We start from the raw sequence: 230,686 nt of genomic DNA, 5'->3' as shown, positions 1-230,686 counted from the left end.
TTTGCCGGTTCCGGGTACATCCTCCAGCAGGATATGCCCGGAAGCGATCAGGCAGACAACGATCTGCTCGATCACTTCTTCCTTGCCGACAATAACGCGGCTGCAATTATTGAGGATCTTTTCCTTCAGATGTACAAAAGGCTGCGTTTGCATGGATAAATCTCCTTGCTGCTGAATGGGTGATCATTTAGTTTTCCAGCTGTATTTCGTCCTTATCATATCATTATTGAACAAGGCAGGCAACCATTTTCAAAAGTATTGATAAATAAGGCTTCAGTCATGTGATCCGGAGGATAGATATGATCAGCGGCAGTTCCTGTGGGACGATTCCTCCCGCATGACCCTGTTTCATTATCTGCTTCCGCCGATCAAAGGCCGATTGACCAGGATGAGCATACAGGAGAAAAAAACGGCCTGGAAAGAACATTTTGTACTTGATTTCTCCAAATGCATATGATATATTCTTACGCACTTCGCAATGATAATTCAGGATTCATAAAAGAATTCAGGATAATCCGCTTCGAGAATACCCAACTGCATAGGGGAATAAATCGGGAGGATTTTTTCATGAGCTATATTTTTGTCGACCATCTTTGCAAGTCTTTTGTTGTACGCAAAAAACGGGAGAAGGGTTCTTTGCTGCGCGAAAAAGAAACTGTGCACGCGCTGCAGGACGTTTCCTTTGAAATCGAAAAAGGGGAGCTGGTAGGATATATCGGGCCGAACGGCGCCGGCAAGTCCACAACAGTCAAGATCCTCTCCGGCATCCTTGTGCCGGAAAGCGGAACGGTGACGGTGGGCGGAAGAGTTCCCTGGGAGAACCGGAAGGAGCATGTGAGCCACATCGGCGTGGTGTTCGGCCAGCGGACGCAGCTGTGGTGGGATGTGCCGCTGCTGGACAGCTACTCCCTGCTGAAGGACATCTACCGGGTTCCGGAAGCCAGCTATCAAAAACGGCTGGATGAACTGACAGAAGCATTGCAGCTGGGAGACCTTCTGCGGACTCCACTGCGGCTGCTGAGCCTGGGCCAGCGGATGCGGGCAGAGCTTTGCGGCAGCCTGCTGCACAGTCCGGAACTGCTGTACCTGGATGAACCGACCATCGGACTGGACGCGGTGAGTAAGCTGGCGCTTCGGGACTTCCTGCGGTGGGAGAACGCGGAAAAGGGAACCACCATCCTGCTGACGACGCACGACATGGAAGATATCGTGGCTCTGTGTTCCCGGGTCATGGTGCTGGGACACGGCAGCAAACTGTATGACGGCGGACTGCAGGAGCTGTTGTCGCAGTATGACACGACCAAGACCGTGCAGGTGGAAGAACATCAGAATATTGATCAGGTTATTGCGGCGATGTACAAAAACTTAGGACTTTAATGAGGTAGGAGATAGGAGGTAGGAAGTAGGAGGTAAGAGATGAAGGCATATTTATCGATATTCAGGATGAGGAGAAGGATGGAGACGCAGTACCGGGGAGCGGTGCTGGGCGGGCTGATCTGCCAGATGTTCTTCGGATTGATCCTGGTGGCGATTTACCGGGCGATGTATGCCGGGAAACCGCAGGTGCTGCCGCTGAGCCATGTGACGACATATGTGTGGCTGCAGCAGGCTTTTTTCAGGATGCTGCTGGCAAGCGATCCGGAACTGATGGACAAGATCCGCACGGGAGCGATTGCCTATGACCTGTGCAGGCCGCTGCACCTGTACGGTTATTACTATGCACGGATTCTGGCGCAGAAGCTGACCGGGAGTGTATTGCGGGCACTGCCTATGCTGGTGTTTGCTGCACTGCTGCCGGAGGGATGGGGATTGTGCCTCCCTGCGTCTGTTCCGGCACTGCTGGCGGCATTGCTGGCGCTGATACTCGGATTGCTGTGCGTTTCCGCACTGGAAAACATCACGATGGGGTTTACCATGCGGACGCTGGATCCCCGGGGAATGCAGGGAATGCTGAACCTGCTGATGATTACCCTGTCCGGCAATCTCCTGCCGTTGACGCTTTTCCCGGACAGCTGGCAGCGGGTGATTACCCTGCTGCCCTATGCCCAGCTGCTGGACGCTCCGATCCGGCTGTATACCGGAGAATATGCGCTGAGCAAGGCACCGGAGGTGCTGCTGATCCAGTTGGTGTGGACGGGCATTCTGGCATTGGCGGGCTGCGCTTTCTGGAACAAAAACCAGCGGAAACTGATTATACAGGGAGGTTGAGGAGGATGAACACACTTCGTTTGTACAGACGCTCCATGGCTATGCTGATCAAAAGCCAGCTGCAGTATCCGGTCTCCTTCCTGATGCAGACCCTGGCCCAGCTGGTAATGGAAGGCGGGGAACTGCTGGCGGTGATCCTGCTGATTGACCGTTTTGATCACCTGAACCAGTGGGGTCCCGGAGACCTGTATTTCTTCTTCGGGCTGATGTCAGTCTCTTTTTACCTGACAGAGATTTTCGGACGGGGATTGACGGGAAACTTTCCGTCCATGGTGCGGAACGGTCAGCTGGATACGATCCTGCTGAGACCCAGGGGAATCCTGACACAGGTGCTTTGCAGCGCGGCGGATCCCCGGCGGATTGCCTGCATTGCGGTGGGAACTGTCAGCCTTATGATCGGAAGCCGGATGGCTGCGATTGGCTGGACGCTGACCAAGGTTCTGCTGCTGGCGGAATCCATCTTCTTCAGCTTCTGGCTGATCCTGGGTTTGTTCATGATTGAAGCGATCATGAGCATACACAGCGTCAAGTCTGTGGAGCTGGCAAACACGCTGACCTACGGCGGACGCAGCGCCTGCGAATACCCTTCCGACATTTATCCGAGGCCGCTGCGGATTCTGTTCACGGTGGTGGCTCCTTTTGCACTGGTGATGCATGTGCCGGCATCCTTTATCCTGGGGAAACCGCTGTTCGGCTGGCCGGAGTGGGCCGCATTCCTGACTCCGTTTGCGGGACTGGTACTGTTTTTCATCATGTACATGCTGTTCCGGAAAGCGATGAGGTTTTACCGTTCGACGGGAAGCTGAAGACCAATTCACAATTCATAATTCATAATTCATAATGAACGATCCGGAGTGAGGCGGGATGCCTTACTCCGGATTGTGCAGAAGACGAAAAATCAGTTGCCAGAGAAGGCAAAAAACAGTATAATATTCGCAGACATTTTCTGATACTGAAACGAGGAGGGAAACCCATGCTTCAGGACGTTATCAATACAGCGAAAGAAAAAATGAAGAAATCCTGCGAGGTATACGAGCGGGACATGATGAGTCTGCGCGCCGGCCGTGCGAATCCGCAGCTGCTGGACCGGATTATGGTGGACTACTACGGAACGCCGACCCCCATTAACCAGATCGGCAACATCTCCTCTCCGGAACCCCGGCTGCTGGTGATTGCCCCCTGGGAAGCCAAAATGATTCCCCAGGTGGAGAAAGCCATCCAGAAGAGTGACCTGGGACTGAATCCGTCCAACGACGGCAAACTGATCCGCCTGGTTTTCCCGGAACTGAACGAGGAACGCCGTAAGGATCTGACCAAGGTTGCGTCCAAAGGCGCGGAAGATACCAAGGTGGCTATCCGCTCCATCCGTCGTGACGCGATTGAGCAGATCAAGAAGCTGAAGAAGAACAGCGAGATCACCGAAGACGATCAGCGGGACGCCGAAGAAGATATGCAGAAGATTACGGACAAGGCCGTCAAGGAAGTCGACGATATCTTCGCCAAGAAAGAAAAGGAAATCATGGAAGTCTGACGCCGAAGCGGGATCATGCGCACACCGCGGACGCAAGCGGTTCATCAAAAAGCGCACGATATCGAGCAAAACCCGCCGAGAGGCGGGTTTTGGCAGTATATGGGAAAGGAAAAAAGCATGAAGCTGAAGACAGCACTGTCCCTGGCACTGAAGAAACCGCCGAGGACATCGGATGAATTTGAAAAGCTGCCGAAGCATGTGGCCATTATCATGGACGGTAACGGCCGCTGGGCAAAGAAACATAAGCTGAATGTATCCCGAGGCCATCGGCAGGGAACGGAAACCCTGCGGGAAATTATCCGCCATACGGATGACCTGGGGATCGGGGCGCTGAGCCTGTATGCCTTTTCCACGGAAAACTGGAACCGGTCTGAAGAGGAAGTGGCTGCACTGATGCAGCTGATCCTGGATTTCTTTGCTTCTGAGATTGATGAACTGGACGCGAAAAACGTCCGGATCCTGATTCTCGGTGACAAGGGAGGACTGCCGGAAAAACAGCGGGAAACGCTGATTGAAGCGGAAAACCGGACCCGGAAAAACACGGGGCTGCGGCTGAATATCGCGGTGAATTATGGCGGCCGGGCTGAACTGGTGATGGCGGCGAAGGAGATTGCCACACTGGTACGGAACGGTGACATCCGGGCAGAAGAGATTACGGAGCAGACGATTTCCGATCATCTGTACACCCGGGGACAGCCGGACGTGGATCTGCTGATCCGGACCAGCGGAGAACAGCGGCTGAGCAACTTCCTGCTGTACCAGAACGCATACGCGGAGTTTGTTTTCCCGACAGTGCTGTGGCCGGACTTCACCGTGCATGACTATGACCAGGCGCTGGACGCGTTTGCGCACCGGAATAGAAGGTTTGGAGGAAGAGTATAATTAAGAATTCATAATTCATAATTCAGAATTATATCAAGGGATTCCTCCACGCGGCCTGCGGCCTTGGTCGGAATGACAACCAAAGGCTGATTAACAGACTAGTAACTGAAACGTGAAAATGTATTATTTCACAGAGGATGGAATAAGGGATGAAACAAAGATTTATTACGGGTTTGCTGCTGAGTGCTTTCCTGGCGATTAATCTGTGGCTGCCGAACTGGTGCATGGCGCTGGCGACGCTTGTCTGTATCTGCTTTGCGATCTGGGAAGAATATCACGCGCTGGCAACCGCGGGACATCATGTGGTCTCCTGGCCGACCTGGATCATCGTGGGCGTATCGCTGCCGCTGACCTGGCTGTTCGGCGTAAAGGTGATTGTGCCGCTGCTGGCTGCGGGCCTGTTTATGATGATTACCGTGATCCTGTTCCGGAAGGGACAGGAGCCTGAACTGACAGACCTGAGCATGAGCGCGCTGCCGCTGCTGACGGTAGCGCTGCCCGGACTGAGCCTGGTGGCCCTGAGCCTGATCCCGGACCAGAAAGCAGTGGAAGTTGTGCTGCTATGCCTGACTTTTGCGGTGCCTCTGCTCGGAGATGTGTTTGCCCTGTTTGTGGGCAGCGCGATTGGCGGACCGAAGTTTTGCCCGGCTGTCAGCCCAAAGAAGACGATCGCCGGAAGCGTCGGCGGCATGGCGGGCAGCGTGATTGCCGCGATGGCGGTGTACGGACTGAGCGTAGCGTTCTGCGACGCTCCGACCCTGGCCAAGCTGCCTGTCTGGTGGCATTACCTGATTTTGGGCTTCCTGGGCGGCATTGCCGGTCAGATCGGCGACCTGTTTGCCAGCCTGGTGAAGCGTCACAGCGGAATCAAGGATTTCTCCAACCTGTTCCCGGGACACGGTGGTATGCTGGACCGGCTGGACAGCGTGCTGTTTATGGCAGTACTTATGTACTGTTATCTGATGTTTAAATAAACATCAGATAACAGTACAAATTCATAATTCACAATTCATAATTCATAATTATGAATACTTTCCTGACTTGATGAATAAAAGAACTTGTACAGGAAAACGAGGAAAGATTGAATGATTAAGAAGATTGCGATACTGGGATCGACGGGGTCGATTGGAACGCAGGCGCTGGATCTGTGCAGACGGCATCCGGACCGGTACCGTGTGGTGGCGCTGACTGCCCGGGGAAGCAAGGAAAAGCTGTTTGAACAGGTGCGGGAATTCCGGCCGGAAATCGCGGGCTTGACAGATGGCTTTGATCCGGCGGAAATTCCGGAAGACCTGAAGTTCTGCCATTTCCTTTCCGGGAAAGAAGCACTGCATGCCGCAGCTGCGGAAACAGACGCGGAAATGGTGCTGGTCAGCATTGTAGGTATTGCCGGACTGCAGGGCGTCATGGATGCGCTGAAGGCCGGGAAACAGGTGCTGCTGGCTAACAAGGAAGCCCTGGTAACCGGCGGCCATCTGGTAACGGAACTGGCCCGGAAAGCCGGGAAACCCCTGCTGCCGGTGGACAGTGAACACAGCGCGATTTTCCAGTGCCTGCAGGCAGACGGAACCAACAAAGCAGAGAAAATCCTGCTGACAGCTTCCGGCGGCCCCTTCCGGACCTGGGACAAGGAAAGAATTGAGAAGGCTACAAAGGCGGAAGCGCTGAAGCATCCCAACTGGAACATGGGCGCGAAGATTACCGTGGACAGCGCCAGCATGTTCAACAAAGGACTGGAAATCATGGAAGCCCGGTGGCTGTTTGATATGCCGGAGGACCGGATTGAAGTGGTGGTCCATCCCCAGAGTATTGTGCACAGCGCGGTGGTCTTTAAAGACGGCGCGGTACTGGCACAGCTGGGTGAACCGGATATGCGGGTGCCGATCGGTTACGCGATGGCCTATCCGGAACGTATTGAAACCGGCGTGCCTGCGCCCGACCTGTTCAAGCTGGGAAGCCTGACCTTTGAAAAACCGGATGAAGAGAAGTTCCCGGCACTGCGGCTGGCACGGGAGTGCCTGCGGGCCGGCGGAGCGGCATGCACCGTATTCAACGGAGCAAATGAAGAGGCCGTGGCCGCTTTCCTGCGGGAAGAGATTCCTTTCGGACAGATCGCGGTGCGCGTGGAAAAAGCATTGGAGAAGCTGGCAGGCCTGCCGGCAAACTGCATAGAGGACATCTATCATGCAGATCAGCTCGCAAGAGCTGTATCCAATTCAGAATTCAGAATTCAGAATTCAGAATTATAACGTCTGCGGCATTTTGCATACCATCAGAGTGCGGTGGACTGTACAGGCGTACGGTTAAACAAACATTATGAATTAACGAATTATTTGAGAGGACATAAGTTACGTGTATATTTTATTGGCGTTGCTGCTTTTGGCGATATTGATTACAGTACATGAATTCGGGCATTTCCTGGCGGCCCGGGCGATGAAGATCGACGTACGGGAATTTGCCGTTGGAATGGGTCCGAAGATTGTGGGCTGGAAGAGCCGGAAATATGAAACGGAATTCAGTATCCGGGCGATTCCGCTGGGTGGATTCTGCGCTTTTTATGGTGAGGATGACACAACGGGAGAATCCAAGGATGATCCCCGTGCCTTCCCGAAGCAGAACGTGTGGAAGCGGCTGTGCGTGATTTTTGCGGGTCCGCTGATGAACTTTGTGCTGGCATTTGTGGTGGGAACGGTTTTTTTCTGGGTAAACGGTGTCACTACAGGTGTGAGATATGATCACTATATTTCTGATGTGATGGCAGCCGGTCCGGCTTATTCGGCTGGACTGCAGGCAGGAGACGTAATCACGGAAATCAATGGTGCGAATATGCTGGACGGTACCTATGAAACGGTACTGAATACCATCGGAGACTGGAAAGAAGGGGACGCTCCGCTGAAGATGGTCATCCGCAGAGGAGAAGAAACCTTTGAAACAGAGTTGACACCGGTTCTGGATGAGAAGGAAAACAAAATGCGTATTGGCGTGGTAATCGCCAATGTTGCGCATGCTATAACGGAGCCGGAAACATTCCTCGGAGGCCTCAAACATTCCGGGGAATTATGCGTCAATGTATCCGGGGCAATAATAGAAGCACTGAAGAATATGGTGACCAAAGGCGAGGGCTTTGAGGACACCAGGGGACCGGTGGGAATTGTCAGCGAGGTTTCACAGCGGGTGAAGACCTATGGCATGGAAGAATTTATCTGGCTGCTGGCAATGCTTTCTGTTAACTTGGGTCTGATGAATCTGCTGCCAATCCCAGGACTGGACGGAAGCCGGCTGGTTTTCGGATTGGTGGAAGTAGTTCGCCGCAGGCCGGTGCCGGCAGAGAAGGAAGCCATGGTACACCTTATTGGTATGGTGTTTCTGTTTGGCGTGATGATTTTCTTCACATTCAGAGACGTGATGAGGATATTTGGGTAAAACAAATTCAGAGTGAAGAGTGAAGAGTGTAGAGTTGCCACCGAGGCAGTGGCTAGGAGGTGGGAAGTAAAATGACGAAAACGGTTAAGGTTGGAGATCTCCTGCTCGGCGGCGGAAATCCTGTATTGGTTCAGAGCATGACGAACACGGATACCCGGGACGCGGAAGCGACGCTGAAGCAGATCTGCGCGCTGCATGACGCAGGCTGCGACATTGTACGGGTTAGCGTGTACGACGAAGCCTGCGCGGAGGCGGTGAAAACACTGGCTGCGAAGAGCCCCGTACCGCTGGTGGCCGATATCCATTTTGACTACAAGCTGGCGATCCGCTCTGCAGAGAACGGCATTGCGAAACTACGCATCAACCCCGGAAACATCGGCGGGGAAGCCCGGGTACGGGAACTGGCGGATTGTGCTAAGGCATACGGCATTCCTATCCGGATCGGCGTAAACAGCGGATCAGTGGAAAAAGACCTGCTGGCAAAATACGGCGGACCGACGGCGGAATGCCTGGTGGAAAGCGCGCTGGGACATGCGCGGATGCTGGAAAAAGCGGGGTTTTACGACATTGTGCTGAGTATGAAGAGCAGCGACGTGAAGCTGACGATTGACGCTTACCGGCTGGCGCATGAACGCTGCGATTACCCCCTGCACCTGGGCGTAACGGAAGCGGGACTGCCGGGACAGGGCACGATCAAGGGTGCCATCGGTATTGGCGCGCTGCTGGCGGACGGGATCGGCGACACGATCCGGGTGAGCCTGAGCGGCGATCCGCTGCCGGAAGCCAAGGCTGCCTGGGATATCCTGCGGGCCCTGAACCTGCGGACACGGGGCGTTCAGCTGATCGCCTGCCCCACCTGCGGACGGACCTGTATCCCGGTGGAACAGATTGCGCGCCGGGTGGAAGCAGAGCTTTCCGACGTGACGGTTCCGCTGAAGGTGGCTGTGATGGGTTGTATCGTAAACGGCCTGGGCGAAGGTAAGGAAGCAGACGTGGGCATTGCCGGCGGCAAGGACGGCGGAGCGCTGTTTGTGAAGGGACAGGAACCGAGAAAAGTGAAAGGCGATCTGGCCGAAATCCTGATTGCCGAAGTAAAAAGGATTATTGCAGAGAAACAATGAGCTACGAAGATCTGATGGCGCGCGTTGCGCGGGATATTCCGGAACTGGCAGGAAAACTGTCATCTCCCAGAATTGTCTATGTCAAATCTTTGAAAAAAACCTATATTACCTTTGAAAGCTCCGTACTGGCAGGGGAAAAGGAATTCCTGAAGCTGGGGACAATCCTGCGGGAAATGTTCCCCGGACGTCCACTGGCGGTACGGATTATTTCGCCTGGGCTGAAGGCGGATTTCCTGGAGGATCCGACGCCTTACCGCCAGGTGCTGGATGACTTCCTGCGCAGGAACTATCCCATGGCCCGGGGCTGGATCGGCAAGATCGGCTGGCGGATGGAAAAGAACCAGCTGACCGAGACAGCGGATCTTCCCGGCGGAGAGAACGGGGAAGGCCTGCTGACGCTGGTTTTTCCGGATGATATCAGCCTGCAGGTGATGCGGAAAAGCGACGTGGGGCCCAGCCTGGCCAAGGCAATCAAGGAGATCTTTGCGGCCAATCTCCGGGTGGAGATGACTGTGGAGGGAACCCGGGAAGAACGTCTGCGCCGGATGAAGGAAGAACGCGAGAATACGACGCTGACCGTGACCGCGGAAGAAATGGCGGAACGGTACGGAACCGGCATCGCAACGGAAAAGGAAGCGGCGCCGAAGAAGCCTGCCGGTGAGAAAAAGCCGGTGAAGAAGGATGCTCCGGCAGAAAAGACAGAGGTAAAAGTTTCTCCGGTGAGCCCGGACGCAAAGTCCATCGGCAAGCCGATAATCGGCCGCAGCGTGGCGGACAAGCCGGTGGAGATCAAGGAGCTGAAAAGCGACAGCGGCCTGGTGGTGGTCCAGGGCGAGGTTTTCAAACTGGAGCAGAAGGAACTGAAGGGCGGCGAAATGCTGCTGGTAACCTTCGCGGTGACCGACTATACCAGTTCCATCCTGTGCAAGGTGTTCTTCCGCTACCGCAGCCGGTACATGAAGAAGGAAGAGGCCGAAGCTACGCCGATTACCGACGAAGAGCGGGCAGCCGTCCGGGAAAAAGTGGACCGGATCAAGGAAGGCATGTGCGTCAAGGTGCGCGGCGAGTGCCTGTATGACAATTTTGCCAGGGACCTGAGCATCTCCGTGCGGGACCTGGTGGAAACAGAAAAAGAGGAGCGGATGGACACCGCGGAAGAAAAGCGGGTCGAGCTCCATATGCATACCAATATGTCCACCATGGACGCGCTGACGCCGGTTGATAAGCTGATCAAACGGGCGGCAGACTGGGGCCATCCGGCGGTAGCCGTGACGGACCACGGCGTGCTGCAGTCCTACCCGGCGGCTTTCCGGGCAGCCAAGGGAAAGATCAAGCTGATCCCCGGCTGCGAAGGTTACCTGATCGACGAGAAGCCTGTTTTTGAGGATCCGGATGACCGGCCGTATGACGGACCGGTGGTGGTGCTGGACTTTGAAAGCACAGGCCTGAATACCGGCAAGGCGAGAATTATCGAGATCGGCGCCGTGAAACTGGAAGACGGTACGGTGATTGACAGCTTTGAGCAGCTGGTGGATCCCGGCGAGCCGCTGGGACCTGAAATCACAAACATTACCGGCATCAATGACGTGATGCTGCAGGGACAACCGAAGGCGGCGGAGGCACTGCCGAAGCTGATGGAGTTTATCGGTGACCTGCCCATTGCGGCGCATAACGCACACTTTGACGCAAGCCTGCTGAAGGCGGAACTGAAGCGCCTGGACCGGACACTGGACGTGCCGGTGATGGATACGCTGAGCTATGCACGGAAACTGTATCCGGACCTGAAGTCTTTCCGCCTGGCGGCACTGTGCAAACACCTGGGCGTCAGCCTGAAGAACGCCCACCGGGCGGTGCATGACGCGACGGCTACAGCCCATTGCCTGCAGCGGATGTTTGAGGAGACCCGGGAGAAACACCCGGACGTCGTTAGCGAAAAGGACCTGAATGCCGCACTGACCGGCGGCGCCATCGGAGAGAGCTGGCACATTATCCTGCTGGCGAAAAACCGGACCGGTCTGGTGAACCTGAACCGGCTGGTATCCATCAGCCACCTGGATTATTTCAAGCGTGTGCCGCATATGCCGCGGCATATAATCCAGAAGTACCGGGAAGGCCTGATCCTGGGCAGCGCCTGCGAAGCGGGCGAACTGTTCAGGGCGGTGGTGAACAGGGAAGATCATGAACGGATTAAGCAGATTGCGTCCTTCTACGATTACCTGGAGGTTCAGCCCATCGGCAACAATGCTTTTATGCTGCGGGACGGACAGGCTTCCTCCGAGGAAGAACTGCGGGATCTGAACCGGGAAATTGTCAAGCTTGGTGAGGAACTGAATATTCCGGTTGTGGCCACAGGCGACGTGCATTTCATGGATCCGAAGGACGCCGTTGGCCGGGCAATTATCCAGGCGGGCATGAAATTTGCCGACGCGGACCTGCAGCCGCCGCTGTACTTCAAGACGACAAATGAGATGCTGGAGGAGTTCTCCTATCTCGGCGCAGAAAAAGCAAAAGAGATCGTCATTGACAATCCCCGGAAGATCGCGGAACAGGTGGAGGAAATCAAGCTGTTCCCGAAACATCCGAAGGGTGAGGATACATTCCAGCCGTTCTGGGACGACGCGGAGGACAGAATCCAGCAGATGACCTGGGATACGGCAGAGGAACTGTACGGTTCCCCGCTGCCGGAAATCGTGGAAGCACGGCTGAAAAAGGAACTGAAATCCATCGTGGGATACGGCTACTGCACGCTGTATTCCATTGCCCAGAAGCTGGTTTCCCGTTCCCTGCAGGACGGCTACCTGGTCGGCAGCCGCGGCAGCGTCGGCTCCAGCCTGGTCGCCCGGATGTGCGGAATCACAGAGGTGAACGCGCTTCCGCCGCATTACCGCTGCACCCACTGCCGCAAAGGATTCTTTGACGTGGACAAGAGCCAGTATCACGTGGGTGTGGACCTGCCGGACAAGAACTGTCCGGAGTGCGGCCAGCCCCTGACCAAGGACGGATTTGATATCCCCTTCGAAGTATTCCTTGGCTTCGAGGGAGACAAGGTGCCTGATATCGACCTGAACTTCTCGGGTGAATACCAGAACCGGGCTCACCACTACGTGGAAGAGCTGTTCGGACACGATCACGTGTTCCGTGCGGGTACTATCTCCGGTCTGGCGGACAAGACTGCATACGGCTATGTGCTGAAATACCTGGAAGAACGCGGGATCCAGGCGGGCAACGCCGAAAAGGAACGTCTGGCCCTGACCTGTACCGGCGTTAAACGGACTACCGGCCAGCATCCGGGCGGCATGGTTGTTGTGCCGCTGGAATACGAGATCTACGACTTTACCGCGGTACAGCATCCGGCGGATGACCTGGAAAGCGACTTTACCACCACACACTTCGACTTCAACAGTATGCATGACATCCTGGTGAAGCTGGACTGCCTGGGTCATGATGACCCGACAATGCTGCATGAGCTGGAACTGCTGACAGGGATCAACTTCAAGGACGTGCCGCTGGATGATCCCGGCGTGCGCAGCCTGTTTGCCTCTCCCGAGGCGCTGGGCGTGACAACGGAAGATATCCTGTGCAATACCGGAACCTACGGCGTGCCGGAATTCGGTACAGGCTTCGTGCGGGGCATGCTGGAAGAGACAAAGCCCCATACCATGGAGGAACTGCTGCGGATTTCCGGTCTGAGCCATGGTACGGACGTGTGGCTGGGCAACGCCCAGGAGATTATCGCGTCCGGCGTCGCGACACTGAGCGAATGCGTCTGCTGCCGTGACGATATTATGAACTACCTGATCGACAAGGGCGTGAAGCCGAAGCTGGCATTCACCACCATGGAAAGCGTCCGTAAAGGCAAGGGCCTGAAGCCTGAGATGGAACAGGCCATGATAGACCAGAATGTGCCTGACTGGTTTATGGACAGCTGTAAGAAGATCAAGTACATGTTCCCGAAGGGACACGCGGTGGCTTACGTGACGATGAGCCTGCGTGTGGCCTGGTTCAAACTGCATGAACCGCTGGCATACTACTGCGCCTATTTCACGGTGCGCGGCGACGGCTTTGACGCATCGACCATGCTCCTGCCGCCGGCGGATTCCAGAAAGAAGATCAAGGAAATCCGGAACATGGATTCACCGTCCGCAAGGGACAAGGATATCGCGACCTGCCTGGAACTGATCCTGGAAATGAACATGCGCGGGATCCGTTTCCTGCCTGTTGATCTTTATAAGAGCGACATCCGGCGCTTCCTGATTGAGGACGGCAATATCCGCTGTCCCTTCATCAGCCTGCCGGGCCTTGGAGAAAGCGCGGCAATTCCGATCGTTGAAGCACGGAAGGACGGCCCGTTCATCAGTATTGAAGACCTGCAGAACCGGGGCAAAGTCGGATCATCCGTGATCGAAACACTTCGTAACCACGGATCATTGCAAGGACTGAGCGAAACCAACCAGATCAGCATGTTTTGATCAGGTAGGAGGTAGGAAGTAGGAGGTATGAGCGTTACCGAAGAGAAGAGTAAGAGTTTTGCGATAAGGATCGTCCGACTGTATCAGTACCTGAAGGATGAGAAAAATGAATATGTTTTATCCAAGCAGCTTCTGCGTTCGGGTACATCGGTTGGAGCGAATCTTTCAGAAGCCAAGTATGCTATAAGCAGGAACGATTTTATCGCGAAACAGTATATTGCCCTCAAGGAAGTATCAGAAACCTTGTACTGGCTTGAATTGCTTTTCAAAACTGACTACCTTACGCAGGAACAATATGACAGTATTTATCAGGATGCAGAAGAATTAAGAAAACTGCTTTCTTCTTCCACCAAAACACTTCAGGCCAGAGAGGCTGAGGCCTGATTAGAGAAGGAAAAAACGGAAGAAAAAGCGAAATGTATAAGATAACGGTAAAGGAGGGAAGACAGGAATGTATCGCTCGATGAACCTGAAGGGTTTTCTGGCCATCCTGGGAGTTATGGTGCTGCTTTTCCTGGTCCTTCATGCCGTACTGCGCGGCGCCGTGAACAACAAGGCTGAAGAGGAGAAGTTGCTGAGAATTCAGAAAACCCGCCTTGAGGAAGAGAATAAAGACCTGAGCAACCGGCTGGATGTGGTCGGAACAGAAGCATATATTATGTCCAGCGCGGTCAAAGACTACGCTTACGTCCGGCAGGACGCAATCCGTTTTGAGTTTACCAATCCGGAGGCGCTTTACGCCTACACGGATGAAGAACTGCAGATTCTGATGGATGAAATGAACAACTAAGGAGGATAACCATGAGAGCTGCCGTGATCGGGATCGGATCCAATTCGGTAAGGAGTCTTCTGGTGGATGTTGCCGGGACGGGATTTAAACGCCTCCGGCGGGATCGCGAGGGGACGCGCTTGTTTGCCGGTCTGGACGAGGCAGGCAACCTGAACCGTGAAAGCATGGAGAAAACCGTGGCTGCGGTCCGGCGAATGGCATCCGATGCGGCACAGCTGGGAGCAGAAAAGCTGGCAATCTTTGCGACCAGCGCCGCCCGGGACGCGGCAAACGGCGCCGAGTTCATGGCGACAGTGGAGCGGGAAACCGGCATTCCGCTCAGGATTATCAGCGGGGAGGAAGAAGCGGAACTGAGTTTTCTGGGCGCCTCGGCAGCGGTAAAAGCAGAACGCTGCGGGATGATTGACATCGGCGGAGGAAGCACGGAGATTGCGATTGGCACACCGGCGGGAATTGAGAGTGCGTTTTCCTGCCGGATGGGTGCGGTGAGGCTTTTCCGGCGGCTTCGCCTGGACCGGAAAGAGGATATGAAACCGGTAGAGGTGGCCGCGGCGGAGATCCTGGATGAGAAGCTCCGGGAGTATCCCGGACTGGCACTGCCGGAAACCTGGGTCGGTACCGGCGGGACGTTTACCACACTGGCAGCAATGGCGCTCGGTCAGCCCTGGACAAACCGGACAAACGTACAGGGGACAGTGATCACCTGCGAAAAGATCCGGGAAATCGGCGAAAAACTCGCCGGGATGAATGTGGAAGAACGGAAACAGCTGCCGGGACTTCAGCCCAGCCGTGCGGACATTGTGGTTCACGGAATCTGCATTCTGCTGGGGGTCATGGGCCGGCTTGGTATGGACCGGATCACGGTCAGCGAATGGGGAAACCTGGACGGGTATATCACAAAGAATTACTGCTGTAATTGTTTGGGAAATGCATAATGCATAATGATTTAGTGTGACAAAGCTCTGTGATGGAGAAGGCAATTCTCAAAATGTGTTACGGACAATGCATTTTGATTGATATAGATTATTATACTGATTTGGGAGAGAAATATGCTCGAACTGAAGAACATCTCCTTCCAGGTAGATGCGGAAGGAAAGGATAAAGAGATTATCCGGAATATCAGCCTGACAATTCCGGATCGGAAACTGGTTGTGGTAACAGGACCGAACGGGGGCGGAAAATCCACGCTGGCAAAACTGATTGCCGGTATTGAAAAGCCCACCGGCGGCCGTATTTTTTTCAACGGTGAAGACATTACAGAACTGGGTGTGACGGAACGGGCACAGAAGGGCATTGCTTACGCGTTCCAGCAGCCGGTGCGGTTCAAGGGGATCCGGGTGCTGGACCTGATCCGTATCGCGGCCGGAAAAACGCTCTCGATCTCTGACGCCTGCGAATACCTGTCCGCTGTGGGTATGTGCGCCCGGGATTATGTGGACCGGGAAGTGAACGCCAGCCTCTCCGGCGGCGAACTGAAGCGGATCGAGATTGCCACCGTGCTTGCACGGAAGGCAGTGCTGTCCGTGTTTGACGAGCCGGAAGCCGGTATCGACCTGTGGAGCTTCCGGAACCTGACCGAAGTGTTCCAGCAGATGCGGGAAGATATCCATGACAGCTCCATCCTGATTATTTCCCACCAGGAACGGATTCTGGAGATCGCGGATGAAATCATCGTGCTGAAGGACGGACGGGTGGAGAAGCAGGGAACCCGGAGCGAGGTTTATCCGAACCTGATGATTAACGAAAAGGCGGCCGTGTGCGAGGGCCCGTTTAAAATGCCTGCAAAGGAGGGAACGGAATGCTGAAGCTGGATGAGATTCAGAAGCGGCTGCTGCGCGAAGTGGCAGACCTGCACGGAGTACCGGAAGGCGCCTACAACATCCGTTCCAACAGCGCCTCTGCGGGAAGGCAGTCCACGGCCAATATTGAAATTGTACCCAAGGAAGAAGTCAGCGGCCTGGAGATCCGGATCAAGCCCGGAACAAAAAACGAAAGCGTCCATATTCCCGTCGTGATGACCCAGAGCGGACTGAAGGAAGTTGTGTATAACGATTTCTTCATCGGCGAAGGTGCGGACGTTGTGATCATTGCCGGCTGCGGCATTGACAACTGCGGCAACCAGGATTCCCAGCATGATGGTATTCACCGCTTCTACGTAGGGAAGAACGCCAGGATCAGGTATGTTGAAAAGCACTATGGATCCGGTACGGGAAGCGGCAAACGCATCCTGAACCCCGGCACGGAAGTATATATGGAAGAAGGCAGCTATGCCGAAATGGAAATGGTGCAGATCAAGGGCGTGGATGACACGGAACGCACCACCACGGCAGAACTGGCAGCCGGCGCGAAGCTGGTGGTTCGGGAACGCCTGATGACCCATGGGAACCAGCGGGCGATCAGCAACTATGTGGTGAACCTGAACGGCGAAGGCTCCAGTGCGGACGTGGTTTCCCGCTCGGTGGCCCGGGATCACTCCTTCCAGAAGTTTGACGCGAAGATTGCCGGAAACGCCGCCTGCCATGGACATACGGAATGCGACTCCATCATCATGGATGAAGGACGGATCCTGGCAGTGCCTGCACTGGAAGCAAACAATGTGGACGCGGAGCTGGTGCATGAGGCAGCCATCGGCAAGATTGCCGGTGAACAGCTGATCAAGCTGATGAGCCTGGGACTGACAGCGGCGGAGGCAGAAGAACAAATCATCAATGGATTCTTACAGTAAGGAGAATCCTGGAGAGGTAAATGAAATGTTTTCCTTCGGAAAACGTGTAATATTGAGCCTGAAGGCTCAATGTGAAATATCCCGCTGCGCGGGATGTGAAATATTCGGCTTCGCCGAATGTGACAGATAGTTTTCCGTTTGAATTGTGAGTATGAAAAAGCCAGCGGAGCGAATGCTCCGCTGGCTTTGGTTTGTTAAATTGATCAGGCCTGTGTTTTGGTGCCGATGAAGCACAGGGCGATGGTGCCGGGGCCGGCATGGGCGCCGATAACCGGGCCGACATTCTCGATCATCACATTGGCGCCGGGGAGCTTCTGCTCTACCAGGGCTTTGGTGCGCTGGGCGTCTTCGATGCAATCGGCGTTCAGGACGATGATGGGGCTTTCTTCCGGATCGGGAGCATACTCCAGCATCTTGTCCACGATGAAGGCGATGGCTTTCTTGTGGCCGCGGATCTTATCGCTGGCGGCGAGGGTGCCATCCACCGCTTCGGAAATGATGGGCTTGAGATCCAGCATGGTGCCGACGGTGGCAGCAGTGGCGGAGATACGTCCGCCGCGCTTGAGGTACTTCAGGTCATCAACGATGAAGTAAGCCTGGGCGCGGAGCTTGTTCTCCTCCAGCCAGCCGGCGACTTCCTCAATGGATTTGCCGGCGCGGTACAGCTCATGGGCTTTCAGGACCAGCAGGGTCATGGGACCGGAAATCCGCAGGGTATCCACCACAATGAACTTCCGCTCCGGATACTCTTCCAGCAGCTTTTCACGGGCACTGTAAACGGCCTGCAGGGTGCAGCTGAGCTTGCTGGAGAAGGCGACAAAGAGCAGATCCTTGCCTTCTTTGAGGATCGGCTCGAAATAATCCATGTAGGACGCTTCATTCAGCGCGGAGGTGACAGGAACAGCACCGTTGCGCATAGCGGTGAAATAGCTCTTGTGATCGAGCATCTGACCGAGGTCATCGAAGAATTCCCTTCCATCCAGGGCGTAGGGCATGTAAACGACGGGAATATCATACTGCTGTTTCAGGTGAAACGGCAGGTCACTGTCGCTGTCGGTCATAAAAACGTAGTTCTGTTCCATAGCGGTTCCTCCTTCGGGACATATAGTATAAAAGAATAAATTATCAACATTGCCATTTTATAGCAGAGAGGAGGAAAAAGCAAGACCGGCGCGGCCGTACAACATAAGGAAAACAGCCGGGCAAATGCCCGGCTGTAAAAGGTTTCAGGGGAAAGAATTATTCCGCGTGAACGGATACGATACGACCCTGGCCGTAGGGCTGGTCATAACCTTCGCCAACCACACCGCCCAGAGTCTGGGTGATATAGTCGATCAGGACCTGGTTGTCCAGCTTGACGGACTCCTGCAGGACCTTGCAGCCATTGAACATGGTGTAGCCGTCGCCGTTGTTCAGCAGCTGATAGTCATGGGAGGCCAGGGTGTAGGTCTTTTCGGGATCCAGCGGTTCTCCACCGACCAGGACGTTGCGGACGCGGCGTTCCTTGGTGTCGTCGATGCCGGCGAACATCTTGCTTTCATCCTGAATGACAGGAGATTCGATTTCGGAATCATACTCGAAGGTGATACCGGAAACCTGATCAAAGCCGCCGAACTCGCCGGGCAGGGAATGCACGGACCATTCCAGGGCGTCCAGCACCTGCTGGCCGGTCACTTCGATAACGGTCAGGCTGTTGCCGAAGGGATGCACGCTCAGGATGTTGTTCAGGGTCAGATCACCGGCATTCAGCTGTACGCGGATGCCGCCGCCGTTAACGAAAGCGATATCCGTGTTGCCGCCCTGGTCGCGGTAAGCATCGGCACACAGGTCACCCAGGTTGGTTTCGGCCCGGCGGATGATACGGACGGGCTTGCCTTCATCGGTGGTAGCTTCGGGATCGTTGATGTACAGATCCACAGCGGTCTTGGCGACCACTTCCTGCAGCTTCGCGTTCAGCACATCGGAAGCAGCGGCAACAGCTTCGCTGCCGGCGTTATTCAGGGCCAGCAGTTTCGGAGCGGCAATGGAGGAATCCCAACCGAAGAGCTGGGAGGAGATGGTGCCGTCCTTGGCAATGGTCAGCGCACCGATGTTGGCCAGCTTGGTGCCGCAGGCGGAGCGGACCACGTCAGCGCCGTCCTTGTTCTTTTCAACGGTCTGCTCTGTGTCATGGCTGTGGCCGTCGAGCCAGGCATCAATACCCGTGGTGTTGGCAATGACGTCGCTGTACATCCAGGGAGAGCACTCAGCTTCATTGCCCAGGTGAGCCAGAACGACAACATAGTTTGCACCTTCAGCGCGGGCATCATCGACAGACTTCTGCACGGCGGCGTAAAGGGCTTCGCCGGTGTCGTCCTGCAGGAAACCGTAAATGAATTCACCCTGGTCATTCATAAAGTAACGGGGCGTGGAGGAACGCAGGGTCATGGGAGTACATACGCCCACGAATGCGATTTTCACACCGTCGAATTCCTTGATGACGTAGGGCTGGAAGACCAGTTCGCCTTCCTTGTTGAAGTTGCAGCTGAGGTAGGGGAAATTAGCCTTTTTTGTCAGCTCCAGGAAGCGGTCCATGCCGTAATCGAACTCATGGTTGCCGGGAACGGCGAGATCGTAGCCGACAGCATTCATGATATCGATGATGCCCTCACCGGTGGTCATGGTACCGATGGGTTCACCCTGGATGGCGTCGCCGTCATCCACCAGCATGACATAGTTGTCAGCGGACAGGCTTTCCTTCACCGCGTAAAGGCCGGCATAACCCCAGCCCTGATCAATGCCGCAGTGCACGTCACTGGTGAACAGGATAACCAGGTTCTTTTCCAGCGCCGGGGCAGCAGCTTCTTCCGCAAAAGCGGCGCAGCAGCCCAGGAGCAGGCAAAAAGTCAACAGAAGAGCAAGCAGTTTTTTCATAGCATTTCCTCCTTCGGGTAATGGATATATATGTAAATTTTCCCTGAGGCAAGTATAGCAGAGCGGGGAGGGAAATTCAATCCGAAAGGGGACAAATCTGTCAAATTTGTACGGGACCGTCTATATATATAGGAAAGAAAAGTTTCGAAAAAAGCTTCCTTTTTGGGGCGAAAAGTGGTATAATAAATTGATTTGGAATGCTTGATTTTTCAATACGTTGAGGGACTTTGCGCACAGCCGGAAAAGCCCCCGAAAATGACTGATATTCCAAAGCACGCGAAAGAGAGAAAAATGAGGTGCACCATGGCAGAAGAAAAAGATCTTGAAATGGAACAGGTAACCGCTGTGACCGCCGATTACGGAGAGGAACAGATCCAGGTCCTGGAAGGCCTGGAAGCTGTCCGTAAGCGGCCTGGTATGTATATCGGTTCAACGGACGCCCGGGGTCTGCATCACCTGGTTTATGAAATTGTGGACAACTCCGTGGACGAAGCGCTGGCCGGCTACTGCAAACAGATTAACGTAACACTGAATGCTGACGGCTCCGTGACCGTTATGGACGACGGCCGCGGCTTCCCCGTGGGCCTGCATCCGAAGATGGGACGTCCCGCAGTTGAAGTCTGCCTGACCGTGCTGCATGCCGGCGGCAAGTTCGGCGGCGGAGGATACAAGGTATCCGGCGGCCTGCACGGCGTGGGCGCCAGCGTGGTTAACGCGCTGAGCAAACACTTTACCGTTACGGTCTACCAGAACGGCCAGATTTACCAGCAGGAATATGCCCGGGGCAAATACCTGTATGACCTGAAAGTGATCGGCACAACAGACCGCACCGGCACCACCATCCAGTTCTGGCCGGACGTCCGCACCGAAGAGAACCCGGAAGGTATCTTCGAGACCGGGGATTTCGAATACGATACCCTGCGGAACCGTCTGCGGGAAATGGCGTTCCTGAACAAGGGCGTCCGCATCATCTTCCGGGATGAACGGCCCGAGCAGCCCAAGGAGAATGACTTCTGCTTCGAGGGCGGTCTGCGGGAATTTGTCAAGTTCCTGAACCAGCACAAGCAGGTGCTCTTCCCTGAACCCATCTACACCGAGGGCATCAAGGACGGCATCCTGGTGGAAATGGCCATGCAGTATAATGACTCCTACGCGGAGAACGTTTATACCTTTGCCAACAACATTGCCACCCCGGACGGCGGTACCCACCTGCAGGGCTTCAACACCGCAGTGACCCGCGCCATTAACGACTACGGCCGGCGGTACAAGATCCTGAAGGACAATGAGCCGAACCTGAAGGGCGAGGACGTACGTGAGAGCCTGACGGCAATCGTCTCCATCAAGATGGAGGATCCCCAGTTCGAAAGCCAGACCAAGTCCAAGCTTGGTTCCGGCCAGGTCCGCGGCGTGGTGGACAGCCTGGTGAGCGAGGAACTGACCACCTACCTGGAAGAGAATCCCACGGTGGCAAAAGCCATCGTTACCCGCTGCGTGGACGCCCAGCGTGCCCGTGAAGCGGCCCGGAAAGCCAGAGAGGCCACCCGGCGCAAGACCGTGCTGGAAAGTGCCTCCCTGCCCGGCAAACTGGCAGACTGCTCTGAACGGGATCCCGCCAAGTGCGAGATCTTCATGGTGGAGGGTGACTCCGCAGGCGGCAGCGCCAAGGGCGGCCGCGACAGCAAGACGCAGGCAATCCTGCCCCTGCGCGGCAAGATCCTGAACGTGGAAAAGGTCCGGCTGGACCGGGCCCTGGAGAACGCGGAAATCCGCGCGATGATCACGGCCTTCGGCTGCGGCTTCGGTGATCAGTTTGACGAGAGCAAACTGCGGTATCACCGGATCGTATGTATGACGGATGCTGACGTGGACGGAGCCCATATCCGGATCCTGCTGCTGACGTTCTTCTACCGCTTTATGCGGCCGCTGGTTGAAAAGGGATATGTTTATGCCGCCATGCCGCCGCTGTACAAGGTGACCAAGGGCAAGACCTCCCGCTATGTGTATGACGACGATGAACTGAACCGCGTGCTGGATGAAATCGGCCGGGATCCGAAGCCGGATATCCAGCGGTACAAAGGTCTGGGTGAAATGAGCGCCCAGCAGCTGTGGGATACCACGATGAATCCGGAAACCCGCATGATGATGCAGATTACACCGGAAGACGCCATGGAAGCCGACCGGCTGTTCACACTGCTGATGGGTGATGATGTGGAGCCCAGAAAGCTTTTCATACAGGAAAACAGCGACCTGGTTAAGGATCTGGACGTTTAATCCAAATTCAGAATTAAGAATTCAGAATTCAAAATTAATACTTCAACAGCGAAAAAAACCATCATGGAATGCACTTGATTTATGAATATATGAGGATTGTGAAATGATTCAAGACAAGCTGATTCCCGTCAATCTGGAACAGGAAATGAAAAAGAGCTTCATCGCCTACGCCATGGCGGTGATTGTGGACCGGGCGCTCCCGGATGTCCGGGACGGTCTGAAGCCGGTCCATCGCCGGATCCTGTACGACATGTCCGAAGAACTGGGCATGACGCCGGACAAGCCGACCCGTAAGAGCGCCCGCGTGGTTGGCGACGTTCTGGGTAAATTCCACCCCCACGGAGACTCCTCCGTGTACGACGCCATGGTCCGCCTGGCCCAGCCCTTCAACATCCGCTATCCGCTGATTGAAGGCCAGGGTAACTTCGGTTCCGTCGACGGTGACGGCGCCGCGGCTATGCGTTATACGGAAGCCCGCCTGCAGAAGCTGACCATGCACCTGCTGGACGGTATCGATAAGGACACCGTGGACTTCTATCCCAACTTTGACGAAACCCTGCAGCAGCCCTCTGTTCTGCCGGCCCGGTTCCCGAACCTGCTGGTGAACGGTTCCAGCGGTATTGCCGTCGGTATGGCGACAAACATCCCGCCGCACAACCTCACCGAGGTGATCAACGGCGTTATCTGCATGATCGACAATCCGGAATGCACGATTGACGACCTGATGCAGCACATCAAGGGACCTGATTTCCCAACGGGCGGCCTGATCATGGGTCGCAGCGGCATCCGGGCAGCCTATCATACCGGCCACGGCCGGATTACCGTCCGGGCCAAGACCAACGTGGAGGAAATGGGAGGCAACCGCAGCCGCATCATCGTGACTGAGATTCCCTACCAGGTGAACAAGTCCGTCCTGGTCAAGAAGATTGCGGACCTGGTGCACGAGAAGAAGATCGAAGGCATCAGCGACATCCGGGATGAGTCCAACGACCGCCAGGGTATGCGCATCGTGATTGAACTGAAGCGGGACGTTCAGCCCCAGGTGGTGCTGAACATGCTGTACAAGCATACCCCCATGCAGGAAAACTTCGGTGCGAACATGCTGGCGCTGGTGGATGGCAAGCCCCAGGTGCTGAACCTGCGGGAGATGATCTACTACTACCTGGAGCACCAGAAGGACGTAGTAACCCGCCGGACCAGATTTGAACTGAACAAGGCGCAGAACCGCGCGCACATCTTGGAAGGCCTGCTGAAGGCTCTGGATCATATCGACGAGATCGTCGCAATTATCCGGGCCAGCAAGGATACCAACACCGCCAGGGACGCCCTGATGATGCGCTTCGAGTTCAGCGAAAAGCAGGCCCAGGCCATTCTGGACATGCGCCTGGCCCGCCTGACCGGCCTGGAACGGGAACGCCTGCAGGAGGAATACGAGGAACTGGAAAGAACCATCGAACGGCTGACCGCGATCCTGGGTGACGAACACCTGCTGATGGACGTGATCAAGACCGAAATCAGCGAAATCCGGGACAAGTTCGGTGATGAACGCCGCAGCGAGCTGACCATCGCTGAGGACGACATTGATATTGAAGACCTGATCCAGGAAGAAAACATGGTGGTTACCCTGACCCATGAAGGGTATGTGAAGCGTGTTTCCTCCTCTGTGTACCGTGCGCAGCACCGCGGCGGACGCGGCGTCTCCGGCATGAACGTGAAGGAAACCGACTACACGACCCAGATGTTCGTGGTCAGCACACACCAGGAGATCATGTTCTTCACGAACATGGGCCGGGTGTACAGCCTGAAGTGCTACCAGATTCCGGAAGCCGGACGCCAGGCACGCGGCACGGCAATTATCAACCTGCTGCACATTGTGAGCGGGGAGAAGGTTTCCACCATGCTGCCCATGCCGAAGGAGACCGAGGAAGAGCACAACCTGGTGATGGCAACCCGGAACGGTATGATCAAGAAGACCGCCCTGGAAGAGTTCCGCAACCTGCGCAAGAACGGCCTGATCGCTATTGCGCTGCGGGAGGGTGATGAGCTGATCGGCGTCCGGCTGAGCAACGGTGACGATGAGATGCTGGTTTCCACCCGCAAGGGTAAGTGCATCCGCTTCAACGAGCGGCACGTGCGCAATGTGGGCCGCAACTCCATCGGCGTGCGCTCCATGAGGATCGCGGAAGGCGATGAAGTGATCGACATCGCAGCGGTTGAACCGGAAACGACCGTGCTGGCAATTACCACAAAGGGTTACGGCAAGCGGACCGATCCGGAAGAATACCGTGAGCAGGGCCGCGGCGGTATGGGCGTAAAGGCCATGCAGCTGACCGACAAGACCGGCGACCTGGCTGCCCTGATGTTTGTCCACGAGGACGAGGATATCCTGCTGATTACCGACGACGGCACCATTATCCGTGCAAGGGCTGCTGACGTCCGCCTGTGCGGCCGTTCCACCCAGGGTGTCCGGATCATGAGGCTGGCTGAAGGCAGCACCGTGGTCGGCGTCTGCCGCGCGGAGAAGGAAGAGGAAGCCACGGAAGAAGAAGCACTCGTTGAAGGCGCTGAAGTGACGGAAACGGCTGAAGCCGCGGAAGCCGCTGAAAAGCCTGAAACGGAAGGAACCGTGGAAAGCGCTCCGGAAGAGAATCCGCAGGAATAATAAGAGATAAAGAAATCTCCGGCTTTCGACAGTGAAAGCCGGAGGTTTCTTCTTATAACAATCGGATTTGTTATGGTGAGAGGCAGGGAACCGTTCCCTGCCTTTTTTCAGAAATAGAAGATATCTTCAAATTTCTTATCCAGGGCGACGCACAGGATCAACGCCAGCTTTGCTGTCGGGCAGAACTGGCCGGTTTCGATGGAACTGATGGTGTTGCGGGAAACGCCGACCAGTTCAGCCAGACCGGCCTGGGAGAGGCCTTTTTCCGTGCGGATTTCCTTGAGCTTGTTTTTCAGGATCAGCTGCTCGTTCATAAACGGCCTCCTTATTTTGTCAGCTGGATGATCCAGCCGGCCAGGCAAGCCAGGGCACCCAGCCCGTAGAGGATTGTGAAAATCAGCTCGTGCTTTTTATGCAGCTTCATGTACTTATAACCGAAGACAGCAGCAGACCCAGCAAGAATAGAAAAGCAGATATCGTAGCTCATGATTCCCTTTGTGATGGCGGTGATTACCATCGCGGCGGACAGCAGCAGGATGATGACGACCCAGCCAACCTGCATGCTGTTTTTTGATATTTCCAGGTTGACCATATCCATACCACGGTTTTCAAGTTTGCTCTTTGCAAGAATCTCTTCTTTATTCATCAGTGAAGACCTCCTTTGATTTGCCAAGTATACTTGGCACGATGTAAGCATATCACTGCCAAGTATACTTGTCAAGCTTTTGGAAAAAGTTTTTCATAATGATCTTATACCTGTCCAAACGACGGTTTCTCCGGCGGAGGGTTATTGTGAAATCTGATCAATTCTTAAGGTTCATTTTAAGTTTGTCCGATATAGTGCTTTACGGAACCAAGGCACGTTTATGGAAAGGATGACCGAGAAATGACAGAAATACTCGAAAAAAGTACGGCAGCGGAAAATGAAGAAGTGAAGGCTGCCGCTGAGAAGCCGGAAGGAAAAAAGAAAAAGAAAAGCCGGAAAAAGAAGATAATAAAGCGGCTGATCTGGCTGGTGATTATCCTTCTGGTGCTGGGTGTGGCACTCTGGTCTGTGATCAGCAAGCTGCAGTCAGAATACAGAATCACTTACGATCCGTATACTGCCACCACCGGCAGTATCTCCAATTCGCTGTCCTTTACCGGCAGCATGCAGCTGATCAACAGCGCGAACTATACGTCTTCCGAAGACACCAAGGTCCGTGAGATCTATGTGGCTGAGGGAGACAAAGTCAGCGAGGGAGACAAGCTGATGCGCCTGTACGGCGGGGAAACGATTGAGGCGGAATTTGACGGAACCGTCAGCTCCATCGACGTGGCGAAGGGCGATGAAGTGAAATCCGGCGACAGCCTGCTGACGGTGGCGGATTTTGACCACATGAAGGTTTCCGTCCGCATTGGTGAAAGCAACATCGGCCAGGTGGCCAAGGGACAGAGCTGCCGTGTGGCGGTTTCCTCTGCCGGCGCGACTTTCGACGCCGCGATTGATAAGATCGATTATGTGTCCTATACCGGCAACAACGTGGCCTATTACACAGGCACGGTGAACGTGGACACATCGACAGCCGACAATATCTGGCCGGGTATGCAGGCAACCGTTACCGTACCGCTGGAAGAGGCGGAAAACGTAACCGTGCTGAAGATGGACGCGCTGAGCACCGCACGGAATAACACTGCCTATGTTTATAAGGAAAACGAGAATGGCGAGATGGAAGAAGTGACGGTAACCGTCGGCGTGAGCAACGGCAACTATGTGGAAATCAAAGACGGCGTAACAGCCGGCGAAACCGTGTATAAGATCGCTGAGAAGGAAGAAGAAGCCACCGGCCTGGCGGCCCTGTTCTCCGGCATATTCACCAACCGGCAGGTGAATCGTCCCAACCGGAACCGGAACAGCCAGGACGGTACCAATGAATTTGACTTCAGCAACATGCCGGATATGAGCAACTTCCCAGGCGGCGGAAGTGGATTACCCGGCGGAGGCAGTGACGGAAGCGGCGGCGGGAGCGGATTCCCGGGCGGCGGATCACGGGGGAACTGACGATGGCAGAAGAAGTATTCTTCCGGATGCGGGAGATTGACAAGATCTATCCGCTGGAAGGAGAGAACGTCCACGCACTGAAGAAGGTGTCCCTGACAGTGGAAGAGGGAGACTATCTGTCCGTGCTGGGCCCCTCCGGCAGCGGAAAGACCACATTGATGAATATTATCGGCTGCCTGGATACCCCCACTTCCGGCGAGTATATCCTGCGGGGCAGGGAAGTGGAGGATATGGACGAACAGGAACTGGCTGAACTGAGGAACCGGGAGATCGGTTTTATCTTCCAGAATTCCCAGCTGCTGCCGAGACTGACAGCCCGTAAGAATGTGGAACTGCCCCTGATTTATGCCGGTATCCGGCCGAAAGAACGTCGGGAACGGGCAGAAGCTATGCTGGAACGCGTTGGGCTGAAAGACCGGATGGATCACCTGCCCAGCCAGCTTTCCGGCGGCCAGCAGCAGCGCGTGGCTATCGCCCGGGCAATGGTAGGCAATCCCTCCATTCTGCTGGCGGACGAACCCACCGGCGCCCTGGACCAGAAGACCGGCGCCCAGATAATGCAGCTGTTCCGGGAACTGAACGAGGAGAATCGTACGGTCATTATGATTACCCACGACCTTAAGATTGCCTCCAACGCCCGACGGGTAGTGCACATTATAGATGGTGAAATTACGGAAGGAGGTCTGCAGGATGCTTAAATCCTTCCGAAAACGAATGGTAATGATCCGGGAAAGCATTGTAATGGCGCTGGATAATATCCGGAGCAACAAGGTGCGTTCCTTCCTGACCCTGCTGGGTATCATGATCGGCGTTATGGCGGTTATTACGCTGATTTCCACGGTATCCGGCGTATCCGGTACCATTTCCTCTTCCTTCTCGAGCATGGGCGTCGGTACCCTGACGGTGAGCGTATCGGGCAGCGACCTGAAGAGCGGCATGACGCCGGAAGACCTGCAGGTGATTACGGACCTGGAGAATGTGGACGGTGTGGTGCCGAGCATCAGCCTGAACGGCCGGGTCTCCTACGGGAATGACGTGCAGACCGGTATTTCCGTTTCCGGCCGGAACGCATATTACTTCATCCTGAATGAGGAGATGATCATCCAGGGACGAAGCCTGAACTTTATTGACGACGACAACAGCAGCTATGTCTGCGAGATCAGCCAGGAGATTGTGGATGAATTCTTCCTGGGCGTGAATCCCATCGGTGAAACCCTGTATGTCTCAGGACTGCCATTCACGATTGTGGGACGGTATGAAGAAGACAGCGGCGGAGGCGTCGCTTCCATCTTCAGCGGTTCGCCGGCGGTCATGATTCCTTACACCACGGCCATGAAGGTGAATAACTCCACCGATATCAACTCCTTCACCGTATACCTGAAGGAAGGAGCAGATTCAACCGAGGCAAAGCAGGAAATTGAAGACGCCATGGACGTGCTGTTCGACTTTGAAGAAGATTGCTTCACGGTTTCCTCCATGGAAAGCATTGAAGAAACCATGAACACGATGACCACGATGCTGAGTTCGTTGCTGGCAGGTATTGCCTCCATCGCACTGCTGGTGGGCGGTATCGGCATCATGAACATGATGCTGACCACCGTGACGGAACGGACGGGCGAGATCGGCCTGAAGAAGGCGCTGGGCGCCGTACCGGGCCAGATCCAGATGCAGTTCTTGCTGGAAAGCTTCCTGCTTTCGATGATCGGAGGCCTGCTGGGAGTTGTATTCGGCCTGGCACTATCCTTCGGGTTGTGCCGGATGCTGGGTACGAGTTTCGTGCTGAACGTCGGCGCCATTATCCTGGGCGTGGGCTTCTCCGCAGCGGTCGGTATCATCTTCGGCTGGGCGCCGGCCAGAAAAGCCAGCCGGCTGAATCCCATTGACGCGCTGCGCGCGGTATAAAAACAATTCAGAATTAAGAATTCAGAATTCAGAATTATTTGTGAATACATAACAGACATGGAGGAAGTCAAACAATGAAGATTATGAGACGATTTGCGGCTGTTCTTTTTGCACTGATGCTTGTGGCAGGCGCTGCCTGTGCAGATACCCTGACCCTGAACGGAACGGTGGAAGCCGGCCTGACCATACCGGTTTATGCCCCTATCGGCGGCACGGTGGATGAAGTTTGCGTGGAAAAGGGAATGCATGTTTCAGCAGGCGATATCCTGTTCAGTTACCGGACAGAAAAGACCTATGCCTCCGGGGACGGCGTTGTGACGGGCGTATTCGCCAAGGCCGGAGACGATGCTGAGATCGTGACGGAGCAGTATGGCGCGGATCTGTATATTGAAGGCACCACTATTTACTCTGTCAGCGCCAGCACTTCCAAAGCCTACAGCTCCGCGGAGACGACCATTGTGCACACGGGTGAAACAGTGTATCTGCTCTGCCGGACGGACGCGAAGCGCTATGGCACGGGCATCATTACCACGGTGGATGGCACCAGCTATACCGTGCATGTGACGGAAGGCAACTTCATCATCGGCGACTCGATTACCGTGTTCCGTGACAGCGCCTATACGGAAAAACAAAGGCTGGGCCGCGGCTCGGTTTCCCGGGCAAATCCGACGGCTGTGACCGGGACCGGCGCGGTGGTCAGCGTGGCTGTGCAGGACGGAGACGAGGTGAAACGCGGCGATCTGCTGATGGAAACCCTGAGCGGCACCTTTGAAGGCTATGAAATGACCGGCACGTCTGTGACGGCGGAGGAAGAAGGCGTCATTGTCTCCACTTCCGCGGATGCCGGAACCACTGTTACCAAGGGAGACATTGTGGTGCAGATTGCCCCGGTCAGCGGCATGCGGGTGGAAGCGGCCATTACGGCGGACGACCGGCAGGCGCTGAAGGCCGGCGACAAAGTGATTATCGAACTGGAATCGGACGAGAGCATCTCCTATGAAGGTACTGTCCGGTATATTACCGAAATGCCTGAAGAAGATACGGAAGAGACCACCTACAAGGCTGTGATCGACTTCAAGCCGGATGAGAACGTGTACTTCGGCATGCCTGTGGTGGTAACCACACCCGAAGCAGTGCAGGAATAAGCAAGACTGTATTTCTTCTGCATCTGAAAAAGCTTTTCTTGCCAGACACGGGGACTGGTGATAGAATACCCGTGAATTCAATCACTGCGCAATACGCGCGGAAAGGGCAGACCATGCGGCAGGCTTACGGGTACTATTACTATTACTTTACCTTTACGAAGACAGTCTGAGGTAAGGTAATTTTGCCGCGCAGGTTTTCCCATGAGGGTAAACATCAGGGCTCGCAGAATTACTGCGGGCCCTGTTTCATTGAGGAAGGAGCAGAAGAAAAATGATTATCGCACTGAAGAAGGATATCCGGCAGGAAGAAAAAGAGCACCTGATTTCCTGGCTGGAAAGCTATGGCGTACGGACCCATGTTTCCGAGGGTGAATACCAGACAGTGATCGGCCTGGTGGGCGATACCACCCGGATCGATACGGACCTGATCAGCGGACTGGACATTGTCCAGAGCGTAACCCGGATTTCCGAACCCTTCAAGAAGGCTAACCGGAAGTTCCATCCGGACGACACAGTGGTCCGGGTGACGGATCAGGTGGCTTTTGGCGGCGGCAACTTCCAGATTATTGCCGGCCCCTGCTCCGTGGAAACTGAAGACCAGGTGGAAACCATCGCCAAGGCGGTGAAGGAGAGCGGAGCGGGTATGCTCCGGGGCGGCGCTTTCAAGCCCCGTACTTCTCCCTATGATTTCCAGGGCCTTCACGGGGAAGGTATCCGGATCCTGCTGGAGGTTAAAAAGCGGACCGGTATGCCGATCATCACCGAGATCATGGACATCGGTCATCTGCCCCTGTTTGAGCAGGTGGACGTGATCCAGGTCGGCGCCCGGAACATGCAGAACTTTGAACTGCTGAAGGAGCTGGGCCGGATCAGGAAGCCTGTGCTCCTCAAGCGCGGCCTGGCGAACAACATCAAGGAGCTGCTGATGAGCGCCGAGTACATCATGGCTGGCGGCAACGAGCAGATCATCCTCTGTGAGCGCGGCGTCCGGACCTTCGAAACCTATACCCGGAACACGCTGGACCTGTCTGCGGTGGCGGTGCTGCATGAACTGAGCCACCTGCCGGTGGTGGTGGACCCGAGCCACGCGACCGGTGCGGCACGGTACGTGAAACCTATGGCCATGGCCGCAGCGGCCTGCGGCGCGGACGGCCTGATGATCGAAGTGCATAATGACCCGAAGCATGCCCTGTGCGACGGTCCCCAGAGCCTGACGCCGGAACAGTTTGACGACGTAGCAAAAGCGGTCATGAAGATCCGCAAAGCACTGGTATAAGCTGGCACCGGAGGAAGAAAGAGATGGAGAGCAAAACAATCGGCGTGGTCGGCCTGGGCCTGATGGGTGCTTCCCTGTGCAAAGCACTGTGCGCACAGGGACACAGGATCCTGGGCAGGGACACGGACGAGCATGTGCAGAAATACGCCCTTCTGACAGAAACCATCCAGGGCGAACTGACAGAAGACAATATCCCGGAATGCGATTACCTGTTCCTGGCAACGTATCCGGGCGCGGCGGTGGAAACGCTGGAGCAGCTGGCGCCGAAGATCCGCAAGGATACGGTGGTAAGCGATCTGTGCGGTGTGAAGAAGGCAGTATGCGAGCCTTGCTTTGCCCTGGCGGAGGAATACGGCTTCACCTTTATCGGCGGTCACCCGATGGCCGGTAAACAGTTCTCCGGCATCAAATACGCGGACGGAAACCTGTTCCAGAACGCGACCATGATCCTGGTGCCCCGGAAGCAGGAGGATCTGTTCCTGGTCAGCCGGCTGAGCGAGCTGCTGCGGGAAACGGGCTTCAAGTCCGTAACCGTGACCACAGCGGAGAAGCATGACGAAATGATCGCCTTTACCTCCCAGCTGGCCCATGTGGTTTCAAACGCCTATATCAAATCTCCCACAGCGGCAGAGCACCTGTCCTTCTCAGCGGGCAGCTACCGGGATCTGACCCGGGTGGCCAAACTGAACGAAACCATGTGGACTGAGCTCTTCCTGGACAATGCGGAGCATCTGGGCTTTGAACTGGACTGCCTGATCAAATCCCTGCAGGAGTACCGCGACGCCATCGCTGCCGGAGACGCGGAGACACTGAAAAAGCTCCTGAAGGACGGCCGCGAGCGCAAGGAAGCGATTGACACGGAGTGGAAGGATAAGAAATAACCGATCCCGGAAAGGATGATTGAAATGACCATCGAAGAACTGAGAGCGGAAATTGACCGGATCGACAGCGATATTATCCGGCTGTACGGAGAACGGCTGGAAACAGCGAGCCAGATCGGCCGCTACAAGCAGGAACATCACCTGCCGGTGTCAGATCCTGCCCGGGAACGGGATGTGCTGAACAAGGTGGGCGCGGAAGCCGGGGAAAAGAATGAGAACGGCGTCCGGGCCCTGTTCGGTTTCCTGATGGCCCAGAGCCGGACCAACCAGCTGCTGGAAGGCCGGGAAATGAGCGAACTGGGCCAGCTGATCCGCAAAAGCCTGAAGGAGACACCGGAACTGTTTCCCGAAAAGGCAACGGTGGCCTGCCAGGGCGTTGAAGGCGCCTATTCCCAGCAGGCCTGCGAGAAGATCTTCCGGTCTCCTTCCATCATGTACTGCAAGACCTTCGAGAACGTTTTTTCCGCCATTGAAAAGGGCTTGTGCGACTACGGCATCCTGCCGATTGAAAACAGCCTGGCCGGATCCGTGAACAGCGTGTATGACCAGCTGATCAGCCGGAAGTGCTATATTGTGCGCTCTGCCCGGGTAAAGATTGATCATACGCTGCTGGTGAAGCCCGGCACGAAACTGGAGGATATCCGGGAAGTCTGGTCCCATGAGCAGGCGATCCAGCAGTGCTCCAGGCTCCTGACAGAAAACAAGCAGTGGCGGGTGAACATCAGCACCAATACCGCTGCGGCAGCCCAGATGGTGGCGGAGAGCGACCGGAAGGATGTGGCTGCTATTTCCTCCGCACACTGCGCGCCGCTGTACGGCCTGGAGATCCTGAAAACCGATATCCAGAACAACAGCAACAACCATACCCGGTTCATCTGCATCTCCCGGAAACCGGAGATCTATCCCGGCGCGGATCATACCAGCCTGATGCTGGCACTGCCCAACAAGCCCGGTGCGCTGTATCAGCTGCTCGGACGGTTCTATGCTGAGGGGATCAACCTGTCCAAACTGGAGAGCCGTCCTGTGCCGGGAAGGGATTTCGAATTCATGTTCTGCTTCGACATTGACGCATCCGTTTATTCCCCGTCCTTTGCCCGGCTGATTGAAGAACTGGACGTGACGCTGGAGCAATGCGCGTATCTGGGAAGCTACTCTGAACTGGCGTAAGCTCAACGCGTTTTACGCGTTGAGAATGAATACTGAAACTGAAAACTTAAAAATGGCGGAGGAAACAGCTTTCAGATCTGAAAGCTGTTTCTTTGATTTTCAAATGAAATAAAAAGACCCTTTCGCGAAAAGTGTTGTTTGTGTATACTGATACAAAAGGAGCGTGTTCGAATGAAGATGAAAGATTTCGGGTTTTACCGGGGCGTAAACCTGGGCGGCTGGTTCTCCCAGTGCGACTATTCCAAAGAACGCCTGGATCATTTTATCACCGAAAAGGATATGGACGTGATTGCCGGATGGGGACTGGACCACGTCCGGATTCCCATGGACTATAACGTGCTGGAAACGGCGGAGGGCGGCCTGAGCGAGGAAGGCTTCGGCCGGATTGCGAAGGCGGTTGAATGGTGCCTGAAGCGGAACCTCAAGGTTGTGCTGGATCTGCACAAGACGGCCGGCTATTCCTTTGACGCGGCCCATCAGGAAAGCGGCTTCTTCGGCAGCCTGCCGTACCAGGAACGGTTCTACAAGCTGTGGGAAGGACTGGCGGCCCGCTTCAATGATCCGGAAAACATCGCCTTTGAACTGCTGAATGAGGTGACAGACGCTTCCGTGATCGGCGAGTGGAACCGGATTGCGGCGGAATGCATCCGCCGGATCCGGAAAATTGCCCCCACCAGCCTGATCCTGGTCGGCAGCTACTGGAACAACAGCCCGGACGCGGTGAAGGATCTGGACCTGCCGGCGGATAACCGGGTAATCTATAACTTCCACTGCTATGATCCGCTGGATTTCACTCATCAGGGAGCGACCTGGATTCCGGATCCGGCCTTCGATATCAACAGGCGGGTGGCTTTTGAGGAAGCGGATATCACCCCGGAATACTTTGAAAAGCAGTTCGCTTCCGCCATTGAGACGGCAGAAGCCCGCGGGACGGCCCTGTACTGCGGCGAGTATGGCGTGATTGACCGGACTACACCGGAAGATACTGTCAAGTGGTTTAAAACCATCAACGCCGTGTTTGAAAAGTACGGAATCGCCCGCAGCGCCTGGTCCTACCGTGAGATGGACTTCGGCCTGAGCGACGCGCGGATGGACGGCGTCCGGAATGAATTGATCAAATACTTGTAAGAAGCATAAAGAAGCCCTTCGGGAACTGTTTCCCGAAGGGCGTTTTTTCATATATCAGAACCGGATGATGTTGATGCCGATCTCCTCGTCCCGTTCCCGGCTGACCTCTCCATCCAGCACCCGGACGAACATCTCACAGGTGGCACCGACGATGAGCCCGATGACGTGTCCGGCGTGTACTTTGTTATCCTGCCCGGCCAGGGTTACGTGCAGGTGCGGATAAACTTCTCCGTTCATCCTTGTGACGCTGCCCTGGAGGCCGGCAATTTCCATCAGGCCTTCCAGATCTTCCCGGTGATAGGCTTGTTCTTCCAGATTATATACACCGATAACCGCCTGACGAACGGCGCCGATGGCATCCACCTGTGCCAGGCGGATATTCTCATTCCTGCAAAGGGATTTCAGCTCCTCAACGATTTCCTCTCCAACGTCCATCCGGACAAGATAAGTGTTTCCGAATCTCCTGTAGTCCATTCGTTTCCTCCTGATGTACAGTTTTTGTGAAAGCACACCGCTTATTCTACGTATAAGATTCGGCTTTTCTTCCCCGTTTTCCTATGCGGAGGCAAGAAAAAACCGCGGCGGTGGCCGCGGTGATCAGATTGCTTTATATCTTTACTTGACCTGCCAGGAATACAGCTTCATGACCCCGTCTGTGATCAGGTACAGGTCATGGACTCCTTCCGCCTGGATCGGCGCGCGGAAGGCGGCGGGTTTTACGTCGCCCGGAAGCTCGATACGCACCTGGGAAATCACAGGACCTTCCGGATCATCCAGCACGGCATAGAGGGTGCAGTCGGTAGGTGCCATGGCGGTGACCACAAGGGAAGAAGCGCCGGTTCCAAAGTCCACTCCGGAAACCTGAAGCCAGCTGCCCGTTTCGCCGTTGATCCAGGACTGGCCGTTGGCACCCTCTGCATTGATGCCTGCCTGGTGGGACATGGTGGAGGCGGAGACAATGCGGAAGGGGTTGAGCGGCTTCAGCTGGTCCGGCCCCTTCATGGTGCCCTTTACCTGCTGCGGCAGGCCGTCCTCACCGAAGAAGATCCGGTCCGCCTGCGGGCTGCGGTAATTGCCGGTGACGCCCATGGCTTTTTCCACGGGGCGGTTGTGGTAGAACAGGTACCATTCACCGTTCAGGCTGGCGATTGAATGATGGTTGTTGCCATACATACCGAAAAAGTGACCTTCATTGGGGAACAGCTCACCCATATAGGTGTAGGGTCCCATGGGATTATCTGAGATCATATACTGGATGGCACCGTCGGTCAGCTTCAGGCTGTTGCCTTTGGTCTGGAAATTGGAGCAGTAGGTATAGAAATACTTATCCCCGATTTTGTTGATGCCGGAGTCTTCGAAGAGCCACGGCACATCCAGGCGGACGGGATCGCCGGCCAGGCTGATCATGTCTTCACCCAGACGGACGATACGCGCAGTACCGGGGGCGGCCCATTTTCCTTCCGGCACACCGCCGCCAAAGGCAAGATAGCCGGTGCCGTCATCGTCCACCATAACGGCGGGATCGAAGAGCCAGGTGACATCGGCACAGTTTTTAACGCCGCGGGTGATCAGCAGGCTGCCCCGCTCGTCCCGCCAGGGACCGACGGGACTGTCGGCGGACAGTACGCCGATGCCGTTGCCGCCATTGCAGAAATACAGGAAGAACTTTTCATGGCCGTCAATGGTTTTGTGTGCGGCACAGGGAGCCCAGGAGTTGTTGGCCCACTTGGCGACGCCGCCGGGACCGGCTACCCGGATCCGGCCATGATCGGTCCAGTTGACCATGTCATCTGAGGAGATGCAGTTAATGCTCCGAATCTGGCTGTATGAATTTTCCTTTACGTTTCCCTTTTTATCATATTCCAGGATATCGTCGGTCATGTATACATACAGCCGGCCGTCATATTCCATTACACCGGGATCGGCACCGAAACGCTGGGTGTACAGCGGGTTGTTTTCTCCGGCTTTTTTATAGGATTTCTGCAGGGTGACAGGTACGGTGTTCATCTTCAGGTTTTCTCCTTTGGCACAGGTAAAGAGCATCAGGACAGACAAGAGAACAGCCGCCCGGCGAACCGGAGATTTCCGGCCGCGGGCGGCATTAATCACGGAGAACATTACTTTTCGTAAGGACGGATTGTATCGATGGTGCCGTCCTCGTGAATGGTCAGCTCAGTGAACTTGACGCAGCGGCGGTGGTTGATGCCGTTGGACAGCTCACAGTCATGATAGAACAGGTACCATTTTCCCTGATACTCCACGATGGAGTGATGCGTGGTCCAGCCAAGCACAGGCTCCATGATTCTTCCCTTATAGGTGAAGGGTCCGTCCGGGCGATCACCTTCAGCGTATACCAGGTAGTGGGTGGTACCGGTGGAGTAGGAGAGATAGTACTTTCCGTTAAACTTATGCATCCAGGGACCTTCGAAATAGCGGCGGTCCTCATCACCGGCGGTGAGGGGTTTGCCGTTCTCGTCCAGGATCTGCAGCTGCTTCGGCTGGCCTTTATAGTGCTTCATGTCAGCATCCAGTTCACCGAAGATCGGTCCGAGGGCGGGTTCATCGCCTTCCGGACGGTGTGCATCGGGATCAAAGCTGCCGCTCTGCCACATTTCCAGCTGGCCGCCCCACAGGCCGCCGTTGTACATATAGGCGCGTCCGTCATCATCTACGAGAACGGCCGGGTCGATGCTGTAGCTGCCGGGCATATAGTCATCTTCAGGAGTGAAGGGACCGGCGGGGTCATCGGAAACCGCAACGCCGATGCGGAAGATACCGTCCTTGTCGCGTGCCGGGAAGTAGAGGTAATACTTTCCGTCCTTGTACGCGGCATCGGGAGCCCACATCTGCTTGCTGACCCAGGGGACATCCTTCATGTGCAGGGCACAACCGTTGTCCACACAGGGCGCATCCACACTGTCCATGGACAGGATGTGGTAGTCTTCCATGCGGTACTCATCGCCATCGTCATTGTCCTCGCCGTCGTGGGGAATGTCATGGGAGGGGTATACGTAGATTTTGCCATTGAAGACGTGGGCGGAAGGATCCGCGGTAAAGATATGGGAGACCAGAGGCTTGCGCTGTTCACTCATGAAGAAGCACTCCTTTTTGGATTGTTGCGGTTATTATATAACAAAGCCCCTGGAAAAGAAAGTAGTACGGACAATTTAGTGCGTAAAATGGACAGGCTGTATTCAGTTGAAACAAAAGGAGAAACATGAGATAATGAGTCGATTTTTCAGACAGAACGGAGTGCCTTTATGCTGAATCAGTTTTCCCGGACACAATTGCTGCTTGGACCGGAGGCCATGGAGCACCTCGCGCAATGCCGCGTGGCGGTGTTTGGCGTCGGCGGCGTCGGCGGCTATACGGTGGAGGCGCTGGCCCGTTCCGGTATCGGCGCCCTGGATCTGATTGATGATGACAAAGTTTGCCTGACTAACCTGAACCGCCAGATTTATGCCACCCGCAGCACAGTGGGGAAGTATAAAGTGGACGTGGCGGAGGAACGGATTAAAGATATTAACCCGGACTGCAAGGTTACAACATACAAAACCTTCTACCTGCCGGAGACGCAGGACCAGTTTGATTTCACCCAATATGACTATGTAGTGGATGCCATTGATACAGTGAAGGGCAAGCTGGCGCTGGTGGAACAGGCAAATGCGGCAGGCACACCTATTATCTGTGCCATGGGTGCCGGCAACAAACTGGATCCCACCGCATTCAAAGTGGCGGATATCTATAAGACTTCCGTATGTCCCCTGGCACGGGTGATGCGTACGGAATGCCGGAAGAGACGCATCAAGCACCTGAAGGTTGTCTATTCCACAGAAAAACCGGTCAGGCCGCTGGAGGATCCGTCGATCAGCTGCCGGAAACACTGTATCTGTCCTCCGGGTACCCGGAAGTGCACAGTGCGCAGGGATATTCCGGGATCGACGGCATTTGTTCCGGCAACCGCAGGACTGATTATTGCCGGCGAAGTGATCAAAGATCTTTGCAAAGAATATACGACCTCAAACGAGGAAAACTGACCAGCTGACAATCAAAAGTTACATTAAACAGGCCGTTCGAAAATAATCGAACGGCCTGTTCATTATTGTATAAATGAATTGTATTTATTTTGTATGCATAAGTTACATGAATAATAGTTACATATGCAAAGTAACAAATAGGAACGGACAATTTGCAGCAAAAAACCGTAGAACGCTTTATTTTACTAAAGAAACAAAGAATTGCAACAAAACAAAATGGCAAATTTCGCGCAAGAAAAATGCAAAATTTTGCATTATATAACCAAAATGTAACTATTCATATGTTAATATACGGCTGAAAGATGAAGTTGGTGTCAAAATGCCTCAATTGGAAAAACCTCTCCATCTGACAGAAACAGTTAGCAAGATCCTTTGAAAAATAAGGATTTCACCAAACGACAGACCGATATAGATCCACACAGTGGACGATGAAAACACGGTTGCAAACGAATTCAGGAGGAGAAACGTAATGAAGAAAATTATTTCCATTCTGTTGGCTGTTATCCTGCTGGCTGGAACAATGCCGATGGTGATGGCTGAAGAAATCGAAAATGCTGAAGCTCCGGTGGAGGTTGCAGAAACTCCTGCTGAAGCTCCCGCTGAAGTTCCGGCGGAAGCTCCTGCTGAAGTGCCTGCTGAACCCGCTGCGGAACCTGTTGAAGTTCCCGCTGAGCCCGCTGAAACTCCGGCTGAGGCTCCTGTTGAAGCGCCTGCAGAACCTGCTGCTGAGCCCGCTGAAGTTCCTGCTGAACCCGCTGAAGCTCCGGCCGATGCTCCTGTTGAAGCGCCTGCAGAACCCGCCGCAGCTCCCGCTGAAGTTCCTGCTGAGCCCGCTGAAGCACCGGCAGAGGAGCCTGCTGCCCAGGTTTCCTTCACCGGCAGCCTGTCTGTCAACATTCCGATGCCCGTAGCGACCGGTGCAGAAGCTTCCCTGAGAGCTGTTGTTTCCAATGCCAATATGGGTTATTCCATCTGGTGGGAAATCCAGGACGTGGAAAAGAAATGGCAGAGGATTGAAGGAGCGACCGGAGAGATTTACAAGTTCACTGTAAATAAAACTTCCGGAAGTTATCCGATTCGCTGCGCCCTGCGGGCGGAAGACGGCACAGTGCTGTACAGCTCCGCTCCGGTTAAGGTAAAGGAACAGGAAGCTGCTCCCGCTACCGAACCTGAAACTACCAATGAAGAACCTCTGGCGGGCGTTGCTCCCGCTGAAGAGCCCGAAGCTCCCACCGAAGAACCCGAAGCTCCCGCCGAAGAACCCGAAGCTCCTGCCGAAGAGCCTGAAGCTCCCGCTGAAGAGCCCGAAGCTCCCGCCGAAGAACCCGAAGCTCCTGCCGAAGAGCCTGAAGCTCCCGCTGAAGAGCCTGAAGCTCCCGCTGAAGAGCCCGAAGCTCCCGCCGAAGAACCCGAAGCTCCTGCCGAAGAGCCTGAAGCTCCCGCTGAAGAGCCCGAAGCTCCCGCCGAAGAACCCGAAGCTCCTGCTGAAGAGTCCGAAGTTCCTGCTGAGGAGCCCGAAGCTCCCGCCGAGGAGCCCGAAGCTCCTGCCGAAGAGCCCGAAGCTCCTGCTGAAGAGCCTGAAGCTCCCGCCGAGGAGTCCGAAGCTCCCGCCGAGGAGCCCGAAGCTCCCGCTGAGGAAACTGAAGAACCCGCTGAAGAAGCGGATGTGATTGATACGGTTCCTGCTGAAGAAGAGGAAGAAACCATCAATCTGGAAGAAATTGAAGATTATGAAACGCCCAAGGGACTCGATGAAGAGAAGCCCGCTGCGGTTTATGCGTACGAAAAGGATGAAGACGGCAACCTGATCCTGGATGAAAACGGAAATCCGATCGTCACAGTGGTTGAAGGCGATGAAATCCCCGTTACCTACTTGCGGAATGAGGATGGAGAGCTTATACTTGATGAAAAGGGAGATCCGATTCCCACCCAGACCGTTCCTACGGATGCAGTCGTCAGCAACACACTGATTGATGCACTGAATCCCGACCGTACAATTGATATTTATTATTCCTGGAATAATGAAACACCCGCGATCGGCGGAGAAGTAACCTTCATTGCCGTGCTGATCGGTTATGACAATCTTGAATATACCATCCAGTGGCAGCAGAGCAAAAACAATGCGGACTGGCTGGATGTGCCCGGTTCCAACGAAACACGTCATTCTGAGATCGTTACAAGAGACAACTACAAAGACTTCTGGCGCGTACAGGTGACCATCACCGACGTAATCGAGTAATCCAGCAAAGTTAAGCAAAACCCAAGCCGCTCCGGACGAAGTCCGATGCGGCTTAACCTGTTATCGAAGTTTCCAATACTGTTTGCAAAACTACTCCGACCATCATAATAAGGGGATTGGAACATGAATTATTCAGTAAGAAAATTCACTGCACTGCTGCTGGCACTGATCATGGTGCTCAGCGTTGCGCCATTGGATGCGGTTGCTTCGGTCTTTTCCACCTATGAAGCAAACGTTGTGGTTGATACGTCCAATTCGGCGCACCTCACAGAAAACTTCTTCACCCAAAGCGCCAAAACACCGGATGGAAATACAGCAGGTTCGGTGTTGGTCGGTACTCTTCGTGAAGATTCCCTGCTGAATGGCAGCACAGTGGAATTCAGCGAAGTGGCAGAGAAGCCTTCATTAAGGAAGGCTGTGGCGACAACATCGGGTAAGAGAGTTATTGCCAAATACAATATTACAGTCAAGAATCCTGACGGATCCGTATGGCAGCCCGATCAGAAATCCGGTGAAACGGTTGATGTACGGGTTACGTTAAATAATCCTGTCCAACTGAATCCGGGTGACAGATTATCACTTGTCCATGAGTCGGATGGACAGGAAGTGCCTGCAACTTTCTATAAAAATGCAAATGATGAGATGACTGGCTTCGACTTCGAAGCGAGAGGCTTCTCTGTTTATGCTGTTGTGGCGGAAGGCGTGGATGCACGGCTGGAAGTCAAATTCAACAGTAACGGTTCGGATATTGCTACAATATGGGTAAAAAAGAGCGATCTGGCGAATCAGACAGAATTTGAAAAGATCGTTTATGATCCGGGAACAGGAACGCTGCCTGCTGGAGTGATTTTCCTTGGATGGACTGACGAGCCGGATTACGAATTGCCGGACGAGGATTTTACTCCGATGACGATTGCAGATATCAGGACGGCTGTTACAGAGAAACTTAACAGTGGTGTTCATGATATTGAAGAAGCGACAAACGGAGATTCTGTAACTTATTATGCGGTTCTCGCCAAACAATATAGAATTAGTTATCTTGGTGACGGAGGCGTTTCTGTTGGCGAGGATGTGATTAATTTCCGTTATAATGCAGAAACGCCAAATCCTGAAGTTGAATATACGGTCAACATGACGTATACTCCCAAGGATAACGAACACGCCTTTATGGGATGGTTAGTGAGTGAAGGCGGAAACAATATAACGGGTCATACTGAAGAAAAAGTTTATGAGAACGAAACAATAATTACCATATCAGGCGATGTGACATTCGCTGTTGATGCACCGCAAGGTCATTGGCTTGTTTTCGATGAAAACGGCAAAGGTGCGACCTATTGCGCTCCGCAGTTTGTAAAATCCGGTGAAACAACACATCTACCTAGACCAGACGCTGAAATGGTTCGTAAGGGCTATAGATTTGGTGGTTGGTACGATACTAAGGAACATGCTGATGCACATGGCACAGATCCAACAATCACAACAGGACAATATGCGTTTGGCGGAGAACTGGATGACGGTGTTACGATTTATGCAAGCTGGATCAGCGAGACGACGGCTGTTTATACAGTTATTTTCTGGACACAGAATCAGGCTAGGACGGGATATGATGTGGCAGGTTCTGTGGTTGTGAGTGGCACGGTTGGTGCCAATATTCCGTATACATCTGTTGATAATATAGATGAAGATTATGCTACAGGTGCCGGCTTTGGAGAGAATGGCCACTATACAGGATTCTGTCTGACGGAAGGAAGTAAGGGTCAGACAGTGATGATCAGACCAGAAAATGATTCTGTTCTGAACCTGTATTATGATCGAATTCATTATAATTTTAGATTTTATGTATACAGAGATTCCAGAAGTGGACAAAATCGATATACATTTGCAGACAATTCTGGTAGCGGAAGAAGTCTTGATGATCTTGTTACCTGGAATCCGGCGGATAGAAATCATCCTACTGTTAATGGCTATACTATGGACAGCGAACGCGTGGGTAATTATGATTATTATTTCTTCACATTGTCAGCTTATTACGGAGAAGATATCAGCTCAAAATGGCCTAAATATGACCAAATTCAAGGAGTAGGAAGTCTTCAGCCCGTTAGTTTCGTTATGATGGTGGGAACGAAACTTAAACCAAATCCAACTAATGGAGGATCTGGTACGGTTAAGGGTATAATATCGGTTTTAAATGAGAATATTCTTGGTGCGACCAATCAAGCAAATGGCAACTATGTAATCATTCGTTTCCCTGCGCAAGGTTATAATAACTGGAGATATCATATCTGGTTTGAAACAGTAGAAGGAGTAGATTATACAGGAAAAACAACAAAAGAATACAATGGCAGAACGTATTATGAAGATAACATTATGGAGGTCCGCTCCAGTAACTTACAAGTTAACTCTCAGAACGAGCCCAAATATGATGGCTTTGATTTTGTTGGTAAAAGAGGTCAGAACTGGACCATAACAAACATTAATGATAATAGTGCGTGGACTACTACAGAAAATGGGACGACCTTGCATCATCTGAATTATCTTTATAACCGCCAGGTGTTCAAAATTAGTTATTTTGATGGTAATTATGTTGATGGTAATGGTAACACAATTCAGAACAGAGCAACTCATCTGCTGCACGAAAGTAGAGCGATTGGTCAGGGCGCAGATGTTACAGCTGATGAGTATGCAAAATATATACCGGAGCTTCCTGAAGGTGAACTGGGATTCATTTTCGAGGGATGGTATACTGATGAGGGTTGTACATCACCCTATACTTTTGCAAAAATGCCGATAGACGGTATCAAAGTCTATGCCAAATGGAGGCAGATCCAGTATCGTGTTTTCCTGCATTCCATGGTGCCAGCAAGTGATACAACACTTAACTGGGGTTCTGCAAACCAGAAGATGAACTTCCGTATTTCATATGGAGGAAAAATCAGTGCACCTTATGGCACCAGAACTGGTTATGAGTTTTCTGGTTGGTATACAAATCCCCAGTATAATGGTGTATTCAATGCGGAAAATTATGTATTGAATGAGCAAACTGTTTCTACTCCATACGATAAATCAGCTCATTTGACGGATCCTCATACAATCTATGATGGTTATGGAACAGAGACAAATGAAGATGATGACAGAGACTGGATTACAAAAGAATTTAACCTGTATGCCAAATGGAGTAAGATTCTGATTGGCGCAACCGGTATTGGTGTGAAATACGATGAGGGAGAAGGATCAAATCCTCCCAGCGATACTAATCTATATGTAGATCAGGCTAAGGCGGTTGCCCAGTCGGCATCGACGGCGCCTGATGGAAAAGTATTTGCATATTGGGTTGTTCAGAAGTGGAATGGAACTGAATATACGGATACAGATGTACATGTATACCCTGGCGCCCAATTCATAGTCAATGCTGATGACGCAAAGGTGACGCCGCATACAGATGATCCTACTAAGAACGATTATGTTGTTCAGCTGCGTGCGGAGTATGTTGATCCTATTGGTCCGCCGACAACTCATATCTGGTGGTTCAGGAATGATGGAACCGAGGCGTTCCGGAAAGATGATCCTATCCAGGTAAATAAGTCTGTAGCAATTGAAGGAGCACTAACACGTTCCGGCTACAGGTTTATCGGCTGGGCGAAGGTTCAGCAGAATGGAGATACTCCTGCAACAACAACTGACGCGGGTCCGTACCTGTACTATGGAGATGACGGTGCATTCCATCTTGGTAGCAAGACGGGAACTAAAGTCAGCAAGGTGGCTGCAGATGAACGCACACCTTATGACAACATGTATGCGGTCTGGATTCCGGAACTGAAGATCAGAATTACAGGCAACACCGATACAAAGGAATACAATGGACAGGAACAGAGTGTAACCGGGTACACAGTTGAATACAGCGTTGGTGGAGGAGCGTATAGTACGACGGCTCCCAGCGGTGTTTCAGTAGCACTTGCAGAAGGTAAGACCGCTGAAGCCGCAGGTACTAATGTTAATACAAATCCTGGATACCTGATGGGCCTGAATTCTGAAAGCTTTACCATTTCGGTAAATGCAGAAAAATATGACTTTAATGCTACAGATGATCTGACAATAACAGACGGCTGGCTGAAGATCACACCCAAGAAGGTCACCATTACCGCGAAGGACGCGAGCAAGGAATACGACGGAACTGCGCTGACACAGCCTGAGTTCACTGTGAGCGGCCTGGCGGAAGGTGATACGCATACATTCACGGTCGTCATGACAGAAGACAGCACAATTACGGATGTCGGTACTCAGCCGAACGTGATTGCGACAGTGGATGGCGTAGCAGTAACAACCGGAACTGAAACTGCGGTAGGCAACTACCTGGTGACAACAGCTAACGGCACGCTGAAGATCACGCCGAAGAAGGTCACCATCACCGCGAAGGACGCGAGCAAGGAATACGACGGAACTGCGCTGACACAGCCTGAGTTTACTGTGAGCGGCCTGGCGGAAGGTGATACGCATACATTCACAGTCGTCATGACAGAAGACAGCACAATTACGGATGTCGGTACTCAGCCGAACGTGATTGCGACAGTGGATGGCGTAGCAGTAACAACCGGAACTGAAACTGCGGTAGGCAACTACCTGGTGACAACAGCTAACGGCACGCTGAAGATCACGCCGAAGAAGGTCACCATCACCGCGAAGGACGCGAGCAAGGAATACGACGGAACTGCGCTGACACAGCCTGAGTTTACTGTGAGCGGCCTGGCGGAAGGTGATACGCATACATTCACGGTCGTCATGACAGACGACAGCACAATTACGGATGTCGGTACTCAGCCGAACGTGATTGCGACAGTGGATGGCGTAGCAGTAACAACCGGAACTGAAACTGCGGTAGGCAACTACCTGGTGACAACAGCTAACGGCACGCTGAAGATCACGCCGAAGAAGGTCACCATCACCGCGAAGGACGCGAGCAAGGAATACGACGGAACTGCGCTGACACAGCCTGAGTTCACTGTGAGCGGCCTGGCGGAAGGTGATACGCATACATTCACAGTCGTCATGACAGAAGACAGCACAATTACGGATGTCGGTACTCAGCCGAACGTGATTGCGACAGTGGATGGCGTAGCAGTAACAACCGGAACTGAAACTGCGGTAGGCAACTACCTGGTGACAACAGCTAACGGCACGTTGAAGATCACGCCGAAGAAGGTCACCATTACCGCGAAGGACGCGAGCAAGGAATACGACGGAACTGCGCTGACACAGCCTGAGTTTACTGTGAGCGGCCTGGCGGAAGGTGATACGCATACATTCACAGTCGTCATGACAGACGACAGCACAATTACGGATGTCGGTACTCAGCCGAACGTGATTGCGACAGTGGATGGCGTAGCAGTAACAACCGGAACTGAAACTGCGGTAGGCAACTACCTGGTGACAACAGCTAACGGCACGCTGAAGATCACGCCGAAGAAGGTCACCATCACCGCGAAGGACGCGAGCAAGGAATACGACGGAACTGCGCTGACACAGCCTGAGTTCACTGTGAGCGGCCTGGCGGAAGGTGATACGCATACATTCACAGTCGTCATGACAGAAGACAGCACAATTACGGATGTCGGTACTCAGCCGAACGTGATTGCGACAGTGGATGGCGTAGCAGTAACAACCGGAACTGAAACTGCGGTAGGCAACTACCTGGTGACAACAGCTAACGGCACGCTGAAGATCACGCCGAAGAAGGTCACCATCACCGCGAAGGACGCGAGCAAGGAATACGACGGAACTGCGCTGACACAGCCTGAGTTCACTGTGAGCGGCCTGGCGGAAGGTGATACGCATACATTCACGGTCGTCATGACAGACGACAGCACAATTACGGATGTCGGTACTCAGCCGAACGTGATTGCGACAGTGGATGGCGTAGCAGTAACAACCGGAACTGAAACTGCGGTAGGCAACTACCTGGTGACAACAGCTAACGGCACGCTGAAGATCACACCGAAGAAGGTCACCATCACCGCGAAGGACGCGAGCAAGGAATACGACGGAACTGCGCTGACACAGCCTGAGTTTACTGTGAGCGGCTTGGCGGAAGGTGATACGCATACATTCACAGTCGTCATGACAGAAGACAGCACAATTACGGATGTCGGTACTCAGCCGAACGTGATTGCGACAGTGGATGGCGTAGCAGTAACAACCGGAACTGAAACTGCGGTAGGCAACTACCTGGTGACAACAGCTAACGGCACGTTGAAGATCACGCCGAAGAAGGTCACCATTACCGCGAAGGACGCGAGCAAGGAATACGACGGAACTGCGCTGACACAGCCTGAGTTTACTGTGAGCGGCCTGGCGGAAGGTGATACGCATACATTCACAGTCGTCATGACAGACGACAGCACAATTACGGATGTCGGTACTCAGCCGAACGTGATTGCGACAGTGGATGGCGTAGCAGTAACAACCGGAACTGAAACTGCGGTAGGCAACTACCTGGTGACAACAGCTAACGGCACGCTGAAGATCACGCCGAAGAAGGTCACCATCACCGCGAAGGACGCGAGCAAGGAATACGACGGAACTGCGCTGACACAGCCTGAGTTTACTGTGAGCGGCCTGGCGGAAGGTGATACGCATACATTCACGGTCGTCATGACAGACGACAGCACAATTACGGATGTCGGTACTCAGCCGAACGTGATTGCGACAGTGGATGGCGTAGCAGTAACAACCGGAACTGAAACTGCGGTAGGCAACTACCTGGTGACAACAGCTAACGGCACGCTGAAGATCACGCCGAAGAAGGTCACCATCACCGCGAAGGACGCGAGCAAGGAATACGACGGAACTGCGCTGACACAGCCTGAGTTCACTGTGAGCGGCCTGGCGGAAGGTGATACGCATACATTCACAGTCGTCATGACAGAAGACAGCACAATTACGGATGTCGGTACTCAGCCGAACGTGATTGCGACAGTGGATGGCGTAGCAGTAACAACCGGAACTGAAACTGCGGTAGGCAACTACCTGGTGACAACAGCTAACGGCACGTTGAAGATCACGCCGAAGAAGGTCACCATTACCGCGAAGGACGCGAGCAAGGAATACGACGGAACTGCGCTGACACAGCCTGAGTTTACTGTGAGCGGCCTGGCGGAAGGTGATACGCATACATTCACAGTCGTCATGACAGACGACAGCACAATTACGGATGTCGGTACTCAGCCGAACGTGATTGCGACAGTGGATGGCGTAGCAGTAACAACCGGAACTGAAACTGCGGTAGGCAACTACCTGGTGACAACAGCTAACGGCACGCTGAAGATCACGCCGAAGAAGGTCACCATCACCGCGAAGGACGCGAGCAAGGAATACGACGGAACTGCGCTGACACAGCCTGAGTTCACTGTGAGCGGCTTGGCGGAAGGTGATACGCATACATTCACAGTCGTCATGACAGAAGACAGCACAATTACGGATGTCGGTACTCAGCCGAACGTGATTGCGACAGTGGATGGCGTAGCAGTAACAACCGGAACTGAAACTGCGGTAGGCAACTACCTGGTGACAACAGCTAACGGCACGTTGAAGATCACGCCGAAGAAGGTCACCATTACCGCGAAGGACGCGAGCAAGGAATACGACGGAACTGCGCTGACACAGCCTGAGTTCACTGTGAGCGGCCTGGCGGAAGGTGATACGCATACATTCACGGTCGTCATGACAGACGACAGCACAATTACGGATGTCGGTACTCAGCCGAACGTGATTGCGACAGTGGATGGCGTAGCAGTAACAACCGGAACTGAAACTGCGGTAGGCAACTACCTGGTGACAACAGCTAACGGCACGCTGAAGATCACACCGAAGAAGGTCACCATCACCGCGAAGGACGCGAGCAAGGAATACGACGGAACTGCGCTGACACAGCCTGAGTTTACTGTGAGCGGCCTGGCGGAAGGTGATACGCATACATTCACAGTCGTCATGACAGACGACAGCACAATTACGGATGTCGGTACTCAGCCGAACGTGATTGCGACAGTGGATGGCGTAGCAGTAACAACCGGAACTGAAACTGCGGTAGGCAACTACCTGGTGACAACAGCTAACGGCACGCTGAAGATCACCCCGATTACCGACAAAGTCACGGTCACGATCACCGAGAACAGCGACGAAGTGACATACGACAGACAGCCGCATACGATCAAGGGGTACAAGAGTATTGTGGCTGATAACACGCTGTATGACGTGGCGACTTCTGTGACAGAAACCGAGACAACTGCCTGGACCGTGACGAAGACTGACGCGGGTACCTATGACATGGGTATCGTGGCGGGAGACTTCGAGAACACGAACACGAACTTCACGAATGTTGAGTTCAAGATCGTGGACGGCCAGCTGAAGATCAAGCCGATTACCGACAAAGTCATGGTCACGATCACCGAGAACAGCGACGAAGTGACATATGACGGACAGCCGCATACGATCAAGGGGTACAAGAGTATTGTGGCTGATAACACGCTGTATGACGTGGCGACTTCCGTGGCGGAAACCGAGACAACTGCCTGGACCGTGACGAAGACCGACGTTGGCACCTATGACATGGGTATCGTGGCGGGAGACTTCGAGAACACGAACACGAACTTCACGAATGTTGAGTTCAAGATCGTGGACGGCCAGCTGAAGATTAATCCTCCGGACAAGGTAACGGTCACGATCACCGAGAACAGCGACGAAGTGACATACGACGGACAGCCGCATACGATCAAGGGGTACAAGAGTATTGTGGCTGATAACACGCTGTACGACGTGGCGACATCCGTGGCGGAAACCGAGACAGCTGCCTGGACCGTGACGAAGACTGACGCGGGTACCTATGATATGGGTATCGTGGCGGGAGACTTCGAGAACACGAACACGAACTTCCCGAATGTTGAGTTCAAGATCGTGGACGGTCAGCTGAAGATCAAGCCGATTACCGACAAGGTCACGGTCACGATCACTGAGAACAGCGACGAAGTGACATATGACGGACAGCCGCATACGATCAAGGGGTACAAGAGTATTGTGGCTGATAACACGCTGTACGACGTGGCGACTTCTGTGGCGGAAACCGAGACAGCTGCCTGGACCGTGACGAAGACTGACGCGGGTACCTATGATATGGGTATCGTGGCGGGAGACTTCGAGAACACGAACACGAACTTCACGAATGTTGAGTTCAAGATCGTGGACGGCCAGCTGAAGATCAAGCCGATTACCGACAAAGTCACGGTCACGATCACCGAGAACAGCGACGAAGTGACATACGACGGACAGCCGCATACGATCAAGGGGTACAAGAGTATTGTGGCTGATAACACGCTGTACGACGTGGCGACATCCGTGGCGGAAACCGAGACAGCTGCCTGGACCGTGACGAAGACTGACGCGGGTACCTATGATATGGGTATCGTGGCGGGAGACTTCGAGAACACGAACACGAACTTCACGAATGTTGAGTTCAAGATCGTGGACGGCCAGCTGAAGATCAAGCCGATTACCGACAAAGTCACGGTCACGATCACCGAGAACAGCGACGAAGTGACATACGACGGACAGCCGCATACGATCAAGGGGTACAAGAGTATTGTGGCCGATAACACGCTGTACGACGTGGCGACTTCCGTGGCGGAAACCGAGACAGCTGCCTGGACCGTGACGAAGACTGACGCGGGTACCTATGATATGGGTATCGTGGCGGGAGACTTCGAGAACACGAACACGAACTTCACGAATGTTGAGTTCAAGATCGTGGACGGCCAGCTGAAGATCAAGCCGATTACCGACAAAGTCACGGTCACGATCACTGAGAACAGCGACGAAGTGACATACGACGGACAGCCGCATACGATCAAGGGGTACAAGAGTATTGTGGCTGATAACACGCTGTACGACGTGGCGACTTCCGTGGCGGAAACCGAGACAGCTGCCTGGACCGTGACGAAGACTGACGCGGGTACCTATGATATGGGTATCGTGGCGGGAGACTTCGAGAACACGAACACGAACTTCACGAATGTTGAGTTCAAGATCGTGGACGGCCAGCTGAAGATCAAGCCGATTACCGACAAAGTCACGGTCACGATCACCGAGAACAGCGACGAAGTGACATACGACGGACAGCCGCATACGATCAAGGGGTACAAGAGTATTGTGGCTGATAACACGCTGTACGACGTGGCGACTTCCGTGGCGGAAACCGAGACAGCTGCCTGGACCGTGACGAAGACTGACGCGGGTACCTATGATATGGGTATCGTGGCGGGAGACTTCGAGAACACGAACACGAACTTCACGAATGTTGAGTTCAAGATCGTGGACGGCCAGCTGAAGATCAAGCCGATTACCGACAAAGTCACGGTCACGATCACCGAGAACAGCGACGAAGTGACATACGACGGACAGCCGCATACGATCAAGGGGTACAAGAGTATTGTGGCTGATAACACGCTGTACGACGTGGCGACATCCGTGGCGGAAACCGAGACAGCTGCCTGGACCGTGACGAAGACTGACGCGGGTACCTATGATATGGGTATCGTGGCGGGAGACTTCGAGAACACGAACACGAACTTCACGAATGTTGAGTTCAAGATCGTGGACGGCCAGCTGAAGATCAAGCCGATTACCGACAAGTCACGGTCACGATCACCGAGAACAGCGACGAAGTGACATACGACGGACAGCCGCATACGATCAAGGGGTACAAGAGTATTGTGGCCGATAACACGCTGTACGACGTGGCGACTTCCGTGGCGGAAACCGAGACAGCTGCCTGGACCGTGACGAAGACTGACGCGGGTACCTATGATATGGGTATCGTGGCGGGAGACTTCGAGAACACGAACACGAACTTCACGAATGTTGAGTTCAAGATCGTGGACGGCCAGCTGAAGATCAAGCCGATTACCGACAAAGTCACGGTCACGATCACTGAGAACAGCGACGAAGTGACATACGACGGACAGCCGCATACGATCAAGGGGTACAAGAGTATTGTGGCTGATAACACGCTGTACGACGTGGCGACATCCGTGGCGGAAACCGAGACAGCTGCCTGGACCGTGACGAAGACCGACGCGGGTACCTATGACATGGGTATCGTGGCGGGAGACTTCGAGAACACGAACACGAACTTCACGAATGTTGAGTTCAAAATCGTGGATGGCCAGCTGAAGATAGCAAAACGTGCAGTTACCCTGACCAGCGGTAATGCTAAGAGATCTTATAACGGTGAAGCTCTGACGAACGCGGATGTTGATGGTAAGAATGCCAACGGCCTGACGGTTGAGACTGGCTGGGTGGATGGTGAAGGCGCGACCTACAGCTTCACCGGCAGCCAGACCCTGGTTGGAGAAAGCACGAATGCATTCACCGTTACGCTCAAGGAGAATACCAAGGCAGATAACTACGACATTACCAAGACGGAAGGTAAACTCATCGTGGATGATGAGAATGTGCCGGATGACCTGGTGGTGAAGAAGACTGCCGACGACACCGTGTACAAACTGGGTGAAGAAGTGACCTTCGATATCTGGGTTAAGAACATCTATGATGACATTGTGACGATCAAGCTGATCGAAATCGAAGGTGTGACCCTGGCTAAGGATACCTTCGAAGGTGTTGAACCCGGAGCAGAGATCACCACCACCGCAACCTACACCATTACGGAAGCCGATATCCTGGCAGGCAGCTTCACCAACACGGTGACGGCGAGGGTTGTGGAAAAAGAGTGGAGTGCCAACGCATCGGTTAAGGTTGAAGATCCGAATGGTCACCTGACAGTGATCAAGGAGACTACCAGCGAGACGCCGGAAGGTGGTTACAAGCTGGGTGAGACAGTCACCTACAAGATCACGGTAGTGAATGACGGCAACCTGACGATCACCGACATCACTGCGACAGATGAACGGACCGGAGACGAGTGGAAGATCGACAGCCTGGCACCTGGTGAAAGCAAGGAATACACCGCTTCCACCACAGTGACCGAAGGCGATATCCTCAGCGGCCACATCATCAACGATGCAACCGCAAAGGGTAAGAGCCCGGATCCGGATGAACCTGACGTACCGGTTGATCCCGGACATACAGATGATGATCCTGAAGATCCGAAGGGACATCTGACAGTGATCAAGGAGACCACCAGCGAGACGTCGGAAGACGGATACAAGCTGGGCGAAACACTTGACTACAAGATCACCGTTGTGAACGACGGCAACCTGACGATCACTGAAATCACCGTAACGGATGAACGGACCGGAGACGAGTGGAAGATCGACAGCCTGGCACCTGGTGAAAGCAAGGAATACACCGCTTCCACCACAGTGACCGAAGGCGATATCCTCAGCGGCCACATCATCAACGATGCAACCGCAAAGGGTAAGAGCCCGGATCCGGATGAACCTGACGTACCGGTTGATCCCGGACATACAGATGATGATCCTGAAGATCCGAAGGGACATCTGACAGTGATCAAGGAGACCACCAGCGAGACGCCGGAAGACGGATACAAGCTGGGCGAAACACTTGACTACAAGATCACCGTTGTGAACGACGGCAACCTGACGATCACTGAAATCACCGTAACGGATGAACGGACCGGTGACGAGTGGAAGATCGACAGCCTGGCACCTGGTGAAAGCAAGGAATACACCGCTTCCACCACAGTGACCGAAGGCGACATCCTCAGCGGCCACATCATCAACGAAGCGACTGCTAAGGGCAAGAGCCCGGATCCGGATGAGCCTGACGTGCCTGTAACACCGGGTAAGACGGATGATGATCCCGAAGATCCGAATGGACACCTGACGGTCAACAAAGAGACTACTTCCACGCCCAAGGATGAAAAGGGCTACGCAGAAGGCGAAGTGATCACCTACAAGATCACGGCCGTGAACGACGGTAACCTGACGATCACCAATATCAACGTGATTGATGATCTGACCGGAGACAAGTGGCCGGTTGAAAGCCTGGCGCCCGGTGCAACGAAGGAATTCGAAACCAGCTACACCGTAACCGCTGAAGACGCGGCAGCCGGTGAAGTGCTGAACGTGGCAACGGCTGAAGGCAAGAGCCCGGATCCGAAGAATCCCGACGTGCCTGTGACACCCGGTGAGGATCCCGAACCCACGATCGAAACCAAGGTAACCCTGATTATCCGCTACTGGATCGGCAGCAAGAACGGCGAGCTCATCAATACGATCAACCGGGTCGAAAAGGCCGGTACTGCATATGATGTTGCAACTCCGCCGATTGAGGGTTATACTGCTGATACAGAGAGAGTTAAGGGTGTCCTGGATAAGGACATGGAATACGACGTGGTTTACACTGCGGAAGAATACACGCTGACAATCCTGTATAAGTACCAGGACGGCACAGAAGCCGCCGCGACCTATACGGAAGTGCTCCACTTCGGAGACGAGTACAGCGTCGTATCTCCCACAATCAACACGTACTACACCAACACCAAGAAGGTGGAAGGCACAATGCCCGCAAGGGATGTGACCGTCACAGTTATCTACGTAAAGAACCCGGTGATCATCACGATTGACGACTTTGAGACGCCTTTGGGCATCGGTCTGGGCAGTATCAATGTCGGCGAAACCATCGAGTAAAAAAATCACCCGAAATAACTTCTTTCCCCGACACGCCGAAACGGCGTGTCGGGCCTATAGGTGAACAAGGGGGACGATTGAATGAAAAAACTGCTGGCATATCTGCTCATATGCGTGATGGCACTGACAGCTGTTACAGCCGGACTGGCGGAAACAGCGGAAGAACCTGTTGCTGAAGAAAAGCCGCAGATCACATATGATTATGAAGAACTGACGGTAGCCGTCACAACGCCGCTGACCGGGAACTTCTTCACCAATCTGTGGGGAAACGGCAGCAGTGATATGGACGTACGCGCCATGATCCACGGATATAACCTGATTGAATGGAACACGGAAGACGGCGTGTTTGTTCCAGATGAGTCCGTAATCAGCGGTGTGAATGTGCAGCAGGCGGATAACGGCGATATCACCTTTATCATCGCCCTGTACGAAGATCTGTTCTACAGCGACGGCACACCGGTGACCGCCTGGGATTATGCCTTCTCCATCCTGCTGACCATGGCCCCGGAACTGAAAGAACTGGGCGCGGGTGTGCACCAGCCGGAATATATTGCCGGCTACAGCAACTACATCAGCGGAAAAACCGATCACCTGACCGGTGTAAGAGTAGTGAACGATCACCTGATGCACATCACAATAGATCACGCGTACCTGCCCTTCTTCTACGAGCTGGGCCTGCTGGACTGCATACCTTATCCGGCTGCTGTGATTGCTCCCGGCGTGAAAGTGGCGGATGACGGCAAAGGCGTATACCTGACCAACAAAGAAGGTGGAAATGAAGCCGTATTTACGGCAGATCTGCTGAAGGGTACGATCCTGGATGAAGCAAGCGGCTACAAAACACACCCGTCTGTAACAAGCGGGCCGTATGTGCTGACATCCTATGAGGACGGCGTGGCCAAGTTTGAAATCAACCCGCAGTACAAGGGCAATTCCAAAGGCCAGAAGCCTATGATCAAGAAGGTCACGATGATTTCGATGCCTTCGGACGAGATGATCGATGCTTATCATGAAGGTAAGGTCACGCTGCTGAACAAGGTCAGCGACGCTGGGACGATCACGCAGCTGCTGGGCGAAGCAGCCGAGGATGAAATGTACACTTCCGCCAACTATGCCAGAACCGGCCTGAGTTTCATCAGCTTCAATACAGACCGCGCACCGCTGGATGACCTGGCTGTAAGACAGGCAATCGCATATGCCGCGGACCGGGATGAAGTGGTGAAGGAAGCCCTGGATGGCTACGGCATGAAGGGCATGGGCTACTTCGGCATGGGACAGTGGATGTACCTGCTGCTGAACGGTACGGTACAGTATCCTGTGGACGAACCGGATGAAAATGCCACTGAAAAGGAAAAAGCGGAATACGAGAAGACCATTGAACAATGGGAAGAGTTGACACTGGATGGTATAGAACCCTATGACCGTGACCTGGAAAAGGCCGCGGAGCTGCTGGACAATGCCGGATGGAACCGGAATGCAGACGGTGACGGCTTTGTCCAGGGATCTGACAAGCTGCGCTATAAGCAGACAGAAGAAGGCCTGGTGCCGCTGCGGCTGACGATGGCATACGGGGCCGGAAGTGCGGCCGGGGAAGCGCTGGAAGGCGCACTGGTACAGTCCCTGACGGAGATCGGCATTGAGCTGATCGTTGAAGCCATGGACGCAGACGCTATGCTGTACCAGTTTTACAGAATGAGCGAGACGAAGTATGACATGTACTTCCTCGCGACAAACTTCGACCTGCTGTATGATCCTTCTCTTAGTTTTACGGTGGATGAAGAAGGACATCACGTCTGGAAAACTTCCGGACTGGCGGATGACGAACTCTGGAAACTGGCAGTGGATATGCGCCGGACTGAGCCCGAAGACCTGATGGGCTATTGCACGAAATGGCTGGCCTTCCAGAAGCGTTTCGCAGAGCAGCTGCCGCTGCTGCCGATGTATTCCAACGTGTACTTTGACTTCTATCCGCAGGTGCTGCACGAGTATAAGATTGCGTCGAATATTTCCTGGCCAGAAGCTTCCATAGGTGCTTACCTGTCGGACTATGTGCCGGAAGTACCGGAAGAGGAATAAATATAATTCAGAATTAAGAATTAAGAATTCAGAATTATTACTGATGAGGCACATGGATTTGTTCAGAACGAGCGGATAAATATGCAAAAATGAATCCATAAAAGAAGAGGAAAAGACCTTGCATCGCAGGGCCTTTTCCTTTATGCTTTTGGCTAAACGGAAAACACCCGGAGGAGAAAAAATGAAACAATACAGCGAATACCGGTTTGGGGATATGACTGTAACCTGGTGGCTGGATGAACAAAACCATATGGGAATGACCCTGGTCCCGGCCGGGATGAAGGATCAGGTGCGGGAACATCAGTATGCGCTGGAGAACCTGGTTCAGATTCACGCAAGGGGTGACCAGCTGCCGAATGGTTACGGAAACGGCCATACGATGGCCACAACAACAGCCACCGACCGTATGCGTTTTGTGAATCAGGTAAAGGAAGGCAATACGGTGGTGACCGAGCTTGCAGACGAGAACGGCCGCACAGTTTTCCATACGCTGAAATGGGAAGAAGGACTGGAAGCCCTGCGGGTTTCTGTCCGGTTTGAAAACCGGACAGGGAAACCGGTGACGCTGGACCTGCTTTCCAGCCTGAACTTTGGCGGGATTACACCCTTTGCGGACGGAGATGCCCACGGTACCCTGCTGCTGCACCGGGCGGGAAGCGCCTGGAGCGCAGAGGGCAGGCTGATCACGGATACCATTGAGGAAGCGATGCTGGAGCGGTCCTGGACGGGCCATGCGCTACGGGTGCTGAAGTTTGGCCAGGTTGGCTCCATGCCGGTGCGGGGCTGGTTTCCCTTTGCGGCAGTTGAGGACACGGCAAACGACGTGACCTGGGCGATGCAGATAGCCTGTCCTTCCTCCTGGCAGATGGAAATCCGCCGGAAGGATGACCGACTGAATATGATGGCGTCCCTGCCGGATGAGGATTTCGGCCAGTGGGCGAAGACTGTCGCACCGGGAGAAAGCTTTGAAACACCTGAAGCTTATGTGACGGTGGGACGCGGCGGCATTGACCGGGTGAGCCAGCGGCTGCTGACAGTCCACCGGGCTAATATGCCCCGGCCGGATGCGGAACTGCCGGTGCTGTTCAACGAATACTGCACGACCTGGGGCGATCCGAGCCATGAGAACCTGACAAAGATCGCGGACCGTATCCAGGGACACGGGATCGATTTCCTGGTGATTGACGCGGGCTGGTACCGCAGGGAAGGTGTGGCCTGGCATGAGTGCGGCGGGGATTGGATTCCGGAAGAAAAAAATATGTTCCCCCAGGGCCTGAAGGCAACGGCGGACATGATCCGGGCGCACGGCATGATTCCCGGGATCTGGTTTGAGCCGGAAACCTGTGCAAAGGGAGCGGAAATATTCCGGAAAGTAGAAATGCTGCTGACCCGCCGGGGTACGGTGATCGATACAGATAATCGCAGGTTTATGGATCTCCGCAAGCCGGAGGTTCAGGCATACCTTGATGAACGGGTAATCGGCCTGCTGAAGAAATGCGGCTTTGGCTATACGAAGATTGACTATAACGACTGTATCGGCGTGGGATGTGACGATCCGGACAGCCTGGGCGAAGGCCTGCGGCAGAATATGCAGGCCATGCTTGGGTTCTTCCGCCGGATGCGGAAAAAAATCCCGAACCTTTGGATTGAAAACTGTTCCTCCGGCGGACACCGGCTGGAGCCCTCGCTGATGGGCGTGACGGATATGGCATCTTTTTCTGACGCACATGAGTGCGACGAGATTCCGATTATCGCGGCCCAGTTGCACCGGCTGATCCTGCCGGGACAGTCCCAGATCTGGGCGGCGCTGCGGGCGAAGGACAGCATCCGCAGGATCAACTATTCCCTGATCAACACCTTCCTGGGGGTGATGTGCATCTCCGGAGATGTGTGGGAATTGTCCGAAGAGCAGTGGGCTAAGGTGGATGAAGGAATCAGCTTCTTCAAGGAAGTGAGGGACATCATCCGGGACGGAATTTCCACCTTCCACGGAGAGGTTTCCGAGAGCTGGCGGCATCCGGAAGGATGGCAGGCAGTCTGCCGGACGGCAGGCGGGGAAACATTGACGGTGATCCATACCTTTGGCGGGGAACTGCCTGAAAAGGTTACGCTGCCGGTATCCGGGAAACGGATCCTGAGGGTGATGAACAGCGAAGACAATAAGATTGCATTGGAGAACGGCAGGCTGACGGTGGAACTGAAAGCTCCGTTTGAAGCAATTGCGATTCACACAGGAGATTGATATTCAAAATAAAAAATATTTTACAAAATTGTTAAAAAAGTGTTGACAATCGAAATAAAGTGTGTAATAATGTAGTCACAAAGAAGAGGGACAGTAAAATAACAGGAGGTGAGAGGAAGAAAGGGAGACCCGCATAAAGGATACAGGAAGTCCAATGAGGCTGCGGGGTGACTGGCGGAGGCGTTCATGGCAAGAGGTAAATCCGGGAACGGCAAAGGCAGCGCGGACGCAGCGGAAGTGAATAGATAGAAACGAGCAAACCCCTGTGCGTGCACAGGGGTTTGCTCGTTATTTATGCATAACGGGAATGATGTTGTTACGGAATGGCTGATCCTGAAAGAACCATAGAAACTCTACGAAATGTAGAATATATATTTGACAAATTATACGAATTGGGTGTTCAATGGAAACGGTGGATCAGGTATGATGATTGCGAACCAAGGAAAACGGCGAAAGCTGATAAGGAGGAAGCAATCATGACAAACACGATTTCCGTCAATCACAATATGATCATTTCCGGAGGAAAGACATGGAAAATAAACTGGCAGAAAATATCCGCATTTATCGGAAAAACATGGGCCTCAGCCAGGAACAGCTTGCAGAGAGGCTCGGAATCACGCTGGGTACCATCTCGAAATGGGAGCGAGGAGCTTCTGAACCAGATCTCCTGTATGTCATGCAGATTGCCGAACTATTTCATGTATCGGTCGATGCTCTGATCGGGTTCACGATGCACGGAAACAACGCGGAAACAGAAGTAGAGAGACTTAAAGCCTTTTACAAGGAACATACGATTGAGGAAACCGCAAAGGAATATGACAGTTTGCTGATCAAATTTCCCAATCATTTCGACATAGTCCTCGGAGCGGCAAAATGCCATATGCAGATCGGCGTCGTTTATCGCCAACATGACGAACTGAAACGGGCCATTGAGCTGCTCCGGCACGCGATTGACCTGTTTTCCCAGAACAAAGATCCGGAGATCAATGAAGTTGAACTGCGTAACTATATAGCCGAATGCTATTCCTCGCTGGAAGACTATAAGAAAGCCGTTGAAGAATATAAGAAAAATAACCTGTGCGGCAACAATGACGCCGAGATCGGACTAATCCTGATTGAGAAAGAAAAGCAGCTGAAGGAAGGTATCAAATACACGGAAACCGCTTTCCTGAACAGTATCAGCCAGATGATCAGTGTTATCAGCGGTTATATTATCTACTACAGGGAAACAAAAGAGGTAGAAAAGGGCATCCGGGCTGCCCAGTGGACAATCGATTACCTGAAGAACCTGAAGGATGACCCGGAAAAAGTGTGTTACCTGGACAAGATTATCAGCCTTTATTATCTGGTACGGGCCTTTGGAGAGGATAGAAGCGGCAAAGGCAGGGAGGCAGAAGACAGCATGCGGGAAGCTGTGAGGATGGCCAGGGAGTTTGATGCGAATCCGCTGAGGACGCTGGAGAATATCGTTTTTGCGGACCATGTATGTGTATCAAATGTATATGACAACGGAGGGCCAACCGCGCTGGAAAGCCTGAGAAGGGCGATGGATGAAAACAAAGAGATCACAAGCGACATGTTCAAACAGAAATTCAACGAATTGATGAAGGATTAACAGCAGAGGCCGCGCAAGAAATCGGCTTGCCGATGAGAATGATATTGAAAAGAATATATGAAGATAAAAAAGATCCGCCAGCTTAAGCTGACGGATCTACTTGTGCTGTATACAGCTGATAGTAGAGGCCTTTTTTCGCCATCAGTTCATCATGGGATCCCATTTCAGCGATGCCTTTGTTGCTGATATACAGGATCCGGTCACAGTTTTTGATGGTGCTGAGCCGGTGGGCAACGATGATGCTGGTCCGGCCCCGGAGCATCTCCCGGATGCCTTCCTGAAGAAGTTTTTCCGTCTGGGTATCAATGGAGGAAGTTGCTTCATCCAGGATGAGGATGGCCGGGTCAGACAGGAGCGTCCGGGCGAAGGCAATGAGCTGTTTTTCGCCCTGGCTGAGATTGCCGCCGCGTTCCTTGATCTCTGTCTGGTAGCCCTGGGGCATCTTCCGGATGAGTTCATCTGCCCGGACACGACGGGCGGCCTGGATGACTTCACAGTCCGTGGCATCCAGACGGCCGTAGCGGATGTTGTCCATGATGGTGCCGGAGAAGATGAAGCTGTCCTGCAGCATGATACCCAGCTGGCTGCGCAGGGAATGGAGCGTCACCTGGCTGATATCGTGCGCTTTGCCATCCTGATCGTGCAGGAGGATTTTTCCGCCGTTCAGGTTATAGAAGCGGCAAAGCAGATTGATAACGGTGCTCTTTCCCGCTCCGGTAGGACCAACGAGGGCGATGCTTTCACCGGCACGGACGTGGAGATTCATGTGCTCCAGGACGTTGATGTTTTCCTCATAGGCGAAGGTGACATCCTGATAATCCACTTCACCGGTGATAGGCGGAAGCTCTTCCGCATCCGGTACGTCATCCACGATGACCGGCTCGTCCATGGTTTCAAAGATCCGTTCGAGGTAGGCAATGTTGTTGACGAAGGAATTATAGATATTTGCCAGGTTGGTGATGGGCTGCCAGAAACGGCTGACATACTGTCCCATGGCGAGGATCACGCCGAAGGAGACCATCTTGCCGCCACCCATCCAGTAGACGCCGGCGATATAGAGGAAGGTCAGAACCAGCTGTGTCATGGTTTCGCTGGAGAGCCAGACGGTGTTGCTGATTTTTATGGCACGCAGCCAGGCATCACGGCAGGCGTTGGCCAACCGTTCCATGATGGAAATGTTAACCTCCTGACGGTCAAAGAGCTGACTGACGCGGACGCCGTCGATGGATTCCGCCAGATAGGCATTATAATTGCTGTTCTTGTTACTCTGGTTCTGCCAGGCACGGCGCTGGCGGGGTTTGATGAGGATGATGATTCCGATGAAGAACGGCAGGCCGGCGATGATGACCAGTGCCAGGGTGGTATTGGTGGAGAACATGAAGACCACGATGAAGACCAGGTTAATGATCTCCAGGATCATGTTGATGATGCCGTTGGAGAGAATATCTGAGACAGAGTTGACGTAGTTGATGACCCGGACAAGGATTTTGCCGGCGGGCCGGGAGTCGTAATAGCTGAAGGGCAGTTTCTGCAGGTGGGCGAACAGATCGCTGCGGATATCATGAATGATTCGCTGACTGACGTGGGCCATCATCCGGGAACGGATGGTGGTAAACACGATGCCCAGGGCGATGATGCCCACAAAGAGGAGGGCCATCCGGCCGATCATGGCGGTATCCTTGTTGGGAACGGCTTCATCCAGCACCCACTGGGTGATCTTGGGGATAAAGAGGGAGGCAACGCTGGCCATGGCGCTGAGCAGCAACGCGGCCAGCATTTTGTATTTATGACGGGCAATGTATTTGCCTGCCCGCTTCAGGTGCTGCCAGCGGAACGGGGATTCCAGACGCTCGTCAACGTCGAATTTATTCCTTGCCATCTCTTACACCCCCATTCCGGCAGCCGGGGCGCCGACAGCACTGTTGCTGCCGGAGGCTGTAGATTGTTCTTCATCCATGGGGATGCCATATTGCAGGCAGTAGGTCTGCCAGTAATAACCCCTCATAGCCAGCAGTTCACTGTGGGTTCCGCGCTCGGTGATTTTACCATCCTGCAGGACAAGGATCAGATCAGCGTCCCGCATGGAAGAAATCCGCTGGGCAATGATGAACTTGGTGCACTCATAGGGGAGGTGGCGCAGCTGATCCTGGATATACTGCTCTGTCTCGCTGTCCACGGCGGAGGTGGTGTCATCCATGATGAGGATGCCGGGTCGGACCGCCATGGCGCGGGCCAGGGCAATCCGCTGGCGCTGGCCGCCGGAGAGACCGACGCCGCGCTCGCCGATGATGGTGTCATAGCCTTCCGGAAGCTTTTCGGCAAATTCAGCGGCATCTGCCCGACGGGCGAAATCCATAACATCTTCCTGGGTCAGGGACTGATCGCCGAAGGCGATATTGCCTTCCACGGTATCCGAGAAGAGGAAGACGTCCTGGGTGGCGGTGCCGATGCCGCCCCGGAGCTCACTGAGCTTCCATTGTTTTACATCACAGTCATCCACCCGGATGGCGCCTTCGGAGACATCATAAAACCGGGCCAGCAGGTGAATGAGCGTGGTTTTGCCGCTTCCTGTGGGACCCATGACGGCCACGGTCTGACCGGGCTGAACCGAGAAGGATACGTCTGTGAGGACCGGCTTGGTATCGAAACGGAAGGAAACGTGATCAAACTCGATCTTTCCCTGCATACGTTCATGGGCAACCGCATCCGGGGCATCCACAATGGAGGGTGTGCCGTAATACAGCTCCATGACCTTCGCGGCGGAGGTGGAGAAACGCTGCAGGTCGTTGATCAGGTTGCCAAGCTCCCGCATGGGGTTGGAGACAGCCCAGCTGAGTCCTGTAAAGATGGCCAGTTCGCCGGGAGTCAGTTCACCCCTGATGATGAACAGGCCGCCCACGAAGACCGTGACCAGCTGAATGGCGTTGACCAGCAGCTCGATAATGGGGAAGAAAGTGAGCCAGAGCTTATTGATGCGCAGATGACTGTCCATGAAAGCCTGGTTCTTCTGCTCAAACCGCTCCTTCTCATACTCCTCCCGGGCAAAGGCTTTCACGACCCGGTTGCCGGCGATGTTTTCCTGTGCCGCGGTGTTCATCTCCGACAGCTTTTCACGCATAAAAACAAAGCGGGGACGGACGTGACGGGAAAAGAATTTGGTGATCAGCAGCAGGATAGGCGTAATGATAATCAGAAGCAGGGTCAGCTTCCAATTGACCAGCAGGAGATAAATTGTAGCAAAGAGGAAAGTGCATACCGCGTCGATGATGCGGTAATCAATATAGCTCAGGAAATGACGGCACCAGTCCAGGTCGGCGCTCATACGGGTCATGAGGTCGCCGGTGCGGTGGGTATCAAAGAAGGCCATATCGTTATATTGCATTTTGCTGAACAGACGGCGGCGAAGATTGAAGACCACATTCTGGGAATCTTTTTCCAGAAAGATGACCATCATATACCGCAGGCCTTCCCGGCCGAGCTTGACCACCAGCATGACAGCCAGGATGGAAAGCAGGGGTTCCGGATTGCCTGCAACAATGACGTCATCAATGAGACGCTGGGAAAGCGCAGGGTTCACCAGCAGCAAAAGACAGGTGAAGGCGCATACGCACAGGGCGATGACATGGCGGCGGCGGAAGGGCGCGTCCATATTCTTCCACAGCCAGGCGAATTGCTTGCGCATAAAAACCTCGGGAGAATTCTCCAGTGAAGAGTATACAGACCGGAGGGAGACCTCCGGTCTGCGGTGATGAGTGAAGAGTGAAAAGTGAAGAGTGAAGAGTGAACATTTACAGATTGATGCTTACAGCATCAATCTGTAAATGTTAGCACAATCATCCTCATTCAAGGTGACGAAACCGGAGATGGTTCCGGGACGGCCGTCGCCGCGGCAGAGGTTCTCGACCAGCACGGGAATATCTTCCTCACGGGCGCCGAGTTCCGCAAAGTTGCGGGGCATACCGATGGAGATGAAGAACTGACGCAGCTTCTCAATGCCCTCTTTGGCAGTAACTTCCGGATGGGCAAAGTCCATCTGGCAGCCCCAGACCCGGATGGCAACCTGGGCAAAGCGCATAACGTCATGATTCATGACATAGGTGAAGACGGCGGGCAGGGTCACTGCCAGGCCGGCACCGTGAGCGCAGTCATACAGGGCGGAGAGCTCATGCTCAATGTTATGGCTGTTCCAGTCCTGGCTGCGGCCGACACCGCAGGAGTTGTTATGTGCCATCATACCGGCCCACATGATGTTTGCACGGGCTTCATAGTTATTCGGATCAGCGATGACCCGCGGACCTTCGTGAATCATGGTCAGCAGTAGCGCTTCGATCATCCGGTCGGTGACTTCCACCTCTTTGGTGTTGGTGAGGTAGCGCTCATACAGGTGGGCCATGATGTCCGTGATGCCGGCGGCTGTCTGGAAAGCCGGCAGCGTCTGGGTCAGGGCGGGATTCAGGATAGAGAACTTCGGACGGATGGCATCACCGCTGGCACCCCGTTTATACATGCCGTTTTCCAGCGTGATGACGCTGTCCGGGCTGCCTTCGCTGCCCGCGGCGGAGATGGTCAGCACAGTACCGACGGGAAGTGCTTCAGTAATCGGCTTGCCGCTGTAGAAATCCCAGAAGTCTCCGTCATAGACAGTACCGGCAGCAATTGCCTTGGCAGAGTCAATGGAAGAACCACCGCCGACGGCGAGAATGAAATCGATCTTTTCCCTGCGGCAGAGTTCTATGCCTTCATAAACCAGACCGCTGCGGGGATTGGGTTTTACGCCGCCGAGGCGGAAACTGGTGATGCCCGCAGCTTCCAGGGAGGCTTCCACCCGGTCGATCAAACCGGAACGCAGGGCGCTGCCGCCGCCGAAGTGGATGAGGACACGGCTTCCGCCGAAACGCCTGACCAGCGCACCGGCCTGGCTTTCAGAATCCTTACCGAAGACGAAACAGGTGGGAGAATAGAAGGTAAAATTATTCATGCTGGCAGAAATTTCCTTTCAGATATTCATTACATCATTAAGGGTTCAACTCGCTCCAGGCGGTGCTCAGGCTGTCGATAATGTTCAGGTGCTGGGGGCATGCGGCTTCACAGGCACCGCAGGCGAGACACTTATCTGCACCGGCATCATTCTTCATGATCATCCTGAACCCCCAATCTTCCTTTGGGTCAATACCGTAGAGGGACACATTGTTCCAGACGGAGAACAGACCGGGAATGTTGACGCCGTTGGGACAGGGCATGCAGTAGCGGCAGCCGGTGCAGCCGATCTTGGTGCGGCTGATGTAGGCAGCACGAACATCGTCCATGAGCTTCAGTTCTTCCTCACTCATGATGCCGGTATCCACAGTATCGAAGATCCGCAGGTTTTCATCAATCTGTTCCGCTTCGTTGCAGCCGGACAGGACTACGGATACTTCCGGATGGTTGCAGAGCCAGCGGAAAGCCCATTCCACGGGAGAACGTTTTACCGGGAAGGCATCGTAGAGCGCCTGCACGTTGTCCGGTGCATTGGCCAGACGGCCGCCGAGGAGGCCTTCCATGATGACTACCGGGATGCCCTTGCTTCCGGCAAGCTCCAGGCCTTTGGTGCCGGCCTGATTGTTGATGTCCATGAAGTTATACTGAATCTGGCACATATCCCAGTCCCAGTCATTGAGGATATACTCGAATTCCTCGTAGGGGCCGTGGAAGGAGAAGCACTTGTAGCGGATCTTTCCTTCCTTTTTCATATCATCAAAGAACTGAGGCGCGCCGATGGCTTTCATATGCTCCCACTTCTGCTTGTTCATGGCATGCATGAGGTAGAAGTCGATATGGTCTGTCTGCAGCTTTTTCAGCTCTTCCGCCAGGATGGCTTCCATATCCGCACGGCTGTTGACCGCATCCGGCGGGACTTTGGTAGCGATGGTGACCTTGTCTCGGTAACCGTCCTGCAGGGCTTTACCCAGGACAATTTCGGATGTTTTGTCCAGATAGACATAGGCGGTGTCGATGTAGGTGACGCCGCCGTCGATGGCCCGGCGAATCAGGGAGACGGCTTTCTGTTCGTCAATGACGCTGTCTCCGGAGGCGGCGCCATTGAAACGCATGCAGCCCAGGCCGAAGGCAGAGGATTTGATGCCGAGTTTACCCATGGTGCGGTATTTCATATAAAGATCCTCCTTCCTAATGTGTCAGGGGAGAAAAATTTCTGGTGTAAGGATATGATAGACCTTAGAGCTAGCTCTAAGTCAATAGTAAACAAGTGGCAGTTTCCAATTCAAAATTCATAATTCAGAATTATCCGCTGCGGCGGAGAGTTGCTGAAAAACCGAACCACATCCTCCGATTGCGCTGCGCCTTTGTCCGCAAAGACACTGACGCACATAAATCGGGCGAAGCGGGGGAATGGTATTCACATTGTGAATGATGGATATGACTTTATCATTTGCGGCTGTTGACTTAGAGTAAACTTTAAGGTTTATGATTGAGACAAAGGAAAACGTTTTATACTTACGGGAGGATTATTATGAGAAAAGTTAAGTGGGGCGTACTGGGAACAGCGGATATTGCCCGGGGACAGACAATACCGGGCATGCAGCTGGCGGAGCACTGCGAGCTGTATGCCATTGCGGGCAGAAAACTGGAAAAAGCAAAACTATATCAGGAAGAGTTTGGCTTTCAGAAGGCTTACGGCAGCTATGATGAACTGCTGGCAGATCCGGAGGTGGAAGCGGTTTATATTCCGCTGCCCAATGATATTCACTGTGAGTGGACGGTTAAAGCCCTGAAGGCAAAGAAACATGTGCTGTGTGAAAAGCCGCTGGCGGTTTCAGAAGCGCAGGCTAAAGAGATGTTCCAGGCGGCGGAGGAAAACGGCGTTATGTTGATGGAAGCCTTTGCCTATCTGCACAGCCCGTTTGTGAAAGCTGTGAAGGCAGAGCTGGACGCCGGCGTGATCGGAGAAATCCGGTACCTGGAGTCTGCATTCATCACCGGCAGGAGACCGGATACGGATATCCGCCTGCGGAAGGAAACATACGGCGGAGCCCTGTATGACCTCGGCTGCTATGCAATCAGCATGGCAATGTGGATGCTGGGGAAGGAGCCGGATACTGTACGGGCGACAGCACAGTTCTCTGACAAAAAGATTGACCTGTTCACTTCAGCCCTGCTGCTGTATGAAAATGAAGCGGTGGCAAACCTGGACTGCGGCATGTTGCTGCCGACCGGACGGCTGGACCGGTTCCATATCCACGGGACCCTGGGCGAGATCGTATCCCCGGTGGAGTTCAACCAGTGTGGTGAGATTCCTTATACCATCATCAAGAATGGGGTGAAGGAAACAAAGACGGTGACAGCACCGAACAACTATGCCCTGGAATCGGAACAGCTGAGCCACTGTATCCTGACCGGAGAAAAGCCGCATGTGTCTAAGGACTTCTCACTGCTGGTTGCACGGGTTACGGACAGGATACTGAAGGAAATCGGATATTGATGATCAGTTGACAGGCCGGAAAGGTTTGACTTGAAAATGAAATATCCGTCTGCGACGGATGTGAAATAAACCAGCTACGCTGATTTGTGAAATATTGGCCGTTCCGGCCAATATGAAATATCGCTTCGCGACATGATATAAACTCCTGATCTTTACAGACAGGAGTTTATCGGGTAGAATTGACATGAAGTTGAAGTTTACTCTAAGGTGATAACCGGGAGGTTCGATATGTATTCGATTCAGGATGTAAGCAATAAAACGGGACTTTCAACCCATACCCTGCGGTATTATGAGAAGGAAGGCCTGATCTCCGGCGTGGAACGCAGCCAGGGAGGGTTCCGGCAGTATTCAGAGGAAGACCTGGAACGGCTGGGACTGATTCGGTGCCTGAAGAATACCGGTATGTCCATCCAGGAGATTGCACGCTTTGTTAAGCTGACCCATGAAGGAGATCACACGCTTGAAGAGCGGGTGGAGCTTCTGCGGGAACATCGGGAACGGGTGCTGGAACGGATGGCTGAGATGCAGGAGCACCTGGACAAGGTGACCTGGAAGCTGAACTTCTTCACAGAGAAGCTGAAGGCGTATCAGGCTGAACAGAAAAAAGATAAGCAGGCATAAGAAGACGGCCGTCCGGAAAGTCCGGACGGCTGCTGTGTTTCATGGATGACAAATTGTTCGAACCAGACAAAAGAACCGTCCCCTTGTCTGGTTTGGGTCAGTTTTTGACGGCATCGATGAGCTGCGCGACACAGGGTTTTGGTTCACCGTTGATGTCAAAGAGCAGAGGATGCTGCTTGATGATTGGTGAACCAGGCTTCATTCCGAAGAAATCCAGCCAGGTATAATCGTCCGCTATACCCCAGGTGGTGACGCAGTCGATCACATCGGCATAGCTGCGATAGATCTCGAAGAGTTTGACGTAGATTTCGTTGATCTTTGCGAGCTTTTCGGGAGTTGTTTTCAGTGCTTCCTTAATATATTCCTCAAATCCCGGGTCTCCCGGCTTAAGGCGGTAATTACCCTGATTGAAGGTGGCCATCATGGAGATATCCAGCTCGGTCACATGGATACGCAGACCCATATTTGCGTAGATTTCGATGGAGCGTTTGATTTCGTCATAATCGGGAACTGCCATATGGTGCTGCTGCATACCGATACCGTCGACGCGGCAGCCTTTTTCCTGCAGGTTACGGATCAGGGAAACGATACGATCCCGTTTATCCGGGACAGTTTCGCTATAGTCGTTATAAAAGAGCTGGGCATCAGGGGCGGCATATTTGGACATGGAGCGGAAGGCTGCTTCGATGAAGCCGGTGCCGCAGAGTTTATAGTACTCACTGTTGCGATAAACGGGGCTTTCTCCCGGATTCTTTTCCGGATCGGGTACGTCATCCCGGGTGGCTTCATTCACCACATCCCAGGCATATACATCCTGGTTAAAGTGTTCGCACAGGGCTTTCGTGTGGGCGTCAATGCGCTCATAAATCAACTCCGGCGCGGCGGGACGGTCACCGTCAAGATACATCCAGGCGGGCGTCTGGTTATGCCAGACAGGCGCATGGGCACGGATTTTCACGCTCATCTCCCGTGCCATAGCCACAATGGGATCTGCCAGATCAAAACAGAATTTCCCTTCCTCCGGTTCGGTCGGTTCATACTTCATTTCGTTTTCTGCCGTCAGACTGTTGAACTGCTGCAGAAGCAGGTCGTGATGCTTTTTGACCTGCATAGGGGAAACCGCTGCTCCGATTTTGAAATACTTTTCGTAAGCCTTGGCCAGAGAAAGAATTTCGCTCATCCAAGATCCCCTTCCTTAATCATTTTTGTTGATTAATTATACACCGTTGTACGTACATTATGTCAATAAGTTGTACCAACAAATGATTAAACAATACTTATTTCTGGTTGTTTTTATCTTGCCATACAATATCCGGGAGGATAGAATAAAACAGTGAAAAGAAAAAGCCGGATCTGATCCGGACCTGAAGATCATTCTATCAGTTAAACGAGGCTATATGAACGAGAATGAAGCAACGCTCCGGCATCTGCTGGACCTGTGCCGGAGAAGCGAACGAACCGGAAACTGGCAGTATTCCGGCTTTTTGTCCCCGGCGGAACAGGACGAACTGCTGCGCAGTCCGGAAGCAGCCCGATATGCCTTTATCCTGACAGGCGGATACGAGGCGGCAGAACGGAAAATCCTGGTAGCGGGGGATGAAAGGGACGCGGGACCGGCGGAACCGCCGATCAGTGTGGTGGCGGTGACGCCAAAGTCCATGAAATACGCGGAGGAACTGTCACACAGGGATTATCTGGGTGCAATCATGAACCTGGGCATAGACCGCAGCCTGACCGGGGATATCCTGGTGAAGGGGAAACGGGCATGGTTCTTCTGCCTGTCCTCGGCGGCGGAAATGCTGGCCGCTTCCCTGACGCAGGTTCGCAAAACGGCTGTGACTGCGGAGGTGTGCGGAACAGGCATTCCGGAGGTTCAGCCGGAGTATGCACCATTGCGGCTGAATGTGATTTCGGAACGGCTGGACGCCATAACGGCAGCCTTCACGGGGTTGTCCCGTGGACAGGCGGAAAAGCTGTTTGGCGCAGAAAAAGTTTTTGTGAACGGACGGGTCATAACGGATAAAAGCACAAGGCTGAAGGAAGGAGATATCCTTTCGGTTCGGGGCTTCGGCAAGGCCATATATGACGGGATTGAATATGAAACAAAAAAGAGCAGGCTGTGGGTCAGCCTGCGCAAATACATTTGAAAGATGACCTGGTTCGTAAGAATCGGGTTATTTTTTCAGGTTGAAATACTGATTCGGGATATGGCAGTAACCGCCGGGATTCTTGTCCAGGTATTTCTGGTGATACTCCTCGGCAGAAAAGAAATTCCGGAGGGGCTCCAGCTCCACAGCCAGCTTTGCGCCGGCTTTCTTTTCTTCCGCCTGATAAAAGGCCTGAATCTCCGGAAGGAGGGATTCATCCGTATAGTAGATACCGGTACGGTACTGAATGCCTTCATCATGTCCCTGGCGGTTGACGGACAGGGGATCAATAACCATGAAATAGTACTTCAGCAGTTCCGCCAGTGTGATACTGGTTTCGTCATAATCGATGCGGAGGGTTTCGGCATGACCGCTGTCAGCGCAGACATCCTCATAGGAGGGAGCTTTGTCCGGACCGTTGGCATAACCGACTTCCGTGTGGAGAACGCCGTCAAACTGATCAAAGAACTTCTGCATTCCCCAGAAGCAGCCGCCGGCAAGATAAATGGTTTTCATGATTCCTGTTCCTTTCCTGTTACTGTGTTCATAGAGTTTTCGATTGCCTCGCAGAAATCCGGCATCTCCCGCTTTAACCGGACAAAGCGGCCTTCCCGGGTCAGGAAGACATGCTCGGATCGGGCTTCACAGACGATATCGTCCGGGTTCTTTCGCATGACATAGCGGATGGTCATCACGACGCCATTGAAAGATTCGACCGATATGTCCACGCTGACCGTATCCCCGAAGGTGCAGGGAGTCTTATATTCACAGGAGATGGCTTTGACCGGGGAGACGATTCCTTTTTCCTCCATAGCCGTGTACGGGAACCCCAGCTGATCCATCCATTGGATCCGGGCTTCCTCCATCCAGTGGATATAGTTGGCATGATGAACAACACCCATCATATCGGTTTCATAGTACTGAACCCGATGGGAATACGGCGCCATGAGCAACCCTCCCTGCAAAACAGTATATGGAGATTATACATCAGGATGGCGGGAATACAAGTGCGCGGTTATTGGTTTGCAATCCGGTCGGGTTTCTGTATAATGACAAAGACCGGTACTGACGCCGGCGGAGGAGAGTGACCGGAAATGACAGCGTATATCTGGGATCTGGACGGTACATTGCTGGATTCCTATGGCGTGATTGTTGAGGCAGCCGCCAGAACGGCAGCTGATGAAGGAATAAATGATCCGAAAGATTATATCCTGAAAGTTGTGAAGCAGAAATCCTGCACTGCCTACATGGAGGAGATCGGCAGTCAGTGCGGAAAGACGGTGCGAGAAGTGTTCGCCCAGTACCAGAAGCATACACACGCACTGGATGACCTGATCACCCTGATTAACGGAGCGAAGGAAACGCTGGAAAGGCTGCAGGAAGCCGGGGCTGTTCATTTTGTCTATACACACCGGGGAAGTTCCTCCGAACCGATCCTGGAGCGGCTGGGAGTCCTGAAGTGCTTCAGGGAAGTGGTAACCTCCATGTATGGATTTGCGCCCAAACCCTCGGGTGAAGGGGTGAGGTTCCTGGTAGAGAAATACGGCCTGGATCCGGAACAGACCTGGTATGTGGGAGACCGGACGCTGGACGTTTACTGCGCGAAGGACGCAGGCGTGAAGGCTTTGCTTTTCCTGGCGCCGGACACCTGCGTTGAGGCAACGGGGCAGGAAGACAGGATCGTAAAGGATCTGAGGGAAATTGACTCCTGCGGGAAATGAAATATCTGCCTGACGGCAGATGTGAAATAAAGGACGGCCGATGGCCGTCCTTTGTGATATATTCACCGCATGGCGGTGAATGTGACAGTTTCCTTTATGATTACATAATCTCCATATATCTTCGGAAGGTTTTGAAGCCTGCAGCTTCGTAGAAAGCCAGGGCACCGCGGTTGAACTCCCACATGTTCAGCTCAAGCCGCTTGAACCCTTTTTCCTTTACAAAATCAAGAATGAAACGGATCATGGCGCTGGCAACACCCTGCCGCCTGAAGTTTTCATCCACGCAGAATTCATCGATATCCAGGAAATCCCGCTCAAACATGAAGGGGTTTTCCGGCCTGTTGATATGGTGCAGAATGGCAAAGCCGCAGACTTTTCCTTCTGCTTCCGCCACGACAATTTCCTGATCGGGATCCTTCCAGATTGTGAAAAGGTAATCCCGCAGCTCGTCGCAGAAACCGGGTTTAAAGACATCGGGTTTACCTTTCACATGTAAATCATTAACCACTTTGCGCAGTTTATTTACTGCTTCCAGATCCTCTTCCCGGGCAAAACGGACAATGACCGGAGCGGGAGACGTATGGCGTTCCACCGGGGTGCGGTCGCTCTGCAGCAAGGCGTAGCAGCAGACATCACAGATGCCCTGATTGTTTCTTCCGGCTCCGCGTTGAATGCCTTCTTTCAGCATACCGGCTTTTGCCATGACACGTCCGGATTTGGGGTTGTTTACATCATGATGGGCAGTGATGCGATGGAGGCTGACGGTGTCGAAAAGGTAATCCATAACAGCCCGCAGGGCTTCCGGCATGATCCCCCGGCCCCAGAAAGCTTTGCCCATGCAGTAGCCGATTTCTGCTTCCTCAAGCTGCTCAATTAAGTGCACAACAGCAATATTGCCGATAACGCTGCCGGTCTCCTTCAGGACTATTGCCCACTGAAAGAAATCGCCGTCCTCATAGTGAGAAATCCAGTCATTCAATACCATGCGGGTAATATCCACGCTGGAATGTGTGGGCCAGGTCAGGAAACGGGTGACTTCCGGGTCGGAAGCCCAGTTATTGAACATATCTTCAGCGTCTTCGATTTTAAACGGCCGAAGGATCAGCCGATGGGTTTCCAGGGTCTGTGTTCCGGTTTTATTCATAGGGAATATCCTTCCTTTCTCTTTTTTAGCAGCGTGAAACGGGAGATCAATTCAGTATTTTGACTTCAGGCTCCTGTTTACAGGCAGAACTTCATATATCCGCAGGTGAACGGAAAGAAATCATATTTCTCCGTGCCCGTATGAACCGCTCCGTTGCGTTCATACCATTGCCGGAGGACAGTGTTCTCTTCCACAATGCCCAGGTTGATAACTTTGCAATGCTGTTCCCTGGCCGTATCCATCGCATGTTTCAGCAGTTTCTCCCCGATTCCCTGATGCCTGTATTTCGGAAGAACCGCCAGGTTGCTCAGTTCACACTCACCGGAATCAAGAAGCTTCAGGGAATAATATCCGCGGATAATGCCGTCTTCCACATCTGCAAACATCAGCCGGTGCTCACCCTCCATCTGCCAGAGCAGCCATTCCTCTGTCATGGCAAAAGCGGTGAACCGGGGAGCATTTTCTTTTGTAAAACCAAATTCATCCGCAACTGTCCGGAAACTCTCCCGGATTACCCGGACACATTCGGTAATATCTGCTCGTTCAACTTTCCGGATCATTTGAATCACTGTTCCTTTCTCTTTAAAATCCAGATCAGGTTGCTCTGGTACCGGGAAGCAGAGGCAGGATCTTTCAGATCCTCCTTGTCTCCTTTATAACCGCGATAAATATCCAGCACTTCAAAACCGCAGAGCTGCGCCAGGAGGAACATTTCCCACCGCGTTGTCTGACGCATCATCAGGGGACGGATCCTTTCGCCGATAATTTCGTCCTTATCGTTGTATTCAACGAATTTCCAGTTGCCGCTCATCTGCTGCGTATAAGGATTGTAACTGATCGCATTATAAATCTTTTCCCGGTTTCCGTCATGGTTGACGTATTCCAGACGGAAGGAATAATCATCGGGAGACGTCTGCATCTGGGCTGCCTGTATCGGCGGCCAGGGGTCGAAGGTATTGAGCGTCAGGATGCCTCCGGGAAGCAGCTGCTCCCGCAGGTTTTTCAGGGCGGCAATCTGCAGGGCCTGGTCCGGCAGGTGCATGAAACCGCTGCGGGCGATGATGGCCAGGGAATACTTTTTACCGGAACTGAATTTTGTCATATCCGCGGGGATAATGTTCAGGGAAAGACCGAGAGCTTCTGCTTTGGCAGAAGCAACCTTACACATCTCCTCAGAAAGATCCGTACCGTCGACGCTGATACCGCGCTCCGCCAGGTAAAGCAGCACGGCACCTGTGCCGCAGGCAACGTCCACCACGCCGCCGGAACCGTATTTCCGGGCCAGATCCAGGTAAAACTCCTGAAACCCCTCGTGATGATCCGTTCCCTGAGTGTACATGACCTCCAGATATCGGTCGTAGTTCTCGGCAACATCCCTGAAATCGTGCAGATCCATGGTACTCCTCCTCACTTTTTTTCTGATAAGATTCCGGATAAAAAAAGATCACTTATCCCGAGCGAGATAAGTGATCATGATTAATGCGGCCGCATTTTCCGGAATCTACTTTTCTCTGCTCTTCAAACGGGTGTACGCGTAATAACCGTAGCCAGTATAAGCTGCGGTCTTCTTAGTCATGGTAGTGACTGCGTACTTCGCCATGAGAAGAGCTCCTTTCCGAAAAAGATTGGAGCGAGTATACTCCCGGAGTTGCTGCCATGTCAAGCAGTTTTTTCAGATTGCCGGCATGACGGCTTCCGGAGAGGGTGTTTCCACTTCCCGGAGGGCCAGGCCTTCCATACCCGGATCCAGCCAGAGGGCGGGACGTACGGAATGGTTAACCAGCTGCACATTACTGCTTGCCAGGCTGCCGTCATAATCCACGATGAGGGCTTTGCCCTGGGCTTTTCCGGGGGAACGAAGCCACCAGGTGCCGCCCGGACGGTTATCTGTCATGTATTCTTTCCAACGGTAAGCGCCATGGGAAGCTGCGATACTGGTCGGTGCGCACATCCTTGTTCCGTCGCCAAGCAGATATTTTGCGAAGGCTTCCCTGTAGCTCAGCAGGAAAACCCGGTCCAGGGTATCAGCACCGCCGGGAAGATCTGTTTTACGTCCCTGATCCGGGCCGTTATTTACCTCAGTAAACAGGATGGCAGACTGTTCCTCAGGTGTGAAGGCAGCTTCGAGAAAGTCGCCGTTCATCCAGCTGCGCAGGGTACTTTCCTCCCAGGTGGTTTCCGCACCTTCATCGTTATACGGAACAGCGTCCAGGCCATAGCGGCTGAGGAGCAGGAGATTGCCATCGTGTTCCTCCAGTACAATCCATTCTATTTCCTCCGGACCGTTATCCGGATTGTTATCCTGTTCATATTTCCCAAAGGTGAGGATTGTCCGGGCATTTTCCGCGGCATCCAGGATTTCAGCTTCGCCGCTGCCACCGAACATATAAAGAAGGATAACGATCAGAAACAGGACATAACCAATACGTTTCATAACAGTCACATCATGAGTTTCCATTACTGCATACCTCCTTCCACGATACCAGCATAGCAAACAAGTCTTACTTTCAGGTGACTTTTACCTTACAGTTTCGTAAGGGGGGGCTACGTCATCGTTTAATGCGATGACAATGAAGAATGAAAAATGAAAAAAAACAGAAAAACTCCTGCGTTGAAGGCAGGAGTTTTGAATAAAGACCGAATAAGCGGATATAAAGTTATTTTACGGGAGGCGCGGCGGTGCCCTCGTCAAACAGGCGGACAGGAAGGACAATCACCTGCGGCGGCAGATCGGGATGCTCAATACGGTTCAGCAGCAGGCGTACACCGTTGGACGCGACGCTCTGTCCTTCAGAGAAGATGCTGGTGAGCTTTGGCAGATACGGGATATCTCCGCGGAGATGATCAAAGCTGACAATGGAAATATCCCTGGGAATTTCCAGCCCCATGTCGGCCAGCTCTAGCATGACGGGATAGGAAACCTCATCACGGAAGGAAACAAGAGCGGTATAGTCCAGGGGGAACAGCAGCTCCCGAAGGGTGGAATCCGCCAGGGCAGCTTCCACCTTTTCACCCGGAACGACCCGGATATTACTCTCGGGGATTCCGTATTCACGCATGGCCTGCATGAAGCCTTCGAGACGGTCAATCTGGGAACTGGAACGGTTTTCACCGGACATGAAGAGGTATTTTTTATGACCGAGCCCTGCAAGATGAACACCGGCGAGGAAACCGCCCTGACGGTCATCGCAGCGGACATTGTCTGTCACGATATCCTGGATCCGGCGATCCAGCAGCACAAAGGGCATGTTGTTCTTTTGCATGATCTCGATGTGGCTGCGATTGTTCATGTAAGGGAAATACAGGATGCCGTCCACGGACTGGGAGATGGCGGAGCGGATCAGGTGCTCGCCCAATTCTTCATTGAGGCCCATGCACAGCACCATGATGTTGTATCCTGCCTGGCGCAGTTCGCTGTCCATGACGGTAAGCATATTACAGAAGTGAAGATTGTGAACGTCATTGACGATAACCGCGATATTACCGCTTCTTCCTGAGCGAAGGGTGGAGGCGAGGGAATTGCGGATATATCCCATCCGGACAGCAGCTTCCCGGATTTTCACCCGGGTGGATTCCGGAAGCCGCGGATCCCCGCGGAGCGCCCGGGAAACCGTGTTGACGGTATAGCCGCATGCACCGGCGACATCCCTGAGGGTTATGCGGTTGACAGCCATACAAATCCCTCCATGAACAAGATTAACGTTATTACAAATATTATATCATAAAACGGTATACAAAGACAATTTCTGCCAATCTTACTTCTTTATAAACAATCAATTAAAAAAGATTTATATTAAATTTGTCAAAAAACGCTTGACAATTGACCAAATAACCTATATCATTAAATCAATGGACAGGATTAACGATAATCCTGCAAAAAAGGGAATAAAACAGAGGAGGAAACGAACCATGAAGAAACTGTTGGCTGTTCTGCTGACGCTGGCCCTGATGCTGGGCATGTGCAGCGCCCTGGCGGAAGAAGAACCCATCAAACTGACCCTGTGGACATTCCAGGAACTGCATACCCAGCTCTATAAAGAGATGGAAGCATCCTGGAACGCGAACCCGGACAATCCCAAGATTGAGATCGACATGCAGGTTTATCCCTACGACGATATGCACAGCAAGCTGACCCTTGCCCTGCAGAGCGGCGAAGGTGCTCCTGATATCGTGGACATCGAAATCAACCAGTTCGCGAACTACCTGAAGGGCGACATCCAGCTGGCGGACATCAACGACATCGTTGAGCCCATTAAGGACAAGCTGGTCATGAGCCGCTTCAACAACTATGCCAAGGATGGCAAGTACTACGGCATCGACCATCACATCGGCGCCACCATCATGTTCTACAACACCGAGATCCTTGAGGCGGCCGGTATCAACTACCAGGACATCAAGACCTGGGATGACTATCATGAAGCCGGCAAGGTTGTGCTGGAAAAGACCGGCAAGCCGATGTGCACCTGGGAATCCGCTGACTGCTGGAGCATCTATCCCCTGGTTAACCAGCACGGCGGCGACTGGCTGACCCCCGAAGGCGAAGTCCGGATGGACGAGCCTGTGGTGATCAATACCCTGGCCTTCATGAAGAGCATGCTGGATGACGGAACGGCTGTTGCCTGCCCCGGCGGCAACCACCATTCCGAAGAATACTACGGCGCGATGGGCAGCGGTGCCTTCGCTTCCGTGAGCATGCCGTTCTGGTACCTGAACCGCTTCACCGACTATATGCCTGACCTGTCCGGCAAGATGAAGGTTGCCCCGATGCCCCTGTGGCCTGACGGCGGACATAAATCCGCGCAGATGGGCGGTACCGGCACCGCAGTTGTGAAGACCAGCGCCAATGTGGACATCGCCAAGCAGTGGCTGGCCTATGCCACCCTGAGCTTCGAAGGCTGCGTCAAGACCTGGACCATCCTGGGCTTCGATCCCATCATGACCGAAGTTTACGGCGCACCCGAAATGAAGGAGCCGAACAAGTTCTTCGACTACTACGGTGATGACATCTTTGATATGCTGAAGACCGTGCTGGATGATATTCCGGACACCTGCATCTCCGAATACTTCCCGACCGCCAGCGATATCGTCAAGAGCCAGATGGCCTATGACCTGGTCATCGGCGGCGGCGATCCCGAAACCATTGCCAAGAATTGCGCGCAGGAACTGAGAGACGCGATTGAGTAATCACTTCCCGATACGGGCCGGCCGGAGGGAATCCTCCGGTCGGCTTCTTCCGGTTATTTCAGTTTTCTCTGACGGAGGCTGATGATATGCAGCAGGTATCCCAAAGAAGACCGAACAGGGCGGCGGCTTTCCTGACCAGCAGGAAAGTGGTGCCCTATGTGTTTGTCGCACCCTTTGTGATCTATTTTCTCCTGATTTACCTTTATCCGACGGTTTCCACTGTTATGATGAGCTTCCAGCGGATTGACGGTCCTACAACAAGTGAATGGATCGGATTGAAAAACTACCAGAAGCTGTTTTCCCGGAATTTTATCCAGGCGCTGGAAACCAGTACCCGCTATGCGATCTGGGACGTGATCGTGCTGACGATTGTGCCGCTGCTTTTTGCGGTGCTCCTGCATTCCGGACTTGTCAAAGGATCCGCCTTCTTTAAATCCCTGTTTTTTATTCCTGCCCTGACATCCATTATCGTGGCAGGTATTGTGTTCCGCCTGGCCTTCGGCACCCAGGATACCGCACCGGTGAATGCACTGATGACAGCACTGGGCGGGCAGCCGCGGCAGTGGCTGATGTTTGCGGACAGCGGTAACTTTGTCCTGATTGTGATGACCCTCTGGCGCTGGATGGGCGTTAATATTATCTACTACCTGTCCGGAATCCAGGCGATTCCGAACGACCTGTATGAAGCCGCTGAAATCGACGGCGCCAATCCCATACAGAAATTCTTCAAAGTGACACTTCCCGGCATCCGGCCGGTCCTGATATACGTGATTACCATTACCGTGCTTGGCGGTTTCGCCATGTTCACGGAATCTGTGGCCCTCTGGCAGCAGAGCAATCCCGGCGGAATCGGCCGTACGATTGTCGGCTATCTGTACCAGGTGGGTATTACCAAGGCCAACATGGGTATGGCATCCGCCGTCGGTCTGACGCTCCTGGCACTGGTGCTGGTTGTGAACCTGATCCAGCTGGTGCTGATGGGATTCTTCAGGAAGGAGGACGCTTGAAAATGAAAATGAGAAAGCACATTAACAAGCGGAAAGCCACCCTCTCCTTCCTGGCAACAGCCCTGATGATTATCTGGGCATGCGTGGCCATGCTGCCCTTTGTCTTCATGTTCTGCAGCTCGCTGAAACCCGGCGAGGAAATGCTGCGCAAGGGCCTGAGCCTGTCCATTGAGCCGGGCGTCTCCTCCTTCAGCAACTACAACGCGCTGAATACCTACCGGGACGGTATTTACTGGCAGTGGTACAAATCCAGCGTCATTATCATGGTGCTCCAGACCGTGATCGGCCTGTTCTTCGGTTCCATGGTAGGATATGGCCTGGCAATGTATAACTTCAAGGGACGGAACCTGATTTTTACCCTGGTCCTGGTGGTGATGATGATTCCGTTTGAGATCCTGCTGCTGCCGCTGTACCGGATGCTGATCCGCGCAAAGCTGGTGGACAACTATTTCGGCGTTATCCTGCCGTACCTGGTTCCGCCTTTTATGATCTTCTTCTTCCGGCAATATGTGCTCGGCCTGCCCAAAGAACTGCTGGAAGCCGGAAGAATTGACGGCTGCACCGATTACGGTGTATTCTTCCGGATTATGGTACCGATTATGATTCCTGCCTTCGGCGCCATGACCATCCTGAGCGGCATGAACAGCTGGAACAACCTGCTCTGGCCGATGATTGTGCTGAGTACCAATGAAAAGTTTACGATCCCCATCGGTATGGGAACGACCATCACTCCCTACGGAAATGCGTATGACGTGCTGATGCCCGGAGCGGTGATGGCGGTTGTACCGATTATCATTATTTACCTGTGTGCCCAGAAAACCTTCATTGCCGGACTGACTGCCGGCAGCGTGAAGGGCTGAGCCGGGGAAGGAGAAAAAGCTATGAAAAAAGCATCCATGATTCTGGACAGAGACTACCGGATCGGCAAGGTGGATCCGCGTATCTTCGGTTCGTTTATCGAGCATCTGGGACGTGCTGTTTACGGCGGTATCTATGAACCAGGCCATCCGACGGCTGACGAAGCGGGATTCCGGAAAGACGTGATCGAAAAGGTCCGGGAAATCGGTGTTCCGATCGTCCGATATCCCGGCGGAAACTTTGTTTCCGGTTTCAACTGGGAAGATTCTGTCGGCCCGCGGGAACTGCGGCCGAAACGGCTGGACCTGGCGTGGTTCACGACGGAGAGCAATGAAGTGGGCCTGCATGAGTTTGCCGACTGGTCTGAAAAGGTCGGCAGCGAAATCATGTATGCTATCAACCTGGGTACCCGGGGACCGGAAAATGCCCGGGACATTGTTGAATACGCGAACCATAAGGGCGGCAGCAAGTTCAGCGACATGCGGATCAAAAACGGAAGAAAAGATCCACTGGGCATCAAGATGTGGTGCCTGGGCAACGAGATGGACGGCCCGTGGCAGATGGGACACAAGACTGCCACGGAATACGGACGCATCGCCAATGAAGCCGCCAAGATGATGAAGTGGGTGGACCCCTCCATCGAGCTGGTGGCGTGCGGTTCCTCTTCTTCCCAGATGCCCACCTTCGGCGACTGGGAGCTGACGGTGCTGAACGAGTGCTATGAGAACATCGACTACGTCTCCCTGCACCGCTACTACGGCAATCCCACCAATGATACCCCCGGCTTCCTGGCCCGGAGCATGGACCTGGATGACTTTATCCATACAGTGATTTCCATCTGCGACGCGGTAAAGGGCAAGAAGCACCAGAAGAAGCAGGTGAATCTGTCCTTTGACGAGTGGAACGTATGGTATCACTCCAACCAGCAGGACCAGGAGATCTGGAAGCAGGAGAAGTGGGGCCCCGCCCTGCCGCTGCTTGAAGACGTCTACAACTTTGAGGATGCCTTGCTGGCAGGCAGCATGCTGATTACCTTCCTGCGCAACGCGGACCGGGTGAAAGTGGCGTGCCTGGCACAGCTGGTAAACGTGATTGCGCCGATTATGACCCGGAAGGGCGGCGGATGCTGGGCGCAGACGATCTTCTATCCCTATCTGCATGTGAGCCGGTACGGCCGCGGCACAGCCCTGAAGGCGATCGTGGATACGCCGGTTTATGACTGCTCGGACTATGAAGGCGTTCCGATGATTGACGCCACAGCCACACAGGGTGATGACGGAAGCGTGACGGTTTTCTGCGTGAACCGGGATATGAAGGAAGACTTCTGCCTGGATCTGGACCTGCGCTCCTTCGGCGATCTGCGCCTGGAAGAGCATATCCTGCTGCATCATGATGACGTGAAGGCCGTGAATACCGAGGAGAATCCCGGTAACGTCATGCCCGTGGCGGGCCCCGGCGGTACCGTCGACGGCGGCAGAGCGGAAATCAAACTGCCGGCACTGAGCTGGAATGTGATCCGGTTTGTGAAACCCTGAACAAGATGAGCAATAAAGACAGGAGCCTTTCACCCATTACGGTGAAAGGCTCCTGCTTTTCAGGAAGATATTACTTCAATACGACGGCTTCCGTATTTACCCAAAGCGCCGGGCGGAAGGCGGTATTGTTGAAGTGGATGTTGGAGAACATCTCACTGCCATCATAATCAACCAGCATTGCGTTGATCAGATCGTCAGAGGGAGACCGGAGCCACCAGGCACCGCCGGCCTGGGTGTAAAAGACACCATTGGCGATGGCAGTCTGGGAGGGCTCACACAGTCTGTCCTCCAGTTCGGGGAAATAGGTTACGAAGACTTCGCGGTAGCTGAGCAGAAAGATTTTGTCTTCAGTGTCGGGGCCTCCGTCGACACTGAATTTTGCCCCCTGATTGGAACCGTTGACCACTTTTGTAGTCTGGATAGCGGCCTGTTCTTCATCAGTAAAGGACTTTTGCAGGAATTCATTATTCATCCAGCGGCGCAGGGAGCACTGTTCCCACGTGGATGTACCGTCTTCATTATGGTAAGGAACGGCGTCCAGGCCGCACTTGCTGAGCAGCAGGCATTTTCCGTCTTTCTCTTCCAGGACGATCCATTCGATGGGCTCCTGACCGTTGTCAGGATTGTTGTCCTGGTCATAAGCGCCAAAGGTTACAGTTTTACGGGCTGTATTGTCAACGTTCGCAGCTTCCGCACTGCCGCCTCCGATATTAAAGATATGTACGGCGAGTACGACCAGGAACAGAATATAACCGATTCTTTTCAAGATGATGTTATCGTAAGTTTCCATTGATTCATCCCTCCTCGCCAACAAGAATAGCAAACGAATCTTACTTTCAGGTGACTTTCAGCTTACAGTTTTGTAAGGTGGATCAGAATATGGACTTTTGTTAACGAATCGTATAGAATATGCAGCTAAGAAAACGTGATGGACCCTGTCCACAGAGGTGAAAGCATGGCTTCGGTAACCGGCGACTTTTCCAAGGGGAAGGTTTCCATGGTCATCCTGAAACTCGGCCTGCCCATGATGCTGGCTGAGCTTGTTCACGTGCTTTACAACATTGTGGACAGAATGTATATCGGCCATATGCCGGAAGGCGGAACACTGGCGCTGACCGGCCTGGGTATCTGTTTTCCGCTGATTACGCTGATCGGAGCCTTTGCCAATCTCTTTTCCACCGGCGGAGCCACCCTGGCAACCATTGCGCGGGGCGCAAAGGAAGACCGGAAAGCGGAAAGAATCATGGGCACCTCCTTTACGATGCTTCTGCTGATCGGACTGCTCCTGACCGGATTGCTGTACCTGACGGCGCCTGTGACGCTGCGGTGGCTGGGCGGGGATGACGAGACCATTCCCGCCGCGATGGGATATTTCCGGATCTATGTGCTGGGTACGGTACCTGTTTTGATCAGCCTGGGAATGAATCCCTTCATCAGTGCCCAGGGTTTTCCGAAGATTGGTATGGGAACGATTCTCATCGGTGCTGTCCTGAATATTGCGCTGGATCCGCTGATGATCTATACGATGAACATGGGCATCCGCGGGGCGGCGCTGGCAACGGTTGTTTCCCAGACAGCCAGTGCAATATGGGTGCTGGGCTTCCTCAGGAGCAGGCGGGCAGTGCTTCGCCTGACAGGACTGCATCTGGACTGGAATGAACTGAAAAGAATTGTGAGCCTGGGTGTGACCGGATTTACCTTCCGGGTAACGAACAGCATTACGCAGGCGATTGTGAATATCATGCTCAAAACCTGGGGCGGACCGCTCAGTACGATCTATGTGGGTGCCATGAGCCTGATCAACTCCCTGCGGGAGATCATGAGTCTGCCCAACAGCGGGATTGTTATGGGTGGTCAGAGCGTCATGAGCTACAATTACGGCGCGAAACTGTATCCGCGTGTATCAAAGAGCATTCGCTTTATCTTCCTGAGCGGACTGTTCGTGAATATTGTCATGTGGCTGCTCGTGATGATTATTCCCGAGCCATTGATCCGCATTTTTACATCCGATGAGCAGCTGATCCGGACAGCCGTAGTCTGTGCCAGGATCTACTTCGGGGCTTTCCCGTTCATGGCTATGCAGCAGGCGGGACAGTCAACTTTTGTTTCGCTGAACTATCCCCGGTATGCGCTTTTCTTCTCCCTGCTGAGAAAGATTGTACTGGTGGCGCCGCTGACGCTGCTGCTGCCGAACATCGGCCTGGGGGTACACGGCGTCTTCTGGGCGGAGTTCGCCAGCCAGGTGATCGGCGCGACCGCCTGCTTTACGACAATGTATATGGTTATCTGGAGACATATGAGGAAAGAATAAAGACGACCTGTACTGCCAACGTGTTGAAAGATAATGAATTCTCAGCAACTGTTTAAGAATTGCTGAAAAGCCCGCGGCTGTATGGCCGCGGGCTAATTTAACGGATAAAGGGGTTCAGCGGGGATTACCAGGGGCGCTCCATTCCGTTATAGTTCCAATACATGTAGCTGTCAGGCCTGGTGCGCAGGGATTCGGCCAGATCAGCGATTCCCCGTGCGGAAACAGCCGGATCGACTGGGGCCTCCGGACCGCCCATGGGGGTATGCATCCAGCCAGGGTTAAACAGCAATACCCTGATTCCTTCCGGTTTCAGGTAACGCTGCAGAATAACAGACTGGATATTTAAAGCAGCTTTGGACATACAGTAATCATAACGATTGATGTAATCGGCGTGGGAGGTCATGCTGCCAGCCTCGGAAGAGATATTGACCAGGAGTTTATCCTGCCCCTTCCGCAAAAGGCCGATACATGCTTTTGTTACGCGCAACGGGCCGAGAACGTTGACATTGAACAGTTTCATTGAACCGTCAATATCAAAGTCCTCAAGCAGGTATTCACTTTCGGGCCGGATGATTCCGGCACAGTTCACAAGAATATCCAGTGCTTCAGTTTTTGCACCGACGTACTCAGCCATGTGCTGAACTGAAGCTGAGTCAGATACATCCGCGCGGAAAAAATCGAACTGCCCGTTTGCTTCCTCAAGCAGGCTGTCTGTTTCGGGATGCTGTACTACATCCACACCGAAAACCATGCAGCCCCTGGAAAGGTATTCACGAGCCAGACAGATGCCGAGACCGCCGGCAGCGCCGGTAATTAGGACGGTTTTCATCTTTTTTCCTCCTCTGTAATTCAGACACAGGATCTATGCTCATAATATACCGAATGAAGAAACAGTGATCAAGAATTAAATATATGATCAGGTGTTGTAAAGCACCGGCAGTTGTGGTTTTGAAATGCAGGACTTATAATGCTGGTGTCTGCGGAATACGTTGGAGGTTACGAAAAATGAGATTGCTTTTTGAAATGGACAAACATGACTATGATGAATGCACTCATTCTTTTTCCCGGCCGTCCGCACGGAGCATCATCATCCGGGACGGAAAAGTGGCCATGATCCACAGCATGAAATATGACTACTACAAATTCCCGGGCGGGGGAATTGAGCCCGGAGAAGATCCAGCGGAAGCGATGATCCGGGAAACCCGGGAGGAAACGGGACTGGTTGTGATTCCGGAAACGATCAAAGAATACGGATTGGTTCACAGGATCCAGAAGAGTGACAGCGATCCGACGGAAGTGTTTATCCAGGATAACTACTATTATCTCTGTGACGCGGAGGAGACAGTTGTGTCCCAGCATCTGGACGGGTATGAATCCAAAGAAGATTATCAGCTGGAATTTGTGGATCCCTACGCGGCCATTGAAAAGAACAGCAGGGATATCCACGGTCCCTATAACCCGATGATGTTCCAGCGAGAAGCCAAGGTGCTGAACATGCTTATTGCTGAGGGTCACCTTGGTTCGCGTCAGGACGATCAATGACAATGACGTCCATTTCCCGGGCCAGGGCTGGAAGGACTTTTTCCTCCAACCCTCCTGCTGAACCGGAATCCTTGGTTACCATCACATGGATATTAAAATGATCATACAGGGCGCCGTTCAGTTCCGGCGAGAAAGGTCCCTGCATGGCAATGATATGGGATGGATGAATGCCGGCAAGCTCACAGAACTCCAGCGCTGCCCGGGTAGGAAGCACCCGCACCCAGAGCCTTTCGACCGGAACGGCGGAGGCATAAGTACTCAACGTCTGGCTTCCGGTGGTCAGCAGGATGTTCCCGCCGGTTTCCGTCAGAAGATGCGCGGCATGCTCCGCGCTTTTCGCATGGCGGACAAGCGTGCTCCAGGAACCGGAAACGGAAGGGCGGGAAATCCGTTCATACGGGATATCAAGTTCCGTGCAGCAGGCTCGGATATTATCGGTGGCTTTGACTGCATAGGGGTGGGTTGCGTCAATGACGCGGCCGGGACGGAGCGTGCGTATAAACTCCAGCATCTCATTCCGGTCCAGCCGTCCTATATGACAGTTTGTACCGGGCGGCAGCAGGGATGCACCATATTCAGTCGCGACGCATACAAGGGCGTCTTTTTCTTTTTCCGCGGCCAGACGGCCTTCAGAGGTGCCTCCGAAGATCAGGGTAACTGCCATGAATATCACCTCCGGGATGATTGGTCAGACGTTTTCGGAACCGGAAAAGAAGCGACGGATTAATTCCGGCCTGTCTCCGAAATGCACATGGGCGAATGCGGCCAGTGTTTTTTCACGTTCATAACCGCAAATCCATTCGTTTTCAGGATTGGAAGCCTTCCGGATACGGTAGGCGAAAGACGCGTTTTCCAGGGGTTCGGCAAGGGCATGGTGGAATTCATGGGCGGGGAATACGAGACCGCTCTTTTCTTCCACGGTGACGTATCCAAAGCGCTGAAGGCGCTTTGTCATGCGGCAGCGCAAAGGCAGGAAACCGACCATGGGTACACCGTCGATTTCTTCGCCAAGGTACATCAGGCCGCCGCATTCCGCATAGCAGGGCAGTCCACCGGAAAGTGCATAGCGGATGCTCCGGAGCATCCCATGGTTTGCGGAAAGCCCGGAAGCAAAAACTTCCGGATAGCCGCCGCCGATATAGAGACCGTCCAGTCCGGAAGGCAGCTGCTGATCCCGGAGAGGGGAGAAAAACACCAGTTCCATACCGGCACGGGAAAGGGCGTCCAGGTTATCCTGATAATAAAAATGAAAGGCTTCGTCAAGCGCGACACCAAGACGGTAACCGGGGAAGGAAACCGCAGAGCCTGTTTCCGCTAATGCCGGAAGCGCGGGCGCCTGTCCGGCGAGGGAAAGCAGGAGGCTGGTATCCAGCGTTTGTTCCGCCAGGACAGCGGCTTCATCAATCCGCCTGAGCAGATCCGGGGTTTCCTCCGCAGGGATGAGGCCAAGGTGCCGGGAAGGCAGCTCCAGCTTCTGATCCCGGGTCAGGTATCCTGTGCAGGGGAGACCCGTGTAGTGTTCCACGGCGGTACGGATCAGATCATAATGGTGCTGACCGGAAACCCGGTTAACCAGAACACCTGCAATGCCGTTTTCTTCCTGTAAAGACTGGAAACCTTTGACGGTGGCGGCGACGCTGGCGGCCCCGCCTGAGGCGTCCACGGTCAGAATGGCCGGCGTTTTTGTTTTTTGGGCCAGTTCCCAGGTGGAACAGCGGAGAGTAACGGGATCCAGACCGTCATAGTACCCCATGACCCCTTCGATGATACTGATATCCGCGTCGTTGCGGAGAACCCGTTTCAGGGTTTTATCCGCCATGAGCCAGGAATCCAGATTATGGGAAGGCCGCCCGCAGACAACACGATGAAATCCGGGATCGATATAATCCGGACCGGTTTTGTAAGGCGCGACGGTTAAGCCCTGTCTGCGAAGAACGGACATAAGCAGCAGGGACGCGGTGGTTTTGCCGCAGCTGCTGCCTGTGCCGGCAATGAGTAATCTCATGAGCGCACCCCCGGAATGCCGTACAGCAATGCATTGACGATTGCCGCGGCAACATTGCTGCCGCCCCGGCGGCCCATTGCAACGATACAGGGTATACCGCTTGCCCAAAGCTTTTCCTTGACCTCAACCACGTTGACAAAGCCCACGGGAACGCCAATGACAGCGATATCCGCAGGCGGTGTGTCCAGATTCAGGAGCGGGAGCAGGAACGTGGGAGCATTGCCGCAGACAAATAGTTTGGGTCCCGGAAGCCGGAGGGCTTTTTCCATGCTGACCACGGCCCGGGTCAGGCCGCGGGATTTTGCCTCCCGCATGACTTCCTGATCCGACATATAGCACAGGGCCGAGACACCGAGTTTTGCCAGGGAGGGCTTGCTGATGCCTGTCAGGGCCATGTTTGTATCGGTGATGATGGTGGCGCCGGCGATAAGCATGTTCCGGATCAGCTCCACCACGCCCGGGGTAAAACGCATGTTTTCAGCAAAGCTGAAGTCCGCAGTGGTATGGATGACCCGTTTGACGATGGGTTTGATCTCTTCGGGCAGGGGAACAGTCAGCTCTGACTCAATGATCTCCATGCTGCGTTTTTCAATTCCGGCGGGATCCATGAACGTCACACCGTAATCTGTTTCATTCATCTGTATAGCCTCCGATCCTGTGTCCCTGTCCGTCCAGCATCATGGTATCCACCCGGAGAGCATTGCCGGTGCGGGCAGAGGCGTAACGGGACGCGCTGCGGCACAGGTTATTCCATACACTTTCATATCCGGCTTCACGGATGACGGGAATCAGCCCGTCCAGGGTGACGCTGTTCATTACGGTACGAAGCAGATCTATCGGCGCATCAAGGAGCGCGAGATGCGCGCAGAGTGTTTCCCGCCGTCCGTCTCCGTAACGGCTGTGAGTCTGCATGCTTCCGCCTGAAACCTTTACCAGTTTTCCGGGCTGCCCGGCCAGCAGGACACGGCGGAAACCCAGCTCTGCAGCACAATCCAGCGCGTCGCCGACAAAGTTGCTGATCTGGACACAGGTGCTTTCCGGCTGCAGCGCCTGCATGGCTTTCTCACCCTGGCTGCCGAATACAAGCGTGATCTCATCAAGGCCGGAGGTCCTGCGGAACTGCAGCTCTAGCCGGATGGTTTCCACCAGGGATTCCTCGCTCATGGGACGGACGATACCGGTGGTACCCAGGATGGACAGGCCGCCTTCAATACCCAGGCGGGGATTGAAGGTCTTCCGGGCCATTTCCTCTCCGCCGGTAATGCCTACGGTCACTTCTGCCGCCAGATCCGGCCAGACAGAGCGTACGGCATTCCGGATCATTTCCCGGGGAACCGGGTTGATGGCAGCTTCACCGATGGGCAGCTTCAAGCCCGGAAGAGTGATGACGCCGACCCCTTCGCCGGCACGGAAGTTGATTTCTCCCGGCGTATTCCCGACAGCAACCTCAGCCCAGACCTCGCATCCGCCGGTGATATCAGGATCGTCTCCCGCATCCTTGATCACAGCACAGCGGTACGGAGAGAGGGGACGGATTTCCGCCCTGTACTTCCGTCCTTCCGGTACGATGATCGAAACACAGGCGGGGCACTCGCCTTCCTTCTGCCAGAGGCAGGAGGCCAGTGCGCAGGCGGCGGCACAGCTTCCGGTGGTAAACCCTTCTCGTAACTGCTTCATCAGATTTCCCTCGTTCCGGCCAGGGCCAGGGTGATTCCTTCCGCGGCTGTTTTGCCGACCAGCAGGCTGCCGCCGGCCAGCACAGCGGCGCGTTCACACACATTATCCACTCCGGTGGTTTTTTCCACAAAGTCCGAATGAGCAAAGATACCCGGAACCGCGCGAAGCTCATCCGCGGAATAAACCTGAAGGGGAAGACTGTACCTGCTGCAGAAACGCACCAATGCCGGTTCATGCTGCTTGAGATCAATGGTGGCGACAGCCCGGAGGGCGAGCAGGGATACGCTGTTTTCCTTCAGGAAGCTCAGAACTTTCTCCTCAAAGGCATCCGGATCGATATCCCTCCGGCAGCCGGCACCGAGCACGAGCGTCCGGGGACGGAGCCAGAGCGTGACAGGGAAGGGCGGATCGATCTGCCTTTCGGTAATCGCCACGCCGACAGCGTGGCCAGCCAGCATAGCGGAGGAAACGGATTTGATCGCTTCCGGATTCTCAATGGCACAGTCATGCTCCACAGCCCAGGTATCCGCCGCAGTTATGCCCCGCAGGTCTGTGGCTGTGGTGATGACAGGCACGGCTCCCGTTTTCAGGGCGATTTCCCCGGCGAGCATATTGGCACCGCCGATATGTCCCGAAAGGAGGGAAATCACATGTTTTCCGGCTTCATCCATGACAAGGACAGCCGGATCGGTGGTCTTGTCCCGGAGCAGCGGCGCGACCGCGCGTACGGCGATTCCACACGCGCCGATAAACAGCAGCGCATCAGAATCGTCAAAATACTTCCGGGCCCACTCCATGACCGGGATTCCCCGATCCACGGGGAATCCGAGCTGCTGCTGCCAGGACTGGCCCCGGTCTGTAAAGGCAATTGCGTGAATGATCATGGTCTGGATGCATCCTCCGTATTTGGAGATTCACTTTTGCGGTACTCATGTGAAAAGGAAGGATCATACAGCTTCGAGCGTTCCACGGTGCCTTCCAGGAACCGGCCGACCAGTACGAGTGCTGTTTTCCGTATATGGGCAGCTTTGTCCGGCAAGTCAGACAGGGTGCCGTGGACTATCTCCTGATCCGGCCAGGAGGCCTTGTAAACAACGGCAGCAGGGGTGTCAGGCGCATATCCGCCGGTAATCAGTTCCGCACAGAGCTCCCTCAGCATACCAACGCTGAGGAAAAAGGCCATGGTTGCCTGATGGGCTGCAAGCGCAGGAACATTTTCCTGCTCCGGAACCGCGGTCCTGCCCGCCCGCCGGCTGACGATGACTGTCTGGCTGACGCCCGGAAGGGTCAGTTCACTTTTCAGCGCGGCTGCGGCCGCGTTCAGGGAGCTGACACCGGGGACGACTTCATAGGACAGACCTTCCTGGTCCAGCAGATCCATCTGTTCGCGGACAGCACCATAAAAGGAAGGATCACCGGTGTGAAGCCGGACGACGGTATCATCATCCCGATGGGCTTTGATCGCGGAAATCACCTGCTCCAGCGTCATGGTAGCGCTGTTCAGCTTCTCACAGTTCCCGGGGCAGTAATCAAGGAGCTCCGGATTTACGAGGGAACCGGCATAAATGACCAGACTTGCCTTCTGCAAAAGCCGCATACCCCGCAGGGTGATCAGGTCCGCCGCACCGGGACCCGCGCCGATAAAATAAATCATATTTCTCCTTTTATTCCCCGCAAAGATCTGCGGAGAAAACAAAAACAGGATTTTGTGCGCGAAGCATATGGTAATCGCCCAACAACTCCGCGCGGGAAACAGCAATCTGAACCGCAGAGAAGTTCTTCTTTTCCCGGAGAAGATCAAAGAACTCCCGGACGCTCTCCAGCGTCACGGCTGTTCCGCACAGCCGTACCGGAGTATCCAGCTTCTCAAGCAGGGAAAGAATTTCAGCTGCATGTCCGCCGGTGCCGCCCAGGAAAACATGGGTGGGCGCCGGCAGGTTCTTCAGCGCTTCCGGAGCACTGCCCGCGACAATCTCCGCATTTTGGAGATGGAAATGCCGGATGTTTTCTTCTGTCAGTTTCAAGGCATCCGGATCACGTTCCACAGCGAAAACCCGACCGAAAGGACACTGAAGCGCACACTCCACGGTGACGCTTCCTGTTCCGGAACCGATATCCCAGACAACCGCATCCGGAGTAAGATCCAGTTCCGCGGCAATCTGGGCGCGGATTTCTTTTTTAGTCATGGGCGTTTTTCCGCGTATAAACGCGTCATCCGGCAGCGCAAAAGCGCGGGGAGCCCATCCTGCATCGTTGTTTTCGATCAGGGCAACGGAAAGAGAATCGTATTCCCGGTCTTCCCAGGGACCGATGCATTCATCCGGATAGGAGATCCTTTCCCCAACTGTTATATCGGCATTTTCCAGGCCGCCGTCACACAGTGACTGCCTGATCCAGCAAGGGTTATGCTCCGCATCCAGAAGCAGCAGCGTCATCCGGCTGGTACGGACAGTATGACACAGTGCGGATGGGGTCAGCTGCTTTCCGTGAGCGGAGAGGATCCGGGCCTGCTGCCAGGGAATACCGAGTTTTGCACAGAAGGCCTGGAGGCTGCTGACGCCCGGGAGGACACGCAGCGCTTCCCGGCCAAAGCGCTCCGTCAGGATGGGAAGCATGCTGTACAGACCGGCGTCTCCCGACAGCAGAACAGCTATGCGAAGTCCTTCCTCACGAAGGGCTTCCATGTCTTCCAGCGCTTTGGAAAAAGGAGTCAGGGGACGGCATACCGCCGGGTTACGAACCAGGTTTTGGGTCCGTTCCGCACAAAAGACGGCGTCAGCCTCATCCAGCGTCCTGCGGGCCTGTACAGTCAGGAAATCCTCACTTCCCGGGCCTGCGCTTACCACATCAATCCAGTTCATCAGCATCCCTCACGATCTTCAATCCCTGTGATTTGGCAAAAGAGATCAGTTCCGTATTCATCCGGTTCAGCGAACCTTCCGGCGTACCTGCATCCAACAGGACGCCGCAGTTCACCAAAAGCTGTCGGGCGGTTTCGAAATGTTCTGAAGTCATTTCTCCGAAACCGGGAACGATGACAGTATCCCGGGCCAGCGCGCAAGCAACATCTGTCTCCCGGTCATGCCCGAAGAGGATACCTGCGGCAAAGGGAATACCTTTCTTCTGGAGTTTCCGGTAATGCGGAATACCAAAGCCCCCGCCGCCCATGACAAAGACGCGGGGATTGCCTTCCGGCTTCTTCAGTTCCAGACTGCCGCGGCCGGTCAGATAGCTGCCCCGGTCCAGGTTATACAGATCAGCTATGACTTCATCCCGGAATAATTCTTCTGGTTTGCCGTATTTCCAGACGGTGTCGCCCTTGACACCCATCACATAATCGGAGATTTTTTCCGCCAGATCGATTTCATGCATGGACAGGAGCACCGTGACATTCTTCTCACGGGAAACTTCCAGCAGAATATCCAGCAGGTCAATTTTATGGCGGATATCCAGGAAAGAGGTAGGCTCGTCCAGCACCAGGATTTCCGGTTCCTGACAGAGGGCCCGAGCCATCAGCACCCGCTGGCGCTGACCATCACTGATCCGGGAGAAATCCCGATCGGCAATGGCGTCCACCTGCAGCTTTGCCAGCATCTGATGCACGATTTCCCGGTCTGCTTCGGACAGGCGGCCGAATTGTCCGGTGTAGGGGTAGCGACCCATGGCGGCTACTTCAAAGCAGGTCATCATTTCCGGACGAACGCGGTCTGTCAGAAGAACCGAGAGCTTTTCAGCCAGGCGGTTGTGGGAATAGCGGGACATCGGCTGTCCGTCGATTATGACGGTACCCGCGATTGCGGCAAGCTGTGCGGCAACAGTTTTCAGAATGGTTGATTTTCCGGCACCGTTGGGTCCGATCAGCGTGAGAACAGAACCTGCCGGAAGATCAAAAGAGATATCCCGGATCAGCGGCTGTCCCTGGTAACCAACCGTCAGCGCCCTGGCACTGAATGCATAATGATCAGCCATTTTCTTTCCCCCTTTGCCGGTTCAGCATCAGCGCGATAACAACCGGTGCTCCGAACACAGCTGTGACTGTGCTGATCTGCAGTTCAGAAGGTGAAAACGCTGTACGGGCAATCAGATCGCATCCCATGCAGAATACGCTTCCGAAGAGGAAGGATCCGGGAATGATGACCGCAGGTTTGGAGGTGCCGAAGAGCAGGCGCGTGATATGGGGAACAGCCACGCCGACAAAGGAGATGGGGCCTGCCAGGGCGGTGACCACTGCGGAAAGCAGACTGGAAAGAGCAATCAGGGCAATCCTGAAGGCACGGATATTGACTCCCATGCTGCGCGCGTAGTTTTCTCCCAGCTGGTAGGCTGTCATCGGTTTGGAAAGGAAAACAGCACCTGCAACGCACAGGAAAATGACAACAGACGAAAACCCCAGGTTCCGCCAGGAAACGGCGGAGAAGCTGCCCTGGCTCCAGGAATGGAGATTGGCGATGCCGGCTTCATCCGCGAAGGTGACCAGGAAATTGGTTACCGCGGTGCAGATGCTGCCGATCATGATACCGGTGATCAGCAGGGCTGCCATGGAACGGACGCGGCCGGCAAAAAGGAGCACGAAGCCGGTGACGATCAGGGATCCCAGGAAAGAAGCCGCCATGATGGTCCAGTAAGGAGCGTCCGTCGAAGCCCGGATGACGAATACCATGACTGCTCCGACCAGCATTTTTGCGCCGTTTGAGATACCCAGCACATAGGGACCTGCAATGGGATTGCGGAAGAAGCTCTGGAGCAGGAAACCGGATACGCTGAGGGCACCGCCCAGCAGCGCAGCTGCCAGCAGGCGGGGCAGACGAATCTTCCAGATTACGTCAGCTGCCTTGCTGCCTTCGCCGCTGCCCGCAAAAAGAATTCGGAGGACTTCTTTCGGGGCGATTGCGATACTGCCGGTGCAGGCATTCAGCGCACCCATGATGACAAAGGTCACCACGAGCAGCGCAAAAATGATCCCGAAACGCAGCGTCTGTTTTTTCCGCATCATTTATTCCTTTCCGTATATCCCCTGGGAGTTACCATCCTGCCGTCGATGACACGGGTCTGGCTGTTGCCGATAAAAACTGTGGTAAACATATCCGCCTGATAATCCTGAAGCTCTTTCAGGGTCATGAGGCAAAAGGATTCTTCCGGACGGGCAATATTCCGGGCCGCACCACAGACTGTTTCCGGCGAAGCGTGGCGGAGAATGATTTTACAGGCCCTGCTCAGGTGATCCTTGCGTTTCATGCTTGCCGGATTATACAGGGCAATGCACAGATCTCCCGCAGCGGCATGATCCAGCCGCTTTTCAATTGTTTCCCAAGGCGTCAGCAGGTCGGAAAGGCTGATGACCGCGAAATCATGCCCCAGGGGTGCGCCGAGGAGCGCGGCGCCGCTCAGCGCGGCGGTGACACCCGGAACGACGTTGATTTCAAGTCCGGATCCTTCCGCCAGTTCGCACAGAAGTCCGGCCATGCCATATACACCCGCATCGCCGCTGCAGACCATGGCGGCACGCTTTCCGCCCAGTGCTTCAGCAATCAGCAGGCGGCACCGCTCTGTTTCACCACGCATGGGTGTGGAGATGAACTCTTTGTCAGGAAAAAGCGGGCGGATCAGGTCAATATATCCCTGATAACCCGCAATTACTTCCGCATGGCGGAGTGTTTCTGCCGCACGCAGCGTCATTTCATCCGCCGCACCCGGCCCGATTCCAACCACATACAATTCGCCCATTGACTACTCCTTATTGAACCGGCGTCAGGAAGACCATCTCTCCGCTTTCTCCGGTAAGCATCCTGTGCACATCGGTGATAAATGCTCCTACATGGTCTGTTGCCTGATACAGTTCTTTGCCGGCACACCAGACGTTTCCCTCTTTGACGGCTTTGAAACCAGCCAGGAGATCATTGAGAGCAATCAACTCATCGACAGAGCGGACGGGTTCGCTGATATCCGCGTTATAGATCAGGAAATCCGCGTCTCCGGCCATTGCGTAGAAATCCTCCATGCTGACGGAGACAGACGCATGACCCTGTTCAACCGCCTTCATATCTGCCATGGCATAGTTTCCACCTGCAAGAGCGATCATGCGGGGAATATAGTCCGCAGGGGAGCGGACGACGGCTTCACCATGGACGTTGATATAAAAGAAAGCGACGCTCAGGCCGGTATCCTGATACTCCTGAAGCGCTTCCACCTGTTCGGCAAAATATGCTTCCGCCTCTTTTTCCCTGCCCGTCAGTACACCGTACAGCTTAATCCATTCCGTTCTTCCCAGCGGATGGGATTCGTAGCTGGAACGATCCACAAAAACCGGAATGCCAAGCATTTCCAGCAGCTCCATGACCTTCGGCGCATGGCTGATCATGGTGGATTCAATGGCCAGGCCGCAGTCTTCCTTGACCAGCATTTCATAATCCGGCGTGTCATATTTTCCGGCAAAGAGGATCTTTCCGGCCGCCATGGCTTCAGCCGCATGCGGAACAAACCAGCTTTCCTGCCGGAGACTGGAGAACCGGATGAGATCCAGCGCATCCAGCGCGTCAAACAGGGACATGGCCGAGGTGGCGGCAAGGTAGATGTTTTCCGGCTTTTGATCCAGCACGGTAACGGACGGATCCAGCCCTTCCGGAACAGTCATTTCCCGGGGAACCACAAGGTATTTCCCGCCATCCCGGACATCGATCAGGGAATAACCGCCACGGAACCGGCTGACAGTAAAGCCTTCCGCATACTGCAGAGGCAGGTCAGATTCCCATTCGAGCCCGGGAACAACCTGATCCGCCAGGGCATTGACACGGATGTAAAGGGTATAGCTGATCTCGTGCGGCGTGCTCATGGCCGTTGTGCACGCCAGGATGTCAAAGGACCGGTTGACAGGTGCGGGAATCACGGCGGTGGAAGTGCTGTCATCACAGACAGTGGGATAGGTTTCATCGCCCACTTTGACATACTCATAGTGGGGACTGCTGAATACCACTGTCGCAAGAATTTCTTCCCCAGATACCCGGATGTCCGGACAGGTGATAGTAACCCTGCCGGTTCCGCCGGTGAAGGTGAAATCATCCGGGGTATACAGTTCCCCCGCAGAGGCTGCCGAAACGCAGATAAGCAGGATCAGCAACGGGATCAGTATTTTTTTCAGCATATCTTTTCTGTCTTATTCCTTGTCGTCTTCTTCGATGGGGAGAGGATCACTGACGATAACCTTGTGATCATACCATTTTCCCTTGGTGCCGATCAGGGCGAGGTCAAATTCTTCCTCCAGCACGGGAACCGGTACATCAAAGCCGAAGACTTCCTCCGTGATGCCGTCCGGATAGGTGACCTGATCCAGTGTGGGCTCCAGCAGGACAGCGCCTTCTTCACGCGCATCCTTGGCCAGGCCCGGGAACAGATTCAGGATTTTTTTGGAGATCAGGGTAATGTGAAGCGTCATTGTGCCGTTCTCGACGGTCAGCGTACCCCGGCCGTTACAGGTTTCATTGACCCGGAACATGCTGGAATCGGTGGAGAAAAGAACAGAATAGACGCCGTCAGGCAATGCGGCTTCGGCCTGTTGTGCTTCGGCAAAACAGCTGGACACAGAAAAAATGATCAGCAGGACAGAGAGTACCAGGGACAGGGCAGGATGCTTCATCGCTTTCCGCCTCCTTTACAGGTGCAGGATGATTGAAAAAAGGTTCAGTCTCCCGGGCGGTTGCCGGGAGACTGAACCGGCATGGATTTTACTTGTTGATTACAGCGGCGGTATGGGCAACATACAGATCCTGGATGGCAGGAATCCGGCCCAGGCCTGCGATCTGGCAGTCGATGGCTTCAAAGGCATCGGCGGCAGTGAACAGGCTCAGCCAGCTGTCCTCGTCCTCACCGGCCATGTCGTTGTTGGCGTGATCGCCGGCAACAACCATGAGGGGCCGCAGGATAACCTTGGTATAACCGGCTTCCTTCAGCGCTTCAATCACGGCTTCGCAGGCGGTTTCTTCCGGCTCGCCTTCAACAGTACCGATAAAGACGTTGGCATAGCCCAGCTGATCCATCTGGGTCTGCATCTGGCTGTAGCTGATCTTTGCGGTGTGGGAAGTGCCGTGGCCCATGAAGACGAAAGCAACGCCTTCAGCAGCGGCGGCATCCGCACTGTCAAAGCCGGCATCTGCCACGGCAGCGGCGGTGACAGCCTTGGCAACCGCTTCCTTGTCAGCGTTGATCACGGAAGCGTCGGCGCCAACTTCGCCCAGCAGCGGTTCGGCTACAGCGATGGATTCGAATTTATCCTGATACTGTTCCACAGTTTCCATCAGTTCGTCGTATTCAGCGCCGTGCATCAGGTGGGTGGGCTGGATGACCAGGGTTTTAACACCGTTGGCAACAGCACGATCCAGAGCCTGCAGGACGTTATCGATTTTCTCGCCATCCCTGGCCTGGACGTGGTTGATAATAATCTGGGCAGTGAAAGCGCGGCGCACGGACCAGTCGGGATTCGCTTCCTGAAGCGCTTTTTCGATGGCGCCGATATCCTTGGCGCGGCTGTCGTTGAAGGAGGTTCCGAAGCTGACAACGAGCAGCTCCTTCTCACCGATTTCATCAGTGTTCAGCGGGTTGTCCAGGGAGGCGTCGCCTGTATCACGGCCGAAATAATCGGGATCGGCTTCTTCACCTTCCACCAGTTCTTTCTGAGCATCGGTCAGTGCGTCCCAGGCTTCCCTGGCGGCCTGGATCTGGGCATCGGTTTCCTCGGTCCATTCCTGTACGTAAATGGCATCGATCAGGGCAGCAGCGTTGTCAGCAGCGGCCTTGTCGGCATCTTCCGCGAAGGCGGCGGCTGCCGTGCAGAGCATCATCAGTGCGGTCAGGATTGCGAGCATCTTCTTCATAGTATGACCCTCCAGTATTATTGTTTTCTGAAAATGATATGCATCATCTGAAAACGCGCCTCCTTCCGATCAGAAGAGAGACGCGCATATACAAACAAAACCAGTCCGGAGAGAACTCCTCCCGGTTCAATGCGACCATCATTCTCCCTTGCCCAAGAATTCTGCGTCATTGACAGATACGGCAGGTCTCCTGGCTGTGGATGCGGCCTGATCGACCAGACGGATACGCCTTCTCGGGAGCCGGCCCAATGGCATTTGTACCCATCGCTCATCCAATACAGTAATGGCTGTTGCTCCGGCTTTTCACCGGATTCCCTTTTCACCAGAACCCTTCATGGAAATGAAGCTTCTGACACCGTGTCTGCATATTCATTTTTCAGTTTATTATAACACAATACAGATAAGGAAACATATACATTATTGCACGTTTTGCAACAAGTTTTGTACCGGATGAAAGTTTATGCCATTGCCGGAAAGACACGGATGCTTATTTTTCCGGGCAGGAGTATTCTACTGTTTATTTCATGAGAGAAAATGCTGAATTCAACATCGTCCTGTGGTACTATATCAGCGGACGAATTAACGGCCGTTCACAGATGAGAATGCGTAACAGAACAGGAATGGAAATGAAGATCTATTTTGCACCCATGGAGGGAATGACAGACGGGATCCTGCGCTCCGTTCATCAGAAGATGTTCGGGGGCGTGGATGTATACTGCCTGCCCTTTCACAAACTGACACAAACCATGTCGCTGCTGACACGGGAGAAAAGGGACATTGATCCGGAGGAAAACAAAGGATTGAATGTGCTGCCCCAGGCACTGACGAGGGATCCGGAACAGCTGCTGGCCTGGCTGGAATACGTCAAAGGACTTGGATATTCCTGCGCGGACCTGAACCTGGGATGCCCGTCCGCAACGGTGACAAAACGGGGAAGGGGAAGCGGGATGCTGCGGGATCCGGCTTCCCTGGAATCATTCCTGGACAGTGTGTTTTCTAAAACGCTTCCGACAGGATTGTCCGTCAAGACCCGGATCGGATATGAACAGCCGGAGGAATGGGGGCGGATCCTGGATATCCTGGCGAAGTATCCGTTTGACCATGTGACGATCCATGTGCGGACGATGAAGGAACTGTATACGGAGGCACTTCATCCTGAAGCATTCGAGGAAGCAGTGCGGAAAGGAGTTTCCCATCCTGTCTATAACGGAAGCCTGCGGACGACGGAGGACGTGTCAGCTTTGCAGGCACGCTGTCCGGAAACGGAGGCTGTGATGATCGGCCGCGGTTTGCTGGCTAATCCGGCCCTGGCCCGGCAGCTGCGGGGCGGGGCGGAAGCAAGCAAAGATGAACTGGCCGCCTGGTATGCCGCTCTTTATGAAGGCTGGGAACAAAGATTCGATCCGGTGACAGCATTGGGGAGAATCAAAAAGTTGATGGAGTGGCCGAGCGAGGGCGATATCCGGCGCAAACGCCTGTTAAAACGGGCCAGGGACATCGACGGATGCATCCGGGCGATGCTGGATGAAGAGTGATTTACAGGAGAGAAGAAAACGATGATTGTACTGGTGGTTGACGTTCAGAAGGGCATAACCGATGAGAGGCTGTATGCCTTTAACACCTTTATTGACAGGACAACACGGCTGATTAAAGCCGCCAGGGAAAACGGGACTGAGGTGGTTTATTTCCAGCATGACGACGGCCCCGGAACCGGTTTCTCCATCGGAGACGAAGCCTTTGAAATCGCCGGGCAGGTCACCCCGGAAAAGGGAGAGAAGGTCTTTATCAAGACAATCAACAGCTGCTTCGGGAACAAGGAATTCGCAGAATATATGGAGCAGCAGAAAGACAATCGCCTGATGATCATCGGCCTGCAGACGAACTTCTGCATTGACGCTACGGTGAAATCCGCTTTTGAAAGAGGATACCGGGTGATCATTCCCGAAGGAACCAACTCCACCTTTGGAAATGACTACATGAGCGGAGAAAACACCTGCCGGTACTACAACGAGTTTATGTGGCCGGGACGGTTTGCGGAATGTGTATCCTTTGATGAAGCGATCGGAATGATCAAAAAGTGAACAAAACCTCGGATCCTGATGGATCCGGGGTTTTCATTGTAAAACAGGTTATCCTTTGACAGCACCGGCCATCATGCCTTTGACCAGCTTGTCCTGGAAGATGATGAACATCACAACGGTAGGCAGGGCCGACAGTGTCAGCACTGTCAGGATCAGCGGCGTATCCTGGGAATGTTCTCCCTTGAAAGCACCAAGCGCCAGGGGAAGGGTTTTCACACGGATATCATTCAGGAAGGTGTTCGCAAAAGCAAATTCATTCCACATGCCGACCGCATTATAGATTGCCAGGGTGGACAATCCGGCTTTTGAAAGGGGCAGGATTATCCGGAAGAACATATTGTATTTGTTGCATCCGTCAATTCTGGCTGCTTCCTCCATTTCGAACGGGACTTGACAGCTAATTCAAATTAGCCTATAATCTGGCTAATTCGAATTAGCCTAAACTGAAGGAGGATTTATGGATACCAAAAGCAGGATCCTGGATGAGGCGCTGACACTTTTTTCTGAGAAGGGTTATGCCAATGTGTTTGTCAGCGAAATTGCAGAGCGGGTCGGAATCAAAGCCCCGTCGCTGTACAAACATTATGAGAGCAAACAGGCCATATTTGACGCGCTCATCAGGGAAATGAACAGCAAGTTCCTGAAACAAGCCGGTGCCCTTCATATCCAGGGCGATGACGCTGCACAGGACGCGGCGATCTATAAAGGCCTTTCCGAAGAGCAACTGATTCAGCTCGGAAAGGATCTGTTTCATTATTTTCTTTACGACGACTATGCCAGGAAATTCCGGAAGATGCTTACGATGGCAGCATATCACGATAAAGAGCTTTCGGAAGCCTATATGAAGCATTATGTGGATGATCCCCTGTCATACCAGGGCATGCTCCTGGGGCTGATGGTCCAGGAGGGCGTCCTTCACACGGAAGATGTGGAAATCATGACGCTGCATTTTTACGCACCTATTTATATGCTGCTTACAGCCTGTGACCGTGATCCTGACCGGGCAGAAAGCGCAGTCGGAATCCTTGAAAAGCATATCCGCCAGTTCAACAGGCTGTATGGAAGAAAAACAGATTAACCGAAAAACAGGGGAGAAAAGCATTATGAAAATTGTCCTGATCCACGGCCAGAACCATAAAGGCAGCACTTACCATATTGGCAGGATGATCGCGGAAAAAATCAGCGGCGGGGAGAATCCGGCGGAGTTTTTTCTTCCCCGGGATCTGAATCATTTCTGTACCGGTTGTTACGCATGCGTGGAAGAAGTGGAAAAATGCCCGTTTTACGAGGAAAAGAACAGGATTATGGCGGAGGTTGAAACCGCTGATGTACTGATATTTACAACGCCTACCTACGCCCTGAGGGAATCCGCCCCCATGAAGAGTTTCATTGACCTGACATTCAATTACTGGATGTCGCACAGACCGAGAAAATGTATGTTCAGCAAAAAGGCCGTCGTTGTTTCGACGGCTGCGGGAACCGGCGCGAAGAAAGCTGTGAAGTATGTAGCAAACGTTTTGTTCTACTGGGGTGTTCCACATGTATGGACATACGGAATCAGCGTCCAGGCGATGAACTGGAACGGGGTCAAAGAAAAGAAAAAGAGAAAAATCGAAAAACAGACAGCCAGAATTGCGGACAACGTGGTGAAGAAGACGGCTAAAGCAGGCTTAAAAACAAAAGCCGTATTCATGCTGATGCGAATGCTGCAGAAGGCGGATCTTGCCTCGGGCGAGCCAGACAAAGCGTATTGGGAGAAGAACGGCTGGCTGAGCAAAGATCGGCCCTGGAGATAAAAACTGTATATCGGAGACTTTACCGAATAAACCAGATTATATGAATTATGGATATCCGGCAGCTGTGCCGGATTGACGGGAGGCAAGTATGAACAGAACAGTATCCATGGCCGGTGCGGCAATTACAACAGTCACTGTTTTTCTTTTTGCGGTATGCATTCTCTGCGATTTTATCTTCGGCTCCTATATTGTCTGCATGTTCCTGCCCATTGGCTATATGATGATGGCGGCAGGGCTGCATCATGAATGCGGGGAGAAGACAAAGGTTTCTGCCAATATCGGTATGATCCTTGCAGGGGTCTATGCCGTGCTGATCCTGCTGGTCTACTTTGCACAGACCACTACGGTCCGGACAGAGATCCTGACTGACCAGGCATCCCGGATTTTGAATTACCAGCGGGGCGGCCTGCTGTTTAACTATGACCTGCTGGGTTACGGCATGATGGCGCTTTCCACTTTCTTTATCGGCCTGGCTATGAAGGCGGAAAATAAACCGGACCGGTGGCTGAAACGGCTGCTTATGACCCACGGAATCTTTTTCCCAGGCTGCTTTTTCATGCCCATGACCGGGATGTTTACTTCCATGGCGGAAGGCAGGAGCGGAAACGGCGGTTATATCGCGCTGCTGTTCTGGTGTCTTTACTTCATTCCGATCGGAGTTCTTGCTTGGAGGCATTTCAGCAGCCGTGAGACATGACGGAAAAGCGATGCACTGAAGCATGAAACGATCCCGGGAACAAAGCGTTCCCGGGATTTTGAATGATTTTCGGACGTTATTTCTATGCGATGTTTTTCGTGAGGGAGCGACAGATTTGGAGAAGGGGGCGGCCAGGGGATTATGGCTGTCAGCGGTTCAGCAGGGAACGGTAATCGGAGGGGGTAATGCCCTCATATTTCCGGAAGGCCCGGTTGATGGTCAGGGGAGAGGCATAACCGACGAGATCGCAGATTTCTTTCAGGGTCGCATCCGGCCGCTCCGACATGATCTCTTTGGCAAGACGGAGCCGCTCCCGGTGAATATAATCCAGCAGGTTTTCACCAGAGGCTTTCTTAAACCGCTTGGAGAAGTAGGAAGGACTCATGTCAAAATGATCGGCAATGACGGAGATGGAAAGGGAAGGATCGGTGATGTTGGCGTTGACATAATCCACAAACTGCAGGTCCTTTGTGCCGGAGGACAGGTCCTTTTCCCCTGAAGCGCCGGAGGCGAGGGAGGAAAGGGCAGACCGGATCCGGGCCAGCATGCTGTCCAGGTTGGGCACCGTCCTGAGCGAATGGATATCAAAAGCATGACGCACACTGTCCTCCACGCCGGAGGGCAGGTCGCCCAGGGAGGAGGCCATCAGGTTTACAACGCCCAACAGGCGGATCCTGCCTTCCTCGGGGGAGCATTTACGGAGCGAAAGGGCATCCACGACCTCCGGCCAGGTGGATGCGGCGGAGAGATAATCACCGGTGGACAGGTTGCGGCAAAGCTTTTTCTCTTTTTCCAGCAGTTCCGGGAAGGACAGGGTGTCACTGGCTGCGGCGGGAATCTGGTCATAACGGCAGACGGAGACGTCCGTACCGATCAGTTCCATATAATCCGCTGCCTCCCGGCATTCGCGGAAGCAGGTGGTGATGGAAACGACGCCGCTGTGCAGGCTGCTGACGGCTGCGGTCAGGATAACGCCGAAGGTGTCGCGGAAAAAGTCCCGGACCTGCATAACGTTGGTGAGCGTGTCCTTCCAGATCTGCTCCTCGGGCAGGGAATCCGGCAGGGAAACGATGCAGGCAACATTTTCCTCAACCTCCACCGCGTAGCGGGTGCTGCCGTTATCCGCCAGACGGTCAATGGCAGTGCGGATGATCTCATCCAGGCGGCTGAGGGCTTCCGCGTTCTGCATCAGCAGGGGAGACTGATCCTCCCGCCGGACATCCTCCACGGCGTAGAGCACGACCAGGAAGCGTTTGCCCACAAAACGGATGCCGTTGTTCTCTGTATGGCGGAGGATGATCTCCTCCTTCCGAACGTTGCCGAAAAGAATGCCCTGCAGCAGCTGGGTGCGGACCCGTTCCTGCAGGCGCTCGTTCTCCAGGTTGGAGGTGGCGTGGTTCTGCAGGATGACTGAAATGGCCTCGGACATCATCTCATATTCATTCCGGTTCGCCGCGTGCACGGCTTCGGCACCGGAACGGCTGAGGCTGGAAAGCAGTGAGGCGTTGAGCTTTTCAATCGGGGAATACTGCCTCCGGGTGAAATAGCGGATCAGGAACCAGCCGAAAATCGCGAAAAGCAGCGCACAGACCAGGTATCCGAAGAAGAGGGACAGGGTCTGGCGCAGGAAGCGGTCTTTCGGTGTTTCGGTTTTCAGCTGGAAATTAATTTTGGTGCTGTTGCCGATGGGCAGGAGCATCTCCTGCATGGTGCCGCTTTCGGGGGGAACGGAGGAGGCGGAAAGCATGGCGCCGTTTTCACCGACCAGGGTATGATACAGGCCGCCGTTTTCGGAAAATTCATCCATCAGGCGGACAGCGGTTTCACTCCGGAACTCGGTGACTACAATGACGTCCGAGATGCCGCCATGGGAGGACAGGCGATTGGCAATCAGGATATGGGGCTTGTTGTCCAGGTCCCCCGTAATGAGCGTTACGATTTCCTTGGGAACGGAGGCCAGGAAGGATTTCCAGGCCGGGAGGGACATACCCAGCCGATCCTTGAGCATATAAGCCGCATTATAGTTATAATAGACACTGCGGGGATCCATCATGGTGCCGCTGCGGAGGAAACAGAGATAGATGGACTGGATATATTCGGAAGTGACGGTGGCTTTGGGAAGCTGCTTCTGCAGATCCCGCAGGAGCAGGATATCAGAGGTGGAGAAGGAATCCGGATTGACCAGGGAAAGCTGCCTGGTGTTTTCGGAAATCAGCAGGCGGGTATTGGTGGACTGGATTTCCTCCACATAAGCAGAAAACACCCGGGAAAGTTCAGTGGAAGTGGATTCCACATGACGGGCGTTTTCCTTCTGCAGCTGCAGCACTGCGGTGGTTGTCATCAGGACGGTCAGGATGAGGGGCAGGAGCAATACGATCAGATAAGAGTATAATATTGTTTTGGCAACGGGACCTTTTTTCCAAAAGAAAAGCTTCCCACGGTTCTCCTGATCTTTCATATTGACTTCTCCTGCCTTCAAAGTAGGATCAGTTTAGCGGTTTCAGGGACCTTTGTCAATTGACCCAGGACTGATTCTGATAGACAGGAAAAAGATGATAGATGGACGGAAAGGGCAAAAAACGACCTTTTTGTGCAGATTTTGACAGGCGGGAAAAATCTGATGGTTGCGGGGCGGAAAGGATCGTATATAAAATGCAGCCAGACAAAGCGAACGGGCCGGCCGAGTGCGGACGTCCGCAAAAACCACATAATTCAGAAAGGTGAGGTGCACAAACAATGGCCAAAAAACTCATTGCCCTGGTTCTCGGAATCATGATGCTGATGACCGTCGCGGTCAGCGGCGTCGCGGAGGAAAAAAGTGACCTGCATATCGCGGACGACGTGACGCTGCGGTTCTTCTTTGACCTGGACCTGGCGGCAAACGTTCCCGGAATGCAGAACTATAACGACAGCGACGCGTATAAGTGGCTGGAGGAACAGACGGGCATCCATATTGAATGGATCCATCCCGCCAGCGGCACAAGCCGTGAAGCTTTCAACCTGCTCTTCGCGTCCGATGACATGCCGGACCTGATCTACAACTCCATCCCCAACGGTTTCGTTTATCCCTCCGGCCATGACATGGCCATTGCGGACGGCGTGTACGCAAACCTGAAGGATTATGAAGATCTGATGCCCAACTACATGGCCATCGTCAATTCCAACGAAATCCTGAAGCGGGAATCCGTGACAGACGAAGGAAACCGCTGGTGCTTCTTCTATATTTATAAGGACGGTCGCGGCCCGAACTTCGGACCGACCATCCGTAAGGACTTCCTGGACAAGGTCGGTATGGACCTGCCCGAAACCTATGATGACTGGCATGAAGTGCTGACCGCCTTCAAAGAGCAGCTGGGCATTGAAATACCGCTGTATGTGAATAAGGACACCTTCATGTGGTACAGCGAATTTGCCGCGGGTTACGGCGTCACCAAGGACTGGTCCCTGAACACCGAGGGCAAGGTCATTTACGGACCCTGCGAGGACGGCTACGGCGAATACCTGGACATGATGCAGCAGTGGTACAAGGAAGGCCTGATCGACCAGAGCTTCTCCGTGCATGACGGCCGCTGGCCTGAAAACGACCTGCTGCTGAACGACAAGGTCGGCGCCTTCCCGGTTTACACCTCCTGGACCGGCCATGACTACTACGCCAAGCAGGGCGCCACGAATCCTGACTTCAACCTGGTCGGTACCAAGATCCCGGTGAAGGAGGGCGGAGAAGCCCATTACCGGATGCCCGACATGCTGACGAACACCTACTGCATCGCGGTCAACGCGCAGAGCAAGCACCTGGAAGAAGCCATCAAATGGATGGATGCCCAGTACAGCGAGGAAGTTGCTTTCGTGATGAACTACGGTGTGACGGAAGGCAAGGAAGACGGTTCCTACTACTTCGATGACAACGGTCCCCACTGGGGCGGACTGATCACCAACAACCCCGACGGACTGACCCAGGGCCAGGCCCGCCAGCGCTACACCACCAACAACGCGCCTTATGAGGATTACAACCGCGTGATGGGCACGTGGACAGACATCCAGCGTGAGACCCAGGCCCGCCTGATGGAAAGCGACTACTCCGCCTATATCTCCGACTCCATTACCATGACGGAAGCCGAACAGGAAGAGTTCAGCGATATCATGGGCGATATCACCACCTACGCGACGGAGTTCACGGTCAACTACGTCATGGGCAACGCCAGCCAGACCTTTGACGAATTCCGTGCCCAGCTGAAGTCGATGAACATCGACCGGGCGATTGAGCTCAAGCAGGCTGCTGTGGATCGTTTCAACGCGAGATAATTTTCGCAGCGTGTTTCTCCGGGGCCGCGGTCTGCGCACCGCAGCCCCGGTTTTTCCAAAGACCCGGGGATGATTTTTGCAAGGAACGGGGAGAATGCCTGTGGAAATAACCGCCAGGAAAAAGCCTTTCAGACAGCGGCTCCGGCGGGATATGCGGGAGAACTGGGTGGTTTACCTGCTGCTGCTGCCGGTGATCATCTGGTACATTATCTTCTGCTATCTGCCGATGTTCGGTATTGTGATGGCTTTCGAAAACTTCAAATTCGCGAAGGGCCTTTTCGGCAGCGCATGGGTTGGATTCAAGAATTTCCAGAAATTCTTTTCCAGCTATTATTTCTGGCGCCTGCTGCGGAACACCCTGACGCTGAGTATCAAGGACCTGATTATTGCTTTTCCGGCGCCGATTATCTTTGCATTGATGCTCAATGAGCTGCGCAGCCGGAAATTCAAGAAGTCGATCCAGACGATTTCCTACCTGCCGTATTTCATCTCGATGGTGGTGGTCTGCGGTATGGTGAAGACCTTTACGGAATCAACGGGGGTATTCAGCCAGATCAGCCAGGCACTGGGCGGGCCCAAGGAACTGATTTCCAACCCGGGATCCTTCCACGGGATCATGATTACCAGCGGCATCTGGCAGGGCCTGGGATACGGCAGCGTGGTTTATATTTCCGCCCTGACGGCGGTTGACCATGAGCTGTATGACTCGGCGAAGCTGGACGGCGCAAACCGCTGGCAGCAGACGCTGCACGTTACCATCCCGGGTATTATGCCCACCATTATTATCATGCTGATCATGCGGGTCGGACACCTGATGAGCGTCAACTACCAGAAGATTATCCTGCTCTACAGCCCGGCCACCTATGAGACAGCTGACACCATTTCCACCTTTGTCTACCGCAAAGGCCTGCTGGACGGGGACTACGCCTATGCCGCGGCGGTTGACCTGTTCAACTCGGTGATCAACACGATCCTGCTGGTGACGGTCAACTGGATCAGCCGCCGCAAATCGGAAACCAGCCTGTTCTGAGGAGGTGGGAAGAAAATGATCAAACGGACAAGGGGCGAAAAAATCTTCGCCGTATTCAATGTGATCCTTCTCAGCCTGATTGGGCTGGCCTGCCTGATTCCGGTCTGGCACTGCCTCTGCGCGTCCATCAGTGACCCGATTACGGTTTCAAAAACCCGGGGCCTGATCCTGTGGCCAAAGGGCGGGGTGACCACGATCGGCTATGTGAAATCCCTGCAGAACGAGAGCCTGCTGCGGGGCTATGTCAACACGATCCTGTACGTGATCCTGGGCACGGGCTTCGGGGTCCTGATGTCCATCTTTGCCGGATACGGCCTGAGCCGGAACCTGCTGTTCGGCGGGGCGATCGCGCTGTTCCTGACCTTCACGATGATGTTCAACGGCGGAATCATCCCGACCTATATGGTGGTCCGGTCCCTGGGCATGCTGGACACCCGCGCGGCCATTGTCCTTCCGACAGCGCTGTCGGTGTTCAATATTATGATTACGCGAACCTCGTTCAAGAGTATACCGGAAGGTCTGATGGACGCGGCGAGAATTGACGGGGCCGGCCATATCCGGATCCTGGTTTCCGTGGTGATTCCGGTTTCCAAGGCGATTATCGCGGTGATTACGCTCTTCAGCGCGGTCCAGATCTGGAACAGCTGGTTCCATACAGCCATCTACGTCCGGAAACGCGAGCTGTATCCGCTGCAGATTGTGCTGCGTGAGATTGTGCTGCAGAATACGTCCCAGGCATCGGATGCCGGGGAAGCCACCAGCGAGTTGAACCAGCTCCACGCAATTATCCGCTACTGTGTGATTATGCTGTCCATTATCCCGATGCTGTTCCTGTATCCGTTCATCCAAAAGTACTTTGTGACCGGGGTTATGATCGGATCCATCAAGGGATGAGCTGAACAGGAGAAAAGAATGAGTGAAAGAATAACAACAGTCAACCTGCATACCCATACCCGCAGATGCAAACATGCCAGGGGAATTCCGGCCGACTACGCAAAGGCCGCGGAGGAGAAGGGAATCCGGGTCCTTGGCATGACGGACCATACGCCGTTTCCGGATGACCGGGTGATCATGATCCGGATGGGCATCGCGGAGCTGAATGATTATATCCGCGAAGTCCGGGAAGCCCAGGCGGCGTATCCGAAACTGAAGATCCTGCTGGGACTGGAATGCGAATATTTTCCGGAGTTTGACGATTTTTACCGGATGCTCCGGGAAGAAAAGAAAATGGACTACCTGATCGGCAGCGTGCATTTTTACATGTACAAGGGGAAACCCAAGGGCTTCTGGAACGGCTTCGTCATGGACCGGGAGGCGCTGCAGAGCTACGCGGACGCCTATACCCAGATGCTGGAGAGCGGCCATTTCTTCTTCGGCGCACATCCGGATCTTTTCGGGGCGGCCATCGATACCTGGAACGAGGACTGCGAGGAAACGGCGGAAAGGATCTGCGAGACGGCGGCACGGCTGAAAATGCCGCTGGAGATTAACGTCAGCGGATGGCTGAAGCAGGAGCAGGACGCGAACAAGCACGGTTATATTTCCGCGGAGAAAGCCATTGCGGATGGAATTTCCTGCCCGCGGCCGTATCCGCTGGATGAATTCTGGCGGGTGGCAGCCAGGCATGGAGTCCAGGCAGTGATTAACTCCGATGCCCATGATCCGGAGGTCCTGACAAAGTATATGGAGCTCGGGTACGACATGGCCGAGCGGAACGGGGTTGAGATCATCTACCCCTTCGGAAAATGAGAGCCAGGGTTTACAACCTCCTTTTTTTACAGGGAGCCTGCCGGAAGGCAGGCTCTTTTGTATTATGTAATACAGATACTCAGATATAAGAAAAAAAGCCCGGAAGACGGGCTTTATTGCTGTATAACTGAATTATGATTGCGAGGATTTCGCTGTGGTGATGGAGGAAACAAGCATACGGCGGAGTTCCATGCACTGGTTATATAAATCCTTGAATGAGAACTCATCAATACTGTCTGTTTCCTTCAGGAGATTCAACCAGTAATCGCACTCGTTATACTCTTTCAGGGCAATCTCCAACTTCGCAATGAAGTCACGTTTACCTTGAGCAAACTGAGCTTCATGAATGTTGGCTCCAACGGATGTACCGCAACGGAGCAGCTGGTTTGTAAGTGCGGATTCAATGTGATTTTCGTGCATGGCGCGAGTGGCCAGGATGACGGATTTTGCGAAGGAGGCTGATTTGTCACGGAGCGGGCTGGGCTTCATGGGTGGTACCTCCAGTTGGATCAGTGAGGAGTGAAGAGTGCAGAGTGAAGAGTGAACAGTGAAGAGTTGAGCATTGAATGGGAATTTATTCCCACTCAATGCTCGCCGGAGGCTTCGTCGTCACATCCATTACTACTCTGCTTGCATGCGGAACCTCATTGACAATGCGGGCGGAAACCCGGGCAATGAGGTCATAGGGGAGACGAGCCCAGTCGGCGGTCATGAAGTCGTCGGTGGTGACGGCACGGAGGGCGATGGTGTAATCATAGGTGCGCTCGTCACCCATAACGCCGACACTCTGGATGCCGGTCAGCACGGTGAAATACTGATTGACATGGCGGTCCAGGCCGGCGGCGGCGATCTCCTCACGGAAGATGGCGTCGCTTTCCCGAACAATTTCCGCCTTTTCCGGAGTGACTTCCCCGATAATACGGATGGCCAGGCCGGGGCCGGGGAAGGGCTGGCGCCAGACCAGTTCCTTCGGCAGGCCGAGGGTTTCGCCCAGGGCGCGGACCTCATCCTTGAAGAGCATGCGCAGAGGCTCAATGAGTTCTGTGAATCCGAGCTCTTTCGGAAGACCACCCACATTGTGGTGGCTCTTGATGACGGCGGCATTGGTACCCTGGCCGCTTTCAATAACATCGGGATAGATGGTACCCTGGGCAAAATAGTCCAGCTTGCCGAGGGCAGTGGCTTCTTTCTTGAAGACTTCAATGAAGTCCCGGCCGATGATGTGACGCTTTTCTTCCGGCTCCGTGACACCCTTCAGGTCCCCGAAGAAGCGGTCGGCGGCATCGGAACGGATGAACCGAACGGGGAACAGATGGCTGAAAACATGGCATACCTGGTCACTTTCACCCTTGCGGAGGAGGCCGTGGTCCACAAAAACGCAGGTGAGGCGTTTGCCGATGGCTTTATAGATCAGGGCGGCAACAACAGAAGAGTCCACACCGCCGGACAGGGCCAGCAGTACGGTTCCGTCTTCGCCGACGGTTTCACGGATCTGCTTAATGGCGGTCTCGGCGTAGGCACTCATGGTCCAGTCGCCGGAGCAGCCGCAGAAGCGGAAGAGGAAGTTACGGATCAGCATGGTTCCTTCCTCGGTATGGGTCACTTCCGGATGGAACTGCACGCAGCAGATCTTCTTATCCTCGTTGACCATGGCGGCAACGGGGCAGTTGTCCGTTTCTGCGATCACCCGGAAACCGGGCGGGCAGGCGCTGACCTGCCAGGTATGGCTCATCCAGCAGTTGGACGCGGACTGCATACCTCCGAAGAGACCAGTCTGTTCCTTCATGCGGACGGTGACACGGCCGTATTCCCGCTCTTTGGCTTTTTCAACCGCTCCGCCCAGAAGCAGGGCAGTCAGCTGCATACCGTAGCAGATACCCAGTACCGGGATGCCCGCCTCATAAAGGGCGGGATCAATCCGGGGAGCATCAGCATCATGGACGCTGGAAGGACCGCCAGAAAGAATAATACCGATGGGCTTGCGGGCCAGGATATCCGCCAGGGGCATGTTCCACGGAACGACTTCGGAATAGACGTGGCATTCGCGGACACGGCGGGCGATCAGCTGGGTATACTGGCCGCCAAAGTCCAGGATAATGATGGTTTCTTTTTGCTGCATAGGTTCCCTCCGAAGAGATTGGATCGAATCGTGATTCACAATGATGAATCCGAGTTATTATGAACGCAAATCCCGATTTGCGCAATAATAATTATACCATAAACCAACGAAACCGGAATAACAAAGAGGCGTTTCCGCCTCTTTGTGAAGTGTGAAGTGCGATCGCCGTTACCAAAGTACCGATGGTACTTTGACGGCTGCTCAACTGAAGAGTGAAGAGTGAAAAGTGAAAAGTGAAGAGTTGCACAGGCATTGGCCAATTATTGGCCGCTTTGGCCATAATTGGCCAATACCCGTGCAGAAGGATCATTGACATTGCAGCCGGGCCAGGTTTTGTTGGGCATCCAGAAGTCAGGAATCATATGAGCCTGGCCGGGATAATACTGCTCGAACAGTTCCCGGTAAAGGAGGCTTTCCTTTGTGAAGGGACGGCAGTAGTCGTATTTCGCTGCTTTTTCCTCAAATTCCTGATCCGTATAGGTCTTCTCGGCATAGGCTTTCAGATCGTCCACCATGCTGTGGCCTACTGCGTCGGAGAAGGCAGCCTTCTGGCGCCAGAGGATTTCATCCGGCAGGATATGATCATCCGCGAAGGCTTTGCGGATCAGGTATTTGCCCATGTTGTGATTGTTCATCTTCAGTTCCGGATCAATGCTCATGGCATAGCGCACGAACTTCAGGTCGCCGAAGGGAACCCGGGCTTCCAGGGAGTTGTAGGAAATACAGCGGTCGGCGCGGAGCACATCGTAAACATGCAGTTCCCGGATACGCTTTTCCGCTTCCTCCTGGAAGGCGGCGGCGGAAGGAGCGAAGTCCGTGTACTTATAACCGAACAGTTCATCGGAAATTTCACCGGTCAGCAGCACCCGGACGTCTGTGTTCTCATGGATCCATTTACAGACCAGGTACATGCCGATGGAAGCGCGGATGGTGGTGATATCCCAGGTGCCGAGCAGCTCCACAACCGTGGGCAGCGCTTCCAGCACATCCTTCTCATTAATGATCACTTCCGTATGGTCGCTGCCGATATAATCCGCAACCATGCGGGCATACTTCAGGTCGATGGCATCAATGTCCATACCGATGGCGAAAGTGCGGATAGGTTTGTCCAGCATCTTTTGTGCGATGGCGCAGACGAGAGAAGAGTCGAGGCCGCCGGAGAGCAGGAAACCGACCGGGGCATCCGCGTCCAGACGCTTTTCCACGCCGTCCATCAGCAGGCGGCGCAGCTTGGGACAGACTTCCGCTTCTGTTTTCATGGTGAAATATCCGACGTAGGCGGGGTCCGCATACTGGACGAACTCACCGTCGATGTAGTAGTGGCCGGGCGGGAAGGGAAGAATCTTATCGCACATGCCGATCAGGTTTTTCGGCTCGCTGGCGAAGGCCATACCGCCGCCGCGAACCTCTCCGTAATAGAGAGGACGGATACCGATGGGATCCCTTGCAGCAATCAGTTTCTGCTGTTTGCCGTCCCAGAGGATCAGGGCGAACTCCGCATCCAGGGTTTTGAACATTTCCACGCCATATTCCCGGTAGAGGGGAAGCAGGATTTCACAGTCACATTCGCTTTTCAGGTCATAGGTTTCCATGAGACGGGCCCGCAGGGGACGGAAGCCGTACAGCTCGCCGTTGCAGACCACATAGTCGTCGTCCAGCCGGAAGGGCTGCATACCTTCCTCGTGCAGGCCCATGATGGCCAGACGGTGAAAACCAAGGATGCCGCCGGGGATATCCACCAGGCGGCTCATATCCGGACCACGGGAGATGGTCCGGTCAAAACAGGTTTTGATCAGGTCCCGGGGAAAACGGGCACCGGTCATGCCGAAAATAGAACACATAGCGTATTCCTCCAAAATGAAGAATGAAAAATGAAAAATGAAGAATTAATGGTCAGTCAGCAGCTTCAACAGACGATCGGCGGCTTCAACTGTATCAGCGGGATCGCCGAAGGTGGAGAAGCGGAAGAAGCCTTCACCGCAGGCACCGAAGCCTTCGCCGGGGGTGCCGACAACCTGGATCTCATTGAGCAGCTTGTCGAAGAATTCCCAGCTGCCCATGCCGTTCGGGCACTGCATCCAGATGTAGGGCGCATTTTTGCCGCCCCAGTAACGGATCCCGGCTTTGTCCAGTGCGGCCATAAGCACCTTGGCGTTCTGCTTATAGATCCGGATGTTGTCATGGATCTGCTTTTGTCCTTCATCCGTGAAGACGGCGGCACCGCCGTGCTGCAGGATATAGGAAACGCCGTTGGTCTTGGTGGTGCGGTTCCGAACCCACATGGCATTGAGATTCATGCCGCAGCGTTCCAGCGCCTTCGGAATGACCGTGTAGCCGAGGCGGGTGCCGGTGAAACCGGCGGTCTTGGACAGGGAGCATATCTCGATGGCGCAGGTTTCCGCACCGGGAATCTCAAAAATGCTGTGGGGAAGATCTTCTTCTATAAAGGCTTCATAGGCGGCATCGAAGAGGATCACCGCACCGCGTTCATTGGCCCAGTTGACCCACTGGGTCAGCTGTTCCCGGTTGTAAGCGGCACCGGTGGGATTGTTCGGGGAGCACAGATAGATCAGATCCGCATCCAGCCCCGGCTTCGGCAGGGGCAGGAAATGATTATCCGGGCCGGAGGGAAGATGAATAATCTCCCGGCCGGCCATGGTGTTGGCGTCCACATAGGCGGGATAGGCCGGCTCCATGATCAAAGCCTTGTTTGACCGGTCAAAGAGGTCCAGCAGGTCGCCCAGTTCATCACTGGCGCCGCTGGAAACGAAAACTTCCACAGGAGAAAGGAAAACATCCCGCTTTTCATAGTGCTTTGCGATGGTCTCCCGGAGGGAGGGCGCGCCGCACTCCGGCATATAGCCATGGAAGCGATCCTTTACACTCTGATCATCCACACCCTCATGCAGTGCCTTAATGACCGCGGGAACCAGCGGCAGGGAAACATCCCCGATGCCCATCCGGTAAAGATGGGTTCCCGGATGCTCTGCCAGATAGGCCTTGGTCTTCTGGGCAATATGATAGAAAAGATAGGATTCTTTCAGATTCGCGTAGCTGAGGTTTGGTGTCAGCATGGGATCAACTCCTTTTGATTAAGGTAGGAGGTATGAGGTAGGAAGTAGGAGGTATAAACGAAAAACAAGGCAAGGAAATCCTTCGCAGGACGCCTTTGCCTTGTTGGGAGGTATGGTATCATTCCGTGAAAGCCTTGTCAAGGAAGAAACAGGGAAAGGAAACAGCGAATACAAAGGGAATACAATCCGGGGGATTGACAGCTTTCCGGACCGGTGATAGGATACGCGCATCAGGGCAAGGGTGTCGTGCTGACGATGCACCTTGCTCTCTTTCTTTTATTATGACGCTGAGGGGGTCAGTATTATGAGTAAGTACACGAAGGAAGACATTATCCGCCTGGTACGGGAAGGCGACGTGGAGTTCATCCGCATGCAGTTCACCGATATTTTCGGTCAGCTGAAGAACGTGGCTATTACAGCCAGCCAGATCGAAAAAGCCGTTAACAATGAAATTATGATCGACGGCAGCAGCATTGAGGGCTTTGTCCGCATCAATGAGAGCGACCAGTATCTGCGCCCCGACCTGGACACCTTCACTATTCTGCCCTGGCGTCCCCAGCACGGTAAAGTCGCCAGACTGATCTGTGATGTTTACAATCCCGACGGAACACCCTTTGCCGGTGATCCCCGCGGCGTGCTGAAGAAAGTGCTGAAGCGGGCGGCCGATATGGGTTACTCCTTCAATGTAGGACCGGAGTGCGAGTTCTTCCTCTTCCAGACTGATGAAGAAGGAAAGCCCACCACCACCACTTCTGACGAAGCCGGCTACTTCGACCTGGGACCGCTGGATCACGGTGAGAGCACCCGCCGCGAGATCTGCCTGGCACTGGAGCAGATGGGCTTCGAAATCGAAGCCAGCCATCATGAAGTGGCTGCCGGCCAGCACGAGATCGACTTCCGTTACGCTGACGCGCTGACGGCTGCAGACAATATCATGACCTTCAAACTGGCTGTGAAAACGCTGGCCCAGAAGAACGGCCTGCATGCAACCTTCATGCCCAAGCCTGTGTTCGGTATCAACGGCAGCGGCATGCACACCAATATGAGCCTTTTCAAGGATGGCAAGAACGTATTTGCCGATCCTTCCGATAAGCGCGGCCTGAGCAAGGAAGCTTATTCCTTCATCGCCGGTATCCTGGCCCACATCCGCGGCATGGCGGCGATCACCAACCCGCTGGTTAACAGCTACAAGCGCCTGGTACCCGGCTACGAAGCTCCCTGCTACCTGGCCTGGAGCGCCAGCAACCGCAGCGCCCTGATCCGTATTCCCGCTGCCCGCGGCAACGGAACCCGCGTTGAACTGCGCTGCCCCGATCCGAGCGCGAACCCCTACCTGAACATGGCTGTCTGCCTGGCTGCCGGCCTGGACGGTATTGAAAAGGGTATGACCCCGCCGGATGAAATCACTGAAAACATCTTCGCTATGGATGCTGCCACCCGCGAAGCAAAGGGCATCAAGTCCCTGCCCGGCACACTGAAGGAAGCCGTGGACTGCCTGAAGGAAGACGCGGTGATCTGCACTGCCCTGGGCGAGCACGTGCTTGATCAGTATGTGGAAGGCAAGGAAAAAGAGTGGGATGCCTACCGTACACATGTGAGCAAGTGGGAAATCGACCGCTATCTGGTGATGTTTTAATTAATTCAGAATTATGAATTCAGAATTCAGAATTATATAGGATTTCCATACTGTTGCGGATTCTGTGTGATATGCAAACGTATAAGCAGAAACGCACCGGCGTGGTTCCCTATAAGAAATAATTGTGAATGATGAATGATGAATTGTGAATTAGATTAATGGAGGTGGAACCGTGGCCAGGATCGTTGTTGTCAGCCAGTCGGAAGACAGCCGTTCAAAGCTCGTCAAGCTCCTTGCCTCCTCCGGATTGCAGGTGTTCCGAAGTTGCTCATCAGGAAGTGAGCTGCGCCGGGCACTGAGCGAAAGCGAAGATTGTGTTGTGGTTATGATCGGTTTCACTCCGGACTGTAAACCGGATGAACTGATGTGGGACTATAAGGACAGTATCCAGATCCTGCTGATTGCCAAACAGGCTGTACTGGAGAACATCGAATCACCGGAGATTTTCCGGCTGGCGATGCCGGCTTCCGGACAGGCTGTGATCGGTGCGGTGGAGATGCTGTCCCAGCTGCACCGGATGCGGCTGCCCCGACGGACCGGGGAAAGCAAGGATTTGGTGGACCGGGCCAAGGCCATCCTGATGAAACAGAAAGGATTGACTGAACCGGAAGCGCACCGCGCCATGCAGCAGTACGCCATGAACCACGGCATGAAGATGGCCGAATTTGCTCAGCAAATTCTCGACAAGTCTGAGTGAAGAGTGAAGAGTGCAGAGTTGAGAGTGTAGAGTTCTCAACTCCCATCCTTCCGGAGGGAGTTAAGATGACTGACCGACAGTATCCTCTTTATCATAAAGAATTGGAACATGACAGCTGCGGCGTCGGCGCCGTGGTGGACCTGAACGCGAAGGCAACCCACCGGACGGTGGATCAGGCACTGTGTATTGTGGAACGCCTGGCGCACCGTGCGGGCAGCGATGCGGAAGGAACTACCGGAGACGGCGTGGGCATTATGACCCAGCTGCCCCATGCCCTGTTTGCCGCCTGGGCCAGGGAAGAAGGAATCGCCCTGGGCAACCCCGGAGATTACGGCGTGGGTATGTTCTTCTTGCCGGAGGATGAAGTCGGAGCTCAGAATACAGCAAGAATCTTTGAACAGCTGGCGGAATCCGAAGGGATTCAGGTGCTCGGGTGGCGGGAGGTACCCTGCCACCCGGCCCAGCTGGGCGCGGGAGCACGGCGGACGATGCCGTGCATCCGACAGTGCTTTTTAAAAAGGCCGAAGGAGACCGGTGCCGGTCAGGACTTTGACCGGCGGCTTTTTATATTACGGCGTGTTTTTGAACACCAGGACACGGACGCATATGTATGCTCCCTGTCCAGCCGTACGATCGTCTACAAGGGCATGATGCTGGTGAACCAGCTGCGTTCTTTCTATGACGATCTGCAGGACGTGCGCTATGCCAGCAGTATGGCGATGGTGCACTCCCGTTTTTCTACCAATACTTTCCCGTCCTGGAGCAAGGCACATCCCCAGCGGATGCTGCTGCATAACGGGGAAATCAATACCATCCGCGGCAACCATGACCGGATGAAGGCGCGTGAAGAAACCATGCGTTCCGACGTGATGGGCGCGGAAATGAAGCGCGTACTGCCGGTGGTTGATCCGGACGGAAGCGACAGCCAGATGCTGGATAATACCCTGGAGTTCCTGGCGATGAACGGATTCCCGCTGCCGCTGGCCGGAATGATTCTGCTGCCGGAACCCTGGCAGGGGCTGAAGAAAGAAACAGCCTGGCGGGATCTGTACCGCTACTATGCCACAATGATGGAGCCCTGGGACGGCCCCGCGGCAATCCTGTATTCCGACGGCGACACAGTGTGCGCGTCCCTGGACCGGAACGGCCTGCGTCCGCTGCGCTGCGCACTGACGGATGACCGGCGGTTGATCCTGACCTCCGAGGCAGGCGTGCTGTTTGAAGAAAATGCCCATATTCTGCGGCGCTGGAAGCTGAAAGCCGGAGACGTGCTGGAAGCAGATCTGAAGACAGGCCGGCTGACGGAAAGCGAGGCCCTGAAGACCCGCTTTGCCCAGGAGCATCCCTATACGGAGTGGATGCAGAAACTGGTCCGGCTGGAGGACCTGCCGACAACTGAAGTTAAAGAGGATATTCTGCTGGAAGCGGAGCGGGAAAAGCTCTGCAAGGCATTCCATTATACATGGGAAGACGTGCAGGACATCGTGCTGCCGATGGCGGCGAAGGGCACGGAACCCATCGTTTCCATGGGCGCGGACGTGCCGGTGGCGGCACTGTCGAAAACCCATCCTTCCCTGTATGACTACTTCCGCCAGCGTTTCGCACAGGTGACCAACCCGCCGATTGACGCGCTGCGGGAAGAAGTGAAGACCGACTGCTCCATCTACGTCGGCGACGACGGCAACCTGCTCTCCCGGGAGGCGGGAAACAGCGCTGTGCTGGAGCTGCCCTCCCCGGTACTGACCGAGGAGGAACTGCAGCGGATTCGGGAGATGGATCATCCGGATTTCTCTGTACGCACAGTCTCCTTGCTCTATGACAAGAAAGGCAGCCTGCGGGACGCCCTGGAGCATTTCTTTGCCGTCTGCGACCAGGCATGCCGTGACCATATCAATATCCTGATCCTGTCTGACCGGGGCGTCGGACCGGACGCCATCGCGATTCCTTCGCTGCTGGCGGTATCCGCCCTGGAACAGCACCTGATCAAAAAGAAAAAGCGCACAGCAGTTTCCGTGATCCTCGAGAGCGGAGAACCCCGGGACGTGCACCAGATGGCCATGCTGATCGGCTTCGGTGCCCGGGCGGTGAACCCGTACCTGGCTCATGCCTGTGTACGCGCCCTCTGCGCGGATGGACAGATTGACAAGACCCCGGAAGAAGCAATCCGGGATTACAACAAGGCGCTGACTGCCGGTGTGCTGAAGATCGCTTCCAAGATGGGTGTATCCGTACTTCAGGCATACCAGAGCGCCCAGCTGTTTGAGGCTGTGGGTCTGGATCAGGGCCTGGTTAAGACCTATTTCACCAATACACCCTGCTCCCTGGGCGGAACAGACCTGAACCGGATTGAAGCAGACAGCCGGTATCATCATGAAGCCGCGTTTGCCGCAGCTGGCTCAGAAGGACTGGTCAGCGAAGGCAAGCACAAGTACAGAAGAGGCGAGGCAGCAGAAGAACATCTGTATGCCCCGGAAACCATCCATCTGCTGCAACAGGCGGTATGGACAGACGACCGGGCTGCCTTTGACAAATATGCGGCACGGATTGAAAACGAGGGACCGCGGACAATCCGCTCCATGCTTTCCTTCAATTACGATTCCTGCCGTCCTGTTTCGCTGGAGGAAGTGGAAGCCGCATCCGAAATTGTGAAACGCTTCCGGACCGGCGCTATGAGCTACGGTTCCATTTCCCAGGAAGCCCATGAGTGCATGGCCAAGGCAATGAACCACCTGGGCGGCCGCTCAAACAGCGGAGAAGGCGGCGAACTGCCGGAGCGCTTCGGCACAGAACTGAACTCCGCTATCAAACAGGTAGCATCCGGCCGCTTTGGCGTGACGCGGGAATACCTGCTGTCAGCAAAAGAAATACAGATCAAGATGGCGCAGGGCGCCAAGCCCGGCGAGGGCGGACACCTGCCCGGCGCGAAAGTGACCGACAGCGTGGCGAAGACCCGCTGCTCCACCCCGGGAATCTCCCTGATTTCCCCGCCGCCGCATCATGATATTTATTCCATCGAGGATCTGGCTGAACTGATTTATGACCTGCAGTGTGCCAACGAGGATGCGAAGATCACCGTGAAGCTGGTGTCTTCCGCCGGTGTGGGTACCATTGCCAGCGGCGTGGCCAAGGCCGGCGCCGGCGGTATCCTGATCTCCGGCGGTGAAGGCGGTACCGGTGCCGCACCTATGAGCAGCGTGCATCATGCGGGCCTGCCCTGGGAGATCGGCCTGGCGGAAGCTCATCAGGTGCTTTGCCGCAACAGGCTGCGCCAGACGGTTACGCTGGAAACAGACGGTAAGCTGATGACCGGACATGACGTGATGGTGGCATTGCTGCTGGGTGCAGAACAGTTCGGCTTCGCGACGGCGCCCCTGGTTACCATGGGCTGCCGGATGATGCGGGTCTGCCAGCTGGGTACCTGCCCCTTCGGTATCGCGACCCAGAATCCTGAACTGCGCAAGCGCTTCAAGGGCAAGCCGGAATACGTGGAACGCTTCATGCTCTTTATTGCGGAGCAGATGCGGGAGATCATGGCAAAGCTCGGTGCGCGCACTGTGGATGAACTGGTGGGCCGCAGCGACCTGCTGGTGATGAAAGACGACGCAGCCATGGATCTGAGTGACCTGACCGGATTCGCCCGGAACACGCACTTCCAGCCGGCGGCGAAGTTTGATTTCCACCTGGCTGAACGTGCGGACGTGCGGCTGTACCAGGATCATGTGCATCTGATGACAACAGACCGGGCTTTCGGCACAATGCTGAAAGGCAACCGGCATATCCAGGCCCAGGGCTGCGGCGGTCAGTCCTTCGGAGCCTTCCTGCCCCATGGACAGGAGATCACCCTTTACGGTGTGGCAAACGACTACCTGGGCAAAGGCCTTTCCGGCGGAACGCTGGCGGTATGCCCGCCCGCGGACAGCATCTGGAAGAAGGAAGACACCCTGATCGGCAACGTGGCTCTGTACGGTGCGACCAGCGGCTATGCCTTTGTGGCCGGTATGGCGGGTGAGCGTTTTGCAGTGCGCAATTCCGGCGCATGGGCCGTGGTTGAAGGCGTGGGAGACCATGGATGCGAATATATGACCGGCGGCCGGGTGGCAGTGCTGGGTCCTGTGGGCGACAACTTCGCGGCAGGCATGAGCGGCGGCGTGGCCTGGGTGCTGGACGAGGACGGCCAGCTTCAGAACCGGTTGAACACCGGACATGTGAAGCTTTATGAAGTCTCCGCACAGCAGGCGGATGAACTGAACCGGCTGCTGGAAATGCATGTGAAGGCGACAGGCTCTGAGAAAGCCAGAGAGATTCTGGAACACTTCAGCGATTATCTGCCGAAGTTCAAGGCAGTAATCTCCGACGAATACCTCGCCTGGATGAATAATTAAGAATTAAGAATTATTAGTTGTTACTGAGAAATTGGGGTGGAAGCATGGGGAGCACAACAGGCTTTCTGGATGTTATCAGAATAGAGAACCCTTTTCGGGCTGAAGAAGCGAGACTGGGCGACTTTGAAGACCTGCATATGCCGAATCCGCCGAAGGTCCGGCATGAACAGGCGTCCCGGTGCATGAACTGCGGCGTGCCCTTCTGCCAGTCAGACTTCGGCTGCCCGCTGCATAACCTGATTCCTGAGTGGAACGACCTGCTTTACCGGGGTCAGGAGCAGGAGGCGCTGCGCCGCCTGCTGCGGACGGCACCCTTCCCGGAATTTACAGGACATGTGTGTCCGGCACTGTGCGAAAAGGCATGCAACCTGGAGAATGATGCGACAACCAATAAAGACAATGAGCTGTATCTGATCGAGACCGGGTTTGCCAAGGGATGGATTCAGCCGAGGATCCCGGCGGCGCGCACAGGAAAACGTGTGGCCGTGGTCGGCAGCGGCCCTTCCGGGCTGGCGGCGGCAGATCTGCTGAACCAGCTGGGTCATGAAGTGACTGTGATTGAAAAAGCAGACCGCCCCGGCGGACTGCTGATGTACGGCATTCCGAACATGAAGCTGCCAAAGGGCATTGTGGAACGCCGGATCCGCCTGATGGAGGCGGAGGGTATCCGGTTTGAACTGAATACCGAAGCGAAGGCTGAAGAACTCCAGGATTATGACGCGGTGCTGCTGTGCGGTGGCGCGCGGAAGCCCCGCTCCCTGAACGTGGAGCATATGGATGCCCAGGGCGTGATGTTTGCAGTGGACTTCCTGACAGCGGCAACGAAGGCGGTGCTGAAAGGCGCTGTATCCGAAGCAAGCGCAGAAGGAAAGCACGTGATTGTGGTCGGCGGCGGCGATACGGGCAATGACTGTGTGGGTACTGCCCTGCGGCAGGGATGCGTCAGCGTGACGCAGCTGGAAATGATGCCTGCTCCGCCTGTGGACCGGACCGCAAACAATCCATGGCCGGAATGGCCGAGGACCCTGCGGACGGACTATGGCCAGATGGAAGCTATTTACCGCCAGGGAAGCGATCCCCGGATCTATGAGACCACAGTGAAACAGATCCTGACGGATGAGACAGGCCGGATTAACGGACTCGAAACCGTGAAGCTGCAGCGGACACCTGAAGGAAGGTTTGAGCAGGTTCCCGGCAGCGAACAGACGCTGCCCTGTGAACTGCTGCTGATTGCGGCCGGTTTCGTAGGCTGCGAGGAAAAGACGCTGTCCAGCTTTGACCTGAAGGCGGATGGCCGGGGACGGCTGCTGCCGGAAGACGGAAGCCATCACCTGGGTGGAAAGATCTACAGCGCCGGGGATATGCGCAACGGACAGTCCCTGGTGGTGCGGGCACTGGCTGACGGGAGAGCGGCGGCAAAAGAAATTGATCAGGAGATCAATTTCAAATGAAAAATGAAGAATTGAGAATCTTTGTTTTTCTCCTGTATATCGTCTGTGATGTTCTTGACACATGAGGGTGACAGGGTTACAATTCCTGTAATTTCATAAGAAACCGTTGAAGCGGAGATCAAAGCGGCAATGCCCTTACAGAGAGTCCGGGATGGTGAAAGCCGGGCAGGAAACAAACCGCCAAATGGACCGCGGAGGGCGCAGTCAAAAGCCGGGAGGCTGAGTATTCTGCGACGTGAGGCATACGTCAGTTGCCGGGAATATGATCGTATTCCGCAGAGTGCACGGGAAACCGTGAAACAGGGTGGCACCGCGAAGTATATTCGTCCCTGACAGAGCATATCTGTCAGGGGCTTTTTCGTTCAATGAATTATGTATTAACTGGAGGAGAACGGCATGAAGATCGTACCCGGTCCGGAGGAAGTGGCCCGCTACAGGGAGACGGGAGAGTATAAAGTGGTTCCGGTCAGCTGTGAGCTGTTTGCGGATATCTGTACACCGATCCAGGCGGTGCGGAAACTGAAGAATGTTTCCTCCCACTGCTTCCTGCTGGAGTCCGCTGAACCGCAGGAAACCTGGGGACGCTACACCTTCCTGGGTTATGACCCGAAGATGAGCATCACCTGTGCGGACGGAGAAATGCGGGTGAACGAGCTGAAAATGCAGACGAAGGATCCTTCCGCAGTATTACGGCAGATCCTGGCGGAGTATAAAAGCCCCCGGATTCCCGGACTGCCGCCTTTTACCGGCGGCCTGACCGGCTACTTCTCCTATGATTACCTGAACTATTCAGAACCGACGGTTCGCCGGGAGACAGAGGACACAGAGCATTTCCAGGACGTGGACCTGATGCTCTTCGACAAGGTGATTGCCTTTGACAACCTGCGGCAGAAGATCATCCTGATCGCGAACGTCCGGCTGGACGAGGGAGAAGCCGGATATCACCGGGCGGAGATGGAACTGGCGGAGCTGAAAAAGCTGATCACCGAAGGCGCTGAGGCTAAGGATGAGCCCGGACGACTGACAGGAGAGGTAACGCCGCTGTTCAACAAGGCAGAATACTGTGCCATGGTGGAAAAAGCCCGGCACTACATCAAGGAAGGGGACATTTTCCAGATTGTGCTTTCCAACCGGTTGAGTGCTCCCTATGAAGGCAGCCTGCTGAACATGTACCGGACGCTGCGGACGGTGAACCCTTCTCCCTATATGTTTTACTTCTCCGGCACGGATGTGGAGGTTGCGGGGGCGAGCCCGGAGACGCTGGTGAAGCTGGAAAACGGCGTCCTGCACACTTTCCCGCTGGCGGGTACCAGGCCGAGAGGAACAACCCGGGAAGAGGACCGGAAACTGGAAGAAGAGCTGCTGCAGGACGAGAAGGAACTGGCAGAACACAACATGCTGGTGGATCTGGGACGGAATGACCTGGGAAAGATCTCAAAATTCGGCAGCGTGCAGGTGAAAAAGTTCCACGAGGTCCTGCGGTTCTCCCACGTGATGCATATCGGCTCCACAGTGCGCGGGGAAATCCGGGAAGACAAGGACGCGCTGGATGCTATTGAGGCAGTCCTGCCGGCGGGCACCCTGTCCGGAGCACCGAAGATCCGGGCCTGCCAGCTGATCGGAGAGCTGGAGAACAACAAGCGGGGCATCTACGGCGGAGCGATCGGCTATATCGACTTTGCCGGAAACATGGATACCTGCATTGCAATCCGGATCGCATACAAGAAAAACGGCAAGGTGTTTGTCCGCTCCGGAGCCGGAATTGTATATGATTCCGTACCGGAAAAGGAACATGAAGAATGCCTGAACAAAGCCCGGGCAGTGCTGAACTCCCTGGAAAAGGCCGGAAAGGAGATAGACGGATGACGCTGCTGATCGACAACTATGACAGCTTTTCCTATAACCTGTATCAGCTGATCGGAGAGCTGAATCCGGATATCAAAGTAATCCGGAACGACGAGATGACCATTGAGGAGATCCGGGAACTGAAGCCGGACAGGATCATCCTTTCCCCCGGTCCGGGACGGCCGGAGGATGCGGGAATCATCATCGAAGCAGCCAAAGAGCTGGGGAAAGATATCCCGCTGCTGGGTGTGTGCCTGGGACACCAGGCGATCTGCGCAGCCTTTGGCGCGACGGTCACCTACGCCAAGGCCCTGATGCACGGAAAGCAGTCTGTGGTACGGCAGGAGGGAAGCAGCCCGCTGTTCGAAGGATTGCCGGAGACTTTTCCCGTGGCCCGGTATCACTCGCTGGCCGCGGCACCGGAGACCATGCCGGAGTGCCTGGAAGTGACTGCCCGGACAGAGGACGGCGAGGTCATGGCAGTGCAGCATAAGGAATATCCGGTGTACGGGGTGCAGTTCCATCCGGAAAGCATACTGACGCCAGATGGAAAGAAAATTCTGAGGAATTTTCTTTCCAAATGAATAATGAAAACTTTTGCGATCGCTGTTACCAAAGTTCCGATCGGTGAAACCTCCGGAACTTTGACAGCTGTAGCATGGCAGTCGTTACCCAAATCAAAGATTTGGACAACTGCTCAATACTTAAAACTTAAAAATTATATAGTGTTTATTCGCAGAGGAGGAGAAAAAATGATTAAGGAAGCTATTGTGAAGATCGTAAGCAAGGAAGACCTGACCTATGAAGAAGCTTATACCGTGATGAATGAAATCATGAGCGGGGAGACCACGCCGACCCAGAACGCGGCTTTTCTGGCATCCCTGTCCACCAAGAGCGCCCGGGCGGAGACCACGGCTGAAATCGCGGGCTGCGCGGCGGCTATGCGGGAAAAGGCAACGCCTGTGAATGCGGGTCCCGATCTGTTTGAGATCGTCGGCACCGGCGGAGACAATGCCCACAGCTTCAACATTTCCACCACTTCAGCGCTGGTGGCTGCGGCGGGCGGCATGCGGGTGGCAAAACACGGCAACCGGGCAGCCTCCAGCAAGAGCGGTACGGCAGACTGCCTGGAAGCGCTGGGCGTGAACATTGACCAGGATCCGGATAAGTGCCGTCAGCTGCTGGACGAAGTGGGCATGTGCTTCTTCTTTGCCCAGAAGTATCATACTTCCATGAAGTATGTGGGTGCCATCCGGAGGGAACTGGGCTTCCGCACGGTGTTCAACATCCTGGGACCGCTGACCAACCCCGGTCATCCCTCCATGCAGCTGCTGGGCGTGTATGACGAGTATCTGGTACAGCCCCTGGCACAGGTGCTGATGAACCTGGGGGTGAAGCGGGGCATGGTGGTTTACGGACAGGACAAGCTGGACGAGATCTCCCTGAGTGCGCCGACCACGGTATGCGAATTCAAGGACGGCTGGATGAAGAACTATGTGATCACTCCCGAACAGTTCGGCCTGCAGCGCTGCACGAAGCAGGACCTGGTGGGCGGGACTCCTGCGGAGAACGCGGAGATCACCAAAGCGATTCTTTCCGGCGAAAAGGGACCGAAGCGGGATGCGGTGCTGATGAACGCAGGCGCAGCCCTGTACATCGGCGGGAAGGCTGAAAGCCTGGCAGAGGGTGTCAAACTGGCGGAGGAGATTATTGACAGCGGAAAGGCTATGACGACACTGGAAAAGCTGATCAGCGTTTCCAACGAATAAATCAGGATCAGTGCCCTTCGGGCATAGTAAGGGATTCCTCCACTCCGCTGCGCTCCGGTCGGAATGACACTGTCGCTGCGACGGGGAGATTCTTCCCTTCGTTCAGGATAACATTTGGAGGTTACGGATGACTATACTGGATAAGCTTGCCGATCTTTCACGGGAGCGGGCAAAGAGAGAACAGGAGAAAATAACGGAAGCGGAACTGCGGGAGCAGGCAAAAGCGCTGGGCAAAGGAAACGGGGAGGCGTTTCTTTCCGCCCTGAAAAAGCCGGGAATCTCCTTTATCTGTGAGATCAAGAAGGCGTCTCCCTCCAAGGGACTGATTTCTCCGGATTTTCCTTACCTGAAGATCGCGGAAGCCTATGAGCGGGGCGGAGCAGACTGTATCTCCTGCCTGACCGAGCCGGAGTACTTCCTGGGATCGGACGGGATCTTTCGGGAAGTGCGGGCAAAGGTGAGCCTGCCGATGCTGCGCAAGGACTTCACAGTCAGTGCCTACCAGCTGGATCAGGCTCGGGTGATGGGTGCGAACGCGGCCCTGCTCATCGTTTCCCTGCTGGACGAAAAGACGCTGGAAGCTTATCTGGAACGATGCGGGGAACTGGGAATCGCAGCGCTGGTGGAGACCCACGACGAAGAAGAGATCCGCAGGGCAGTATCCGCCGGGGCGAAGATCATCGGCGTGAACAACCGGAACCTGAAAGACTTTTCCGTGGACTTTGAGAATGCGGCAAGGCTGCGGGACCGGATCCCGGCTGATTGTGTTTATGTAGCGGAAAGCGGCGTCAAAACACCGGAAGACGTACAGCGGCTGAAGCAGATCGGCGCGGATGCCGCACTGATTGGTGAAACGCTGATGAGGGCGGAGGATACCGCAGCAAAGCTGCAGGAATTAATTCACAATTCATAATTCATAATTCAGAATTAATGCTTGAGTACACCTCCAGAATGCAGCGGTAAGAAAGGATACAGCATGGTTCAAACGAAGACAAAAATTAAAATGTGCGGGCTGCGAAGGCCGGAGGACATTGAGGCGGTTAATGAGCTCAAGCCGGAATACATCGGGTTTGTGTTCTTTCCCGGAAGCAAGCGGTACGTGACGCCGGAGACGGCGAAGGCGCTGCGGGCCGGACTGAACCCGGGGATCAAGGCGGTGGGCGTCTTTGTGGACGGGGATCCGGAAACGGTCGCCCGGCTGCTGGAGGAGGGTGTGATCGACATTGCCCAGCTACACGGGCACGAGGATGAAACCTACCTGGCAGAACTGCGGAAGAAAACGGACAAGCCGCTGATCCGGGCCTTCCGGATCCGGAGCGCGGAAGACGCACAGCAAGCGCAGGCATCCACCGCGGAGCAGATCCTGCTGGATGCGGGAGCCGGGGACGGAAAGACCTTCGACTGGAGCTGGCTGAAAGAAGTGACAAGACCCTATTTTCTCGCCGGCGGGCTGAACCCGGAAAATGCCGGCGAGGCGGTGAAGAAGCTGAAGCCTTACGCGGTGGACGTTTCATCCGGAATAGAGACTGAGGGATACAAGGATATCAACAAGATGCGCGCATTTGTGCGGGCAGTCAGGGAGGAGCAGGTATGAGCAATCAGAACGGACGCTTCGGTATCCACGGCGGACAGTATATTCCTGAAACGCTGATGAATGCCGTGATCGAGCTGGAGGAGGCCTACAATCACTATAAGGCGGACCCGGAGTTTAACCGGGAACTGACCGCCCTGCTGAACGATTACGCCGGACGGCCTTCCCGGCTGTATTATGCCGAAAAAATGACGAAGGACCTGGGCGGCGCGAAGATCTACCTGAAACGGGAAGACCTGAACCATACCGGCGCCCACAAGATCAACAACGTGCTGGGACAGGCACTGCTGGCAAAGAAAATGGGCAAAACCCGCCTGATTGCCGAGACCGGTGCCGGACAGCACGGCGTGGCCACCGCCACAGCCGCGGCCCTTATGGGTATGGAATGTGTGGTGTTCATGGGCGAGGAAGATACGATCCGCCAGGCGCTGAACGTATACCGGATGCGGCTGCTGGGCGCGGAGGTAATCCCGGTGAAGACCGGCACTGCCACCCTGAAGGACGCTGTAAGCGAGGCCATGCGGGAATGGACCCGCCGGATTGACGACACCCATTACTGCCTGGGCTCTGTGATGGGGCCGCATCCCTTCCCGACGATTGTACGGGACTTCCAGGCGGTGATCTCCAAGGAAATCAAGGAACAGATCCTGGAGAAGGAAGGCCGGCTGCCGGATGCGGTGATTGCCTGCGTCGGCGGAGGCAGCAATGCCATCGGAAGCTTCTATCACTTTATTGAGGACAAGGACGTCCGGCTGATCGGCTGCGAAGCAGCAGGCCGGGGAATTGATACCTTTGAGACGGCGGCAACCATGAATACCGGCCGCCTGGGCATCTTCCACGGAATGAAAAGCTATTTCTGTCAGGATGAGTACGGCCAGATTGCGCCTGTGTACTCCATCTCCGCCGGGCTGGACTATCCGGGTGTGGGTCCGGAACACGCCTGGCTGCATGATACCGGACGGGCTGAATATGTGCCGGTGACCGATGAAGAGGCTGTGTGCGCCTTTGAGTACCTGGCAAAGACGGAGGGCATTATTCCGGCGATTGAGTCCGCGCATGCGGTGGCGTATGCCCAGAAGATCGCGCCGGATATGAAACCGGACCAGATCATCGTGATTACCGTTTCCGGCCGGGGCGACAAGGACTGCGCCGCCATCGCCCGCTACAGAGGGGAGGATCTCCATGAGTAAGATCGCAAAGGCTTTTGACCATGGCAAGGCGTTTATCGCCTTTATCACCTGCGGTGATCCGGATCTGGAAACCACGGGTAAAGCGGTACGGGCTGCCGTGGAGAACGGCGCAGACCTGATTGAATTGGGCATTCCCTTTTCCGACCCCATGGCAGAAGGACCGGTGATTCAGGAAGCCAACCTGCGAGCCCTGCAGGCGGGAACCACCACAGATAAGATTTTTGATTTTGTGAAAGACCTGCGCAAAGACGTGACCGTTCCCATGGTCTTTATGACCTATGCCAACGTAATCTTTTCCTACGGGGCGGAGAAGTTTATCTCTACCTGTGAGCAGATCGGCATTGACGGACTGATCCTGCCGGACCTGCCTTTTGAGGAGAAGGAAGAGTTTTTGCCTTTGTGCCGGCAGTATCATGTGGACCTGGTTTCCCTGATTGCGCCGACATCCGAAAACCGGGTGGCGATGATTGCCCGGGAGGCGGAAGGATTCATCTACCTGGTGTCCAGCCTGGGCGTGACAGGCACCCGCAGTGAAATTACCACAGATCTGCAGCCCATTATCCGGACGATCCGGGAAAACGCGAAGGTGCCGGTGGCCATCGGCTTCGGTATTTCCAAGCCAGAGCAGGCGAAGGCTATGGCGGCCATTTCCGATGGCGCTATTGTGGGATCCGCGATTGAGAAAATCCTGGCGCAGTATGGGAAAGAGGCACCGGAACACATTGGAGAATATGTGAAGAGTATGAAGGAAGCAATAAACTGAAAACTTAAAAAATGAATAATGATAGTTTGTTATAACCAGATAGGTGCATTATTCATCAGGAGGAAATGCAATGATTCGGCAGTTGTCTATTTTCGCGGAAAACAAAAAGGGTGCCATGAACCGGATTACTCAGATCCTGGCGGACGCCGGGGTCAATATGAATACCCTGATCACCAATGACAGCGCGGAATTCGGGATTATCCGCATGCTGGTATCCGATACGGAACAGGCCGCGCAGGAACTGCAGGCCGCCGGGTACATGTGCCATGCGGACTACGTGGCCGCGGTGGAGATCGGAGACGAGTGCGGCAGCCTGAACGACCTGCTCACGGTGATCAATGACGGCAACATCAACCTGGATTACCTCTATGTGACATACAATACCCTGAGCCGCCTGCCGGTTGCGATCCTGCGGGCGACCGACCTGATGGAAGTGGAAGGTTTCCTGCAGGCCAGGGGTTACAAGACGCTGGAACGGATTGACTGAACAAAGCAAACGAAGCCCTGACGGGGACAACCGTCAGGGCTTTGCTTTGCAGTACAAACAAGTTGAAAAATGCCCGTGTTTTTGGCATGATATAAAAGATATCAAATCAATAAAACCGGAATACGCGGAGGCAGAAGATGGAATACAGGATTGACGACAAGCAGCTTGATGCAGGAAAATTTATCGAATTTGTCAACAAAGTCTGGCCCGGAAAGTATGATGAAGGCAGGACGGCGGAGGCGTTATCCAGGACACTGAACATCACTGCCTATGACGGCGAAACACTGGTGGGCTGCCTGCGCATTCTGACAGATGGTTATTTTTTCGGTACGATTACTGAAATGCTGGTGCTGCCGGAATATCAAAAACAGGGAATCGGAAGCAGGTTGCTTCAGCTGGCTAAGGAAAATACCTCGACGATGCTGTATTTCGGAGCGCAGCCGACAGCGGAGAAATTCTATGAGAAGAATGGATGCCCGAAGGGCTTTCAATCCTACATGATCGAAAAGAAACGGCAGTAATTCAGTGCGCAGAGTTTTTCAGACAAGAGGAATGAATATGGATAAACTTTTATTAACACATTACTATTATCCGGGGACGGATCCCTGGAAAAACATCATGAACCAGCCGGAACAGGAAGCTTTCAGGGTGGCTGCCGAACTTGCGGCTGCCCATCCCGAAACGACCAGTTTTTACCGGTTTGCGGATTTTAAGAATTACTATCCCCTGCGAAAAAGAGCAGATGAATATGTGCGGGAAGCGTTTATCCGGCTCGGAGGGAAACCAAAGCTGCAACACCCTTATTCATTCGTGCTTGCGGAAAGTGATTATCTGAAATCCTGGTTTGACAGCAAAGACAAAATAGTGCTTGACCTTTCAGATATTCCTGACGATCAGGTAAGCTTCACGCCCGGTGACAGCTGCGCACTTCTCCAGCAGGGGATTGAGCCGGCTGTGCTGACAAAAGGGATGCTCCTGAACGGAATCAGGGACTGCGGCGGATCGGCGGAGGCTTTCCTTGAAAAGATACTGGAAGGAAGGCCTTATGTTGAGGTCCAGCTTTGGGACCGGTTTTAATCCGTTCTGAAAGATCGTTATACAGGACAAAACGGAGCAAGCCGGAACAGGAAAACAAATGATACAGTCTCTATAATCAAACGTGAAAGGAGGGATAACGATGGATTGGGTGAGAGCGATCAATCATGCCATAGAATACATGGAAGAACACCTGACAGATGACATCACGCTGGCGGATATTGCGAAGAGTGTGAATCTTTCCGCGTTCCATTTTCAGCGGGCGTTTTCATTGCTGACGGAAATGTCGCCCGCGGAATACCTGCGGAAAAGGCGCCTTTCGCAGGCCGGGGCGGAACTGACAGAAGGAAAGAACAAGGTCATCGACGTTGCGCTGAAATACGGCTATGATTCTCCGGAAAGCTTCAGCAAAGCCTTTACGAGATTTCACGGTGTTTCACCGATGCAGGTGAAGAACGGGAGCTCCATCCGTTTCATGAATCGTTATACCGTCCGGATTATGATTGACGGAGGCTGTATCATGGAATACAAAATTGAAAAATGGGACGCGATGGATCTGATCGTGCATGCAGGCAGTTTTCACGCGGAAACCAGCGAGAAGGAAATCCCGGCATTCTGGGATGCGTATTATGCCGATGAGAAATTAAGAAAGACCCCGGGTTATCTCGGCGTATGCGCACAGCAGAAAACAGACAGCGACGAATTCACCTATGGAATCGGATGCAAGGCCTCAGATGTGGCTGTCGTTCCGGATGAATTTGAAATCCTGCATATTCCGGAGCATACCTGGGCGGTTTTCAAGTGCGTGGGTCCCATGCCGAACGCGATCCAGGACATGTGGGGCAAAATCTACCGGGAATGGCTGCCTGTGGCGGATTATGAGCTCATTCCTGACTATGATATTGAGAATTATCTGCCCGGAGACCCGTCATCAAAGAATTATGTGAGTGAAATCTGTTTCCCCGTCAAAAGAAAAGCATGAACGGTGTAAATCGGGAGGCGGAAAAGATGGATCATTCTATTCGGGAGTGGCTGCTGGAAGACGAAACGCCGGAGGTTAAACTCCGGATGCTGAAGGAGTATGAGAAACTGCCGGAAAATGACGAAAGAGTCATTGAGTGTAAAAGACGGCTGCTGCAAAGCAAGGTATACGAACGCGGACTGAAGAAGCTCCGGACAGACAAGCCATGGGCGAAGTATGATGCGATTTTGGCCTTTGCGGAGTGGGGACTGACACGGGAAGATATCGGCAGCGATATTGACGATGAGGTCTTTGCCCTGATTGAGAGCACAGGTTTTAAGATGCTGTGCGGGGAACCGCTTTTGCTCAGGAATCTAGTAAAGCTGGGATACTATCAGGAAGAGTTCGTGAAAAACGAAGTTGACAGTATGCTCAGACTGATCAAGGAAGACGGGGGCTTTGGATGCATCAGCACAAACAAAAAGACCAATGATCCAAGGAAACCTCATAAGAGCTGTGCGAGGCTGACAGTGGAATATCTTCTGCTGGTTGCGGAGCTGCACCTGACGGGCTGCCGGATGGAATGTGAGAGTGCACTGGTGCATTATTTCACAAAACGAAACATCTTTTACAGGACCGATGATATGAAAACGCCCATGGTGGACGTGATGCTGGGAACATTTTATCCGCCGGATCCGATCAAGATCGGTGCGCATCAGATTGTCTATGCTTTGAGAGCCCTGGGGTGCGAACCGGAATCTGAAGCGATGCAGGCCGGATATAAAGTACTGAACCAGCACCGGCTGGAAAACGGAAGGTATGTGCTGACAGCGTCCAAAAGTGTACCGGCATTCAAGGCCGGCAATGTGGGCGAAGAAAACAAGTGGGTAACCCTTTACGCATACATGGCGCGGTGAGACTGAATGGAGAATTTGAAATGAAACGGGAACTGGGGATTGCACGCTGCGGGATGGCCTGCTGCCTGTGCTGTGAAAATATCACGTGTAAAGGATGCAGAAAAGAGGGTTTCCTGGAACTTTCCTGGTGCAAAGACGCACAATGGTGCGAAAACCGTAATTGCGGGATTGCGAAGGGTATTAACGGCTGTTATGAATGCACCCCTGCTGACTGCCGCAAAGGACTCTATGCCGAGAAACTATCCGTTCGCGGGTTTGCGGAATTCGCCCGGAGATATGGCATTGAAGAACTTCTGGACTGCCTGGAACGGAACGAACAAGCCGGGATTGTTTATCACCGGGAAGACTTCACGGGAGACTATGACGGCTTTGACGACCTGGACAAGCTGATTGATTTTATCAGAACAGGGAAAAGATGACTGTTTAGTGACTTGCTTATCTCAAAGAAAAAAAGAGAAAAAAATATCAAAAAACCTATTGACCTGCCACTTGGTGGCAGGTTTATTATCTTCTCACGGAGGTGACAGCAGGATGAAAATGAGTGAGTTTTCCAGAATAACCGGAATTAAGAGGACGGCATTACAGCTATATGAAAAGAAGGGACTGCTGAACCCTGCTTCCAGGACAGAGTCCGGTTACTGGGAATATGACGATGAAAGCCTGGGCCGTGCAAGCTTAATAACCATCCTGAAAGAATCCGGGTATACACTGGAAGAAATAAAGAAGATTCTTGACAGCGGCGATCAGTTTAGTATAACGGAAACCTATAAGGATTGCGAAGAAAGGCTATGCCAGAAAGTCAAAAAACTCAACGGATATATCAGATACATCAAAAAGGCACAGCAGAGTGCTGAAGCAGGACGTCTGTCGGAGCTGGTATTCAAGAAACTGGGAATCGCGGCGGTCCTGGAGAAAGCCGGCGGGATGAAAAATGAGATGGATCAGTACAATACGAAAATGGAAAAGGCGGAGGAAGTGCTGGGACCGATTGATGAACTGGATCCTGCAGTAGAAATAGAGCTTGGAGCGCTTTTCTATATTTCGCTTTTACAGGGAAAGGAACCGCCTGAAGAACCTACTGCCCAGGAAACGCTCCAAAGGATTTTTGCGCATGCGAATGCCCACGCGGATAAAAGCTTCCTGAAGGCGGAAACGGCCTCTGGATTTGCCCAAAACGCAAAGGAAGCGCTGGAAACCATGAATGAACAACACGTTGCTCTTATTGAAAAAACATATGGGAAAGGCTGCGTAGAGTATGTCCTGAAGGCACTGGATGCATTCGGGAAGACAGAAAACAGCAGATGAAACGTGTCGGAGATAATAAATCGCTCTTTTATTTTGTGTTCAGGAGGGAAGCAAGATGGCGAACAATGCGGAAGAAATGATCCGGAAACTACAGATTTGCGCGCCTTACACGGATGAACCCTTTCCGTTCAAATCGAGAGTTCTGGTCGGGCCGACCCGTTCCGGGGAAATCCGCCGGTATTTCAGACGTAAGGCCAGGCTGAACCTGGACAAAATAGCAGACTCCAGGTTATCCACCTGGGAAAAGACGCTGACGATCAGCCAGTTTATCTCTGATCATATTCCGCATGACAATCAAAAGAAGCCAATTAAATGGCTCAATGCGATCCAACTCTGGGAATACGCACAGCGCGTTCCTACGGGTTTCAACTGCCGCTGGCATGCCATTCTGCTGAGTGAACTGCTGCTTTCCATTGACATCAAAAACCGTTTTGTTACCTGCATGCCTGAAGACAAGGATGACCAGGACTGCCATGTAGTTAACCTGGTATGGCTGCCGGAAATGAATAAATGGGCTATGATCGACTGTGACCAGCGGGAATATGTGACGGGTCCGGAAGGTGTTCCGCTGTCCCTGGAAGAAATGCGCACGGAACTTATTGCCGGGGGAGAACTGAACATCTGCCAGTATTCCGGACCGGACTGCCGGGAGTTCCTACAGGGATACTGGGCAAAGAACCTTTACTGGTTCAGCGTTCATATGACCTATGGTTATGACCTGGAAGGGCTTCGCATCATCCCTGATACATATGTTCACCTTGTTCCTCCGGGGTATGAAATACCGGGGAAATACAGACGTTTGGGAGACAGAGTTACAACCAACGCCGCCGCGTTCTGGCAGGGATAAAAGGTCTTGCCAGCAGGGAAGAAAAGGTATAAATTAAAAACGAACCAAACAGGATATCAGGTTCCTCAGGGGACTGTTCGATACAACGGAGGGAAAAACCATGAAACACACCAGGTGGGGGATTTCATTAGCCGCAGATGTTTCTGCTCCGCGCAAGGCCTGAGACAGGACGAGCCTGCACGGAGCGGTCGGAACCATTCGTCCGATCAGGCTTTGCGCCGCATGGATTATAAATACATGTAAGGAGCAAAGCCATGAATAGACATTCTATCAAACAACTTCACAGTTTTCTTTTGCTATGGGGATCACAGACCGTATCCCAGCTCGGGACGGCCATGACGGATTATGCGATTATAATCTGGGTGTACAGCCAGAAAGGAACCGCGTCCAGTGTGACCCTGCTGACAGTATGCAGTTTTCTGCCTACAATCTTTCTGCGCTTCCTGGCGGGAAGCATGGTGGATCGATGGAACAAAAAGCGCATAATGCTGATCGCGGATCTGCTGGCAGCCTGCGGTACACTGGCTGTGTTTGTGCTGCATTCCGCGGAGGCCCTGGAGATCTGGCATCTGTATGTGATCAACTTCCTGCTGAGCCTTATGAATGCTTTCCAGGAGCCGGCTTCCTTTGTTGCAGTCAGCATGCTGGTGCCGAAAGAACACTATGCACGGGCCAGCGGCTTGCAGGGATTCGGCGGAGCTGCGATATCCATCCTGGCGCCTGCACTGGGCGCACTGCTGCTGGCATACGGCGGGCTGGAACTGGTGCTGATCGTCGACCTGGCAACCTTTGCCATTGCTTTCCTGGTATTACTTTTCCTGATCCGGATTCCGGAGGTTGAAAAGACGGAAACGGAAGAAGAACCGTTTTTCCAGACCTGCATGGCCGGGATTCGGTATCTGCGGGAGCACACTGCGATTTTCCGGATTACCCTGTTCCTGGCGGTGATCAACTTTTTGGCGAAGCTGGGTAACGACGGGATGCTCTCGCCCTTTATCCTGGGCCGGACGGGCAATAACCAGCCGGTACTGGGAGCGGTGGAGAGCTTTACAGCTTTGGGTGTGCTGGCCGGAAGCCTGCTTGTGATCCTGATGAAACCGGCGAAGAAGCGGATCCCCTTGATTTTCATTACGACCGGATTGATCTTTTTCGGAAACATTATCCAGAGTATGACTTCCAGGCCCTGGCTCTGGTGCGCAGCTGCCTTTGGAAGCTACCTGTTTGCAGCGGTGATGAATGTGAACATGGATACCATGATGCGGGAAAAGGTTCCGCTGGAAATGCAGGGACGGGTTTTTTCCGCGAAGAGTACGCTTCAGAATTTCACGATTCCGATAGCACTCCTGCTGGGCGGCCTGCTGGCAGATAAGGTGTTTGAACCGTTTATGCTGACGGATTCCCCGACGCAACAGATCCTGTCCGGATTATTCGGCACGGGAAAAGGAGCAGGCATCGGCCTGATGTTCTTTATTGTCGGAATAGCAGGGATACTGATCAGCTTTACGCGGCTGCGCAAGCCGGTTTACAGGGAACTGGACCGGCAGGGAAAAGAAACGATACAAACGAATGATTGATATGGAGGATATAAAAGATGAACCGTAATAAAGCAATCGCTTTTTTCAGCGGATTTCCGGAACGCCGGTTTACAGATGAAATTGCCAGGCGGCTGGAAAAGGAACTGCCTGTGCGCAGATGCATAGTGTTTATCACAGCCTGTCCGGTGGAATATCAGCAGAATGATGAAGACTCAGCCGGAATGCACGGGATGTTTAAGGAATACGGAATCGGCTTTGAACGGTTCTGTGTGGTGGATGCCAGAATGGATCCTGCCGATGCGCAGAAATGGGCCCGGGAGGCAGACTGCTTCTTCCTGATGGGCGGAGGAGTCTGCACCGAGCAGATGCAGCTGATGCGGGATAAAGGGATCTTTGATATTGTCCGGGATGGCCCGGGGATGGTTTTGGGCGTCAGCGCCGGATCCATGAACATGGGAAAAACGACGGTAGACTGGACGGGAGACTGGGAACCCCTTGAACCGTATGAAGGACTGGGCTTTGCCGATATTACCGTGATCAGTCATTTTGATTATGATGATACGGGACGGCTGCGGTTCATGAAGGCGGTTTCCATGGAGCAGCCTGTCTGTGCTATGGAGGATGAAAGCGCCATCTTTATCAGAAACGGCAAGGTGGACATCATTGGTACAATTCATCGGGTTGAGAAAGGCGAAATCAGCGAATTTACAGAAGAAGACGTCAGACTCTGAAAAGAATGCTGATGAACACCATTGTTTAATCCATGCATATCATGATGATCTGCATGAAAAAACAGACTGTATCTTTGTCTGTGTTTTCCCCTGACGGGTAAAACCGTCAGGGGTTTTCTGATGATGGAAAAGTTTCATGAACGATTCGGTGAATTATATGGTATAATACAGACAAATCACCAATAATGGTTTATTTAACATCGCGATACAAGGCATTTTGCCGGAAGAAACCGGCAGGGCACACCCGGAACGGGTTAAACATACGAGTGTTCAGGCGCCTGCGCTTACGCAGGGGTTTGGGATTATATCATGCCAGAAAGGGTTTGACGAATGACAGACATGAAAACGGATGAGCTGATTCTTCAGTTTTTCAAGGAGGATATCGGCGGCATCCTTATAACCGGTGAGAATGGAGAAATCCTCTACGAGGATGAAAAGACGACGTTTATCCGGACGGAGAAGACCAACTGGGAGGGAGCCTGCCCCGCACCGCGGGACGGACAGAAGGGCGAACGATGGGACCTGGTGCGCTCTGAAAACGGAAAAACCTATATGGTGACTACCTCAACCTTTACGGACGGAGACGGGCTGAAGCAAATCCACCATCTGGCGGACACCAGTGAATATACAGAACTGTACCGGAATATGAGCGACTATTCCCGGATGCTCCGGAACGAAAAGGAATATGACGGGCTGACCAGGCTGTATAACCGGGGCAAGTTTATGGAGATGAAGCGGACTTTGTTCCGGAACCAGGACGCAATTGCCATATTCAATATGGACGTGAACAACCTGAAACAGGTGAATGACACACTCGGCCATGAGGCGGGAGACCGGCTGATACGGAAAGCAGCGGAGAGCCTGAAACGGATTGAAGCCCGGAATGTGATTCCCTTCCGTACAGGCGGGGATGAGTTTGTTTTAGCCGCGATTCATGTGGACAAGGCAGGTGCGGAAAAGATCCGGCAGGCCTGGGAGAAGGCACTGGCGGAGCTGAATGAGGCGGAGGATGGTGTTCCCTGCACGGTAGCGTGCGGATTTGCTTTCGGGGAAAAAGGATACGATCTGGAAGAGATCCTTGCCCGGGCGGATCAGGCTATGTATGAGGATAAGAAGAGAAAGAAAGGAATAAGCTGAGGAACTGAAGCCAGAGGAGGGAATACAGAATGATCCGGACGGCTCCCGGTATTGCCAGGGCGGATATGATCAGATGCGTATTGTGTAAAAACGCGCCCTGCGATGACGCATGCGGAAAACTGAAACCGGCGGAACTGCTGCGGAATATCTGGTTCGGAAATGAACAGACCGCGGCGCAGCACCTGCCGGAAGAAAACCCGTGCCTGACCTGCAAAGCTCCCTGTGAGCAGTCGTGCGTGCGGCCGGGAGAGGTGCCGATCCGGGATCTGATGAACCGGCTGCATTATCAGGTGAAGCCGGAATGTGAGACGCCTCTTCCTGAAAACGAGAGCCGGCTGAAGTGTGACCTGTGCGGGATTCCGTTGGAGAATCCTTTCCTGCTGTCTTCCTCCGTGGTGGCCAGCACATACGACATGTGTGCCCGGGCATTTGAGGCAGGATGGGCCGGAATCTGCTTCAAGACGATCTGCTCCCTGGATATCCATGAGGCGTCCCCGCGGTTTTCCGCAATCACAGGGAATGACGGAAGCATTATCGGTTTCAAAAATATCGAGCAGCTTTCTGACCACAGCGTGGCGGAAAACATGGAGATATTCCGCCGGCTGAAGGCGAAGTATCCAACCAAGTTCATCCTGGCATCCATTATGGGAAAAGATGAAGCGGAATGGGGCGAGCTTGCCCGGCTGTGCGAAGAGAACGGCGCGGATGCGGTGGAACTGAATTTCTCCTGCCCCAACATGGCGGAGGGCGGCCTGGGCAGCGATATCGGCCAGGTACCGGAACTGGTGGAGCGGTTCACACGGGCTGCGAAACAAGCCTGCCATATTCCCGTGCTCGCAAAGCTGACCCCGAATGTGGCGAACATGAGCCCGGCGGCGGAGGCTGCAAAGCGGGGCGGAGCGGACGGAATAGCGGCTATTAACACAATCAAATCGATAACCGGGGTGAACATGCACACTTATGTAGCCGCACCCTCCGTCCACGGACAGAGCGCAGTGGGCGGATACAGCGGCAATGCCGTGAAACCCATTGCCCTGCGGTTTATTGCGGAGCTGGGGCAGCATCCGGATCTGAAGGGAATACACCTGTCCGCCATGGGCGGCGTGGAAACCTGGCAGGACGCACTGGAGTTTATCCTGCTGGGCGGCGGTTCCATCCAGGTGACTACTGCCGTGATGCAGTATGGATACCGGATTGTGGAAGACCTGAAGTCAGGACTGAATCTGTATCTGGCAGAGAAGGGCTTCAGCAGCGTGAAGGAAGTCATCGGACTGGCGCTGGATACGCTAAGCCATACAACTGATACCCTGGAGAGGGATACGGTGCTGTTTCCCCGGTTTGTCCGCGAAAACTGCATCGGCTGCGGCCGGTGTCAGATTTCCTGTGATGACGGCGGACATCAGGCAATCCGGATGGATGAAGAGCGCCGCCCTGTGCTGAACGGGAAGAACTGTGTTGGCTGCCATCTGTGCGTACTGGTCTGCCCGCAGAAGGCCATTCTGCCGGGTGGTAAACGGATTACCCGAAACAAGTAAAAACAGAATATAAACAAAATACTGCCATGAGTTGTTCTGTTGCGTATATACATGCGGCCGGCAGAAAACAGCTGGGGGGTTGAAGAACCGGTCCGCAAAGAGGAGGCTGAAGGAATGAAGAAAATACTGATTCCATTGCTGGTGCTGCTGCTCATCTGTACCGGATTGTCCGCAGGGGCAGAGGGAAACGAAGAGCTTCGGCTGGAAGTGAACACTGCGAAACTTCCGGTCTATGAAAGCAGCGATCCGTTCCTCAACGGACTGGTCGGCGAAAACACGGAGGAGCTGCCCGTGCTGGTGATCCCGGTAAAGAAAACCTTCCGGATTCCGGTGTCCGTTATGCCGAAGAGTGTGAAAAACAAAAAGGTCACGCTGACAGCGGAGAATCCGGAGATCCTGAAAGTGAACAGCAACGGCGTTACCGGCCAGAAGAAGGGAGAAACCCTGCTGACCATCGCCAGTGCAGAGGATCCGGCTGTGATGATCCGGTACCGGGTGGCAGTGATCCAGCCGGTGACCCGCATCTCCGTAATTGCTTCCGAAAAGAGCGTGGCAGCGGGCGGAACGGTGACACTGACGGCCGCGTTTGCGCCGGAAGACGCTTCCATCCAGCGGGTGAGGTGGATATCCTCCAATGAAAAGGCGGCCACGGTGGACGAAAACGGAACCGTGACCGGTGTGGCCAGAGGAAGCGCCCGCATCTCCGCGATTGCGGAGGATGGGAGCAACATCCGTGCCAACATCAGCATCCAGGTGATCCAGAACCCGGAAACAGTCCAGCTGGACAAGGCAGAAGTAACCGTGGATGTCGGGAAAACCGGAACCCTGAAGGCAACTGTGCTGCCAAAGAACGCCAATGACAAGAACGTGGTATGGACCTCCTCTGACGAGAGTATTGCCACGGTGAACGCCAGCGGGCGGATAACCGGCCTGAAGCTGGGAGAGTGTGAAATCATCTGCACCAGCCGGGCAAACGGGGAAGCAGTGGCGAAGGCCACCGTGCATGTGCAGCAACCGGTGAAGAAAGTAACGTTCGGCGAGGCACCGACGGTCTATGTGAATGAGACCGGCAAACTGACCTGGAACACTGAACCGGCGGACGCCACCAATCCCGCGCTGACCTTCCGCTCCGTCAATGAGAAAGTGCTGACTGTCAGCGAAGACGGAACGGTGACAGGCGTGAAAGCCGGCGAGGCCACGGTGATTGCCATGACTACGGACGGCTCCAACCGGCAGGCAAGGATCAAGGTGAGGGTATACCAGCATGTGACCGGTGTGCACATGAAACGAAAGACCGCTTACATTGACCTGGGAGCCACTTCCTCTGCAGGCGCTATCCTGGAACCCGCGAATGCCACGAACCACAACATGACCTGGGAGACCGCGGACGCCTCCATCGCGAAAGCGGAACCGGTGGCGAAACAGAAGAACCGGGTAAACATTACCGGCGTCAGCGCGGGAGAGACCACGGTGACAGGCACGACAGAGGACGGCGGCTTCAAGGCCTCCATCCTGGTGAAAGTGGGCGACTGGGAAAAGGCGCTGAAGATTACCGAGGCAAAGGTGCAGGGCGCGGATGCGCTTGTGACGCTGAAGAATACCAGCGAGCTGACGATCACTTCTGTGACAGTGGAGGTTTCTGTGCTCGACAATGAAGGAAAGCCGGTGCCCTGCAACAAGAAGGATAACAGCAATACCTTCCAGATGGTGTACAAAAAGACGCTGGAGCCCGGTGCATCCACGAAGGAAAAGGAATGGAAGATTGTGAACTACAAGCTGCCCGAATCCACGACGGTACATGAGTACGTGGTGAAAGTGACAGAGTTTGAGATAGATCACGACTGGATCAAACTGATCCGGAAGAGAAACCAGCCGACAAAGAAGTGCCCGGTGCACCTGTGAGCATAGAAGGAGGTCAGAATCATGAATAAACGGATTATGACGCTGATGGCAGCCCTGGTTATGGTGCTGCTGATGGTTTTCACCACGGCCCTGGCAGTAGATGATACTCCCTCTGATTCCGCGGGATACTACTACGTCTACACTGAGAATGGAAAGGGCCTGAACGTCCGGGCCACACCCGGCGGTGAAGTGGTCGGGAGCCTGAAATACGGTACAAAGATCTACTGCTATTACCGGGACGGCGGAAACGGCTGGGCAATGATAGACTACACCTACAATATGCCCGGCGTTGGCAAAGGCACTTATGCCTGCTTTATCTCCAGCCGCTACCTGCGCAGCAGCAAGCCGCCGGCCAAACCCGACGGAGCAACACCGACTCCCGCAGCCCAGACGGATCCGGAAGCAGAGCTCAACGCTGAATTCCGGAGCGCCAGGAAGGTGGATCCTTTCGTGGTGACGGTACGCCCCTCCCGGGCCAGCGGCTGGGTGAATCTCCGCTGGGCACCGAGCAAACAGACAGAGGTTATGGCCACCTACAAGGCGAACGAGAAGCTGCTGGTGATTCAGGAACTGAAGAACTGGTACCAGGTGGAGGACCAGGATACAGGAAATGTAGGCTTCATCAGCAAGCAGTTTGTGGTGAAGTGAGCCGGACAGGCGGAGAAGGAGGAAACAAGTGATGAAAAAGATATTGGCAGTGATACTCAGCCTGGTCATGCTGGTGGGAATGGCTTCAGTCCTGGCAGAAGCCGGAGGAAAACCAACCATCGGTACGGTCAGCATCAACGGCGCTTTTACCCTACAGTGCGGACTGCCGGAAGGATATCATCCGATTCCGCTTTCTGTGACGCAGGACCAGGTGACAGCTGTGATTCGTTCAGATGATCCGACTGCGCCGGTAATGCAGCTGTCTGTGGCGTATGACGAAAAATACTACGACGTGGACCGGATGAACGACCTGACGCCGGAGGAACTGAGCCAGCTGGAGGATACCTACATTGAGGAAGATCCGGAGGTGGAAATCACCTATGGCGAGACAGGTTACGGCACCCAGCTGCTGATTGCACGGCACGAGACGGAGGAGATGGATTATATCGCGTTCTTCTCCATCTACAAGGGCTACTGCGTGGAGTTTGTGCTGGTGCCCGCGGAGGAAGCGGAGGATAAGAACCTGACAGAGGATCAGCTGCAGCTGTGTGTTGATTTCCTGACGGACCTGGATTTCATTCCTGCCAATATGCCGGCAGATTCCAAAATGCTGGTGGCGGAAGGAAAGTATGTGACCAACTTCAGCGACTATGATCCGGAAACCAATACGGTGCGGATGGAAGTCAAGCACACGGTGGTGCTGGACAAGGAAGTTGCCGAAGGCCTGCGGGCGGGAGACACACTGATCATCGGCCAGTACAGTGAAAAGATTGAAACACTGGAACACGATGAAGACGGAACAATCCGGATCAACGAAGATATCACGCTGGAAAACTACGGCGGAGAATATCATGTATACATGCTTGATTATGAATACCTGGAAACCTACGTGATCCTGGAGGAGGAGATTCCGGAGGACCTGACCTTTGAGGACGGGATTGTACCGGAGACCGGTGATCCGCTGGACGAGCCGACGAAGCATACGGCACAGGAGTTCATCGACATGCTGACAGCCGGGACTTTCCCGGACTTTGCGTCAGACAACGTGTACGCATTCTTTGACGCGGACGGGAACCTGATTGCCGTGGAGCGCTATTACGCGCCCTGGCAGTAAGAAAAACAATCATTGCGGGCGCGGATACGTTGCGGATGAGGCGTACAATATAGTATAATCACAGTATACTCAGAGATCTGCATATACCGACCGATAAAGGAGGCAATGATATGACCATTACCAAGAACCTGAACGGAACAGCCCTGGAGATCGCCCTGGCGGGCCGGCTGGACACGATGACCGCCCCGGAACTGGAGGCGGAACTGAATAAAGATCTGGGCGGTGCCGACAGCCTGACGCTGGATTTCGGCAAGCTGGACTACATTTCTTCTGCCGGACTGCGGGTGCTTCTGACCGCGCATAAGGCCATGGCCGCAAAGGGCGGCATGAAGATCTGCAACGTCAACGAGGTTGTTCAGGAAGTTTTTGAAGTGACGGGCTTTGCCGACATCCTGACGATTGAGTGACAGAAGGCGGATCTTCCGGGCTGATCCGGAAAACCGCCGGGACAGAATGCTGTTTGCGGGAGAGAACAAAGGATGAAAACAGATAAAATTACGGTTTCCAGCCAGGGAGCCCGGATGGGCGCTGCACTGGAACAGGCGGAAAAGGTAGCGGCTTACAAGGGCCTGAAAATGAAAGATGCCCTGCACCTGCGGCTGCTGACCGAAGAGATGATGGGCCTGATGCGCTCCATTACGGGAGAGCGGGAAGGTATCTTCTGGATTGAGGACGAAGATGGTGAATACCGGCTGCACCTGCAGGTGAGGACGCTGCTGAACAGCGAGGAACGTGAACAGCTGCTGGCAGTTTCCAGCTCGGGGAAAAACGAGTCCGCCAAAGGTATCATGGGCAGGATCCGGGATTTCTTTGACTGGGGTTCCGACGAGGATCTGGCCACCTATACCAGCCCGCTGCTGCTGCCGGATGCTTTTGAATATACCAGTTCTCCTGCACTGGATTGGGAATGGTCCATGGCACGGTATGAAAACGCGCTGTCCTCCCGGCTGGAACTGGACGCCAAGGACGTCCGGGAGGCCTGGGATGAACTGGAAAAATCCGTGGTATCCCACGTGGCGGATGATATCAAGGTATCGATCCGCAGCGGAACCGTGGAAATGATTATCATCAAGAAGTTGGCCTGAAACCGGAGAAAAAACAAGGCAGACCGGTGACAGAACCGGTGGCAGGAACAGAACTGCCGCCGGTTTTCTATTGACCGGAAAGAGGTTTTGAGGTATTTTGACATGTACACATTCCGGGACTGATTGTCCGGGGGAGGATGAGAACAGGTATGTCTTTCGGGAAGGAACTGAATGTTCTGCTCTATGTCCTGTTTGGTTCGTTTGATACGCTGTCAACAATTTTGTCGGTCCTTTATATGATTGGACTGTGGAGGTTGTTTGTGAAATGCGGCCTGAAGGGCTGGTGGGCGCTGGTGCCGATTGTAAAATATTACAAACTGGCACTGTGCGCAGACCGCGAGCAGGAAGGCCGGACAGTAACCTTACTTCATACTGTCGTTACGCTTGTATATATTGTAAATACATACATGGAGCCGGGAAGCGTTCCGTACTTTTTCTGCGCGCTTCTGGATGTTGCGTGCATGCCGGCTGTCCTGATCTATTCCGCCCGGATGTATTCAGGCTTGTGCCGGGTTTTTGAACGGAGAAGATGGTGGGTGCTGCTGTGGCTTGTGGCGGAGTATTTTCCGGTTGCTCCGCTGCTGTGGGGCTTCAGAAAGAAATACCAGCCGGTCTGGCTGGCGGAGGAAATCCGGGATGACGCCGACTACTATTTTTCAGGCAGGAAGGCTGCGATACTGGATCAAGGCCTGACTGTGAACCTTGAGGAACGGACAGCCAGGGAATTCTTTAAGAAAAAATACCTGCTCAGGAACATCCACCTGAGTATTCAGCCCGGACATATGGTGCTGCTGCTGGGCGGTTCCGGTGCGGGGAAGACCACCTTCCTGAATGCGGTGAACGGATATGAGCCCGCGAAGGCAGAGGTGACCATCAACGGCCGGAACATGTATAAAAACTATAAGGAAATGCAGTATGACATCGGCTTTGTACCGCAGGCAGACCTGATCCGCGGTTGTGATACGGTTTACCGTACCCTGATGGATACCGCCATGCTGCGGCTGCCTAACAGTTTCTCCAGGCCGGAACGGCAGGGCCGGGTGGAGGAAGTAATGGATATTTTCGGCCTGACCCCGGTAAAGGGCAACCTGGTGTCCAAGCTTTCCGGCGGACAGCGGAAGCGGCTGTCCATTGCCATGGAGTTTATCTCCAACCCGACGCTGTTCATCCTGGACGAGCCGGACAGTGGCCTGGACGGCGTGATGGCCCGGGAACTGTTTACCCAGCTGCGGAAGATTGCCGACCAGGGCAAGATCATTATTGTTATTACCCATACACCGGACAGGGTTATCGACCTGTTTGACGACGTGATTGTCCTGGCCAAGGACGCAAAGCGTACCGGACGGCTGGCCTGGTTCGGCCCCATCGATGAGGCACGGGCTTTCTTTGGTAAGGAAAAGATGGAGGAGATCGTAAAGTCTGTCAACCGTGAGGAAGAGGGCGGCGAAGGCCGGGCGGATGAGTTCATCCTCAAGTACACGGAGGTGCAGCATGTCTGAGACAATCGTTAAAAAGGAAAGAACGTTCCGGCACCGCGACCGGCTGAGCCAGGTACCGATCTACCTGGGCAAACAATTCAGGTTCTTTATCAATGAAAGCGACTGGAAAGTAATCCCCATGGCCATGGTGATTGCCATGCTGGTGGCGGTGGTGATCCGGAACCGGATCTTTGCCAACATGGAGGGCTGCATCATCGGCTCCTTCGCGCTGACCTGCGTAGCACTGTGGAACGGATGCTTCAATTCTATCCAGGCAATCTGCCGGGAAAGGGCGATTGTCAAGCGGGAACATCGCTCCGGTATGCATATCACCTCTTATATGACGGCGCATATGATCTATCAGTTCTTCCTGTGCCTGATCCAGACGATTGTCAGCTTGTATGTGATGAAGTCTGCAGGGGTTCCGTTTCCGGAGGAGGGCATTTTCACCGCACATATGGGGATTGTGGAATTTGGCATTACGCTGTTGCTGATTTCCTATGCGGCGGATATGATGAGCCTGTTTATCTCCAGCATCGCCCATACGACCACTGCCGCCATGACGGTAATGCCCTTTGTGCTGATCTTCCAGCTGGTTTTTTCCGGCGGAGTGATCCCGCTGCCAGAACGTGTTCAGCCGTTGTCGACTTTCACGGTATCCAATTACGGAATTAAAGCGATCGCATCTCAGTGCGGCTACAATGAGCTGCCGATGGCAGCCGGATGGACTGCTGTGAACAGCATGAAGAACAGCGAGATCGAAAAAACGATTACCGTAGGAGAAATACTGGACATTCTGAACAGTGATGCGATGGCAAAGCACCGGGAGGATGTCGTGCTTCCATCCATGACCGCCGGAGATCTTGCGGAACTGCTGGAGATTGGCGAAATCCGTAACAAGGATGAACTGATCATTAAGGATCCGATGACATTCGGTGAGTTGCTGGATTTTGCCAATACAAGCGACACAGTACAAAAACGAAAAGATAAGAGCTTCACAATTAAGACCACCGTAGGAGAGCTGATGAGCATCTTCGGCGAAGAGAACGTGAAGAGCTTCCTGCAGGAGCGGACAGCCGAAGCCGCCCAGAAGAAACAGTATGACAAGTCAAGGGTGAATGTCCTGATCAATTGGTTCTTCCTGTGCGTGTTTATCCTGGGCTTTGCCTTGATGTCAACCGTTTCGCTGGAACTGATTGACAAGGACAAGAGGTAATGGAAAAGGATGGAGATCCTGGTAAAACAGGATCTCCATCCTTTTTAATGAATACTGAAAACAATAACAGGTAGGAGGGAGAAAGTAGGAGGTAGGATGGAACGAAAGTGATGAGTGTATAGTGAAAAGTGATGAGTGATGAGCGTAGAGTTGTTGTTGTGCGACAGTGAAGAGTGTAGAGTGTCTGCTGTGCGGATGCACAGCCGAAAAGAACCCCCGCCGGATGGCGGGGGCCTTTTCGGATAAGATTGGGGAAGAATTTATTCATCCGACTGGAGGGCATCATAGCCTTCCTCGCCGGTACGAACCCGGATAACATTCTCAACATCCTGGACGAAGATCTTACCATCGCCGATGTGACCGGTGTACAGGACGCCGCGGGCTGTTTCAACAACTTCGCTGACGGGGATCTTGCTGACGACGATATCAACCTGTACCTTGGGCAGCAGGGTAACTTCCACAGGAGTACCACGATAGTACTCGGGCTTGCCCTTCTGTGCGCCGTAACCCATAACATTGGTAACAGTCATACCGGTGATGCCGATGCCGTTCATGGCCTTCTTCAGGCTTTCCAGGCTGGCAGGGCGGCAGATGATCTGCACGCGGGTGTAAACCGGTTCGCCCACAGGCTTTTCGGCCTTCTTCACAGCGACAGGCACGGCTTCCGCAACAGGAGCGGCTGCGGCAACAGGAGCCGGAGCGGCTGCGGGAGCGTCATAGCCTTCTTCAGGCAGGATGGCAAATCCGGAATAAGCGGTGAGCAGGCCGTGCTCGCTGCGGTCGAGGCCCATGACCTCATCCGCGGCATCTGCCCGCAGGCCGATAGTCTTTTTGATGATCATAAAGACGACGGTGATGACGGTTGCGGTCCAGGCGATGGTGCACAGAACGCCAAGCAGCTGGACACCGAAGAACTTGAAGCCGCCGCCGTAGAAGACACCCTTCATGGTAGTGCCGCCGGTGGCAAACAGGCCGGTCAGGATGGTACCGAGAGCGCCGCATACACCGTGGACAGAGATGGCGCCTACCGGGTCATCGATCTTTACGACCTTGTCGAAGAATTCAACAGCGAGTACGATAACGAAGCCGCAGGCCAGACCGATGAGAGCCGCGCCGAAGGGGTCGACCGCGTCGCATCCTGCAGTGATGCCGACCAGGCCGGCCAGAGCTGCGTTGAAGGTCATGGAGACATCAGGCTTGCCGTAGCGGAGCCAGGTGAAGAGCATGGTGGTCAGAGTAGCCACAGCAGCGGCCAGGTTGGTGTTGAAGAAAACCAGGGAGGCGCTGCCGATCAGTTCGTCGCTGTCCATGCCCACGGTGGAAGCACCGTTGAAACCGAACCAGCAGAACCAGAGGATGAACACGCCCAGGGCTGCGATGGAAAGGTTGTGACCGAGGATGGCGCGGGGCTTTCCATCCTTGCCGTACTTGCCAACGCGGGGTCCAAGGATCTTAGCACCGATCAGGGCGCAAATGCCGCCGACCATGTGAACCGCGGTAGAACCGGCGAAATCATGGAAGCCCATTTCAGCGAGGAAACCGCCGCCCCAGATCCAGTGACCGGAGACCGGGTAGATGAACAGCGAGATCGCTGCGGAGTAGATGCAGTAAGCAGAGAATTTAGTCCGCTCAGCCATGGCACCGGAAACGATGGTGGCGGAGGTGGCACAGAAGACGGTCTGGAAGATGGCGTATGCCCAGAGTGGAACGCCCGCCGGAAGAATATGGCTGTAATCCTTCATGATAAAGGGATCGATCCAGCCGAAGAGTGCGGTGCCGGCGCCGAACATAATGCCGTAGCCGAACAGCCAGTATAACGGGGTACCGATACAGAAGTCCATCAGGTTCTTCATCAAAATGTTACCGGTATTTTTGGCGCGGGTGAAACCCGCTTCACACATGGCGAATCCCGCCTGCATGAAGAAGACCAGAGCTGCTCCTAGGAGCACCCATATTGTGTTGGCTGCCGAGAATGTCATACAGATCACTTCCGTTTCGTGTTTTTCCCAAAATACAAAGTGAGGCGCGAAGGTGTTCAGCACACCTTCGCGCCTCATTGGGATGCACGGATTTTATGCCGAATAAAATCTTTTGTCAAGAGTGTATACAACAAAAAACAGGAGCAATACAGAAATCTTTTTTTGGAAGATTGACTTAGAGTGAACTTGAAGAAGTAAAATACCCATGCGCAGGAGAACGAAAAGAACCGATCTTTTCGTTCTCAATTAATGAATACATAAAACTTGAAAATATATATGTTGAGATTGACGGAGAGGATGAAACGTCCAGTATGAATGAGATATACAATGCTTTTCGGATAAACCAGACGGGATATGCAGAGGGCCTGCCGGTATACGCGGCGGTACTGGCAAAAGATTCCGTGACGCTGAAGGATAACAATGGGAAGACTGTGCCCATGGAAGAGGCCGCTGCACTGAAACCGGATGAGGCATCCGGAGACGAAGTGGCACTGGTGAACCTGGGAAAGCTGAAGGCCGGAACCTACACGCTGGAAAGCGTTGAGGGAAAACGAACCCTGACGGTGAGCGAAAAACCCTGGAAAGCCGTGACAAATGCCCTGATCAAAGGCCTGTATTATCAGCGCTGCGGATGCGAACTGAAGCCGGAGAACGCTGGAATCTACACCCATCCGGCCTGCCATACGGCACCGGCAGCGGATTGGGAAGACCGCAGCGTCCTGCGCAGGGTGACCGGCGGCTGGCATGACGCGGGAGACTATGGGAAGTATGTGGGTCCCGGCGCGGTGACGGTGGGGCACATGCTGTATACCTGGAAACTGTTCCCGGAAGGCTGCAGCGATGAACTGAATATTCCGGAAACCGGAAACGGGATGCCGGATATCCTGAACGAAGCCCGGTATGAACTGGAGTGGATGCTGCAGATGCAGCGGAGCGACGGAGCTTTTCATCACAAGCTGACAAAGGCCCGGTTTGCGCCGTTTATCATGCCGCAGGATGACAAGGAACCGGAATACCTGATGCCCGTGAGCCACTGTGCGACAGCGGCTGCCTGTGCCTGCCTGGCACTGTCATACAGGGTCTACAAGGCGTTTGACGAAGCCTTTGCCAACCGGATGCTGCATTCTGCCCGGCGGGCCTGGGAATGGCTGATGAAGCATACCGATGATTATGTGCCTTTCCGGAATCCGGAGGGGGTCTTCACCGGCTGGTATGGAGAACGGACGGATAAGGACGACCGGTTCTGGGCTGCCTGTGAGATGTATGCCGCAACCGGGGAAAGGGAATTCCGGGCAGAGGCGGAGAGCCTGTATGCCGAGGGTCAGCAGCTGACAGCCTTTGGCTGGGCTGACGTGGGCGGAATGGGCGCACTGTGCTGCTTGTTTGACCTGGGAGAAAAGGCAGGAGAAGTGCTGTATAATCAGCTGAAGGATGATTTCCTCCGGCAGAGCGAGGAGGCACTGAAGCTGTCGCAGGAATCCGGCTACGGTACGGCGCTGGCGGCGGATCAATATGTGTGGGGAAGCATTCTGCCGATCCTGAGCAACGCAATGACCATGATCATGAATGCGCTGATTACGGGGCGGCAGGAAATGCGGAATGCGGCGCTGAAGCAATGGAATTACGCGCTGGGAATGAACGCACTGGATACCTGCTTTGTGACCGGTTTTGGAGAGAGAAAGGTGATGCATCCCCATCACCGGCCTTCCGACGCGGACGGGATTGAGGAACCGGTGCCCGGACTGATTTCCGGCGGACCAAACAACCGGATGACTTTCCCGATGACAAAGGAGAAAATGGGAAACACACCGCCGGCGAAGTACTTTGTGGAGGAGACATTCTCCGCTGACACCAACGAGATTGCAATCTATTGGAACTCACCGGCAATATTTGTGGGAGCGTATTTTTGCCGCTAAAGCGGCAAAACAATGAATACTGAAAACTGAAGACTTAAGACTTAAAAATGATCCGCGCGGCGGGAAAGAAAAAAGGCGCTCGTATTTGAGCGCCTTTTTCTTCAGGACAAATATCAGCCTTCCCAGAAGAGATCGTCCAGGGTTTTGTCCAGGGCTTTGCAGATGGCGATGCAGAGGTTGATGGTGGGATTATAATCGCCCTTCTCAATGGCATTGATGGTCTGGCGGGACACGTTGCACAGCTGTGCAAGCTGGTCCTGGGACAGATCTTTACCCGCACGGGCGGCTTTCAGCTTCAGGTTTTTCATTCCTCATCAGACTCCTTTTTATCGATCCGGCTTTTGATGAGCAGGGTGGCACAAACGACCAGCCCCAGTACACCGACGGCGACGGGCAGGACAATGTCATAGACGCTTTCAGCGGAGCTGCCAAAGGAATGACGGATTCCGTTGAAAACATTCGCAAGGGCTACCACGAGAAACAGGACGCTGAAGGGAACCTGCTTCTTCAGGCGGGTAAAGTAGGCATCATGCAGGATGGCATAAACCGCGAAGATGGTCAGGGAGATGACCATGGACAGGATCACGGCGATTGAAAGGTCAAACCAGGCAAGGTTCATGGTGTTGAGCAGGAGCACAACGAAGAGGCAAAGCAGCAGGGAAGCAAAGGCAATCGTGACGGCCCGGCCGCGGTAAAAAAGCTGACGTTCATCAAAGTTTTTGACGGACTTGCGGTCAGCGAAACACACGAGGGCAACACCGCCAAGGATGATAAGGCACAGAATCAGTTTGGTGAAATCCATCTTTATTTCCTCCTTTTATCCGCGTTATTCTTCTACTTCTTTTTTGTCCTTCCTGATCTTCAGGATCAGGGTGATCAGCATGACCAGGAAACAGAGTCCTACCACTACGGCTGAACCAAAGGTGAAATCCACTTTGCCGTCCACCATAACTTCACCGATGATGATATGACGGATCACATTGACGAGTTCCACAAGTACGATGATGGAATAGAGGACAATCTGGCTTTTTCCGTCTCCGCGGATCGACAGGAAGGCGTCATGGTTGATACAGTAGACCGCGAAGGCGGTGACACTGAGCACCAGGACAGTGAGCGCCGCGAGACCGGGAGTGATCAACGTGAGCCATTCTGTTTCGAACAGCAGGGCGAGAACGAAAAGCAGGATCAGCGCGGTAAAGAAACCGATCTGGTATCCCCGGGCGCGGATTCTCAGCTGCCGCTCATCATACTGTTCTGCGCAGGGCTTTTTCCGGAATAAGACCCAGGCAGCGATCAGGAGCAGTATCATCATTCCAAGAATGATCCATGCATTGTCAGTCATAATTCATTCCTCCGAATAATCTTTTATTGATCGTCTCCGGGGCCCGGTGGCCGATCCGGCTCCCTGAGTACAGCTGAATTGTATAACATACTTTTTAAGATGTCAAGTATAATTTACAAAAAGAATGAAAAAATTTTCAAAATGCCATAAAACATGCAATAATGAAGGACTGCTGTAAGGCCGGGCACAGGATATGTTATAGTATTCATGAGGCTGTACGGATGGTATAATTTGGGAAATGAAACAATAAGCAACAAAACACCGGAGGCAGAAGAAGTGGATTCCGAGGGAATAAGGGCTTTTCAGGAAATCATCGACCGGTCACGCCGGATTGTGTTTTTCGGCGGGGCTGGGGTATCCACGGCCAGTGGAATTCCGGACTTCCGATCCGTGAATGGACTGTACACGGAGGAAGAGGATGGCCTTTCCCCGGAGATGATCCTGAGCAAATCCTTCTTTTACCTGCAGCCGGAAAAGTTCTTTGACTATTACCGAAAGCATATGCTGTATCCGGAAGCAAAGCCCAATGCCGCACACCGGAAACTGTATGAGCTGGAACTGATGGATAAGCTGCGGGGTATTGTGACGCAGAATGTGGACGGCCTGCACAGGGCGGCCGGGAATATCCGGGTATATGAGATTCACGGCAGCGTACATGAAAATGAATGTATGGACTGCGGGGCATACTATCCCATGGAGACAATCCTGAAAGCGGAGGGCATTCCCCGCTGCAAGGACTGCGGGGGTGTGATCAAGCCCAGTGTGGTGCTGTACGGAGAATCCTTGCCGAAGTATGTATGCATCGGCGCAATCCGGGAGATTACCAACGCGGATACGCTGATTGTGGCGGGAACTTCCCTGGCAGTGGAACCTGCAGCATCCTTCCTCAGCCATTTCCGGGGAAAGAACCTGGTGGTGATCAACCGGGAGCCGATTCCGGCGGAGGAGCAGGCAACGCTTGTGCTGCATGGGGATGTGGCGGAGATCATGGGACAGCTGCGGAGCCCCTGAGGGGAACATCAGCATGGACAGCTTCGTTTTATTCAGTGAAATGATTCGTTAACCTGAATAAAGAATGGAGGAAGAAAATGAATAAGTTGATCCGAACCGGTCTCCTGATCCTGCTGGCGGTTTCCATGCTGTTGACAACAGCCACGGCGGGAGAAGTGATTATTTCTGAAAGGGAAAAAGCCTCACGTCTTGCGGACAAGGCAATGGAAGAGAAATACGGTATCACGCTGCTGACCCAGGAGTATTTCAACCGCAACACGGCAGATGAAGGAAACGGCCGCTTTGTGGTGCAATACTGGGGCATTGAGGACTGGGGTTTTGTGCTGGGGAACTACAAGGTGGTCGTGGACAACGGAAAGGTGACAGAAATTTCCTGGAGCCATGACGGTGAGGATACCAGCGGCGGGATGAATGCGGATGCCTGGGGCAATGAACAGATCCTGGAAATGCTGCTGATGAATCAGGAATCCGGAGAGACATCCCAGTTTGATGAAAAAATACAGGAAATCAATCAGAAACACGGCATCACAGACTTTTCTGAGCTGTTTGAAGTGCCGGAGGATGAACGTATCTGGGATGAGATCGGATATAAAAATGTGCGGGAGCAAGCTGCGCTTTCTGCGGAGGAGATGACCCGGATCGCGATGGAGGGTATCCGGGTATCCTTTGAACTGACGGATGAGCAGGCAGCAAATCTGGTGGATGCCAATACGCCGATTGAAGAAGCAAGGGAAGACGGCGAAGAAGACGAGGATACCGAATATTATATGTTCCATGGTGCTCCCTGCTATATGGCGAATATCATGCTGGCTGAGAACGATCAGGCAAAGATTCCGGGCCAGCTCAGGTATAAGGAAAAGGACGGATACTACTGGGTCTATATCAATGTAGTGACAGGTGTGGTTGAGGAAATCTTCTATATTGCCGGGATCGGCGGAAACGGCTGACAAAAAGAGGGAAAGCATGAAATACGATCTGATCTGCATCGGAATGGCGCTGGTGGATTCCATTATCCGGGGCTTTAATCCGGAACCTGTATCCGCATCCGGCTATGTGGCGGAATCGGGAAGCCTGAATGCCGGCGGCGAGGCGGTGAATGAAGCGATTGCCGCAGCAAAACTGGGACTGAAGACGGGGATTCTTTGCGCCCTGGGCAACGATCCGGCAGGAGAGATCGTACTTGATGAGCTGCGGAAGAACGGCGTGGACACTGAACTGATTGTGCGAACGGATGCCACTCCGGTGACTACAATGTTTGTACGGGCTGACGGCAGCCGAAAATCCATCACCAACCAGGCACATCGGTTCAATTTCCATCCGGAAAAGGAACCGGAGTTGTTTACAGACGCCAGGGCGCTGATCCTGGGCTCACTGTTCCGGGCGCCTTTTGACGATCCGGCAATTATCCACACGGTGGTGAGCAGGGCAAAGGAAGCGGGACAGCTTGTGCTGGCAGATACAAAGCTGCCGAACTTCCGGGTTCTCGGACTGGAGGATATCCGGGACTCCCTGGAGCTGATCGATATCATCACTCCCAATGAAGATGAAGCACGGTACTTTACAGGGAAGAATGAACCGGAAGAAATGGCGGACGTCCTGCTGGGGTATGGCGTAAAGCATGTGATCATCAAACTGGGAAGCAAAGGCTGCCTGCTGAAGAACAGCAAAGGGACGCTGCGACTGCCGGCATGCAATGTGCAGGCAATGGATGCCACCGGCGCGGGAGACAACTTTGCGGCGGGATTTATGTCGGAGATCCTCCGGGGAGCAACTGTTGAGGATGCACTGAAATTTGCCAACGCCTGCGGTGCAATCTGTACCACAGCGACAGGCGCAGGGACAGCGTTGAAGAGCAGAGAACAGGTTCTGCTTTTAATGAAAAATGCAGAATGAACAATTAACAAAGGCCTGGAAGAAAAGTGATTGATGGAGTGTGAAAAAAGAAAAATATGTCCTGTAATTATCCGATCGGGGTGTTTTCAATCGGTGGATTTTCTGCTATCCTGTGTCGGTACCGGGAAACCGGGACAGGTTTTTGAAGGAGGAAAAAGCAAATGGGTACAGTTATGTCACTGGCAGCAGGTCTTGCGATCGGCTATTTTATTTATCAGACGATCGTCAGCAATAAAAACGGAAATCGCGGTAAGATCACAGGCCGTCTTCATAAGAGCACGAAAGACAAGAAAGTCGCCGGCGTCTGCGGCGGTATCGCGGAATACCTGAAGGTGGATTCCACAATTGTCCGTCTGATATTTATGCTGATGTTCTTTGGCTGGGGTACCGGATTGCTGGCTTACATTGTCAGCGCCCTTATCTTCCCCACCGGTGATGACACGGAAGAAGACGAGGAAGAGGAAGAAACCACTGAAACCGAAGAAGAGTACTATCCGCAGAATGAAAACCGCAATACATTCTGATAACGAACGGAATGAAAACAGGGACAACGGCGTGAGCCGCTGTCCCTGTTTTCTTATTCCGGATTATTTCTGCAGCAGGGCTGCTTTCCATTCCTCTTCTTTGAAACCGGTAAGAACAAAACCGTCACCGACAAGAAGCGGACGCTTGACCAGCATTCCGTCCGTGGCCAGAAGAGCCAGCTGCTCGTCTTCTGACATGGAGGGCAGCCTGGCGGAAAGACCCAATTCCCGGTACGGAATACCGCTGGTGTTGAAGAAACGCTTCAGCGGAAGACCGCTCATGGCATAGTATTCGCGGAGAGCCTTTTCATCCGGATGGTCTGTTTTGATATCGGTCAGGGTGTATTTGATTCCGTGGCTGTCCAGCCATTTCAGGGCTTTCTGGCAAGTGGTGCACCGGCTGTAGCAATAGACTTTGAGCATTCCTTTTTTCCTCCTGTGATTATCTTATTTCCCGTATTTCCTCAAGAATTTCGGCATCACAGTTTTCCTCCACAAAAAGGGAAATGGATTCCATCAGGCTGTCCGCAAACGCATTGTGGGGGACAACAGCTGCCTGCCGCAACCTCAGTCGGCGCGACTCCGCACTGTGGAGCTCGCTTGCTTCGGTTGACCTCACCTCCTGCGAAATTTCCGCCACTGGCGGTCGCAGGAGGTTCGCCCAATCACAATGATCTGATGGGTATCCTGCTCGTCAATCTCCGCCGCAGAGACATGAAAGCGGTTCTGCAGTTTCGCGGTCAGGCTGTTGACGATCATCCGTTTTTCCTTCAGGCTATGCACCCATGACGCACGCAGACGAAAGGTCATGGCGGCGATTTTCATTCCTGATACGTCCATCCGTTTTCTCCATGATAAATCATCAGTTTTGTCATGCCGCCGTCGATGCAGATGTTTTCTCCGGTGATGAAACCCGCCTTTTCCGAACAGAGGAACAGGATCATCTCCGCGATATCCTCGGGTTTGCCGACCCGGCCGACAGGCTGCTGCAGGGCGTCGGGACCGGTAAGCTCGCTGCCGGTGGTATCAATCCAGCCGGGAGATATGCTGTTGACCCGGACTTTTCAGGCCAGGCTGACTGCCAGGGCATGAGTCAGGGCGGCGATTCAGCCTTTGGCCGCGGAATAGCTTTCCGTCTGCGGCTGGCTCATCCGGTCACGGGAGGAGGACAGGTTAATGACGGAAGCGCCGGGAGCGAAATGGGGTGCGAGGAGCTTGGTCAGATAGAAGGGAGCGGTGACGCCGACGGCCAACGCATAGGAGAACTCTTCCCAGGAGCATTCACTGATTCCCTTCATCAGGGGAAGCGCGTTATTGACGAGCACATCAACATGCCCGCTTTCCGTGACAACAGATTCGGCAAAACGCTCCAGGGTTTCCCGGTCGGAGATGTCCCCCGTAAACCAGGGACCGGGCTGCTTGTCGATGATATGGACAACAGCGCCTTCCCGGATAAAGGCATCCGCTGTCGCCCGGCCGATGCCGTGGGCTCCGCCGGTGATGACAACCACTTTTCCTTCATATGCGCGCATGGGGGAAAGCCTCCGAGTAGTATTTGGGTTGATGATGGTTGTATTATAGCATTCTAGTATCCTAAATGAATACTTAAAACTGAAAACTTAAAACTTAAAAATGAGTGGCTGCGGCCAAAGAAAAAATGGTTGTTTGATGGTTGAATTCGTGATACAATGCCCCCAATATTTTACGAACAGCAGAGCGGGGAGATGAGAAAAATGGTGAAGAATGTCGCGATTGTGAGCCTGTCCAGCGGGATTATCGGCGAGCAGTTTGTTCAGTTTGAGGTGGAGATCGGCCTGAAAAGGCTGAAGGAATACGGCCTGAATGTGAAACTGATGCCGAATGCATGCAAAGGACTGGAATATGTGAAGGCGCATCCGGAAAAGCGGGCGGAGGATCTGCTGGCGGCTTTCCGGGATCCGGAAATTGACATGATCCTGTGTGCCATCGGCGGGGACGATACCTACAGTATGCTGCCGTATCTGTTTGAAAACAATGAGCTGGCAGAGACGATAAGCAACAAGATATTCCTCGGGTTTTCCGATACGACGATCAACCACCTGATGCTGCACAAGGTGGGACTGCCTACATTTTACGGACAGGCATTTCTCTGCGATCTGTGTGAACTTGCACCGGAAATGCATCCCTATACCCGGAAGTATTTTGAGGAGCTGATCACCACCGGAACGATCCGGGAGATCACCCCCAGCGATGTGTGGTATGAGGAGCGGATTCAATTCACTCCGGACCAGGTGGGTACCCGGACACCCTCTCATCCCAACCAGGGGTTTGAACTGCTGCAAGGGTCGCCGGTGTTCTCCGGCAAAATCCTCGGCGGGTGTATCGATTCAATGTATGACATATTCAACGGCGACCGGTATGCGGATATGCCGGTACTTTGTGAAAAGTATCACCTGTTCCCGGAGGCGGAGGACTGGAAGGGACGGATTATCCTGTTGGAATCCAGCGAAGAGAAGCCGACGCCTGAACAATACAGGAAGTCGCTGGAGTACCTGAAGGAAAGAGGCGTGTTTGACGCGGTGAACGGCGTGCTGGCCGGAAAACCGATGGATGAAACCTACGCGGAGGAATACAAACAGCTGCTGAAGGAAGTCATTGACAAGCCCGAGCTGCCGATTGTTTTCAACATCAACATCGGGCACGCGATGCCCAGGTGCATTATGCCTTTTGGCGTGGAAGCGACAGTGGATACCGGAAAACAGATAATCCGGTTTGCGGAATGACGTGGAACTGCGCAGGAGGTTGATTTGAATGGGTATAAGAACGATCATTGTTCTGCCGTATGACGCGCAGTGGAAACAGGATTTTACGGCAATTAAAACTGAACTACAGGAAGCCCTGGACGGGCTGGCGCTGCGTATTGAGCATGTGGGCAGTACGTCTGTGCCGGGCTTATCTGCTAAGCCGATTATCGACATTGACGTCGTGATCCGGGATGAATCCATACTGGAAGCAGTCATAGCAGCCCTGGGCAGGATCGGCTACAGGCACGAGGGTAATTACGGTATTGCCGGACGTGAAGCCTTTGGATACGAGGGAAAGGAGCATCTGCGGGATCATCACCTGTATGTCTGTCCGCTGGATTCACCTGAACTGAAACGGCATATCGCTTTCCGGGATTACCTGCGTTCCCATCCCGAGGCAGTGCATGAGTACAGCCGGGTAAAGGAAGAGGGAGCGGAACTGTATCCGCATGATATTGACAGATATATTGAACATAAGTCGCCCTTTATTGAGGGAATTTACCGGGAAATCGGGATCTGACAGATTTAAAATTTTTTTCTAAAAAAGGTGCTTGACCTTGCACTGAACTGCAATGATAGCCTGCGGGTGAGGAGGAAGAGATATGATCACGATCCAGGGATTCGCAAAGCTTTGCGGATGCAATACCCAGACGCTGCGCTATTATGACCGTATCGGACTGCTGACCCCGGCCAAGGTGGACCCGTGGACGGGATACCGGTACTACGAGGAAGAGCAGGCTGTACAGTTTGTGAAGATCAAGAACCTGCAGCAGGCTGATTTTTCCATCGAGGAGATCAAGAACCTGCTTGGGAAAAATGATGTTCTCCTGATGGAAGCGTTTGAGGAAAAGATCCGGGAGCAGGAACTGAAACTGGAAAAAATCAAACAAATACAGCAGTCATATCTCGAAGAAGCAATGGATATGCAGAAGATGGTCAATACAGTGCTCGGTTTTGTGGAAAACAAGGTGAGCAATCCGGAACTCTGGAAAGAATTCGGCCTGGAGCAGGAGAAAGAAAACGAGATTATCGCAAAGGTGCATGAGGTGCTGGCAGACTGGCTGGGCCAGTGCAAGGAAGATGGCGTGGACGTGTCCGCCATGGCGGACGACAAGGCCATTGACGGATTGATGAATGTTGTCAAAGAAATGGAAGAAGGCACATTCGATGAAGCCCAGAATATGATCCTGGCACGGGAAGGAACCAATCCGGAGAAGGATATACCGGCTGACGCACAAAAGGTTATGACCCGGGACGGATGGGAGCACATCCATGAATGGATCCAGGAGCTTCCGGACCTGGGAGACGGAAAAGAAAACTTCTTCCTGTTCAGGATCCGCAAGGACAGTGCGGCCAATAATCCCGGGTTTGCAACCATGATGCTGGCGGTGATGGCGGCACGGTATGACGCCATGAAAGGCGGCATGACCTGCAAGACCTGCCTGAGCGATGACGGGATCAACCACTTTGCCCTGTACCGGAGATAACAGGAACAAGTATCAAAAGAGACTGCGGGATTACCGCAGTCTCATATTTTTATATCTGGATAGTTTTATTTCAGGATATCCGGCAGTTCTTCGATGCTGTCAATGATGAAATCGGCTCCGGCCCGGATCAGTGCATCCCTGTCAGAATTGCCGTATGTGACGCCGCAGGTGCAGGTTCCGGCGTTTTTCCCCATCCCGATATCCACGGGCATATCGCCGACAACCAGAGCCTGCTCCGGCTGGAAGGAAAGTTCCTTCAGTGTTTTCAGGACGGGTTCCGGATGCGGCTTCAGGTGAGCCGTGTCTTCTGCGCATAGGATGTAAGAGAACCAGGTATCCAGTTTCCATAACCGCAGCATTTCGTGGAGGGTACAGGAGTTTCTGGCGGTGGCTATGGTACAGAGAATGTTTTTCTCCTTCAGGCGGGCAAGGACTTTGTCCGTGCCGGGAAAGTATACGGGCGGATTTTGTGCCCGGATTTCATCAAACAGTTTCCTGTACGTGGATACACATTGATCGAGCATGCTGTCGGTCAGCTCCGGGTATATAACGTGGAACCCCACCTTGGTGGCAAGTCCGATTGTGGAGGCGTACTCCTGCTCCGAAGCCATGACCAGTCTCAGCTGCCGGGCAGTTTCCTGCTTGGCGGTGATAATGGCTTCCCGGGTATCTGCCAGGGTTCCATCGAAGTCAAAAATGATAACCCGTGTGTCCATACTTCCTCCGATAATGATTAATGCTTTCAGCCGATGAAAAGGATACTATATGAAATGAAAAGTGGCAAGAATAATGAACAATGCCCGCATTTACGGGTGATTGCATTCATGGTATGATGGGAACCGTAAGATGAATCAGGAAATATAAAAAACAAAAGAATTATACGAAAAAGAGATGATCATGATGACCGGACTGACAGAAGAAATCAGGCAGTATGTGATAGATAAATCCGAAGCCTACAAGAGGGATTCGGAGGATCATTATGATTTCTGGAATGAACATATCCGGTATGTATATAAAGAGGCCATGAAGCTGGCGGGACAGTATCATGCGGATGAGACCATTGTTGCCCTGGGAGCCCTGCTGCATGATATTGCGCTGATTGAGAAAGCCGGAGACAGAAAAGACCATCACCTGAACGGGAAGATCCTGAGCGATCAGATCCTGGACCGGTTTTCCTGCCCGGAAGACGTTAAGGATCGGGTGCTGGGATGCGTGCTGCATCACAGAAGTTCAAAAAACGCGGCCAATATCGAAGAGCTATGTGTGTGCGACGCGGATATCCTGGCCCACTTTGACAATATTCCCATGCTGCTTAATTCCGCTTTCAGCAGGAACGGGATTTCGCTGAATGAGATCAGGGAATGGATGGAAAAAACCTTTGAAAAGGACTATGATGACCTGAGTGAGAACACAAAGGTAATATTCCGTGAAAGATATCAGAGGATTAAAGAGATTGTTCTTGGCTGCGATCAGGATGAACAGGAATGAACGCTGGCCGAAAAACGATTTGCCAGAAGACAAATTGGCAGAGATCTTCGATTTTGAAGAAAAAATAAAAAAATCCCCTTACGTCAGGTGTTGCTTGTGACGCTGCGTCACATGCTAATCTGGCCCCGAAAGGAGGAAGCAAGCTGTGTCACAATACACCACCGGAGAACTGGCGAAAGCCTGCGGTGTTACGGTTCGTACTGTTCAGTTCTATGATCAGCGGGGAATCCTGATTCCCAGCGCGTTAACCGAGGGCGGGCGCAGACTGTATTCCGAAGATGACCTGAAAAGGATGAAGATCATCTGTTTCCTGCGGGATACGGGACTGTCCCTGGACACCATCGGAAAGCTGCTGGAAGAGGAAGATCCGGGCAGCGTGATTTCCATTTTCCTGGAGCAGCAGGAACAGGTGCTGCGGGAGGAAATCAGCGAGCGCCAGGAGCAGATGAACCGGCTGGAAGAACTGAAAAGGGAAATCAAAAGCAACGCGACATTCTCCATTGATTCAATCGGTGACATAGCGACCATTATGGAAAACAAGAAGAGACTGAGCGCAGTACACAGGAATATGCTGCTGACCGGACTGCCTGTATCCATCCTGCAATGGGCAGCTATTCTGCTTTGGATTTTCAAGGGCATCTGGTGGCTGTTCCCTGTATGGGTTGTCGCAGCGGTTATATTCGGTGTTACGGTCTCCAGGTACTATTACAGGAATGTGGCATACATCTGCCCGCAATGCCATGAGGTGTTCAAGCCGGCTTTTAAGGAAATGTTCTGGGCAAAGCATACACCGAAGACAAGGAAACTGACCTGTGTGAAGTGCGGACACCACGGCTACTGTGTGGAAACATGGGCCGGGGAGGCCAAATGAAGAAAGGCCTGACGCCGGTCAGGGACAGGCATACGTGCCGCTGATAAGATTGAGGAGAATAAACATATGAATAATATAACTGAATACCTTCCGTTTCTGATCCCTTTAATTGTTGTACAGTTTTTGCTGCTGGGCTACGCGCTGTATCACATCCTGACACATAATCAATATAAACGCGGAACCAGGAAACTGTGGCTGATCATCTGTATTGCGCTGATGGGATTCGTCGGGCCGATTCTCTATTTTGCCTTCGGCCGGGAGGAAGCATAATGGAGATGCTGCAGATCACCGGACTGCATAAACGGTTCGGTGATAAAGAGGTGCTGAAAGGCCTGAACCTGACAGTGCCGGAGCACAGTATATTCGGTTTTATCGGCAGGAACGGCGCCGGTAAAACAACGACAATGAAAACGATCCTGGGACTGCTGAAAGCGGACGCGGGAGAAATCCTGGTGAACGGGGAAAAGGCGGTCTACGGGCAGACAACTACGAACCGGTATATCGGCTATCTGCCGGACGTGCCGGAATTCTATTCCTTTATGAATGCGCGGGAATATCTTGGATTCTGCGGCGAGATCACCGGGATGACGAAAAAAGTGTACAGGGAACGCAGTGAGGAACTGCTGGAACTGGTGGGCCTGAACGGAGAAAAGCACCGCATCAAAGGCTATTCCAGGGGCATGAAACAGCGGCTGGGCATTGCCCAGGCATTATTGAACCGGCCGAAGCTGCTGATCTGCGATGAACCGACTTCCGCCCTTGACCCGGTGGGAAGGAAGGAAATCCTGGATCTGCTCCTGGCGGTCAGGGAACAGACGACAGTGCTGTTTTCCACCCATATCCTTTCGGACGTGGAGCGGATCTGTACCGATATTGCCCTGCTTAATGAGGGCATGGTGGATATCCAGGGGAAACTGTCGGAGATCCGAACCCAATACCGGCGCGATGAATACCTGGTGGAAACAGACAATGAGGAGGGAATGCATGCCCTGCAGAAGGCATTTCCCGATATCCGCCAGACCGGACAAAACCAGCTGGTTTTCAGTGAAAAGGATTATGCTCCTGGAGAAGTATTCCGTTTTGTGGCGGATCGTGCTGTTCCTGTTGTGAAAATTGAACGGGTGGAACCGACGCTGGAATCCCTGTTTGTGGAGGTGGTGGAGAAATGAAATCTTTACTGGCCTTCATCCGCAAAGAAATGCTGGAACAGCGGCGTTCCGGGAAGCTGATTATCCTTGGCATCCTGTTCATTGTGCTGGGCATTATGAGTCCGGCTATCGCAAAGCTGACGCCCTGGCTGATGGAAATGATGGCGGACTCCCTGGCCGGAAGCGGCCTGATTTTCACCTCTGTTTCCGTAACCGCTATGGATTCCTGGGTGCAGTTTTTCAAGAATATGCCGATCGGGTTAATCGCTTTTGTCCTGATTGAAAGCAGCATCTTTACCCGGGAATACCAGACGGGAACCCTGCTGCTGTCCCTGACAAAAGGACTGGAACGCCATAAGGTTGTTGCTGCCAAAGCGGTTGTACTGGTTTTCCTGTGGACAATCTGCTACTGGCTGTGCGCCGGAATCACCTGCGGATATACCGCGTTTTTCTGGGACAACGCCATGGTGCAGCACTTGCTGTTCTCCGTGACCTGCTGGTGGGTGTTCGGGCTGTTTGCTGTTGCACTGATGGTCCTGTTCTCCACGATGGCAGGGTCAAATACAGGCGTACTGGCCGGAACAGGCAGCGTGGTGCTTGTTTCCTACCTGCTCAGCTTCTTTTCCGGGCTGAAAAAGATTATGCCGACGATGCTGATGGACGGGACATCCCTGATATACGGCATGGCGGAGCCAAAGGCTTATACAGTGCCGCTGGTCATCGCAGCAGCGATGATACCGGTGTGCCTTGCGGTCAGCGTTTCCGCATTCAACAGAAAACAATTGTGAGACGAACATAAAAAAACAGATCCGGTTCCGGGGTGAACCGGGTCTTTTTTTGTGCATGAATTGACAGAAGCGGAAAGACAGTATACATTATGGCTGACAAGGCAAAGTAAATACGCAAGGGGGACACCGCATATGTTCAGCAACAACGGTGCAAAAATCAGGAGACTGACTGCCATCATACTGGTGATTATGTCAGTATGCATGGTGATATCGGTTCAGGCCGAGACAGCGGCCGTGGATACGCTTTTCGGCGAAGTGAAGAATGAAACATACGAGAATGGTTTTCTTGGGCTGGGATGCACACTGGAAGGATGGCATTATTATACGGATGAGGAACTGGAAAAAGTCAACCAAAGGACGAAGGAAGCCCTGCTCCATGAGCTGGACGAACTGATTGACCGAAATATCGGCATCATGATGGCTGAAAAACCGGACCATCAGCAGAATGTAAATATCCAGATCCAGAATATAAAGAATTTTACAGCTGTCTACAAATTGATGGGACTTGCATATGTGGCGGAGAATTCACTGGATGGATTCAAGGCCATGCTGGGAGGAGCCGGCTACACAGACGTTCAGGTGGGTGTGGAAGAGGTCACTGTCGGGGGTCAAACCTTCACCGGTGTGAAGGGATCGTATAAAATCGGGAGCATACCGGTGTACTTCAAACAGTTGTGGGAACTCCGGGATGATTATATGGTGACAGTGACAGCCACAACCTTCCAGACAGATACAACAGACGAAGTATTCACGTATTTTTACCTCCTGTAATTCTGAAAAAGCGTAAAAATTCAGAACAGATCCGGTTCGCCAGCGAACGGGATCTGTTTTTGTGCAGGGCCGGAACAGGATTGCATTATTCAAAGCAAATTATCATCTTCCTTTAATGAGATCCCCTTTTACCCTTCTCTCCGGAGAAGTACCATGAAGGTACTCATCAATGCAGAGGAGGGATTTGCTGTAATGAGTTATGAGATTATGGAATATGCGCGACTGACGCTTACACAGAAAAGCCAGGCTGTGGATCTGTTTATGGAAGGCTTCGGTCACATGATGACTTTTTCCAAGGATGAAAAACTGAAAAAGGAACTGATGCTGGAGATCTTCCATCCGAACCTGTTCAGGTGTTATGTGGAAAACGGAAAGGTACTGGGCCTGCTGGGAATTGCCACACACGAAATACGACCAATCGACTTTCGTTTGGATACCTGCGTGCGGCTTTTCGGGAGAATGAAGGGCGCCATTATCAGCAAACAGATGAACGCCATTTTCCAGAAGCCGGTGGTGAGTTTCCAGGACGAGTTGTATATTGACGTGCTTGTGACGGGGAGCGAGGCAAGACGGAAAGGCGTTGCGTCTGCCCTGCTGAATGATGTATTCAAACAAAAGAAATACTCTGTATGTTATCTGCATGTGTTTTCCAACAACCAGCCGGCCATCAGCCTGTATGAGAAGCATGGCTTTACGGTTGACAGAAATGAGAAAACGTCCCTGATGCGCTTCCTGGGATCCGGATATCCCATCCGGATGAAGAAAATCCTTGCGTAAAGGGCAAAATCCCGTTTTTCCACCTTTCTGATCCTGATTATTCGTGATATACTGATGCTAATTTTTTTCAAGTCAATAGATTAGCGAACAGGGGGGAACACCGATGGACTATCAGACAGAACAACTGATTCTACATTTTGTAACAGAAGAAGATTTACCTGAAGTCGTCCGGACCTGGCCGTCTGATCATCGACCTGTTTCTGAAGCGGAGGCACGGGGCGCGATTGACTATATGCGTGATAACTACGCGAAAAACACCAAAGGCTGCATCTATCATCTGTGCCTCGCTGTCTGCGGGAAAGATCATCCCGGAACCATCATGGGATGGTGCGGACTGGATGGACGGGCAAGCCATACAGAACCGGAGATCTTCATCCTGCTGGATGAGGAATATCGCGGCAAAGGATATGGAACACAGTGTGTGAAGGAACTGCTGAGGATCGCGGCGGAAGATTTCTGCCTTCAGAGCGTTCACGGAGGTTGCGATAAAGACAATATCGCGTCAAAACGGGCCATGGAAAAAGGCGGCATGGTACAGTACGGAACGGAAGAGGGTGGGGATCCGCTGTTCCGATTCAGCGTCAAACAATAAACACATAAGGAGCAGAAAAGCATGCAGAAAAAGCTGATTCTCATCAGCGGTTCCCCCTGCGTCGGGAAGACTGCCGTTGGTGAACGTCTGTTTGAAAGCTATAATAACAGCGCCTATCTGGACGGAGACTGGTGCTGGTGCGTTCATCCTTTTTCTGTGACAGACAGGCGGCTGCGCAACGGGGATAAAAGCATGTCCTTTATCCTGTCAAACTACCTGGATTCGGATTTTGAATATGTGTTTTTCACCTCTGTTGTGCTGACGGATCCTGGGATCCGCGAGGGAATCCTGAACGGGATTACCGCCAAAGACTACCAGGTGATCGGTTTCACACTCACCTGTTCGGAAGAAACGCTGAAAGAACGGCACGACAAACGGGGCGATAAAGGGGAAACGAATTACTACTGGCTTCACCTGCCGCCCTGCTCCGAAGATATTGTCATAGATACCGATCACAAGCGGATCGGGGATATCGTTAAAGAAATGATGCAGCATATAAACAGATCCTGATCCGGGAATATACCAGAAACTGAAATGATATAAGGGAACGATCATGACAAAACTGTATGAGAAGAATGAAACGGCTTTTGCCGTTATGTGGATTCTGATCTATATCTTTGGCACCTGCCTGGCGGAAGCACTGAGCGAAATGGCCGGGATTTATAAGCTGTTCCCGGCGATATTCCATGCCGGGCTGGCTGCTTTTATCCTGGTATGGGTGAAAAGGAACGGACTGACAGAGAAATACGGGCTTTTCCTTCCCCGATACCGGCTCTCCCAGGCCTGGTTTTTCCTGCCGCTGGTACTGGTTGCCAGCTATAAGGTTGTTTTCAGCCCGGCACTGCGTTACGCGCCTGTGGAATCCATGCTGTTTGTAGTCAGCATGCTGTGTGTGGGTTTCCTGGAGGAGATGATCTTCCGCGGATTCCTGTTCCGGGCAATGGAAAAGAAGAACCTGGCACGGGCTGTGGTTGTTTCAGCGGTGACCTTCGGAATCGGCCATATCGTGAACCTGATCAACGGCCAGGATCTGCTTGAAACCTGCGGCCAGATCATTTTTGCTGTGGTGATTGGTTTTACGCTGGTAATTCTGTTTCACAGAGGCGGAAGCCTGGTTCCCTGCATCGTGTTTCACAGCGTGTTTAATGCTTTTTCCGTGATTTCAAACGAGGAGGCGCAGATGCAGGTCCTCGGCGGGCCTGTGACTGCGACAGCGATCCTGGTCGGAGCCAGCGCCGTACTGCTGGGCGTGTATACCCTATGGAACCGGAAGCACCTGAAAGGATGAACATAACCATGCGGTTTTCACAATGGGTCTATGAAAGACCGGATTACACAGCGCTGAAAAACCGTCTGAACGGACTGAAAACACGTATCCGGGACGCGGCATCCTATGAAGAACTGCGTGAAGCGTGGCTTGCTGTGAAAGCAGAATGCGAATACATGGAATTCCAGGAAGAGATTGCATATGTCCGGCATTTGTGTGGAATGGATTATGAAAACAGCACAGAAGAAGTAAAAATTCAGAATATGGAAGACCCGGAAGTTTATGCTCTCCGCGATGAATGTAATCTGCTGGCAAAGCATTCATGCTTCGCGTCCGGACTGGAGAACGAGTTTGGAAGCATGATCTTTGCGCAGATAAAAGAGAAAACGACTGTGAATGAGGCAGACAGCCTGAAACTGCAGACGGAGGAGTCCCGGCTGAAAACGGAATACAGACGGCTGATGAGAAACAGTAACAGGGATGACAATGAGTTGTTTGAAGTGTTTAGCCGGTTGATCGAAATCCGTCGCGATCTTGCGGCATCTCTTGGATATAAAGATTATATAGAACTGGGATACCGGCTGAGAAACCGGTATGATTACGGACGGGATGAACTGTCCGTTTTCAGGAAACAGGTACAAAAAACTGTCACGCCGGTCCTGGATGACCTGAAAAGACGCGGGGTTGAGAAGACCCGGTTTCCCGCTGCTGCGCGAGGAAGCGGAGAACTGATTGCCGCGATCAGCAGGATGTTTCACGAACTGTCCGAAGAAACCGGGAACTTCGTTGAAGAAATGATTCAAAAGGAACTATATGATCTGGACAGCCGGGAAAACAAACGGTCGATTCTCTGGACCTGCTGTATGTTTCCAGGCAAGAAGCTGCCTTTTGTTATCGGCAATTATTCCGGAGACGGTATGGAAACGGGATATGCGGTGCATGAGTTCGGACATGGCTTTGCATTTTATACAGCGGCACGGACACAGCCCCTGTACGAGTATCATCGATCCTCCCCCGCAGTGAATGAGATCCATTCCAAGACAATGGAGCTCTTTATGTATCCGTATCTGGAATCGTTTGTGGGCGACAGGAAAAAAGAGTATATCCGAAACCATATGCTTCAGCAGATGGAGAACCTGGTGTATCGCTGCGCAATTGACGAATTTGAGCACAGGATGTATGATCTTCCCCGCAGAACAAGGACGGTATTATGCGAACTATGGGCAGATATTTCGCAGAAATACATGCCCTGGATCAGGATCAGCAAGGATGATCTGCGCGAAGGAAAATGCTGGCCTCATCAGACACACATCGTTGAAGTGCCCTTTTATTACATCGAATACGATATAGCCCAGATCAGTACCTGGGAGTTCCATAGGGGGATGCGGAACGACCGGACCAGGACGCTGGAAAACTATATGAAGCTGTGCAGGGCAGGGGGAAGCAAATCCTTCCGGGAACTGCTGGCAATTGCTGGACTTTCTGATCCTTTTGCAGAGGGAACAGTGGAGAGAATCTGCGGACCGGTTGCGGAGGAACTGCAGAGTATTCTTTGAGACAGGAAAACTGTCCGGGAAGCCGCTGAACCCGGGAAAAACACAATGAGAGAGAATATTAAGGAGATAACAGAATGAGTCCTTTGGAGAAAATGGATGACTTTTTTGCCGTACGTGTTGACGGCTATGATGAACATATGATGAGCAACGTTGAAAAAGCGGCAGATTTCTACGCCTATACCGCTTCACTGCTGCCGAAGACCGCGGGAAGCAATGTGCTTGACCTGGGCTGCGGTACCGGCCTTGAACTGGAAGAATACTTTGGGTTCAATCCCCAGGCGAAAGTCACGGGTATTGATCTGTCTGAAGCGATGCTGAATGCCCTGAAGGCCAAGTTTCCGGAGAAGGACCTGACCCTTGTACAGGCTTCCTATTTTGACGTGCCGCTTGGCGAGAATGTATATGACGCCGCGGTGTCCGTGGAATCTCTGCATCATTTTAAGGATGAAATGAAAGAATCGCTGTACAGGAAGCTTCACACAGCGCTGAAAGCGGGCGGAACGTTTGTGCTGACGGACTGCTTCGCAGAATCGGATGAACTGGAAAAGGAATATTTTGAGACGCTGGCCAGGCTGAAAAAAGAACAGGGACTCTCAGAAGATGAGTTCTATCATTTCGATACGCCCCTTACGGTTGAACATGAGATGGACGTTCTGCGCCGGGCCGGTTTCCGGGATGTACGGATCGATAAAAGGTGGAGTGAGAAAACCTGTACGGTTCTCGCAACCGTGTAAAGAAGAGATCCCGAATGTCTGACAGAGGAATGCGTATGGACCGGAATGAGCTTGTGCTGGTAAGCCCCTCGAAAGATATGGAGCATGAAATACTTCAATACAAAGAGGAGCACTTTGCCTTTGGCGACAGGCAGGTTCATGGCAGCGGCGGCCTGGCGTTTGACGACAGTTTTGATGAATGGCTGAACCGGATCCGGTTCATCAGGGAGAAAAGTCCGGAGAATACTGTGCAGACAAGCACGTTTTTCTCCAGACGCGTTTCCGACGGAAAGCTGATCGGATGCGTCAAGATTCATCATACCCTGACAGAAGAGCTGGAAAGCGGCGGACATATCGCCTATGGTATCAGGCCTTCCGAACGCGGAAAAGGATACGGAACACAGCAGCTGGAGCTTTGCCTGGAATACGCAGGACAGCTGAAGCTGAAACGGGTGATCATCGCCTGTGACAAGGATAATACAGCTTCCGCGAAGACTGCCATGAGCTGCGGAGGGAAACTGGTGAAAGAATTCGAAGAGGACGGCATCCTCAAACAGCATTACCTGATTGAACTGCAAACATGAAGAAAGGGACCGGTTAATCCGGTCCCTGTTTTATTGATTCTGTTTTCGATTCAGCAGGACAACCGCTGCGAGAATCAGGAGGATGCCCAGGCCCGAAAGCAGGGTTAACGGCTCAGCAAAAACCAGAATTCCGATCAGCGTTGCCACCATAGGCTCAATGGTAGCCAGGATTCCCGCGCGGCTGGCCTCCACAGTCCGAAGGCCGAGCGTATAGGACAGGAAAGGAACGACCGCGGTTACCAGCGCGGTGAGGCAGCAGAAGAAGAGCAGGAACGGCAGATCAGCCGCGGCCGAGAACTTTGCCATCATGTCTCCCGGACCGCAAACCAGCCAGGAGCCGGCGGCAGCGAAAAGGAAGGTGTATGTTGTGACGGTATAGGGTGAATACCGGCGGAGGGCAATAGTGCCCAGGATACTGTAAAGGCCGTAACCAATGCCGGAACCCAGACCGATCAGCAGGCCGATCAGCGTAATCCCTTCTCCGGAGATTCCGGAAACCAGGACGCATCCGGCAAAGGCCAGAGCCAGGGCGATGAGCTTGATACGGTTCAGCTTTTCACGGAAGAAAAGCATGGACATCAGCATGATCCAGATCGGCGAGGTATAAAGCAGAATGGCTGCCGTGGAAAGCGGCATGATGGTAATGGCAGTGAAATAACAAACTGTGAAGAACAGTATGCTTCCGAACCCAAGACCAAGGAAAAGGGGAAGATCCCGCAGGGTAATCCTGAAACCGGAGCGGTCCCGGATGAACAGCACTATACTGAAAACAAGCGCGGCCAGCGTGATGCGGATGGCTACGATCTGGACAGAGGTGAATCCATAGGTGCCAAGTTTTCTGACAAAGATTCCCATGCTGCCCCAGAAGATACCGGCCAGAATAATCAGCAAAGGGCCGATGTTCCGTTTGCGCTCCATTTTTAACACCTCAGGTACATATTATCAGAACAGGATCAACGATCAGGATTCATTGACCAGCTTGCCGGTCATATGCTCCGGGACCAGTTCCAGAAAGCTGGCCCGGGGAAGGGCGTTGACAAGTTCATTCTGCAAATAGGCTTCATCATCTGTAAATTTTCTGCACAGGTTAACGGCGATTTTCCGTCTCAGTGCGTCATCCTGTTCATCCACAATGTGCATCCGTCCGAAGATGATCACGCTGCGGATGTTCAGAGCCCAGTCGCCTTCCTTCCGGAAGCCCTCGTCACAGACACAGAAACTGACCTTGTCATGCTTCCGGACCGCATCCAGTTTATGACCGGTTTTCGCACAGTGGAAGTAGAGCCTGCCGTTTTCTTCGCAGTACCAGTGATCCATCGGGATACCATAGGGATAGTCATCATCACCCAGCATGGAAAGGACACCGCGGGGCTGCTCTTTCAGGATCTGAATGCACTCCGCTTCGGGAATCTGCTGTTTGAACCGTCTCATTTCCCTGAACATTGTCTGATCCTCCCTGTGTAAGTTTAGCAGGCGGATTTTATTTTAACGGATAAAGCCTGACCTGATCCAGATACGCTTTGTTCTTTTTCAGATCTGCTGCAGGAAATGGCTTTCCGTGACCGGGATAAATCCTCTTTGCTCCGGACTGCAGGAGTTTTTCCCAGGACTGGCTGAACTGAAGCAGATCCTCTATCCAGATGATAACCCGTTTCCGGCTGGGGAAGCCGTTCATGGCGGCGTCTCCGCAGAAGACAGTATCTTCCATCAGCAGGGAGATATGATCCGCCGTATGCCCGGGCGTTTCCACAACCTGAAAAGGAAGATTCATGGCACGGAATGCTTCCGAATCAGTCGTGACCAGGCGGTCAAGATACTCTCCTTTAATCGAAGGATACCGGTGTTCCCCTTTCCCGAGGAAGGCCAGGACCTGACAGAAACACCAGGCCAGGCGGCCGGAGCAGCCGCCGGTGAAGGAGTTCTGCCCTTTCTTCAGGCCTTCGACTGCCTTGGGATGCAGGATGACCTTTGCCGGAGTGACAGCGAGAACATCATTCAGGAATCCCGCGTGATCATCATGGGCATGGGTTAAAAAGACCGTCTTGATTTCGTCCGGCCGGATCCCGTTTTTCTTCAGCTTTCGCTGAAACCGGCGAAAGCCTTTTTCATAACCTGTATCAATCAGGATATATCCATTTTCTCCGGGGATGAGCCAGTTGTTGACTGCCCAGTTTCCCAGATTAAGAATCCTCATATGTTACTATCCTTTTGAAATCAATCTTTTCCGATCATGATTTACAGCTGTTTCTTCAGGAAATACTTATTCAGTTTCGGATCCTTGCTTTCCCGGATAAACTCAACGGTATATCCCAGCTTTTTATAGAACTCCGGAGCCTGGAAGCCAAAGGTTGTGAGGGTGATGACATCATATCCTTTTCCTTTATAGGCGTTTTCCACAGCCCGGACCAGCCGGCTTCCCAGGCCGGTGCCCCGGTACTGTTCATCCACGATCAGGTCGCCGATATGCACTTCGTTATAGTACGCATGGCCGGTAATGACGCCGGCGATCTTTCCTTCGCTGGTTTCCGCGGCAAAACAAAAGCCGTCATAGTTCAGGACTACGCCATTCTGTTCTCCGTACCGGGTAAATCCTTCATGAATAAAATCCCCGACCCGGGGATCTTCTTCATCGATTCTTCTGATGATTGATTCAGCCATTAACGTTATTCTCCTTCTTTAAATCCGTTTAAACAACCTGGCATTCCAGAAATTCATATCCAGTTCATCAAGATAGAAGTGGAGGATCGCTTTCCAGTTTTTTGTCGCCGTGCTGAGCATCAGGTAGTCCACTTCTCCCCGGACTGTGTTTTCCACATAATCGAACAGCTTTCTCCCGATGCCCTGACTCCGGTATTCGGGGCATACATAGAGCTCCTCAATCTCGAAACAGGGCGTGCCGTCCGGCATGATGGAAGAGGATTCTTTGGATTTTTCTGCATACCCGAACAGATAACCGATCACGGCGTCGCCGTCATATGCAAGGAAAATCCGGTTTCCATCGATGTCGGATTTATCGTTCTTCCGATAACCGTGGCAGCTGTTTTCTTTTTCCCAGTCCTCAGACATGCGGATGAGTTTATCCAGGACTTCTTCGGTAAGGTCTGTTTCCACTATACGGATATCCTGGTTCATTTCCATTGACTTATTTCTCCCTGTTTATTCTTCCGGATAACGGAGGTAATAACAGTCATTGCCCTCCATATAATCTGTCTTTTTAAATCCGTGCTTTTCATAGAACGCGGCGGCCCGATCATTATCTTTATGGCAGCCCATAACAATGGGCCTGACGCCAAAATCCTGATACACCCGGGCAATGGTTCCTTCCAGCGCGAGTCCGCCGATTCCTTTGCTGCGGAAGTTTTTGTCGATGACAAAGCCCATCAGGCGGTAGAACGGTTCCTGCTGTACCTGCGGCGGATCCGTTTCCCAGGGAATTGCTTCACCCAGGAGGATCAGCCCGACACAGGAGCCGTCACACCTGATCAGATATGTATGGCCGATGAGATTATGCTCGAAGCCGTAGTCATTGATTTCCATAATGGTGGAAGCGGTATCGACAAAGCTTTCCGGGATGTCATCCCGGTCAATCGCACAGGCGGCGTTATAATTCTCATGAGTAAGCTGTTCAAACGTAATTTCCATATCTTTTTACCTGCATATCAATAATGAGGAGAATATCCATCGGGGATTATATCATACAGAGCCATGTTCATGGTAAAAACATTTAAGGATATTTTAAGGTTGGCATGCATAATGATGCTGCCGGGGATAATCCCGGCTACTAAAAAAATGATTGACAGACAGGAGATAAGAAGAATGAAAAAACTGTTATCCATTCTGCTGACGATATCACTGATGCTCTCCGCTGCCGGTGTATTTGCGGAGGCTCCCCAGGGTACACCTCCGGGAGAACCGCCGGAAGGTTTCAATGGCGGAACACCGCCGGGAGATCCGCCCGGAGAACCACCTGAAGGCTTTGGCGGCGGTAATCCTCCCGGAGATCCGCCGGGCGGCGGAGGCTTCGGCGGAGGGACACCTCCCGGAGGCGGCACCTCCTCCTTTGAATATGCCGCGGCAACAGAAATAACCGAACCAACAGAATCAGACGGGCAAGTCTATTCATCTGATACGGCGGACGAAAGTGCTCTGATGATTAATGCTGCCGATACTGTAAACCTGACTGATATTACTGTTACAAAGACAGGCGATTCCAATGGCGGAGACAACTGTAACTTCTATGGCCTGAATGCGGCAGTGCTGGTGATGGGCGGATCTACGACTGCCATTACGGGCGGAACGATTGAATCTTCTGCTTCCGGGGCAAACGGCGTCTTCTGCTACGGCGGAAACGGAGGCCGGAACGGAGCGGACGGAGACGGTACCACCCTGTATATTTCCGGTACGACCATTACTACCACCGGGGACGGCTCCGGCGGCATCATGACTACCGGCGGCGGAGTGACCTACGCGGAGAACCTGACTGTAACTACCTCCGGGCGATCCTCCGCAGCTATCCGGACAGACCGGGGCGGCGGAACAGTGACCGTGAATGGCGGCACCTATACGTCCAACGGACTGGGCTCTCCTGCGATCTATTCCACCGCGGCTATCACTGTCCGGGATGCGACGCTGGTCTCCAACCTTTCCGAGGGCGTATGTATTGAAGGAATGAATTCCATTACGCTGGAGAACTGCGACCTGACCGCGAACAATACGCAGCGCAACGGACACGCTACCTTCCTGGACTCGATCATGATTTACCAGTCCATGAGCGGCGACGCGGACAGCGGCACCTCCGCCTTTACCATGACCGGAGGCAGCCTGACCAGCCTCAGTGGTCATATGTTCCACGTGACCAATACCCATGCAGTAATTACCCTGAACAGCGTCACCCTGAACAACGAAGGCAGCGATATCCTGCTTTCCGTCTGCGATGACGGATGGAACGGAGCTTCTAACATTGCAGAACTGAATGCAGATGCGCAGAGCCTGACCGGGACGATCCTGGTCGGTGAAAACTCCACGCTGAAACTATCCCTGGCCAATGGTTCCACCTTTGAGGGCAATATCAGCGGTGAAATCACGAACGCGGAGGGAACACAGGTTTCCACTGAAACCGGAACAGTTTCTGTCTCCCTGGATGAGACCAGTACCTGGATCCTGACCGCAGATACGTATATCACTGAGTTTTCCGGAAATGCGGAGAACGTGATCGGCAACGGTTATACCCTTTACGTAAGTGGTGCAGCGCTTGAAGGGATCAGCTGAAATGACTGCAATAAAAATGCCTCTCCTGCGATGTGTGTGAGCGGGGGAGGCATTTTACTTTGAAACAGGGAGACTATGGATTTGCGAGGGTTTACTTACGCGGCAGACAGAATCAGCTGCCTGACTTTCTGAATAATCGCTGCGGCAAAGAGCTCATGGCCTTCTGCATTCAGGTGTTCATCGTCTACGGATGAAGCCCGGGCATAATCGGAGGCCGCCAGGAAGGCATTTCCCCGCTTTTGCGCGATTGCCTGATAGACGTTCTTCAGTTCTGCACAGGTATCAATCGAAATCTGATCGAAGGCAGGGTCTTTTTCCGGCTTCCAGACATCCGGCCCCAGCAGAATCGGGGAAACTACCAGGATTTTTTCCGGCGGAAGAAAGTCTTCAAAGCATTGGATGCATTGTTCCAGCCCACAGCCAATCTGTTCCGGCGCGGCCCGGAAAACCTTTTTGCAGTCATTTGTTCCAAGCATCAGAATAACGAGGCTGATGCCCTCTATGTCTTTATACCGGAGGATGGAATCAATGCCCCGGCGCAGCGGGCGGCCCGGATCATCAAAGACGGTGGTTCTTCCGCACACACCGTCCTCCAGAATCCGGAAACCCAGCGGAAGAACAGCCTTACGCAGGATACCCGTCCAGCGGACATACTCCGGGTATCTGTCCCAGGTTCCCGGAATCAGACCCCAGGTATTGGAATCTCCAAAGGCGAGTATCTGTTTCATAAAGGCTCCATTCATCGGAATACAGGGGACAGAAACAGTTCTGTCCCCGTTTTTTTGAGTTTAGAGTTGCCGCTTATTCGGCCAGTCCGCCGCCTTCCAGCACCAGGCTGTCTTCATAGTCCAGACCGTAGGTGTCCACCAGGGTCTCTTCGTAATCCTTGTGGAAGAAGTTCTCGGCGGCCAGAGCCTTGATTTCATCATTGATCCAGGTCAGCAGGGTCTCATTTCCCTTGGTGACGGCGGGAGCAATGGTGTCCTGGCTGCCCAGGGAGGGAATACCGACGGTATATCCTTCGTTCTGCAGGGCGAAGGCGATGACTTCAGTGTTGTCATTGGCCCAGGCGACAGCATTGCCGTTTTCCAGAGCGTTCTTGGCATTGGCGTAAGTGTCGTACTTCTGCAGGGTGATTTCGGGATTGTTCTTGATCAGGTAGTCTTCGGCGGTGGTGCCGGAGATGACGATGACCTGGTCATCCGCGGTGATTTCGGACAGGTCCCTGATGACACGGCTGTCGGGAGAGACAACGCCCAGTGCTACGTTCATGTAAGGCAGGGCGAAATCTACTTTTTCAGCGCGCTCAGGGGTTACGGTGAAGTTGGCAAGGACAATGTCCACTTTACCTGTTTCGAGATACTCGACACGGTTGGCAGCCTCGGTGGAAACATAATTGACGGTCACGCCGAGATCCTCACCGATGCGACGGGCGAAATAGACGTCATATCCCTGGTATTCGCCATTTTCATCCACATAACCGAAGGGGTTCTTGTCGGAGAAGACGCCGATGTTGATGGTTCCGGAGGCTTTGATTTCATCCAGGGTACGGAAGACGGTATCAGCGGACGCGACAGCGACAAGGGAAAGGGTCAGAACGAGGGCAATCACGAGGGCGACGATATTACGAACAGTTTTCATGGGAATTCTCCTTTCGGGCTTTTAAGCCTCTGCTTTATTTTTTCTGTTGAATTCAAAGGATTGCAGGAATTTCTTTGCCTGTTCCGTTTTCGGGGAGGTAAAGAACTGCTCCGGGGTGCTTTCTTCCAGGATCCGCCGGTCTTCCAGCAGGATGATCCGGTCGGCGACGGCCCGGGCAAAAGACATTTCATGGGTTACGATCAGCATTGTTTTTCCCTGGTCTGCCAGGCTGACGATAACGTCCAGCACCTCCCGGACCATTTCCGGATCCAGTGCGGCGGTCACTTCATCAAAGAGCAGGATTTCAGGATGCATGATCAGGGCGCGGACAATCGCTACCCGCTGTTTCTGGCCGCCGGAGAGCTGCCGGGGATAACTGCCAGCCTTTTCCTTCAGGCCGACGCGATCCAGCAGCGCCAGCGCCTCTTCCCGGGCTTCCTCCCGGGAGCGTTTCTGCGCCTTCACCGGAGCAAGCAGGATATTATCCAGCACAGTCAGGTGAGGGAACAGCTCATAGTTCTGGAACACCATACCGACTTTCCGGCGCATCTCCGGCAGGTTTTTACTGTCCTGCCGGATCGGTTCGCCCCGGAGCCGGATTTCTCCGCCCTGAATGGATTCCAGGGCGTTAATACATCGCAGGAGCGTGCTTTTTCCGCAGCCGCTGGAGCCGACGATGACGACCACTTCTCCTTCACGGACATCCAGGGAAAGATCTTCCAGGATGGTCTGATCATCAAACCGCTTCGTCAGATGCGAGATGCTCAGTACTGTTTCCGCCACGCGCTCACCTCCAGTGCTTTTCAAGTCTCTTAGCCGCCAGGCTCAGGAGCCGGCAGGCCAGGTAATACATTACGAAGATGGTCAGGTATACGCCGAACGCCGCGTTCGGACTTGCCTTCCGGTTCGCCTCAATAATCTGCTGGGCAACCTTCAGGATTTCCACCACACCGATGAGGGTCACCAGGCTGGTGGTCTTGACCATCCGGGTAATCAGGTTAATGGAAAGAGGAATCAGACGCCGTACTGCCTGGGGCAGGATGATCCAGCGGTAAACCTGCACCGGCTGCAGTCCCAGCGCTTCCGCACTTTCCCGCTGGATGGCGGGAATGCTGCTGACCGCGCCGCGGACCAGGTCGCCCATCTCCGCTGTACCCCAGAGGGAAAAGACGATGACGGCGGCTGTTTCGCCGGATAGATTCCAGCCAAAGGCCCGGGTTGTTCCGAAATACATCAGGAACAGCAGGACCATCTGGGGCATGATGTGGATGATGCCCAGCCAGATCCGCAGGATTACGGAGGAAACGGAGTGCTTCCGACTGGCCAGGATTCCCAGAATGATACCGGCCGCAACGCTGATGCCGGCGGCAATCAGGCTGATGCGGAGGGCCACCCAGAGACCGCCCAGCAGCCGGACGAAGTTTTTTCCTTTCCAGAGGACTTCAAGTCCCAAATCCGGCATGCCGCAGCCTCCTTTCCCAGAAGGTCCCCAGCAGCGAGAGCGGCAGGAGGATCAGCAGATAAGCGCTTACCAGCAGGAAAAGGCTTTCCGTCGTCTGGTAATACAGGCCGATCTGATCCTTGGCGGTGAACATCAGGTCCATGAGACTTACGGCAGAGAAAACGCTGGTCTCTTTCATGAGGAAAACCACGTTTGCCATGAAGGCCGGGACACTGATGGCCATGGCCTGGGGAAGGATCACATGGAGGAAGGTTTGCCAGCGTGTGAGTCCAAGACTCAATGCGCTTTCTTCCTGAATCCGGTCTACGGCTTCAATCCCGCTCCGGAAGGCTTCTGCCATATATCCGCCGCCAAGAAAAGCAAGGCCGATGATTCCGCAGGCTTCCGGGTTGGTTTTGATGCCGATCTTCGGCAGGCCGTAGTAGATAAAGAAGAGCTGTACCAGCAGCGGTGTATTCCGGCTCAGCTCCACATAGGCGGCGGTGATCCGGCGAAGCACCGGTACACGCCAGTGAAGCACGGCGGCGGAAAGAAGACCCACCAGGGCAGCGAGCAGGATGCCCGCTGTGCCTGTCCGCAGGGTGAGCCAGGCGGCTTTTCCATATAGCGGCAGGACTTTTCCGATATACGCCCAATCCACTGTGCTGCTTCTTCCTTTCTTTCCGGTACGGTAACCGGAGCTTTCAATGAAAAGCCCGGCAGCCGTTTACAAGCTCCCGGGCAGATATGACTTCCGCGTGATCCTGAGGCGGATTATTCAGAGCGCAGACACATACATGCCGACGCCCCAGCCATAGTGCATGCCCGGGAGATCAGCATTCGACAACAGGTGCTCAGGATTACAACCTTCTTTTCCGTAAACATGTCCGCGCCTCCTTTCTGTTTCATTCAGCTTTCGTGAAAAGCTTGATGGCATATTATCACCACTTACCTACCATGTCAATAGGCAATATTGCATTCCAATTGTTTTTTGCCCTGTCCGGAGAATTCTTTCCTTTTATACAAAAAATAATAATTTTGTCAGAACATGAACAGCTATAGATTGGGTTTATAACTGTCTATTGATCTCCGGTATTGGACAAAAACCTATTCATACAGTAGATTAATGCCAACGCAAGACGAAAGGAGGTTCCGGTGATGAAATTTCAATGCAGATTGAAGGCCGTGCTGCTGAGCCGGAATCGAATGCGAATGCAGAAGACAATGCATAATTATCCGGGTTAAACCAAACAGAATAACAGGATCAAGTATCCAGAGAATGATAGAAATAAAGGAGATTAAAACAATGTCTGATATTAAGAATTCCGCCAACTGGTCTTTCGAAACAAAGCAGCTTCACATCGGTCAGGAACAGGCTGATCCGGCAACCGACGCGCGTGCGGTTCCGATCTATGCCACTGCCGCCTATGTTTTCCATAATGCCCAGCACGCGGCCGATCGCTTCGGCCTGCGGGACGCCGGCAATATCTACGGCCGGCTGACAAACCCCACCCAGAGTGTGTTTGAGGAGCGCATCGCCGCCCTGGAGAACGGCTCCGCCGCCCTGGCGGTTGCTTCCGGCGCCGCGGCCATTACCTATACCCTCCAGGCACTGGCCAAGGCCGGGGAGCACATTGTGGCCTCCAAGACCATCTATGGCGGAACCTTCAACCTGCTGGAGCACACCCTGCCCCTGACTTCCGGCATTACCACCACGTTTGTGGATCCGGATGAGGAAGGCGCCTTTGAAGCGGCGATTCAGCCGAACACCAAGGCGCTCTACGTGGAGACCCTGGGCAACCCCAACAGCAATATCGCCGATATTGAAAAGCTGGCGAAGATTGCTCATGCCCATGGACTTCCGCTGGTGGTGGACTCCACCTTCGCAACACCCTACCTGGTCCGTCCGCTGGACTGGGGCGCGGATATCGTGGTGCACAGCGCGACGAAGTTCATCGGCGGTCACGGCACAGCCATCGGCGGTGTGATCGTTGAAGGCGGCAAGTTCAACTGGAAGGAAAGCGGCAAGTATCCGTGGATCAGCGACGCCAATCCGAGCTATCACGGCGTCAGCTTCTATGACGTGGTCGGCCCCGCTGCCTTCGTGACCTACATCCGTGCCATCCTGCTCCGGGATACCGGCTCCACGCTGTCTCCCTTCCATGCCTTCCTGTTCCTGCAGGGCCTGGAGACCCTGTCCCTGCGCGTGGAACGTCATGTGGAGAATACCCTGAAGATTGTTGATTACCTCAGCAAGCATCCGCAGGTGGAAGCGGTTCATCATCCGTCCCTGGAAAGCGAACCCAGCCACGCACTGTATAAGAAGTACTTCCCGAACGGCGGCGGCAGCATTTTCACCTTCGAACTGAAGGGCGACAGCGAAACCGCGAAGAAGTTTATCGACAATCTGGCGATCTTCTCCCTGCTGGCCAATGTGGCTGATGTGAAGAGCCTGGTGATCCATCCCTTCACCACCACCCACAGCCAGCTGACAGAAGAGGAACTGCTGGATCAGGGCATCAAGCCGAATACAATCCGTCTCTCTATCGGTACAGAGAACGTGAAGGATCTGATTGCGGCACTGGAAGATGCATTTGAAGCGGTTAAATAAGGTCCGCTTCATGCAAAGGAAAAGTATAAAACGGTCTCTCTGCCACAAGCAGCAGAGACCGTTTTTTTATGGATTGACCCGACCCTTCCGGTAGCGGCCGAAGAAGATGCCGTCATCCACATACTTGTCTGCTTCCGAAACCCACATGGGGAATTTGCCGGTGGCAACTGCCGTCTGGCCGTTCAGCATGCCGGTGTGAAAAGATAAGTGCCTGTACTGCCGCAGCACCAGCTCCATGCGGGTGAAGCGGCAGTTTTCCGGCTTTTCATACAGCATTTCATCCGTCAGGGAATCCAGGTAGCGGTAGGTTTTTTCTTCAATCCGATCCAGGTAGGAGAGCAGCTGTTCATCGGTCAGGATCACACTGGTGGGATTGTCCGGGTTGTCCATTCCTTCCTCATGGAAAGAAGGTTCTTCATAGACATTGGGGTTGAAGAACCACTTGTCCGCAGAATGAAGGGCGTGATAAGCCCAGCGCCAGCAGGGTGCGCCGCAGCAGAGGGCGTCGCGGTCGTAGGCTTTGATGGACGTCCGGATGTTCAGAAAATTCGGCTTTACAGTATCTTTGATAATCATACATAAGGTGTTGTTCATGGCTTTTCCTCCGATCCCAGGATTGATTTTCCTGTCTTCGTCTGGTATCATAGCATCGGATCAAACATTTGAAAAATTGAAATAAACAAATGAAATGATCATAAATTTTGATAGGAGAACATCCATGACCATTACGCAACTGGGAACCTTCCTGAAGATCGCGGAGACGGGGAACTTCACGACAGCGGCGAATCTGCTGGGATACGCCCAGTCGACGGTGACCACGCAGATCAAACAGCTGGAAGCGGAACTGAACTGCCTGCTGTTTGAACGGCTGGGAAAGTCGATTGCGCTGACGCCGGAAGGGGAACGGCTTCAGGAGTATGCAGAAAAAATGCTCCAGATGGAACGGGAGATCCTGCTGGAGGTACCGGCGGTCCGGGAACCTGTCGGCGTGATCAAGCTGGGAGTGTCCGAAAGCCTGTGTTATAACCGGCTTCCGCAATCCCTGATGGCGTACCGGCAGAAATATCCGGGAGTTGATATCCGGATTCTGTTTATTGATCATGAGACGTTTCCGGAGCAGCTGAAAAAAGGAGCCCTGGATCTGGTCTATACGCTGAATCCCCTGATGGAGCAGCCGGAACTGACAATCCTGTTCAAAAAGCGGGAACAACTGGGGTTTTACGCAGCACCGGGATATTTGCAGACCGGAAAGAAGATCACAGAGAAGGATCTGTCCGGGATTCCGTTACTGCTGACCTCCCACCACTGCAGCTTCCGCCGGATGCTGCTGGATGATCTGGCGCAGGCGGCCGTGACACCTCGGATCGCACTGGAAACAAGCAGTAAGGAGATCCTGAAACAGTTTGCGATCAATGAAATGGGAGTGGCTTTTATGCCGGAAATGGCCGCTGAGGAAGAAATAAAGAAAAAACGACTGGTGAAGCTGAACTGGCAGGGAAATGACTTCCCGATTTATGCGCAAATATACATCCATAAGGACAAGCATATCAGCAAGGCGCTTGCTGAACTGGTGAATATGATTTCGGAAGGAGCGTATTGCTGATATACGGAGGATAATATTTTTGAAAAAATATAAGATATACCAGGTCGATTCGTTCACCAGGACCTGTTTTCATGGAAATCCTGCCGGAGTTGTTCCGGACGCTGACGGCCTTTCAGAAGAACAGATGCAGAGAATCGCACGGGAAATGAATAACTCGGAAACGGCGTTTATTTTTCCGTCAAATTCTCCTGATTATGACGTCGAAGTCCGCTTTTTTACGCCGACAACAGAAGTTCCCATCTGCGGGCACGCAACCGTCGCGGCGCATTATGTTTACGCACTGGAAAAGAACTTCGGAAACAGGCGTGTCCGGCAAAAAACAAAAGCCGGCATCCTGCCGGTGGATATCATCCAAAGCGGTGATGATTATTCCGTTGTGATGACCCAGGGAACGCCTGAGGTTTCGGAGGATCTGGGCCCGGAGGTAAGAGCCCGCATTGCGGACGCCCTGGGCATATCCGCCCATGACATCTGCGGTGAGTACCCGGTGGCCATTTCCTCAACGGGACATTCCAAAGTCATGGTTCCCATCTGTTCAAATCAGCTGCTTCACAGCCTGAAACCTGACCTGCAGAAACTGACGGAAATCAGTTCGGTGATCGGATGTAATGGTTATTATGTTTTCACATTGAACCCCGGAGAAGACGTACTTGTTCACGGAAGAATGTTTGCACCGGCGATAGGGATTGCAGAAGATCCCGTAACCGGAAACGCAAACGGGCCTTTGGGAGCGTACCTTGTATATTATAATATCCTGCAAAATCCGCAGGAAAAGTATTTTGACTTCAGTATCATGCAGGGAGAGGCAATCCAAAGGGACGGAACAATGCGGGTTCATGTTGAGAAGGAAAACGGCAAACCAGTTCTGGTTCAGATTACCGGAGACGCAGTTGTTGCTTTTTCAGCAGAGATAAACATTCATTAAGAAATCAGACTCAGGAATATGAAATTCCTGAGTCTGATTTAATGAAAACGGAATAATGATGGTTAATTACAGATGGACGGTGTCGCGGCAAAACCTTTCATACTCTTTGCCATTGATGAATTCATAATAGGGCCGGGAACCAATGAATACTGTCGTTTCATCTGTCACAAGGATAGTGTCTTCTTCAGGAATGGCATATACCGGTTTGACTTTGGACAACTCCAGCAGATAGTTCCGGCTCAGCTCCGTACGGGCGGGTTCCCTGCTGGTATAATGGCATAACAGGGAATAGCCGTTGATCATATTGAATCCGGTATGGTCCGCCAGGCCGACCTCATTGTCGTCATCCGTGTTGCAGGAATCCAGGTCCCTGCCAAAGATAATGGCACCTGCGGATCCGCCATATACGATGCCGTTTTCTTCCGTCAGATACTTCCTGATCTTGTCAAAGGCACCGCTCTTTTTCAGGTCGTTCAGAAGCTTATAGGTGTTTCCGCCGCCGATATATAAACAGGCATAATCCTTGAAGTTTCTGCTCATCAATTCTTCGAGCGTAGTAACCATCTCAATGCCGGCTTTCTCCACATCAGACAGTTCAGCCGTCATGAATTCCAGACATCCACGGTAGGATGGATCTGGCCACGCAAAGGGGAGGTACAGGATTTTTCTGCTGTGATCAATGATGCTGTTCAGCAGCTGTCTTGCCGAGGCGACAGCCTGTCCGTCTCCGCCGCCGTTGAGAATCAGAGTCATATGCTATAATTCCTCCTTTTGGAGGAATTATAGCATAATTCACAATTCATAATTCATAATTCACAATATAAAACACCTGCAAGTAATGGATAAATAATTGCCTGCAGGTGTTTTGAGTTTATAGATGTCGGCGATAGTTATTGATTGTCAGCGTTTTTGCGGTTTTCGTAGTCTTCCAGAGCGGACTTGATGGCTTCCTCGGCCAGGACGGAACAGTGGATCTTGTGGGCGGGAAGGCCGTCCAGCGCTTCCGTGACCGCTTTGTTGGTGAGGGTTCTGACTTCGGACAGGGGCTTACCCTTGATCATCTCCGTAGCCATGGAGCTGGAGGCAATGGCGCTGCCGCAGCCGAAGGTTTCGAACTTGACATCTTCAACGATATCATCCTTGATTTTCAGGTACATCTTCATGATGTCCCCGCATTTTGCGTTACCGACTTCACCGATAGCGTTGGCATCCTCAATGACGCCGACATTCCGGGGATGAAGGAAATGATCCATAACTTTTTCACTGTACAGTGCCATATGCTTATCCTCCTGAATTACAGAATAAAGGGTGTTTTGCCGCTCTGCAGGTCCCGCCAGACAGGTGAGAAACCACGAAGGTAGGAGACGACATCTTTGACGGCGGAAATGATGTATTCCACGTCCTCCGGTGTGTTTTCCCGACCAAGCGTCAGACGCAGGGACCCGTGGGCCACATCATGGACCCGGCCGATGGCGAGAAGCACATGGCTGGGATCCAGGGAACCGGAAGTGCAGGCGCTGCCGGAAGAAGCGCTGATGCCCTTTTCATCCAGCAGGAGCAGGAGGGACTCGCCCTCAATGCCTTCAAAGCAGAAACTGACGTTTCCGGGAAGCCGCTTTTCCGCGTCCCCGTTCAGGGCAGAATGAGGAATCTCTTTCAGGCCGGCAATCAGCCGGTCCCGGAGACCTGTGAGGCGGACAGCTTCCGCATCCCGTTCAGCAACGGTTTCCTTCAGGGCGGCGGCCATGCCGACGATGCCGGGCAGGTTTTCCGTGCCGGCACGCTTACCTTTTTCCTGGGCGCCGCCGTTGATCAGCGGGAGAAGCGGGACGCCCTTGCGGGCGTAAAGGAAGCCGACGCCCTTCGGCCCGTGGAATTTATGAGAGGAGGCGGAAAGATAGTCGATATTTTCCGCCTGCACGTCAATGGAAAGCGGGCCGACGGCCTGAACGGCATCCGTATGGAAGAGCACCTGGTGTGCCCGGCAGACGGCGCAGATTTCCCGGATTGGCTGAATGGTGCCGATCTCGTTGTTGGCGTACATGACGGTAACAAGGCAGGTTTCCGGACGGAGGGCCGCTTCAACTTCTTCCGGACGGATCACACCGTTCTCATGCACATCCAGCAGGGTGACTTCAAAGCCCTCGGTTTTCAGCTGCTCCAGGGTATGGAGCACGGCGTGATGTTCAAAGGCGGTGGAAATGATGTGGTTCTTTCCTTTTTTCTTTCCCGCAAGTGCGGCGGAACGGATCGCCTGATTATCGGCTTCGCTGCCGCCGGAGGTGAAATAGATTTCCCGGGACTCCGCGTGGATCACGGATGCAATATCCTCCCGGGCCTGTTCCAGTACTTCTTTAGCTTGCTGACCGATACGGTACAGGCTGGAGGGATTTCCGTAATACTCCCGCATACAACGGGTCATAGCTTCAATGGCCGCCTCACTCATGGCGGTGGTCGCGGCGTGATCCGCGTAAATGCTCATTCAGGCAACTCCTTTAGTCATCATAGTGGGGGAATCCACAGGAAATTATATTTCCTTTAACCTACTATGTCAATAGGAGAATAGAAGGAAAAAGATAATTCTTCTTTTGACATCGGACAATACGCGGAGCAGCGATTAATCGGCTGTGCTAAAGTATTCCCTGACGATTTTGTATGATGTGTCCAGGAAGTCTTCTATCCGGCTGTGTTTGTTATAACACTCCATTATACGATCCATAATGCTTACACCGGTGAGCTTATCTTTTTCATAAAACAGCGGATAGGCTTTGTTTTCATACAGGGTATGATGCTTTACCCGTTCATCGTTCAGTGTGGGATCCACAATGATTTCTTCAAGATACCAGAGCGGATCCGGCCAAACAGGTTCCGCACATTGGCTGCCATGCATTTCCTTCCATTTTTGAAAGAAAATCATATGGTTTATTTCATGAACTGCTCCGGAAAAAACACGTTCTTCATCCTGATATGAAACATAAAAGCACATTTCTTCCGTACTTCTGGGGTAAAACGGCAGATATCCTACGAAACAGTGAATCTGCGGATGGGAAGCTTTCCACTCATATTGGAACAGTTTGCATTGGGCCTCTATAAAATCACGGATAAAACTGTCAAAGACATCCTGGAAATGCTGTATCCGGATTTCAATTTCCGGTCTGTGGTTCCAAAGGCGTTCCCGAACTGCCCGTCGGACGATCTCATCCCGCACCTTTTCGTCTTCGACACTACGGATGTCTTTGAGCTCGGGATAAAGGAGAATGGTTTTGTCATAGAACGGACGGGTCGTGTTTCCCGCTTTTTCTTTACTCAGATAATTCTGAATGAATCGGGCATTCGTCTCCGGATCAATCATTGAGACTTTCACTTCAGGAATAAACATTGCAACCTCCGACAGAGTCCATCTATTGAACTGCTTGTTGAATTATATCACAGAGAAGGGAAGTTTTAATATTCAGATGCCAGTGATGAGTGAAGCGTGAAGAGATGCCGCTGCGGCGGCAGTGAAAAGTGATGAGTGAAGGGTGAAGATTCGCCCTTGGGGCGAATCTTGACAACCCACTTACCCTACGGTAAAATAGGCAATAAAACTTTTCGGGGGGATTATCTATGATTTCCACAAAGGGCCGTTATGCACTCAGGGTGATGCTTGACCTGGCAGAGCACGATAAAGGTCAGCCTGTACCGCTGAAGGATATTGCGGAGAGGCAGGGGATCTCCAAGAAATATCTGGAGATCATCGTGAAGGACCTGGTGGACGGAAAGCTCGTAAAGGGCGCCAGCGGCAAAGGCGGCGGCTATGTGCTGCTGCGGAAGCCGGACGAATACTCTGTCGGAGAGATTGTGGAACGGATGGAGGGAACCCTTGCGCCGGTGGCTTGCCTGCAGAAGGATGCGGAGGTATGTCCGAAGGTGGCAAGCTGTGCGACGCTGCCCCTGTGGCAGGAACTGGATCAGCTGGTCCATGATTTCCTGTATCAGAAGAAGCTGACGGATCTTATAAAGTAATGGAAAAGACAGCTTCTGGTGAAGCTGTCTTTTCCTAATGAATACTTAAGACTGAATAATGAAAAATGGCAGAAAAAACGCTTCCGGAACCGGAAGCGTTTTTGAGTATTCAGATACCAGTGAAGAGTGTAGAGTGTAGAGTTCGTTTAACAGAATCAGGCTTCTGTTAAACGACGCATAATCTCCTGATAGGCTTCCTCGACACCGCCCATGTCGCGGCGGAAACGGTCCTTGTCCAGCTTTTCGTTGGTCTTGCTGTCCCAGAGACGGCAGGTGTCGGGGCTGATTTCATCGGCCAGGACGATGGTGCCGTCGGACAGGCGGCCGAACTCCAGTTTGAAGTCCACCAGGGTCACGCCAACGTGCTTCCAGATGGCTTTCAGCTCTTCATTGACCGCGAAAGCGTACTTTTTGATGGTCTCAATCTCATCCTTGGTGGCGAGCTTCAGGGCCAGCGCATGATACTCATTGATCAGGGGATCGCCCAGGTCGTCATTCTTATAGGAGAATTCGATGGTCGGCGCGTCGAAGACGATGCCTTCCTCTACGCCGTAGCGCTTGGAGAAGGAGCCGGCGGAGATGTTACGGATGATCACTTCCAGCGGAACGATGGAAACTTTCTTAACGAGGGTTTCCCGCTCACTGAGTTCCTTTACGAAATGGGTAGGAATGCCTTTCTTCTCGAGCCGCTGCATCAGCAGATTGCTCATGTGGTTGTTGATGACACCCTTGCCCTGAATGGTGCCCTTTTTCAGACCGTTGAAAGCAGTCGCATCGTCCTTGTAATCGACGATCAGCAGCTCGGGATCATCCGTGCTGAATACCTTCTTGGCCTTTCCTTCATAAAGCTGTTCACCCTTGATCATGCCTGCGCCCTCCTGCGTGATTTTTTACGGGAGCATTATACTGCACAGGGGAATAATGTCAAGGGCTCGGACGGTTCCTTCTTTGTATCGTAGAGCAATCTGCAGGATACTCTCCCAATGATAGAACCCGGGCGGGAAATTGACTGTACGGAACGGTACAGATGGGCGGAAAGAGACCATTTGCCACCTTGACAGGAGAGCCTTTCAGTGATAGCATACGGACAGCAGGGCAAGGGCGTCAGGCAGACGTTGTGCCCTGCGCTCTTTTTTTGTTTGTTTCGGAGCTCTGGGGTTACGGTGAAGAGTGTAGAGTGAAAAGATGCCGCTAAAGCGGCAGTGCAGAGAGACCAGTGAAGAGATACCAGTGAAGAGTGTAGAGTGAAAAAGTTGCTACTTACGCGACGGTGACTGAAGCATAAAGGAGATTCGTAGCATGTGCGGAATAGTGGGTTATACGGGACATGTTCAGGCGGCACCGATCCTGCTGGATGGACTGGCAAGACTGGAATACCGGGGCTATGACTCGGCCGGACTGGCTGTACGTGACGGAACGGCGCCGGCGGAAGTTGTAAAAGCCACCGGCAAGCTGTATCACCTGGCCGATAAAACAGACCAGGGGCGCGCACTGCCCGGCAACTGCGGTATCGGCCATACACGGTGGGCAACCCACGGAGACCCCAGCATGGTGAACGCGCATCCGCATGTGAGCGGCAACTGCACAGGTTCCGGATGCGGACCGGTGGAGAGCGACGTGGTGGGCGTACATAACGGCATCATTGAAAACTTCACGGAACTGAAGGAAAAACTGCTGCGTCATGATTATGCTTTCTACAGTGACACCGACACTGAAGTGGCAGTAAAACTGGTGGATTACTACTATAAAAAATATAAGATCGGTCCGGTGGACGCCATTACCCGGGCTATGGTCCGGATCAGGGGCAGTTATGCCCTGGCGCTCATGTTCAAGGATTATCCGGATGAGATCTTTGTGGCCCGGAAGGATTCCCCGCTGGTAATCGGCACGGCAGACGGCGCTTCCTATCTTGCATCGGACGTGCCGGCGATCCTGAAATACACACGGAACGTATATTACATTGATAATTTGCAGGTCGGACGGATCAGTGCCGGCAGTGTGAAATTCTATGACCTGAACGGAGACGAGATTCAGCTTCCGCTGACCGAGATCACCTGGGATGCCGCAGCGGCGGAAAAGGATGGATATGAGCATTTCATGCTCAAGGAAATCCATGAGCAGCCCAAGGCGGTCAGGGATACGCTGAACAGCCTGGTGAAGGACGGAAAGATTACCCTGGAAGAGACCGGCCTGACTGACGATATGCTCCGGCAGGTCAGCCGGGTGGATATTGTTGCCTGCGGCTCCGCATGGCATGTGGGTATGGCTTCACAGTACGTCATCGAGGATCTGGTGAAGGTTCCTGTGCGGGTGGAGCTGGCCTCCGAATACCGGTACCGCAGCATTCCCGTGGCACCGGATACGCTGGTGATTGTTATTTCCCAGAGCGGTGAAACCGCGGACAGCCTGGCGGCTTTGCGTGTGGCCAAGGAACGGGGAGCCATGACGCTGGCCGTGGTCAATGTGATCGGATCCACCATTGCGCGGGAAGCAGATCATACGCTGTATACGCTGGCCGGACCGGAAATCGCCGTGGCAACCACCAAGGCTTACAGCGCCCAGCTGATTGCCATGGACGTGCTGGCGGTGAAGATGGCGGCGGTTAAAGAGCAGATTACGGAAGAGCAGGTAGCCGGGTTCCTGGAAGCGCTGAATGCGATTCCGGAGCAGATCGGCCGGGTGCTGGAAGAAAAACAGCGGCTGCAGTGGTTCTCCTCCAAGATTGCAAATACGCATGATATTTTCTTCATCGGCCGCGGGCTGGACTACGCGATCAGCCTGGAAGGCAGCCTGAAGATGAAAGAGATCAGCTATATTCATTCCGAGGCTTATGCGGCAGGCGAGCTGAAGCATGGAACGATCAGCCTGATTGAACAGAACACCCTGGTGATCGGCGTGCTGACACAGGGCAGCCTGTTTGAGAAGACGCTGTCGAATATGCTGGAATGCAAGAGCCGCGGCGCGTACCTGATGGGAGTGACCACGAACGGTAATTTCTCCGTGGAAGACTCCGTGAACTTTACGGTTTATGTGCCGAAGACGGACGAACACTTTATCGCGTCGCTGGCCATTGTTCCCCTGCAGCTGCTGGGCTACTACACCAGCGTGAACAGGGGCCTGGACGTGGATAAGCCGAGGAACCTGGCAAAGAGCGTCACGGTTGAATGATAAAGAATGAAATCAATCCGCTTTGCGGATTTGTGAAATATTGAGCCGCAGTGCGGCTCAATGTGAAATGTTGCTTCGCAACATGAAATATTCGCCTTATGGCGAATGTTTTAGTTGGTTAAAAACAGATATATTCCCGAATGGGATTATGGACAGGGACAGAATAGTGCAGAGGTGGAAAGTATGACGAAGTATATTTTTGTTACCGGCGGTGTGGTTTCGGGTCTGGGCAAAGGCATTACGGCAGCTTCCCTGGGACGGCTGCTGAAGGCAAGAGGGATAAAAGTTGCGGCCCAGAAGCTGGATCCGTATATCAATACGGACCCCGGAACCATGAGTCCTTATCAGCATGGTGAAGTGTACGTGACCGAAGACGGTGCGGAAACCGATCTGGACCTGGGCCATTATGAGCGGTTCATTGATGAGGATCTGAACAAGTACTCCAACCTGACCACCGGCAAAGTATACGCAAACGTCATCCAGAAGGAGCGGCAGGGAGGATACCTTGGCTCCACAGTGCAGACGATTCCCCATATTACTGATGAAATCAAACGGTTTATTTACCGGGTCGGTGAAAAGACCGACGCAGACGTCGTTATTACTGAGATCGGCGGTACAATCGGCGATATTGAAAGCCAGCCCTTCCTTGAGGCGATCCGAGAGGTTGGCCTGGAAGTGGGCCGGGACAACGCATGTTATATCCATGTGACGCTGGTGCCCTACCTGAAGGCCAGCGGAGAGCATAAGTCCAAGCCCACCCAGCACAGCGTGAAGGAACTGCAGGGCATGGGTATCAGCCCCAACGTCATCGTGCTGCGGGCGGATGAGAAGATCACGGACGAAACGATCTTTTCCAAGATTGCCCACTTCTGCAACGTGAAGGATGACTGCGTGATTGAAAACACCACGCTGCCGACGCTGTATGCGGCTCCGTTGATGCTTGAAAAGGCCGGCCTGGCTGCCGTGGTCTGCCGTGAGCTGGGTCTGAAGAGCCCGGCACCGGACCTGAAGGACTGGGAAGACCTGGTGGAACGGATCGGCCATCAGACCCGGAAGGTGAAAATCGGCCTGGTGGGCAAATACGTGCAGCTGCACGACGCTTATCTGTCTGTGGCAGAAGCCCTGCGCCATGCCGGATATGCCCAGGACGTGAAGGTTGAAATTGACTGGATTGACTCTGAACGGCTGACAGAAGAAACTGCCGAGGAAATCCTGAGCCCGCTGCAGGGCATCATTGTGCCCGGCGGCTTTGGAGGACGCGGTATTGAAGGGATGATCCTGGCAGCCCGCTGGGCCCGGGAAAACCATGTGCCGTATTTCGGCATCTGCCTGGGTATGCAGGTGGCGGTCATCGAATTCGCACGGAACGCAGCCGGAATGGAAGGCGCAAACTCCCGTGAGTTTGACGAGAACGCTCCGTACCGGGTGATTGACTTCATGCCGGGACAGAATGACGAAATTGACAAGGGCGGCACCCTGCGTCTGGGCAGGTATCCCTGCATGCTGGAAGAAGGCACTGTAATCGCAAAGTGCTATGGAGAAACCCGGATCGGTGAACGCCACCGCCACCGTTATGAATTTGCGAATGAGTACCGTGAAGCGCTGCAGAACGCCGGCCTTTGCCTCTCCGGCCTTTCTCCGGACGGACGGCTGGTGGAGACCGTGGAGATTTCCGATGAGGACTTCTTCGTGGGTGTTCAGTTCCATCCGGAATTCAAGAGCCGGCCGAACAAGCCGCACCCGCTGTTCATGGGATTCATCGGGGCCGCAAGCAAACGCTGAACGGAAATGAAATAAATTCACGTTGCGAATTTATGAAATATTCGACTTTGTCGAATGTGAAATGTTCGGCTGACGCCGAACATGAAATATTGGGCAGCTGTGCACAGCACAGCTGCCCAATGTGATAAATACAGAAAATCTCTCCGGAAGGGGAGATCCTTTTTTATGCTGGTAAGGCTTTATGCAGGATATGCCGAATAAAAAGCAAACATTTGCAAGTTGCACATAGTTTTGCAAATAAGAGTTGCGCATAATATAAAAAGAGTGCATAATAAGAAAACAAAAACAGGGGAATAAGGAAATAAGGCAGGCCGACATGGAGTTTTTTCTGAATTTTCTGCACCAGAAGGTACCCCAGGACAGCAAGGATATTCCGCTATACTACCGCCGGGCCCTGACAACCAGTGAAGTTTTGCTGGTGGTGTATTTTGTCATATGCTTTTTTCTGTTCCCGATCATCAATGACGGACGGTGGGAATGGATCCCGCTGATCTTTGCCATCCTGTCTGTATGCTGCCTGTGGATGCTGAAACATGGCGGCGCACGCATCAACCTGATTAAATACACTGTTGTAAGTATCGGCTGGGTCTGCTGGAATGTGAGATGTTTCGGGTGGAACAGCGGTGTACAGCATATGATGACCCTGATACTGGTTTTCGTCTTTTTCAATGTTTATGACAAACCAATCAATAAGCTCCTGTGGTTTCTGTCCATCCTGCTGATCCGCGTGGGTTTATTCTACGTGACCCAGCTGTTTCCGGCATTGTATAACATGGGCACAAAAGCCAATACGATTTACCAGACGCTGAATACAATCGCATTCTTCCTGATGCTGGCATGTGCCTGTATTATTTTCAGCACCAGCATCCAGGAGACTGAACGCCAGCTGCGGCTGAGGAACCAGATCCTGTATAAGGAAGCCGGCACCGATTCCCTGACAGGATTGCCGAACCGGCGACTGATGATTGAGCAGATCGAGCAGTACTGCGTGGAAAACAGGAACCAGACCTTCTGCGTGGCAATCGCTGACCTTGACTACTTCAAACAAGTGAATGACACCTATGGTCATAAATGCGGAGACTATGTGCTGATGCGGCTGACCAAGCTGTTTACGGAACATGCGATGGAACGGTACAGTGCATGCCGGTGGGGCGGAGAGGAATTCTGCTTTTTCCTGCCGGGAATGAACCTGGATGAAGCAGGCGCGGTGATGAATGACCTGTGTTTCCAGGTGGAAAAGATGAAGCTGCAGTATAACGGGAACGAGTTTTCGATTACACTGACGATCGGCGTGGAAGAATATGATTTTGCCTCTCCGCTGGACACGCTGCTGAATGCGGCCGACGAGAAGCTGTATATGGGGAAAAACGCAGGACGGAACAGGGTCGTAGTTTAATTCGGGAATCCGAATTAAACTACAATGAACAATGAATAATGAACAATGAACAATTATAATGATACGCGTTCGCCGCTGTGCGGCGAACATTTTTTCTGGATTATATTACGATTAACATTTTACCGGGAAAGGTGGTATAATATGCTTCAATTAAGGAAACACATAATGAATACATGAAATCGGGAAGATGATAGATATGGCTGAGAAAAAAGCTGAGGAGTTCCAGACCGCGGCTACCCGGGTTTCACTGGTGAGCATGATCACAAACGTGATCCTGACGCTGCTGAAGCTGGCCGCCGGTCTGCTTGCGCATTCAGGCGCAATGATCAGCGACGCGGTACACTCCGCCTCCGATATTTTCAGCGGACTGATTGTGCTGCTTGGCGTGAAGATTTCCACCAAAGAACCGGATGAGCAGCATCCATACGGGCATGAACGTTATGAGTGCGTGGCCGCCCTGCTTCTGTCCGGAATCCTGGCTGTTGTGGGCGGGGCTATCGGCATCGGTGCGGTAAAGGATATCATCAGCGGAAAAACCGCGGAGATTCCCGGACTGCTGGCTCTGATTGCGGCGGTGGTTTCCATTGCGGTCAAGGAAAGCCTGTTCTGGTATACCCGGGGCTATGCCAAAAAATACCGTTCCACAGCGCTGCACGCGGAAGCGTGGCATCAGCGAAGTGACGCACTGAGCTCTATCGGCGCCTTGATTGGTATCGCGGGCGCACGGATGGGTGTGCCGGTGATGGAACCCATTGCCAGCCTGATTATCGCGCTGTTTATCCTGCGGGTAGCCATCCGGATTTTTAAAGAAGCCATTGACCAGATGGTGGATCACTCCTGCAATGAAGAGGCGGAGGAGGCTTTCCGAACCACAGCACTGGAACAGCCCGGGGTGATGGGAGTGGAACTGCTGCGGACGCGGATGTTCGGGAACCGGGTTTATGTGGATCTGGAAATCGCAGCCGATCCGAACCTGACGCTGGCGGCAGCTCATGAAATCGCGGAGGACGTGCATGATGCCATTGAAAAGACTTTTCCGGAAGTCAAACATATTATGGTACACGTGAATCCTGCGAAAAAACATGACTGAAACTGATTTCCTGCGGCTTCTCCATTGAAAGGGCCGCGGGTTTTCTGTACAATAACGCGGAAGAGGTTTGCACTGTAAAAGAAAGGGTGATTGAAATATGAAAAAGATCCTTGCAATGATGATGGCACTGGTGCTCACAATGAGTCTGTGCGCGTTTTCCGCCGCGGAAGGCGCGGATATTTCCGGCCTGACGGTGACGACTCCCGGCGGTGCTCCGGCGCTGGCCCTGGCGGCGATGGCAGCAGAGAATCCCGGACAGTACACAACGGTGGCAGCGGACACGATTGCCGCGGCTTTCGCCGGCAAGGAGGCAGATTTTATTATCGCTCCGCTGAACGCCGGCGCAAAGCTGTACAAGGCAGGTAAATCCACCTATAAACTGGCGGCAGTGGTAAGCTGGGGTAACCTGTTTATCGCCGCCCAGAAGGAAGAACTGAAGGCGGAGGACCTGAACGGCGCGAACCTGACGCTGTTCGGTGAAAATACGATCAACGCTTCCGTGGTACTGTATGCCCTGAAAGAAAACGGCATTGAACCGGCAGAAGTGACCTACCTGGCCGGCGCATCCGACACCCAGAGCCTGCTGCTGAGCGATGCGGAGGCGATTGTAGTGACGGCAGAACCCGCCCTGACTGCGGCGAAAATGAAGAATGACAAGATCAGCGCGATCAGCGTGAACGAACTGCTGCAGCAGGCTTCCGGCATGGAAGGTTATACGCAGGCTGCGCTGTTTGTGAAAGCGGAAACTGCTGAAAGCAATCCGGAGGCAGTGGCTGCATTCCTGGCACAGGCTGAAGAAGCCTGCGGAAAGTGCACGACGGACGTAGCCGCAGTAGCGGAAGCTGCTGTTGCACTTGAGATCCTGCCGAACGCCAAGGTGGCGGCGGCCGCCATTCCCGGATGTGCCATCCGTTTTGTGAAGGCTGCGGAAGCCAAAGAACAGGTTGAAAAGACTGCACAGATTGACCTGAGCCAGTTCGGCGGAGCGGTTCCCGCTGATGACTTCTATTATGGAGCGGAATAAGAAAGGCCTGAATACCCTGGCGTTCGGCCTGGGCATTCTGCTGGTCGGAGGCCTGATCCAGGCCGCGGGCTGGCTGAAGGGTGATAAGCTGGTTTTTCCGGGCGTGGGAGAAATCCTGCAGGCCTTTGTCCGGATGCTCGGAGAGGAACGAACCTGGAAACAGATCGGCACCACGCTGATCCATCTGGCGGAAGCTCTGGCCGCCGCCGCGATGATCGGCACAGCGCTGGGCCTGGCCCAGGGAAAGAGTTCTTTTGTCCGGGCTTTGCTGAAACCGTTGATGACCCTGTTGCGGTCCATTCCGATGATCGTGATGACGGTGATCATCATGGTGCTGACGAAGTATGACCGGGTGCCGCTGATTGCGTCAGCCCTGATGCTGATTCCCCTGATCAGCGAGGCTACGGCGGAAGGACTGCGCCGGATTGAGCCGGAACTGATGGACGTTTACCGGATGAACAGCGGGTTTACCCTCCGGGTACTGTTTTCGGTTTATCTGCCGCTGATGGCAGGCTACCTGAAGCAGGCCTATATCAACGCGGTAGGGATGGGCATCAAGCTGGCGGTGACAACGGAGTACCTGGTCCAGGCCAGGGATTCCCTTGGCAAGGCTGTGTACAGCAGCGCGTACTTCAATGAGTACGCTGAGATTTATGCTTACGCACTGATTATGATTTTACTGGCGGTGCTGGTAAGCGCGGTGCCGGAGGCAATCAAACGGATCATCCGAAAAGGATGAAGCTTTGCAATTCAGAATTCAGAATTAAGAATTCAGAATTAATACTAAAACGAGTCATCCACGATGGATGACTCGTTGCTTTATAGATTGCGGATTGTTACTGTACGGTGCGATCGGCCAGGATCTTCTTGGCGCTGGCGATGCGGACGCACAGGGTGAAGGTTTCCATGGCGGACTTCAGCTCGTTCAGGGTCGGGTAAGTGGGTGCGATACGGATGTTGGAATCGTTGGGGTCCTTTCCGTAGGGCCAGGTGGCGCCGGCGGGGGTCATGATGACGCCCGCTTTCTTCATGAGGGCGACGATTTCCTTGGCACAGCCGGGCAGGGAATCAAACAGGATAAAGTATCCGCCGCGGGGCTTGGTCCAGGTGCCGATTCCCAGACCCTCCAGGTTTTCCTCGAGGGTGTTTTCAACCATCTCGAACTTCGGCCGGATGATGGCGGCATGCTTGCGCATGTGTTCCACCATGCCGTGGATATCACCGAAGAAACGAACGTGGCGCAGCTGGTTCACCTTGTCATGACCGATGGTCTGGAACTTCAGTGTGTTCACGAAATCGACCATATTGTTCGGGCTGGTGGCGACGGCGGCAATACCGCTGCCGGGGAAGGTGATCTTGGAAGTGGAGGCAAACTTATAAACCAGATCCGGATTGCCGGCACGCTTGCACTCCGCCAGGATCTCGATCAGGTAGTCCTGCCGGTCATCATAGAGATGATGCATGCCGTAGGCGTTGTCCCAGAAGATCCGGAAGTCCGGAGCGGCAGGCTTCAGCCGGGCGAAGCGGCGGACCGTTTCATCCGAATAGGAGATGCCGGAAGGATTGGAGTACTTCGGTACGCACCAGATGCCTTTGATGGTTTCATCCTCGCTGACCAGCTTTTCCACAATGTCCATATCCGGACCGGTGGGAGTCATGGGAACGGGAATCATCTTGATGCCGAAATACTGCGTGATTGCAAAATGACGGTCATAGCCGGGCACGGGGCAGAGGAACTTCACCTCCGGTTGCTTGCACCAGGGGGTGTTGCCCATGACGCCGTGGGTCCAGACACGGGAAATGGTATCAAACATCACGTTCAGGGAGGAGTTCCCGTAGATGATGATATCTTTGGGATTGTTCTCCATCATGTCGCCCAGAAGCTCACGGGCTTCCTCAATACCGGTCAGCTGACCGTAGTTCCGGCAGTCTGTGCCGTCTTCACAGGTCAGATCAGAGGAGGAATCCAGAACATCCATCATGTGCATGGAAAGATCCAGCTGATCAATGCAGGGAATACCCCGGCTCATGTTCAGCTGCATGTCCATGGCCTGGACCTTTTTATACTCTTTTCTCAGAGTGTCCAGTTCCTGGGTCAGTTCCTCCGTAGTCATCTCCAGATAAGGCTTCATGACGAGCATCCTTCCTTCGGAAAAAGATCAAAAGATACGTTATCACAAACACCCGGCGTTTTCAAGCGCCGGGATGTTTTTCTGATGGCTTCTCTGCAAAGGGTTCAGGGCGTCAGTTCCCCAGGATCCGGAGGAAGTTGAAAAGACCCAGATACCAGATGTCAAAGTTGTGATCTCCGGGGCATTCCTGCCAGTGCCAGTTGGCTTCTGTCAGCTGATCGGTATATTTCGGCAGCTCTTTGGCGGCAGAGGAGGCAGAAGCATAGGCGATGCTGTCCCCGGTTCCGCAGATGTTATAGAAATAACGGATGGGATAGCTGTCAAACTTTTTGATCTCTGCGGCAACTTTGGATGCCGGATAGCTGGTGGGCGCGGCAGAGAAAGCGCCGAAAGCGGAGAACAGATCCATGCATTCGCACATGCCGATATTGATTGTCTGCATACCGCCCATTGAAAGGCCGGCCATGTACCTGTGATCACGGGATGCGCTCAGGTCATCCAGTCCGGCGCCATAGGTGGCATAGTGGGCATCCATCCAGGGCAGCAGGTCGTTGCGGATTTCCTGACCGAAGGAATAGAAGGCCTGCATGTTGCTCCAGTCTGTATTGCCGCAGTCTTCGGTGGAACGACCATTGGGCATGACGATGATCAGCGGTTTGATTTCCCCGTTGGCAATCAGGTTGTCCACGGCACATTTGCCAGGGCAGTTGAGGCTCAGGAATCCCCATTCCTTTTCGGTTCCTCCGACGCCGTGGCAGAGGACAAGCAGGTCATACTGCTGATCCTCTGAATAACCGGCAGGCAGATAGACCAGCGCGGGCTTCATAATGTCTTTCTGATCTCCATAATAATCCTTCGAGGGATACTCAATCTTCCGGACTGTGCCGCCTTCCTTCAGGATTTTCTTGTATTCAAGGGGAAGCCTGTCCGGGAGATCCGGAAGACTGGAAGCGGATTCGGCAAGGGCTGATACAGAACAGCAAACCAGGCAGACGATCAGCATCAGGATGATGAACAGTTTCAGCATAAGAACCCTCCTTATACACAATGATCAGGTCGGTTTTATGATATGTCACCTGCACCTGGAAGACAATAGATAAAAATTGCTGTGTTTTTGTCAACGAGAATTAACATTCCGGAATCGGAATGTCAGCGCGGGATGGTTGACCAGCATTATATCCGGGCGTATCATTTTGTTCGAAAGGTGGGAAATGTATGATCGGGAAGAATCTTCAGAAACTGCGGAAAATGATGAACCTGACCCAGGAAACGCTGGCGGAAAAAGTCGGCGTCGCCCGCCAGACCATTGCCAAATGGGAAACAGAGGAGAGTACGCCGGATCTGGAAATGTCCGGAAGGCTGGCGTCCGTGCTGGAGGTTTCCCTGGACGATCTGGTCAACGCTCCGGAGGATGAACTGGACAGTCGTCCCGGCATGCGCGGGAAACACATGTTCGGTGTGGTGACAGTGGGTGACAAGGGACAGATTGTGATCCCGGTCCGGGCAAGGCGCGTATTCAATATCAACCCCGGAGACCAGCTGATGGTACTGGGGGATGAGAACAGCGGCATCGCACTGGTGAACGCAGAGTTCTTTATGGCTGTTGCGGAGGAAATTAAGAATGGATTATGAAATGAAAACGCCCCTGGCGGTTCAGGGACTGTGCAAAAACTACCCGGCTTTTCAGCTGAGAGATGTGTCCTTCAGCCTGGTGCCGGGAACCATCACCGGCTTTATCGGCCGGAACGGCGCCGGCAAAACGACCACAATCAATTCCATGCTGTCGTTTGTACGCCCGGATGCCGGAGAGATCTCCTTTTTCGGACTGGATTATCCGGAACACGACCGGGAGATCAAGGAAAGGATCGGCTTCGTTTCTGCCGGCATGACCTACTATACCCGGAAAAAGCTGAAGGCGATTACCGCGGTGACCAGGACATTCTATCCCGGATGGGATGATACTGCATACCGGAAGTGGATGAGTGTTTTCGGACTGGATGAGGAGAAAACTCCGGCGGAACTGTCCAACGGCATGAAGATTAAATACGCGCTGGCCCTGGCCCTCAGCCACGGGGCGGAGCTGCTGATCCTGGACGAACCGACCAGCGGCCTGGATCCTGTGAGCCGGGAGGAACTGGTGGAGGTTTTCCTGAAACTGAAGGATGAGGGAAAGACGGTTTTCTTTTCCACCCATATTACGTCCGACCTGGAGAAATGCGCGGACAGGATTTTGTTCCTTCAGCAGGGAGAGCTGAAAGCGGATGACACGCTGGAAGGCTTCCGGGACGCCTGGCGGATCGCGGAGTGCGGGACGGATATTCCCCCGGCAATGCAGGAGGCGGCCTGCGGACGCTGCCGGATCCGGGACGGGTATACGGTGCTCATCCGGAAAGACAACGCGGCTGCTTTTGAAACCCGGGAGGCAACCCTGGAAGAAATCATGATTCATCTGGAAAAGGAGGCGGAAGAGGCATGAAACTGCTGATGAAGGAATGGAAACTGTGCATACATCCCACAGCCTACATCATGCTGATGTGCGCCGCGCTGATCCTGGTTCCGGGCTATCCCTACGGCGTGAGCTGTTTCTATATGGGACTGGCGATTTTCTTTGTCTGCCTGACGGCCAGGGAAAACCATGACGCGACTTATACGCTGATGCTGCCGGTTTCCCGCGCAGATGCAGTAAAGGGAAGAATTCTTTTCTGCACCCTTCTGGAAGTGATCGATCTGGCGGTTATGGGCCTCTTTATCCTGATCAAATACGCCATCGGGAATACACCGAACCCGGCCGGAATGGATGCGGGACTGGCGCTGATCGGCAGTGGAATGATTATCTTCGCGATCTTCAATATGATCTTTTTCCCGGTATACTACAAGGATATCAATAAGCCGGGGAAGGCATTCGGCTTTGCGGCCGTGGCAGTATTCCTTTGGATTATCATTGAGACTGTTTCGACCTATGCGGTACCGTTCTTCCGGGATGTGCTGGATCAGCCGGATCCGCGCAATATGAGCGACAAGGCGCTGTTTACGCTGGCAGGTCTGGCCCTGTTCCTGAGTGGAACGGCGAAGAGCATTCAGATGAGCACGAAGAAGTTTGAGGAAGTGGACCTGAAGCTCTAAGAGAGGTAGGAAGTAGGAGGTAGGAGGTAGGAGCTTTTTTTCCTAATGAATACTGAAAACTTTGCGATCGCCGTATTCCATTTCTGCAGCGCCTATGGCTTGCGGAAATGGACGGCTGTAGCATGGGAGTCATTAGCCGTGCTAAAGCACGGATGACTCCTCAATAACTTAAAACTAAAAATGAAAACGTTCTTCGGACGTAGTAAGGGATTCCTCGACTTCACTTCGTTTCGCTCGGAATGACATTTCCTTATACGATTCAGTGGGAAAAACATGCTATCGATCTTAATGACTGTTTGTGCGGCAGAGAAATCTGCCGCATTTTCGTGCTTTATGATTGGGGCAGGAACATGGTATAATAATCGTCAATGAGGAAAAAGAAGATCTTTTTCCCGGAGACGAGGAGAAGCAAAATGTCCAAGGAACAGAAGGTAACCCTGAAGGAATGGATTTATATCACAGTCGGTATCCTGATCATGACGGTCGGTATCTATTTCTTCAAATTCCCGAATCATTTCTCCACCGGCGGTGTGACGGGTATTGCCATCGTTCTGGGACACTACGTTCCGTCCATCACGCCCGGTACACTGGTGACGATCATCAATATCGCCCTGCTGGCCCTGGGATTTGCGGTTTTCGGAAAGTCCTTCGGAATCCGGACGGTATATGCCTCCCTGCTGATGTCCGGCACATTGCAGCTGCTGGAAATTGTCTGCCCGATGAGCGCTCCGATGACCTCCCAGCCCCTGGTGGAACTGCTTTTTGCCGTGGGACTGCCGGCAGTGGGTTCGGCAATCCTGTTTAACCTGGATGCTTCTTCCGGCGGAACGGATATCATCGCGATGATCCTGAAGAAGCATACGGCGCTGAACATCGGCATTGCCCTGCTGTGCAGCGACATCATCATCACAGTATCCGCCTGCTTTGCCTTCGGCATGGAGACGGGACTGTTCTCCATCCTGGGACTGATTATCAAATCACTGTTCATGGACCTGGTGACAGACAACCTGAAAACCAAAAAGTGCTTCCAGATCATTACTTCCCATCCTGAACCCATTGAACAGTTTATTACCGCAGAGCTTCACCGCGGCGCAACCCGGCTGCACGGGGAGGGCTCCTATACCCATGAGGGAAAGACTGTGCTGCTGACCGTAGTGTCCCGGCATGAGGCGGTGCTGCTGCGGAACTATATCCACAAACAGGATCCGGCAGCTTTTATGATTATCACTTCCAGCACGGAGATTATTGGCAAGGGCTTCCGCGGGGTGAATTAAAAATCGTATATCCGGAGGGGAAATTCACATGATTCATTTCGGTATGCCGACCCTGATCGAGAACCACACGCTGCAGGACAACATAGACCTGTGCGAGAGCCTCGGCCTGCGTTTTATTGAACTGAACATGAATTTCCCGGAGTATCAGACGGATGAGCTGCAGAAGACGGATGAGCTGATCCGTGCCGCGGAAAAAGCCGGAATCTACTTTACCATTCACCTGGATGAAAACCTGAATATTGCGGATTTCAACCGGCTGGTTTCAAACGCCTATCTGGAAACCGTCCGGCAGTCTGTTGAGGTGTCCCGAAAGCTGATGACATTACGGGATCGTTATGATCCCGAAAGAAGGCCGCTGACACTGAATATGCATATGAATCCCGGAATCTACATCACCCTTCCGGACAGGAAGGTGCAGATGTATGAGCGGGATTTTGAAACATACATGAAATCCTTTGCCGCGTTCCGTTCACTGTGTGAGGAATGGATCGACGAGGCTGATATCCGTATTGCTGTTGAAAACACGGACGGATTCCGCAGCTATGAGAAGGAAGCCATCCGGTATCTGCTGGAAAGCCCGGTTTTCGGACTGACCTGGGATATCGGCCATTCCAAAGCCATTCATGAGACAGACGTTCCGTTTATCACGGAACATCAGGACAGGCTGATCCATTTCCATATTCATGACGCAACGGAGACACCGGCGAAGAACCATCTGGCGCTGGGAGACGGGGAACTGGACCTGATGGCAAGACTTCAGCTGGCCGCTCAGCGAAACGCACGGTGCGTCCTGGAAACGAAGACGATTGAAGCACTGAAGAAATCTGTTGCCTGGCTGAAGGAACATCAGCTGTGGAATACATAAAAAGCCGGAGGATTCCAATGCAGAGGCTATCTACGTCAGCCGGAGAAACGCTGTCCGGTACTCCCTGGAATACGTACCCACGTCCGCAGCTGGTACGGAAAGACTGGCTGTGCCTGAACGGAGAATGGCATTTCACCTGCGGCGGGACGGAAACAGAAATCAATGTTCCCTTCTGCCCTGAAAGTCTGCTCTCGGGCGTCAACATGAAAATGGAATACGGCCGGGAGATGGTATATTCCAGAAGTTTCACCGTGCCGGAGGAATGGCAGGGGCAACGAATCCTGCTTCACTTCGGGGCTGTCAGCCGGAAAGCAACGGTCAGGATTAACGGGAAGGAAGCGGTTTCCCATGAAGAGAGCTATCTTCCTTTCTCCGCGGATATCACAGACCTGATCTGCGAAGGAGAAAACGAAATATCTGTCACTGCCGTCAACGATCTGTCCCATCAGCATCCCTGGGGAAAACAGAAAGAAAAGCGGGGCGGCATGTGGTATACCCCGGTGTCCGGTATCTGGCAGACAGTCTGGATTGAACCGGTTCCGGAACGGTATATCCACACCCTGACGATTCATACGGGCAGGGATTATGCGGAAATCACTGTGAACGGCGCCGATGACGGAGCTGTTGAGATGAACGGCGTCTGCTATCCCCTGGTCCGGGGTACGGTCCGGATCGATGTGAAAGATCCAAACTGCTGGTGCCCGGAAAACCCGTACCTGTACCGGTTTACCGTGACCGCTGGCGAGGATCGGGCGGAATCATATTTTGCCCTGAGGACACTGACCGTGGAACGCATCAGCGGAATCCCGCGGCTTTGCCTGAACGGGGAACCGTATTTTTTTCACGGCCTGCTGGACCAGGGATACTGGAGCGACGGCCTGTATACGCCGGCGGCTTCTTCCTGTTATGAATCGGATATCCTGGCCATGAAGGCGCTGGGGTTCAACATGCTGCGGAAGCACATCAAAATTGAACCGGAGCAGTTCTACTATGACTGTGACCGGCTGGGCATGATTGTTTTCCAGGATATGGTGAACTGCGGAGAGTATCATTTCCTTCGCGATACCATCCTGCCGACGGCTGGATGGAAGCCCCTGAGTGACGCCCGCCTGAACCGGGACCAGGCTGCAAGGGAAAACTTCCTGAAGACCATGGATGAGACGGTCCGGCTGCTGGGCAATCATCCATGCATCTGCCTGTGGACCATCTTCAACGAAGGATGGGGTCAGTTCCGGGCAGATGACGCTTTCCGCCGGTTGAAAGCGCTGGACGGCACACGGTTTGTTGACAGCACTTCAGGCTGGTTTGCCCGGAAACTGAGCGACGTGGAAAGCCTCCATATCTATTTCAAAAAGCTTCGGACCGGAAAACAGGACCGGCCGCAGTTTCTGTCAGAATTCGGCGGATGGTCCCTCAAGATTCCGGAGCACAGCTTTAACCTGGAAAAGACCTACGGATACAAGAAGTACGAGGATCGGGAGAAGTTCGTACACGATCTGAAGGCGCTGTACCTGGAAGAGGTGCTTCCCCTGATTTCCCGGGGACTGTGCGCCGCGGTATATACCCAGGTTTCGGACGTTGAGGATGAAACCAACGGGCTTCTGACCTTTGACCGGAAGGAAGCCAAAGTGACTCCGGAGGAGTTCAGGGATATTTCCGACAGGCTCTGTAAGGCAATCAAAGAACAGGCCTGAAAACGCAGGCAGCAGAGGTGTTTCTTATGATGAAGAACCGTAAATTCCAGATCGCCCTGATCATATTTTCCCTGACCGGCCAGATTGCCTGGGTTGTGGAGAATATGTATTTCAACGTGTTCATCTATAAGATGTTCCGGGCTTCCGCGTCGGATATTGCCCTGATGGTTACGGCCAGCGCGATTGCCGCGACGCTGACCACCATCCTGATGGGCGCCCTGTCCGACCGGATCGGGAAAAGAAAGATTTTCATGTGTGCCGGATACATTGCCTGGGGTATATCCATTATCTCCTTTGCCCTGATCCGAACGGATGTGATTTCCTCCCTGTTCGGCATGGTGACCGGTGCGGCAACTGTCGGAATCACGCTGACCATTATCATGGACTGCGTGATGACCTTCTTCGGATCCACGGCGAATGACGCGGCGTATAACGCGTGGCTGACTGACTCCACGGACGCCACCAACCGCGGGGCGGCTGAAGGCATCAACTCCATGATGCCCCTGATCTCCATCCTGGTGGTGTTCGGCGGATTCATGGGCTTTGACCTGGATCAGGCTTCCAGCTGGACTGCCATATACTGCATCATCGGCGGGCTGGTTCTGCTGATCGGCATCCTGGGTTTCTTCCTGGTGGATGAAGCCCCGGTCAGGAATCCGGACAGCCTGGGCTACTTTGCCACAATCCTGTACGGGTTCCGCCCGGCGGTGATCCGGAAAAACGCCGTGCTGTATTTTTCCATGGCGGCCTTCATTATCTTCAACATCTCCATTCAGATTTACATGCCCTACCTGATTATCTACTATGAGCAGACGCTGGGTATGGCGGACTACGTGCTGATTATGGCGCCGGCTATTATCCTGGCCGCGGCTGTGACCTTCTTCTTCGGCAGGCTGATTGACCGTTTTGGATTCCGAAAGACAGTCCTTCCGGCTCTGTTCCTGCTGGCGCTGGGTTTTGTCCTGCTGTGGCTGGTGCCTTCTGTGATTCAGGCCGAGGGTATGGCGATGAAAATACCGGTGTTTATCGGCTCCTTCCTGATGATGTCCGGCTACCTGAGCGGCATGGCGGTATTCGGAACACAACTGCGTAATTACACGCCCAAGCATATGGCGGGCCGTTTCCAGGGACTGCGGATTCTTTCCCAGGTTCTGATTCCCGGCATCATCGGCCCGCAGATCGGCGCATGGGTACTCCGGAACGCGCCGACCATTTCCAACAGCGATGGAACGACCTCCTTCCTGCCAAGCGCGGACATCTTCCTGACAGCGCTGATTGTCCTGGTCATCCTGATTGCGGTGCTGTCCGCCTGGCTGCTTCATAACAAAAACGATGCGGAAAACTCCGCATCAATGGAAACCCGGGGGAACAGATGAAGTTTCTTTGGAAGTATCTGAAAAAGTATCAATGGATGATCCTGCTTGGCATGGGACTGAAGCTGGCCGGAACGCTGACCGAGCTTCTGATTCCCTATGTGATGGAGCATCTGCTGGACCATGTGGTGCCGCAAAAGGAGACGGCGCCGGTTTTGCTGTGGGGCGGGGCGATGATCCTGCTGGCCTGCGTGGTGCGGTTCCTGAACGTGACGGCAAACCGGAAAGCGGTATGGATCGCCAAGGAAAGCATTTTTACCATCCGGCGGGATTTGTTCCATTCCGCATTGAACCTGTCCGGTGGACAGACGGATGAAATCGGCCTGCCTTCCCTGATTTCCCGGATGACATCCGATACCTACAATGTGCAGAATTTTATCCGGGCTGCCCAGACGCTGGGTATCCGGGCGCCGATCATGCTGATCGGAGGTATCGTCATTACGCTGACTATGGATACAGGCCTGGCGCTGATTCTGTGCATCATGGCACCGATTATGATCGGCCTGGTGGTGTTTATCTCTTTCAAGGGCATTCCGCTGTATGATATGGTGCAGCGGGGGATGGATGATATTGTACGGATCATGCGGGAAAACATCTCCGGAATCCGGGTGGTGAAGGCGCTTTCCAAGGAACCCTTTGAGATGCGGCGCTTTGGAGAGGCAAATGACACGACTTCCCGGCGGGATATCAAGGCAAGTATCATTATGGCACTGCCGGGTCCGGTAGTAACGCTCTTCCTGAACATCGGCCTGACACTGATTGTTTTTATCGGCGCAAAACGGGTAAACGCGGGTGTGACCCAGCCCGGCGTGATCCTGGCTTTTCTGACATATTTCAATATGATCCTGATGGGCGTAATGGGCCTGAACCGCGTGTTCCTGATGCTCTCCAAGGCTAATGCTTCCGCGGCCCGTATCGCTGAGGCAACAGAGCAGCAGGAAGACCTGGCTGTGCTGCCTGCGGAGGAAGGGGCTACCACAGAACGGGAGGGTTATATTGTTTTCGATCACGTAACCTTCAGTTATGCCGGAGACGGGGGAAACGGACAGCAGAATGCGGCCGCCTTTGCAGGCTCTTCCAGGCAGCAGTGCCTGAAGGACGTGGATTTCACGATCCGGAAGGGCGGTTCCCTGGGCATTATCGGCGCCACGGGAAGCGGAAAAACCACGATTATCAACCTGCTGATGCGTTTTTACGATCCAGGTGAAGGGCATGTGTTTATTGACGGACAGGATGTGCGCACGATGGACCGGGATGCCCTGCGCCGCCGGTTTGGTACGGTGTTCCAGAATGATACGATCTTCGCCTCCAGTATCCGGGAGAATGTAGTATTCGGCCGGAACGTGGATGAGGAGCGGCTGCAGGAAGCCCTGAAAGATGCCATGGCAGCTGATTTTGTCAACCGGTATGAGGACGGGGCTGACCACATGGCAGCAATCCACGGCGGCAATTTCTCCGGCGGACAGAAGCAGCGGCTGCTGATTGCCCGGGCCGTGGCGGCGAAACCGGAGATTCTGATTCTTGATGATTCCTCCTCCGCACTGGATTACCGGACGGATGCCGAATTGCGAAAAGCCATCAGCAGCCGGTACGCCGGAACGACACTGATCGTCATTGCGCAGCGGGTTTCTTCCATCATGAACCTGGATGAAATCATTGTGCTGGATGAAGGAGAAATGATCGGCAAGGGAACGCATGAGGAACTGATGCGTGAATGCCCGGTTTACCGGGAGATCCAGCAAACCCAGATGGGGGAGGTGGAATAATGGCCAACAGAGATTCCATTATGACCAAACCCAAGGACTCAAAGGGAGCCTTTATGCGCTTGCTGTCCTATCTGGGCGCGTTCAAAGCACTGATCCTGCTGGTGGCGGTGCTGTGTCTGATCAGCAATGTACTGAGCCTGTGGGGACCGACGCTGGCCGGATCCGCGATTAATGAGGCGGCGGCAGGAATAAACAAGGTGAACTTCGAAAAGGTCGCCTACTATGCGGTCCGGATGCTGGCAGTATACGTGAGCTCTTCCCTGATCACCATCCTGATTCATATGATTATGGTGAATGTTTCCAAACGTGTGGGCCGGAAGATGCGGCAGGACGTGTTTGACAAGCTGATGCGGCTGCCGGTGGGCTTTTTTGACCGGAACCAGGCGGGAGATATCATCAGCCGGGTATCCTATGACGTGGACGTGATCAGCACCTGTATGGCCACGGATGTGGCGGCAATCCTGACCAGTGTGGTGACGGTAGCCGGCGCACTGATCATGATGGTCCGGATATCCCCGGTACTGAGCCTGGTGACGTTGGTAACGGTGCCTGCTTCCATCGTGTTCACCGCCCACATGCGAAAGAAGACCCAGCCCCGGTTTGTGAAACGGTCCAGGTCCTACGGAGCGATGAACGGATTTGTGGAAGAGCAGCTGTCCGGGCAGAAGACCATCCAGGCCTATGCCTATGAGGACCAGATTGACGATAAATATGAGGATATCAACCACCAGGCCGCGGAAGCGTATTATGACGCGGATTCCCTGGCGGCAACCATCGGTCCGACGATCGGCTTTATCAACAATATCGGACTGAGCCTGATTACCCTGCTGGGATCGGTGCTGTATATGAACGGGGCCATCGGGTTGGGAAACATCTCTTCTTTTGTGCTGTATTCCCGGAAATTTTCCGGTCCGATCAACGAAGTAGCGAACATCATCAACGAACTCTTCTCCGCACTGGCGGCGGCGGAACGGGTATTCGGCCTGCTGGATCAGCCGGAAGAGCTGAAGGATGCAGAGGGTGCCCGGACGCTGACGGACGTGGAAGGCAACGTGGCGCTGAATAAGGTGTCCTTTGGTTATGACCCGGACCGGACCATTATCCACGATCTTTCCATGCGGGCGGATGCAGGAAAGCTGACGGCTATCGTAGGCCCTACCGGCGCCGGCAAAACAACGATCATCAACCTGTTGATGCGTTTTTACGACGTGGACAGCGGCAGCGTGACCGTGGACGGACAGGACGTAAGGGAGCTGACCCGGAGAAGCCTGCGGTCCGCTTATGCCATGGTGCTGCAGGACACCTGGGTGTTCCGGGGCACGATCTTTGACAATATAGCCTACGGCAAGGAAAACGCCACGATGGATGAGGTGGTGGCCGCGGCGAAGGCCGCCCATATCCATCCGTTTATCATGCGGCTGCCGGAAGGATACCAGACAGTAATCAGCGAGGACGGCGGCAACATTTCGAAGGGACAGAAGCAGCTGCTGACGATCGCCCGGGCAATGCTGTATACCTCCAATATGCTGATCCTGGATGAGGCAACCTCCAACGTGGATACTTCCACAGAACGGGAGATCCAGCGGGCTATGCGAAAGCTGATGACAGGGCGGACGTGCTTTGTAATCGCCCACCGGCTATCCACAATCCGGAACGCTGACAATATCCTGGTAGTAAACCAGGGAGACGTTGTGGAGCAAGGGACGCATGACGAACTGATGCAGGCGCGGGGGTTCTACTACCGTCTGTACCGTGCGCAGTTTGAATAAAAAATGCTTGACATGTGTCTTTTGGTAAGTTATAGTGATCACAATTAAAAAAGAAAGGAGGTTCTTCGCATGGTTAACTTCATGAATGTAAAACGGTTTACAGCTACCGTTAAAACTGTAAAACACATCCGTAATGGCAATACATCCGACCATACGAAGAACCAACCGGAATAACTTCCGGCGTCTGTTTTCATATGATCGGCCGCTTGTCCATAACGGATAAGCGGTTTTTTGCTGCGTAAAAAAGAATACAGGGGGTGGTCGGGATGATCTATATAACGTACGGAGATATCCCGGAAGACAAACAGGAAACAAGCAATGAAACTGCATGTACCGGTACCTTTGGAGAGATGGGCTTCAGGTGCTGTGAACAGGACAGAACAAACGAAGAAAGGAGATAAAAGGCAATGGTTTTTGACAGGAATACAGTTTTTGCACTGACAGAAAAAAGCCAAAAAGGACAGGAACCGGAGCAGATGAGCCGGTATACTGCCAACGTTACAGAAAAAGCAGAAGAGACGCGCGGGAGGGGGTATCTGAATACCCGAAGGAAGCCGCGCCGCAAAAGGAAGGAATATTTATGGAAAAGAATATACAGATACATGAAATGCTGCCCGGGAATCTGTACGCCGGCAATCTCTGGCAGAAGGAAATGGTGGAAAACACAATACTCCGGCGTGATGAGCCTTACTATATGACCGTTTCCGGTGAGACTTTCTACACCGGAAATGAGGGAGAACCCGTGGAAAAGAAGATCCGCAGGGGCTTTTTCAGCCGGATTTTCCGGCGGGAAACCAAACAAAAGGAGAGGATAAGCGTTTGGAAGAAAAGTATCGCGTAATCCTGGTCCACAGGGACCGATACCTGGTCAGGAACGGGGCAAAAGAGCTTTACTGCGTGCTGACCGGGAGCCTGCGATACCGTGATGAATATCCGGTTGCGGGCGATTATGTGGAAATTACGGAGAATCCGTTCGGCGACAGCCTGATCCGGGCGATCCTGCCCCGGCGGACGGTGTTTTACCGTCCGGACCGGGGCGGGCACGCTGACGGATTCGCAAAAACCATTCAGGTGCAGCCGCTGATCGCCAATATGGATTATGTGTTTATTATCACATCCCTGAACCAGGATTTCAGCCTGAACCGGATCGCACGATATGCTTCCATGATAACGGCCGGAGGCGCTGTGCCGGTGGCCGTGCTGACCAAGGCAGACCAGTGTGCGGACGTTGAAGAAAAGGAACGGGAAACCGCCACGCTGAGCGGGCAGATGGAGGCTGTGGCAGTAAGCTCCTATACGGGCTTCGGCCTGGAACGGCTGCAGAAGTATTTTATCCCGGGAACGACGATTGCCCTGCTGGGGTCCTCCGGCGCGGGGAAATCCACCCTGATCAATACGCTGGCAGGGAAAGAGGTTATGCGCACCGGGGAAATCCGGGAAACGGACTCCAAGGGAAGGCATACAACCACACACCGGGAAATCATCGAAATCAACGGAGTGAGCTTCATAGACACTCCCGGACTGCGGGAACTGGGGATGGTTGCAGCAGAGGAAGGCATCAGCGGTACATTCAGTGATATTGCTGATCTGATCAGCCAGTGTGCCTTTTCCGATTGTACACACCGCAGCGAACCCGGATGCGCTGTTCGCAGTGCGCTGGCGGACGGCACGCTTTCTCCCGAACGCTGGGAACTGTATAATCGTCTTGAACGGGAAAATAACTGGAGCAAAATCAAAAAGAATGAAAAGATGATGAATATTGCCATGGACAAGCGCAAACAACGGAAACACAGTGAGTGGAAGGGGAGATGACTATTGAAGAAAACCGAAGAACAGGCTATTGCTTTATACGTGTTGGATAACTGTGATATCAAACCAATCTCCGGACATCCGGGCGGACGTAACAGGATTCTGATCTGCAGCAAGGACGGGGAGAAGAGATATGTGCTCCGCATTTCAGAACTGGGTGACAGGAGGGAGGAAGACTACCTTGCGGAAACAGAGTTTGTGCATTACCTGGCACAGAACGGCGCGCCGGTGGCGGATGTGATACCATCTGTTCACGGCAGGATGGTTGAATGCGTTGAGAAGGATGGACAGAAGATCTATCTCAGCCTGTTTGCCTACGCAAAAGGAATGCTGCTGTGTGACAATGGCTACCGTTACCGGGAGGGAGCACCTCTTGAAGAATACTTCTATAACACCGGCAAGGCGCTCGGTGTGATCCACAGGTTGTCCAGGGAGTTCAAACCGGTGCACCGGCGCCCGGAATTCTTTGATAAATACAACCGGGATTATATTGACCGCCTGATTCCGGATTCCTATGCGGAACTGAAGGATGCCATTAACAGACGGCTGGATGAATTCGGGAAACTGCCCATGGACGCGGGAAACTACGGGCTGATTCATTTCGATTTCTGCGACGGGAATTACCATGTGGACATGAATACCGGCGATATTACTGTGTTCGATTTTGACAACTGTATTTACTGCTGGTATATGTTCGACCTGGCCCACGTCTGGACTCACGGCATTGGCTGGTTCCGGCATGAGCCGGCTCCGAAAAAACGCATGGCATATATGAAATGGTACTTTGATACAGTGCTGGAGGGATACAGAAGCGAAACGGACGTATCCGAGGAGATGCTGGAGAAGCTCCCCCTGTTCATTGACATGACGCTGATCGAATCCATCGTTGACGAGTTTGAATGCTGTGCGCGGGAAGAGGAAGAACCGGAGGAAGAAGACATCGGGGAAGCGACGGAATGCCTGATCCATGATATTCCCTATGCCGGTTTTGGGGCGGAATAACGCACGAAGGTGGAAGCAAAGCAAATGAGCACCGCATTGCGGTGCTCATTGACATCCTGTTGCGATTAATCCTGCAGGGCGAGCTCGGCTGCCCTGACCGCATGGATTTCAGTTGTGTCAAAAATCTTCAGGGCAGAGTATTCCTGCTGAACAAGCAGGCCGATTTCCGTGCATCCGAGAATGACGGCTTCCGCACCTTTCTCCTTCAGACCGGCAATGATACGGCTGAATTCGGCGCGTGACTCCTCCCTGATTTGGCCCACACACAGTTCCTGATAGATTACGCTGTTGACGATTTCCACGTCTTTTTCGTCAGGAATCAGCACATCGAACCCCCGGGCGATCAGCCTGGATTTGTAGAAATCCTGGGCCATTGTATATTTTGTTCCGAGCAGGGCGACCTTCCTGACGTGGGCTTCTTCCAGCCTGTCGGCTGTCGCATCCGCAATATGGATAACGGGAACGGAAATCCCGGCCTGAATCTGATCAGCTACCTTGTGCATGGTATTGGTGCAGATGACGATAAAGTCCGCTCCGGCGGCTTCCAGCTTTTTCGCCGCATCTCCCAGAATGTCCGCGCTTTTGTCCCATTGACCAGTGGCCTGGCATTCCTCAATCTCAGCGAATTCAACGCTGTAAAGAATGATCCTGGCAGAGTGCAGACCACCGAGCATTTCCTTAACCTTTTCGTTGATGATCCTGTAGTAGGGAATGGTGCTTTCCCAGCTCATTCCGCCGATTAATCCGATTGTTTTCATTTACTTTTCCTCTTGTCTGTTTGTCAGGGTGAACTCGATTTCATCGAGTCCCTCTGTGATATTGTTTCTGTTTCCTGTTTCCCTGAAACCCATCCGGCAGTACAACCTTTTCGCATTCACATTGTTTTCAAGGATCCATAGCGTGGGCGTATCCGGACAGAGACTGACGGCATATTTCAGGAGAATGGTTCCATAGCCTTTGTTCTGCCGGCCCGGAAGAATATACAGGTCCTCAATCAGACTGCCGGTCAGGCTGACAATTCCGACAGGCTCATCTTCCAGCAGCATGTATATTTTGCTGCCCTGCCTGATTTTTTCTGACAGGTACTCCAGCTGATGTTCCGGAGTATGCAGGGCAATAAAGTCCGCAGAACAGAAGGAGCGGTGTGAATCCTGCCAGGAGACAGAATGGATTTCAGCAGCCTGATAAAGGTTTGACTGATCTACAGGAACAATCATACGACATCCTCCCCGGAAACGGTTTTTGCTGTCCAGTCCTCATAGGCTTTTTCCCAGGTGTCCATGGTGTATGGCCTGCGGAAATCACCGATTTTCCGGGCATACTGTTCCGCATGCTGCAGGAAGAAGGCCATGTGTTCCCGGGCGGTGAGAAGCTCCCTGAGGATCACACGGCTCCAGATATTTGCCTCAGTGAACTGGGCGGTGGTTCTCAGCAGTTCCGCATACTGCTGCTTGTCAAAGGGAACCCTGATCTCTTCAACTTTCACAGTTCCGTTTTCTGCAATATCTATCATGGTGTAAGAAACTGTGTCCCTGATTCCGTCCAGGGGCAGACCGCAGGATCCGGGGTTGGCAAGCCAGGTGTTCCGGCCATGGGCTTTGTAACTCCACTGCACATGGGTGTGACCGAAAAGATAAATACCTTCTTCCAGTCCGGACAGGCGGTTCTGAAAGTCTGTATCCTGATCCCAGAGACCATGGATATCATGTAAAAGTAATTCCGGTGTGATTTGAGTCTGCGCGTATTTTCTCGCGAGAACGGCAGATCCGCACTGTTCCATTTCACAGTCTCCGATCCAGCCGGCGGAAGCGTGCGCAACATGGATGTGCACACCGCTGCGGGTGAAATCCAGGGTATGCGGCAGCTCCATCAGATACCGGAGATTATCAGGACTGATGTTCCTGAAACACCAGTAGGAGATCTGCATCTGGCCGTCTGTCCAGCCGCTCTGGTCTTTGCCGATGAGATTCTCCAGATAGCGTTCTTCATTCCCTCGAATGATGTGTTTGTTTTCAATCCGCCGGATCACAGAGATGCACTCATCCGGCCAGGGACCGCTCAGGCAGTAGTCTCCGGCAAAAATGTACTCCGAGGCCCCCTGCTTTTCCGCGTCTGCAAGCACTGCGTTAAGGGCGGGCAGATTGCCGTGAATATCCGAAATAACAGCGATCTTCATGTTTCCTGTTTTCCCTGGGCGGCCTGACGGATCGGCTTTCCGATTTTCATTTCCCGGCGCCAGTCAGGTGCTTCACCATCATCGGCCCAGTATTCGTCCATTTCCGTGATTTTTTCATTTTCAATCCGGAGGAAGCTGACAACATGAAAGGACATACTCCTGTCAACCGGATAAACCCGGCCGGCCAGGATGACGGTGTTTCCGGTCTTTTCAACGCGTTCAATCTCTCCGTTCCAGTCATTGGGATAATCACAGTTGACCCGGACGTATTCTTCCACTGTAAACTGCTCGTTGGAACAATGCCAGCGAATGACAGCATCATCCCGAAACCAGGAAGACAAGTGCTCCCTGTTCTGGGACAGGACGTCCTGCCAGAATGCTTTGTAATCCATACTTTTCTCCCTGCTTATGCCTGCTTTGTATCGATCCAGACCAGCACACGCTCATCTGTCTGCTCTGTGATGACGCCGCCGTTGGCCAGCGCAACAGCCTGGGATGCCTTGTTGTCCAGGTGAATGGTAACCAGCACTTTGTCGATTCCCCGGTGATACGCTTCGCCGATGAGCAGCCGCAGAAGCTCTTTTCCGTAGCCTTTGCCGCGGTATTGCGGGGCAATGCCGTAGCCGATATGACCGCCGGCTTTCCGCAGGGCATCGGTCAGGCAATGCCTCAGCTTGCCAAAGCCGACCGGTACTCCGTCCGCGTACAGCCAGTAGGTTGTGGAGGGAACCTTCCAGCCGTCGACGATGCCGTCCATTTCAGACTCCTGCTGTTTTTTGATCAGCCAGTCTTTATATTCCTCAAAGGTCATACCGTTGACTTTGTTCTGCAGCCCGTTCTCATCCAGGGGAATATCCTGCAGCATCTGGTATACATCCATTCCGTCATTGACGGACAGTTTCCTGAGTTCCGGCATAATCGCTACGCTCCTTTTTCACACCGGCCGGTAGCTGTCCTTCTCCACGGCATCGTACAGGTCACGCTGCATTCTGCCTTCGAAGTAAGCTTTCAGCTCCAGGTTCCGGTCCCATTTTCCCTGATTATATATTCCGTAACGCCGTTTGACATCAGACATCCGATCCACAATATCCATGACGCCTTCCGCTCCGGAAATGGCATCGCACAGCTGGATCAGGCGGTCATAATCATCTGGGATGATTTCTGCAAGCTTTGAGCGGATCAGGGCAGTTTCTTCCTCCGAGGTGTCTATTTTTCCGATGTAGCCTTCAAATTTCATTTCATTGAAGGAGTGGGTCAGGCAAATCCTGGCGGCGTCCGGGTAATCCAGGCTCATCATATAGGTGTAACCGTCAGAAACATGGCCCAGGTGCCGGACACCGAACCTCCGGCCGATATCGTGAAGCAGCCCCAGTATGTACGCTTTTTCCGGACAAAGGCCGGCATAAAGGGCAATCTTTTCCGCACAGTGGGCCGCAGTGCGGCTGTGATTGCCCCAGGGGCCGGGGTTGCACTGTTCCGCTTCCGCCAGGAGCTTTTCCGCTTCCGCACGATCAGGATACCTGCCCTTGCCGGGATTAGCGATCCGGACATAATAGTGTTCTTCGTCTTCAGCCACAACGCGTCCGCCGTTTTTAAGCATAATTCGCAGGGAAGCGGGATTATTCCGGAGGACCCGCAGGTAAATTTCCTCTTCCGGAACAATACTGCGCGCTTCCTTCAGCGTCAGGCGAAGGCCTTCCGTACCGTATCCTTTTCCACGGAAAGGCTTCGCAATGAACTGGCCGATATGACCGGCGCCGGTCCGCAGGGATTCGCACAGGTAATGGCGGATCCGGAACTGGCCGACGATGGTATCGTCATCCCAGAGAAAGAAGAAGGTTTCCGGCACATAGCCTTCCGGCAGGCCTTTGCCTTCGGAAAAGGCGATCATCTCCGGCAGAGCCTTTTCTTCAAAATCCTGCCGGGATACGTTGTACCAGGCGTTAGTCAGTCCGTTCTCATCCTCGGGCATATCCTTCACGAACAGCCATTCCTTTTCAAGATCTTCCGTGCAGGCTTTTTTCAGGTGAATCATACGCTGCTCCTTTATTCATTCTATGGGAGAATGGGCAATGAACATGCCGTATTCCTTTGGGATCCTGAGGACACCTTCTGTCATATGCGCCGCCAGGACGGAACGAACCGTCTCCCGCGGGAGGCTTCGCAGGTCTGACATGCCGGAGAGGGAATAGATGTAGTCTACCATATCCTCCACATTGGTGACGGCGAGGGAGTCTTCGTATAAATCCTGCCGGACGTCTGCGAAAAAGGAACTCAGTTTTTCCGCTCCGTTCTGCAGGGTGAAAGCGGCATTGATGCCGGTTTCAACAGGCCGGTCACTGAAGAGGCTGCCGATATATTCCATCATCCCGTGTTCGCCGAAAGTGGCACAGAAGAAAGTGCCGTCTTTTTTCAGCACCCGGCTGACTTCCCGCAGCCCCCTGGCGAGATCCGGCACATGATAAAGCATCATGTTGGCGATAACCGCATCGAAAGAGTGATCCGGATACGGAATATCCTGGATATCGATGACACGGTATTCAATTCCGGCTTCATCCTGCAGGGTTTCCTTTGCCTGCCCAAGCATACCTTCCGAAAAGTCCGAAAGGATCAGCCGGGAACAGCGGCTGATCAGTTCTCCCTGATCTTTCCACATATCGCCTGTTCCGCAGCCAAGCTCCAGCACGGAAGCGTTTGCCGGAAATTGATAGTGGGAAGAAATCCAGCAGCCGAACCCCTGCTTGTTGGTGGAATACTTAGTGTGTATCGAAATCCTGGTGTTCAGCTTTTCCGAGGTGCCGTACTGTTTGGCCAGGACACTTGAATTAATGAGCTGATTCAATGTATTGTTCCTCCGTGAAGTGATGGCGCCGTCAGGACAACGGTGCTATTACCGGAGAGTATACCATTAATCCGCCTGAAGGGACAGTAAAGAATTTGTAAACAGGTTCCTTTTCAAGGCGGAATTTCACCGGTATAATGAGGATGCTCCTAAAGAACGGGGCGGTTCATACAGGCGTGAAGAAATATGATTTCTTTCCGTTTGACTGCGGATATATGAAGATTACCCTGTAAACAAGGATACAAGAGCAGAAAGGCAACCAGATGATCATCCAGGAAACCAGGGAAAAGCTGAGCAGCCTGCAGGATTTGAAATATCGGGATATGCAGGTTCGGATTATCCCGTCAGTGAAACCGGAAAGCATTATCGGTGTACGGACACCGGAACTGCGGAAGATGGCAAAAGAGCTGGCACAGTCCCAGGAGATCGGCGTTTTCCTGGAGAATCTGCCGCATAAGTTTTTTGAGGAAAACCAGCTGCACGCATTCATTGTTTCCGGAATGAAAGATTATAGGGAATGCCTTGGCACGCTGAACCGGTTCCTGCCCTATGTGGATAACTGGGCAACCTGTGACCAGATGTCGCCCCGCGTGTTCAAAAAGCACCGGCCGGAGTTGATGGAAAGCATCCGGGGATGGCTCGGCTCGGCGGAAACATACACGATCCGGTTCGGAATCGGAATGCTGATGGAACACTACCTAGACGAGGATTATAATCCGGCCTGTCCGGAGATGGTGGCTGCCGTCAGGTCGGAGGAATACTATGTCAATATGATGATTGCCTGGTATTTCGCCACTGCGCTGGCCAAGCAGTATGAGGCAGTGCTTCCTTTTATCACGGAGCACCGGCTGGATACCTGGACGCATAACAAGGCAATCCAGAAAGCTATTGAAAGTTTCCGGATTACACCGGAACAGAAAGAATACCTGAAATCTCTGAAAAACAGGAGTAGGTAAAAATGATCAGACTGGAAGAAATCAACGGAAAGAATGTCTGGGACATTCTGAAACTGAAAGTCGGCGAAAGCCAGAAGGAATTTGTGGCATCGAACGACGTCAGCATTATTGAAGCCTATATCGCGGTGACCCATCACGGGAAAGCTTTTCCCTTCGGGATCTATGACGGGGATACTCCTGTGGGCTTCTGTATGATCGGCTTCGGCGCGGATGACGACTGGGAGGACGCACCGGCTGTGGCTAAAGACAATTACAATCTCTGGCGGTTCATGATTGATGAACGGTATCAGGGGAAGGGCTACGGCAGGGCGGCTATGGAACTGATTCTGGACTATATCGGCAGTGAACCCTGCGGCCCGGCAGAATGCTGCTGGCTGTCCTATGAACCTGAAAATGAAAGGGCCAAAGCCCTGTATGCTTCCTTCGGCTTCCGGGAAACGGGAGAGTTTGACGGCGAGGAAGTCATTGCGGTGCTGAAACTGCAGCCCGGCGACGTCAAGGATGAGATCATTGAGAAGTATGTAAACCGCTCCGCGGAAATCCTGAAGGAAAAGCTGACGGGTATATACCTGCACGGCTCTGCGGCCATGGGCTGCTATCAGCCGAAGAAGAGCGACCTGGATTTTATGGTGGTGGTCAATAAGACGCTGACAGACGCCGAGAAACGTGAATACATGGACATGGTGCTTGAGCTGGACGCGGAAGGCCCGGCCAAGGGAATTGAAATGAGCATCGTTACAAAAGACGTCTGTGATCCCTTCGTTTACCCGACGCCATTCATCCTGCATTATTCCAGGAGACATACAGAATGGTACCGGACAAATCCGGACGATTATATCCGGAAGATGAACGGCACCGACAAAGACCTGGCTGCGCACTTTACCGTGATCCGGGGCAGGGGAATCTGCCTGTACGGCCAGCTGGTGGAGGAGGTTTTCGGCGAGGTGCCGGAAAAGGACTATCTGGATTCCATCTGGGATGACGTGTCCGGAGCCGGGGAGGAAATCGCTGATAATCCCATGTACCTGATCCTGAACCTGACGAGGGTCCTGGGGTACCTGAAGGAAAAAGAAGTCCTGTCCAAGCAGGAAGGCGGAACCTGGGGACTGAAGAACCTGCCGGGGAAATACCATCCGCTGATCCTGACTGCCCTGGACGAATATGAGAACGGGGCGGAGGTCCGGTATGATCCGGAACTTGCACGGGACTACGCAGCCTATATGCTGAGACAGATTACACGCGGACAGATGAAAGGGATACGGGAAACACCGAAAGAAGTGGAACGCGCTGTGGCCGGAGATGAAGAAACTGTCGCGTTACTGGCCTGTGAACTGTGGCCGCACCATACCCTGGAGGAAATGAAAGAGGAATTTAAGACCCATATTGCAGATGAAGAGGCGGCGGTTTTCCTGTACCGTAAGAAGGACGGGGCTGTCGGGTTTGCCCATTGCCAGCTGCGGCATGATTATGTGGAGGGAACAGAGAGCAGCCCCGTCGGCTACCTGGAAGGAATATATGTAAAAGAGACCGACCGGGGAGAAGGAATTGCCCGAAAACTGCTGACAGCCTGCGAGGACTGGGCAGGAGAAAAGGGCTGCGCGGAGTTTGCCAGCGACTGTGAAGTGACGAACACAGTAAGCCAGCATTTTCATGAGGCAGTGGGTTTTGAGGAGGCGAACAGACTTGTTGCATATGTCCGAAAAATCTGACCGGATGCCGGAATCAATCGCGGCAATCCTGGGCGACGCCGCCGGGCAGGCGGACGGGCTGGGCAAATCCGGGGCAGACGTGTATCTGTTTGATGATTATGTGCTGAAAGTCCGGCCGGCAGACGGCCGGGATACGGTGGATACCCGGATTCTCCGGTGGATGAAAGGGAAACTGCCTGTTCCGGAAGTGGCTGCGCATGCGGTGCAGGATGGACGGGACTGGCTGCTGATGACCCGGATGAAGGGGAAGATGCTGTGCGATCCTTCCGTGATGACCAATCCCGCCCTGCTGCTGGATTGTATGGCGGAAGCGCTGCATCTGCTGTGGAATGTTCCGGTACAGGAGTGTCCTTTTGAACGGTCCGTGGAAGGTAATCTGGCCCATGCTGAAAAGACGATCCAGGCGGGATGCTTTGATCCCTCTGACTGTGAACCGGAAACCTTCGGACCGGGTGGATTTAAAAATCCCGAGGCGCTGCTGGACTGGCTGAAAAGCCATCGGCCGGAAAAGGATGACGTGCTGACCCACGGCGATTTCTGCCTGCCGAACCTGTTTACGGACGGGAAACACTTTACCGGCTTTATCGACCTGGGAAGCGCTGGAATATGTGACCGGTGGATGGATCTGGCCCTGGGATGGCGCAGCCTGAAACATAACAGTGACGGCCACTATGGGAAAACCTATCCGAAGGTTAATCCGGATGACCTGTTCCGGGCTGCCGGGGTTCCGAAGGATGAGGAAAAACTGCGGTATTATATCCTGCTGGACGAACTGAACTGACACAATATGTGTCAGAAACATTTACAGAAAAAGACGGTATATCCCTGCCTGCTGTGCTGTCGTACAATCCTTCCTGAACACGGAGAGAGCGTCAGCACAGCATGCTTTCCGGCATCCCGCAGGAAACGTGCTGAATGAAAGGAGAAACTATGGGATACCGAAACGCAAGGGAGATTTTTCCGGAAGGTCTCCTGAAGCAGATTCAGCGTTATGTTTCCGGTGAAACCATTTATATCCCGTCCGGGAATGAAAGAAAGGCCTGGGGTGAAACCTCCGGATACCAGCGCTATATCCGCGAAAGGAACGAAAGCATCCGCAGGGATTTTGCTGACGGGGAATCCATTGAGAACCTGATGGACAAGTACGCGCTCTCCTACGATTCCATTAAACGAATTGTGTACAACAGGAAGGAGACCGCTATGCTGAAATACAGCGCTACACTGTCCTCAGCCAAAGCCTATGCTGAAGCGGGAAAACTGGACGTATGGATTCATCTGTATCTGAATGAAGAAGGGCGCAATATCCCTTTTTCCGACGGACTGAAACTGTTTGACCGGTACTATATCAGCCCGGCCCTGTTCCCGATTAGCCTGTTCAAAAGGTGCACGGGGCCTGAACCGGAAATGAAATACCAGATTCATCCGGAATGGTGGGCACACCGGATTGCCGAACTGGAAAAAAACATTCAGAAAGATGATGACATGCCTCCACTCATTGTCCATTATGTGGACGGCGAATTTGAGCTGAACGATGGAAATCACCGCCATAAGGCCTATGAAAACCTTGGAATCAAAGACGCCTGGGTGATCATCTGGATCACGGAAAAAGAAGAACTGGACGACTTCATGGACAAATACGGTGACTATGTTAAAGACTGCAGGATCATACAAAGGTAAAAAGATACCCGACGGAGATCCCGTTTGTTAATTTAGATCCGAACCCTATTACAGGGTTCGGATCTTTTTTGAAGACTTAAGTTTAATTTCTGAACTTGATGGAATCATAGGAAGATTATCATCCGGGATGTCTTTCCAACAGCTGTCCCGACAAAACGGAATTTGTCACTGTTTTTAGCATTGCGCTGCCTTGTATATGATCAATATTCGTAAGATTGATTTACTTTCCTAAGTGCAGCTACATAATCGCAACCTTTTTCTTTCACATCTTCCGGATTTATCGGATAATGGACATTGTAAAGAACTCCTTTATCTCCGAACATATCTTCCATATAATCCTTCTCTATATGCCCGCCTACGACTTCAAGGCAAATCATAACATGATCATCACCCGGTACAATTTCTTTCTCCCACATATATTGGCACTCAAGGTTCATGAAACATTCAGCGACCATCGGCGCTTCTATCCATGAAGCTTTCTCCACAGTAAGCCCTGATGAAGTTATCTCATCCGTCTCGAACTGATTGTTCTGTATCGTCTGCATGCAGGTTTTGTATAAATCAGAAGAAATGAAATTCAACACTGCAACCTTCTTTTCATTCAGGCTTTGGTAAAGATGTCCACACTTATTCACGCTGCATAGAATCACGTAATACCCGCCTCCATGATTCGCACTCGTAAACCCTGCCCATGACTGCATCGTAGCATTTGGCTGTCCATTAGATTTATATGTTGTGACAAGAAACATCGGTGTCGGTATTCCCATAATAAATTCTTTCCAATCAAACCCGAAGTTTTTTGCAAATTCTCCGTATGTTCCCCTCATAGATTCAGGCATTGCTTTGTATTGGTATTTCATCTTTTTCTTCCCTCCGTACTAAAGCCAACATAAGACTCAACTTCAATTATCCCGACAACCTTCGATTTATCGATGGTCGACTATCTTAAAATACGTTTTTCGATTTTACTGATGATCATTTTATCATTTTGATCATCAGGTAATCATTATCATAGCTGCCCTCCGGATATTTCATTCCATGCGGACGAGTGCCATATATCCCGCCTGCAAAAATGCATCCGGGTTCGGATTTGAATGGATACGATCCGGTGGGTATTATATTGCAGCAGCTTTTCAGTGTCCCTTTATGCATAAACGGATTCAGATCTTTCTGAGGGCGGAAACACGATCGTTCACGCTTTGCTCAAACTGTTCATCCGTCATGGAAGGATCACGGGTTGCCTGCCATACAGCACAGGGCACCTGGCTGCAGGAGACACAGGTCGCGTAATGATGCTTGTTGACACAGCAGCCATAGATGGGGCAAGGCTTTCCTTCCGGTGCGTGAAACACTTTCCCGCAGGCTTCATTGCATCCGGTGCAGAGATTGCCGTGCAGGGGACAGGCGGAGCAGTCCGTTCCACAGACGGAAAGCCCCAGGATTTCCCGCTGCTTTGCTTTAGGGAGATCCTGTAAAACGAGCAGATAGGAACGATCCAGCCAGGTTTTCAGCAGATCGTCCGGAATATCCCCGTCGGGTTTGACGGAATTCCAGTGCAGTTTATTGCTGTAATACCCGGGAATCACATCCGGATACTTTTTTCGCATCAGTTCTCCTTCAGCCGGATCCAGCTTCAGGTTGATATAGTATGGCCGATCGTCGTGATCAAGCAGGACGGCGGCGAACATTTTGCCTCCGATATGATACCGGATCCAGTTCCATTCCGCCTGCAGGTCTTTTGTCACACCGCGTTTGGCCATCAGGTATTCGTCAATCCAGGGATATTTCACAGGGCATACCTCCTTTACTTTTCAAAGGCAGGGTATCACATTAAACATGACATCAATATGTCATGTATTGTACGTATCATAAATGTTTTTGCCGATTAGCCGAAGTTCTTCCCGTAATTCCGGGGGCTCCATCAGTTCTGCTTCTCCCTGAAAGGACAGAATCCAGCTGATCAGATGATTCCTGTCTGTAAAGCCGGTAGAAAACAGGCAGTCTCCTTCCGGGGTAAGCTTATAACAGCCAGGCCCGTATTCTTCCACCAGCCGCCATTTATATGCGGGACTGATTCGGACAGTAACGTGATACCGGTCAGGGAATGCCTGTTCGCTGAGAAGATCCGGAGGTTCCATCTGCCGCGGTATAAATGGTTCACCGATCTGCAGAGCGTCCATCCGGTCCAGTTTAAACAGACGAGGAGATGCTTTTTCCCTGCACCAGCACCATAAATACCAGCTGGACCACTGGAAAACCAGCAGTGACGGTTCCACAATCCGATCACTCTCGCCGTTCCGGGACAAATAGTGGAATGAGACCAGGCGATGCTGCTCGATTGCTCCGTGCAGCAATTCAATCTTCTCAGAAAGGGACGCTTTATGCCAGGAAGCGAGGTCGATCAGGATGTGCTGGTCTCCGGGAAGAAGCCCGGAAGAACCGGGACTGATCTTCTCCATCAGCTGCCGGTACTGACCGGTACCACTGACGCTGTCCAGGCTCCTCAGACCGGAGAGAATGGCCTGCATTTCCCGGGAAGTCAGGGCAGTGCGATCCATCCGGAAACCATCCATGATCCGGATCCCTCCGCCTACACCCTGCTGTGTGACGATGGGGATGCCGGCCTGGTTCAGCGCCTCAATGTCCCGGTTGATGGTGCGGCGGGATACTTCAAAACGTTTAGCCAGTTCCGGTGCGGTGGACTGTTCCTGATTCAGGAGAACAGAGAGAATAGCGATCAGACGGTCAAGCTTCATATGTGGCGCCTCAAACATGACAATAATATGACGTGTTTATTGTATCATACAGTCAGCAGGATAACAAAAAGAACATGACAACGCTGTGTCATGTTCCTTGTGAAAGTATGGATATTACATGCCAGAGCCTGCCGGGGACAGCCTGTGGAGAAGCCACCTGGCGACGCCGTCTTCCTCATTGCTTTCAATGATGCCTGTCGCGGCGGCTTTCACCTCGTTCACTGCGTTGGAAACCGCATAGCATTCGTCGGAAATTTCGAACATGGGAAGATCATTGACGGCGTCTCCGAATGAAACGACCCGGGTGCATCCCCACATTTCCTTCAGCCTGCGGATCGCGTTGGCCTTGGAAGCTTTGGCGGGCATGATTTCACACCAGTATTCCGGCCGATACAGTTCCTGCTGCAGGGTGCAGCGATACCGGCTGTCATTGGTAAAAATATCGTAAACCGGCTGCAATTCTTCCTTTTCGCCGATGCAGGTGAAATAAAACATTTCTCCCTCATACAGGGCGTCTTTCCCGGGAACCGGACGAAAACGCCGGTCTCCCTGACGGAGAGACAGGTACCGCCGGATCCCGTCGTTCTCATTCTGCGGAATCCAGGATACTTTTTCCACACCGTTGACAAAGGCGTAAACCAGCGGGCTGATGCCGCGACTGTTCAGTACATCCCTGACCAGGGCCCGCTCTTACTCTGTGAAGCCTTCACTAGAGAGAATCTCACCGGTGGAGGGTTGAAGGATGAAAGCACCGTTGTAGGCGATGACCGGGATTTTTGTGGAGAGGCCTTCCGTGACTTTTGACGCGGAGACCAGGGATCTGGCGGTGGCATAGGTGAAGAGCATGCCGTTTTCCACCAGATGATTGATCGTACTAATACTGAAAGGACTGACGCGATCCTGCCGGTTCAGCAGGGTGCCGTCCAGATCGGTTACGTAAAGGGTTTTATCCATGATGCTCCTTCAGGTATTCGTCACGCAGGGCGGACAGGTGTTTTACGATATCCGGGTTCCAGTGTATCAGCGACGGGAGCTGTCTGCAAGGAAACTCAGTGCATAAGCCGCAGAACTGAACGCCGTGATCCCGGGCGCAGGCATGGATTCTGCAGCGGCCGGATTCTGCCCATTCGGGTACGCGGCCGTCTGATTCGATGCAGCCGGGACATCTGCCGTCGGCCTTTTTTGAACAGCCGGTGCAGCATTCGCCGCAGGCGGTGATGAGGGTAAAATCGATCATTGTTTTCTCCTGATGAATTGGTTTATTCCTGCGGATAATCGCAGTCGTTCAGCTTTGCCAGGCGCTGTACAGTTTTGTCTATTTTGCCGGAAAGCAGTTTGGTTTTCCGGACGCCCGGTTCCAGCCATACATTCTGAACTGTAAGCTTATTTGTTTTCCGGTCGGCTTTGGGTTCAATCCGCCCGATGAAACGATCTCCGTATACAATGGGGAGTACATAATAGCCGTATTTGCGTTTGACAGCAGGGGTGTAGATTTCCCAGGAATACTGATAGCCCCAGAATGCCTCGATCAGCTTCCGATCCCAGAGCATGGGATCCAGGGGGGCCAGGAATTCCAGCCTGGCTTTGGTATCCGCCTGACCGGCAGTCACGGATTCCAGAAGGGGAAGGTCTTCAGACAGCAGATACATTGGGAAACGGATGCCTTCGACCTGAACCGCGGTGATGCTGCCATTCTTCTCAAGATGGGCAAAGGCGGCGTCCCGCTGCTCCGTGGTCATGCTGATTCCCAGCCAGGCGGTGGAATTCCGGTTCCAGAGCATGCCGACAGCGCCGATCCTGCGCCGGACGCGCCAGTCTGTCAGGGATTCCTCATCCGGGAAGGGATTCGGGGCGTTCAACAGGTCGGCGGGAAGATACTTTTCTGCCAGGTCATAATACTTCCGTGAACCGGTTTTATGATGGATGAGCAGGATGTCGTCTGTGTAAAGCTGCTCCAGCACGGAGCGGGCGGCCAGGGATTCTTTTTCCCAGTGTCCGCTCCAGTGCATGGAGGAATGCCAGAAGATGGTCCCCTCTATGGGCAGAGAATCACTGCTGACGGGACCGTGCTTCCGGATATAGTCGACAGCTTGCTTTTCAAGCGCAGGAATACCGGGGAACTGCCGGCCGTGGGCGACGCTCCTTTCCCGGTAGCCGGAGAAGAAGGGCCAGTCTTCGCTGGGCCAGATGGAAAGCTCTTTATCTGAATAATCCACCAGCAGGCGGTCCCGGTAAAGAAGGTCGTGCAGCATCTTCTTCCGGAAGCCTTTGACGCGGGACTGAAGGGTCAGCTCCGCGTTCCTGCCGCAGATGTCCACGGGATCAAACTGAATACAGCCGGCCTGGCGGACATACTGATAAGCTCCGTCCTTGCGGATGAAACGGTAGTCTCCCAACAAACCCTGCTTCAGCAGGATGAACTGCCGGGCCTGGGGCAGCGTAACGGTCAGCATCTGGTACTCCTTCCGCGGATGCGTCAGCCGCAGTATGCGACGGCATCCGCCTGGAAATGAAGACCGCTGCTTCCGCCGACGTGGGCAAACTCGGTCTGGATGGACTTGCGGGAGGGATACTTGCCCTTGAACCGCTCTTTAATCACTTTTTCCATGACGGGGATGTTATATACATCCCGGAAAAGGCAGTCCATGTGGACCACATTTTCCAGCGTAAGGCCGAAAAGGGCGAGACGCTCTTCCATCTGGTCAAAGGCACCGTTGATCTGTTCTTCAATTGTGCCGCCGATATTGCCTACGCAATAGCTTAAAAAGCAGTAATCTCCTGCCTTGATAATCCCGGAATGGGCCCATTCTTCACTGATGTCTTTCCTGATGATTTCGCTCATGATTATTCTCCTTGACAGACAGTATTAACGACGCGCTTCGTTCAGATAAAATTTTATCATGAGCACTCCCGAATTGTAAGGCGAACAAAAATATTTTATGGAGAAAACCGGACAAAAAACTGCCGGGGAAGCTGAGCTCCCGGCAGTGAATATCGACAGGTTATTTATTTGTCATCGGAGGGCTTCCGGTACTCAAACAGATCACCCGGCTGGCAGTCCAGGACTTCACAGAGCTTGGCCATGGTTGATACCTTGACGGCTTTTGCCTTGCCGGTTTTCAGGATGGACATGTTGGCCAGCGTGATGCCCACGCGGTCGGCAAGCTCCGATACGCTCATTTTGCGCTTGGCCAGCATCACGTCGATATTGAAGATGATTTCGCCTTCCATGCTGTATCCTCCTTATACCGTCAGGTCGCTCTGCTCCTGAAGATCAGCAGCCTTCCGGACCAGATGGGAGAGGCAGGCAGCCGCGACTGTGACCGAAAAGCCCACAAAGCAGATCAGCAGGGAAATCAGAAAGATTCCCGGATGGTTCATGCTCATGAAAAAGAAAACGACATTCCCCAGGAAGAAGAACAGGATATCCCCGGCCACCAGCCAGGCAATTCCCTGCAGGAGGGCGGCATTCGATGAGGAGAAAGACCGGTTCTCCCCGATGTTGACCGCGATTTTCCAGGCCAGCACAAGGATGGCATAACAGGGAATGGCCGTGATCCAGAGGAAGATCATCCACGGCCAGTGCCAGGACGCAAATTCAGGATAGCTGTCCTGCATCCAGGATCCGCAGTCGGGCAGGATACCGAAATAAACGATCAACCCGCAGAGCCCGATGATGATAATGATGGCTTTCAGCCAGGAAGAAAGCTTTTGCTGATTCATTT

The 230,686-nt window shown here is 53.4% G+C and carries 211 protein-coding genes, 4 pseudogenes and 1 riboswitch (1 of these 216 only partly in view); of the genes and pseudogenes, 131 read left to right on the top strand and 84 right to left on the bottom strand.

What is annotated here, in order from left to right; genetic code table 11:
• A protein-coding gene (locus JRC49_05975) for a MoxR family ATPase (GenBank protein ID QTE72359.1) crosses the window boundary here: on the bottom strand, window positions 1–153 show its start. The gene continues 789 nt to the left of window position 1, outside the view; only the first 153 of its 942 coding nucleotides appear in the window; the start codon lies at window positions 151–153; its stop codon lies off the left edge, out of view.
• A 414-nt stretch (window positions 154–567) separates the two neighbouring features.
• On the opposite strand from JRC49_05975, the gene JRC49_05970 reads away from it, so the two are divergent.
• The 15 genes from JRC49_05970 (at window position 568) to JRC49_05900 (ending at window position 17,149) form a co-directional block, all read left to right on the top strand.
• Window positions 568–1,377, top strand: coding sequence for an ATP-binding cassette domain-containing protein (locus JRC49_05970; GenBank protein ID QTE72358.1), 810 nt, complete (start codon window positions 568–570; stop codon window positions 1,375–1,377).
• Between the two features lie 78 nt (window positions 1,378–1,455).
• Complete coding sequence (locus JRC49_05965; GenBank protein QTE72357.1) at window positions 1,456–2,208, top strand: ABC-2 family transporter protein; 753 nt, start codon at window positions 1,456–1,458, stop codon at window positions 2,206–2,208.
• Between the two features lie 5 nt (window positions 2,209–2,213).
• Entirely contained in the window at window positions 2,214–3,014 is an 801-nt protein-coding gene (locus JRC49_05960; protein ID QTE72356.1) for an ABC-2 family transporter protein, read from the top strand.
• Window positions 3,015–3,181: 167 nt separating this feature from the next.
• Window positions 3,182–3,739, top strand: a complete 558-nt coding sequence (gene frr, locus JRC49_05955; GenBank protein QTE72355.1) for a ribosome recycling factor — start codon at window positions 3,182–3,184, stop codon at window positions 3,737–3,739.
• 117 nt (window positions 3,740–3,856) lie between these two features.
• The gene (locus JRC49_05950; protein ID QTE72354.1) at window positions 3,857–4,621 is read left to right on the top strand and encodes an isoprenyl transferase; all 765 of its coding nucleotides are present in this window, start codon (window positions 3,857–3,859) and stop codon (window positions 4,619–4,621) included.
• A gap of 149 nt (window positions 4,622–4,770) precedes the next feature.
• Window positions 4,771–5,595, top strand: a complete 825-nt coding sequence (locus JRC49_05945; GenBank protein QTE72353.1) for a phosphatidate cytidylyltransferase — start codon at window positions 4,771–4,773, stop codon at window positions 5,593–5,595.
• Between the two features lie 114 nt (window positions 5,596–5,709).
• Window positions 5,710–6,870 carry a 1-deoxy-D-xylulose-5-phosphate reductoisomerase gene (locus JRC49_05940; protein QTE72810.1) on the top strand — a complete coding sequence of 387 codons (1,161 nt, stop codon included), beginning with the start codon at window positions 5,710–5,712 and terminating at the stop codon, window positions 6,868–6,870.
• Window positions 6,871–7,009: 139 nt separating this feature from the next.
• The gene (locus JRC49_05935) at window positions 7,010–8,044 is read left to right on the top strand and encodes a site-2 protease family protein (protein ID QTE72352.1); all 1,035 of its coding nucleotides are present in this window, start codon (window positions 7,010–7,012) and stop codon (window positions 8,042–8,044) included.
• A 59-nt stretch (window positions 8,045–8,103) separates the two neighbouring features.
• A complete protein-coding gene (ispG, locus tag JRC49_05930; protein ID QTE72351.1) occupies window positions 8,104–9,165 on the top strand; it encodes a flavodoxin-dependent (E)-4-hydroxy-3-methylbut-2-enyl-diphosphate synthase in 1,062 nt (353 codons plus the stop codon).
• A complete protein-coding gene (locus JRC49_05925) occupies window positions 9,162–13,634 on the top strand; it encodes a PolC-type DNA polymerase III (GenBank protein ID QTE72350.1) in 4,473 nt (1,490 codons plus the stop codon). The genes ispG and JRC49_05925 overlap by 4 nt, the downstream gene beginning before the upstream one ends.
• 27 nt (window positions 13,635–13,661) lie before the next feature.
• Entirely contained in the window at window positions 13,662–14,018 is a 357-nt protein-coding gene (locus JRC49_05920) for a four helix bundle protein (protein QTE72349.1), read from the top strand.
• A 67-nt stretch (window positions 14,019–14,085) separates the two neighbouring features.
• The gene (locus JRC49_05915) at window positions 14,086–14,424 is read left to right on the top strand and encodes a hypothetical protein (GenBank protein QTE72348.1); all 339 of its coding nucleotides are present in this window, start codon (window positions 14,086–14,088) and stop codon (window positions 14,422–14,424) included.
• 11 nt (window positions 14,425–14,435) lie between these two features.
• Window positions 14,436–15,359 carry a Ppx/GppA family phosphatase gene (locus JRC49_05910; GenBank protein ID QTE72347.1) on the top strand — a complete coding sequence of 308 codons (924 nt, stop codon included), beginning with the start codon at window positions 14,436–14,438 and terminating at the stop codon, window positions 15,357–15,359.
• Between the two features lie 114 nt (window positions 15,360–15,473).
• The gene (locus JRC49_05905; GenBank protein QTE72346.1) at window positions 15,474–16,229 is read left to right on the top strand and encodes an ATP-binding cassette domain-containing protein; all 756 of its coding nucleotides are present in this window, start codon (window positions 15,474–15,476) and stop codon (window positions 16,227–16,229) included.
• Entirely contained in the window at window positions 16,223–17,149 is a 927-nt protein-coding gene (locus tag JRC49_05900) for a SufD family Fe-S cluster assembly protein (GenBank protein ID QTE72345.1), read from the top strand. Before JRC49_05905 ends, JRC49_05900 begins: the two co-directional genes overlap by 7 nt.
• Before the next feature lie 203 nt (window positions 17,150–17,352).
• On the opposite strand, the gene JRC49_05895 is transcribed toward JRC49_05900, so the two are convergent.
• Both JRC49_05895 and JRC49_05890 read right to left on the bottom strand, forming a co-directional pair.
• Entirely contained in the window at window positions 17,353–18,231 is an 879-nt protein-coding gene (locus JRC49_05895) for a DegV family protein (protein ID QTE72344.1), read from the bottom strand.
• A 157-nt stretch (window positions 18,232–18,388) separates the two neighbouring features.
• Entirely contained in the window at window positions 18,389–20,062 is a 1,674-nt protein-coding gene (locus JRC49_05890; GenBank protein QTE72343.1) for a bifunctional metallophosphatase/5'-nucleotidase, read from the bottom strand.
• A 327-nt stretch (window positions 20,063–20,389) separates the two neighbouring features.
• Here JRC49_05890 and gyrB point away from each other — a divergent pair, with 327 nt between their 5' ends.
• Together gyrB and gyrA are read left to right on the top strand one after the other, a co-directional pair.
• Window positions 20,390–22,333 carry a DNA topoisomerase (ATP-hydrolyzing) subunit B gene (gyrB, locus tag JRC49_05885; GenBank protein ID QTE72809.1) on the top strand — a complete coding sequence of 648 codons (1,944 nt, stop codon included), beginning with the start codon at window positions 20,390–20,392 and terminating at the stop codon, window positions 22,331–22,333.
• Between the two features lie 103 nt (window positions 22,334–22,436).
• A complete protein-coding gene (gene gyrA, locus JRC49_05880) occupies window positions 22,437–24,995 on the top strand; it encodes a DNA gyrase subunit A (protein QTE72342.1) in 2,559 nt (852 codons plus the stop codon).
• A gap of 107 nt (window positions 24,996–25,102) precedes the next feature.
• On the opposite strand, the gene JRC49_05875 is transcribed toward gyrA, so the two are convergent.
• A complete protein-coding gene (locus tag JRC49_05875) occupies window positions 25,103–25,309 on the bottom strand; it encodes a helix-turn-helix transcriptional regulator (protein QTE72341.1) in 207 nt (68 codons plus the stop codon).
• Between the two features lie 11 nt (window positions 25,310–25,320).
• On the bottom strand, window positions 25,321–25,641 hold the full coding sequence (locus JRC49_05870) for a hypothetical protein (protein ID QTE72340.1): 321 nt from the start codon (window positions 25,639–25,641) through the stop codon (window positions 25,321–25,323).
• A 240-nt stretch (window positions 25,642–25,881) separates the two neighbouring features.
• On the opposite strand from JRC49_05870, the gene JRC49_05865 reads away from it, so the two are divergent.
• The 8 genes from JRC49_05865 to JRC49_05830 all read left to right on the top strand — a co-directional run bounded on the left by JRC49_05865 (window position 25,882) and on the right by JRC49_05830 (window position 34,535).
• The gene (locus tag JRC49_05865) at window positions 25,882–27,036 is read left to right on the top strand and encodes an HlyD family efflux transporter periplasmic adaptor subunit (protein QTE72339.1); all 1,155 of its coding nucleotides are present in this window, start codon (window positions 25,882–25,884) and stop codon (window positions 27,034–27,036) included.
• Between the two features lie 2 nt (window positions 27,037–27,038).
• Complete coding sequence (locus JRC49_05860; protein ID QTE72338.1) at window positions 27,039–27,734, top strand: ABC transporter ATP-binding protein; 696 nt, start codon at window positions 27,039–27,041, stop codon at window positions 27,732–27,734.
• Window positions 27,735–27,750: 16 nt separating this feature from the next.
• Entirely contained in the window at window positions 27,751–28,938 is a 1,188-nt protein-coding gene (locus tag JRC49_05855) for an ABC transporter permease (protein ID QTE72808.1), read from the top strand.
• Window positions 28,939–29,021: 83 nt separating this feature from the next.
• On the top strand, window positions 29,022–30,083 hold the full coding sequence (locus tag JRC49_05850; GenBank protein ID QTE72337.1) for an HlyD family efflux transporter periplasmic adaptor subunit: 1,062 nt from the start codon (window positions 29,022–29,024) through the stop codon (window positions 30,081–30,083).
• Window positions 30,084–30,354: 271 nt separating this feature from the next.
• Entirely contained in the window at window positions 30,355–31,359 is a 1,005-nt protein-coding gene (gene aroF / locus JRC49_05845) for a 3-deoxy-7-phosphoheptulonate synthase (protein ID QTE72336.1), read from the top strand.
• A gap of 23 nt (window positions 31,360–31,382) precedes the next feature.
• Entirely contained in the window at window positions 31,383–32,240 is an 858-nt protein-coding gene (locus JRC49_05840; GenBank protein QTE72335.1) for a prephenate dehydrogenase, read from the top strand.
• Between the two features lie 24 nt (window positions 32,241–32,264).
• Window positions 32,265–33,407, top strand: a complete 1,143-nt coding sequence (gene pheA, locus JRC49_05835) for a prephenate dehydratase (protein ID QTE72807.1) — start codon at window positions 32,265–32,267, stop codon at window positions 33,405–33,407.
• 177 nt (window positions 33,408–33,584) lie between these two features.
• Window positions 33,585–34,535, top strand: a complete 951-nt coding sequence (locus JRC49_05830) for a glycoside hydrolase family 5 protein (protein QTE72806.1) — start codon at window positions 33,585–33,587, stop codon at window positions 34,533–34,535.
• Between the two features lie 54 nt (window positions 34,536–34,589).
• Here JRC49_05830 and JRC49_05825 read toward each other — a convergent pair whose 3' ends face one another.
• The 3 genes from JRC49_05825 to JRC49_05815 form a co-directional block, all read right to left on the bottom strand.
• A complete protein-coding gene (locus JRC49_05825; protein ID QTE72334.1) occupies window positions 34,590–35,009 on the bottom strand; it encodes a DNA-binding protein in 420 nt (139 codons plus the stop codon).
• A gap of 141 nt (window positions 35,010–35,150) precedes the next feature.
• A complete protein-coding gene (locus JRC49_05820; GenBank protein QTE72333.1) occupies window positions 35,151–36,653 on the bottom strand; it encodes a family 43 glycosylhydrolase in 1,503 nt (500 codons plus the stop codon).
• Window positions 36,653–37,627: a glycoside hydrolase family 43 protein gene (locus JRC49_05815; GenBank protein ID QTE72332.1), complete on the bottom strand. Its 975-nt coding sequence runs from the start codon at window positions 37,625–37,627 to the stop codon at window positions 36,653–36,655. Before JRC49_05815 ends, JRC49_05820 begins: the two co-directional genes overlap by 1 nt.
• A gap of 168 nt (window positions 37,628–37,795) precedes the next feature.
• On the opposite strand from JRC49_05815, the gene JRC49_05810 reads away from it, so the two are divergent.
• From JRC49_05810 to JRC49_05780, 7 genes are all read left to right on the top strand, one after another.
• Window positions 37,796–38,572, top strand: a complete 777-nt coding sequence (locus tag JRC49_05810; GenBank protein ID QTE72331.1) for a tRNA threonylcarbamoyladenosine dehydratase — start codon at window positions 37,796–37,798, stop codon at window positions 38,570–38,572.
• Window positions 38,573–39,041: 469 nt separating this feature from the next.
• Window positions 39,042–40,811, top strand: a complete 1,770-nt coding sequence (locus JRC49_05805; GenBank protein QTE72330.1) for a hypothetical protein — start codon at window positions 39,042–39,044, stop codon at window positions 40,809–40,811.
• A 123-nt stretch (window positions 40,812–40,934) separates the two neighbouring features.
• Entirely contained in the window at window positions 40,935–51,521 is a 10,587-nt protein-coding gene (locus JRC49_05800; GenBank protein QTE72329.1) for an InlB B-repeat-containing protein, read from the top strand.
• Window positions 51,518–54,463 (top strand): hypothetical protein, encoded by a 2,946-nt coding sequence (locus JRC49_05795; protein ID QTE72328.1) that lies wholly within the window; start codon window positions 51,518–51,520, stop codon window positions 54,461–54,463. Before JRC49_05800 ends, JRC49_05795 begins: the two co-directional genes overlap by 4 nt.
• 81 nt (window positions 54,464–54,544) lie before the next feature.
• On the top strand, window positions 54,545–56,539 hold the full coding sequence (locus tag JRC49_05790) for an ABC transporter substrate-binding protein (GenBank protein ID QTE72327.1): 1,995 nt from the start codon (window positions 54,545–54,547) through the stop codon (window positions 56,537–56,539).
• Between the two features lie 181 nt (window positions 56,540–56,720).
• Window positions 56,721–58,781 (top strand): alpha-galactosidase, encoded by a 2,061-nt coding sequence (locus tag JRC49_05785; protein QTE72326.1) that lies wholly within the window; start codon window positions 56,721–56,723, stop codon window positions 58,779–58,781.
• Window positions 58,782–59,310: 529 nt separating this feature from the next.
• Window positions 59,311–60,396, top strand: a complete 1,086-nt coding sequence (locus JRC49_05780; GenBank protein ID QTE72325.1) for a helix-turn-helix domain-containing protein — start codon at window positions 59,311–59,313, stop codon at window positions 60,394–60,396.
• An 82-nt stretch (window positions 60,397–60,478) separates the two neighbouring features.
• On the opposite strand, the gene JRC49_05775 is transcribed toward JRC49_05780, so the two are convergent.
• From JRC49_05775 to JRC49_05760, 4 genes are all read right to left on the bottom strand, one after another.
• A complete protein-coding gene (locus tag JRC49_05775; protein ID QTE72324.1) occupies window positions 60,479–62,275 on the bottom strand; it encodes an ABC transporter ATP-binding protein in 1,797 nt (598 codons plus the stop codon).
• 3 nt (window positions 62,276–62,278) lie between these two features.
• Window positions 62,279–64,078, bottom strand: a complete 1,800-nt coding sequence (locus JRC49_05770) for an ABC transporter ATP-binding protein (protein ID QTE72323.1) — start codon at window positions 64,076–64,078, stop codon at window positions 62,279–62,281.
• Between the two features lie 120 nt (window positions 64,079–64,198).
• Window positions 64,199–65,374 carry an iron-containing alcohol dehydrogenase gene (locus JRC49_05765; protein QTE72322.1) on the bottom strand — a complete coding sequence of 392 codons (1,176 nt, stop codon included), beginning with the start codon at window positions 65,372–65,374 and terminating at the stop codon, window positions 64,199–64,201.
• A 37-nt stretch (window positions 65,375–65,411) separates the two neighbouring features.
• Complete coding sequence (locus JRC49_05760; GenBank protein ID QTE72321.1) at window positions 65,412–66,545, bottom strand: aldo/keto reductase; 1,134 nt, start codon at window positions 66,543–66,545, stop codon at window positions 65,412–65,414.
• Between the two features lie 359 nt (window positions 66,546–66,904).
• Between JRC49_05760 and JRC49_05755 the strand changes: the two genes are divergently transcribed.
• Window positions 66,905–67,873 (top strand): Gfo/Idh/MocA family oxidoreductase, encoded by a 969-nt coding sequence (locus tag JRC49_05755; protein ID QTE72320.1) that lies wholly within the window; start codon window positions 66,905–66,907, stop codon window positions 67,871–67,873.
• A 228-nt stretch (window positions 67,874–68,101) separates the two neighbouring features.
• Complete coding sequence (locus tag JRC49_05750; protein QTE72319.1) at window positions 68,102–68,494, top strand: MerR family transcriptional regulator; 393 nt, start codon at window positions 68,102–68,104, stop codon at window positions 68,492–68,494.
• Between the two features lie 97 nt (window positions 68,495–68,591).
• Here the strand turns inward: JRC49_05750 and JRC49_05745 are convergent, their stop codons facing one another.
• Window positions 68,592–69,674 (bottom strand): endo-1,4-beta-xylanase, encoded by a 1,083-nt coding sequence (locus JRC49_05745; GenBank protein QTE72318.1) that lies wholly within the window; start codon window positions 69,672–69,674, stop codon window positions 68,592–68,594.
• Between the two features lie 217 nt (window positions 69,675–69,891).
• Between JRC49_05745 and JRC49_05740 the strand changes: the two genes are divergently transcribed.
• Window positions 69,892–70,641: a hypothetical protein gene (locus tag JRC49_05740; GenBank protein ID QTE72317.1), complete on the top strand. Its 750-nt coding sequence runs from the start codon at window positions 69,892–69,894 to the stop codon at window positions 70,639–70,641.
• Window positions 70,642–70,668: 27 nt separating this feature from the next.
• Here the strand turns inward: JRC49_05740 and msrA are convergent, their stop codons facing one another.
• A complete protein-coding gene (gene msrA / locus JRC49_05735; GenBank protein ID QTE72316.1) occupies window positions 70,669–71,157 on the bottom strand; it encodes a peptide-methionine (S)-S-oxide reductase MsrA in 489 nt (162 codons plus the stop codon).
• A complete protein-coding gene (locus JRC49_05730; protein ID QTE72315.1) occupies window positions 71,154–71,588 on the bottom strand; it encodes an acyl-CoA thioesterase in 435 nt (144 codons plus the stop codon). Before JRC49_05730 ends, msrA begins: the two co-directional genes overlap by 4 nt.
• Window positions 71,589–71,735: 147 nt before the next feature.
• On the opposite strand from JRC49_05730, the gene JRC49_05725 reads away from it, so the two are divergent.
• Window positions 71,736–72,362 carry an HAD hydrolase-like protein gene (locus tag JRC49_05725; protein ID QTE72314.1) on the top strand — a complete coding sequence of 209 codons (627 nt, stop codon included), beginning with the start codon at window positions 71,736–71,738 and terminating at the stop codon, window positions 72,360–72,362.
• Between the two features lie 100 nt (window positions 72,363–72,462).
• On the opposite strand, the gene JRC49_05720 is transcribed toward JRC49_05725, so the two are convergent.
• From JRC49_05720 to JRC49_05700, 5 genes are all read right to left on the bottom strand, one after another.
• Window positions 72,463–73,506, bottom strand: coding sequence for a GNAT family N-acetyltransferase (locus JRC49_05720; GenBank protein ID QTE72313.1), 1,044 nt, complete (start codon window positions 73,504–73,506; stop codon window positions 72,463–72,465).
• Window positions 73,507–73,583: 77 nt separating this feature from the next.
• The gene (locus JRC49_05715; GenBank protein QTE72312.1) at window positions 73,584–74,066 is read right to left on the bottom strand and encodes a GNAT family N-acetyltransferase; all 483 of its coding nucleotides are present in this window, start codon (window positions 74,064–74,066) and stop codon (window positions 73,584–73,586) included.
• A 5-nt stretch (window positions 74,067–74,071) separates the two neighbouring features.
• A complete protein-coding gene (locus JRC49_05710; GenBank protein QTE72311.1) occupies window positions 74,072–74,902 on the bottom strand; it encodes a methyltransferase domain-containing protein in 831 nt (276 codons plus the stop codon).
• A 276-nt stretch (window positions 74,903–75,178) separates the two neighbouring features.
• Window positions 75,179–75,964 carry a hypothetical protein gene (locus JRC49_05705; protein ID QTE72310.1) on the bottom strand — a complete coding sequence of 262 codons (786 nt, stop codon included), beginning with the start codon at window positions 75,962–75,964 and terminating at the stop codon, window positions 75,179–75,181.
• Window positions 75,965–76,163: 199 nt separating this feature from the next.
• Entirely contained in the window at window positions 76,164–77,180 is a 1,017-nt protein-coding gene (locus tag JRC49_05700; GenBank protein ID QTE72309.1) for a LacI family DNA-binding transcriptional regulator, read from the bottom strand.
• Between the two features lie 235 nt (window positions 77,181–77,415).
• Between JRC49_05700 and JRC49_05695 the strand changes: the two genes are divergently transcribed.
• The 4 genes from JRC49_05695 (at window position 77,416) to JRC49_05680 (ending at window position 82,090) form a co-directional block, all read left to right on the top strand.
• Window positions 77,416–78,690 carry an extracellular solute-binding protein gene (locus JRC49_05695; GenBank protein QTE72308.1) on the top strand — a complete coding sequence of 425 codons (1,275 nt, stop codon included), beginning with the start codon at window positions 77,416–77,418 and terminating at the stop codon, window positions 78,688–78,690.
• Between the two features lie 86 nt (window positions 78,691–78,776).
• Entirely contained in the window at window positions 78,777–79,697 is a 921-nt protein-coding gene (locus JRC49_05690) for a sugar ABC transporter permease (protein ID QTE72307.1), read from the top strand.
• Window positions 79,698–79,705: 8 nt separating this feature from the next.
• Window positions 79,706–80,557, top strand: a complete 852-nt coding sequence (locus JRC49_05685) for a carbohydrate ABC transporter permease (protein ID QTE72306.1) — start codon at window positions 79,706–79,708, stop codon at window positions 80,555–80,557.
• Between the two features lie 21 nt (window positions 80,558–80,578).
• Window positions 80,579–82,090 carry an alpha-N-arabinofuranosidase gene (locus JRC49_05680; protein QTE72305.1) on the top strand — a complete coding sequence of 504 codons (1,512 nt, stop codon included), beginning with the start codon at window positions 80,579–80,581 and terminating at the stop codon, window positions 82,088–82,090.
• A gap of 70 nt (window positions 82,091–82,160) precedes the next feature.
• Here the strand turns inward: JRC49_05680 and JRC49_05675 are convergent, their stop codons facing one another.
• Window positions 82,161–82,880 (bottom strand): hypothetical protein, encoded by a 720-nt coding sequence (locus JRC49_05675; GenBank protein ID QTE72304.1) that lies wholly within the window; start codon window positions 82,878–82,880, stop codon window positions 82,161–82,163.
• Between the two features lie 165 nt (window positions 82,881–83,045).
• Here JRC49_05675 and JRC49_05670 point away from each other — a divergent pair, with 165 nt between their 5' ends.
• Complete coding sequence (locus JRC49_05670; protein ID QTE72303.1) at window positions 83,046–84,401, top strand: MATE family efflux transporter; 1,356 nt, start codon at window positions 83,046–83,048, stop codon at window positions 84,399–84,401.
• Window positions 84,402–84,525: 124 nt separating this feature from the next.
• Here the strand turns inward: JRC49_05670 and JRC49_05665 are convergent, their stop codons facing one another.
• The gene (locus tag JRC49_05665; protein ID QTE72302.1) at window positions 84,526–85,230 is read right to left on the bottom strand and encodes an SDR family NAD(P)-dependent oxidoreductase; all 705 of its coding nucleotides are present in this window, start codon (window positions 85,228–85,230) and stop codon (window positions 84,526–84,528) included.
• A 176-nt stretch (window positions 85,231–85,406) separates the two neighbouring features.
• Here JRC49_05665 and JRC49_05660 point away from each other — a divergent pair, with 176 nt between their 5' ends.
• Window positions 85,407–85,943, top strand: coding sequence for an NUDIX domain-containing protein (locus tag JRC49_05660; protein ID QTE72301.1), 537 nt, complete (start codon window positions 85,407–85,409; stop codon window positions 85,941–85,943).
• On the opposite strand, the gene cobK is transcribed toward JRC49_05660, so the two are convergent.
• From cobK to JRC49_05595, 13 genes are all read right to left on the bottom strand, one after another.
• Window positions 85,900–86,607, bottom strand: coding sequence for a precorrin-6A reductase (gene cobK / locus JRC49_05655; GenBank protein QTE72300.1), 708 nt, complete (start codon window positions 86,605–86,607; stop codon window positions 85,900–85,902). The genes JRC49_05660 and cobK overlap by 44 nt on opposite strands.
• A 24-nt stretch (window positions 86,608–86,631) precedes the next feature.
• Window positions 86,632–87,948: a cobyrinate a,c-diamide synthase gene (locus JRC49_05650; GenBank protein QTE72299.1), complete on the bottom strand. Its 1,317-nt coding sequence runs from the start codon at window positions 87,946–87,948 to the stop codon at window positions 86,632–86,634.
• On the bottom strand, window positions 87,945–88,556 hold the full coding sequence (locus JRC49_05645; GenBank protein QTE72805.1) for a precorrin-8X methylmutase: 612 nt from the start codon (window positions 88,554–88,556) through the stop codon (window positions 87,945–87,947). Before JRC49_05645 ends, JRC49_05650 begins: the two co-directional genes overlap by 4 nt.
• A 22-nt stretch (window positions 88,557–88,578) precedes the next feature.
• Window positions 88,579–89,625, bottom strand: coding sequence for a cobalamin biosynthesis protein CbiD (gene cbiD / locus JRC49_05640; protein ID QTE72298.1), 1,047 nt, complete (start codon window positions 89,623–89,625; stop codon window positions 88,579–88,581).
• Window positions 89,625–90,509 carry a cobalt-precorrin 5A hydrolase gene (locus tag JRC49_05635; protein QTE72297.1) on the bottom strand — a complete coding sequence of 295 codons (885 nt, stop codon included), beginning with the start codon at window positions 90,507–90,509 and terminating at the stop codon, window positions 89,625–89,627. The genes cbiD and JRC49_05635 overlap by 1 nt, the downstream gene beginning before the upstream one ends.
• Complete coding sequence (cobM, locus tag JRC49_05630) at window positions 90,506–91,279, bottom strand: precorrin-4 C(11)-methyltransferase (protein ID QTE72296.1); 774 nt, start codon at window positions 91,277–91,279, stop codon at window positions 90,506–90,508. Before cobM ends, JRC49_05635 begins: the two co-directional genes overlap by 4 nt.
• A 10-nt stretch (window positions 91,280–91,289) precedes the next feature.
• Window positions 91,290–92,486: a precorrin-6y C5,15-methyltransferase (decarboxylating) subunit CbiE gene (gene cbiE / locus JRC49_05625; protein QTE72295.1), complete on the bottom strand. Its 1,197-nt coding sequence runs from the start codon at window positions 92,484–92,486 to the stop codon at window positions 91,290–91,292.
• Window positions 92,473–93,594: an ABC transporter ATP-binding protein gene (locus JRC49_05620; GenBank protein ID QTE72294.1), complete on the bottom strand. Its 1,122-nt coding sequence runs from the start codon at window positions 93,592–93,594 to the stop codon at window positions 92,473–92,475. Before JRC49_05620 ends, cbiE begins: the two co-directional genes overlap by 14 nt.
• Complete coding sequence (locus JRC49_05615) at window positions 93,587–94,618, bottom strand: iron ABC transporter permease (protein QTE72293.1); 1,032 nt, start codon at window positions 94,616–94,618, stop codon at window positions 93,587–93,589. Before JRC49_05615 ends, JRC49_05620 begins: the two co-directional genes overlap by 8 nt.
• Window positions 94,615–95,349, bottom strand: coding sequence for a precorrin-3B C(17)-methyltransferase (cobJ, locus tag JRC49_05610; protein ID QTE72292.1), 735 nt, complete (start codon window positions 95,347–95,349; stop codon window positions 94,615–94,617). Before cobJ ends, JRC49_05615 begins: the two co-directional genes overlap by 4 nt.
• Before the next feature lie 10 nt (window positions 95,350–95,359).
• Window positions 95,360–96,763: an ABC transporter substrate-binding protein gene (locus JRC49_05605; protein QTE72291.1), complete on the bottom strand. Its 1,404-nt coding sequence runs from the start codon at window positions 96,761–96,763 to the stop codon at window positions 95,360–95,362.
• 12 nt (window positions 96,764–96,775) lie between these two features.
• Window positions 96,776–97,255 (bottom strand): hypothetical protein, encoded by a 480-nt coding sequence (locus JRC49_05600; GenBank protein ID QTE72290.1) that lies wholly within the window; start codon window positions 97,253–97,255, stop codon window positions 96,776–96,778.
• A gap of 88 nt (window positions 97,256–97,343) precedes the next feature.
• Window positions 97,344–98,489 carry a sirohydrochlorin cobaltochelatase gene (locus JRC49_05595; protein ID QTE72289.1) on the bottom strand — a complete coding sequence of 382 codons (1,146 nt, stop codon included), beginning with the start codon at window positions 98,487–98,489 and terminating at the stop codon, window positions 97,344–97,346.
• 162 nt (window positions 98,490–98,651) lie between these two features.
• Window positions 98,652–98,864, bottom strand: a riboswitch (cobalamin riboswitch).
• 149 nt (window positions 98,865–99,013) lie between these two features.
• Here JRC49_05595 and JRC49_05590 point away from each other — a divergent pair.
• Complete coding sequence (locus tag JRC49_05590) at window positions 99,014–100,024, top strand: tRNA-dihydrouridine synthase family protein (protein ID QTE72288.1); 1,011 nt, start codon at window positions 99,014–99,016, stop codon at window positions 100,022–100,024.
• A gap of 21 nt (window positions 100,025–100,045) precedes the next feature.
• Window positions 100,046–100,570: an isochorismatase family protein gene (locus JRC49_05585; protein ID QTE72287.1), complete on the top strand. Its 525-nt coding sequence runs from the start codon at window positions 100,046–100,048 to the stop codon at window positions 100,568–100,570.
• A gap of 48 nt (window positions 100,571–100,618) precedes the next feature.
• Here JRC49_05585 and JRC49_05580 read toward each other — a convergent pair whose 3' ends face one another.
• Window positions 100,619–100,948: a carbohydrate ABC transporter permease gene (locus tag JRC49_05580; GenBank protein QTE72286.1), complete on the bottom strand. Its 330-nt coding sequence runs from the start codon at window positions 100,946–100,948 to the stop codon at window positions 100,619–100,621.
• Between the two features lie 79 nt (window positions 100,949–101,027).
• Here JRC49_05580 and JRC49_05575 point away from each other — a divergent pair, with 79 nt between their 5' ends.
• The 3 genes from JRC49_05575 to JRC49_05565 all read left to right on the top strand — a co-directional run bounded on the left by JRC49_05575 (window position 101,028) and on the right by JRC49_05565 (window position 103,063).
• Window positions 101,028–101,648 (top strand): TetR/AcrR family transcriptional regulator, encoded by a 621-nt coding sequence (locus JRC49_05575; protein ID QTE72285.1) that lies wholly within the window; start codon window positions 101,028–101,030, stop codon window positions 101,646–101,648.
• Between the two features lie 25 nt (window positions 101,649–101,673).
• On the top strand, window positions 101,674–102,366 hold the full coding sequence (locus tag JRC49_05570; GenBank protein ID QTE72284.1) for an NAD(P)H-dependent oxidoreductase: 693 nt from the start codon (window positions 101,674–101,676) through the stop codon (window positions 102,364–102,366).
• Window positions 102,367–102,562: 196 nt separating this feature from the next.
• Window positions 102,563–103,063 (top strand): hypothetical protein, encoded by a 501-nt coding sequence (locus JRC49_05565; GenBank protein QTE72804.1) that lies wholly within the window; start codon window positions 102,563–102,565, stop codon window positions 103,061–103,063.
• A 148-nt stretch (window positions 103,064–103,211) separates the two neighbouring features.
• Here the strand turns inward: JRC49_05565 and JRC49_05560 are convergent, their stop codons facing one another.
• On the bottom strand, window positions 103,212–105,521 hold the full coding sequence (locus tag JRC49_05560; protein QTE72283.1) for a helix-turn-helix transcriptional regulator: 2,310 nt from the start codon (window positions 105,519–105,521) through the stop codon (window positions 103,212–103,214).
• A 278-nt stretch (window positions 105,522–105,799) separates the two neighbouring features.
• Here JRC49_05560 and JRC49_05555 point away from each other — a divergent pair, with 278 nt between their 5' ends.
• The 4 genes from JRC49_05555 to JRC49_05540 all read left to right on the top strand — a co-directional run bounded on the left by JRC49_05555 (window position 105,800) and on the right by JRC49_05540 (window position 110,144).
• Window positions 105,800–107,365 carry an extracellular solute-binding protein gene (locus JRC49_05555; protein ID QTE72282.1) on the top strand — a complete coding sequence of 522 codons (1,566 nt, stop codon included), beginning with the start codon at window positions 105,800–105,802 and terminating at the stop codon, window positions 107,363–107,365.
• A 94-nt stretch (window positions 107,366–107,459) separates the two neighbouring features.
• A complete protein-coding gene (locus JRC49_05550; protein QTE72281.1) occupies window positions 107,460–108,395 on the top strand; it encodes a sugar ABC transporter permease in 936 nt (311 codons plus the stop codon).
• A gap of 15 nt (window positions 108,396–108,410) precedes the next feature.
• Window positions 108,411–109,289: a carbohydrate ABC transporter permease gene (locus JRC49_05545; GenBank protein QTE72280.1), complete on the top strand. Its 879-nt coding sequence runs from the start codon at window positions 108,411–108,413 to the stop codon at window positions 109,287–109,289.
• An 18-nt stretch (window positions 109,290–109,307) separates the two neighbouring features.
• Window positions 109,308–110,144 carry a histidinol-phosphatase gene (locus JRC49_05540; protein ID QTE72279.1) on the top strand — a complete coding sequence of 279 codons (837 nt, stop codon included), beginning with the start codon at window positions 109,308–109,310 and terminating at the stop codon, window positions 110,142–110,144.
• Window positions 110,145–110,276: 132 nt separating this feature from the next.
• Here the strand turns inward: JRC49_05540 and JRC49_05535 are convergent, their stop codons facing one another.
• The 4 genes from JRC49_05535 to JRC49_05520 all read right to left on the bottom strand — a co-directional run bounded on the left by JRC49_05535 (window position 110,277) and on the right by JRC49_05520 (window position 115,337).
• Window positions 110,277–110,633 (bottom strand): four helix bundle protein, encoded by a 357-nt coding sequence (locus tag JRC49_05535; GenBank protein ID QTE72278.1) that lies wholly within the window; start codon window positions 110,631–110,633, stop codon window positions 110,277–110,279.
• A gap of 85 nt (window positions 110,634–110,718) precedes the next feature.
• Window positions 110,719–112,263 (bottom strand): glutamine-hydrolyzing GMP synthase, encoded by a 1,545-nt coding sequence (gene guaA, locus JRC49_05530; protein ID QTE72277.1) that lies wholly within the window; start codon window positions 112,261–112,263, stop codon window positions 110,719–110,721.
• A gap of 260 nt (window positions 112,264–112,523) precedes the next feature.
• Window positions 112,524–114,104 (bottom strand): asparagine synthase B, encoded by a 1,581-nt coding sequence (asnB, locus tag JRC49_05525; protein QTE72276.1) that lies wholly within the window; start codon window positions 114,102–114,104, stop codon window positions 112,524–112,526.
• 45 nt (window positions 114,105–114,149) lie between these two features.
• Window positions 114,150–115,337, bottom strand: coding sequence for an LL-diaminopimelate aminotransferase (locus JRC49_05520; protein QTE72275.1), 1,188 nt, complete (start codon window positions 115,335–115,337; stop codon window positions 114,150–114,152).
• A gap of 304 nt (window positions 115,338–115,641) precedes the next feature.
• Between JRC49_05520 and glnA the strand changes: the two genes are divergently transcribed.
• The 30 genes from glnA (at window position 115,642) to JRC49_05370 (ending at window position 148,594) form a co-directional block, all read left to right on the top strand.
• Window positions 115,642–116,973: a type I glutamate--ammonia ligase gene (gene glnA / locus JRC49_05515; GenBank protein QTE72274.1), complete on the top strand. Its 1,332-nt coding sequence runs from the start codon at window positions 115,642–115,644 to the stop codon at window positions 116,971–116,973.
• Window positions 116,974–117,145: 172 nt separating this feature from the next.
• Window positions 117,146–117,670, top strand: a complete 525-nt coding sequence (locus JRC49_05510) for an ANTAR domain-containing protein (protein QTE72273.1) — start codon at window positions 117,146–117,148, stop codon at window positions 117,668–117,670.
• Between the two features lie 65 nt (window positions 117,671–117,735).
• A complete protein-coding gene (gene gltB / locus JRC49_05505; GenBank protein QTE72272.1) occupies window positions 117,736–122,052 on the top strand; it encodes a glutamate synthase large subunit in 4,317 nt (1,438 codons plus the stop codon).
• Between the two features lie 44 nt (window positions 122,053–122,096).
• Complete coding sequence (locus JRC49_05500; protein ID QTE72271.1) at window positions 122,097–123,503, top strand: glutamate synthase subunit beta; 1,407 nt, start codon at window positions 122,097–122,099, stop codon at window positions 123,501–123,503.
• A gap of 396 nt (window positions 123,504–123,899) precedes the next feature.
• Window positions 123,900–125,369, top strand: a complete 1,470-nt coding sequence (trpE, locus tag JRC49_05495) for an anthranilate synthase component I (protein ID QTE72270.1) — start codon at window positions 123,900–123,902, stop codon at window positions 125,367–125,369.
• Window positions 125,366–125,932, top strand: coding sequence for an aminodeoxychorismate/anthranilate synthase component II (locus JRC49_05490; protein QTE72269.1), 567 nt, complete (start codon window positions 125,366–125,368; stop codon window positions 125,930–125,932). The genes trpE and JRC49_05490 overlap by 4 nt, the downstream gene beginning before the upstream one ends.
• 168 nt (window positions 125,933–126,100) lie before the next feature.
• A complete protein-coding gene (gene trpD / locus JRC49_05485) occupies window positions 126,101–127,117 on the top strand; it encodes an anthranilate phosphoribosyltransferase (GenBank protein ID QTE72268.1) in 1,017 nt (338 codons plus the stop codon).
• 127 nt (window positions 127,118–127,244) lie between these two features.
• Complete coding sequence (gene trpC, locus JRC49_05480; protein ID QTE72267.1) at window positions 127,245–128,030, top strand: indole-3-glycerol phosphate synthase TrpC; 786 nt, start codon at window positions 127,245–127,247, stop codon at window positions 128,028–128,030.
• 63 nt (window positions 128,031–128,093) lie between these two features.
• Window positions 128,094–128,711 (top strand): phosphoribosylanthranilate isomerase, encoded by a 618-nt coding sequence (locus JRC49_05475; protein QTE72266.1) that lies wholly within the window; start codon window positions 128,094–128,096, stop codon window positions 128,709–128,711.
• Window positions 128,708–129,898, top strand: coding sequence for a tryptophan synthase subunit beta (trpB, locus tag JRC49_05470; protein ID QTE72265.1), 1,191 nt, complete (start codon window positions 128,708–128,710; stop codon window positions 129,896–129,898). Before JRC49_05475 ends, trpB begins: the two co-directional genes overlap by 4 nt.
• Window positions 129,891–130,661 (top strand): tryptophan synthase subunit alpha, encoded by a 771-nt coding sequence (locus JRC49_05465; GenBank protein ID QTE72264.1) that lies wholly within the window; start codon window positions 129,891–129,893, stop codon window positions 130,659–130,661. Before trpB ends, JRC49_05465 begins: the two co-directional genes overlap by 8 nt.
• Before the next feature lie 70 nt (window positions 130,662–130,731).
• Window positions 130,732–131,148: an ACT domain-containing protein gene (locus JRC49_05460; protein ID QTE72263.1), complete on the top strand. Its 417-nt coding sequence runs from the start codon at window positions 130,732–130,734 to the stop codon at window positions 131,146–131,148.
• A gap of 137 nt (window positions 131,149–131,285) precedes the next feature.
• Entirely contained in the window at window positions 131,286–131,669 is a 384-nt protein-coding gene (locus JRC49_05455; GenBank protein ID QTE72262.1) for a GNAT family N-acetyltransferase, read from the top strand.
• 37 nt (window positions 131,670–131,706) lie between these two features.
• Entirely contained in the window at window positions 131,707–132,225 is a 519-nt protein-coding gene (locus tag JRC49_05450) for a hypothetical protein (protein QTE72261.1), read from the top strand.
• A 100-nt stretch (window positions 132,226–132,325) separates the two neighbouring features.
• Window positions 132,326–133,165, top strand: coding sequence for an AraC family transcriptional regulator (locus JRC49_05445; GenBank protein ID QTE72260.1), 840 nt, complete (start codon window positions 132,326–132,328; stop codon window positions 133,163–133,165).
• A gap of 26 nt (window positions 133,166–133,191) precedes the next feature.
• Window positions 133,192–134,061, top strand: coding sequence for a hypothetical protein (locus JRC49_05440; protein QTE72259.1), 870 nt, complete (start codon window positions 133,192–133,194; stop codon window positions 134,059–134,061).
• Window positions 134,062–134,081: 20 nt separating this feature from the next.
• Window positions 134,082–134,480: a DUF3795 domain-containing protein gene (locus tag JRC49_05435; GenBank protein ID QTE72258.1), complete on the top strand. Its 399-nt coding sequence runs from the start codon at window positions 134,082–134,084 to the stop codon at window positions 134,478–134,480.
• Window positions 134,452–135,366: a MerR family transcriptional regulator gene (locus JRC49_05430; GenBank protein QTE72257.1), complete on the top strand. Its 915-nt coding sequence runs from the start codon at window positions 134,452–134,454 to the stop codon at window positions 135,364–135,366. Before JRC49_05435 ends, JRC49_05430 begins: the two co-directional genes overlap by 29 nt.
• 55 nt (window positions 135,367–135,421) lie before the next feature.
• Window positions 135,422–136,213 (top strand): hypothetical protein, encoded by a 792-nt coding sequence (locus JRC49_05425; GenBank protein ID QTE72256.1) that lies wholly within the window; start codon window positions 135,422–135,424, stop codon window positions 136,211–136,213.
• Window positions 136,214–136,467: 254 nt separating this feature from the next.
• On the top strand, window positions 136,468–137,787 hold the full coding sequence (locus tag JRC49_05420) for an MFS transporter (GenBank protein QTE72255.1): 1,320 nt from the start codon (window positions 136,468–136,470) through the stop codon (window positions 137,785–137,787).
• 17 nt (window positions 137,788–137,804) lie between these two features.
• Window positions 137,805–138,479, top strand: a complete 675-nt coding sequence (locus tag JRC49_05415) for a Type 1 glutamine amidotransferase-like domain-containing protein (protein ID QTE72254.1) — start codon at window positions 137,805–137,807, stop codon at window positions 138,477–138,479.
• 339 nt (window positions 138,480–138,818) lie between these two features.
• Window positions 138,819–139,616 (top strand): GGDEF domain-containing protein, encoded by a 798-nt coding sequence (locus tag JRC49_05410; protein QTE72253.1) that lies wholly within the window; start codon window positions 138,819–138,821, stop codon window positions 139,614–139,616.
• A 29-nt stretch (window positions 139,617–139,645) separates the two neighbouring features.
• The gene (preA, locus tag JRC49_05405) at window positions 139,646–141,151 is read left to right on the top strand and encodes an NAD-dependent dihydropyrimidine dehydrogenase subunit PreA (GenBank protein QTE72252.1); all 1,506 of its coding nucleotides are present in this window, start codon (window positions 139,646–139,648) and stop codon (window positions 141,149–141,151) included.
• Between the two features lie 114 nt (window positions 141,152–141,265).
• Window positions 141,266–143,053, top strand: a complete 1,788-nt coding sequence (locus JRC49_05400; GenBank protein QTE72251.1) for an Ig-like domain-containing protein — start codon at window positions 141,266–141,268, stop codon at window positions 143,051–143,053.
• Between the two features lie 21 nt (window positions 143,054–143,074).
• Entirely contained in the window at window positions 143,075–143,701 is a 627-nt protein-coding gene (locus tag JRC49_05395; GenBank protein ID QTE72250.1) for an SH3 domain-containing protein, read from the top strand.
• A gap of 31 nt (window positions 143,702–143,732) precedes the next feature.
• Complete coding sequence (locus tag JRC49_05390; protein QTE72249.1) at window positions 143,733–144,815, top strand: hypothetical protein; 1,083 nt, start codon at window positions 143,733–143,735, stop codon at window positions 144,813–144,815.
• A 110-nt stretch (window positions 144,816–144,925) separates the two neighbouring features.
• On the top strand, window positions 144,926–145,222 hold the full coding sequence (locus tag JRC49_05385) for an STAS domain-containing protein (protein QTE72248.1): 297 nt from the start codon (window positions 144,926–144,928) through the stop codon (window positions 145,220–145,222).
• A gap of 72 nt (window positions 145,223–145,294) precedes the next feature.
• Window positions 145,295–145,900 (top strand): hypothetical protein, encoded by a 606-nt coding sequence (locus JRC49_05380; GenBank protein QTE72247.1) that lies wholly within the window; start codon window positions 145,295–145,297, stop codon window positions 145,898–145,900.
• A 149-nt stretch (window positions 145,901–146,049) separates the two neighbouring features.
• Entirely contained in the window at window positions 146,050–147,399 is a 1,350-nt protein-coding gene (locus JRC49_05375; protein ID QTE72246.1) for an ABC transporter ATP-binding protein, read from the top strand.
• Window positions 147,392–148,594, top strand: a complete 1,203-nt coding sequence (locus tag JRC49_05370; protein ID QTE72245.1) for an ABC transporter permease — start codon at window positions 147,392–147,394, stop codon at window positions 148,592–148,594. The genes JRC49_05375 and JRC49_05370 overlap by 8 nt, the downstream gene beginning before the upstream one ends.
• Window positions 148,595–148,854: 260 nt before the next feature.
• Here the strand turns inward: JRC49_05370 and amt are convergent, their stop codons facing one another.
• The gene (gene amt / locus JRC49_05365) at window positions 148,855–150,573 is read right to left on the bottom strand and encodes an ammonium transporter (GenBank protein QTE72244.1); all 1,719 of its coding nucleotides are present in this window, start codon (window positions 150,571–150,573) and stop codon (window positions 148,855–148,857) included.
• A gap of 311 nt (window positions 150,574–150,884) precedes the next feature.
• On the opposite strand from amt, the gene JRC49_05360 reads away from it, so the two are divergent.
• Complete coding sequence (locus JRC49_05360; protein QTE72243.1) at window positions 150,885–152,489, top strand: glycoside hydrolase family 9 protein; 1,605 nt, start codon at window positions 150,885–150,887, stop codon at window positions 152,487–152,489.
• A 113-nt stretch (window positions 152,490–152,602) separates the two neighbouring features.
• Here JRC49_05360 and JRC49_05355 read toward each other — a convergent pair whose 3' ends face one another.
• Genes JRC49_05355 through JRC49_05345 form a run of 3 tightly spaced genes read right to left on the bottom strand, consistent with a single transcriptional unit; the run spans window position 152,603 to window position 153,831 of the window.
• Window positions 152,603–152,797: a helix-turn-helix transcriptional regulator gene (locus JRC49_05355; protein ID QTE72242.1), complete on the bottom strand. Its 195-nt coding sequence runs from the start codon at window positions 152,795–152,797 to the stop codon at window positions 152,603–152,605.
• The gene (locus JRC49_05350; protein ID QTE72241.1) at window positions 152,794–153,291 is read right to left on the bottom strand and encodes a hypothetical protein; all 498 of its coding nucleotides are present in this window, start codon (window positions 153,289–153,291) and stop codon (window positions 152,794–152,796) included. The genes JRC49_05355 and JRC49_05350 overlap by 4 nt, the downstream gene beginning before the upstream one ends.
• Before the next feature lie 24 nt (window positions 153,292–153,315).
• The gene (locus JRC49_05345) at window positions 153,316–153,831 is read right to left on the bottom strand and encodes a hypothetical protein (protein ID QTE72240.1); all 516 of its coding nucleotides are present in this window, start codon (window positions 153,829–153,831) and stop codon (window positions 153,316–153,318) included.
• Between the two features lie 207 nt (window positions 153,832–154,038).
• On the opposite strand from JRC49_05345, the gene JRC49_05340 reads away from it, so the two are divergent.
• From JRC49_05340 to JRC49_05325, 4 genes are all read left to right on the top strand, one after another.
• Window positions 154,039–154,842, top strand: coding sequence for an NAD-dependent protein deacylase (locus tag JRC49_05340; protein QTE72239.1), 804 nt, complete (start codon window positions 154,039–154,041; stop codon window positions 154,840–154,842).
• 77 nt (window positions 154,843–154,919) lie between these two features.
• On the top strand, window positions 154,920–155,789 hold the full coding sequence (locus JRC49_05335) for a hypothetical protein (GenBank protein QTE72238.1): 870 nt from the start codon (window positions 154,920–154,922) through the stop codon (window positions 155,787–155,789).
• A gap of 16 nt (window positions 155,790–155,805) precedes the next feature.
• Window positions 155,806–156,735, top strand: coding sequence for a carbohydrate kinase family protein (locus JRC49_05330; protein ID QTE72237.1), 930 nt, complete (start codon window positions 155,806–155,808; stop codon window positions 156,733–156,735).
• 173 nt (window positions 156,736–156,908) lie between these two features.
• On the top strand, window positions 156,909–157,259 hold the full coding sequence (locus JRC49_05325; protein ID QTE72803.1) for a PspC domain-containing protein: 351 nt from the start codon (window positions 156,909–156,911) through the stop codon (window positions 157,257–157,259).
• Window positions 157,260–157,322: 63 nt separating this feature from the next.
• Here JRC49_05325 and JRC49_05320 read toward each other — a convergent pair whose 3' ends face one another.
• From JRC49_05320 to JRC49_05310, 3 genes and pseudogenes are all read right to left on the bottom strand, one after another.
• On the bottom strand, window positions 157,323–157,682 hold the full coding sequence (locus tag JRC49_05320) for an arsenate reductase family protein (GenBank protein ID QTE72236.1): 360 nt from the start codon (window positions 157,680–157,682) through the stop codon (window positions 157,323–157,325).
• 192 nt (window positions 157,683–157,874) lie between these two features.
• Window positions 157,875–158,084: a DUF503 domain-containing protein gene (locus JRC49_05315; GenBank protein QTE72235.1), complete on the bottom strand. Its 210-nt coding sequence runs from the start codon at window positions 158,082–158,084 to the stop codon at window positions 157,875–157,877.
• A pseudogene (locus tag JRC49_05310) lies at window positions 158,081–158,791 on the bottom strand (SDR family oxidoreductase). Before JRC49_05310 ends, JRC49_05315 begins: the two are co-directional and overlap by 4 nt.
• 201 nt (window positions 158,792–158,992) lie before the next feature.
• Here JRC49_05310 and JRC49_05305 point away from each other — a divergent pair.
• From JRC49_05305 to JRC49_05295, 3 genes are all read left to right on the top strand, one after another.
• Entirely contained in the window at window positions 158,993–160,021 is a 1,029-nt protein-coding gene (locus JRC49_05305) for an LD-carboxypeptidase (GenBank protein ID QTE72234.1), read from the top strand.
• A 28-nt stretch (window positions 160,022–160,049) separates the two neighbouring features.
• Window positions 160,050–160,562, top strand: a complete 513-nt coding sequence (locus tag JRC49_05300; protein ID QTE72233.1) for a GrpB family protein — start codon at window positions 160,050–160,052, stop codon at window positions 160,560–160,562.
• Window positions 160,563–160,644: 82 nt separating this feature from the next.
• A complete protein-coding gene (locus JRC49_05295) occupies window positions 160,645–161,529 on the top strand; it encodes a MerR family transcriptional regulator (GenBank protein QTE72232.1) in 885 nt (294 codons plus the stop codon).
• Between the two features lie 65 nt (window positions 161,530–161,594).
• On the opposite strand, the gene JRC49_05290 is transcribed toward JRC49_05295, so the two are convergent.
• Complete coding sequence (locus tag JRC49_05290; GenBank protein ID QTE72231.1) at window positions 161,595–162,245, bottom strand: HAD-IA family hydrolase; 651 nt, start codon at window positions 162,243–162,245, stop codon at window positions 161,595–161,597.
• A gap of 175 nt (window positions 162,246–162,420) precedes the next feature.
• Here JRC49_05290 and JRC49_05285 point away from each other — a divergent pair, with 175 nt between their 5' ends.
• The 13 genes from JRC49_05285 to JRC49_05225 all read left to right on the top strand — a co-directional run bounded on the left by JRC49_05285 (window position 162,421) and on the right by JRC49_05225 (window position 172,084).
• Complete coding sequence (locus tag JRC49_05285) at window positions 162,421–163,017, top strand: HD domain-containing protein (protein QTE72230.1); 597 nt, start codon at window positions 162,421–162,423, stop codon at window positions 163,015–163,017.
• Between the two features lie 145 nt (window positions 163,018–163,162).
• The gene (locus JRC49_05280) at window positions 163,163–163,888 is read left to right on the top strand and encodes a MerR family transcriptional regulator (GenBank protein QTE72229.1); all 726 of its coding nucleotides are present in this window, start codon (window positions 163,163–163,165) and stop codon (window positions 163,886–163,888) included.
• 66 nt (window positions 163,889–163,954) lie between these two features.
• Entirely contained in the window at window positions 163,955–164,158 is a 204-nt protein-coding gene (locus JRC49_05275) for a PLDc N-terminal domain-containing protein (GenBank protein QTE72228.1), read from the top strand.
• Window positions 164,158–165,057: an ABC transporter ATP-binding protein gene (locus JRC49_05270; protein QTE72227.1), complete on the top strand. Its 900-nt coding sequence runs from the start codon at window positions 164,158–164,160 to the stop codon at window positions 165,055–165,057. The genes JRC49_05275 and JRC49_05270 overlap by 1 nt, the downstream gene beginning before the upstream one ends.
• The gene (locus JRC49_05265; protein ID QTE72226.1) at window positions 165,054–165,824 is read left to right on the top strand and encodes an ABC transporter permease subunit; all 771 of its coding nucleotides are present in this window, start codon (window positions 165,054–165,056) and stop codon (window positions 165,822–165,824) included. Before JRC49_05270 ends, JRC49_05265 begins: the two co-directional genes overlap by 4 nt.
• A 132-nt stretch (window positions 165,825–165,956) precedes the next feature.
• On the top strand, window positions 165,957–166,595 hold the full coding sequence (locus JRC49_05260; GenBank protein ID QTE72225.1) for a hypothetical protein: 639 nt from the start codon (window positions 165,957–165,959) through the stop codon (window positions 166,593–166,595).
• A 192-nt stretch (window positions 166,596–166,787) separates the two neighbouring features.
• A complete protein-coding gene (locus JRC49_05255) occupies window positions 166,788–167,372 on the top strand; it encodes a GNAT family N-acetyltransferase (GenBank protein ID QTE72224.1) in 585 nt (194 codons plus the stop codon).
• A 103-nt stretch (window positions 167,373–167,475) separates the two neighbouring features.
• A complete protein-coding gene (locus tag JRC49_05250; GenBank protein QTE72223.1) occupies window positions 167,476–167,964 on the top strand; it encodes a GNAT family N-acetyltransferase in 489 nt (162 codons plus the stop codon).
• 21 nt (window positions 167,965–167,985) lie between these two features.
• Window positions 167,986–168,474 (top strand): hypothetical protein, encoded by a 489-nt coding sequence (locus JRC49_05245; GenBank protein QTE72222.1) that lies wholly within the window; start codon window positions 167,986–167,988, stop codon window positions 168,472–168,474.
• Window positions 168,475–168,517: 43 nt separating this feature from the next.
• Window positions 168,518–169,252: a CPBP family intramembrane metalloprotease gene (locus JRC49_05240; protein QTE72221.1), complete on the top strand. Its 735-nt coding sequence runs from the start codon at window positions 168,518–168,520 to the stop codon at window positions 169,250–169,252.
• Window positions 169,249–170,787, top strand: a complete 1,539-nt coding sequence (locus JRC49_05235; GenBank protein ID QTE72220.1) for a hypothetical protein — start codon at window positions 169,249–169,251, stop codon at window positions 170,785–170,787. Before JRC49_05240 ends, JRC49_05235 begins: the two co-directional genes overlap by 4 nt.
• A gap of 74 nt (window positions 170,788–170,861) precedes the next feature.
• A complete protein-coding gene (locus tag JRC49_05230; protein ID QTE72219.1) occupies window positions 170,862–171,521 on the top strand; it encodes a class I SAM-dependent methyltransferase in 660 nt (219 codons plus the stop codon).
• Window positions 171,522–171,535: 14 nt separating this feature from the next.
• Window positions 171,536–172,084, top strand: a complete 549-nt coding sequence (locus tag JRC49_05225) for a GNAT family N-acetyltransferase (GenBank protein ID QTE72218.1) — start codon at window positions 171,536–171,538, stop codon at window positions 172,082–172,084.
• Between the two features lie 30 nt (window positions 172,085–172,114).
• Here JRC49_05225 and JRC49_05220 read toward each other — a convergent pair whose 3' ends face one another.
• From JRC49_05220 to JRC49_05195, 6 genes are read right to left on the bottom strand one after another with little or no spacing between them, the layout of a single operon-like run.
• On the bottom strand, window positions 172,115–173,002 hold the full coding sequence (locus JRC49_05220; GenBank protein ID QTE72217.1) for an EamA family transporter: 888 nt from the start codon (window positions 173,000–173,002) through the stop codon (window positions 172,115–172,117).
• Between the two features lie 42 nt (window positions 173,003–173,044).
• Window positions 173,045–173,527 (bottom strand): pyridoxamine 5'-phosphate oxidase family protein, encoded by a 483-nt coding sequence (locus JRC49_05215; GenBank protein QTE72216.1) that lies wholly within the window; start codon window positions 173,525–173,527, stop codon window positions 173,045–173,047.
• A 37-nt stretch (window positions 173,528–173,564) separates the two neighbouring features.
• Window positions 173,565–174,278 carry an MBL fold metallo-hydrolase gene (locus JRC49_05210; protein ID QTE72215.1) on the bottom strand — a complete coding sequence of 238 codons (714 nt, stop codon included), beginning with the start codon at window positions 174,276–174,278 and terminating at the stop codon, window positions 173,565–173,567.
• A 41-nt stretch (window positions 174,279–174,319) separates the two neighbouring features.
• Window positions 174,320–174,742 (bottom strand): GNAT family N-acetyltransferase, encoded by a 423-nt coding sequence (locus JRC49_05205; GenBank protein QTE72214.1) that lies wholly within the window; start codon window positions 174,740–174,742, stop codon window positions 174,320–174,322.
• A gap of 18 nt (window positions 174,743–174,760) precedes the next feature.
• A complete protein-coding gene (locus tag JRC49_05200; GenBank protein QTE72213.1) occupies window positions 174,761–175,222 on the bottom strand; it encodes a GNAT family N-acetyltransferase in 462 nt (153 codons plus the stop codon).
• A gap of 18 nt (window positions 175,223–175,240) precedes the next feature.
• Window positions 175,241–175,726, bottom strand: a complete 486-nt coding sequence (locus tag JRC49_05195) for a GNAT family N-acetyltransferase (GenBank protein QTE72212.1) — start codon at window positions 175,724–175,726, stop codon at window positions 175,241–175,243.
• A 600-nt stretch (window positions 175,727–176,326) separates the two neighbouring features.
• Here JRC49_05195 and JRC49_05190 point away from each other — a divergent pair.
• Window positions 176,327–177,352 carry a hypothetical protein gene (locus tag JRC49_05190; protein QTE72802.1) on the top strand — a complete coding sequence of 342 codons (1,026 nt, stop codon included), beginning with the start codon at window positions 176,327–176,329 and terminating at the stop codon, window positions 177,350–177,352.
• Window positions 177,353–177,447: 95 nt separating this feature from the next.
• On the opposite strand, the gene JRC49_05185 is transcribed toward JRC49_05190, so the two are convergent.
• From JRC49_05185 to JRC49_05165, 5 genes are all read right to left on the bottom strand, one after another.
• Window positions 177,448–178,080 carry an arylesterase gene (locus JRC49_05185; GenBank protein ID QTE72211.1) on the bottom strand — a complete coding sequence of 211 codons (633 nt, stop codon included), beginning with the start codon at window positions 178,078–178,080 and terminating at the stop codon, window positions 177,448–177,450.
• Between the two features lie 73 nt (window positions 178,081–178,153).
• The gene (locus tag JRC49_05180) at window positions 178,154–178,993 is read right to left on the bottom strand and encodes a transporter substrate-binding domain-containing protein (GenBank protein QTE72210.1); all 840 of its coding nucleotides are present in this window, start codon (window positions 178,991–178,993) and stop codon (window positions 178,154–178,156) included.
• A 21-nt stretch (window positions 178,994–179,014) separates the two neighbouring features.
• Window positions 179,015–179,776, bottom strand: a complete 762-nt coding sequence (locus JRC49_05175; protein ID QTE72209.1) for an amino acid ABC transporter ATP-binding protein — start codon at window positions 179,774–179,776, stop codon at window positions 179,015–179,017.
• A gap of 4 nt (window positions 179,777–179,780) precedes the next feature.
• On the bottom strand, window positions 179,781–180,455 hold the full coding sequence (locus JRC49_05170) for an amino acid ABC transporter permease (protein ID QTE72208.1): 675 nt from the start codon (window positions 180,453–180,455) through the stop codon (window positions 179,781–179,783).
• The gene (locus JRC49_05165; GenBank protein QTE72207.1) at window positions 180,436–181,095 is read right to left on the bottom strand and encodes an amino acid ABC transporter permease; all 660 of its coding nucleotides are present in this window, start codon (window positions 181,093–181,095) and stop codon (window positions 180,436–180,438) included. Before JRC49_05165 ends, JRC49_05170 begins: the two co-directional genes overlap by 20 nt.
• 645 nt (window positions 181,096–181,740) lie before the next feature.
• Here JRC49_05165 and JRC49_05160 point away from each other — a divergent pair.
• Complete coding sequence (locus JRC49_05160; protein QTE72206.1) at window positions 181,741–183,045, top strand: O-acetylhomoserine aminocarboxypropyltransferase/cysteine synthase; 1,305 nt, start codon at window positions 181,741–181,743, stop codon at window positions 183,043–183,045.
• A gap of 66 nt (window positions 183,046–183,111) precedes the next feature.
• On the opposite strand, the gene JRC49_05155 is transcribed toward JRC49_05160, so the two are convergent.
• Window positions 183,112–183,621: a DinB family protein gene (locus JRC49_05155; GenBank protein QTE72205.1), complete on the bottom strand. Its 510-nt coding sequence runs from the start codon at window positions 183,619–183,621 to the stop codon at window positions 183,112–183,114.
• Between the two features lie 142 nt (window positions 183,622–183,763).
• On the opposite strand from JRC49_05155, the gene JRC49_05150 reads away from it, so the two are divergent.
• Both JRC49_05150 and JRC49_05145 read left to right on the top strand, forming a co-directional pair.
• The gene (locus tag JRC49_05150) at window positions 183,764–184,648 is read left to right on the top strand and encodes a LysR family transcriptional regulator (GenBank protein QTE72204.1); all 885 of its coding nucleotides are present in this window, start codon (window positions 183,764–183,766) and stop codon (window positions 184,646–184,648) included.
• Window positions 184,649–184,667: 19 nt separating this feature from the next.
• A complete protein-coding gene (locus JRC49_05145) occupies window positions 184,668–185,573 on the top strand; it encodes a PhzF family isomerase (protein QTE72203.1) in 906 nt (301 codons plus the stop codon).
• Between the two features lie 66 nt (window positions 185,574–185,639).
• On the opposite strand, the gene JRC49_05140 is transcribed toward JRC49_05145, so the two are convergent.
• From JRC49_05140 to JRC49_05125, 4 genes are all read right to left on the bottom strand, one after another.
• The gene (locus tag JRC49_05140) at window positions 185,640–186,326 is read right to left on the bottom strand and encodes a Type 1 glutamine amidotransferase-like domain-containing protein (protein ID QTE72202.1); all 687 of its coding nucleotides are present in this window, start codon (window positions 186,324–186,326) and stop codon (window positions 185,640–185,642) included.
• 137 nt (window positions 186,327–186,463) lie between these two features.
• Window positions 186,464–186,850, bottom strand: a complete 387-nt coding sequence (gene nifU, locus JRC49_05135; protein ID QTE72201.1) for a Fe-S cluster assembly scaffold protein NifU — start codon at window positions 186,848–186,850, stop codon at window positions 186,464–186,466.
• A 17-nt stretch (window positions 186,851–186,867) separates the two neighbouring features.
• Window positions 186,868–188,055 (bottom strand): cysteine desulfurase, encoded by a 1,188-nt coding sequence (locus JRC49_05130; GenBank protein QTE72200.1) that lies wholly within the window; start codon window positions 188,053–188,055, stop codon window positions 186,868–186,870.
• A gap of 135 nt (window positions 188,056–188,190) precedes the next feature.
• Entirely contained in the window at window positions 188,191–188,952 is a 762-nt protein-coding gene (locus JRC49_05125) for a hypothetical protein (GenBank protein QTE72199.1), read from the bottom strand.
• Between the two features lie 227 nt (window positions 188,953–189,179).
• On the opposite strand from JRC49_05125, the gene JRC49_05120 reads away from it, so the two are divergent.
• Window positions 189,180–189,578 (top strand): Rrf2 family transcriptional regulator, encoded by a 399-nt coding sequence (locus tag JRC49_05120; GenBank protein ID QTE72198.1) that lies wholly within the window; start codon window positions 189,180–189,182, stop codon window positions 189,576–189,578.
• 155 nt (window positions 189,579–189,733) lie between these two features.
• On the opposite strand, the gene JRC49_05115 is transcribed toward JRC49_05120, so the two are convergent.
• Window positions 189,734–190,444: a phosphoribosylaminoimidazolesuccinocarboxamide synthase gene (locus JRC49_05115; GenBank protein ID QTE72197.1), complete on the bottom strand. Its 711-nt coding sequence runs from the start codon at window positions 190,442–190,444 to the stop codon at window positions 189,734–189,736.
• Window positions 190,445–190,877: 433 nt separating this feature from the next.
• Between JRC49_05115 and glmS the strand changes: the two genes are divergently transcribed.
• The 6 genes from glmS to JRC49_05085 all read left to right on the top strand — a co-directional run bounded on the left by glmS (window position 190,878) and on the right by JRC49_05085 (window position 198,777).
• The gene (glmS, locus tag JRC49_05110; protein ID QTE72196.1) at window positions 190,878–192,746 is read left to right on the top strand and encodes a glutamine--fructose-6-phosphate transaminase (isomerizing); all 1,869 of its coding nucleotides are present in this window, start codon (window positions 190,878–190,880) and stop codon (window positions 192,744–192,746) included.
• A gap of 183 nt (window positions 192,747–192,929) precedes the next feature.
• Window positions 192,930–194,528, top strand: coding sequence for a CTP synthase (locus JRC49_05105; GenBank protein QTE72195.1), 1,599 nt, complete (start codon window positions 192,930–192,932; stop codon window positions 194,526–194,528).
• Window positions 194,529–194,844: 316 nt separating this feature from the next.
• The gene (locus JRC49_05100) at window positions 194,845–195,924 is read left to right on the top strand and encodes a GGDEF domain-containing protein (GenBank protein ID QTE72194.1); all 1,080 of its coding nucleotides are present in this window, start codon (window positions 194,845–194,847) and stop codon (window positions 195,922–195,924) included.
• A 196-nt stretch (window positions 195,925–196,120) separates the two neighbouring features.
• Entirely contained in the window at window positions 196,121–197,014 is an 894-nt protein-coding gene (locus JRC49_05095; GenBank protein ID QTE72193.1) for a cation transporter, read from the top strand.
• 97 nt (window positions 197,015–197,111) lie between these two features.
• Window positions 197,112–198,038: an ABC transporter substrate-binding protein gene (locus tag JRC49_05090; protein ID QTE72192.1), complete on the top strand. Its 927-nt coding sequence runs from the start codon at window positions 197,112–197,114 to the stop codon at window positions 198,036–198,038.
• Entirely contained in the window at window positions 198,013–198,777 is a 765-nt protein-coding gene (locus JRC49_05085) for an ABC transporter permease subunit (GenBank protein QTE72191.1), read from the top strand. The genes JRC49_05090 and JRC49_05085 overlap by 26 nt, the downstream gene beginning before the upstream one ends.
• Before the next feature lie 97 nt (window positions 198,778–198,874).
• On the opposite strand, the gene JRC49_05080 is transcribed toward JRC49_05085, so the two are convergent.
• Both JRC49_05080 and JRC49_05075 read right to left on the bottom strand, forming a co-directional pair.
• Window positions 198,875–200,170: an aminotransferase class I/II-fold pyridoxal phosphate-dependent enzyme gene (locus tag JRC49_05080; GenBank protein QTE72190.1), complete on the bottom strand. Its 1,296-nt coding sequence runs from the start codon at window positions 200,168–200,170 to the stop codon at window positions 198,875–198,877.
• A 112-nt stretch (window positions 200,171–200,282) separates the two neighbouring features.
• Window positions 200,283–201,197 carry a hypothetical protein gene (locus JRC49_05075; protein ID QTE72189.1) on the bottom strand — a complete coding sequence of 305 codons (915 nt, stop codon included), beginning with the start codon at window positions 201,195–201,197 and terminating at the stop codon, window positions 200,283–200,285.
• 188 nt (window positions 201,198–201,385) lie between these two features.
• Between JRC49_05075 and JRC49_05070 the strand changes: the two genes are divergently transcribed.
• The 12 genes from JRC49_05070 to JRC49_05015 all read left to right on the top strand — a co-directional run bounded on the left by JRC49_05070 (window position 201,386) and on the right by JRC49_05015 (window position 214,845).
• Complete coding sequence (locus JRC49_05070) at window positions 201,386–201,802, top strand: helix-turn-helix domain-containing protein (protein ID QTE72188.1); 417 nt, start codon at window positions 201,386–201,388, stop codon at window positions 201,800–201,802.
• A gap of 1 nt (window position 201,803) precedes the next feature.
• Window positions 201,804–202,646 (top strand): ABC transporter ATP-binding protein, encoded by an 843-nt coding sequence (locus tag JRC49_05065; GenBank protein QTE72801.1) that lies wholly within the window; start codon window positions 201,804–201,806, stop codon window positions 202,644–202,646.
• A complete protein-coding gene (locus JRC49_05060; protein QTE72187.1) occupies window positions 202,643–203,293 on the top strand; it encodes an ABC-2 transporter permease in 651 nt (216 codons plus the stop codon). Before JRC49_05065 ends, JRC49_05060 begins: the two co-directional genes overlap by 4 nt.
• A 413-nt stretch (window positions 203,294–203,706) precedes the next feature.
• A complete protein-coding gene (locus JRC49_05055) occupies window positions 203,707–204,567 on the top strand; it encodes a YitT family protein (GenBank protein QTE72186.1) in 861 nt (286 codons plus the stop codon).
• A gap of 31 nt (window positions 204,568–204,598) precedes the next feature.
• Window positions 204,599–205,432 carry a TIM barrel protein gene (locus JRC49_05050; protein ID QTE72800.1) on the top strand — a complete coding sequence of 278 codons (834 nt, stop codon included), beginning with the start codon at window positions 204,599–204,601 and terminating at the stop codon, window positions 205,430–205,432.
• A gap of 17 nt (window positions 205,433–205,449) precedes the next feature.
• Window positions 205,450–207,126: a glycoside hydrolase family 2 gene (locus tag JRC49_05045; protein ID QTE72185.1), complete on the top strand. Its 1,677-nt coding sequence runs from the start codon at window positions 205,450–205,452 to the stop codon at window positions 207,124–207,126.
• Window positions 207,127–207,152: 26 nt separating this feature from the next.
• Entirely contained in the window at window positions 207,153–208,502 is a 1,350-nt protein-coding gene (locus JRC49_05040; GenBank protein QTE72184.1) for an MFS transporter, read from the top strand.
• On the top strand, window positions 208,499–210,265 hold the full coding sequence (locus tag JRC49_05035) for an ABC transporter ATP-binding protein (protein QTE72183.1): 1,767 nt from the start codon (window positions 208,499–208,501) through the stop codon (window positions 210,263–210,265). Before JRC49_05040 ends, JRC49_05035 begins: the two co-directional genes overlap by 4 nt.
• Window positions 210,214–212,034, top strand: coding sequence for an ABC transporter ATP-binding protein (locus tag JRC49_05030; protein ID QTE72182.1), 1,821 nt, complete (start codon window positions 210,214–210,216; stop codon window positions 212,032–212,034). Before JRC49_05035 ends, JRC49_05030 begins: the two co-directional genes overlap by 52 nt.
• Window positions 212,035–212,614: 580 nt before the next feature.
• Complete coding sequence (locus tag JRC49_05025; protein QTE72181.1) at window positions 212,615–212,875, top strand: hypothetical protein; 261 nt, start codon at window positions 212,615–212,617, stop codon at window positions 212,873–212,875.
• Window positions 212,854–213,846, top strand: a complete 993-nt coding sequence (gene rsgA / locus JRC49_05020; GenBank protein ID QTE72180.1) for a ribosome small subunit-dependent GTPase A — start codon at window positions 212,854–212,856, stop codon at window positions 213,844–213,846. The genes JRC49_05025 and rsgA overlap by 22 nt, the downstream gene beginning before the upstream one ends.
• Before the next feature lie 3 nt (window positions 213,847–213,849).
• Window positions 213,850–214,845, top strand: a complete 996-nt coding sequence (locus JRC49_05015) for a phosphotransferase (GenBank protein ID QTE72179.1) — start codon at window positions 213,850–213,852, stop codon at window positions 214,843–214,845.
• 65 nt (window positions 214,846–214,910) lie between these two features.
• On the opposite strand, the gene JRC49_05010 is transcribed toward JRC49_05015, so the two are convergent.
• The 7 genes from JRC49_05010 to JRC49_04980 all read right to left on the bottom strand — a co-directional run bounded on the left by JRC49_05010 (window position 214,911) and on the right by JRC49_04980 (window position 219,863).
• On the bottom strand, window positions 214,911–215,603 hold the full coding sequence (locus tag JRC49_05010) for an aspartate/glutamate racemase family protein (GenBank protein QTE72178.1): 693 nt from the start codon (window positions 215,601–215,603) through the stop codon (window positions 214,911–214,913).
• Window positions 215,604–216,062 (bottom strand): GNAT family N-acetyltransferase, encoded by a 459-nt coding sequence (locus JRC49_05005; GenBank protein ID QTE72177.1) that lies wholly within the window; start codon window positions 216,060–216,062, stop codon window positions 215,604–215,606.
• Window positions 216,059–217,021, bottom strand: a complete 963-nt coding sequence (locus JRC49_05000; protein QTE72176.1) for a metallophosphoesterase family protein — start codon at window positions 217,019–217,021, stop codon at window positions 216,059–216,061. Before JRC49_05000 ends, JRC49_05005 begins: the two co-directional genes overlap by 4 nt.
• On the bottom strand, window positions 217,018–217,413 hold the full coding sequence (locus JRC49_04995) for a nuclear transport factor 2 family protein (protein QTE72175.1): 396 nt from the start codon (window positions 217,411–217,413) through the stop codon (window positions 217,018–217,020). Before JRC49_04995 ends, JRC49_05000 begins: the two co-directional genes overlap by 4 nt.
• A gap of 14 nt (window positions 217,414–217,427) precedes the next feature.
• On the bottom strand, window positions 217,428–217,937 hold the full coding sequence (locus tag JRC49_04990) for a GNAT family N-acetyltransferase (protein ID QTE72174.1): 510 nt from the start codon (window positions 217,935–217,937) through the stop codon (window positions 217,428–217,430).
• 18 nt (window positions 217,938–217,955) lie between these two features.
• Entirely contained in the window at window positions 217,956–218,621 is a 666-nt protein-coding gene (locus tag JRC49_04985; protein ID QTE72799.1) for an HD domain-containing protein, read from the bottom strand.
• 450 nt (window positions 218,622–219,071) lie between these two features.
• Window positions 219,072–219,863, bottom strand: a complete 792-nt coding sequence (locus JRC49_04980) for a class I SAM-dependent methyltransferase (protein ID QTE72173.1) — start codon at window positions 219,861–219,863, stop codon at window positions 219,072–219,074.
• 263 nt (window positions 219,864–220,126) lie between these two features.
• Here JRC49_04980 and JRC49_04975 point away from each other — a divergent pair, with 263 nt between their 5' ends.
• The 6 genes and pseudogenes from JRC49_04975 (at window position 220,127) to JRC49_04950 (ending at window position 224,205) form a co-directional block, all read left to right on the top strand.
• Complete coding sequence (locus tag JRC49_04975) at window positions 220,127–220,819, top strand: DNA alkylation repair protein (protein QTE72172.1); 693 nt, start codon at window positions 220,127–220,129, stop codon at window positions 220,817–220,819.
• A 2-nt stretch (window positions 220,820–220,821) separates the two neighbouring features.
• Window positions 220,822–221,301 (top strand): annotated as a pseudogene (locus JRC49_04970) (GNAT family N-acetyltransferase).
• Window positions 221,284–222,054, top strand: a pseudogene (locus JRC49_04965) (DUF4111 domain-containing protein). The pseudogenes JRC49_04970 and JRC49_04965 overlap by 18 nt, the downstream one beginning before the upstream one ends.
• Window positions 222,055–222,066: 12 nt before the next feature.
• Window positions 222,067–222,528: a GNAT family N-acetyltransferase gene (locus JRC49_04960; GenBank protein QTE72798.1), complete on the top strand. Its 462-nt coding sequence runs from the start codon at window positions 222,067–222,069 to the stop codon at window positions 222,526–222,528.
• The gene (locus JRC49_04955; protein QTE72171.1) at window positions 222,512–223,309 is read left to right on the top strand and encodes an aminoglycoside 3'-phosphotransferase; all 798 of its coding nucleotides are present in this window, start codon (window positions 222,512–222,514) and stop codon (window positions 223,307–223,309) included. The genes JRC49_04960 and JRC49_04955 overlap by 17 nt, the downstream gene beginning before the upstream one ends.
• 134 nt (window positions 223,310–223,443) lie before the next feature.
• Window positions 223,444–224,205: a ParB N-terminal domain-containing protein gene (locus tag JRC49_04950; GenBank protein QTE72170.1), complete on the top strand. Its 762-nt coding sequence runs from the start codon at window positions 223,444–223,446 to the stop codon at window positions 224,203–224,205.
• A gap of 200 nt (window positions 224,206–224,405) precedes the next feature.
• Here the strand turns inward: JRC49_04950 and JRC49_04945 are convergent, their stop codons facing one another.
• The 9 genes and pseudogenes from JRC49_04945 to JRC49_04905 form a co-directional block, all read right to left on the bottom strand.
• Window positions 224,406–225,065, bottom strand: a complete 660-nt coding sequence (locus JRC49_04945) for a flavin reductase (GenBank protein ID QTE72169.1) — start codon at window positions 225,063–225,065, stop codon at window positions 224,406–224,408.
• 300 nt (window positions 225,066–225,365) lie between these two features.
• Entirely contained in the window at window positions 225,366–225,995 is a 630-nt protein-coding gene (locus JRC49_04940) for an MmcQ/YjbR family DNA-binding protein (GenBank protein ID QTE72168.1), read from the bottom strand.
• A gap of 60 nt (window positions 225,996–226,055) precedes the next feature.
• The gene (locus tag JRC49_04935; protein QTE72167.1) at window positions 226,056–226,961 is read right to left on the bottom strand and encodes a YafY family transcriptional regulator; all 906 of its coding nucleotides are present in this window, start codon (window positions 226,959–226,961) and stop codon (window positions 226,056–226,058) included.
• Between the two features lie 114 nt (window positions 226,962–227,075).
• Window positions 227,076–227,915: pseudogene (locus tag JRC49_04930) on the bottom strand (HAD family hydrolase).
• Window positions 227,908–228,198 carry a DUF3795 domain-containing protein gene (locus tag JRC49_04925; GenBank protein ID QTE72166.1) on the bottom strand — a complete coding sequence of 97 codons (291 nt, stop codon included), beginning with the start codon at window positions 228,196–228,198 and terminating at the stop codon, window positions 227,908–227,910. The pseudogene JRC49_04930 and the gene JRC49_04925 overlap by 8 nt, the downstream one beginning before the upstream one ends.
• 22 nt (window positions 228,199–228,220) lie before the next feature.
• Window positions 228,221–229,414: a YcaQ family DNA glycosylase gene (locus JRC49_04920; protein ID QTE72165.1), complete on the bottom strand. Its 1,194-nt coding sequence runs from the start codon at window positions 229,412–229,414 to the stop codon at window positions 228,221–228,223.
• Window positions 229,415–229,437: 23 nt separating this feature from the next.
• Window positions 229,438–229,803, bottom strand: a complete 366-nt coding sequence (locus JRC49_04915) for a RidA family protein (GenBank protein ID QTE72164.1) — start codon at window positions 229,801–229,803, stop codon at window positions 229,438–229,440.
• Between the two features lie 164 nt (window positions 229,804–229,967).
• Window positions 229,968–230,192: a helix-turn-helix transcriptional regulator gene (locus tag JRC49_04910; GenBank protein ID QTE72163.1), complete on the bottom strand. Its 225-nt coding sequence runs from the start codon at window positions 230,190–230,192 to the stop codon at window positions 229,968–229,970.
• Window positions 230,193–230,204: 12 nt separating this feature from the next.
• Window positions 230,205–230,684 (bottom strand): DUF2975 domain-containing protein, encoded by a 480-nt coding sequence (locus JRC49_04905; GenBank protein ID QTE72162.1) that lies wholly within the window; start codon window positions 230,682–230,684, stop codon window positions 230,205–230,207.
• Between the last annotated feature and the right edge of the window lie 2 nt (window positions 230,685–230,686).

Source organism: Clostridiales bacterium FE2011, from assembly GCA_017569305.1.
Classification (GTDB): Bacteria; Bacillota; Clostridia; order Christensenellales; family Aristaeellaceae; genus Aristaeella.
This window is presented reverse-complemented; position numbering and strand designations above follow the sequence as displayed.

Excerpts from the sequence above, each read along its gene's own strand:
- JRC49_05095 (QTE72193.1), top strand. The coding sequence starts at position 196,121 with ATGGCTGAGAAAAAAGCTGAGGAGTTCCAGACCGCGGCTACCCGGGTT.
- JRC49_05620 (QTE72294.1), bottom strand. The coding sequence starts at position 93,594 with ATGGCTGATCATTATGCATTCAGTGCCAGGGCGCTGACGGTTGGTTAC.
- JRC49_05265 (QTE72226.1), top strand. The coding sequence starts at position 165,054 with ATGAAATCTTTACTGGCCTTCATCCGCAAAGAAATGCTGGAACAGCGG.
- JRC49_05285 (QTE72230.1), top strand. The coding sequence starts at position 162,421 with ATGATCATGATGACCGGACTGACAGAAGAAATCAGGCAGTATGTGATA.
- JRC49_05115 (QTE72197.1), bottom strand. The coding sequence starts at position 190,444 with ATGATCAAGGGTGAACAGCTTTATGAAGGAAAGGCCAAGAAGGTATTC.
- JRC49_04990 (QTE72174.1), bottom strand. The coding sequence starts at position 217,937 with ATGCCGGAACTCAGGAAACTGTCCGTCAATGACGGAATGGATGTATAC.
- JRC49_05150 (QTE72204.1), top strand. The coding sequence starts at position 183,764 with ATGACCATTACGCAACTGGGAACCTTCCTGAAGATCGCGGAGACGGGG.
- JRC49_04945 (QTE72169.1), bottom strand. The coding sequence starts at position 225,065 with ATGAAATACCAATACAAAGCAATGCCTGAATCTATGAGGGGAACATAC.
- JRC49_05025 (QTE72181.1), top strand. The coding sequence starts at position 212,615 with ATGGAAAAGAATATACAGATACATGAAATGCTGCCCGGGAATCTGTAC.
- gltB (QTE72272.1), top strand. The coding sequence starts at position 117,736 with ATGACTGACCGACAGTATCCTCTTTATCATAAAGAATTGGAACATGAC.
- JRC49_05225 (QTE72218.1), top strand. The coding sequence starts at position 171,536 with ATGTCTGACAGAGGAATGCGTATGGACCGGAATGAGCTTGTGCTGGTA.
- JRC49_05675 (QTE72304.1), bottom strand. The coding sequence starts at position 82,880 with ATGGAAACTTACGATAACATCATCTTGAAAAGAATCGGTTATATTCTG.
- JRC49_04910 (QTE72163.1), bottom strand. The coding sequence starts at position 230,192 with ATGGAAGGCGAAATCATCTTCAATATCGACGTGATGCTGGCCAAGCGC.
- trpD (QTE72268.1), top strand. The coding sequence starts at position 126,101 with ATGATTAAGGAAGCTATTGTGAAGATCGTAAGCAAGGAAGACCTGACC.
- JRC49_05085 (QTE72191.1), top strand. The coding sequence starts at position 198,013 with ATGACTTCTATTATGGAGCGGAATAAGAAAGGCCTGAATACCCTGGCG.
- JRC49_05005 (QTE72177.1), bottom strand. The coding sequence starts at position 216,062 with ATGATTGTTCCTGTAGATCAGTCAAACCTTTATCAGGCTGCTGAAATC.
- JRC49_05945 (QTE72353.1), top strand. The coding sequence starts at position 4,771 with ATGAAACAAAGATTTATTACGGGTTTGCTGCTGAGTGCTTTCCTGGCG.
- JRC49_05240 (QTE72221.1), top strand. The coding sequence starts at position 168,518 with ATGACAAAACTGTATGAGAAGAATGAAACGGCTTTTGCCGTTATGTGG.
- JRC49_05920 (QTE72349.1), top strand. The coding sequence starts at position 13,662 with ATGAGCGTTACCGAAGAGAAGAGTAAGAGTTTTGCGATAAGGATCGTC.
- JRC49_05290 (QTE72231.1), bottom strand. The coding sequence starts at position 162,245 with ATGGACACACGGGTTATCATTTTTGACTTCGATGGAACCCTGGCAGAT.
- JRC49_05745 (QTE72318.1), bottom strand. The coding sequence starts at position 69,674 with ATGAGCGAAATTCTTTCTCTGGCCAAGGCTTACGAAAAGTATTTCAAA.
- JRC49_05410 (QTE72253.1), top strand. The coding sequence starts at position 138,819 with ATGAAAACGGATGAGCTGATTCTTCAGTTTTTCAAGGAGGATATCGGC.
- JRC49_05700 (QTE72309.1), bottom strand. The coding sequence starts at position 77,180 with ATGGCTGTCAACCGCATAACCCTCAGGGATGTCGCCGGTGCATGCGGC.
- JRC49_05970 (QTE72358.1), top strand. The coding sequence starts at position 568 with ATGAGCTATATTTTTGTCGACCATCTTTGCAAGTCTTTTGTTGTACGC.
- JRC49_05270 (QTE72227.1), top strand. The coding sequence starts at position 164,158 with ATGGAGATGCTGCAGATCACCGGACTGCATAAACGGTTCGGTGATAAA.
- JRC49_05075 (QTE72189.1), bottom strand. The coding sequence starts at position 201,197 with ATGCTGAAACTGTTCATCATCCTGATGCTGATCGTCTGCCTGGTTTGC.
- JRC49_05125 (QTE72199.1), bottom strand. The coding sequence starts at position 188,952 with ATGTTTATTCCTGAAGTGAAAGTCTCAATGATTGATCCGGAGACGAAT.
- JRC49_05830 (QTE72806.1), top strand. The coding sequence starts at position 33,585 with ATGAAAGATTTCGGGTTTTACCGGGGCGTAAACCTGGGCGGCTGGTTC.
- JRC49_05635 (QTE72297.1), bottom strand. The coding sequence starts at position 90,509 with ATGATCATTCACGCAATTGCCTTTACAGACCGGGGCCAGTCCTGGCAG.
- JRC49_05380 (QTE72247.1), top strand. The coding sequence starts at position 145,295 with ATGAAAACAGATAAAATTACGGTTTCCAGCCAGGGAGCCCGGATGGGC.
- JRC49_05910 (QTE72347.1), top strand. The coding sequence starts at position 14,436 with ATGAGAGCTGCCGTGATCGGGATCGGATCCAATTCGGTAAGGAGTCTT.
- preA (QTE72252.1), top strand. The coding sequence starts at position 139,646 with ATGATCCGGACGGCTCCCGGTATTGCCAGGGCGGATATGATCAGATGC.
- JRC49_05205 (QTE72214.1), bottom strand. The coding sequence starts at position 174,742 with ATGGCTGAATCAATCATCAGAAGAATCGATGAAGAAGATCCCCGGGTC.
- JRC49_04955 (QTE72171.1), top strand. The coding sequence starts at position 222,512 with ATGTCCGAAAAATCTGACCGGATGCCGGAATCAATCGCGGCAATCCTG.
- JRC49_05210 (QTE72215.1), bottom strand. The coding sequence starts at position 174,278 with ATGAGGATTCTTAATCTGGGAAACTGGGCAGTCAACAACTGGCTCATC.
- JRC49_05890 (QTE72343.1), bottom strand. The coding sequence starts at position 20,062 with ATGAAAAAACTGCTTGCTCTTCTGTTGACTTTTTGCCTGCTCCTGGGC.
- JRC49_05385 (QTE72248.1), top strand. The coding sequence starts at position 144,926 with ATGACCATTACCAAGAACCTGAACGGAACAGCCCTGGAGATCGCCCTG.
- JRC49_05790 (QTE72327.1), top strand. The coding sequence starts at position 54,545 with ATGAAAAAACTGCTGGCATATCTGCTCATATGCGTGATGGCACTGACA.
- JRC49_04935 (QTE72167.1), bottom strand. The coding sequence starts at position 226,961 with ATGAAGCTTGACCGTCTGATCGCTATTCTCTCTGTTCTCCTGAATCAG.
- JRC49_05805 (QTE72330.1), top strand. The coding sequence starts at position 39,042 with ATGAAGAAAATTATTTCCATTCTGTTGGCTGTTATCCTGCTGGCTGGA.
- JRC49_05250 (QTE72223.1), top strand. The coding sequence starts at position 167,476 with ATGGACTATCAGACAGAACAACTGATTCTACATTTTGTAACAGAAGAA.
- JRC49_05780 (QTE72325.1), top strand. The coding sequence starts at position 59,311 with ATGGAAAATAAACTGGCAGAAAATATCCGCATTTATCGGAAAAACATG.
- JRC49_05010 (QTE72178.1), bottom strand. The coding sequence starts at position 215,603 with ATGAAAACAATCGGATTAATCGGCGGAATGAGCTGGGAAAGCACCATT.
- JRC49_05355 (QTE72242.1), bottom strand. The coding sequence starts at position 152,797 with ATGAAAAACCTGAAGCTGAAAGCCGCCCGTGCGGGTAAAGATCTGTCC.
- JRC49_05060 (QTE72187.1), top strand. The coding sequence starts at position 202,643 with ATGAAACTGCTGATGAAGGAATGGAAACTGTGCATACATCCCACAGCC.
- JRC49_05375 (QTE72246.1), top strand. The coding sequence starts at position 146,050 with ATGTCTTTCGGGAAGGAACTGAATGTTCTGCTCTATGTCCTGTTTGGT.
- JRC49_05550 (QTE72281.1), top strand. The coding sequence starts at position 107,460 with ATGCCTGTGGAAATAACCGCCAGGAAAAAGCCTTTCAGACAGCGGCTC.
- JRC49_05660 (QTE72301.1), top strand. The coding sequence starts at position 85,407 with ATGAGATTGCTTTTTGAAATGGACAAACATGACTATGATGAATGCACT.
- JRC49_04915 (QTE72164.1), bottom strand. The coding sequence starts at position 229,803 with ATGAGCGAAATCATCAGGAAAGACATCAGTGAAGAATGGGCCCATTCC.
- JRC49_05685 (QTE72306.1), top strand. The coding sequence starts at position 79,706 with ATGAGAAAGCACATTAACAAGCGGAAAGCCACCCTCTCCTTCCTGGCA.
- JRC49_05925 (QTE72350.1), top strand. The coding sequence starts at position 9,162 with ATGAGCTACGAAGATCTGATGGCGCGCGTTGCGCGGGATATTCCGGAA.
- JRC49_05815 (QTE72332.1), bottom strand. The coding sequence starts at position 37,627 with ATGAGTGAACAGCGCAAGCCTCTGGTCTCCCATATCTTTACCGCGGAT.
- JRC49_05965 (QTE72357.1), top strand. The coding sequence starts at position 1,456 with ATGGAGACGCAGTACCGGGGAGCGGTGCTGGGCGGGCTGATCTGCCAG.
- JRC49_05155 (QTE72205.1), bottom strand. The coding sequence starts at position 183,621 with ATGATTATCAAAGATACTGTAAAGCCGAATTTTCTGAACATCCGGACG.
- JRC49_05540 (QTE72279.1), top strand. The coding sequence starts at position 109,308 with ATGAGTGAAAGAATAACAACAGTCAACCTGCATACCCATACCCGCAGA.
- JRC49_05070 (QTE72188.1), top strand. The coding sequence starts at position 201,386 with ATGATCGGGAAGAATCTTCAGAAACTGCGGAAAATGATGAACCTGACC.
- JRC49_05360 (QTE72243.1), top strand. The coding sequence starts at position 150,885 with ATGAATGAGATATACAATGCTTTTCGGATAAACCAGACGGGATATGCA.
- nifU (QTE72201.1), bottom strand. The coding sequence starts at position 186,850 with ATGGCACTGTACAGTGAAAAAGTTATGGATCATTTCCTTCATCCCCGG.
- JRC49_05195 (QTE72212.1), bottom strand. The coding sequence starts at position 175,726 with ATGGAAATTACGTTTGAACAGCTTACTCATGAGAATTATAACGCCGCC.
- frr (QTE72355.1), top strand. The coding sequence starts at position 3,182 with ATGCTTCAGGACGTTATCAATACAGCGAAAGAAAAAATGAAGAAATCC.
- JRC49_05160 (QTE72206.1), top strand. The coding sequence starts at position 181,741 with ATGTCTGATATTAAGAATTCCGCCAACTGGTCTTTCGAAACAAAGCAG.
- JRC49_05320 (QTE72236.1), bottom strand. The coding sequence starts at position 157,682 with ATGCTCAAAGTCTATTGCTACAGCCGGTGCACCACTTGCCAGAAAGCC.
- JRC49_05950 (QTE72354.1), top strand. The coding sequence starts at position 3,857 with ATGAAGCTGAAGACAGCACTGTCCCTGGCACTGAAGAAACCGCCGAGG.
- cbiE (QTE72295.1), bottom strand. The coding sequence starts at position 92,486 with ATGAACTGGATTGATGTGGTAAGCGCAGGCCCGGGAAGTGAGGATTTC.
- JRC49_05465 (QTE72264.1), top strand. The coding sequence starts at position 129,891 with ATGAGTAAGATCGCAAAGGCTTTTGACCATGGCAAGGCGTTTATCGCC.
- JRC49_05860 (QTE72338.1), top strand. The coding sequence starts at position 27,039 with ATGGCAGAAGAAGTATTCTTCCGGATGCGGGAGATTGACAAGATCTAT.
- JRC49_05455 (QTE72262.1), top strand. The coding sequence starts at position 131,286 with ATGGAATACAGGATTGACGACAAGCAGCTTGATGCAGGAAAATTTATC.
- JRC49_05695 (QTE72308.1), top strand. The coding sequence starts at position 77,416 with ATGAAGAAACTGTTGGCTGTTCTGCTGACGCTGGCCCTGATGCTGGGC.
- JRC49_05045 (QTE72185.1), top strand. The coding sequence starts at position 205,450 with ATGCAGAGGCTATCTACGTCAGCCGGAGAAACGCTGTCCGGTACTCCC.
- JRC49_05715 (QTE72312.1), bottom strand. The coding sequence starts at position 74,066 with ATGATCCGGAAAGTTGAACGAGCAGATATTACCGAATGTGTCCGGGTA.
- JRC49_05775 (QTE72324.1), bottom strand. The coding sequence starts at position 62,275 with ATGGCAAGGAATAAATTCGACGTTGACGAGCGTCTGGAATCCCCGTTC.
- JRC49_05340 (QTE72239.1), top strand. The coding sequence starts at position 154,039 with ATGAGGCTGTACGGATGGTATAATTTGGGAAATGAAACAATAAGCAAC.
- JRC49_05810 (QTE72331.1), top strand. The coding sequence starts at position 37,796 with ATGCTGAATCAGTTTTCCCGGACACAATTGCTGCTTGGACCGGAGGCC.
- JRC49_05440 (QTE72259.1), top strand. The coding sequence starts at position 133,192 with ATGGATCATTCTATTCGGGAGTGGCTGCTGGAAGACGAAACGCCGGAG.
- JRC49_05605 (QTE72291.1), bottom strand. The coding sequence starts at position 96,763 with ATGCTGAAAAAAATACTGATCCCGTTGCTGATCCTGCTTATCTGCGTT.
- JRC49_04960 (QTE72798.1), top strand. The coding sequence starts at position 222,067 with ATGAAAGGGATACGGGAAACACCGAAAGAAGTGGAACGCGCTGTGGCC.
- JRC49_05235 (QTE72220.1), top strand. The coding sequence starts at position 169,249 with ATGAACATAACCATGCGGTTTTCACAATGGGTCTATGAAAGACCGGAT.
- JRC49_05065 (QTE72801.1), top strand. The coding sequence starts at position 201,804 with ATGAAAACGCCCCTGGCGGTTCAGGGACTGTGCAAAAACTACCCGGCT.
- JRC49_05435 (QTE72258.1), top strand. The coding sequence starts at position 134,082 with ATGAAACGGGAACTGGGGATTGCACGCTGCGGGATGGCCTGCTGCCTG.
- JRC49_05545 (QTE72280.1), top strand. The coding sequence starts at position 108,411 with ATGATCAAACGGACAAGGGGCGAAAAAATCTTCGCCGTATTCAATGTG.
- JRC49_05705 (QTE72310.1), bottom strand. The coding sequence starts at position 75,964 with ATGGAAACTCATGATGTGACTGTTATGAAACGTATTGGTTATGTCCTG.
- JRC49_05415 (QTE72254.1), top strand. The coding sequence starts at position 137,805 with ATGAACCGTAATAAAGCAATCGCTTTTTTCAGCGGATTTCCGGAACGC.
- JRC49_05555 (QTE72282.1), top strand. The coding sequence starts at position 105,800 with ATGGCCAAAAAACTCATTGCCCTGGTTCTCGGAATCATGATGCTGATG.
- JRC49_05390 (QTE72249.1), top strand. The coding sequence starts at position 143,733 with ATGAAAAAGATATTGGCAGTGATACTCAGCCTGGTCATGCTGGTGGGA.
- JRC49_05040 (QTE72184.1), top strand. The coding sequence starts at position 207,153 with ATGATGAAGAACCGTAAATTCCAGATCGCCCTGATCATATTTTCCCTG.
- JRC49_05575 (QTE72285.1), top strand. The coding sequence starts at position 101,028 with ATGGATACCAAAAGCAGGATCCTGGATGAGGCGCTGACACTTTTTTCT.
- JRC49_04975 (QTE72172.1), top strand. The coding sequence starts at position 220,127 with ATGATCATCCAGGAAACCAGGGAAAAGCTGAGCAGCCTGCAGGATTTG.
- gyrA (QTE72342.1), top strand. The coding sequence starts at position 22,437 with ATGATTCAAGACAAGCTGATTCCCGTCAATCTGGAACAGGAAATGAAA.
- JRC49_05445 (QTE72260.1), top strand. The coding sequence starts at position 132,326 with ATGGATTGGGTGAGAGCGATCAATCATGCCATAGAATACATGGAAGAA.
- JRC49_05520 (QTE72275.1), bottom strand. The coding sequence starts at position 115,337 with ATGCTGACACCAAACCTCAGCTACGCGAATCTGAAAGAATCCTATCTT.
- guaA (QTE72277.1), bottom strand. The coding sequence starts at position 112,263 with ATGCAGCAAAAAGAAACCATCATTATCCTGGACTTTGGCGGCCAGTAT.
- pheA (QTE72807.1), top strand. The coding sequence starts at position 32,265 with ATGACCATCGAAGAACTGAGAGCGGAAATTGACCGGATCGACAGCGAT.
- glmS (QTE72196.1), top strand. The coding sequence starts at position 190,878 with ATGTGCGGAATAGTGGGTTATACGGGACATGTTCAGGCGGCACCGATC.
- JRC49_05840 (QTE72335.1), top strand. The coding sequence starts at position 31,383 with ATGGAGAGCAAAACAATCGGCGTGGTCGGCCTGGGCCTGATGGGTGCT.
- JRC49_05400 (QTE72251.1), top strand. The coding sequence starts at position 141,266 with ATGAAGAAAATACTGATTCCATTGCTGGTGCTGCTGCTCATCTGTACC.
- JRC49_05055 (QTE72186.1), top strand. The coding sequence starts at position 203,707 with ATGTCCAAGGAACAGAAGGTAACCCTGAAGGAATGGATTTATATCACA.
- glnA (QTE72274.1), top strand. The coding sequence starts at position 115,642 with ATGAGTAAGTACACGAAGGAAGACATTATCCGCCTGGTACGGGAAGGC.
- JRC49_05120 (QTE72198.1), top strand. The coding sequence starts at position 189,180 with ATGATTTCCACAAAGGGCCGTTATGCACTCAGGGTGATGCTTGACCTG.
- JRC49_05450 (QTE72261.1), top strand. The coding sequence starts at position 131,707 with ATGGATAAACTTTTATTAACACATTACTATTATCCGGGGACGGATCCC.
- cbiD (QTE72298.1), bottom strand. The coding sequence starts at position 89,625 with ATGAAGCAGTTACGAGAAGGGTTTACCACCGGAAGCTGTGCCGCCGCC.
- JRC49_05785 (QTE72326.1), top strand. The coding sequence starts at position 56,721 with ATGAAACAATACAGCGAATACCGGTTTGGGGATATGACTGTAACCTGG.
- JRC49_05710 (QTE72311.1), bottom strand. The coding sequence starts at position 74,902 with ATGGATCTGCACGATTTCAGGGATGTTGCCGAGAACTACGACCGATAT.
- JRC49_05900 (QTE72345.1), top strand. The coding sequence starts at position 16,223 with ATGCTGAAGCTGGATGAGATTCAGAAGCGGCTGCTGCGCGAAGTGGCA.
- JRC49_05255 (QTE72224.1), top strand. The coding sequence starts at position 166,788 with ATGAGTTATGAGATTATGGAATATGCGCGACTGACGCTTACACAGAAA.
- JRC49_05180 (QTE72210.1), bottom strand. The coding sequence starts at position 178,993 with ATGAAAACTGTTCGTAATATCGTCGCCCTCGTGATTGCCCTCGTTCTG.
- JRC49_04905 (QTE72162.1), bottom strand. The coding sequence starts at position 230,684 with ATGAATCAGCAAAAGCTTTCTTCCTGGCTGAAAGCCATCATTATCATC.
- JRC49_05460 (QTE72263.1), top strand. The coding sequence starts at position 130,732 with ATGATTCGGCAGTTGTCTATTTTCGCGGAAAACAAAAAGGGTGCCATG.
- gyrB (QTE72809.1), top strand. The coding sequence starts at position 20,390 with ATGGAACAGGTAACCGCTGTGACCGCCGATTACGGAGAGGAACAGATC.
- JRC49_05305 (QTE72234.1), top strand. The coding sequence starts at position 158,993 with ATGGTGAAGAATGTCGCGATTGTGAGCCTGTCCAGCGGGATTATCGGC.
- JRC49_05960 (QTE72356.1), top strand. The coding sequence starts at position 2,214 with ATGAACACACTTCGTTTGTACAGACGCTCCATGGCTATGCTGATCAAA.
- JRC49_05645 (QTE72805.1), bottom strand. The coding sequence starts at position 88,556 with ATGGATCCCGCCGGAATTGAAAAACGCAGCATGGAGATCATTGAGTCA.
- JRC49_05565 (QTE72804.1), top strand. The coding sequence starts at position 102,563 with ATGTTCCTGCCCATTGGCTATATGATGATGGCGGCAGGGCTGCATCAT.
- JRC49_05030 (QTE72182.1), top strand. The coding sequence starts at position 210,214 with ATGCCCGGTTTACCGGGAGATCCAGCAAACCCAGATGGGGGAGGTGGA.
- JRC49_05260 (QTE72225.1), top strand. The coding sequence starts at position 165,957 with ATGTTCAGCAACAACGGTGCAAAAATCAGGAGACTGACTGCCATCATA.
- JRC49_05215 (QTE72216.1), bottom strand. The coding sequence starts at position 173,527 with ATGTTCAGGGAAATGAGACGGTTCAAACAGCAGATTCCCGAAGCGGAG.
- JRC49_05490 (QTE72269.1), top strand. The coding sequence starts at position 125,366 with ATGACGCTGCTGATCGACAACTATGACAGCTTTTCCTATAACCTGTAT.
- JRC49_05585 (QTE72287.1), top strand. The coding sequence starts at position 100,046 with ATGATTGTACTGGTGGTTGACGTTCAGAAGGGCATAACCGATGAGAGG.
- cobK (QTE72300.1), bottom strand. The coding sequence starts at position 86,607 with ATGGCAGTTACCCTGATCTTCGGAGGCACCTCTGAAGGCCGTCTGGCC.
- JRC49_05590 (QTE72288.1), top strand. The coding sequence starts at position 99,014 with ATGAGAGAAAATGCTGAATTCAACATCGTCCTGTGGTACTATATCAGC.
- JRC49_05580 (QTE72286.1), bottom strand. The coding sequence starts at position 100,948 with ATGGAGGAAGCAGCCAGAATTGACGGATGCAACAAATACAATATGTTC.
- JRC49_05420 (QTE72255.1), top strand. The coding sequence starts at position 136,468 with ATGAATAGACATTCTATCAAACAACTTCACAGTTTTCTTTTGCTATGG.
- JRC49_05870 (QTE72340.1), bottom strand. The coding sequence starts at position 25,641 with ATGAATAAAGAAGAGATTCTTGCAAAGAGCAAACTTGAAAACCGTGGT.
- JRC49_05230 (QTE72219.1), top strand. The coding sequence starts at position 170,862 with ATGAGTCCTTTGGAGAAAATGGATGACTTTTTTGCCGTACGTGTTGAC.
- JRC49_05725 (QTE72314.1), top strand. The coding sequence starts at position 71,736 with ATGACAGCGTATATCTGGGATCTGGACGGTACATTGCTGGATTCCTAT.
- JRC49_05750 (QTE72319.1), top strand. The coding sequence starts at position 68,102 with ATGTATTCGATTCAGGATGTAAGCAATAAAACGGGACTTTCAACCCAT.
- JRC49_05615 (QTE72293.1), bottom strand. The coding sequence starts at position 94,618 with ATGATGCGGAAAAAACAGACGCTGCGTTTCGGGATCATTTTTGCGCTG.
- JRC49_05665 (QTE72302.1), bottom strand. The coding sequence starts at position 85,230 with ATGAAAACCGTCCTAATTACCGGCGCTGCCGGCGGTCTCGGCATCTGT.
- JRC49_05295 (QTE72232.1), top strand. The coding sequence starts at position 160,645 with ATGATCACGATCCAGGGATTCGCAAAGCTTTGCGGATGCAATACCCAG.
- asnB (QTE72276.1), bottom strand. The coding sequence starts at position 114,104 with ATGTGTTCTATTTTCGGCATGACCGGTGCCCGTTTTCCCCGGGACCTG.
- JRC49_05275 (QTE72228.1), top strand. The coding sequence starts at position 163,955 with ATGAATAATATAACTGAATACCTTCCGTTTCTGATCCCTTTAATTGTT.
- JRC49_05850 (QTE72337.1), top strand. The coding sequence starts at position 29,022 with ATGAGACGATTTGCGGCTGTTCTTTTTGCACTGATGCTTGTGGCAGGC.
- cobJ (QTE72292.1), bottom strand. The coding sequence starts at position 95,349 with ATGGGCGAATTGTATGTGGTTGGAATCGGGCCGGGTGCGGCGGATGAA.
- JRC49_05475 (QTE72266.1), top strand. The coding sequence starts at position 128,094 with ATGGTTCAAACGAAGACAAAAATTAAAATGTGCGGGCTGCGAAGGCCG.
- JRC49_05130 (QTE72200.1), bottom strand. The coding sequence starts at position 188,055 with ATGAGCATTTACGCGGATCACGCCGCGACCACCGCCATGAGTGAGGCG.
- JRC49_05595 (QTE72289.1), bottom strand. The coding sequence starts at position 98,489 with ATGAAGAAGATGCTCGCAATCCTGACCGCACTGATGATGCTCTGCACG.
- JRC49_05650 (QTE72299.1), bottom strand. The coding sequence starts at position 87,948 with ATGAGATTACTCATTGCCGGCACAGGCAGCAGCTGCGGCAAAACCACC.
- JRC49_05090 (QTE72192.1), top strand. The coding sequence starts at position 197,112 with ATGAAAAAGATCCTTGCAATGATGATGGCACTGGTGCTCACAATGAGT.
- JRC49_05905 (QTE72346.1), top strand. The coding sequence starts at position 15,474 with ATGCTCGAACTGAAGAACATCTCCTTCCAGGTAGATGCGGAAGGAAAG.
- JRC49_05670 (QTE72303.1), top strand. The coding sequence starts at position 83,046 with ATGGCTTCGGTAACCGGCGACTTTTCCAAGGGGAAGGTTTCCATGGTC.
- JRC49_05245 (QTE72222.1), top strand. The coding sequence starts at position 167,986 with ATGCAGAAAAAGCTGATTCTCATCAGCGGTTCCCCCTGCGTCGGGAAG.
- JRC49_05105 (QTE72195.1), top strand. The coding sequence starts at position 192,930 with ATGACGAAGTATATTTTTGTTACCGGCGGTGTGGTTTCGGGTCTGGGC.
- JRC49_05855 (QTE72808.1), top strand. The coding sequence starts at position 27,751 with ATGGTAATGATCCGGGAAAGCATTGTAATGGCGCTGGATAATATCCGG.
- JRC49_05315 (QTE72235.1), bottom strand. The coding sequence starts at position 158,084 with ATGAAAATCGCCGCCATGACCTTTCGTCTGCGTGCGTCATGGGTGCAT.
- JRC49_05680 (QTE72305.1), top strand. The coding sequence starts at position 80,579 with ATGAAAAAAGCATCCATGATTCTGGACAGAGACTACCGGATCGGCAAG.
- JRC49_05800 (QTE72329.1), top strand. The coding sequence starts at position 40,935 with ATGAATTATTCAGTAAGAAAATTCACTGCACTGCTGCTGGCACTGATC.
- JRC49_05825 (QTE72334.1), bottom strand. The coding sequence starts at position 35,009 with ATGGACTACAGGAGATTCGGAAACACTTATCTTGTCCGGATGGACGTT.
- JRC49_05350 (QTE72241.1), bottom strand. The coding sequence starts at position 153,291 with ATGGATTTCACCAAACTGATTCTGTGCCTTATCATCCTTGGCGGTGTT.
- JRC49_04995 (QTE72175.1), bottom strand. The coding sequence starts at position 217,413 with ATGGATTACAAAGCATTCTGGCAGGACGTCCTGTCCCAGAACAGGGAG.
- JRC49_05865 (QTE72339.1), top strand. The coding sequence starts at position 25,882 with ATGACAGAAATACTCGAAAAAAGTACGGCAGCGGAAAATGAAGAAGTG.
- JRC49_05370 (QTE72245.1), top strand. The coding sequence starts at position 147,392 with ATGTCTGAGACAATCGTTAAAAAGGAAAGAACGTTCCGGCACCGCGAC.
- JRC49_05080 (QTE72190.1), bottom strand. The coding sequence starts at position 200,170 with ATGAAGCCTTATCTGGAGATGACTACGGAGGAACTGACCCAGGAACTG.
- JRC49_05915 (QTE72348.1), top strand. The coding sequence starts at position 14,086 with ATGTATCGCTCGATGAACCTGAAGGGTTTTCTGGCCATCCTGGGAGTT.
- JRC49_05740 (QTE72317.1), top strand. The coding sequence starts at position 69,892 with ATGAACGAGAATGAAGCAACGCTCCGGCATCTGCTGGACCTGTGCCGG.
- JRC49_05345 (QTE72240.1), bottom strand. The coding sequence starts at position 153,831 with ATGACTGACAATGCATGGATCATTCTTGGAATGATGATACTGCTCCTG.
- JRC49_05035 (QTE72183.1), top strand. The coding sequence starts at position 208,499 with ATGAAGTTTCTTTGGAAGTATCTGAAAAAGTATCAATGGATGATCCTG.
- JRC49_05560 (QTE72283.1), bottom strand. The coding sequence starts at position 105,521 with ATGAAAGATCAGGAGAACCGTGGGAAGCTTTTCTTTTGGAAAAAAGGT.
- JRC49_05730 (QTE72315.1), bottom strand. The coding sequence starts at position 71,588 with ATGGCGCCGTATTCCCATCGGGTTCAGTACTATGAAACCGATATGATG.
- JRC49_05395 (QTE72250.1), top strand. The coding sequence starts at position 143,075 with ATGAATAAACGGATTATGACGCTGATGGCAGCCCTGGTTATGGTGCTG.
- cobM (QTE72296.1), bottom strand. The coding sequence starts at position 91,279 with ATGATTTATTTTATCGGCGCGGGTCCCGGTGCGGCGGACCTGATCACC.
- aroF (QTE72336.1), top strand. The coding sequence starts at position 30,355 with ATGATTATCGCACTGAAGAAGGATATCCGGCAGGAAGAAAAAGAGCAC.
- JRC49_05220 (QTE72217.1), bottom strand. The coding sequence starts at position 173,002 with ATGGAGCGCAAACGGAACATCGGCCCTTTGCTGATTATTCTGGCCGGT.
- JRC49_05100 (QTE72194.1), top strand. The coding sequence starts at position 194,845 with ATGGAGTTTTTTCTGAATTTTCTGCACCAGAAGGTACCCCAGGACAGC.
- JRC49_05325 (QTE72803.1), top strand. The coding sequence starts at position 156,909 with ATGTCACTGGCAGCAGGTCTTGCGATCGGCTATTTTATTTATCAGACG.
- amt (QTE72244.1), bottom strand. The coding sequence starts at position 150,573 with ATGACATTCTCGGCAGCCAACACAATATGGGTGCTCCTAGGAGCAGCT.
- JRC49_05875 (QTE72341.1), bottom strand. The coding sequence starts at position 25,309 with ATGAACGAGCAGCTGATCCTGAAAAACAAGCTCAAGGAAATCCGCACG.
- JRC49_05570 (QTE72284.1), top strand. The coding sequence starts at position 101,674 with ATGAAAATTGTCCTGATCCACGGCCAGAACCATAAAGGCAGCACTTAC.
- JRC49_04920 (QTE72165.1), bottom strand. The coding sequence starts at position 229,414 with ATGCTGACCGTTACGCTGCCCCAGGCCCGGCAGTTCATCCTGCTGAAG.
- JRC49_05820 (QTE72333.1), bottom strand. The coding sequence starts at position 36,653 with ATGTTCTCCGTGATTAATGCCGCCCGCGGCCGGAAATCTCCGGTTCGC.
- JRC49_05600 (QTE72290.1), bottom strand. The coding sequence starts at position 97,255 with ATGAAGCATCCTGCCCTGTCCCTGGTACTCTCTGTCCTGCTGATCATT.
- JRC49_05300 (QTE72233.1), top strand. The coding sequence starts at position 160,050 with ATGGGTATAAGAACGATCATTGTTCTGCCGTATGACGCGCAGTGGAAA.
- JRC49_05720 (QTE72313.1), bottom strand. The coding sequence starts at position 73,506 with ATGAATAAAACCGGAACACAGACCCTGGAAACCCATCGGCTGATCCTT.
- JRC49_05535 (QTE72278.1), bottom strand. The coding sequence starts at position 110,633 with ATGAAGCCCAGCCCGCTCCGTGACAAATCAGCCTCCTTCGCAAAATCC.
- trpC (QTE72267.1), top strand. The coding sequence starts at position 127,245 with ATGACTATACTGGATAAGCTTGCCGATCTTTCACGGGAGCGGGCAAAG.
- JRC49_05330 (QTE72237.1), top strand. The coding sequence starts at position 155,806 with ATGAAATACGATCTGATCTGCATCGGAATGGCGCTGGTGGATTCCATT.
- JRC49_05185 (QTE72211.1), bottom strand. The coding sequence starts at position 178,080 with ATGAAACAGATACTCGCCTTTGGAGATTCCAATACCTGGGGTCTGATT.
- trpB (QTE72265.1), top strand. The coding sequence starts at position 128,708 with ATGAGCAATCAGAACGGACGCTTCGGTATCCACGGCGGACAGTATATT.
- msrA (QTE72316.1), bottom strand. The coding sequence starts at position 71,157 with ATGAAAACCATTTATCTTGCCGGCGGCTGCTTCTGGGGAATGCAGAAG.
- JRC49_05425 (QTE72256.1), top strand. The coding sequence starts at position 135,422 with ATGGCGAACAATGCGGAAGAAATGATCCGGAAACTACAGATTTGCGCG.
- JRC49_05170 (QTE72208.1), bottom strand. The coding sequence starts at position 180,455 with ATGCCGGATTTGGGACTTGAAGTCCTCTGGAAAGGAAAAAACTTCGTC.
- JRC49_05000 (QTE72176.1), bottom strand. The coding sequence starts at position 217,021 with ATGAAGATCGCTGTTATTTCGGATATTCACGGCAATCTGCCCGCCCTT.
- JRC49_04925 (QTE72166.1), bottom strand. The coding sequence starts at position 228,198 with ATGATCGATTTTACCCTCATCACCGCCTGCGGCGAATGCTGCACCGGC.
- JRC49_05895 (QTE72344.1), bottom strand. The coding sequence starts at position 18,231 with ATGGAACAGAACTACGTTTTTATGACCGACAGCGACAGTGACCTGCCG.
- JRC49_05765 (QTE72322.1), bottom strand. The coding sequence starts at position 65,374 with ATGAATAATTTTACCTTCTATTCTCCCACCTGTTTCGTCTTCGGTAAG.
- JRC49_04985 (QTE72799.1), bottom strand. The coding sequence starts at position 218,621 with ATGCTTAAAAACGGCGGACGCGTTGTGGCTGAAGACGAAGAACACTAT.
- JRC49_05755 (QTE72320.1), top strand. The coding sequence starts at position 66,905 with ATGAGAAAAGTTAAGTGGGGCGTACTGGGAACAGCGGATATTGCCCGG.
- JRC49_04950 (QTE72170.1), top strand. The coding sequence starts at position 223,444 with ATGAAAGGAGAAACTATGGGATACCGAAACGCAAGGGAGATTTTTCCG.
- trpE (QTE72270.1), top strand. The coding sequence starts at position 123,900 with ATGAAGATCGTACCCGGTCCGGAGGAAGTGGCCCGCTACAGGGAGACG.
- JRC49_05335 (QTE72238.1), top strand. The coding sequence starts at position 154,920 with ATGAATAAGTTGATCCGAACCGGTCTCCTGATCCTGCTGGCGGTTTCC.
- JRC49_05200 (QTE72213.1), bottom strand. The coding sequence starts at position 175,222 with ATGGAAATGAACCAGGATATCCGTATAGTGGAAACAGACCTTACCGAA.
- JRC49_05690 (QTE72307.1), top strand. The coding sequence starts at position 78,777 with ATGCAGCAGGTATCCCAAAGAAGACCGAACAGGGCGGCGGCTTTCCTG.
- JRC49_05500 (QTE72271.1), top strand. The coding sequence starts at position 122,097 with ATGGGGAGCACAACAGGCTTTCTGGATGTTATCAGAATAGAGAACCCT.
- JRC49_05140 (QTE72202.1), bottom strand. The coding sequence starts at position 186,326 with ATGACTCTGATTCTCAACGGCGGCGGAGACGGACAGGCTGTCGCCTCG.
- JRC49_05760 (QTE72321.1), bottom strand. The coding sequence starts at position 66,545 with ATGAAATACCGCACCATGGGTAAACTCGGCATCAAATCCTCTGCCTTC.
- JRC49_05770 (QTE72323.1), bottom strand. The coding sequence starts at position 64,078 with ATGCGCAAGCAATTCGCCTGGCTGTGGAAGAATATGGACGCGCCCTTC.